211 protein-coding genes, 6 pseudogenes and 1 riboswitch (1 of these 218 running past the window's edge) are annotated in these 228,936 nt (G+C 60.2%); of the genes and pseudogenes, 106 read left to right on the top strand and 111 right to left on the bottom strand.

All coding sequences use genetic code 11. From position 1 onward, the window contains the following. Positions 1-225 precede the first annotated feature (225 nt). Positions 226-324, top strand: a riboswitch (glycine riboswitch). A gap of 321 nt (positions 325-645) precedes the next feature. From cycA to ACP3TE_RS09885, 3 genes are all read left to right on the top strand, one after another. Then, positions 646-2,148, top strand: coding sequence for a D-serine/D-alanine/glycine transporter (gene cycA, locus ACP3TE_RS09895; RefSeq protein ID WP_402696823.1), 1,503 nt, complete (start codon positions 646-648; stop codon positions 2,146-2,148). A gap of 258 nt (positions 2,149-2,406) precedes the next feature. Beyond that, positions 2,407-2,727 (top strand): helix-turn-helix domain-containing protein, encoded by a 321-nt coding sequence (locus ACP3TE_RS09890; protein WP_402696783.1) that lies wholly within the window; start codon positions 2,407-2,409, stop codon positions 2,725-2,727. An 8-nt stretch (positions 2,728-2,735) separates the two neighbouring features. Further along, the gene (locus tag ACP3TE_RS09885) at positions 2,736-3,578 is read left to right on the top strand and encodes an IS3 family transposase (protein WP_426733404.1); all 843 of its coding nucleotides are present in this window, start codon (positions 2,736-2,738) and stop codon (positions 3,576-3,578) included. 122 nt (positions 3,579-3,700) lie between these two features. Here ACP3TE_RS09885 and ACP3TE_RS09880 read toward each other — a convergent pair whose 3' ends face one another. From ACP3TE_RS09880 to ACP3TE_RS09860, 5 genes are all read right to left on the bottom strand, one after another. Next, the gene (locus tag ACP3TE_RS09880; protein WP_133835028.1) at positions 3,701-5,149 is read right to left on the bottom strand and encodes a PepSY-associated TM helix domain-containing protein; all 1,449 of its coding nucleotides are present in this window, start codon (positions 5,147-5,149) and stop codon (positions 3,701-3,703) included. Between the two features lie 45 nt (positions 5,150-5,194). After that, entirely contained in the window at positions 5,195-6,397 is a 1,203-nt protein-coding gene (locus ACP3TE_RS09875) for a Dyp-type peroxidase (protein WP_133835027.1), read from the bottom strand. Continuing rightward, entirely contained in the window at positions 6,397-6,969 is a 573-nt protein-coding gene (locus tag ACP3TE_RS09870; RefSeq protein ID WP_133835026.1) for a copper chaperone PCu(A)C, read from the bottom strand. The genes ACP3TE_RS09875 and ACP3TE_RS09870 overlap by 1 nt, the downstream gene beginning before the upstream one ends. Positions 6,970-7,363: 394 nt before the next feature. Further along, the gene (locus ACP3TE_RS09865) at positions 7,364-7,987 is read right to left on the bottom strand and encodes a hypothetical protein (protein WP_426733401.1); all 624 of its coding nucleotides are present in this window, start codon (positions 7,985-7,987) and stop codon (positions 7,364-7,366) included. Positions 7,988-8,599: 612 nt separating this feature from the next. Then, entirely contained in the window at positions 8,600-9,010 is a 411-nt protein-coding gene (locus tag ACP3TE_RS09860) for a hypothetical protein (RefSeq protein WP_426733399.1), read from the bottom strand. Positions 9,011-9,688: 678 nt separating this feature from the next. Between ACP3TE_RS09860 and ACP3TE_RS09855 the strand changes: the two genes are divergently transcribed. Both ACP3TE_RS09855 and ACP3TE_RS09850 read left to right on the top strand, forming a co-directional pair. Beyond that, positions 9,689-11,008, top strand: a complete 1,320-nt coding sequence (locus ACP3TE_RS09855; protein WP_402696820.1) for an MFS transporter — start codon at positions 9,689-9,691, stop codon at positions 11,006-11,008. A 339-nt stretch (positions 11,009-11,347) separates the two neighbouring features. Further along, the gene (locus tag ACP3TE_RS09850; RefSeq protein WP_133835032.1) at positions 11,348-12,523 is read left to right on the top strand and encodes an amidohydrolase; all 1,176 of its coding nucleotides are present in this window, start codon (positions 11,348-11,350) and stop codon (positions 12,521-12,523) included. Between the two features lie 377 nt (positions 12,524-12,900). On the opposite strand, the gene ACP3TE_RS09845 is transcribed toward ACP3TE_RS09850, so the two are convergent. Beyond that, the gene (locus ACP3TE_RS09845) at positions 12,901-14,841 is read right to left on the bottom strand and encodes a heavy metal translocating P-type ATPase (protein ID WP_402696819.1); all 1,941 of its coding nucleotides are present in this window, start codon (positions 14,839-14,841) and stop codon (positions 12,901-12,903) included. Beyond that, positions 14,838-15,206 carry a Cd(II)/Pb(II)-sensing metalloregulatory transcriptional regulator CmtR gene (gene cmtR, locus ACP3TE_RS09840; protein WP_013350243.1) on the bottom strand — a complete coding sequence of 123 codons (369 nt, stop codon included), beginning with the start codon at positions 15,204-15,206 and terminating at the stop codon, positions 14,838-14,840. The genes ACP3TE_RS09845 and cmtR overlap by 4 nt, the downstream gene beginning before the upstream one ends. An 802-nt stretch (positions 15,207-16,008) precedes the next feature. Here cmtR and ACP3TE_RS09835 point away from each other — a divergent pair. Genes ACP3TE_RS09835 through ACP3TE_RS09825 form a run of 3 tightly spaced genes read left to right on the top strand, consistent with a single transcriptional unit; the run spans position 16,009 to position 17,959 of the window. Beyond that, the gene (locus tag ACP3TE_RS09835) at positions 16,009-16,485 is read left to right on the top strand and encodes a S8 family serine peptidase (protein ID WP_166650873.1); all 477 of its coding nucleotides are present in this window, start codon (positions 16,009-16,011) and stop codon (positions 16,483-16,485) included. A 2-nt stretch (positions 16,486-16,487) separates the two neighbouring features. Then, positions 16,488-17,348 (top strand): hypothetical protein, encoded by an 861-nt coding sequence (locus tag ACP3TE_RS09830; RefSeq protein ID WP_133835020.1) that lies wholly within the window; start codon positions 16,488-16,490, stop codon positions 17,346-17,348. After that, positions 17,348-17,959 (top strand): hypothetical protein, encoded by a 612-nt coding sequence (locus tag ACP3TE_RS09825; RefSeq protein WP_402696816.1) that lies wholly within the window; start codon positions 17,348-17,350, stop codon positions 17,957-17,959. Before ACP3TE_RS09830 ends, ACP3TE_RS09825 begins: the two co-directional genes overlap by 1 nt. A gap of 535 nt (positions 17,960-18,494) precedes the next feature. On the opposite strand, the gene ACP3TE_RS09820 is transcribed toward ACP3TE_RS09825, so the two are convergent. Both ACP3TE_RS09820 and ACP3TE_RS09815 read right to left on the bottom strand, forming a co-directional pair. Next, the gene (locus ACP3TE_RS09820; RefSeq protein ID WP_402696815.1) at positions 18,495-19,490 is read right to left on the bottom strand and encodes an arsenic resistance protein; all 996 of its coding nucleotides are present in this window, start codon (positions 19,488-19,490) and stop codon (positions 18,495-18,497) included. Between the two features lie 154 nt (positions 19,491-19,644). Next, complete coding sequence (locus ACP3TE_RS09815) at positions 19,645-20,034, bottom strand: heavy metal-responsive transcriptional regulator (RefSeq protein WP_133835017.1); 390 nt, start codon at positions 20,032-20,034, stop codon at positions 19,645-19,647. Positions 20,035-20,141: 107 nt separating this feature from the next. Here ACP3TE_RS09815 and merA point away from each other — a divergent pair, with 107 nt between their 5' ends. The 4 genes from merA to ACP3TE_RS09795 all read left to right on the top strand — a co-directional run bounded on the left by merA (position 20,142) and on the right by ACP3TE_RS09795 (position 24,776). Then, complete coding sequence (merA, locus tag ACP3TE_RS09810) at positions 20,142-21,572, top strand: mercury(II) reductase (RefSeq protein WP_133835016.1); 1,431 nt, start codon at positions 20,142-20,144, stop codon at positions 21,570-21,572. A 283-nt stretch (positions 21,573-21,855) separates the two neighbouring features. Beyond that, positions 21,856-22,449, top strand: coding sequence for a recombinase family protein (locus tag ACP3TE_RS09805; RefSeq protein WP_402696812.1), 594 nt, complete (start codon positions 21,856-21,858; stop codon positions 22,447-22,449). A gap of 72 nt (positions 22,450-22,521) precedes the next feature. Continuing rightward, entirely contained in the window at positions 22,522-23,964 is a 1,443-nt protein-coding gene (locus ACP3TE_RS09800; RefSeq protein WP_426733393.1) for a Mu transposase C-terminal domain-containing protein, read from the top strand. Further along, positions 23,964-24,776: an AAA family ATPase gene (locus ACP3TE_RS09795; RefSeq protein WP_105553695.1), complete on the top strand. Its 813-nt coding sequence runs from the start codon at positions 23,964-23,966 to the stop codon at positions 24,774-24,776. The genes ACP3TE_RS09800 and ACP3TE_RS09795 overlap by 1 nt, the downstream gene beginning before the upstream one ends. A 268-nt stretch (positions 24,777-25,044) precedes the next feature. Here ACP3TE_RS09795 and ACP3TE_RS09790 read toward each other — a convergent pair whose 3' ends face one another. Then, the gene (locus tag ACP3TE_RS09790) at positions 25,045-25,710 is read right to left on the bottom strand and encodes a class C sortase (protein WP_426736216.1); all 666 of its coding nucleotides are present in this window, start codon (positions 25,708-25,710) and stop codon (positions 25,045-25,047) included. Positions 25,711-25,954: 244 nt separating this feature from the next. Further along, the gene (locus ACP3TE_RS09785) at positions 25,955-26,824 is read right to left on the bottom strand and encodes a DUF1295 domain-containing protein (protein WP_402696808.1); all 870 of its coding nucleotides are present in this window, start codon (positions 26,822-26,824) and stop codon (positions 25,955-25,957) included. Positions 26,825-27,374: 550 nt separating this feature from the next. On the opposite strand from ACP3TE_RS09785, the gene ACP3TE_RS09780 reads away from it, so the two are divergent. Both ACP3TE_RS09780 and ACP3TE_RS09775 read left to right on the top strand, forming a co-directional pair. Continuing rightward, entirely contained in the window at positions 27,375-29,237 is a 1,863-nt protein-coding gene (locus tag ACP3TE_RS09780) for an AMP-dependent synthetase/ligase (RefSeq protein WP_426733390.1), read from the top strand. Positions 29,238-29,395: 158 nt separating this feature from the next. Continuing rightward, positions 29,396-30,091: a fasciclin domain-containing protein gene (locus ACP3TE_RS09775; protein ID WP_133835011.1), complete on the top strand. Its 696-nt coding sequence runs from the start codon at positions 29,396-29,398 to the stop codon at positions 30,089-30,091. Positions 30,092-30,728: 637 nt separating this feature from the next. Here ACP3TE_RS09775 and ACP3TE_RS09770 read toward each other — a convergent pair. Together ACP3TE_RS09770 and ACP3TE_RS09765 are read right to left on the bottom strand one after the other, a co-directional pair. Continuing rightward, positions 30,729-30,923 carry a hypothetical protein gene (locus ACP3TE_RS09770; protein ID WP_426733388.1) on the bottom strand — a complete coding sequence of 65 codons (195 nt, stop codon included), beginning with the start codon at positions 30,921-30,923 and terminating at the stop codon, positions 30,729-30,731. A gap of 307 nt (positions 30,924-31,230) precedes the next feature. Further along, positions 31,231-31,944, bottom strand: a complete 714-nt coding sequence (locus tag ACP3TE_RS09765) for an MBL fold metallo-hydrolase (RefSeq protein WP_426733386.1) — start codon at positions 31,942-31,944, stop codon at positions 31,231-31,233. Between the two features lie 163 nt (positions 31,945-32,107). On the opposite strand from ACP3TE_RS09765, the gene ACP3TE_RS09760 reads away from it, so the two are divergent. Beyond that, positions 32,108-32,557 (top strand): MarR family winged helix-turn-helix transcriptional regulator, encoded by a 450-nt coding sequence (locus ACP3TE_RS09760; protein WP_402696805.1) that lies wholly within the window; start codon positions 32,108-32,110, stop codon positions 32,555-32,557. Positions 32,558-32,645: 88 nt separating this feature from the next. Here the strand turns inward: ACP3TE_RS09760 and ACP3TE_RS09755 are convergent, their stop codons facing one another. Beyond that, a complete protein-coding gene (locus ACP3TE_RS09755) occupies positions 32,646-33,032 on the bottom strand; it encodes a VOC family protein (RefSeq protein ID WP_133835007.1) in 387 nt (128 codons plus the stop codon). Between the two features lie 140 nt (positions 33,033-33,172). On the opposite strand from ACP3TE_RS09755, the gene ACP3TE_RS09750 reads away from it, so the two are divergent. Then, on the top strand, positions 33,173-35,698 hold the full coding sequence (locus ACP3TE_RS09750) for an excinuclease ABC subunit UvrA (RefSeq protein WP_133835006.1): 2,526 nt from the start codon (positions 33,173-33,175) through the stop codon (positions 35,696-35,698). 28 nt (positions 35,699-35,726) lie between these two features. Here ACP3TE_RS09750 and ACP3TE_RS09745 read toward each other — a convergent pair whose 3' ends face one another. Then, positions 35,727-36,569, bottom strand: a complete 843-nt coding sequence (locus tag ACP3TE_RS09745; protein WP_426733383.1) for an NmrA family NAD(P)-binding protein — start codon at positions 36,567-36,569, stop codon at positions 35,727-35,729. Between the two features lie 99 nt (positions 36,570-36,668). On the opposite strand from ACP3TE_RS09745, the gene ACP3TE_RS09740 reads away from it, so the two are divergent. Further along, positions 36,669-37,013, top strand: a complete 345-nt coding sequence (locus ACP3TE_RS09740; RefSeq protein WP_426733380.1) for a winged helix-turn-helix transcriptional regulator — start codon at positions 36,669-36,671, stop codon at positions 37,011-37,013. Positions 37,014-38,592: 1,579 nt separating this feature from the next. Here ACP3TE_RS09740 and ACP3TE_RS09735 read toward each other — a convergent pair. From ACP3TE_RS09735 to ACP3TE_RS09725, 3 genes and pseudogenes are all read right to left on the bottom strand, one after another. Beyond that, positions 38,593-38,835 (bottom strand): annotated as a pseudogene (locus ACP3TE_RS09735) (carboxymuconolactone decarboxylase family protein); the annotation flags it as partial. 436 nt (positions 38,836-39,271) lie between these two features. Further along, on the bottom strand, positions 39,272-40,468 hold the full coding sequence (locus ACP3TE_RS09730; protein ID WP_426733378.1) for an IS110 family transposase: 1,197 nt from the start codon (positions 40,466-40,468) through the stop codon (positions 39,272-39,274). Positions 40,469-40,739: 271 nt separating this feature from the next. Continuing rightward, entirely contained in the window at positions 40,740-41,936 is a 1,197-nt protein-coding gene (locus ACP3TE_RS09725; protein ID WP_426733376.1) for an IS110 family transposase, read from the bottom strand. A 296-nt stretch (positions 41,937-42,232) separates the two neighbouring features. Here ACP3TE_RS09725 and ACP3TE_RS09720 point away from each other — a divergent pair, with 296 nt between their 5' ends. Beyond that, positions 42,233-42,724 carry a substrate-binding domain-containing protein gene (locus tag ACP3TE_RS09720; RefSeq protein WP_426733374.1) on the top strand — a complete coding sequence of 164 codons (492 nt, stop codon included), beginning with the start codon at positions 42,233-42,235 and terminating at the stop codon, positions 42,722-42,724. A 50-nt stretch (positions 42,725-42,774) separates the two neighbouring features. Here ACP3TE_RS09720 and ACP3TE_RS09715 read toward each other — a convergent pair whose 3' ends face one another. Further along, a complete protein-coding gene (locus ACP3TE_RS09715) occupies positions 42,775-43,386 on the bottom strand; it encodes a TetR/AcrR family transcriptional regulator (protein ID WP_133835000.1) in 612 nt (203 codons plus the stop codon). A 288-nt stretch (positions 43,387-43,674) separates the two neighbouring features. Between ACP3TE_RS09715 and ACP3TE_RS09710 the strand changes: the two genes are divergently transcribed. Together ACP3TE_RS09710 and ACP3TE_RS09705 are read left to right on the top strand one after the other, a co-directional pair. Next, the gene (locus tag ACP3TE_RS09710; protein ID WP_426733372.1) at positions 43,675-44,304 is read left to right on the top strand and encodes an isochorismatase family protein; all 630 of its coding nucleotides are present in this window, start codon (positions 43,675-43,677) and stop codon (positions 44,302-44,304) included. A gap of 147 nt (positions 44,305-44,451) precedes the next feature. Then, complete coding sequence (locus ACP3TE_RS09705; protein WP_208294306.1) at positions 44,452-44,889, top strand: OsmC family protein; 438 nt, start codon at positions 44,452-44,454, stop codon at positions 44,887-44,889. 128 nt (positions 44,890-45,017) lie between these two features. Here ACP3TE_RS09705 and ACP3TE_RS09700 read toward each other — a convergent pair whose 3' ends face one another. Then, the gene (locus ACP3TE_RS09700) at positions 45,018-45,425 is read right to left on the bottom strand and encodes a nuclear transport factor 2 family protein (RefSeq protein WP_133834998.1); all 408 of its coding nucleotides are present in this window, start codon (positions 45,423-45,425) and stop codon (positions 45,018-45,020) included. Between ACP3TE_RS09700 and ACP3TE_RS09695 the strand changes: the two genes are divergently transcribed. After that, positions 45,312-45,908 (top strand): winged helix-turn-helix transcriptional regulator, encoded by a 597-nt coding sequence (locus tag ACP3TE_RS09695; RefSeq protein ID WP_402696797.1) that lies wholly within the window; start codon positions 45,312-45,314, stop codon positions 45,906-45,908. The two genes, ACP3TE_RS09700 and ACP3TE_RS09695, sit on opposite strands and share 114 nt — an antisense overlap. 138 nt (positions 45,909-46,046) lie before the next feature. Here ACP3TE_RS09695 and trxA read toward each other — a convergent pair whose 3' ends face one another. The 3 genes from trxA to ACP3TE_RS09680 form a co-directional block, all read right to left on the bottom strand. Beyond that, positions 46,047-46,373 (bottom strand): thioredoxin, encoded by a 327-nt coding sequence (gene trxA, locus ACP3TE_RS09690; protein ID WP_402696796.1) that lies wholly within the window; start codon positions 46,371-46,373, stop codon positions 46,047-46,049. 624 nt (positions 46,374-46,997) lie between these two features. Continuing rightward, entirely contained in the window at positions 46,998-47,789 is a 792-nt protein-coding gene (locus tag ACP3TE_RS09685) for an IclR family transcriptional regulator (protein WP_402696794.1), read from the bottom strand. Between the two features lie 325 nt (positions 47,790-48,114). After that, a complete protein-coding gene (locus tag ACP3TE_RS09680) occupies positions 48,115-48,687 on the bottom strand; it encodes an OsmC family protein (RefSeq protein ID WP_426733368.1) in 573 nt (190 codons plus the stop codon). Between the two features lie 710 nt (positions 48,688-49,397). On the opposite strand from ACP3TE_RS09680, the gene ACP3TE_RS09675 reads away from it, so the two are divergent. Together ACP3TE_RS09675 and ACP3TE_RS09670 are read left to right on the top strand one after the other, a co-directional pair. Further along, entirely contained in the window at positions 49,398-50,657 is a 1,260-nt protein-coding gene (locus ACP3TE_RS09675) for a MalY/PatB family protein (RefSeq protein ID WP_402696788.1), read from the top strand. A gap of 215 nt (positions 50,658-50,872) precedes the next feature. Further along, positions 50,873-52,339, top strand: coding sequence for an amino acid permease (locus ACP3TE_RS09670; protein WP_426733365.1), 1,467 nt, complete (start codon positions 50,873-50,875; stop codon positions 52,337-52,339). 544 nt (positions 52,340-52,883) lie between these two features. Here ACP3TE_RS09670 and ACP3TE_RS09665 read toward each other — a convergent pair. After that, positions 52,884-54,172, bottom strand: a protein-coding gene (locus ACP3TE_RS09665) for an IS3 family transposase (protein WP_426733363.1) whose coding sequence is annotated in 2 segments (ribosomal slippage) — positions 52,884-53,899 and positions 53,899-54,172 — 1,290 coding nt in all. Because the reading frame shifts where the segments join, the coding sequence is not laid out codon by codon here. 928 nt (positions 54,173-55,100) lie between these two features. Further along, complete coding sequence (locus tag ACP3TE_RS09660) at positions 55,101-56,021, bottom strand: AEC family transporter (RefSeq protein WP_402696785.1); 921 nt, start codon at positions 56,019-56,021, stop codon at positions 55,101-55,103. A gap of 56 nt (positions 56,022-56,077) precedes the next feature. On the opposite strand from ACP3TE_RS09660, the gene ACP3TE_RS09655 reads away from it, so the two are divergent. The 4 genes from ACP3TE_RS09655 to ACP3TE_RS09640 all read left to right on the top strand — a co-directional run bounded on the left by ACP3TE_RS09655 (position 56,078) and on the right by ACP3TE_RS09640 (position 58,929). Continuing rightward, the gene (locus tag ACP3TE_RS09655) at positions 56,078-56,593 is read left to right on the top strand and encodes a CGNR zinc finger domain-containing protein (protein ID WP_286172337.1); all 516 of its coding nucleotides are present in this window, start codon (positions 56,078-56,080) and stop codon (positions 56,591-56,593) included. A 664-nt stretch (positions 56,594-57,257) separates the two neighbouring features. Beyond that, on the top strand, positions 57,258-57,578 hold the full coding sequence (locus ACP3TE_RS09650) for a helix-turn-helix domain-containing protein (protein WP_402696783.1): 321 nt from the start codon (positions 57,258-57,260) through the stop codon (positions 57,576-57,578). Between the two features lie 8 nt (positions 57,579-57,586). Further along, positions 57,587-58,429, top strand: a complete 843-nt coding sequence (locus tag ACP3TE_RS09645; RefSeq protein WP_402696781.1) for an IS3 family transposase — start codon at positions 57,587-57,589, stop codon at positions 58,427-58,429. A gap of 176 nt (positions 58,430-58,605) precedes the next feature. Beyond that, a complete protein-coding gene (locus ACP3TE_RS09640; RefSeq protein WP_402696779.1) occupies positions 58,606-58,929 on the top strand; it encodes a 4a-hydroxytetrahydrobiopterin dehydratase in 324 nt (107 codons plus the stop codon). Here the strand turns inward: ACP3TE_RS09640 and ACP3TE_RS09635 are convergent. The 4 genes from ACP3TE_RS09635 to ACP3TE_RS09620 form a co-directional block, all read right to left on the bottom strand. Beyond that, a complete protein-coding gene (locus ACP3TE_RS09635; protein WP_332502702.1) occupies positions 58,913-59,968 on the bottom strand; it encodes an FUSC family protein in 1,056 nt (351 codons plus the stop codon). The two genes, ACP3TE_RS09640 and ACP3TE_RS09635, sit on opposite strands and share 17 nt — an antisense overlap. Continuing rightward, positions 59,965-60,417, bottom strand: coding sequence for a MarR family winged helix-turn-helix transcriptional regulator (locus ACP3TE_RS09630; RefSeq protein WP_105662061.1), 453 nt, complete (start codon positions 60,415-60,417; stop codon positions 59,965-59,967). Before ACP3TE_RS09630 ends, ACP3TE_RS09635 begins: the two co-directional genes overlap by 4 nt. Before the next feature lie 170 nt (positions 60,418-60,587). Continuing rightward, entirely contained in the window at positions 60,588-62,111 is a 1,524-nt protein-coding gene (locus ACP3TE_RS09625; protein WP_105656106.1) for a GMC family oxidoreductase, read from the bottom strand. Positions 62,112-62,237: 126 nt separating this feature from the next. After that, positions 62,238-63,215, bottom strand: coding sequence for an EamA family transporter (locus ACP3TE_RS09620; protein ID WP_426733358.1), 978 nt, complete (start codon positions 63,213-63,215; stop codon positions 62,238-62,240). A gap of 124 nt (positions 63,216-63,339) precedes the next feature. Here ACP3TE_RS09620 and ACP3TE_RS09615 point away from each other — a divergent pair, with 124 nt between their 5' ends. Further along, positions 63,340-63,891 (top strand): CGNR zinc finger domain-containing protein, encoded by a 552-nt coding sequence (locus tag ACP3TE_RS09615; protein WP_105656104.1) that lies wholly within the window; start codon positions 63,340-63,342, stop codon positions 63,889-63,891. 164 nt (positions 63,892-64,055) lie between these two features. Next, positions 64,056-64,364, top strand: a complete 309-nt coding sequence (locus tag ACP3TE_RS09610) for a hypothetical protein (protein ID WP_105656103.1) — start codon at positions 64,056-64,058, stop codon at positions 64,362-64,364. A gap of 16 nt (positions 64,365-64,380) precedes the next feature. Here ACP3TE_RS09610 and rraA read toward each other — a convergent pair whose 3' ends face one another. The 6 genes from rraA to ACP3TE_RS09580 all read right to left on the bottom strand — a co-directional run bounded on the left by rraA (position 64,381) and on the right by ACP3TE_RS09580 (position 70,093). Beyond that, entirely contained in the window at positions 64,381-64,857 is a 477-nt protein-coding gene (gene rraA / locus ACP3TE_RS09605) for a ribonuclease E activity regulator RraA (RefSeq protein WP_426733355.1), read from the bottom strand. An 83-nt stretch (positions 64,858-64,940) separates the two neighbouring features. Next, on the bottom strand, positions 64,941-66,335 hold the full coding sequence (locus tag ACP3TE_RS09600; RefSeq protein ID WP_286134064.1) for an amino acid permease: 1,395 nt from the start codon (positions 66,333-66,335) through the stop codon (positions 64,941-64,943). 207 nt (positions 66,336-66,542) lie between these two features. After that, entirely contained in the window at positions 66,543-66,836 is a 294-nt protein-coding gene (locus ACP3TE_RS09595) for a hypothetical protein (protein ID WP_286134039.1), read from the bottom strand. A gap of 38 nt (positions 66,837-66,874) precedes the next feature. Further along, the gene (locus ACP3TE_RS09590) at positions 66,875-67,468 is read right to left on the bottom strand and encodes a DUF308 domain-containing protein (RefSeq protein ID WP_332499084.1); all 594 of its coding nucleotides are present in this window, start codon (positions 67,466-67,468) and stop codon (positions 66,875-66,877) included. Positions 67,469-67,524: 56 nt separating this feature from the next. After that, on the bottom strand, positions 67,525-68,745 hold the full coding sequence (locus tag ACP3TE_RS09585; protein ID WP_105662066.1) for an alpha-hydroxy acid oxidase: 1,221 nt from the start codon (positions 68,743-68,745) through the stop codon (positions 67,525-67,527). A gap of 34 nt (positions 68,746-68,779) precedes the next feature. Continuing rightward, on the bottom strand, positions 68,780-70,093 hold the full coding sequence (locus tag ACP3TE_RS09580) for an MFS transporter (RefSeq protein ID WP_426733352.1): 1,314 nt from the start codon (positions 70,091-70,093) through the stop codon (positions 68,780-68,782). 130 nt (positions 70,094-70,223) lie between these two features. Here ACP3TE_RS09580 and ACP3TE_RS09575 point away from each other — a divergent pair, with 130 nt between their 5' ends. Together ACP3TE_RS09575 and ACP3TE_RS09570 are read left to right on the top strand one after the other, a co-directional pair. Continuing rightward, complete coding sequence (locus tag ACP3TE_RS09575; RefSeq protein ID WP_105656097.1) at positions 70,224-70,859, top strand: GntR family transcriptional regulator; 636 nt, start codon at positions 70,224-70,226, stop codon at positions 70,857-70,859. An 85-nt stretch (positions 70,860-70,944) separates the two neighbouring features. After that, entirely contained in the window at positions 70,945-71,130 is a 186-nt protein-coding gene (locus tag ACP3TE_RS09570) for a hypothetical protein (protein ID WP_332489049.1), read from the top strand. 131 nt (positions 71,131-71,261) lie between these two features. Here ACP3TE_RS09570 and ACP3TE_RS09565 read toward each other — a convergent pair whose 3' ends face one another. Continuing rightward, positions 71,262-72,602 (bottom strand): MATE family efflux transporter, encoded by a 1,341-nt coding sequence (locus ACP3TE_RS09565; RefSeq protein ID WP_332489050.1) that lies wholly within the window; start codon positions 72,600-72,602, stop codon positions 71,262-71,264. A 197-nt stretch (positions 72,603-72,799) separates the two neighbouring features. Here ACP3TE_RS09565 and ACP3TE_RS09560 point away from each other — a divergent pair, with 197 nt between their 5' ends. Next, a complete protein-coding gene (locus tag ACP3TE_RS09560) occupies positions 72,800-73,588 on the top strand; it encodes a hydrolase (protein WP_332499082.1) in 789 nt (262 codons plus the stop codon). A 41-nt stretch (positions 73,589-73,629) separates the two neighbouring features. Here the strand turns inward: ACP3TE_RS09560 and ACP3TE_RS09555 are convergent, their stop codons facing one another. The 9 genes from ACP3TE_RS09555 to ACP3TE_RS09515 all read right to left on the bottom strand — a co-directional run bounded on the left by ACP3TE_RS09555 (position 73,630) and on the right by ACP3TE_RS09515 (position 85,118). Then, positions 73,630-74,829 (bottom strand): MFS transporter, encoded by a 1,200-nt coding sequence (locus ACP3TE_RS09555; protein ID WP_332489052.1) that lies wholly within the window; start codon positions 74,827-74,829, stop codon positions 73,630-73,632. A 3-nt stretch (positions 74,830-74,832) separates the two neighbouring features. Beyond that, positions 74,833-75,603, bottom strand: coding sequence for a type II CAAX endopeptidase family protein (locus ACP3TE_RS09550; protein WP_332731281.1), 771 nt, complete (start codon positions 75,601-75,603; stop codon positions 74,833-74,835). Positions 75,604-75,741: 138 nt separating this feature from the next. Then, the gene (aqpZ, locus tag ACP3TE_RS09545; protein ID WP_426733349.1) at positions 75,742-76,506 is read right to left on the bottom strand and encodes an aquaporin Z; all 765 of its coding nucleotides are present in this window, start codon (positions 76,504-76,506) and stop codon (positions 75,742-75,744) included. A gap of 158 nt (positions 76,507-76,664) precedes the next feature. Further along, entirely contained in the window at positions 76,665-77,654 is a 990-nt protein-coding gene (locus ACP3TE_RS09540; protein ID WP_426733347.1) for an FUSC family protein, read from the bottom strand. 270 nt (positions 77,655-77,924) lie between these two features. Then, entirely contained in the window at positions 77,925-78,848 is a 924-nt protein-coding gene (locus tag ACP3TE_RS09535) for a LysR family transcriptional regulator (RefSeq protein ID WP_426733344.1), read from the bottom strand. Positions 78,849-78,997: 149 nt separating this feature from the next. Further along, complete coding sequence (locus ACP3TE_RS09530; RefSeq protein WP_426733343.1) at positions 78,998-81,082, bottom strand: ABC transporter ATP-binding protein; 2,085 nt, start codon at positions 81,080-81,082, stop codon at positions 78,998-79,000. Beyond that, entirely contained in the window at positions 81,083-82,816 is a 1,734-nt protein-coding gene (locus ACP3TE_RS09525) for an ABC transporter ATP-binding protein (protein WP_133834816.1), read from the bottom strand. It abuts the gene before it with no gap. A 268-nt stretch (positions 82,817-83,084) separates the two neighbouring features. Continuing rightward, positions 83,085-84,326 (bottom strand): M20 family metallopeptidase, encoded by a 1,242-nt coding sequence (locus ACP3TE_RS09520; protein ID WP_426733340.1) that lies wholly within the window; start codon positions 84,324-84,326, stop codon positions 83,085-83,087. A gap of 141 nt (positions 84,327-84,467) precedes the next feature. After that, entirely contained in the window at positions 84,468-85,118 is a 651-nt protein-coding gene (locus ACP3TE_RS09515) for a 4a-hydroxytetrahydrobiopterin dehydratase (protein WP_105656086.1), read from the bottom strand. 190 nt (positions 85,119-85,308) lie between these two features. Here ACP3TE_RS09515 and ACP3TE_RS09510 point away from each other — a divergent pair, with 190 nt between their 5' ends. Further along, positions 85,309-85,845: a hypothetical protein gene (locus tag ACP3TE_RS09510; RefSeq protein WP_426733338.1), complete on the top strand. Its 537-nt coding sequence runs from the start codon at positions 85,309-85,311 to the stop codon at positions 85,843-85,845. Beyond that, positions 85,845-86,300, top strand: a complete 456-nt coding sequence (locus tag ACP3TE_RS09505; protein ID WP_426733336.1) for a DUF421 domain-containing protein — start codon at positions 85,845-85,847, stop codon at positions 86,298-86,300. Before ACP3TE_RS09510 ends, ACP3TE_RS09505 begins: the two co-directional genes overlap by 1 nt. Before the next feature lie 74 nt (positions 86,301-86,374). Here the strand turns inward: ACP3TE_RS09505 and ACP3TE_RS09500 are convergent, their stop codons facing one another. Genes ACP3TE_RS09500 through ACP3TE_RS09485 form a run of 4 tightly spaced genes read right to left on the bottom strand, consistent with a single transcriptional unit; the run spans position 86,375 to position 87,800 of the window. After that, positions 86,375-86,713 (bottom strand): hypothetical protein, encoded by a 339-nt coding sequence (locus ACP3TE_RS09500; protein WP_105656083.1) that lies wholly within the window; start codon positions 86,711-86,713, stop codon positions 86,375-86,377. After that, complete coding sequence (locus ACP3TE_RS09495; RefSeq protein WP_426733334.1) at positions 86,704-87,300, bottom strand: cysteine hydrolase family protein; 597 nt, start codon at positions 87,298-87,300, stop codon at positions 86,704-86,706. The genes ACP3TE_RS09500 and ACP3TE_RS09495 overlap by 10 nt, the downstream gene beginning before the upstream one ends. Beyond that, positions 87,297-87,509, bottom strand: coding sequence for a hypothetical protein (locus tag ACP3TE_RS09490; protein WP_105662077.1), 213 nt, complete (start codon positions 87,507-87,509; stop codon positions 87,297-87,299). Before ACP3TE_RS09490 ends, ACP3TE_RS09495 begins: the two co-directional genes overlap by 4 nt. Before the next feature lie 36 nt (positions 87,510-87,545). Beyond that, the gene (locus ACP3TE_RS09485; protein WP_146112202.1) at positions 87,546-87,800 is read right to left on the bottom strand and encodes a hypothetical protein; all 255 of its coding nucleotides are present in this window, start codon (positions 87,798-87,800) and stop codon (positions 87,546-87,548) included. 193 nt (positions 87,801-87,993) lie between these two features. On the opposite strand from ACP3TE_RS09485, the gene ACP3TE_RS09480 reads away from it, so the two are divergent. After that, entirely contained in the window at positions 87,994-88,410 is a 417-nt protein-coding gene (locus tag ACP3TE_RS09480; RefSeq protein WP_426733332.1) for a CBS domain-containing protein, read from the top strand. A 105-nt stretch (positions 88,411-88,515) separates the two neighbouring features. On the opposite strand, the gene ACP3TE_RS09475 is transcribed toward ACP3TE_RS09480, so the two are convergent. Genes ACP3TE_RS09475 through ACP3TE_RS09465 form a run of 3 tightly spaced genes read right to left on the bottom strand, consistent with a single transcriptional unit; the run spans position 88,516 to position 89,232 of the window. Further along, positions 88,516-88,764, bottom strand: coding sequence for a hypothetical protein (locus ACP3TE_RS09475; protein WP_105656078.1), 249 nt, complete (start codon positions 88,762-88,764; stop codon positions 88,516-88,518). Positions 88,765-88,791: 27 nt separating this feature from the next. Then, the gene (locus ACP3TE_RS09470) at positions 88,792-88,947 is read right to left on the bottom strand and encodes a hypothetical protein (RefSeq protein WP_166650857.1); all 156 of its coding nucleotides are present in this window, start codon (positions 88,945-88,947) and stop codon (positions 88,792-88,794) included. A gap of 24 nt (positions 88,948-88,971) precedes the next feature. Further along, positions 88,972-89,232 carry a DUF7218 family protein gene (locus ACP3TE_RS09465; protein WP_105656077.1) on the bottom strand — a complete coding sequence of 87 codons (261 nt, stop codon included), beginning with the start codon at positions 89,230-89,232 and terminating at the stop codon, positions 88,972-88,974. A gap of 312 nt (positions 89,233-89,544) precedes the next feature. Between ACP3TE_RS09465 and ACP3TE_RS09460 the strand changes: the two genes are divergently transcribed. Continuing rightward, positions 89,545-90,465, top strand: a complete 921-nt coding sequence (locus tag ACP3TE_RS09460; protein ID WP_426733329.1) for an SDR family oxidoreductase — start codon at positions 89,545-89,547, stop codon at positions 90,463-90,465. Between the two features lie 37 nt (positions 90,466-90,502). Here the strand turns inward: ACP3TE_RS09460 and ACP3TE_RS09455 are convergent, their stop codons facing one another. Then, on the bottom strand, positions 90,503-91,597 hold the full coding sequence (locus tag ACP3TE_RS09455; protein ID WP_146112201.1) for a hypothetical protein: 1,095 nt from the start codon (positions 91,595-91,597) through the stop codon (positions 90,503-90,505). Positions 91,598-91,842: 245 nt separating this feature from the next. On the opposite strand from ACP3TE_RS09455, the gene ACP3TE_RS09450 reads away from it, so the two are divergent. Next, positions 91,843-92,013: a hypothetical protein gene (locus ACP3TE_RS09450; RefSeq protein ID WP_426733327.1), complete on the top strand. Its 171-nt coding sequence runs from the start codon at positions 91,843-91,845 to the stop codon at positions 92,011-92,013. A 47-nt stretch (positions 92,014-92,060) separates the two neighbouring features. Continuing rightward, complete coding sequence (locus ACP3TE_RS09445) at positions 92,061-93,233, top strand: alcohol dehydrogenase catalytic domain-containing protein (RefSeq protein ID WP_332727816.1); 1,173 nt, start codon at positions 92,061-92,063, stop codon at positions 93,231-93,233. Between the two features lie 3 nt (positions 93,234-93,236). On the opposite strand, the gene ACP3TE_RS09440 is transcribed toward ACP3TE_RS09445, so the two are convergent. Beyond that, positions 93,237-94,208 carry a Ku protein gene (locus ACP3TE_RS09440; protein ID WP_426733325.1) on the bottom strand — a complete coding sequence of 324 codons (972 nt, stop codon included), beginning with the start codon at positions 94,206-94,208 and terminating at the stop codon, positions 93,237-93,239. 159 nt (positions 94,209-94,367) lie between these two features. Between ACP3TE_RS09440 and ACP3TE_RS09435 the strand changes: the two genes are divergently transcribed. Beyond that, entirely contained in the window at positions 94,368-96,884 is a 2,517-nt protein-coding gene (locus ACP3TE_RS09435; protein WP_426733323.1) for an ATP-dependent DNA ligase, read from the top strand. A gap of 14 nt (positions 96,885-96,898) precedes the next feature. Next, positions 96,899-97,156 (top strand): DUF4235 domain-containing protein, encoded by a 258-nt coding sequence (locus tag ACP3TE_RS09430; RefSeq protein ID WP_332728646.1) that lies wholly within the window; start codon positions 96,899-96,901, stop codon positions 97,154-97,156. Here ACP3TE_RS09430 and ACP3TE_RS09425 read toward each other — a convergent pair. After that, the gene (locus tag ACP3TE_RS09425; RefSeq protein WP_426733321.1) at positions 97,153-97,383 is read right to left on the bottom strand and encodes a hypothetical protein; all 231 of its coding nucleotides are present in this window, start codon (positions 97,381-97,383) and stop codon (positions 97,153-97,155) included. The genes ACP3TE_RS09430 and ACP3TE_RS09425 overlap by 4 nt on opposite strands. Before the next feature lie 159 nt (positions 97,384-97,542). Here ACP3TE_RS09425 and bcp point away from each other — a divergent pair, with 159 nt between their 5' ends. Then, entirely contained in the window at positions 97,543-98,019 is a 477-nt protein-coding gene (bcp, locus tag ACP3TE_RS09420) for a thioredoxin-dependent thiol peroxidase (RefSeq protein WP_426733319.1), read from the top strand. Positions 98,020-98,154: 135 nt separating this feature from the next. On the opposite strand, the gene ACP3TE_RS09415 is transcribed toward bcp, so the two are convergent. The 4 genes and pseudogenes from ACP3TE_RS09415 to ACP3TE_RS09400 form a co-directional block, all read right to left on the bottom strand. Next, positions 98,155-99,234 carry a carboxylate-amine ligase gene (locus ACP3TE_RS09415; RefSeq protein ID WP_105656070.1) on the bottom strand — a complete coding sequence of 360 codons (1,080 nt, stop codon included), beginning with the start codon at positions 99,232-99,234 and terminating at the stop codon, positions 98,155-98,157. Between the two features lie 328 nt (positions 99,235-99,562). Beyond that, positions 99,563-100,554 (bottom strand): annotated as a pseudogene (locus ACP3TE_RS09410) (IS481 family transposase). Then, positions 100,551-101,730 (bottom strand): annotated as a pseudogene (locus ACP3TE_RS09405) (Cmx/CmrA family chloramphenicol efflux MFS transporter). Before ACP3TE_RS09405 ends, ACP3TE_RS09410 begins: the two co-directional pseudogenes overlap by 4 nt. A 21-nt stretch (positions 101,731-101,751) precedes the next feature. Continuing rightward, complete coding sequence (locus ACP3TE_RS09400; protein WP_011113070.1) at positions 101,752-101,805, bottom strand: chloramphenicol resistance leader peptide; 54 nt, start codon at positions 101,803-101,805, stop codon at positions 101,752-101,754. A gap of 566 nt (positions 101,806-102,371) precedes the next feature. On the opposite strand from ACP3TE_RS09400, the gene ACP3TE_RS09395 reads away from it, so the two are divergent. After that, on the top strand, positions 102,372-102,800 hold the full coding sequence (locus ACP3TE_RS09395) for a hypothetical protein (RefSeq protein WP_133834802.1): 429 nt from the start codon (positions 102,372-102,374) through the stop codon (positions 102,798-102,800). Positions 102,801-102,942: 142 nt separating this feature from the next. On the opposite strand, the gene ACP3TE_RS09390 is transcribed toward ACP3TE_RS09395, so the two are convergent. Continuing rightward, positions 102,943-104,319, bottom strand: coding sequence for an NAD-dependent succinate-semialdehyde dehydrogenase (locus tag ACP3TE_RS09390; RefSeq protein ID WP_426733316.1), 1,377 nt, complete (start codon positions 104,317-104,319; stop codon positions 102,943-102,945). Between the two features lie 430 nt (positions 104,320-104,749). On the opposite strand from ACP3TE_RS09390, the gene ACP3TE_RS09385 reads away from it, so the two are divergent. From ACP3TE_RS09385 to ACP3TE_RS09360, 6 genes are all read left to right on the top strand, one after another. Further along, entirely contained in the window at positions 104,750-105,622 is an 873-nt protein-coding gene (locus ACP3TE_RS09385; protein ID WP_426733314.1) for a hypothetical protein, read from the top strand. Between the two features lie 9 nt (positions 105,623-105,631). Further along, positions 105,632-106,057, top strand: coding sequence for a phage holin family protein (locus tag ACP3TE_RS09380; RefSeq protein ID WP_359185074.1), 426 nt, complete (start codon positions 105,632-105,634; stop codon positions 106,055-106,057). After that, positions 106,054-106,632, top strand: coding sequence for a DUF3618 domain-containing protein (locus ACP3TE_RS09375; protein WP_426733312.1), 579 nt, complete (start codon positions 106,054-106,056; stop codon positions 106,630-106,632). Before ACP3TE_RS09380 ends, ACP3TE_RS09375 begins: the two co-directional genes overlap by 4 nt. A gap of 155 nt (positions 106,633-106,787) precedes the next feature. Beyond that, the gene (locus ACP3TE_RS09370) at positions 106,788-108,170 is read left to right on the top strand and encodes a cryptochrome/photolyase family protein (protein ID WP_208294294.1); all 1,383 of its coding nucleotides are present in this window, start codon (positions 106,788-106,790) and stop codon (positions 108,168-108,170) included. 316 nt (positions 108,171-108,486) lie between these two features. Continuing rightward, entirely contained in the window at positions 108,487-108,897 is a 411-nt protein-coding gene (locus ACP3TE_RS09365) for a DUF4383 domain-containing protein (protein ID WP_426733310.1), read from the top strand. After that, positions 108,894-109,568: a hypothetical protein gene (locus tag ACP3TE_RS09360; RefSeq protein WP_426733308.1), complete on the top strand. Its 675-nt coding sequence runs from the start codon at positions 108,894-108,896 to the stop codon at positions 109,566-109,568. The genes ACP3TE_RS09365 and ACP3TE_RS09360 overlap by 4 nt, the downstream gene beginning before the upstream one ends. A 52-nt stretch (positions 109,569-109,620) precedes the next feature. Here ACP3TE_RS09360 and ACP3TE_RS09355 read toward each other — a convergent pair whose 3' ends face one another. Continuing rightward, positions 109,621-110,682 carry a 2,3-butanediol dehydrogenase gene (locus ACP3TE_RS09355; RefSeq protein ID WP_426733306.1) on the bottom strand — a complete coding sequence of 354 codons (1,062 nt, stop codon included), beginning with the start codon at positions 110,680-110,682 and terminating at the stop codon, positions 109,621-109,623. A 117-nt stretch (positions 110,683-110,799) separates the two neighbouring features. Between ACP3TE_RS09355 and ACP3TE_RS09350 the strand changes: the two genes are divergently transcribed. The 8 genes from ACP3TE_RS09350 to ACP3TE_RS09315 all read left to right on the top strand — a co-directional run bounded on the left by ACP3TE_RS09350 (position 110,800) and on the right by ACP3TE_RS09315 (position 119,997). After that, positions 110,800-111,402: a very short patch repair endonuclease gene (locus ACP3TE_RS09350; RefSeq protein ID WP_426733304.1), complete on the top strand. Its 603-nt coding sequence runs from the start codon at positions 110,800-110,802 to the stop codon at positions 111,400-111,402. A gap of 105 nt (positions 111,403-111,507) precedes the next feature. Continuing rightward, positions 111,508-112,791: an MFS transporter gene (locus tag ACP3TE_RS09345; protein WP_426733302.1), complete on the top strand. Its 1,284-nt coding sequence runs from the start codon at positions 111,508-111,510 to the stop codon at positions 112,789-112,791. A 216-nt stretch (positions 112,792-113,007) separates the two neighbouring features. Further along, complete coding sequence (locus tag ACP3TE_RS09340) at positions 113,008-114,552, top strand: ABC transporter substrate-binding protein (protein ID WP_426733300.1); 1,545 nt, start codon at positions 113,008-113,010, stop codon at positions 114,550-114,552. A gap of 1 nt (position 114,553) precedes the next feature. Beyond that, positions 114,554-115,507: an ABC transporter permease gene (locus ACP3TE_RS09335; RefSeq protein WP_426733298.1), complete on the top strand. Its 954-nt coding sequence runs from the start codon at positions 114,554-114,556 to the stop codon at positions 115,505-115,507. Further along, complete coding sequence (locus ACP3TE_RS09330) at positions 115,500-116,351, top strand: ABC transporter permease (protein WP_332727740.1); 852 nt, start codon at positions 115,500-115,502, stop codon at positions 116,349-116,351. Before ACP3TE_RS09335 ends, ACP3TE_RS09330 begins: the two co-directional genes overlap by 8 nt. Then, the gene (locus tag ACP3TE_RS09325; protein ID WP_426733296.1) at positions 116,344-117,900 is read left to right on the top strand and encodes an ABC transporter ATP-binding protein; all 1,557 of its coding nucleotides are present in this window, start codon (positions 116,344-116,346) and stop codon (positions 117,898-117,900) included. Before ACP3TE_RS09330 ends, ACP3TE_RS09325 begins: the two co-directional genes overlap by 8 nt. A gap of 464 nt (positions 117,901-118,364) precedes the next feature. Continuing rightward, complete coding sequence (locus tag ACP3TE_RS09320) at positions 118,365-118,886, top strand: hypothetical protein (protein ID WP_426733294.1); 522 nt, start codon at positions 118,365-118,367, stop codon at positions 118,884-118,886. A gap of 271 nt (positions 118,887-119,157) precedes the next feature. Next, positions 119,158-119,997, top strand: a complete 840-nt coding sequence (locus tag ACP3TE_RS09315) for a transporter substrate-binding domain-containing protein (RefSeq protein WP_426733292.1) — start codon at positions 119,158-119,160, stop codon at positions 119,995-119,997. Positions 119,998-120,100: 103 nt separating this feature from the next. Here the strand turns inward: ACP3TE_RS09315 and ACP3TE_RS09310 are convergent, their stop codons facing one another. Beyond that, entirely contained in the window at positions 120,101-120,874 is a 774-nt protein-coding gene (locus tag ACP3TE_RS09310) for an SDR family NAD(P)-dependent oxidoreductase (protein WP_426733290.1), read from the bottom strand. A 245-nt stretch (positions 120,875-121,119) separates the two neighbouring features. Here ACP3TE_RS09310 and ACP3TE_RS09305 point away from each other — a divergent pair, with 245 nt between their 5' ends. The 6 genes from ACP3TE_RS09305 to ACP3TE_RS09280 all read left to right on the top strand — a co-directional run bounded on the left by ACP3TE_RS09305 (position 121,120) and on the right by ACP3TE_RS09280 (position 127,784). Beyond that, entirely contained in the window at positions 121,120-122,457 is a 1,338-nt protein-coding gene (locus ACP3TE_RS09305; protein WP_332489285.1) for an MFS transporter, read from the top strand. 52 nt (positions 122,458-122,509) lie between these two features. After that, the gene (locus ACP3TE_RS09300) at positions 122,510-123,394 is read left to right on the top strand and encodes a transketolase (protein ID WP_426733288.1); all 885 of its coding nucleotides are present in this window, start codon (positions 122,510-122,512) and stop codon (positions 123,392-123,394) included. Next, entirely contained in the window at positions 123,395-124,387 is a 993-nt protein-coding gene (locus tag ACP3TE_RS09295) for a transketolase family protein (RefSeq protein WP_332489287.1), read from the top strand. A gap of 124 nt (positions 124,388-124,511) precedes the next feature. Continuing rightward, complete coding sequence (locus ACP3TE_RS09290) at positions 124,512-125,174, top strand: GntR family transcriptional regulator (RefSeq protein ID WP_105656053.1); 663 nt, start codon at positions 124,512-124,514, stop codon at positions 125,172-125,174. A 673-nt stretch (positions 125,175-125,847) separates the two neighbouring features. Beyond that, positions 125,848-126,501: a helix-turn-helix domain-containing protein gene (locus tag ACP3TE_RS09285; protein WP_105656052.1), complete on the top strand. Its 654-nt coding sequence runs from the start codon at positions 125,848-125,850 to the stop codon at positions 126,499-126,501. Beyond that, positions 126,498-127,784, top strand: a complete 1,287-nt coding sequence (locus tag ACP3TE_RS09280) for a type II toxin-antitoxin system HipA family toxin (protein ID WP_332489288.1) — start codon at positions 126,498-126,500, stop codon at positions 127,782-127,784. The genes ACP3TE_RS09285 and ACP3TE_RS09280 overlap by 4 nt, the downstream gene beginning before the upstream one ends. Before the next feature lie 83 nt (positions 127,785-127,867). Here the strand turns inward: ACP3TE_RS09280 and ACP3TE_RS09275 are convergent, their stop codons facing one another. The 4 genes from ACP3TE_RS09275 to ACP3TE_RS09260 form a co-directional block, all read right to left on the bottom strand. Further along, positions 127,868-128,941 carry an alkene reductase gene (locus ACP3TE_RS09275; protein WP_426733285.1) on the bottom strand — a complete coding sequence of 358 codons (1,074 nt, stop codon included), beginning with the start codon at positions 128,939-128,941 and terminating at the stop codon, positions 127,868-127,870. Positions 128,942-129,152: 211 nt separating this feature from the next. After that, positions 129,153-129,905 carry an SDR family NAD(P)-dependent oxidoreductase gene (locus ACP3TE_RS09270; RefSeq protein WP_105662100.1) on the bottom strand — a complete coding sequence of 251 codons (753 nt, stop codon included), beginning with the start codon at positions 129,903-129,905 and terminating at the stop codon, positions 129,153-129,155. 179 nt (positions 129,906-130,084) lie between these two features. Continuing rightward, the gene (locus tag ACP3TE_RS09265) at positions 130,085-130,882 is read right to left on the bottom strand and encodes an IclR family transcriptional regulator (protein WP_105659173.1); all 798 of its coding nucleotides are present in this window, start codon (positions 130,880-130,882) and stop codon (positions 130,085-130,087) included. Between the two features lie 93 nt (positions 130,883-130,975). Further along, complete coding sequence (locus ACP3TE_RS09260; RefSeq protein WP_133834785.1) at positions 130,976-132,277, bottom strand: flavin monoamine oxidase family protein; 1,302 nt, start codon at positions 132,275-132,277, stop codon at positions 130,976-130,978. Between the two features lie 133 nt (positions 132,278-132,410). Here ACP3TE_RS09260 and ACP3TE_RS09255 point away from each other — a divergent pair, with 133 nt between their 5' ends. Beyond that, entirely contained in the window at positions 132,411-133,787 is a 1,377-nt protein-coding gene (locus ACP3TE_RS09255) for a PucR family transcriptional regulator (protein WP_133834784.1), read from the top strand. A gap of 107 nt (positions 133,788-133,894) precedes the next feature. On the opposite strand, the gene ACP3TE_RS09250 is transcribed toward ACP3TE_RS09255, so the two are convergent. The 12 genes from ACP3TE_RS09250 to ACP3TE_RS09195 form a co-directional block, all read right to left on the bottom strand. Continuing rightward, positions 133,895-135,406, bottom strand: coding sequence for an MFS transporter (locus tag ACP3TE_RS09250; protein WP_286134432.1), 1,512 nt, complete (start codon positions 135,404-135,406; stop codon positions 133,895-133,897). Positions 135,407-135,936: 530 nt separating this feature from the next. Then, positions 135,937-136,122, bottom strand: a complete 186-nt coding sequence (locus ACP3TE_RS09245; RefSeq protein ID WP_105659169.1) for a hypothetical protein — start codon at positions 136,120-136,122, stop codon at positions 135,937-135,939. Continuing rightward, positions 136,119-136,508, bottom strand: a complete 390-nt coding sequence (locus ACP3TE_RS09240; RefSeq protein WP_426733282.1) for a riboflavin kinase — start codon at positions 136,506-136,508, stop codon at positions 136,119-136,121. The genes ACP3TE_RS09245 and ACP3TE_RS09240 overlap by 4 nt, the downstream gene beginning before the upstream one ends. A gap of 36 nt (positions 136,509-136,544) precedes the next feature. Further along, positions 136,545-138,023 carry an aldehyde dehydrogenase (NADP(+)) gene (locus ACP3TE_RS09235; RefSeq protein ID WP_426733281.1) on the bottom strand — a complete coding sequence of 493 codons (1,479 nt, stop codon included), beginning with the start codon at positions 138,021-138,023 and terminating at the stop codon, positions 136,545-136,547. Positions 138,024-138,054: 31 nt separating this feature from the next. Beyond that, the gene (locus tag ACP3TE_RS09230) at positions 138,055-138,861 is read right to left on the bottom strand and encodes a 2-keto-4-pentenoate hydratase (RefSeq protein WP_133834780.1); all 807 of its coding nucleotides are present in this window, start codon (positions 138,859-138,861) and stop codon (positions 138,055-138,057) included. 95 nt (positions 138,862-138,956) lie between these two features. After that, positions 138,957-139,382, bottom strand: a complete 426-nt coding sequence (locus tag ACP3TE_RS09225) for an ester cyclase (RefSeq protein ID WP_332489374.1) — start codon at positions 139,380-139,382, stop codon at positions 138,957-138,959. Between the two features lie 4 nt (positions 139,383-139,386). Continuing rightward, positions 139,387-139,920, bottom strand: a complete 534-nt coding sequence (locus ACP3TE_RS09220; RefSeq protein ID WP_208294291.1) for a flavin reductase family protein — start codon at positions 139,918-139,920, stop codon at positions 139,387-139,389. Positions 139,921-139,929: 9 nt separating this feature from the next. Beyond that, positions 139,930-141,318 carry an LLM class flavin-dependent oxidoreductase gene (locus ACP3TE_RS09215; RefSeq protein ID WP_426733278.1) on the bottom strand — a complete coding sequence of 463 codons (1,389 nt, stop codon included), beginning with the start codon at positions 141,316-141,318 and terminating at the stop codon, positions 139,930-139,932. Positions 141,319-141,851: 533 nt separating this feature from the next. Continuing rightward, complete coding sequence (locus ACP3TE_RS09210; RefSeq protein WP_426733276.1) at positions 141,852-143,231, bottom strand: ATP-binding cassette domain-containing protein; 1,380 nt, start codon at positions 143,229-143,231, stop codon at positions 141,852-141,854. Between the two features lie 5 nt (positions 143,232-143,236). Next, entirely contained in the window at positions 143,237-143,995 is a 759-nt protein-coding gene (locus ACP3TE_RS09205) for an energy-coupling factor transporter transmembrane component T family protein (RefSeq protein WP_426733274.1), read from the bottom strand. A gap of 7 nt (positions 143,996-144,002) precedes the next feature. Continuing rightward, positions 144,003-144,809, bottom strand: a complete 807-nt coding sequence (locus ACP3TE_RS09200; RefSeq protein ID WP_426733272.1) for an ECF transporter S component — start codon at positions 144,807-144,809, stop codon at positions 144,003-144,005. Between the two features lie 119 nt (positions 144,810-144,928). Then, entirely contained in the window at positions 144,929-145,975 is a 1,047-nt protein-coding gene (locus tag ACP3TE_RS09195) for a nucleoside hydrolase (protein ID WP_426733270.1), read from the bottom strand. 151 nt (positions 145,976-146,126) lie between these two features. Here ACP3TE_RS09195 and ACP3TE_RS09190 point away from each other — a divergent pair, with 151 nt between their 5' ends. After that, positions 146,127-147,119, top strand: coding sequence for a phospholipase D-like domain-containing protein (locus tag ACP3TE_RS09190; protein WP_426733268.1), 993 nt, complete (start codon positions 146,127-146,129; stop codon positions 147,117-147,119). A gap of 250 nt (positions 147,120-147,369) precedes the next feature. On the opposite strand, the gene ACP3TE_RS09185 is transcribed toward ACP3TE_RS09190, so the two are convergent. The 3 genes and pseudogenes from ACP3TE_RS09185 to ACP3TE_RS09175 all read right to left on the bottom strand — a co-directional run. Beyond that, the gene (locus tag ACP3TE_RS09185) at positions 147,370-150,354 is read right to left on the bottom strand and encodes a DUF3427 domain-containing protein (RefSeq protein ID WP_426733266.1); all 2,985 of its coding nucleotides are present in this window, start codon (positions 150,352-150,354) and stop codon (positions 147,370-147,372) included. Beyond that, positions 150,354-150,743: a (deoxy)nucleoside triphosphate pyrophosphohydrolase gene (locus ACP3TE_RS09180; protein WP_426733264.1), complete on the bottom strand. Its 390-nt coding sequence runs from the start codon at positions 150,741-150,743 to the stop codon at positions 150,354-150,356. Before ACP3TE_RS09180 ends, ACP3TE_RS09185 begins: the two co-directional genes overlap by 1 nt. 407 nt (positions 150,744-151,150) lie before the next feature. Next, positions 151,151-151,363 (bottom strand): annotated as a pseudogene (locus ACP3TE_RS09175) (restriction endonuclease); the annotation flags it as partial. Here ACP3TE_RS09175 and ACP3TE_RS09170 point away from each other — a divergent pair. Further along, positions 151,357-151,940: pseudogene (locus ACP3TE_RS09170) on the top strand (recombinase family protein). The pseudogenes ACP3TE_RS09175 and ACP3TE_RS09170 sit on opposite strands and share 7 nt — an antisense overlap. Positions 151,941-152,020: 80 nt before the next feature. Here ACP3TE_RS09170 and ACP3TE_RS09165 read toward each other — a convergent pair. The 5 genes from ACP3TE_RS09165 to ACP3TE_RS09145 all read right to left on the bottom strand — a co-directional run bounded on the left by ACP3TE_RS09165 (position 152,021) and on the right by ACP3TE_RS09145 (position 158,792). Next, positions 152,021-153,781: an ATP-binding protein gene (locus ACP3TE_RS09165; RefSeq protein ID WP_426733262.1), complete on the bottom strand. Its 1,761-nt coding sequence runs from the start codon at positions 153,779-153,781 to the stop codon at positions 152,021-152,023. Next, positions 153,778-155,019 carry a hypothetical protein gene (locus ACP3TE_RS09160; protein ID WP_426733260.1) on the bottom strand — a complete coding sequence of 414 codons (1,242 nt, stop codon included), beginning with the start codon at positions 155,017-155,019 and terminating at the stop codon, positions 153,778-153,780. The genes ACP3TE_RS09165 and ACP3TE_RS09160 overlap by 4 nt, the downstream gene beginning before the upstream one ends. 604 nt (positions 155,020-155,623) lie before the next feature. Continuing rightward, positions 155,624-156,922 (bottom strand): restriction endonuclease, encoded by a 1,299-nt coding sequence (locus ACP3TE_RS09155; protein WP_426733258.1) that lies wholly within the window; start codon positions 156,920-156,922, stop codon positions 155,624-155,626. Between the two features lie 217 nt (positions 156,923-157,139). Further along, a complete protein-coding gene (locus ACP3TE_RS09150) occupies positions 157,140-157,838 on the bottom strand; it encodes an Abi family protein (RefSeq protein WP_426733256.1) in 699 nt (232 codons plus the stop codon). A gap of 189 nt (positions 157,839-158,027) precedes the next feature. Continuing rightward, positions 158,028-158,792, bottom strand: a complete 765-nt coding sequence (locus ACP3TE_RS09145) for a YfbU family protein (RefSeq protein WP_426733255.1) — start codon at positions 158,790-158,792, stop codon at positions 158,028-158,030. A 726-nt stretch (positions 158,793-159,518) separates the two neighbouring features. On the opposite strand from ACP3TE_RS09145, the gene ACP3TE_RS09140 reads away from it, so the two are divergent. Continuing rightward, positions 159,519-160,205, top strand: coding sequence for a hypothetical protein (locus tag ACP3TE_RS09140; protein ID WP_426733254.1), 687 nt, complete (start codon positions 159,519-159,521; stop codon positions 160,203-160,205). A gap of 455 nt (positions 160,206-160,660) precedes the next feature. On the opposite strand, the gene ACP3TE_RS09135 is transcribed toward ACP3TE_RS09140, so the two are convergent. Both ACP3TE_RS09135 and ACP3TE_RS09130 read right to left on the bottom strand, forming a co-directional pair. Beyond that, positions 160,661-160,819: a hypothetical protein gene (locus ACP3TE_RS09135; RefSeq protein WP_426733252.1), complete on the bottom strand. Its 159-nt coding sequence runs from the start codon at positions 160,817-160,819 to the stop codon at positions 160,661-160,663. A 319-nt stretch (positions 160,820-161,138) separates the two neighbouring features. Further along, on the bottom strand, positions 161,139-161,294 hold the full coding sequence (locus ACP3TE_RS09130) for a hypothetical protein (protein WP_426733251.1): 156 nt from the start codon (positions 161,292-161,294) through the stop codon (positions 161,139-161,141). Between the two features lie 229 nt (positions 161,295-161,523). On the opposite strand from ACP3TE_RS09130, the gene ACP3TE_RS09125 reads away from it, so the two are divergent. Both ACP3TE_RS09125 and ACP3TE_RS09120 read left to right on the top strand, forming a co-directional pair. Next, positions 161,524-164,310: a DUF4365 domain-containing protein gene (locus ACP3TE_RS09125; protein WP_426733249.1), complete on the top strand. Its 2,787-nt coding sequence runs from the start codon at positions 161,524-161,526 to the stop codon at positions 164,308-164,310. Positions 164,311-164,441: 131 nt separating this feature from the next. After that, positions 164,442-165,686 (top strand): hypothetical protein, encoded by a 1,245-nt coding sequence (locus tag ACP3TE_RS09120; RefSeq protein ID WP_426733247.1) that lies wholly within the window; start codon positions 164,442-164,444, stop codon positions 165,684-165,686. Positions 165,687-166,304: 618 nt separating this feature from the next. Here the strand turns inward: ACP3TE_RS09120 and ACP3TE_RS09115 are convergent. The 3 genes from ACP3TE_RS09115 to ACP3TE_RS09105 all read right to left on the bottom strand — a co-directional run bounded on the left by ACP3TE_RS09115 (position 166,305) and on the right by ACP3TE_RS09105 (position 167,311). After that, positions 166,305-166,526, bottom strand: a complete 222-nt coding sequence (locus ACP3TE_RS09115) for a hypothetical protein (RefSeq protein ID WP_426733245.1) — start codon at positions 166,524-166,526, stop codon at positions 166,305-166,307. A gap of 136 nt (positions 166,527-166,662) precedes the next feature. Further along, positions 166,663-166,818 carry a hypothetical protein gene (locus ACP3TE_RS09110; protein ID WP_426733243.1) on the bottom strand — a complete coding sequence of 52 codons (156 nt, stop codon included), beginning with the start codon at positions 166,816-166,818 and terminating at the stop codon, positions 166,663-166,665. 49 nt (positions 166,819-166,867) lie between these two features. Then, the gene (locus ACP3TE_RS09105; RefSeq protein WP_426733241.1) at positions 166,868-167,311 is read right to left on the bottom strand and encodes an SRPBCC family protein; all 444 of its coding nucleotides are present in this window, start codon (positions 167,309-167,311) and stop codon (positions 166,868-166,870) included. Positions 167,312-167,418: 107 nt separating this feature from the next. Between ACP3TE_RS09105 and ACP3TE_RS09100 the strand changes: the two genes are divergently transcribed. Then, entirely contained in the window at positions 167,419-169,086 is a 1,668-nt protein-coding gene (locus ACP3TE_RS09100) for an alkaline phosphatase D family protein (protein ID WP_426733239.1), read from the top strand. A gap of 17 nt (positions 169,087-169,103) precedes the next feature. Here the strand turns inward: ACP3TE_RS09100 and ACP3TE_RS09095 are convergent. Both ACP3TE_RS09095 and ACP3TE_RS09090 read right to left on the bottom strand, forming a co-directional pair. After that, positions 169,104-169,316, bottom strand: a pseudogene (locus tag ACP3TE_RS09095) (IS110 family transposase); the annotation flags it as partial. Positions 169,317-169,546: 230 nt separating this feature from the next. Then, positions 169,547-170,272, bottom strand: coding sequence for a FadR/GntR family transcriptional regulator (locus tag ACP3TE_RS09090; protein ID WP_426736161.1), 726 nt, complete (start codon positions 170,270-170,272; stop codon positions 169,547-169,549). 175 nt (positions 170,273-170,447) lie between these two features. Between ACP3TE_RS09090 and eat the strand changes: the two genes are divergently transcribed. The 11 genes from eat (at position 170,448) to ACP3TE_RS09035 (ending at position 181,919) form a co-directional block, all read left to right on the top strand. Continuing rightward, a complete protein-coding gene (eat, locus tag ACP3TE_RS09085) occupies positions 170,448-171,884 on the top strand; it encodes an ethanolamine permease (protein WP_400341496.1) in 1,437 nt (478 codons plus the stop codon). A 51-nt stretch (positions 171,885-171,935) separates the two neighbouring features. Next, positions 171,936-173,327, top strand: coding sequence for a glutamine synthetase family protein (locus tag ACP3TE_RS09080; protein WP_426736159.1), 1,392 nt, complete (start codon positions 171,936-171,938; stop codon positions 173,325-173,327). Positions 173,328-173,346: 19 nt separating this feature from the next. Then, positions 173,347-174,117, top strand: a complete 771-nt coding sequence (locus tag ACP3TE_RS09075; RefSeq protein WP_426736157.1) for a gamma-glutamyl-gamma-aminobutyrate hydrolase family protein — start codon at positions 173,347-173,349, stop codon at positions 174,115-174,117. Next, positions 174,114-175,514, top strand: coding sequence for an aldehyde dehydrogenase family protein (locus tag ACP3TE_RS09070; RefSeq protein WP_402735020.1), 1,401 nt, complete (start codon positions 174,114-174,116; stop codon positions 175,512-175,514). The genes ACP3TE_RS09075 and ACP3TE_RS09070 overlap by 4 nt, the downstream gene beginning before the upstream one ends. Positions 175,515-175,569: 55 nt before the next feature. Beyond that, on the top strand, positions 175,570-176,370 hold the full coding sequence (locus tag ACP3TE_RS09065; protein ID WP_073706995.1) for a 3-oxoacyl-ACP reductase: 801 nt from the start codon (positions 175,570-175,572) through the stop codon (positions 176,368-176,370). 651 nt (positions 176,371-177,021) lie between these two features. Next, complete coding sequence (locus ACP3TE_RS09060; protein ID WP_426736154.1) at positions 177,022-177,423, top strand: MerR family transcriptional regulator; 402 nt, start codon at positions 177,022-177,024, stop codon at positions 177,421-177,423. A 544-nt stretch (positions 177,424-177,967) separates the two neighbouring features. After that, the gene (locus tag ACP3TE_RS09055; protein ID WP_426736152.1) at positions 177,968-179,302 is read left to right on the top strand and encodes an NtaA/DmoA family FMN-dependent monooxygenase; all 1,335 of its coding nucleotides are present in this window, start codon (positions 177,968-177,970) and stop codon (positions 179,300-179,302) included. Next, the gene (locus tag ACP3TE_RS09050) at positions 179,299-179,808 is read left to right on the top strand and encodes a flavin reductase family protein (RefSeq protein WP_400341505.1); all 510 of its coding nucleotides are present in this window, start codon (positions 179,299-179,301) and stop codon (positions 179,806-179,808) included. The genes ACP3TE_RS09055 and ACP3TE_RS09050 overlap by 4 nt, the downstream gene beginning before the upstream one ends. 96 nt (positions 179,809-179,904) lie before the next feature. Further along, complete coding sequence (locus tag ACP3TE_RS09045; RefSeq protein WP_426736150.1) at positions 179,905-180,195, top strand: NAD(P)-binding domain-containing protein; 291 nt, start codon at positions 179,905-179,907, stop codon at positions 180,193-180,195. Further along, positions 180,158-180,649 carry an NADPH-dependent F420 reductase gene (locus ACP3TE_RS09040; protein ID WP_426736148.1) on the top strand — a complete coding sequence of 164 codons (492 nt, stop codon included), beginning with the start codon at positions 180,158-180,160 and terminating at the stop codon, positions 180,647-180,649. Before ACP3TE_RS09045 ends, ACP3TE_RS09040 begins: the two co-directional genes overlap by 38 nt. A gap of 46 nt (positions 180,650-180,695) precedes the next feature. Further along, on the top strand, positions 180,696-181,919 hold the full coding sequence (locus ACP3TE_RS09035; protein ID WP_426736147.1) for an MFS transporter: 1,224 nt from the start codon (positions 180,696-180,698) through the stop codon (positions 181,917-181,919). A 693-nt stretch (positions 181,920-182,612) separates the two neighbouring features. Here the strand turns inward: ACP3TE_RS09035 and ACP3TE_RS09030 are convergent. Then, positions 182,613-183,305: a GntR family transcriptional regulator gene (locus tag ACP3TE_RS09030; RefSeq protein ID WP_426736145.1), complete on the bottom strand. Its 693-nt coding sequence runs from the start codon at positions 183,303-183,305 to the stop codon at positions 182,613-182,615. A gap of 165 nt (positions 183,306-183,470) precedes the next feature. Between ACP3TE_RS09030 and ACP3TE_RS09025 the strand changes: the two genes are divergently transcribed. The 4 genes from ACP3TE_RS09025 to ACP3TE_RS09010 all read left to right on the top strand — a co-directional run bounded on the left by ACP3TE_RS09025 (position 183,471) and on the right by ACP3TE_RS09010 (position 188,835). Then, positions 183,471-184,658, top strand: a complete 1,188-nt coding sequence (locus tag ACP3TE_RS09025; protein ID WP_402735013.1) for a mandelate racemase/muconate lactonizing enzyme family protein — start codon at positions 183,471-183,473, stop codon at positions 184,656-184,658. A gap of 357 nt (positions 184,659-185,015) precedes the next feature. Beyond that, positions 185,016-186,596: an SLC13 family permease gene (locus tag ACP3TE_RS09020; RefSeq protein WP_400341515.1), complete on the top strand. Its 1,581-nt coding sequence runs from the start codon at positions 185,016-185,018 to the stop codon at positions 186,594-186,596. Positions 186,597-186,772: 176 nt separating this feature from the next. Beyond that, positions 186,773-187,711, top strand: coding sequence for a phosphoglycerate dehydrogenase (locus tag ACP3TE_RS09015; protein WP_426736143.1), 939 nt, complete (start codon positions 186,773-186,775; stop codon positions 187,709-187,711). 14 nt (positions 187,712-187,725) lie between these two features. Continuing rightward, on the top strand, positions 187,726-188,835 hold the full coding sequence (locus tag ACP3TE_RS09010) for a tartrate dehydrogenase (protein ID WP_426736142.1): 1,110 nt from the start codon (positions 187,726-187,728) through the stop codon (positions 188,833-188,835). A gap of 530 nt (positions 188,836-189,365) precedes the next feature. On the opposite strand, the gene ACP3TE_RS09005 is transcribed toward ACP3TE_RS09010, so the two are convergent. Continuing rightward, on the bottom strand, positions 189,366-190,085 hold the full coding sequence (locus ACP3TE_RS09005; RefSeq protein WP_426736141.1) for an ankyrin repeat domain-containing protein: 720 nt from the start codon (positions 190,083-190,085) through the stop codon (positions 189,366-189,368). Between the two features lie 210 nt (positions 190,086-190,295). Here ACP3TE_RS09005 and ACP3TE_RS09000 point away from each other — a divergent pair, with 210 nt between their 5' ends. The 4 genes from ACP3TE_RS09000 to ACP3TE_RS08985 all read left to right on the top strand — a co-directional run bounded on the left by ACP3TE_RS09000 (position 190,296) and on the right by ACP3TE_RS08985 (position 194,057). After that, positions 190,296-191,438 (top strand): sensor histidine kinase, encoded by a 1,143-nt coding sequence (locus ACP3TE_RS09000; RefSeq protein WP_426736139.1) that lies wholly within the window; start codon positions 190,296-190,298, stop codon positions 191,436-191,438. Then, a complete protein-coding gene (locus tag ACP3TE_RS08995; RefSeq protein WP_426736137.1) occupies positions 191,435-192,061 on the top strand; it encodes a response regulator in 627 nt (208 codons plus the stop codon). The genes ACP3TE_RS09000 and ACP3TE_RS08995 overlap by 4 nt, the downstream gene beginning before the upstream one ends. A 152-nt stretch (positions 192,062-192,213) precedes the next feature. After that, positions 192,214-192,762: a DUF4822 domain-containing protein gene (locus tag ACP3TE_RS08990; protein ID WP_426736136.1), complete on the top strand. Its 549-nt coding sequence runs from the start codon at positions 192,214-192,216 to the stop codon at positions 192,760-192,762. 449 nt (positions 192,763-193,211) lie between these two features. Further along, entirely contained in the window at positions 193,212-194,057 is an 846-nt protein-coding gene (locus ACP3TE_RS08985; protein WP_426736134.1) for a CPBP family intramembrane glutamic endopeptidase, read from the top strand. A gap of 369 nt (positions 194,058-194,426) precedes the next feature. Here the strand turns inward: ACP3TE_RS08985 and ACP3TE_RS08980 are convergent, their stop codons facing one another. From ACP3TE_RS08980 to ACP3TE_RS08970, 3 genes are all read right to left on the bottom strand, one after another. After that, a complete protein-coding gene (locus ACP3TE_RS08980; protein WP_426736133.1) occupies positions 194,427-194,897 on the bottom strand; it encodes a GNAT family N-acetyltransferase in 471 nt (156 codons plus the stop codon). A gap of 70 nt (positions 194,898-194,967) precedes the next feature. Next, complete coding sequence (locus tag ACP3TE_RS08975) at positions 194,968-196,332, bottom strand: MFS transporter (protein WP_426736131.1); 1,365 nt, start codon at positions 196,330-196,332, stop codon at positions 194,968-194,970. A 184-nt stretch (positions 196,333-196,516) separates the two neighbouring features. Further along, a complete protein-coding gene (locus ACP3TE_RS08970) occupies positions 196,517-197,602 on the bottom strand; it encodes a carboxylate-amine ligase (RefSeq protein WP_426736129.1) in 1,086 nt (361 codons plus the stop codon). 420 nt (positions 197,603-198,022) lie between these two features. Here ACP3TE_RS08970 and ACP3TE_RS08965 point away from each other — a divergent pair, with 420 nt between their 5' ends. Both ACP3TE_RS08965 and ACP3TE_RS08960 read left to right on the top strand, forming a co-directional pair. Further along, positions 198,023-198,817, top strand: a complete 795-nt coding sequence (locus tag ACP3TE_RS08965) for a YsnF/AvaK domain-containing protein (protein WP_426736128.1) — start codon at positions 198,023-198,025, stop codon at positions 198,815-198,817. 241 nt (positions 198,818-199,058) lie between these two features. Next, entirely contained in the window at positions 199,059-199,526 is a 468-nt protein-coding gene (locus tag ACP3TE_RS08960; RefSeq protein ID WP_426736126.1) for a DUF4383 domain-containing protein, read from the top strand. Between the two features lie 152 nt (positions 199,527-199,678). Here the strand turns inward: ACP3TE_RS08960 and ACP3TE_RS08955 are convergent, their stop codons facing one another. From ACP3TE_RS08955 to ACP3TE_RS08935, 5 genes are all read right to left on the bottom strand, one after another. Further along, a complete protein-coding gene (locus ACP3TE_RS08955; protein WP_365945421.1) occupies positions 199,679-199,987 on the bottom strand; it encodes a DUF4193 family protein in 309 nt (102 codons plus the stop codon). A 160-nt stretch (positions 199,988-200,147) separates the two neighbouring features. Further along, entirely contained in the window at positions 200,148-200,702 is a 555-nt protein-coding gene (locus ACP3TE_RS08950; protein ID WP_426736124.1) for a type 1 glutamine amidotransferase domain-containing protein, read from the bottom strand. A gap of 189 nt (positions 200,703-200,891) precedes the next feature. Further along, positions 200,892-202,421 (bottom strand): tripartite tricarboxylate transporter permease, encoded by a 1,530-nt coding sequence (locus ACP3TE_RS08945; RefSeq protein WP_133834760.1) that lies wholly within the window; start codon positions 202,419-202,421, stop codon positions 200,892-200,894. Next, positions 202,422-202,988: a tripartite tricarboxylate transporter TctB family protein gene (locus ACP3TE_RS08940; RefSeq protein ID WP_426736121.1), complete on the bottom strand. Its 567-nt coding sequence runs from the start codon at positions 202,986-202,988 to the stop codon at positions 202,422-202,424. It abuts the gene before it with no gap. Continuing rightward, entirely contained in the window at positions 202,985-203,971 is a 987-nt protein-coding gene (locus ACP3TE_RS08935; protein WP_105658751.1) for a Bug family tripartite tricarboxylate transporter substrate binding protein, read from the bottom strand. Before ACP3TE_RS08935 ends, ACP3TE_RS08940 begins: the two co-directional genes overlap by 4 nt. A 155-nt stretch (positions 203,972-204,126) precedes the next feature. On the opposite strand from ACP3TE_RS08935, the gene ACP3TE_RS08930 reads away from it, so the two are divergent. The 5 genes from ACP3TE_RS08930 (at position 204,127) to ACP3TE_RS08910 (ending at position 209,163) form a co-directional block, all read left to right on the top strand. Next, positions 204,127-205,764 (top strand): ATP-binding protein, encoded by a 1,638-nt coding sequence (locus ACP3TE_RS08930; protein ID WP_426736119.1) that lies wholly within the window; start codon positions 204,127-204,129, stop codon positions 205,762-205,764. Further along, positions 205,757-206,521: a response regulator gene (locus ACP3TE_RS08925; RefSeq protein ID WP_426736117.1), complete on the top strand. Its 765-nt coding sequence runs from the start codon at positions 205,757-205,759 to the stop codon at positions 206,519-206,521. The genes ACP3TE_RS08930 and ACP3TE_RS08925 overlap by 8 nt, the downstream gene beginning before the upstream one ends. 95 nt (positions 206,522-206,616) lie before the next feature. After that, the gene (tcuA, locus tag ACP3TE_RS08920; RefSeq protein ID WP_426736115.1) at positions 206,617-208,104 is read left to right on the top strand and encodes an FAD-dependent tricarballylate dehydrogenase TcuA; all 1,488 of its coding nucleotides are present in this window, start codon (positions 206,617-206,619) and stop codon (positions 208,102-208,104) included. 88 nt (positions 208,105-208,192) lie between these two features. Then, positions 208,193-208,834, top strand: a complete 642-nt coding sequence (locus ACP3TE_RS08915; RefSeq protein WP_332731192.1) for a GntR family transcriptional regulator — start codon at positions 208,193-208,195, stop codon at positions 208,832-208,834. A 59-nt stretch (positions 208,835-208,893) separates the two neighbouring features. Then, a complete protein-coding gene (locus ACP3TE_RS08910) occupies positions 208,894-209,163 on the top strand; it encodes a hypothetical protein (RefSeq protein ID WP_426736113.1) in 270 nt (89 codons plus the stop codon). Between the two features lie 53 nt (positions 209,164-209,216). On the opposite strand, the gene ACP3TE_RS08905 is transcribed toward ACP3TE_RS08910, so the two are convergent. Beyond that, positions 209,217-210,356, bottom strand: coding sequence for an alpha-D-ribose 1-methylphosphonate 5-triphosphate diphosphatase (locus ACP3TE_RS08905; RefSeq protein WP_332489319.1), 1,140 nt, complete (start codon positions 210,354-210,356; stop codon positions 209,217-209,219). Then, positions 210,350-211,066, bottom strand: coding sequence for a GntR family transcriptional regulator (locus ACP3TE_RS08900; RefSeq protein WP_332489318.1), 717 nt, complete (start codon positions 211,064-211,066; stop codon positions 210,350-210,352). The genes ACP3TE_RS08905 and ACP3TE_RS08900 overlap by 7 nt, the downstream gene beginning before the upstream one ends. A gap of 180 nt (positions 211,067-211,246) precedes the next feature. Between ACP3TE_RS08900 and ACP3TE_RS08895 the strand changes: the two genes are divergently transcribed. From ACP3TE_RS08895 to nhaA, 7 genes are all read left to right on the top strand, one after another. Next, on the top strand, positions 211,247-212,200 hold the full coding sequence (locus ACP3TE_RS08895) for a phosphate/phosphite/phosphonate ABC transporter substrate-binding protein (RefSeq protein ID WP_332489317.1): 954 nt from the start codon (positions 211,247-211,249) through the stop codon (positions 212,198-212,200). Between the two features lie 41 nt (positions 212,201-212,241). Beyond that, positions 212,242-213,021, top strand: coding sequence for a phosphonate ABC transporter ATP-binding protein (gene phnC, locus ACP3TE_RS08890; RefSeq protein WP_332489316.1), 780 nt, complete (start codon positions 212,242-212,244; stop codon positions 213,019-213,021). Next, the gene (gene phnE, locus ACP3TE_RS08885) at positions 213,018-214,685 is read left to right on the top strand and encodes a phosphonate ABC transporter, permease protein PhnE (protein ID WP_426736110.1); all 1,668 of its coding nucleotides are present in this window, start codon (positions 213,018-213,020) and stop codon (positions 214,683-214,685) included. The genes phnC and phnE overlap by 4 nt, the downstream gene beginning before the upstream one ends. Next, positions 214,661-215,734, top strand: coding sequence for a zinc-binding dehydrogenase (locus tag ACP3TE_RS08880; protein WP_388023747.1), 1,074 nt, complete (start codon positions 214,661-214,663; stop codon positions 215,732-215,734). Before phnE ends, ACP3TE_RS08880 begins: the two co-directional genes overlap by 25 nt. A gap of 28 nt (positions 215,735-215,762) precedes the next feature. Then, positions 215,763-216,449 (top strand): phosphonatase-like hydrolase, encoded by a 687-nt coding sequence (locus ACP3TE_RS08875; protein WP_332489313.1) that lies wholly within the window; start codon positions 215,763-215,765, stop codon positions 216,447-216,449. Between the two features lie 182 nt (positions 216,450-216,631). Continuing rightward, positions 216,632-216,793, top strand: a complete 162-nt coding sequence (locus ACP3TE_RS08870; protein WP_166650850.1) for a hypothetical protein — start codon at positions 216,632-216,634, stop codon at positions 216,791-216,793. Between the two features lie 86 nt (positions 216,794-216,879). Continuing rightward, entirely contained in the window at positions 216,880-218,157 is a 1,278-nt protein-coding gene (nhaA, locus tag ACP3TE_RS08865; RefSeq protein WP_332731193.1) for a Na+/H+ antiporter NhaA, read from the top strand. Between the two features lie 54 nt (positions 218,158-218,211). On the opposite strand, the gene pstS is transcribed toward nhaA, so the two are convergent. From pstS to ACP3TE_RS08850, 3 genes are all read right to left on the bottom strand, one after another. Further along, positions 218,212-219,288 carry a phosphate ABC transporter substrate-binding protein PstS gene (gene pstS / locus ACP3TE_RS08860; protein ID WP_332595336.1) on the bottom strand — a complete coding sequence of 359 codons (1,077 nt, stop codon included), beginning with the start codon at positions 219,286-219,288 and terminating at the stop codon, positions 218,212-218,214. 211 nt (positions 219,289-219,499) lie between these two features. Further along, on the bottom strand, positions 219,500-220,474 hold the full coding sequence (locus ACP3TE_RS08855) for a Rieske 2Fe-2S domain-containing protein (protein WP_426736107.1): 975 nt from the start codon (positions 220,472-220,474) through the stop codon (positions 219,500-219,502). Beyond that, the gene (locus tag ACP3TE_RS08850; RefSeq protein ID WP_426736105.1) at positions 220,467-221,063 is read right to left on the bottom strand and encodes an NAD(P)/FAD-dependent oxidoreductase; all 597 of its coding nucleotides are present in this window, start codon (positions 221,061-221,063) and stop codon (positions 220,467-220,469) included. The genes ACP3TE_RS08855 and ACP3TE_RS08850 overlap by 8 nt, the downstream gene beginning before the upstream one ends. Positions 221,064-221,259: 196 nt before the next feature. Here ACP3TE_RS08850 and ACP3TE_RS08845 point away from each other — a divergent pair, with 196 nt between their 5' ends. The 4 genes from ACP3TE_RS08845 to ACP3TE_RS08830 are packed head-to-tail and all read left to right on the top strand — an operon-like array spanning position 221,260 to position 226,033. Continuing rightward, positions 221,260-221,964 carry an ATP-binding cassette domain-containing protein gene (locus ACP3TE_RS08845; RefSeq protein WP_426736103.1) on the top strand — a complete coding sequence of 235 codons (705 nt, stop codon included), beginning with the start codon at positions 221,260-221,262 and terminating at the stop codon, positions 221,962-221,964. After that, positions 221,961-222,635, top strand: coding sequence for an ATP-binding cassette domain-containing protein (locus ACP3TE_RS08840; protein ID WP_105658744.1), 675 nt, complete (start codon positions 221,961-221,963; stop codon positions 222,633-222,635). Before ACP3TE_RS08845 ends, ACP3TE_RS08840 begins: the two co-directional genes overlap by 4 nt. A gap of 57 nt (positions 222,636-222,692) precedes the next feature. Continuing rightward, positions 222,693-224,228, top strand: a complete 1,536-nt coding sequence (locus ACP3TE_RS08835) for an ABC transporter substrate-binding protein (protein ID WP_426736101.1) — start codon at positions 222,693-222,695, stop codon at positions 224,226-224,228. Next, positions 224,228-226,033 carry an ABC transporter permease subunit gene (locus ACP3TE_RS08830; RefSeq protein ID WP_426736099.1) on the top strand — a complete coding sequence of 602 codons (1,806 nt, stop codon included), beginning with the start codon at positions 224,228-224,230 and terminating at the stop codon, positions 226,031-226,033. The genes ACP3TE_RS08835 and ACP3TE_RS08830 overlap by 1 nt, the downstream gene beginning before the upstream one ends. Positions 226,034-226,151: 118 nt before the next feature. On the opposite strand, the gene ACP3TE_RS08825 is transcribed toward ACP3TE_RS08830, so the two are convergent. The 3 genes in view from ACP3TE_RS08825 to arsB are tightly spaced (at most 42 nt apart) and all read right to left on the bottom strand, a layout consistent with a single transcriptional unit that may run on beyond the window. After that, positions 226,152-227,579, bottom strand: coding sequence for an FAD-dependent oxidoreductase (locus tag ACP3TE_RS08825; protein WP_426736097.1), 1,428 nt, complete (start codon positions 227,577-227,579; stop codon positions 226,152-226,154). Positions 227,580-227,621: 42 nt separating this feature from the next. After that, positions 227,622-228,035: an arsenate reductase ArsC gene (locus ACP3TE_RS08820; RefSeq protein ID WP_426736095.1), complete on the bottom strand. Its 414-nt coding sequence runs from the start codon at positions 228,033-228,035 to the stop codon at positions 227,622-227,624. A gap of 11 nt (positions 228,036-228,046) precedes the next feature. Beyond that, positions 228,047-228,936: the 3' portion of an ACR3 family arsenite efflux transporter gene (arsB, locus tag ACP3TE_RS08815; RefSeq protein ID WP_426736093.1), read on the bottom strand. 166 nt of this gene lie beyond the right edge of the window; the window shows 890 of its 1,056 coding nt (coding positions 167-1,056); the start codon falls outside the window, past its right edge; it ends in the stop codon at positions 228,047-228,049.

The raw sequence follows: 228,936 nt of genomic DNA, 5'->3' as shown, positions 1-228,936 counted from the left end.
TCCGGGCTTCCACAGCGGGGCATCGGTTGATCCGATGCCCCGCTTAGCCGTATCCATGCCCCTTGCTTCCCGAATCATTACGAAGCAGAAAATCCCCCATTTCGCCCGCCACTTTCCCCGATTGGCGTGTCCAAGCGGTTATCCGGGGCCTGGAGTGTGAAATTGCGACTTGCACCACGTTCGTTTTTCTGCGCATACTGTGATGGCAATCACCACATATGCCGTTGATGCGTGGCGGGAGAGATCCGTCCACACCATGGGCGGGCGCCGTAGGAGCAATTTCCTCCCCGGGAAACTCTCAGGCACCCGTACCGCCACGAAGAGGCAAATCTGGAAAGCAGCACGGTTCCGCCGCGCTCACCGAAGGAGCAATCTTCGCCCAGTAGTCGGGCCGAAGTGAAAACTCTCAGGTATACATACAGATTGGGGAGGGACCTAGAACAGTGCCGCACCGAGCGCACCGGTTTCGAGGTACTCCCCGTGGCTTAACCGGCTCCTGCTCCTTGCGCAGCTTGCCGGGCATGCCAGCTGGAATCCTCCGTACCGGATGTGTTCAACGAAGCCAGTCCCTGCGCTCCAAGCCATGAAGGCTTGGAGGCAGGACACCTTCAGGGCGTCACGCCACACTCCTGGAAGGCAACCAGCATGAGTACCACCAGTTCTGATCCCACTCTCGAGCGCGGGCTCTCCAATCGTCACATCCAGCTGATCGCCATTGGCGGCGCTATCGGCACCGGCCTGTTCATGGGCTCGGGCAAGACCATTTCGGTCGCCGGCCCGTCGGTCATCTTCGTTTACATGATCATCGGCTTCATGCTCTTCTTCGTCATGCGCGCCATGGGCGAGCTGCTGCTGAGCAACCTCGAATACAAGACCTTCGCCGACTTCGCCGGGGACCTGCTGGGCCCGTGGGCGGCGTTCTTCACCGGCTGGACCTACTGGTTCTGCTGGGTAGTCACCGGCATTGCCGACGTGGTGGCCATCGCCCACTACGTCGCCTTCTGGTGGGGCGACCTTCCGCTGTGGATCCCGGCGCTGGGCTGCATCGCACTGCTGCTGGTGCTGAACCTGGCCACCGTGAAGGCCTTCGGCGAAACCGAATTCTGGTTCGCGCTGATCAAGATCGTGGCCATCGGCGCGCTGATCGTAGTCGGCCTGGTCATGGTCATCACCGGCTTCGAGCACGACTCGGCCACCGCTTCCTTCTCCAACCTGTGGACCGAAGGCGGCATGTTCCCCACCGGCTTCATGGGCTTCGTCGCCGGCTTCCAGATTGCGGTGTTCGCGTTCGTGGGCATCGAGCTGGTCGGCACGACCGCAGCGGAAACCAAGGACCCGGAAAAGACGCTGCCCAAGGCGATCAATTCGATCCCCATCCGCATCCTGTTCTTCTACGTCGGAGCCTTGATCATCTTGATGACCGTGGAACCGTGGAACCTGTTCTCCGCCGAGCAGTCCCCGTTCGTGGGCATGTTCGCCCTGGCCGGCCTGGCCGGTGCCGCGGGCATCATCAACTTCGTGGTGCTCACCTCCGCGACCTCCAGCGCCAACTCTGGGATCTATTCGACCTCGCGCATGCTGCGCGGCCTGTCCATGGAAGGCGATGCGCCCCAGGGCTTCGCCAAGCTTTCAAGCCGCAAGGTGCCGAAGAACGCACTGATGTTCTCCTGCATGTTCCTGCTGGCAGGCGTCGCATTGCTCTACAGTGGCGACTCGGTGATGGGCGCCTTCACCCTGGTCACCACAGTCTCGGCCCTGTGCTTCATGTTCGTGTGGACCATCATCCTGCTCAGCTACCTGGTCTTCCGCGCACGCCGCCCGCACCTGCATGACGCCTCGAAGTTCAAGGTGCCCGGCGGGGTCGTCATGCCCTACGTGGTACTCGGCTTCTTCGGCTTCATCCTCTGGGCATTGACCACCCAGGTTGATACCTTCAGCGCCCTGCTGATCACCCCGGCATGGTTCCTGATCCTGGGCGCAGGCTACCTGTACATCCGCCGCACCCCCCAGCACCAGGCACTGCGCGCCGCGCACCTGGCCAAGGTGGCGCACGAACGCTATGAGGCCGCCGCCTACCGTGAAGCGAAGTTCTTCGCCAAGCTTGAAGCGGAAACCGCGGAGCAGGTCTCCGAGGATATCCACCAGTAGCCCGGGCACCTGACAGGTCTCTCGATCAGGCCCCGGCATTGAACTGCTCCCCGAAAGTTGGACTGTAAAAGTCAACAACTTTAGGGGAGCATTTTCATGCACGCACGAAGCACACTATCCGAGTACCAACGCGAGCAACTCGTGGAACTCTTCGAGCAAGGCTATGGATATAGGTCTGTGGCATCAGTGATTAAAGTCGGTACATCCGCGAGCAAGCGCCTCTACAATCAGTGGCGGTTACATGGCAGGCTATGCCTCATGCAGAAACCAGCAAAAAAGCAGTATTCCTTCGAGACCAAGAAGGAAATCGTTGACCGGTTCCTTGCAGGTGAAACTGCCATGGAACTTGCCGCAAAGTTCAACGTCAGTTCCGACGTGTTGGTTGCCGATTGGGTGCGGTTATGGCGAAAAGGCGGCGACGACGCACTGATGCCCAAACCTAAAGGACACCCAAAAGGCTCCGTACCTAAATCGCCTTTGAGCGAAGAAGACAAGCTCCGCCAAGAAAATAAACGACTGCTAGCCAAGGTCGCTTACCTGGAAAAACTCCGAGACTTGAGGGATCAGGGGCATCGCTGAAAACCCAGGTGATTGTCACCCTCAAGTCAGAACACGACCTCGCAGACCTGCTGGCCGTAGCTGGCTTAGCCAGGTCAACCTATTACTACCATCTGAAGTTGATGGATCAGACAGCTCCGTATGCGGACCTCAAAGCAGCCATCACCACGTCGTTTGAGAACAGCAAACGACGCTACGGGTACCGAAGAGTCCACATGGACCTGCGCGCTCAAGGATGGGCCATCGGCATAAAGCTGGTCCGTAAGCTCATGAGAATCCTAAATTTTCAGTCCAAAGCGCGCCCTAAGCGACGCTACAACTCGTACCAGGGCGAGCAGAGCAAGATCGCTGAAAACCTGTTAGCGCGGCACTTTGATGTTGATACACCGGACACTGTTTACGTCAGTGACGTGACAGAGTTCAGGGTTGACCAGGAGAAACTGTATTTGCCTCCCATCATGGATCTGTTTGACCACAGCATCTTGAGCTACACGATCGCTTCGTCACCAACTACGGCGTTCACTAATCAGAGCTTGGCTCAAGCCTTAGGTTCGAAAGATTTCGGGAAGAAGCTGCTGGTCCATACGGATCAAGGATTCCAGTATCAGCATTGGTCGTGGAAGGCTTTGCTGCAGGAGCATGGTGCGGTGCAGTCCATGTCTCGTAAAGGGAACTGCTTCGACAACTCGGTCATGGAGAATTTCTTCTGTCATCTCAAGTCGGAGATGTTCCATGGAGAGCACTTCGCAGATTTCGAGGATCTCAAGGTGGAGATTGAGACGTACATTGATTGGTACAACGTCAGTCGGCGTCAGGAACGACTGAAGGGTATGACGCCGATGGAATATCGATGCCATACCCTTGCAGCCTAAGCAGGACTATTATTTAGCTCGTCCAACTTTTGGGACCCAGTTCACATCAATAGATTCTGGGGCTATTAGGCACTCCGGGCAACAGGCCGAGGGCACAGTTCAGACAAGGTGCTGATTGATTCTTATTCGGGGGCTAGGCGTTTAGTTTTAGCCCGTTGCATCCGGCCAACAATCACATCAATTAGGAGAAACGCTGCGAGGCTGATTCCCATGAGCGGCAAGAAAACCCCTACAGCGACAGCCGCACATAGCACCAGCAGAGTTCCCCACCATGGGGCACGGGTCAATCCGCCACGGGAAGGAGTTTTGCCCATGCGTCGTGCAGGATTATTGATTGGACGGCGTTTCCACCACATTACGTAACCGAGAACCACCATGGTGGTGATCCCGGATGCGAGAAGGAACAGCAGGATCTGATTCAGCACCCCGAACATGGATCCCATATGGATATCGATGCCCCACCGCGAGAGCTTCGCAGCGAGGCTGAAGTCCTTGAAATCAACACGGTCAACCACTTCTAGACTTTGACCATTAATAGAGGTTGCATCAACCTCAGTTGGGTAGGACCGTTGAATTTCTTGCACCACCCATGCTTTCCCTTCCGCAGCAGGAGGCTTGATCTCAACCAGCCCGGTATTAACGTTCACTTCTTGGGCAATGGAGAGCATGGTGTCGAAAGCTGCCGGATTCACCGACTCACCGATTGGAGCAACGGCGGCCCCGTGGTGATGGGCGTGCTCATCACTGGCACTATCTTCGGCGGCTGATAAATCGGTGGCCACCGCGGGGGTACCCCAGCTTAGTGCGCTACGCAGCTCACTGACGTTCGCACCGCCGTAGGTCGACCACGTGATACCGGTAGCGGAAAGGAAGAACGCCCCGAGCAGGATCCAGATGCCAAGGGATCCGTGCAAGCTTGCCAGCCGACGATAGCCAGTGGCTTTGATATTGGGGCGGATGAGATCCTTTTTGCGTCTCGTTCTCTTGATCCTCAAGATCCACAAACCCAATCCAGCAAGGGCAATAACACCCAACCAGGAGGCTCCCAGTTCGCTATAAAGTCGTCCCGGTTCACCAAGCTGCAGGTTGCGGTGCAAATGGTCAATCCAGGTTCTCAGCGGAAGGGCACCGCTGGTCCCGTAAGCGGTGAGATCACCGCGGATTTCCGCGGTAGCAGGGTCAACAAAAATGGCTCTGGTTTCGCTGGCACCAAGATTCTCGTCGGCGTACATCATTCTGGTGGTATCCCCGGGGTTCGGGGCCGGGCGGACGGCCACTAGCGCGTCACCACCGCCCATATAGGCATTGGCTGTTTCCACTTGATCAGCCAGTGGCAAGTAGGAATCAGCAACGGGCGCGTGAAGCTCCTTGGAGTAGATCGCTTGTTCGATTTGGGGTGTGATCGCGTACAAAGCGCCGCTGACGGCAGACACGAGGATGAACGGGCCGATGAAGATTCCTGCGTAGAAGTGCAGTCTCAGTAGCAGCTGCCCGAACCAGCCTTTGCGGGCAGTCCTCGGCGGGACGGACGGTGGTCGTGATTCCGGGGTTGTAGTTTCCAAAAGCGTCATGAATGATCCTTGGGGGAAGAGCATGAAGAATGCAGGTGGCGGTAGCTAGGACGAGAAAAGTGTTTCACCGATGAAGCCTCCCTCAGCGCATCCCGGCGGGACCAGGAAGACAGCAGATCCAATGGGCGTGGTCCATTGGTTCAGCGCGTCAAGGTCCGCTAAGCGTTGTTGCATCGGGGTAAATTGCTTAGCCACGCTCTTTTGGTAGGACACGAAGATCAGCCCGGAATTGGAGATTTCGTTCCCGCCCGGTAAGTCGTCGTAGTTGTATCCGCGCCGGAAAATCCTTTCATCGGTGTTCTCCGAGCGGGCTCGTCGAATATGCGAATGAGCGGCGATAACGGTCAGTCCCAACTCATTCGTCGCCGCGAAATCTGGCTCATCATGTTCTGCGGTTCCAGTGGTTGGCGCCCCGTTAGCCAAGGTACGCCCGATACTGAACTCCCGGCCGGAACGGTCCAGCTCATCCCATGTATCAACGTCCATGCGGATACGTCGAATCACCATGGTGGTACTCCCATCCGCGCTCCACACCAGAGCATTGAAATCCTCAGTCCCGGGTTGAGGGTTGACGGTTCCATCGACTTGCCCGAACAGATTGCGCATTGTGGTGCCACTGGCTTCGGATCCCCGGGAGCGGCGGAACCCGGTTTGCACCCATTTCACCGAGGCAAACCGGCGAGCATCCTTGAGCAGCATCCGCTGAGCATGAGCAACGGTCAGAGGATCATCGGAAGCGATATGCAGCACCAGGTCTCCGCCGTTCCAATGCTCCTCAAGCTGATCGATGGTGAACTTCGGTAGTGGCTGGATCTCTGCGCCCGAAGACCCAGCAAGTTCCACGAGCTTCGGCCCGAATCCAAAGGTCACGGTCAAGCGTGCGGGAACCACGCCCAGTTCAGGCTCAGTGTCCGCTAGGGCCGGCTGACCTTGAGTCAGCCTTGCCGCATCGTCGCTGAGCAAGCGCAACAGACGGCCTAAGGATTCACGGTCAAGAGCATCTCGCAAGTTCAATGCGATGTAGGTTGCATGGGTCTGAGGCTCGGTGGTGATCCCTGCCTGATGGGCACCGTAGAAGGGAATCATGCTGTAGCCGTGCAATGGCTCCGAAGCACCAGCCGGCGCAGCAGTGCTGGTCAGCGAATCGACCCCGAGAGCAGCAATCGCCCCCAGGCCCGCGGCGGCCCCGCCGAACAGTACCCCTCGCCGGCTAGGGCGTGTCGTAGTGGATGTCTTTGCATAGGGCATTAGTGATCGTGAGCGCTTTCCGAAGCCGAGTCATCCATCTTCATCTCGTTATGCTCCATGCCCTCGTGCTCGGAGCCTTCATAGTTTTCATTTGCTCCTGCGAAGTCCTTCACCGGCGCGGTGATATCAAAGGTGGTCTCATCAGAGAATTTCAGGGTCATACGCACCTCACTGCCTGGTTGCAGTGGTTCGGTCAGATCCATGAGCATGATGTGATTCCCTCCTGGCTCCAGGTGTAATTCGCTGTGGGCGGGGATGGTGAAACCACCAGTCTTTTCACGCATCACCATGGCTCCGGATTCGTTAGCCAATGTTTCGTGTAGTTCCAGATCAGTGGAGGCGGGACTGGTCACCGAGGTGACAGTAACATCTTGTTCTCCTGTGTTTTTGATGGTGCCGAATCCTGCGGACATTCCTTCGTTGGCAGCTTTCACCCACGGATCGGTCATTGTGATGGAGGCACCGGCCGGGGTGGAGCTGCTGTTTTCAGCGGGATTGGCAGCACAACCTGCCAAGGCGATCAATACGGCAGAGGACAGGGCAATGGTGCGCAGGGCAAAAGAGGTTTTCACGGTTGTTCCTAAGAAAATGAGGGAAGCGCCAGTTGATGCTTCAAAGCAGTGGTGCTGCGCAGTTGCAAACCAGGGAGATGCCCACAGGTTGTTAAGGCATCTGGCGCTGGGCACAGCAAAGTACAAGAGTGGCCTTGATCAAAAGGCCGTGTAAAAGTGCGATGTAAGAGCCTTCGGCATACGACCATCGGCTGATCCGGGAGTCTCTAGAAATACCAGCTCATATCGCTGGTGGCTAGAGCGAGAATCGTTGCGACCAAGTACCTATCGAGGCTGCGCTAGAGGAGAAGAATCAGCAAATCATCCATTGACGGTCATGAAAAACAACCCGCCGGTTCACTAGAAAGGGGGAGCGGAACGGGTCTCAGACCGTGTGTCGTATGCAAGGGTGACCTTACACCGTTGTTAGTGCCGGTGGTCCTCTGCGAACAATAGAGGTGGCATATACGGCCACTGTGTATGCAGGGATTTCGCGTAGCTCGGTAGGAACTGACTGTGGCAGAACCGGCTGATAGACGAATTTAATAATCCGCCACAGCAGTTTCCAGGTGAACAAATCAACGATGTCAGAGGCCACAATGAATAGTTGCTCACTGCGGTGCAGGACGAGAACTGTAGCTAGGCCCGCCATAAGATGGGCCAAGAGCATAGTGTTATCGCCATGGCTCATGGCGGCAACGTCAGTTGAAGTGGCTACATCGACGGTCATGGACATTCCATGATGCGCATGCAGGGCCTGCTCAGCGGTCGATATCGAGGAGTCCTCGGCGCCCATCGAGAACAGAAGATGGAAGATCACCTGACTGAACCCCACCATGCCAGCAAGTCGCTTGAGCGTGAACCTTTTGCCGCTAAGCAACATGCATACGAGGACCGAAAGCGATAAAGGTAATGCGACATTCAGGACTTCCGGTACAGCTCCTCCCGCGAGCACGTGTGAGGTCAGAGAAACGAACGTCGCGAAGAGCGCGGCGGCGGTGCCTCTGAGAGCACGTGTTGAGCGGGAAGATTTGCGCACGGTTCCAAGTATTCCAGACCGGGTGCTACATTTCTACATCGTGTAAAAATATTCCAACCCTGGTGGTGCAGCTCTGGTGCAAGGGGACTCATAACGTATGCCTTCGACACACTCATTACGGGATTACCCGAATCCATGACAGCGACCTTTATTTGGTGGTTAAATCACGGCATTGTTTAGCACCACAGACATCCTGCCCTGAGGAAAATAACTTGGACGCCATCTATCAGCTCCGACGGTTGAATGCCGCGCAGACGTCAAAGCTTCACCGGAGTGCCCCAATGCACGTTTGTATATTGGGGCCATGAACACCATGGAAACAGTCCAGGCCGAACCACACGAGTCAGAGGATTCACCCTGCTATCGAGTCAATTTCTGGGAACAACTCCGTCCTGGATACGGATGGAATTTAGACGTTTTTGTACTAGTTGAGGTGCACGACGTCGCAGAGGCGCTGCGGTGGAGGAGAACGCGCGTAGGCGGCTCTTCGAACTATTCGCAGAAATGCACCCCGGGCCGGACAAACCGTTCGGAACTCCACGAAAAACCTCGCTCATACGATTGCTCGGAAGCAATCCCAACGCCGCTTAGACATGAGCTTGGTAGCATAATTTAGCGGTTGAATCGCAGATTTAGATGATGTACGAAGGGTGATTCCAGCATCTGCAGCCTTGATGGCAACGGTTGCAACGCAGCAGGCGGCAAGTCCCTGCAGGGCGTACTCGACAGGGAAGCTGCAATATCCACGCCCACGAGAGCCGCTGACTCGTCGCCCTTCAACGAAAATTTATTGACTCGTGATTCATCACGAACACCGCCCTGCGCGGTGGTTCCGGTCTCAGATGCGAGACTTACACCATCAGCGCAAGTGCCATGAGCTTTAAACGTGAACTTTCCAAGATTTCGGTCGCCTGTCACCGCTTCGAAAGTCTTTCGCGGGACATCGGCTTCGACCCTGTTGACGATATCTAACTGGGTTTCTACGAGGCACATACTGGCTCCCTTATTGATTTTGATCCGCATGCATCAACTGGCAATCATCAGCCCTCGGATACATATCAGAAATATGAAAATTCTCGGAAGCCAATACATATTGGCCATCAGTCGGAACACTGCTCCATTATAAGAACCCTTTACGCTTCAAACGCAAGCATTAGGACGAAATGTGCCTATTTATTTAAAAATTGTGGAATGTTGTTCCGTTTTTGTGTAGTGTTCCATTTATTCAACAGTGACTAAAATCACTTTGGGTGCCAGTTGGGGTCATTCGCCCCAAATCAATCCACACAAGGGAACCAGAGGCGTATTTACGCGCTGGCCAAGAATTTGGGGCACACATGAGCAAACTCACCGCAGAAAACTCACGCACATTGTGTCTGCCATCCTGACTACCGACTTCCTGGACTGAGACAGTGGCGCTGTACACGCGAGACTGAACTTCGCGATCTCCCAATCGATCCTTACAGATGAGATGCTGCGTATGACCCAGCAGGCCCTGCACTCCCGTACCTAGAGGGGCAATCGGCAGCAACGAGTGAAGTGTAATCCGCTGAAAATTTCAGCGAAATTCGGCTTCCGATCCCTTTTACGACGTCAACGATCGGGTTCCCGTGGACTCGATCAACATCGTCCAGCAACTACTGACCGATCTGATCCCCGACAATTATTCTCTCTTCCCTACGAACCACCCTGGAGCTAGATATGACTATGAAGGCCTCCTCCAACATCCGCACAGGACGACCGCAACCGCCATCCCAATCCCCACGCCGTTCGGCCCTCACCACCGGCGTTGGCCTATGCGTTGAATACTATGATTGGGCCGTTTACGCGATTTTCGCCCCGTTCTTCGCCACACAGATCTTCAACCCCAACGATCCGACCTCGGCCATTCTTGCGACCCTCGCCATCTTTGCCGTGGGATTCGTCGCCCGTCCATTTGGCGGCCTCATCTTCGGATGGGTTAGCGACAGGATCGGACGCAAGCCTTCCATGACAATCGCAGTCGGACTCGCTGCCTTAGGCAGCCTGGCAATCAGTCTCACACCGACCTACGCGGCGGTCGGCGTTCTCGCCCCAATTCTGCTTCTGGTCGCCCGGCTCCTCCAAGGCCTCGCACACGGTGGGGAACTTCCCTCTGCCCAGACCTATCTGGCCGAAGTTGCCCCGCGTGAACGTCGCGGCCTATGGTCATCCATTATCTACATCGCTGCCACGGTCGGAGTCATCTTCGGAACGCTCTTGGGGTCCCTTCTCACGGGGCTTCTTACCGTAGATCAAATGGCCACCTTCGGCTGGCGCATTCCATTCTTCATCGGCGCAGTATTCGGCCTCTACGGCCTCTTCATGCGAGCGCGCATGTCCGAAACCGAAGCTTTCGAAGGCATTCGCAACAAGCATGTTGACGCCGTCGCTAAACCATCGCTCTGGACCTCGATTGTCGAACACCGCAAGCAAGCTTTCCAGGTTGTCGGCATGACTGTGGGTGCAACCATCATCTTCTACGTGTGGTCTGTTAATGCTCCCGCACACGCCATTACCAGTCTCAATATCGCTTCTGGACCGGCCCTCTTGGCTGCGACACTGGCGAACATTGTTTTCATCGCTGCCCTCCCCCTGTGGGGAAGATTGAGCGACCGGATTGGACGAAAGCCGGTGATGTTGATCGGCCTCCTGGGAGCAGCGGCTCTGCACTTCCCCATGACGTGGTTTATTCGGGACGCGGCATGGCAACTTGGAGTATCAATGTCGGTGATGCTTATCTTCGTGGCCGCTATCACTTCCATCACCCCGGCAGTGTATGCAGAGATGTTCCCCCCTCACATCCGCACTGTTGGAGTCGCCGTGCCCTATGCCTTGTGCGTTGCAGTCTTTGGTGGCACTGCCCCGTATCTACAAACGCTGTTCAGCGAAGCCGTGGGGCAGCCCTGGATGTTCAATCTCTACGCCGTGGCGCTTCTATTCACTAGTGCGGCTGTCGTCCGATCCCTTCCTGAGACAAAGGGCAAAGACATGAATCAATGATTCAGACGCACGCTCCAATCTCTTGCAGTTCTCCATTCGAGTCGGTCTACGTCTCGGTCGGAGTACCTCAACTTGTGTGTTTCAACCGGGCAGTATGATGCGCCACCTCCGCGCAGCGGTCTAGCTTAATTTCCTCACGAGCCACTGAGATAGACGGAACCCCAAGGTTTTGCTGATTACTTGGCCAGTCCACCACCCATAGCCACACAGAACCGCCGACCGGCCCGATTCCGGGCACGCCCTCAATGCCGAAAGGTCACCGTGCAAAACGAAACCATTACCAATACCATCGCCACCTCCGACCGCTACCCGGAGCTGTCCGCAGAAGTGCGAGAACGCATGCTCGCGTTCTACTACCACCTGCACGCGCACCCCGAGCTATCCATGCAGGAACATCGCACCGCGGAGTTCATCGAGGCCCGCTTGAACACCCTCGGCATCGATAATTTCCGCTGCGGCGGCACCGGTGTGGTGGGCATACTGCGAAACGGGGAGGGGCCCGTCGTCGGATTCCGTGCGGACACGGACGGCCTGCCGATCCAGGAGGATTCCGAGGTCGACTACCGCTCCACCGCCCGCGGCACGCTGCCTGACGGCACCGAGGTACCCGTCATGCACGGCTGCGGACACGACACCCACGTTGCCGCGCTCATGACTGCAACGGAGGTGCTGGTTGCCGACCGTGATAACTGGTCTGGGACCCTCGTGCTGATTTTCCAGCCCGGCGAGGAGACTGGCGCCGGGGCGCAAGCCATGGTAGATGATGGACTCTGGGACCAGGCCCCTCACCCGGAAATCATCTACGGCCAGCACCTGATGCCCGGGCTCGCCGGGACGGTCGAAGTGGTTGGCGGACCGGCTATGGCGTTCGCTGACTCTTGGAAGGTGACCCTGTTCGGGGAACAGTCTCACGGCTCTCAGCCGCAGGACTCCATCGACCCGATCGTGCTGGGCGCGCACATCGTAACCCGCCTGCAGTCCATCGTTGCCCGCGAGATCGACCCACGTCGGGCCGCTGTCGTGACCGTGGGCACCTTCCATGCCGGGCTGAAGGAGAACATTATCCCGGCCACCGCAGAGTTCACCCTCAACGTGCGCACCATGGACAAGGACACCCGCGAAAGGGGTCTTGCCGCGATCCGCCGCATCATCTCCGCCGAGGCCGCGGCATCAGGTGCACCGGAACCGACTATCGAGGAACTTTCCCGTGTCCCGCACAACTATAATGACCCGCACGCAACGGCGGAACTTACCGTGGCTCTGCGGAGCGCGCTGGGCACCGATAACGTCAAGGAGGCCGAGCCAAAGATGGGCTCGGAGGACTTCGGCATTCTGCCAGGCTCGTTGGGGATCTCCTCGGTGTTCTGGTTCTTCGGGGGCTTCGACCAAAACACGGTGGACTCCGGAACCATGCCGGTCAACCACTCGCCGCGGTTCGTCCCCGTGCCCGAACCCACCCTGTGGACCGCGGCGATGGCCGCTATCACCGCGCTGAAGAGCAAACTCGGCAACTGACCGCAAGCGACTGTGGTGACCAGCCGGATGCCTGGCCACCACAGCCGCACTAGCCGGTCCATTATGCGCAGGCAAATCTGAAACGTTCACCACATCAGTGCTGAGACTCGGATGTCCGTATGCCTCCGTTCGATCGAATATCTGAGCGAAGGATCCCCAAGTGCAATACTCCTGACGTCTTGTAACCCAAGAGTTGCAAGACGTCTCAACGGATACCACTCCCCCGGTGTGTGACTGTTAGTTTCAATTGGCGGTTTATTACCAGTAAAAATGGCGCATCGCTTAGCACGATTCACTTTGGTTCTAAATGGTTGAAGGCAGGGTGCTAATTTCCTGGTGGAAATAGTGCCCCGCCTTCAACAGCAACGAAACCAGCGCTAATGCAGGTCGTTGCCAGATTGCTGTGTGAGCTGCTTGCGGTGGACGCGGGCAGCACGAAGGCCGTTGGCAATCACGATGACTTCTGCCACCTCGTGTACCAGCACTACCGCAGCTAATCCAAGCACTCCGGTAATAGCCAAGGGCAGCAGGACAACGATGATCGCCATTGACAAGATGATGTTCTGATTCATGATCGCTCGGCCCCGTCGCGCATGGGACAAGGCTTGCGGGATCAGTCTCAAGTCATGGCCGGTGAAGGCTACGTCGGCTGATTCTATGGCGGCATCGGCACCGGTAGCGCCCATCGCAATCCCCACGGTAGCGCTAGCCAAGGCAGGGGCATCGTTGATCCCGTCACCGATCATCCCTGTAGGAACCTGCTGCACCGACGAAGCGATTTCACGGGCCTTGTCTTCAGGTCGCAGTTCGGCATGAACGGTGTCTATACCGGCGATTGAAGCCAGCGCGTGGGCAGTACGGGAGTTATCGCCGGTGAGCATCACCACGTCGATTCCCTGGTTATGCAGGTCTCGAATTGCCTCGGCCGCTTCAGGGCGTAGTTCATCGCGCACGCCGATCACGCCAATGACCTGCTCTGCACGGGTGACCATGACGCAGGTTTGCCCGGAGGCCTCCATGGATTCAACAGCGGAAGCAAGCGATCCTGGGGCAATCCATCGAGGACTGCCGACCCCGACCTGAACACCATCCAGGACGCCGGTAATGCCGTGTCCTGGCTCTTCGTTAACCGCCGCTGCCTCCGGTATCGCGGGTACTGCTGCGGTGATGGCCGTAGCTAGAGGGTGGGTGCTGTGCTGTTCCAGGGCGGCAGCAACGGCGAGCACCTCTTCGCGAGTCGCATCATCAACGGTCTGGACTTGCGTGACCACTGGCTGATTGCGTGTGAGTGTTCCAGTTTTATCTACCGCGATGCGGCGCAGGGAACCAAGCCGTTCGAAGGCTGCTCCGCTTTTGATGATGACACCGAACTTGCTGGCAGCTCCGATGGCGGAAACAACGGTGACAGGAACGGCGATGGCCATCGCGCAAGGCGAGGCTGCGACCAGCACGATCAGTGCGCGGGTGATCCAGGTTTCGGGATCGCCGAAGATCGCTCCAAGCACAGCAACCAGTACGGCCAGGACGATGACACCGGGAACCAGCGGGCGGGCAATGCGGTCAGCGAGCCGTGCCCGTTCGCCACGTTCCGACTGGGCTTGCTCGACCAGGCTCACCAACGTGGTCAGGGAGTTGTCCGTGCCGTTTGCCGTTGCAGTGACTACTAGCGCGCCGGATGAATTGATGGAACCAGCAGCAACCTGGTCGCCTACGGTTACTTCCACGGGAATTGATTCCCCCGTGATAGCGGAGGTGTCCAAGCTGCTTGATCCTTGGCTGACCACGCCATCGGTTGCCAAGCGTTCACCAGGCTTCACGCGCAGGGCATCGCCAATCTTGATCTCTGCTGCACTGACCACGACCGGTGCGTCGTCACGGATGACGGTGGCCGTTTCCGGGACGAGCTTCAACAAAGAGCGCAGGCCCGAGCGTGCCCTGTCCATGGCTTTGTCTTCCAGGGCTTCGGCAATGGAATACAGGAATGCCAGGGCTGCAGCTTCTTCGATATATCCGAGGATGACCGCACCGGTGGCGCTGATGGTCATCAGCAGCCCAATGCCGAGTTTCCGTTTCGTGAACAGGTTTCGCAGGGCGCCGGGCACAAAGGTAAAAGCGCCCAGCAGCAGGCCGATCCAAAACAGCACCAAGGCCACGATGGCGGCGCTTTCGCCGTGGGTGCTCCATTCAAGGACGAGCCCAGCGAGGAAGAAAACGCCTGAGGCTATGGGAACGAGCACGTGCCAATCCCGCCACCAGGGCAGTTCCTCTTCGAATTCTTCGGTGGGTTCCGGTGAATCGCAACCGCAGGCGGAACTCATGCTTGCTCCTCGTGTTCTCGATCGGCGCTGGTGGCGCAGTCAGGGCAGGAAGAGTCCAGGCAAGGTACTTGATCATCGACGGCCAACGTCACGTCAACCAGGGCGCTCAGGGCGGTGGTGAGGTGAGGATCGGTGATTTCGTACCGGGTTTTGCGGCCTTCCATTTTCGCCACGACAATTCCGCAGCCGCGCAGGCAGGTCAAATGGTTGGAAACGTTGGCGCGGCTCAGTCCTAGGGCCTGGGCAAGTTCCGCTGGGTATCCGGGTTCGTGCAGCAAGGACAGGAGGATGCGTGACCGGGTGGGGTCGGCCATGGCGCGGCCAAGCCGGTTCATCGCATCGATCCGTGATTCAATGTTCATCATACGATGTACTGTACAGCACTTGATGTACTAGTGGCACCGCCCAAAATCGGTCGTTTTTGAAATACTGAAAAGACAATTATGGTGAAAATTTCTGACGGCTGAAAACTCAGCAGGGTTAGAGGTGCGTTTCGTCGTAAAACTCAGTGCCTTAAACTATGCGTCGATACATCATCCATTCTACGAGTATTGATACATTCAGAAGGATGGGCGTGTACCTCGCTTGCTTGCCGCCAACAGGTGTGGGTCTGGTGGTCTGACCTATCCGTTGGTGTTTCCCTCCCTTATCAAGGCAGGGCCTCGTGGGTTCTAGTGACGATTCTGGTGAACCTGATATAAGGATGAATTTCGAGTAATGCAGCACAACCATGATTCTTGGTGACACAGATTCACGAAATCTATATCAGGTAATAAAGTGAAAATAAAGCAGATTAAATACTTCTAGTTCTCACTCTTAGTCAATCGTTGTGGTAAACCTTGCGTGACAACATCAATATTCGTGATCGGACTAACATTGAAGAGCCTACTCCTAACAGTGATATGGGTTATCGCCTCGGCCCTCTTGATCTGTTCCTGTGCGAGCTCCAGCAGATCCGACAATCTCATCGAAATCGCAGTCATCGACTCACACCTGCCTGACGGGACAGCCTATGAATGCTTCAATATTGAGCATCAGAGCATAAGCAACGAACCTGTCGTCAATTCTGGGACCGCAGTTCATCACGCGGAAGTCACACTTTCGCACCTTCTCGAATTGACCGCGGAAACGTGCCCTGATTGGAGTTCCAGAGTGCGGATTAGGCACGTGCAGCTTTCCGGTGAAGTTTCCGCTAGTAGTAGAGAACTGACCGAGGCCATCACCTCGTTATCAGATTCCAGCGTCGATCTCACGGTTATCGCGTTGACATCTGGGACCTCGAGCCGGAGTCTTGAAGACGCAATTCAGGAATTGGTTGATACGGGGGCACCCATCCTCGCTGCATCGGGAAACAGACCGGGTATGTCTCCGGGATTCCCTGCCAGATTCGACGGAGTACTTTCGATCGGCGCACTGGACAATAGTCAAAAACCGGCATCTTTCAGCGCGCAGAAAAACGTCGATGTCTTTTTGTCCGGCGAGAACATTCCATACGTCACATCGTCTGGAGACATCGATAGTAGCAGCGGCACCTCTGTGGCGACTGCTATTGCTGCCAATCAGATCCTTAAAGGGATTCTTGCGGGAAAAACTCCATCCGAAGGAATAGCAGAACTTATACAACAAAATAGAAGGATCGAATAAAAATGAAAGTACTAGTCTGGCTTGTCCTTGTACCAAGCCTCGTTCTTGGTCTGATGCCACACGGTGGAGAAGTTACTGACCCTGCAATGACCTCAGAAACACAAACCGTTGTTTATTCTGAGGATGCGCTTGAGGAATCACTCTCCGAAGAAGGTCTTGAACTCCTTGAAGCCGAGATCGACAGCGAAGAAGTTTCAGTTGAAACAACCACCGAACTAGATTCTGGTGAAGAAATTTCACAGTCTCTCGTCTTGGACAATGATTCAGGTACCGCAGAATTCACGGTCGAAAGCGAAAGCGAGGACATCGTTAGTGGAACCTATCAGGTAGATGTACTCCAGGTTGATGAAGAGCTCATCTGGTTTACGGTTACAAACCCTGATACCGGCGAAAAATCAGAATATCGATCTGATCAAGCAGACTACTCGGTAATTCCTCTGGCATTGATCCTAGTTCCTTCACTGGGAGCAATTTTTAAGGCTCTATTCCTTGCCTCGGCCGTAGTTGTGATCGCTGGTGTAACTTATATAGCAGCCGACAAAGCGATTGCAGGTATCAGGGAGGCTATTCGCAAGAAAAAGAATCCGCCTGCTCATTACAAAGTTGTACGCCGCACAAACGGCTTGCTCATTGGTGACGGAATGTCGAAGAACGAGGCCGTGTCGCGTGCTCGAGCCAGCGGTGATGTATGGTCAACTACCAAAGCCGGGGCAAGGTCTGTGGCTTATAGCGTGAGAAGCAAAACACCGGTTGGCCCTGAAAAAGACAAGACCAATTCCTCCAAGAAGTATTGTCACTACCACCCATCAGGACGCAGTCCTGGATCACACGCCTTCTACGGTGTTGCCGGCCAGGCATGCTGATGGAGGAAAAAGATGGAGCTGATCAAATGACCGTGACTCCCATAGATCCACGAGAATTGATGAAGAGGTGGGAAGCCGCAAAGTTGCCCTCGGTGACTCCGACACAGGTACGCGCGCTCCTTGAAGACAACTATAAGGCCTACGGAATTCCTGTTCATTTGATGGAACCTGATGGATTCGAATTCGATGAGGAAGTGCGGGAGGACCTGATTGATGCGTTGTTTACCATCACCAATCCCGCGGTTCTCCTGAAACTAAGAAATGGGCGGCCGGTCGCTGTCGATGAAGATGCCGTTGAAGACGCCGAGTTCTACTGGCAGGAGCTTTTCCATGGCGACATGCTGGAACTCCCATATCGGGTTCTTTCGGCCCAGCATGCCTTGGGACAACGGGTCTCGGTGTTGCTTGAGCGCGAAGGAAGTTTCATCACCGGCTTCAAGGTCTATGGGGTGGCAGGAGACAAACTCAACCGGTACCTCACCGCGGTCATTGGTTTCCCGCCGCGCCGTGAACAAGATCCGGAAGATGGGCCCTTCATGCGTGCGGGAGACCTGACGGACCCCGTGTTTGTGGACTACCTCGAAGCAACAGCTGAATCCGGGCTCATCTAGGCAACGCATAGGCGCTGCATTGAGTTGGATTAAATGCTCTGGGGCTATTACAGAGTTAGTCAACGCCCCGGCGAGAATGAGTGAGTGGCCTACAGGATGGCAGGTGCCGTGTTGTAGGTCATTTCCTTTCTTGCTCTCACCGGCAGGTTCCCCTGACGGTGGAAGTCTTCTTCCTAACCCAGATTTTCTAGTACGTGAATAATTTAGCGATGCTACCAAGCCACGGCTGGTGCACGGCATCCGGAACGTTTCAGTTCGTCGCAGGATTCGAAAATTCTCACGATGTCTGAAACGGGGTGGATTAACAACCTGAAAAATCGGGCAAATTAGACTGCTTGGTTGCTATTTAGACTTGCGTGGGTACCGTTTGACTTGAAAATTCCGTGATAACGACAGCGTGTTCGAGGTGAGACGTCTTCCAACCTATAGGTTGCAAGACGTCTCATGGAACCCCGATCCCACGGTTGTGACTATCAACTTGGGGCGGCGGTTAAACCACGGCATTGTTTGGCGGCAGTGGCCCGGATGGGCAAAATTAGGCTGGTTGACGGTGTTGTTCAGTCCGAATGATCCGGGGCAGAAACCTGACGAAGAGGACCATGCCGATGAGCTCGACAAGCGTCTGGGTGACCACGACCAATGCGGCCAGGGCCAGAGGTTCGGGCAAGGCGAGGGCGAGCGGGAGCACGACCAGTGAATTGCGGGTCGCGCCGCTAAATACGACTGCACGCGTGGCGGCGACATCGAGACGTGCCCATCTGGCCGCCAGCATTCCCAGCGGCACCATCACCAACAGGAACGCAGCGTAAAGCGGCACCACCGCCAGCAGCGAGCCAACTTCCTGGCCGACTCCGGTGATTTGTGAACCGACGACCACCGCCAGGGTCACCATCATCAGGGGAACCATCAGGGCCTGCATGATGTCCATGATGATCCTGCCCGCCGCGGCCTTGCGCGCCAGCGCCTGTGTCAGGGTTGCCGCCGTCAGGGGAATGAGGATCAAGACGATGAGGGCCTCGACGAAGGGTGCGGGGTCGATGGCCGAGGCCACGTCGGGGCCGACGAAAAGCAGCAGGTAGAGGGGCAGCAGCAGCATCTGGAGCAGCATCAAGACCGGGGCGGCGGCCAGCAGCCTGTCGCTGGCCCCGCCGGCCAGGCCGGTGAACACGATGACGTAGTCGATGCAGGGGGTCAGCAGGACCAGCAGCACCCCGAGCAGCAGGGCCTGGTCCCCGGCGATGAAGCGGGTCAGTCCGAACACCACGACGGGGACCACGATGAAGTTCAGCACCAGCACGGTTCCCATGAACCGCAGGTCCTTGGCGGCCTTGCCGATGGAGGCGAACGGGATGCCCAGGAACGTTGCGTAGAGCAGCAGCCCGAGGACCGGGTTGATCGAGTGTTCCAATGCTCCGGCCGAGCCGGGGGCAAGGAACCCGACGCCGCCGCCGATGAGGATGGCCACGAGGTACAGGCCGATCTGGTGGTGTTCCATCCGTGCAATGAGGTTCTGGGTTTTCACCATGCCCATGTTAGGCGACGCGGGCGGTCGAGCAGGAGTTGATGCCCGAGTGACCGTGGTGAAGGACAGTGAACCGACTGCGGGACCGGGGCATTTCGCGTTCATGGCCCCGCGGGGTGCCGCTGGGCGTCACCCCACGACACCATCCGACCAGGTCTGCCACTCAGATGTAGCGGCAGACCTGGTCGGCGGAGCAGGAGTCCGGCTCCGGATCCCTCGCCTTTGCGTGGAGCTGGGAAATGCTTTCCCGGAGGACCAGCAGTTCGGCGATCTGGGCATCGAGCTCCCTGAGCCGCAACCCCAGCAGGCCTTGGACGTGCGAGCACGGGGCCTGGCCGTGTTCGCGGATCTTCAGGATCTGCCGGATCTGGGCGAGGGTGAGCCCGGCGGCCTGGCCGCGGTGGATAAACCCGACCAGCCCCACGGCACCGTCGCTGTAGTCCCGGTAGCCGGAAGCCAGACGCTCGGCCGGAGGAAGCAACCCCGAATCCTCGTAGAAGCGCAGGGTCTTGGTCGTGGTTCCGGTCGCTTGCGCAAGTTGTCCGATTCTCATGTTCGCTGACTCCCCTTTCAGTGGTCACCGCACTTGACCTTCCACTGTACTGGAAGGTTCATGATGGTGCATAGGAAGTTTTGCACTACAGGGAAGAGGTAGCTGGAATGACAAACGAACGGTTCGATCTGGCGATTGTTGGTTCCGGGGGCGGCGCGTTCGCGGCCGCGATCCGGGCCACCGGCTTGGGCAAGCGCGTCGTGATGGTGGAGCGTGGCACCGTGGGCGGGACATGCGTGAACACCGGATGCGTGCCCTCAAAAGCACTCCTGGCCGCCGCGGAGGCCCGCCACGTGGCGTTGGACTCGGCCCGCTTCCCGGGCGTGGCGGCCTCGGCGGGCCCGGTGGACATGCCGGCCCTGGTCCAGAGCAAGGCCGCGCTGGTGGAAAGCATGCGAACGGAAAAGTACATTGAACTGGCCGCCGGCCACGGGTGGACCATGCTCGAAGGGGAAGCCTCGTTCACCGGAACCCAGGACGAACCCCGACTCCGGGTCGCCTCCCCGGACGGTGCCGAAAAAACGATCGAGGCCGACCACTATCTCGTGGCCACCGGCTCCGCCCCCTGGACGCCTCCCGTCCCTGGACTGGACGAGACAGGGTACCTGACCTCGACGACGGCGATGGAACTGGACGAGGTCCCCGAATCAATGCTGATCATGGGCGGGGGCTATGTTGCCCTGGAAATGGCGCAGCTTTTCTCCCGGCTCGGTTCCCGGGTGACCATGCTGGTCCGTTCCCGGCTGGCCTCGCAGGAGGAACCGGAGGCATCCAAGGCATTGGCCGAAGTTTTTGCCGACGAGGGGATCCGGGTGGTCCGGCGGGCCTCCGCGGAGACTGTGGAGCGCGATCACGCCAACGGAGGGGTCCTGGTCTCGGCATCCGTGGCCGGCGGCAGGGAAACGTTCCGGGCATCCCGGCTCCTGGTGGCCACAGGCCGACGCCCCGTCATCGACGGGTTGAATCTTGACGCCGTCGGCGTGAAGACCGGCGCCACGGGCGAGATCGTGATTGATTCCCGCCTGGCCACGTCCAACCCGCGCATTTGGGCTGCCGGGGACGTGGCCGGACACCGGGAGTTCGTTTACGTCGCCGCGGCCCACGGCGCCCTGGCCGTGGACAATGCGCTCACCGACGCCGTCGCCGAGGTTGACTACCGGCACCTGCCCCGGGTCACCTTCACCAGTCCCGCCATCGGGTCGGTCGGCTTGACGGAGAAGGAAGCCGTCGCTGCCGGGATCCGCTGCGAGTGCCGGGTCCTGCCCCTGGAGTACGTGCCGCGAGCCGTGGTCAACCGCGACACCCGCGGCTTCATCAAGGTCGTCGCCGAGCTCGGCACCGGACGGATCCTGGGTATTTCCGCCGTCGCCAGGGACGCCGGGGAACTGGCCGCCGCCGGTGTCTACATCCTCGAAGCGGGGATGACCACCGCACAGGTCGCCGCCGCCTGGAGCCCCTACCTGACGATGGCCGAGGGCATCAGGATCGCCGCCAAGGCCTTCACCACCGACATCGCCAAACTGTCCTGCTGCGCCTAAGCGAAACCCACCTGAAGCAGAGGACTTCGGGTGATTCAATCTCAGGTGTTCGCTGCACTACAGCCGCAGTGGCGCACCTACCAACAGGGGAAAGCGGTCAGACCAACCGCTGACGGTCGCGAGGCGTCTTGAAAACCTAAAGCTTTTTGAGACGCTACCTAGAGTAGAAACTTGTCTCATCAAATACTTGGAAAACGCGGGCTGTATTTGTCTTATAAACTCGTCCCAACGTAAAACGTCTTACCTGCTTGCCGCACAGGGGTTTTTGAGTCACACTGGGCAGGTGAGGCATTTGGGATACACACGAGTGAGCACTTCGAGCCAAGACGCGGCCTTGCAATTCGACGCTCTTGCTGCAGCGGGGGTGCAGAAACGCGACGTGTTCGCCGATGTGACGTCCGGCAGCCGGAGCGCGATTGAGCGGCCCGGGATGAAGAAACTGCTCGAGTACGCGCAGTCCGGGGACACCGTGGTGGTCTGGCGAGTAGACCGGCTCGGGCGATCCCTGATCGATGTTTTGAACACCGTGAACCTCTTGCGCGAGCGCGGGGTGAATGTCCGCTCCATTTCCGATGGGATCGACCCGGCCACGTCGACCGGGCGGATGATGCTGAACATGCTGGCCTCGTTGGCCGAGTACGAGCGCGAGCTGATCGTTGAACGAGTCAATGCCGGCATTGCTGCCGCCCGGCAATCCGGAACCCGTTTCGGCCGGCCGGTCTCTGACCCGGTGGTGATTGCCGATAAGCTCGCGATCGCCAAAGATGCCCGCGCCAGGGGACGCACCGCCGAAGACGCAGCACGTCTGGTTGGCTGGAGCCGCGCGACGTTCTACCGCCACTTGGGCCAAGAATCCGCCTCTGTCAAGAGCCTGTGATCGGCCATGTCCCGGCGAAGCGAACCGCGCAGGGACGCACCGCTGGGACAAAACCAGAATGGCAGCAGTACCGTGAAAGCAGGAACCTCTTACAGCGGCCTGATCAAGGCAACGGCACGCTGGGAAATACTGCGGCAACACGTCGAAGACGGAGTGCCGCTGACGGTCTTGGCTGAGGAACACCATATCGGCCTGAGGACACTGCAGCGATGGCACCAGAGCTTCAAGCTCCAGGGGAAGTCTGGTCTGGAACCGGTGGCACAGGGCAAACGCGGACGCCGGATGCCCAGCGACTTCGTGAAGCTGGTCGAAGGCCTCGCCTTAGCTAAACTGCCCAGGACGACGGCAGCCATCCACCAGCAAGCTAACAAGGTGGCGCTCCACCAGGGATGGGCACCGGTTTCCTACTCAACCATCCGCTCGATTGTCGGCGAGATAGATCCCGGGATGATGACACTGGCGCAGCAAGGCGCGGCGGTGTACCGCGATAAGTACGAACTGGTCTGGCGCCGCCGCGCCGAACGTCCGAACGCGGTGTGGCAGGCTGATCATACCGAGCTCGACATTCTGGTTTTTGACACTGGTCATCGGCCGGTTCGCCCGTGGCTCACCACGATCATGGATGATTACTCGCGAGCCCTGTGCGGGTACATGATCTTCACCGGTGCTCCCTCATCCTTGAATACGGCATTGGCGTTGCGTGAGGCGATCTGGCCCAAAAAGACAGCTGATTGGCCGATGTGCGGAATCCCTGATGTGCTCTACGTGGACCACGGAACCGATTTCACGAGCCACCACATGGCGCAGGCCGCCAGAGACCTGCACTTCGAAATCACTTTCTCTGCAGTAGCCCGGCCACAGGGCAGAGGAAAGATTGAGCGTTTCTTCGGTACGTTGAATACCGAGCTTTTGGCCCGGCTACCGGGTTACTTGCACAACGTACGCAATCCCAAACCCGGACTATCGATTAGTGAACTGGACACGGCGCTAGGTGAGTTCATTGGGCAGAATTACCACCAGCGTGAACACCAAGAGATCAAAGAAACACCTCAAAAAGCGTGGCAGGGCAACGGCTGGTTGCCGCGTCTGCCTGAATCCATCGATGAACTGAACCTGCTGCTGCTCACGGTCGCCAAACCTCGAATCGTCCACCGCGATGGGGTGCACTTCCAAGGGCTACGCTACATATCTCCCTTGCTGGCTGCCTATGTCGGAGAATCCGTCATCCTTCGCTACGACCCGCGAGACGTTGCCGAGATTCAGGTCTTTCATCGTGGCCAGCACATCTGCAAAGCTGTGGATCCCACGCACGAACGATCCATCATGACCTTTAAGGACATCCAGAAAGCACGCTCTGCACGAAAGCGTCAGCTGCGCGGACAAATCAATGAACGAATCGCCACCGTCGCGGAATTTCTACCGGCCGGGCAACCAACCACGGAGGCACCCCAGCCTGATCCGGCGGTCCACCGAACCAAGAAAACGAAGCTGCGCACTTACGCGGAGGACGAGTAATGGGACCAACAACTTTTATCGCAACGAAGGAGCACCGCCGCTTCACTGAGTTCGCCAATGCGGTGCGTCGGCAGCGGACTATCGGGGTCTGCTATGGACAAGCTGGAATTGGCAAAACCCTATCGGCTAAACGTTATGCCAACTGGAGCCCGAAAGCCGAGGCGTTAATAGAGGAATGGGGCCGACGGGAGGACAGTGACCTCCAGATCTACAAGGATCTGGCCAAAACGCGGACCGTCTTCTTCACCCCAGGGGTTCTGACGACGCCTAAGCAAATCAAGGATGAACTCTCTCTGGTCACCACCCGGACCTCGATCTGTATCCATCAACATCTCGATACTTTAGGTGCCACGACGGGCCCGATGAATCAAGACAAGCATGTTGAGCTGATCATCGTCGACGAGTCGGAGCGACTCAACGCCACTGCCTTAGAAGTGCTACGAGATAGGTATGACAGGAACAATATCGCGCTGATGCTGATTGGGATGCCTGGCATCGAAAAGCAGTTCAGTCGATATCCTCAGCTCTATAGCCGTGTTGGTTTTGCTCACGAGTACCGTCCGCTTGCTCAGGATGAACTGCATTTCGTTCTGCAACGAAAGTGGCGTGCCCTCGGAAAAACTCTGGACTTGGAGGACTTCACCGATACGCAAGCTGTCGCGGCGATCGCCCGTATCACGCGCGGTAATTTCCGGCTGATCGATCGACTCTTCACACAGATGCAGCGAGTCATGAAAATCAATGAGCTGGACACGATTACCGATGATGTTGTTGAAGCTGCGCGATCCACGCTAGTGATCGGAATCAGTTGAACCGCCAATATTAGGTGCGCAGAAACCGCCAAACGAAGTTAACAATCACACCCCCGGTGAAAAATCCGCGGAAACTCAAGGGTCCGAGATTCTCACAGCTATGTGTTGTAACCCATGGCGTAGCGCCGCGTTTGCGCCATTAGTAGTGAGACAGATTAGAAAAACGGTGGGTTCCAGTCTCGAGCTTTCGACCCGGGCCATACGAATCGACATCTTGAAGCCGTGAAATTCACAGATAATGGGGTCATGCTGCGACGAGGACAGATCTCTAAACTCTAGCGGCCGGCTTCTGAGAACGGGTATAGAACACATACCATAGGCAACCTGTTGCGCTGAGCCCCAACCCGAGGGCCCACCATGGGAATCCAATAGAGTCGACACTTTGCCCAGCATCTGCAGGAGTTGGCAATACAGGTTCGGCCGTGACAATAATCCGGTGTGAGTTGACACCGACGGGGGTGCAGTTCACCAACGAAATCAGGTCGTGGCCTGCTTGCGGCCTGAGCAATGCCGTTTCAGTGGGGAGTACTACGGAACTATCGATGATGCGATACACCAGAGTCTGGCCATACACATCGATTTCAATATCATCGCCTACGGTCACTTTATCCAGATCGGTGAACATTGCTGCCTGCGGTAGACCGCGGTGCCCGGTCATCACCGCGTGGGTTCCTTGTCCACCTACAGGCAAGGCTGTGCCTTCAAGATGACCTGCGCCTTCCAGAAGGACATCTTCGGCGGTACCGTGATACACCGGGATCTTTACGTCAATACTCGGTATTCGCAGACGCGCCATCAATCCGTCGTCATTTGGCTCCAACAGATCCCAGTACGGATCATCTGTCTTTTGAGTTTTCTTCTGCACCGCAGCGAACGGGTCAACAATTCTCGTTCCATCAGCCAGCGACGCATTAGTGGCGGAAGCATCATAAATTTCCGAGGCTCAGCATCGCAGTGGCAATCAGACCCACTATCCAGCATGGCCGGTTGGCAGATTCGCACTGGCCAGGTTGGCCCGCGCTGTCACCTGCGATGCAGGGCAACCTACGCCTGTCGACGATGCGCAGCCCGCTTTATCTGGTCTAGATTCGTTTTGCATCTCGACGACTTCACATAGAGCAAATTCTAGAAGTGCCAGAGTCTAGAGAGCATCAGCAACTATTTCAGCAAACCGTTTCCTACCAGAACTTAGGAATAAGCACCGGCGTGTTTTCCTTGTAGGTTTCATAGTCGGCGCGGCCTCCCCATTTTGATTCAGCTTTCGCTTCAAGCAGCGGGATTCCGCTGATCTTGATGAGCAACACGGCGACGAATACCGGTGAGATCATCACAACCCACTGCCAGTGCTGCAACGCCGGAGCGGCCACAACAGCCACGCCAATCCAAAGCAGAATCTCTCCGAAATAGTTCGGATGGCGAGATTTGGACCAGAGTCCGGAGGAGATGAATTTCCCTTGATTTTCCGGGTCGCGTTTGAAAATTGATTTCTGGTGATCGGCTAGGCTTTCCACACCCAACCCAATCGCCCAGATGACGAGTCCGACCAGTGCGAATCCGTCCAATTCACTAGAGTATTCCGAGGTCATAGCAGCCCAAGCAGTAGCAGCAGTGAAAGAGACCCAGAGACCCTGAACGGTCCAGGCGCTGAGAAACCGCATAAAAGACGGTTTGATCTGGTCGAAGCGATCATCTTTGCCGTCCCTAGTGACACGGCTGAAGAGGAAGATTCCCAGCCTAAGAGTCCAGGCCAGGACCATGAATGCCAGTAGCAGCGATCTTGAATGAACTTCAGGGACTAAGAGAAGCAGGAGCAATGTGACTGCTGTATAGGTCAGGGTTCCGGTCAGGTCGTAGAATCTCTCTGTTTGCCTTAGGAATGAAGGTATGAATGCGATCCATTGGGCTATAAAGGACGCCAGTACAGCCAGAGCGAAGAGGGGCATCGAACCCCATGTAATCCCGCCATCACTACCGGACAATGCAAGCAGCACACCTAGCAGAAGCACTACAGGCATAGCGGTCAGCGCCTTGCGTTCCTTGCTCTTCATTATGAGGTTTCCTCCGTTAAATTTCCCTCAGAGACGATCCAGTGATCCTGCGATACTTTTATCCAAGAGTCGCCTCATCATATTCTCTGGGACCGGGCAATACTATTGGACACAGGGTGAGCCAAAGCTTTTGACGGAATCGCGGCTTGACGCTTCTCATGGCATCTCTTCGCGGGGCTATCGTCTAAGAGATGCTTGCTGTTGGCGGAGGATCGCAGAAACAGCTTTCGTCCCCAGAACTGTTCACGACCTGTTAATTGGCCGGACTGAACAAATCAAGCATTCTGAATGCTGGACGAAAACCGTTCTAATCTCGATTGACTAGTTGTTACGTCGAAACGGAACGCATAGCTTGGCTTCAAGCCCCGCACTAAACAAGCTTGAAACCAAGCTATGCGAACCTTGCCTCGTCCCTGCTTATGCTGCCTATCTGAGATGATAGCGCCCAACAATGCCTACCTTGAATGACGCCTGACCGAGAAGTAGTCCACAGCAGGCTAGTCCTGTCCGTATTTGATATCCACCGTTACCCTGCCCGGAAGGACGAGCTATGAGGAAATTTGCGACGCCGCTATTGGCCACTTCGCACATGCACAGGAATGCCACCGATCTCTTGATGGAGCGCCTGAAGAATTCGCCTGAGCATATAGCATTCGAAGTTCGATCTGCTGATGGTCCCGTTGCTGCCCCCTGGAAGCAAATAACTACTCGAGAATTTTTTCTCGAAGTGCAGGCATTGGCTAAGGGGCTCATCGCTAGTGGGCTGCAACCTGGAAACAAGCTTGTGATTATGTCACCTACACGCTACGAATGGGCTCAGGTGGATATGGCGGCATGGTTTGCAGGTGCGGTCGTGGTCCCTATTTATGAAACTTCGTCGCTTGATCAGGTCACAGCCATACTTGCCGATTGCTCCCCAAAATTTATAGTTGCTGGAAGCACCGACCACGCCTCGATTCTCGAGCGCGGGCTAAGTGGCGCGGGAATATGCGGGTCGAGAATCTGGACAATGGACACCCGGAACGATCTCGATCTTGAGGATCTTGTTGACGAAGGGAAATCTATCGCCGATGGTGCTGTTGAAGAACGACGATTGTTGGCAACGTCAGAGACGATAGCGACTATCGTCTACACTTCGGGAACGACGGCAGCACCCAAGGGCGCTTTAATTACGCACGGTAACCTCGTTGGCTTAGTACTCAATGTTGCTGCCGCTTACACTGAAGTGGTTAAGGAGACAGGAAATACGATTATTTTCCTTCCCATGGCCCACGTTCTGGCTCGTGGTCTACAGCTGATTTGTTTGGCTAACGGGATGCGCATCGCGCATCTCTCAGAACCCAAAGAAGTAATACCGTCTTTGGAATTCCTCAAACCCACATTTCTCGTAGTAGTGCCACGGGTGCTACAGAAGATCCAAGACTCCGCAGCACAGGCCGCCAATCAGAAACGCCTGAATCGTATTTGGAAGTGGGCCAGCGACACGGCAACGCAGTGGGGCGCGATGGCTGAGGGACACGATACCGGTTCGTCGAAGCAAGCTTCTCCTAGCCTTAGGATGAGACATTTCATTTTTGATCGGATTTTCTACTCGCGTCTAAGAAAAGTAGTCGGCGGTCGTCTTGAGTACCTGCTATCAGGAGCTGCAACCCTAGATAGAGAAGTTTCCCTCTTTTTCAGGGGTATTGGCTTGCCAGTAATCGAGGGCTATGGGCTGACAGAAACTACAGCGCCGCTAACGGGAAATATGCCCGGGTCGATCAAGTCTGGAACCGTGGGAGTTCCGATGCCTGGGACCACTGTACGAATATCGGACGACGGTGAGGTGCTCGCACAAGGAATCGGCGTATTTGCTGGATATACCAATCCCGAAGATAACGAAGACGCTTTCACCGATGGCTTCTTCCGTACAGGAGACCTGGGATCCTTGGACAACCTTGGGCGCATCACGCTGAAGGGAAGAATCAAAGATGTCATAGTAACTGCGGGAGGGAAGACAATATCCCCCAGCATATGGGAAGGATACGTCGAAACTGAGCCATTGATTGCCCACGCGGTAATGGTTGGAGAAGGTAAGCCGTTCTTGGGATGCCTCGTACTGATTGACCCGGAAGCAGTCAAACAGTGGGCCTCTAGCCAAGGGATTACAGACGCATCCCTTTTTCAGCCTCGCACAGAAGGGTCAATTGACAGGATTAGAAACGGGCTCTTGTTTCAAGTCGTCCTCGACTCCGTCAGCTCAGCCAATAAGCGGGTAGCAAGAAGTGAACAAGTCAAAGAGTTTCTTATGCTTTCTACCGATTTAGGGGAAAACAGTGAACTGCTGACACCGACTTTGAAACTCAAGCGAAGTAAGTTTCTTGAGAGAGCAAACGGCTTCGTCAACGAGCTCTATGCCTCGGCTAAGCGCTAGCAATCAGTCATGATATGAGCCCCTAATGTGCGGAACAGAAAATCTTTAAATAAGTTCCAATCCGCGAAGCGCTTTGCCCCGAATGCCCTGTGAAAACCCAAACCAAGAGGTTTGGAAAACCAACTGGCCCAACGGGGTCGCCAGGTAAGGAGTTCGACATGAAAACCATGCAGCGCAAGACAGTGGGACTGCTCTCGATTGCCGCGGTCGCCGCGTTCGGATTGAGCGCCTGCTCGATGGACAACAGCGCCGAGTCCACTCCCAGCAGCGAAAGTTCGTCATCGAGCATGGCTTCTAGCAGCCCGGAAGCATCTGAGGATTCGGGAATGGCCAGCGAATCGGCCATGGACCCAACCGCCAACCTTGTTGGTTCAGGATGTGCGGCGTACGCAGAAGCAGTGCCCGAAGGTGACGGCTCCGTTGCTGGCATGGCCCAGGATCCGGTAGCCGTGGCAGCATCAAACAACCCGTTGCTGACCACCCTCACCAAGGCCGTTTCGGGCGAGCTGAACAAGGACGTGGATCTGGTGGACACGCTCAACGGCGATGAGTTCACCGTCTTCGCACCGGTGGATGACGCATTCAAGGCCATTTCAGAAAAAGACCTGAACGCTGTTGTGTCGGATGCCGACATGCTGACCAAGGTGCTGACCTACCATGTGGTCCCAGGCCAGATAACTCCCGATGAGTTGAAGGGTGATCTGGAAACCGTTGAAGGTGACAAGGTCAAGATCAGCGGCAGCGGCGATGACTTGATGGTCAACGATGCCAAGGTCATTTGCGGTGGCGTGCAGACTGCCAATGCCACCGTTTACCTCGTTGATTCGGTGCTGATGCCACCGGCAAAGAAGTAGTACTACAGCATCAAGCTGAAGAAGCCAGGGGACGGGCGATGCACGATTTGGGGGGCCGTTCCCTGGCTTCCGTCTACCCAAGATTTGACCTGCAGCTACTGCCCTGAACGAGAGCAATGTCCTTGACGGTATGGGGTCGTTGAACCCAAGATCCCGAATTGGGCAGTCGAAATCACCGACTGTTCAGCGCCGGATGAAGCTCTCTTGCTTCAAGCCGCACAAGGAGATGAAGCAGCTACGCAGCCTTATGGCGGACTTGTCCCAAGGGTGTTCGGTTTTGACGCCCGTCAACTGAGCGATGAAGTCCAAAGGCAGGAAGCCGCACAATGAATATTTTCAGACGATTAACGACATGTTGATGGCTTCGCCACTGTGCGAACTACCGCACTAACTTGGCTGCTGAAGATCGTCCACCAGTCTGCCGTTGGACAGATCCGCTTCACTTCAGAGCGCCCGAAACCTGTGCTGGGAATCGCTGTTGAAACCTCTTAAGCAAGGTATCAACCATTGCAGGGAAGAGCGGTACGTCCTGATGAGGTCAAACGCATGATCGAAGCTCTCTACCAACTGACTGAAGCGCAAAGAGGTACGATCCAACTGGTCTATTTCGGGGTTTGACGCATTGTGAGATTCCTGATCATGCCCAACTACCTGTGGTGATCGTGAAAGCCGGCTCACGAGACAGAATGAAGGAAATACGAGAATTGCTGGGAGCCATGTCATGGGCAAGCACAAAAGTAGACTGTTCAGCGGCTTCGCCCTGAATGCGCTGAGCCAAACTCAACGTGATCAGGCGCTGCAGTATGAGGCCAATGCCGCCACGCTCGAGCAAGAGCTTGCTTCTTTGAAACAAACTGCTGCCTACCTTGCTCTCACCGTCCCTGAGGTGAAGCCGCCACCGAGAATTAAGACCTACGTCATGGATGCGATTCGCACCGTTGAACAGGTTCCCGCAAGAGTTGATGAGAGTCAATGCGAGCATTCCGCAACGGAAGCAAGAGCTCTGCTTTACTCTCATAACGAATTGGCTGGAAGTATGCAGAGCGTTCACAGAAAGTCGCAGAAGTTCTTTGCCCCATTAGTGTGCCGTCGCGTTGCTGCCTTCGCTGATCCCAGAAGATCGACGGCGTGCCGATCGCCTATGTGTACACAAGCTTGTCGGCCAGGCCTGCTTCAGCGAACGCTAGAGTGAGGTCGGCTCGGGTGCCTTGGAAGTGCGCCCACCCTTCGAAGTGGGCAGGGATCACACGACGAGCGTCCAATGCGCGTGCTACCCAAGTGGCCTGAGTGTTGTTGAGGGTCACGAGCTGCGCCTCGAGCATGGGCTCATGGCGGACCCCGCCAAGAAACAGCACCGCTGTATCGATCGGCGCACACCTATCTGCGATCTGCTGGACATAGTCCAGCGATGCGTTGTCGCCGCTGATGTAGACGCTGGGGTGACCTACTGCAGTGAGGAGGAACCCGATAACGTCGCCGGAGACCGGTTCGCTGCCCTCTGGTCCGTGGCGTGCAGGCAGCCCGGTAATCGTCACCTCGGTACCGTCGGGAGCGATGAGTGTTGCTTCCTCCCAGAACGCGACCCCCTTTGCATTGCCGCCAAGACGGCCAGCACCGGAGACGGTTGTGTAGACGACCGGTACGCGAGGAAGGAACTGGCGGCCCGACTCATCGAGATTGTCATCATGCTCGTCGTGGGAGAGCAACACCGCGTCGATGTGCCCCACCTCGTCCGGGCCGAGGGGTGACCCGGCGGTCTTGGTCATGGCGTATCCAGGCATGACGGGGTACTCCCCCGGTGCATCGAAGGTGGGGTCGGTGAGGAAGCGCAAGCCAGCGTACTCGATCAACACGGTCGGGCCGCTGAGGACGCGTACAGGGATGTGGGTGGGGACGGTCTGGGTGGTCATGAGATTCTCTTTCAGGAGTAGAATGTATTGCTTACAGATAGTTCCATGGAAACAATATTTGGTTCGCCTCGGTCAGCAGGATCGACGCGGACAGGTGAGGTGAGAAATGACGGAATTGCGGGTGCTTTATCACGATCTGGTGCGCTTCGAAACCGAGCTGTGGACGGCGATCGATGCGCGGCTACGCGCTGACTGCGATATGCAGTTGACATGGTTCGAGATCATGCAGCTCCTGCGCCACCGTGAAGGGCAGCGCGTCCATGACGTGGCGCGGGAATTCGTGATCACGGTAGGCGGGGCCAGCAAGGTCATCGATCGAATCGAGGCCGCGGGGCTCTGCCGACGGGTCCCGAATCCGAATGATCGCCGGTCCACGCTGATTGTGCTGACAGCTGCGGGGAAGGCGAGGGTGGACGAGACAGCCCCGGTGTTCGAGGACGAGCTCGCCCGGCGCTTCTCGGCCATACTGGGATCTGCTGAGCTCGACCGGATGGCGGCAGGGCTCCGTCTCTTGCGTTCCGCTTCGGACACTGACGATCGATCCAAGATCGTCTGACGCCGATGTATTTTCACAAGAATATCCGTCCTGGCTAAGGGAGACGTCGCAGGTCCGCGTTGCCTCCCGTAACCGTGGACAGCATCGGTCAGTCCGTTGGAGCGGGCATCGAATACACGCCGAAGTGGTGGCCGTTGGCGTCGCGCAGGCGGGCGAAGCTCACTCCGGACGCGTCGACGACGGGCTCCATCGTGACTTCGGCACCGAGCTCCTTGGCTCTCGCAATCGTGGCCGGGATGTCCTCGACGAGGACATAGAAGACGGCGTAGTCCTCGAAGCGTCCGGCGTGGTCGAAGATCCCGCCGGACGGGCCTGGCGAGCCCGGAGTGATGGCGGCGTGGTATTCGACGCCTTCGAGGTCGGTGTTGAGCTTGAACTGCCAGCCGAACAGCTCGCTGTAGAACTTCTTCACCTCCTCGGGCTTGTCGCTTCCAATCTCGAACCAGGACACTGAACCGATTGCTGGGACACTCATGACCCGCTCCTATTCTTCCCCGTACGGGGAACTCTTCGACTCGCCGCATGGACACGCGGTGGCGACACCAGTCTACCGGATATAGTTGACATGGAATGTACATGTGCTGTGAACGCGGTGCCTGACAACTTGGAGGTCCGATGGATAGTGAACACTCTGGCCGGCCCGTTGCGGGGGGCCCGTTGGTGACCGCGGTGCGGGGCGCGCGGATGCACAACCTGCGGAACATCGATGTCGATGTTCCGCTGCGGCGGCTGGTCGCGATTGCAGGGGTGTCGGGGTCGGGGAAGTCGTCGCTGGCGATGGGGGTGCTCTACGCCGAGGGATCCAGGCGGTACATCGAGGCTCTGTCGACCTACACGCGCCGGCGCATGTCCCACTCTGCTCGTGCGAGTGTCGACTCCGTGCGGCATGTCCCGGCAGCCCTGGCGTTGCGCCAGCGGCCGGGCGTGCCCGGGGTGCGGTCGACGTTCGGGACGTCGACGGAGCTTCTGAACGTGCTACGGGTGATGTTCTCGCGGCTCGGCTCGCATCTGTGCCCAAACGGTCACCGTCTGTCTCCGACGATCGATGTGGCCGCGAACAAGGATCTCATTTGTCCGGTGTGCGCAGCTGAGTTCTATCCACCAGGTGCGGAGTCTCTGGCATTCAACTCCGATGGGGCGTGCCCGAACTGCGCGGGAACGGGCACGGTGCGCGACATCGACGACGCGACGCTGATCCCTGACCTATCCCGGTCGATCGCCGAAGGCGCCGTCGCCCCCTGGGGGATGTTCGGTCTCTCAGTGATGCCGCAGGTCGTTGCCGCATTCGGTGTGCGCATCAACGTCCCCTATGCCGAGCTCACCCCGCAGGAGCGAGAGATCGTGCTCGACGGGCCCGCTGAGAAGCGCGAGATCGAGGTCCCATCGAAGACCGGGAAGCTGTTCGAGCTGAACTTCACCTACCGCAGCGCCCGTCAAGCCGTGCGGGAAGCAATGAATAACGCCACCAGTGAGAAAGGCCTGGCTCGCGTGCAGCGGTTCATCACCGCGCACACCTGTCCTACCTGCCACGGCACCCGCCTGTCCGAAGCAGCTCGCGGCACCCGAGTTGACGGCATGAATCTCGCCCAGGCCACCGTCCTCACGCTCGCCGAGACGATGGCATGGGTGCCGGCGGTTCCTGCCACTCTGCCTGCGGACATGCGTCCCATGGCGAAGATGATCGCCCGGCAGTTTACCGAGATGGGTCACCGCCTGATCGAGCTGGGCCTGGGCTACCTCACGCTCGATCGGCCCAGCTCCACCCTGTCGACCGGAGAACGGCAGCGTGTGCAGCTGGCGCGGGCGGTCCGCAACGAGACCACCGGCGTGCTGTACGTGCTCGACGAGCCATCGATCGGGCTGCACCCGGCTAACATTGACGGTCTGATCGGCGTCATGCGGGACCTCCTCGACGGCGGCAACTCCGTCGTACTCGTCGACCATGATGTGCAGGTCCTGCGCGAAGCTGATTGGATGATCGAGATCGGTCCCGGCTCCGGCTCTTCCGGGGGAACTATCCTCGCCCAAGGGACGATCGACGCCGTCCAGGAGAATCCAGCGTCACTCATCGGGCCGTTCCTGTCTGGCAGCGAGACGGCGGTCATCCGCGATCGCGCGAGCAAAGACACGGTGTTCTCCCGCGGGGTGATCCGTCTGAAGACCGCCCCGATCCACACGGTCCACGCGCTCGAGGCCGAGATTCCAAAGGGCCGTCTCACCGCTGTTACCGGGATGTCCGGGTCGGGGAAGACGACCCTCATTCTTGACAGCCTCGTGCCCGCCCTCGCTGCCGCTCACGATGACGTCCCGCTCCCCGGGCACGTCATCTCCCTCGACACGGCAGACCTGACCCGGGCAGACGTCGTCGACGCGACCCCAATAGGTACCAATGTCCGCTCCACCGTCGCCACCTATAGCGGTATCCTCGACGACCTTCGTCGCGCCTACGCCAGCCTCCCGTCCGCGAAGAACGCCGGCCTGAACGCAGGGAACTTCTCCTACAACACCGGATCGCTACGTTGCCCGAGGTGCGAGGGCACAGGCCAGGTCGTTCTGGACGTGCAGTTCCTACCCGACGTCGACATCCCCTGTCCCGACTGCGGCGGCACCCGCTACAGCCCCGCCGCCTCCGAACACCAGTTGCCCACCACTGACGGGCGCCGGTCCCTGCCCGAGCTGCTCGGCACCACCGTCGCCGACGCCGCGACGCTGCTCGGAGCCCGGACCAGGGTGCGCAAGAAGCTGTCGACACTGATCGATCTCGGCCTGGGTTACCTCACCCTCGGCGAGGACACTCCCGCCCTGTCCGGCGGCGAGGCTCAGCGGCTGAAGCTAGCCGCCGAGCTCGGCCGCAAGCACACCGGCACGGTGTTCGTATTTGACGAGCCCTCTGTCGGCCTGCACCCGCTGGACATCCGCACGCTACTGGGTGTGCTGGACCAGTTGCTGGCGACCGGGGCGACCGTGATCGTCATCGAGCACGACCTGGACATGATCGCCAACGCCGACTATGTGATCGATCTCGGCCCCGGAGGCGGCACGGATGGCGGACGCATCATCGCCACCGGCACCCCCGAGGCCATCGCCGCATCCGCCGCGAGCATCACGGGACAGTACCTCGCCGCGACCTCACGACCCTGACAGGGTCGTGAGGTCGCGTCGCCAGGGATCAGACTCCGAGATCCCGCAACCACCGCTCGACACTGCGCGGTTTGAGATCGAGCAGCGCCTGTGCCGAACGCGCCTCTGGAATGAGCTCCCCGGGCTGATGCTGGCGATGCTCATAGGAGGCGATCACCGGTGCGACCGCGGCCTCGCCGAACAGAGGGATGATCAGCTCCCCGTACCGTGCGGGGCTGATCGCCTCGAAGCGCACATCTTGCCCGAGGTATCGAGTGAAGCCCGCGGCAAGGTCCGCGCCAGTCAGGCCGGGAAGAGCTCCGACGGAAACGATTCCCGTGACCGAATGGTCAGTCAGCAGACGGGAGACGACGTCAGCGACGTCAAGGTGGGAGATCCACGAGACTGCATAGTCCGGGCGGATCGGGTAGCGCAGAGCACCCTCGTCCCGTGTGGGTCCCATCGTCGCCGTCAGGAGCAGATTCTCGAGGAAGAGCCGCGGCTCGACAATCGCGTAGGACACCCCTGAGGAGGCCAATTCACGGGCGAGTACGTCCACAGCATCTGTCCCTTCACCGGTGGGATCGAGAGAAAATCCGCTGGTGGAGAAGACGACGCGTGCCGGCTTCGCCCGACGAATCGCCACGGCGATTGTGTGAGCGAAGGCGAGCTGGTCTTCGGGACGTCCCAGGGGCAGGTGTACGAACACCCCCTTCGCGCCGCGATACGCGTCAGCGAGCGAGTCGACAGAGGAGTTGTCGATGGCGATTGCCGCGCCGTCGATCTTCGAGATGTCTCGGACCGCGGCGACGGCATCGAGTCCAGCTGAGGTGAGAGCAGTGAATACAGGGGAACCTTGAGCGCCGGTCGCGCCGTGGATGATGTATGTCATGAATCAATTACTGCACATGATGCATCGGTTACATCAAGTGCAGTAATGGAGTATCGTGGATATGTGAGATTCAACCACTGCGACCTGCAGGAGTGTGGTGTGGCTCGTTTCCTGTCCCTGCTCGACGGGCCATGGGCCACGCTCATCGTGCGCGAACTGCTCAAGGGACCGCATCGCTTCAACGAACTGGCAGAGGTACTGCCTCGCATCAGCGCGCACACGCTAACCAGTCGGCTCCGCACGTTCGAGAAGCACGGCATGGTCACCCGCACCGCGTATCCCGAGATTCCACCCCGAGTCGTTTATGAGCTGACACCTGCCGGGCAGGACCTCCGCCCCGTCTTGGAAGCAATGAATTCCTGGGCCATGACCCTGCCCGCGAGCGTCTTCGAGATCGCCGAGGACGCCGGCAGCGTCCACTCCCGTTCGCCTGCCGATTCCTAGCCGGCCATAGGCTGTCTAATTCCGGGCCGCTTCAGATCATTCAGCGCGAGTGGATGGGTCCCATGCGGCTCGCAGAACTATGGTATCGATTAGGCTCCTGGTGGAGTCGTTGGAGTTCCAGCAGGTCGAAGCAGCATGGTTTAGGGTAGGATCAGATCGCCGAGTTGCTGAACACCAGCCAGCAGATGGGGCTCAAGGAGTACAACAATTGGATCGGCCTCTCCATCGATGTATCGAGGTAAGTTCACATGAACTATCAAGTGATTTCGAGAGGTACGTATACTCGTGTTGGACGAGGAACGACGATCAGAAAATCCGAAAATCGATAACGAACATGTGTTTCTTCCTCTGTACATGTCGAGGGCCAAGCGAACGATACTCCCGTCGAACAAGGTTTCACTCTTTCTGGCGCGAGGAAAGCGTTTCCAGACGTGAATACGCGCCATGCTGCGCAGCTCGAAGTTCGAGAGCCCGAACCAGTGAAGTCGACAAAACACATATCGAGCTCCAACGCAAGCGGCAGATTTGTCTACAGGGACATGCCCTAAGATGTGTCCAAATAGGCCGTCCAAGACGTAGCTCTATTCAACGTGTTGAACGACGAACCGTCTGCTCATATCTGAGAAGTGTTGCTTGAACTCGGCATAGCCCCGGAGTCCTGCCGCCTTCACCGAGTGAACTTGCGAGAGGAGTATATGAAGGAGGTATTCATTCGACCACCGCCGTCCCGCTCCTGAAGGTCCAGTTGCGGTCTGGGCGCCATTGTCGAACTTGGATCAATGGTTGGAGCGGAACGCGAATAGGTTTGAGGACACAGACAGTGGAATGCCATCAGAGTGGGAAGCCGAGGCGGATGAACCCGCAGTACTAAGTCGCGAAAGATATCGTTGGTTGACACGGATCGCCCCACCCCATCCAGTGGGTACATTCGTCCCCCGGTGCTTTCAATGTTGGACCCCAAAGTCCCCGAATCAGCCTAAATATGCAAGGATCGAGCATCGAGGTCGCTAGCTTATTTGACCGCATTGGAGCGGTTGGAGGTAGAAGTACTCGTTACTGGCAGATGTTAATTCCTACGTCCCAACAAACAGGCGAAGAATCCACCACGTTGCCGGTCCGCGGTCTCTCGCTGTTTCAAGGTGCGCGGCCCAACATACCACTGCGCCGCGGAAACGGTCCGCTGGACATGCTGGCCACATCCGGCCCACGTCGCCTTGCCGCACACGTGGCACTTAGATATGCAATGTAGGGCGTTATATAAATACCCCGTAGGATACACAAAAGTGAACAAGTTCCCTACAGTTCGAGGAGCGGTAACGAAAGGCCCCCAGTTCACCTGCCTCAACATCATCTAGCCGCTCGCTGCCATGTACAAGGCCACCGACCCCGACCTCGAGGAATGCCACATCAGCTAGGGTGCTCTCAAGGATTATACGAATACCTCAACCGTTGGTCAGACTCCGTCGGGCGACGAGTTGAAAAGCTCTTCCGACAGCTGGCCTAAGACGACAAAACCGACAACAAGACCAGGCCCCTCACGCTCAGCCCTGTTATCCTCCCGGACGAAGCCGGGCGTAGGTCACTTGTCTTCAGCGATAGCCTTCATCGCCTTCCAGCCGTGAGTGACCCCGCCGCCGGCGCGCAGGGCGGCCGCGACCATGACCGCCTCAGCAACGTCAGCCTTGGATGCACCGGCCTTGACGGCACGCTTGGCGTGGTCCTCAATGCAGAACGGGCACTGCGTGGTCACCGCCACCCCGACAGCGATCAACTCACGGGTGGCGAGATCGAGGTTTCCGGCGTCCTTCTTGAACACGGCCTTGTCGAATCCGAAAAGGCCGAGACCATCTCCGGCGCGGACTCCTTGATGTCGGCCATGAACGCGGTTTCCTCATTGTGGTTGTGCATTGCTTCTCCTTCTCGATCGATTGTTTCTAGGTTAGTTCGGTGTGCCCGATCCCGCCGGGGCCGGGCGAGTGGTCATCGCACGCTCTTGACTTTCAGCACCGCCAGACGATCTCCGACAGCACCCGCCGCCGGGTGCTAGATGTCGCCGCGCGCCTGGGTTACACCCCGTCCGCGGCTGCGCGGACGCTGAAGCGAGGACGATCCGGTGTCGTGCTCTACAATCTTGAAGCCCTGGCCACTCGGCTCGGCCTCGAGACTGCTGCTGACCGAGCTTACTGCGGGCTTCGACGCGGTGGGCCTGACTCTGATGACGCACATCGAAGGGGCGGGGGGTGCCCCTATGTTCTGTGTCAAGCTATTTTCAGCTCCGGAACGTCATAAAGTGCGCCATCCCGAATCATGGCAAACAGGACCGTGAGCCGTCGGTGGGCCAAAGCGATCAACGCTTGGTTATGGCGCTTCCCCTGAGCCCGTTTACGGTCATAGTATTCCCGGCTGGTCGGATCAAAACGGATGGAAGCAAACGCCGAAAGGAACAGTGCTCGCTTCAAGCGTTTGTTGCCTGAATGGCTGACGCGTTCGGACTTGATCGACGTGCCAGACTGGCGCGTGGTTGGCGCCAGGCCAGCGTAAGAGGACAGTGATGCGGCGCTGGCGAAGGTTTTGCCGGAGGTCTCGGCGATGATGATCGCGGCGGTCCTGACGGCGACCCCTGGCATGGAAGTCAGGACCGGGTAAAGAGGGTGAGCCTCCACCAGGGCTTCCAAGTGCGTAGCCACGTCCACGCGCTGGGCGTGCAACGAGATCAGCTGGCGGGCCAGATGCGGGATGACTAAGCCTGCGGCGTCGGTGCCGACCACGACCACGGTTTGCTCATCCAACGCATCCAAGATGGCTCCGGCCCAAGCAGTGTGCCGGCGGGCACCGTATTTCTTCAGCTTCGCGTCGATCCGCGCTTTGCCGGCATGCTTCAGCTGCGCGGGGGTGGGCCAAGCAGAGAGGACCTCCAGCACCGCGTCGTGCTCTAGCCACGGGCCGAGGATCCGCTCTAGTGGCGGGTGGATTTGGGTGAACAACCCGCGGATCCGGTTGCTGGTCTGGGTGATCTGACGGGCCAGATCCAAGTCGAATCCGGTGAGCATGCCCAGGGTGGCTTCGTCTTCGTCAGAGACCTGGATGCTGCGCAGCGTGTGGGGCATGGTGCGCGCCGCATCAGCGATGATGAAGGCGTCTTTTTCGTCTGTCTTGGCCGTCCCGGGATACATGTCTGCGATGCGCCGCATCGAGAGTCCGGGCAGGTAGGCCACCGGAATACCGAGGTGCTGGGCGACGGCGACGGCCAGCGCGCCGATGGTGGCTGGCTGATCAACGATCACCAAGACATGTCCTTGAGCTAAAAGCTTCTGATACACGGCGGTGAGTTTGGCTTCGTCGTTGGGCAGGGTCTTGTTCCATATTTTGGTGCCGTCCTTGGTGACGGCGCAGGCCCAGTGGTCGGTTTTCCCTACGTCCAGGCCGAGGAAAATATCGATATCCGCGGTGATCATGACTAGTGCTCCTTTGAACTAGTTCTTGTTCAAGGTCGACCAACCGTCGGTAGCGAAGTCTTACATCCACGTTATGACAGGCGTCCAGTGTCCTGGCGCCGCGCCCCTAATTAGCAATCACCACGCTGCCATCCCAATCTCGGTGGCAACACCCCCCGGATCATTGGTTAGACAGGGGCAAGACACCATGCCGAGATTGGTCGGCCGACAGTCCCTATGATCCTCTTTTTAGGGACTATCAAAAAGATAACGGGTGCCCCTATGTTCTGTGTCAAGCTATTTTCAGCTCCGGAACGTCATAAAGTGCGCCATCCCGAATCATGGCAAACAGGACCGTGAGCCGTCGGTGGGCCAAAGCGATCAACGCTTGGTTATGGCGCTTCCCCTGAGCCCGTTTACGGTCATAGTATTCCCGGCTGGTCGGATCAAAACGGATGGAAGCAAACGCCGAAAGGAACAGTGCTCGCTTCAAGCGTTTGTTGCCTGAATGGCTGACGCGTTCGGACTTGATCGACGTGCCAGACTGGCGCGTGGTTGGCGCCAGGCCAGCGTAAGAGGACAGTGATGCGGCGCTGGCGAAGGTTTTGCCGGAGGTCTCGGCGATGATGATCGCGGCGGTCCTGACGGCGACCCCTGGCATGGAAGTCAGGACCGGGTAAAGAGGGTGAGCCTCCACCAGGGCTTCCAAGTGCGTAGCCACGTCCACGCGCTGGGCGTGCAACGAGATCAGCTGGCGGGCCAGATGCGGGATGACTAAGCCTGCGGCGTCGGTGCCGACCACGACCACGGTTTGCTCATCCAACGCATCCAAGATGGCTCCGGCCCAAGCAGTGTGCCGGCGGGCACCGTATTTCTTCAGCTTCGCGTCGATCCGCGCTTTGCCGGCATGCTTCAGCTGCGCGGGGGTGGGCCAAGCAGAGAGGACCTCCAGCACCGCGTCGTGCTCTAGCCACGGGCCGAGGATCCGCTCTAGTGGCGGGTGGATTTGGGTGAACAACCCGCGGATCCGGTTGCTGGTCTGGGTGATCTGACGGGCCAGATCCAAGTCGAATCCGGTGAGCATGCCCAGGGTGGCTTCGTCTTCGTCAGAGACCTGGATGCTGCGCAGCGCGTGGGGCATGGTGCGCGCCGCATCAGCGATGATGAAGGCGTCTTTTTCGTCTGTCTTGGCCGTCCCGGGATACATGTCTGCGATGCGCCGCATCGAGAGTCCGGGCAGGTAGGCCACCGGAATACCGAGGTGCTGGGCGACGGCGACGGCCAGCGCGCCGATGGTGGCTGGCTGATCAACGATCACCAAGACATGTCCTTGAGCTAAAAGCTTCTGATACACGGCGGTGAGTTTGGCTTCGTCGTTGGGCAGGGTCTTGTTCCATATTTTGGTGCCGTCCTTGGTGACGGCGCAGGCCCAGTGGTCGGTTTTCCCTACGTCCAGGCCGAGGAAAATATCGATATCCGCGGTGATCATGACTAGTGCTCCTTTGAACTAGTTCTTGTTCAAGGTCGACCAACCGTCGGTAGCGAAGTCTTACATCCACGTTATGACAGGCGTCCAGTGTCCTGGCGCCGCGCCCCTAATTAGCAATCACCACGCTGCCATCCCAATCTCGGTGGCAACACCCCCCGGATCATTGGTTAGACAGGGGCAAGACACCATGCCGAGATTGGTCGGCCGACAGTCCCTATGATCCTCTTTTTAGGGACTATCAAAAAGATAACGGGCGCGGCGTCGAAGCTGCATGGAGCGACATCGCTCCTGCTGCAGTGCTGTCCTACACTTTCGTGGATCCGAATTCAGATCGTGTTATGCGCACTGCCGGCGTGCAGTGCGTGGCCGTACTCTTCTCCGGCGAGTCCGACGGGAGCGCGCGCTTCGTCCGGCCCGACTCCAGGATCGGTCGGCTGCAGGCAGAGCACCTCATCGCGGCCGGGCACACGAGAATCGGCTATGCCTACCCCGAGTCGCCTTTGCTTAGGGACTTCGCCGAACCGCGGCTTGAAGGTGTTCGGGCAGCATGTGCGGACGCTGGCATTGCTGCGCCGGAGGTACGTACTGTGCCGCTCGACGCCCAATTCGCCGCTGCCGCGATCGAGCACTGGCGAGGGCTGGACGATCCTATGACGGCGATCTGCGCCTACGTCGCCGAGGCTCGGCGCATCGAACATGAAGTGACATCGGCCCTGCATGAAGGCGCCGCCCCCGAGGCGACCGATCCCGCCAATCTCTTCACCACGGTCGTTCCGGAATCCGCTTGACAAAAACACAGCCCCTTTTACGGCTTTGCCCCGGCAGTTCTCCTGCTCAATCAGAGTCGGAGTTCTTCAGCAGGTGCCGCGAGTGCAGTCCCGGTTGCCAGCAGATCGACCAGCGGAATGACAGCATCGAAGGCGGAAGCACCCTCCTCTAGCGAGGCGATCTTCGCCCCGTCGAGCAGAGCCATTAGCTGCCTGGCTATCCGGTCCCGGCTGCGCGGATCGCTGTCGTCGAGGCAGCGGTCGAACCTTTGCAGCAGCGACTGCCGCTGATCAGCAAGCACCCGGGAAATCCCCCCGGAATCGTCGAGATGCTCCGCCGCCGCTGCTATGAAGCAGCAGCCCGCATACCAGTCCTGAGCAGCTGCAGCCGCCGCAAGGTCGAAGACCGCTCTGATCAGCAGTCCCCCATGGACCCCTCTCCGTTCGAGGGAATCGATCTCCCGCTCAGAGCGCTCAGCCTGGCGTTCTAGATACGCACGCACGAGATCCTCTTTCGATGAGAAGTGTGCATACAAGGTGGCCTTGGCGACCCCGGCCTCCGAGATCACCCTGGCCACGCCCACGGCACGGACTCCGTGCTCGGCGAAGAGCCGCGAGGCCGCGTCTAAGATCCTCGTGCGTGCGGAGGGTCCTTCCTGTGGTGAATGGTCTGGCATCGTCATGGGCTTGACGATACCAGACCGACCGGTCTACCCTGAAAACCAGGCAGACCGGTCGGTCTGGTTGTTTGACTGAGAGTGAAGGAAATCCACATGGGGGCTGCGGGCAGCACCGAGTTGTGCTTCAACCATCCTTCAAGACTCCACGACCATCGGCTGACCGGGCCACTCTAGCAGCAACATGTCAATGAGGTAGCGGGACCTAACCCCGATGATATGCCGCCCTCCGCTCGCTTGACCACCAACCAAGCATCCAACCCAGCATCACCCATCACATACAGGAGAGAAATCATGACCGCACCAAAACGCGCCCTAATCGTCATCGACGCCCAGCAGGAATACTTCGAAGGACTCCTCCCCATCCAGCACCCGGACCGCGATACCTCGATTGCCCGCATCGATGACGCGATCCAAGCAGCCAAGCAGGCCGACATCCCGGTCGTACTTGTGCAACACGAACTGCCCGCCGAATCCCCAGTCTTCGCCTCCGGGTCGCCAACCTACGACAACCACCTCGCGGTCGCCGCGCACGAAAATCACGCAACACATCGCGTGCACAAAAAATTCTCCAGTATCTTTGCCAACACCGACCTCGCGGCATGGCTGCGCGAGCAGTCCGTCGATACCATCACACTGGTCGGGTACATGACCAACAACTGCGTGGTCGCATCAGCGGCCGCAGCCGAGCCACTCAACTTCGCGGTCGAGGTCCTCTCCGACGCAACCGGAGCGATCGACCTGGCAAATGAGGCCGGACGAGCCTCCGCACAGCAGGTTCACGAAACACTCATGGCTCTGCTGCACTCGAACTGGGCCTCCGTCACAGATACCGGAATCTGGACCACGGCCCTGCAAACCGACCAGGCTCTAGCCAAAAGCGATCTCGTCACATCCGCAACACAAGGCCGTACCAACGCCTGACGAGGAACTCCCAGTAACAAGTTGCAGCGTCGCCCGGCATTCGAAGAACGCCGGGACCATACTAGCCCTCTGCAAAATCGCTTTTCCAATCGCTCATCTTTCCCAGATATTGACAATCACCCCAAAAGAAACAAGGAGAAAACGATCATGGCAGGACACGCCCCAATCCCCGAACTCGTCGCTCAACGCACTTCGTCCGGCACCTACACCGTTCGCAATAGCGCCGGTGCCGAGCTGCGCATCGGGGCACCCGGTGCCGCCGGCGCATTCTCACCCGTCGAACTGCTGCAGGCCGCGCTTGCTGGCTGCGCTTCCCTTTCCGCCGAAGCGCAACTAGTAAGCAGACTCGGCGAAGAGTTCGACGCCGTCACGACCGTAAATGCGGTTTACGACGCAGAGCAGAACCGAGTGGAGGAGCTCATCACGAGAATCACGGTGGACTCATCGGAACTCGACCAAAGCGATCACGACAGGCTGGTCTCAAGCGCGGTGCGGATCATCGACAAGCTGTGCACAGTGAAGCGATCACTCAACGCCGGCATCGAAGCCACCACCGAACTTGAAAGTCAGGAGTGCGGTAGCTGACCTGCCCCTGAATAACGTTTGCCCTAGCCGTATCATGCGAGGCATGTCCTAGACGGCTAATGGGCAACGAGACAGAGCAGCCCCGCGTCCATTAGTCGCGGGGCTGCTCTGTCGTTGACATTGCGTGCTCAGCCGCGACCCCAGAATGCGTCCTCTGCGGCTCCGTCCTCGGAGAACAAATGCACGGCGACGATCTTGCCGTCGCGGATCGTCAGTAGATCCACTCCTGCCATGTCCATCGATGCACTGGAGCGTGCACCGGTAAAGCGTACTGGGACGGCAACGAATTCGCCGTTGACCATCGCAGAACCGGTCACGGCAAGCTGGAAGCTGCCCTCGCTGGCTTCCATCATCCCGCCGAGCAGCGTACCGACGCCCTCGACACCGACATGCTCCCCGGAGAACTGGTTGGCTCCCGGCTGATGCCACACAACCTCCGGGCTCAGCTGAGCCATCGCGGTGGGAACGTCGCCGTTACCCAAGGCATCAAAATACGCGGCCGCGACTTCGGCGGGGGCGGTCTGGTTCTGGGCCATGGAATCTCCTTAATCGTGCGGTATATGGATACACTAATGGTAACTATCGGTAACCTGTTACCTCAACGTAACTGCAGAAAAGAGTGCAACATGGACGAACAGCCGCCGTGGAACGTGATGGTCGCGTCGTGCCCGTCGCGCACATCGCTGGCGCGAATAGCTAATAAATGGACCGCAATGACAGTGATCGCTCTCAGTAAGGGCCGTCTGCGATTCGGGGAGATCCGCAAGGCCGTGGACGGGATCAGCGGGAAAGTTCTGGCCGATACCCTGCGCGACCTAGAGCGCGACGGGATTGTCTCGCGGACTGCGTATGACCAGATGCCTCCACGCGTGGAGTACGAGCTCACCGACCTCGGGCAGACGCTGAGGCAGCCGCTCGAGGCGCTCGGCCAATGGGCCGAGACGCACTTCACCGAGGTTGAGACCGCCCGCGCTTCCTACGACGAGAAGTTGGCGGCCGCCGATATCGCGGTGAGATGACACCGGATGCTGGGTGGGCTTCCACTCGTGGGATCAATCCAGTCAGATCCGAATCGAGTGCTTCTGGCCCCGAAGCAAGGACGTCAGAAGCCCTCGAATTTCCCTTCGAGGGCTTCTCCGGCAATACGGATTTTGGGACTAATCGCCCAGGAATGCCGATAGCCGTTCCTCGAAAGATTCCTTGGACATCGCACCAACGAAAGAACCAGCAGATTGGCCATTGTCAAAGATTCTGAAGGCAGGGATAGATGAGACCGAGTACTGCTGAGCCAGTTGTGGATTATCGTCGACGTTGATCTTGACGACCTTGATCTTTCCAGAGTTCTCCTGAGCCAACGTGTCCAGGATTGGAGCTACTGCTCGGCATGGTGGACACCATGGTGCCCAAAAGTCTACGAGGACTGGAATATCGCTTTGGAGGACTTCAGCCTGGAATGTGGACGTGGTTGCAGATTGAACTGACATGATTTTTCTTTCTGTGATGTGCAAACTTTGGCTATGGGAAGATCCTGGACTCATCTGCTGTCTATGATCTGAGAGAGGCTTTCGTTAAGGAAAGTCTGACGGCAATTGGCAGGCGTCTTGGTGTTATCGAAATAGCGCGGGTCCTAGGGCCGATAGCAATCGTGCGCAATTTGAAATGGTTCTCGACCAATACGTATGCGGCCCCAAATGTAGCTGAAGGAAACCGTGGAAAGGCCACAAGGGCGCTATATCGTATTTGAGTTTCTCATCGGTCATATCGAAATCTACACGGTGCAGTACTTGTGCTCTGCTGCATGACGTTTCAGGCTGGTCTATCGCACGTCAAACACCATTAAAACTCGTTAACTTGCTGACGCCAGCGAGGAAAGAACAACAAATGATGTCCCGGGTGGGAGTAACCAAACGGCGGATGCAGGACTCGGCATTCCTCAGCTGCTCCGCATGTCGATCATGGCCTTGGATGAATTCTTCCTACCCAAAGAATCACAGGAATTGATTCCCTCAAACATCAAGTCCTGGGTTGGCCTGCTAAAGGACAGGAACATATTCTGCAGAGATCCTTAAATTAGATCGTCTGCGAAGCATAGACCAGTTGGAATAATCTTACAGAGCAGACGAGAGGAGCCGGCGAACGTCTGACTGGCCAAATTCAGAATTGATCATTTTGAACTTTTCAGACAGCTCAGTTGCCTCTTGTTGCATCCAACGAACGAGTTGCGATCTACGGGGTTCTTCCAATCGGGCATCAATGGCCTCCAGCGAAATGGCCGCGACGGCTGCCCCGTCTGCCCCAAGGACTGGTACACCGATGCCACCGGCACCATCGATCCATACTCTCGGAGCGGTTGAGTAGCCCAGTTGTTGAGACTGTTCAATAAGGAAGGGCAGCTTCGCAAAATCCTGGTTTTGACTCAACCCGTCCTCATTAGAGGCGCCCAAGATCAATTCTTCGATGAGGTTCTGGGGTTGCCCGGTCAGCAGTGCGAGACTACCGCCACAGGTCCCCAGCGACCGATAGTCACCTACGCGGATAAGCGTAGTTTTAATCGGGTAATCACCTACGTGACGGTCGATGCACAACGCTTTGTCGCCGATTCGAACAACAAGATACAGTGTGTCACCAGTGAGTTCCGCGAGGCGTTCCAAATGGGGTGTTGCCAAATCGACAATGCCATGACGATTAGAAGCCCTGATGCCGATTGGAACAAGGGGAAGCCCGAGATAGTAGACGGACTCATCCTCCGACAGCTCAAGCCAACCCAAATTGACCAGCGTGCCGAGAATCCGATGTGTCGTGGTTTTTGACAATTCCGAGTCGTTGACGATGGTAGTAAAACGGCATCCATCTACCCCAGCATCGGCAACAACCTGGATAATCCGGGTTGCGCGCTCCACACTACGGACACTCTCAGACTGGTTTTCTCCCACTTACTGCCTACTCTCATTGGCTACACATGGCTAACGAACAGGATACCCCGATGAAAGATATACATTTAGCCTACTTCAATCCTGATCTCTCGGCTCGAGCAAGGTACTACAAACCAGCCGTCGGCTCGGTCCTATCTAAACCGGAAGGATGATGTCCGAACCGACGGCAGCGTTGATAATGCCTTACTTTACGAAGATTAAGAGCAGACCGTGTGTTTTTGCTCGAAGACCGAGTACTTGTTCAATTTTTGAAGCACGTCACCACTTCAATCCCAGCGCTCCTTCTAGAACCCTAAAGTAGGGTGGTGACGACATCCACCGGACGAGCCAACGTGTCACGAATGGGCGATCGACGTTCGACAACCGCGACGAGTTCAGCCAGCTGCTCGCGGCTTGCCTCCGGAGCATCAATGTCAACATTGATGCGGATCTGGCTTGCTCCAGGGTGCTCTTCGGGAGCAATTTCCAAGAACGATGCTACATCAAAGTCACCTTCCACCTGCACGTTGAAAGCACGAAGGGTGATTCCAGCGTCAGCCGCTTTCATGGCGAGGCTTGCCGTGTAGCACGCAGCAAGTGCTTGCAGGACGTATTCAGACGGAGAAACATCCGTGTCATCGCCCAAGAGTGCCGGCGGCTCGTCACTCTTCATGCTGAACTTGTTAACCCGTGATTCATCGCGGACACCTGCCTGAGTAATAGCTCCGGTGCCGGATTCCAGGCTCACGCCGCCGGCCCATGTGCCTTGAACTTCAAACGTGAACTTTCCAAGATTTCGATCGGCCTCAACTGCTTTGGTGGTCTGTCGCAGGACATTGACATCGATTCCTTTGTTGATATCTGACTGAGTTTCTACGAGGTCCATTTTCGCTCCCTAGGTTATTTGTGATCCGAGTACATGACTAAATGACATGGCGATAACTTGTACCCGGATACGAACCAGTAAACATGAAAACCATCCCCAGATCAACATGCAAGTTCCATTCGTGAGTATTTAGTGATCAAAAATGGAACTTGATATTCGCTCGACTACGTATTTTTGCTCATATCTAGAAATTTATGGGTAAGTTATGGTTCTAAGTTCCGCTTTAGTGTAATCTTCCATTTATTCGGAAGTGACTCCCGTCACCTCTATTGTTGGCTTGAGTGTTCCATCTCGAGTATGCGGCCAGCATGAACGGTCGCATCTTTACGGGCTGGCCAAGAACTTAGGTAGATACATGAACAAAAATTAGCTCGAAAGTCTCGCTAAAGGACTCGAAGCAAGGATCTCTGGAAATGACCCTAAACGACGGCTTGCCGCTGAAACTATGGGAACGGGATATCTCGTGATTTCTTAACCGAGGGTAGGGCGAGCAAGTTTGCTGACAGCCCAGAGTCTGTTCCAGTTGCAGAAGGGAACCTAGCCTCTTTCAGACCCTTCTGATCTGAGTCTTGTCCCGAGCATGGACAGCTTATGCATGCCATGTTGAGTACCGATGTCCTGGCCCAACGAGGCGACAACCCGCGTACATCACAAAATGCCCTAAGAATAAACAAACCAACGAATATGAACTAACTTGAGGTGACCCCAAGATGCAAACTCCTTTGAACGCACTCGGTTCAGCAGAAAACCTAGTCCGCCAAGATGAAAACCCATCAAATCCGCTGGAAGAACTCAATCTGGCACAGCTGCGAAAACGAACGAGCATGAAATGGGCAGCACATCCGGAAAACGTTCTACCCCTATGGGTTGCCGAAATGGACGTCAACCTAGCTCCTCCCATTGCCGAATGCTTAAAAAAGACGGTTGACTCGGGCGATACCGGATACCCAGCGGGAACGCAATTGGCCGAAGCAGTGAAGTGCTTCGCCTCTGAGCGTTGGGGCTGGAATGGATTAGCTGTGGAACGCACCGCGATTGTTCCGGACGTGATGATGGGCATTGTCGAAGTGTTGCGACTGATCACCGACCGAGGCGACAACGTCGTAGTCAGTCCCCCGGTCTATGCCCCTTTCTATGCCTTCGTCAGCCACGATGGCAGAAATATCATCGAGGCTCCCTTGGGAGGCGACCTGCGCATATCCATGGAAAATCTGGATAAGGCCTTTGCCCAAGCCACTATCGGAGGTAAACGAGCCGCATACCTTATGAGCAACCCACACAACCCCACCGGGACCGTACACACTGCAGCCGAACTTACTGCCGTGGCCCAGTTGGCACGCGCTCACGGGGTTCGCGTCATTTCCGACGAAATCCACGCACCACTGATCTTGGCAGGTGCCACTTTCACGCCCTACCTCAGCGTCCCGGGCTCGGAAAATGCCTTCGCTTTGACTTCTGCGTCCAAAGCCTGGAATCTTGCCGGACTCAAAGCGGCGCTGGCCTATGCCGGTGAAGAAGCCGCAGAAGATCTAGCGCGTATGCCCGAAGAAGTCAGCCACGGACCAAGTCATCTAGGGATCATAGCCCACACTGTCGCTTTCAACCAAGGCAGACCATGGCTGGACTCACTGCTCCAAGGCCTTGATGATAACCGTGCATTACTGGGCAAAATTTTGGCCGAGCATATGCCACAGGTGGGCTACAAGGCCCCTGAGGGAACGTACTTGGCGTGGCTGGACTTCAGCGACATGGGAATTACGGAAGAAGCCCAAGATGGGAAGCTAGCCACCGTCGCCGAACTATCCGGGCCGGCTCAGTTCTTCATCGACCACGCCCAAGTAGCTCTGAGCTCCGGCCACGTCTTCGGAAGCGGCGGATCAGGCCACGCAAGACTCAACTTCGCAACGTCCAAGTCGATTCTCAAAGATGGACTACTACGCATGGCCAGTTCTTTGAAAGCCCTCCATTAGAGATCAGTCCATGGCCACAAAATGTGCATTCTCAAGATGAGATAGCAACCGACAATGTTCCAGTTCCGCGTTCCCCAAAGAATCCACGGCTTCCCGCAAAGGATTCACTGACTTGACGATCGAAGAAGACGGCTACTAAGTGCCGGAACCCACATCTCATTGGATTCGCAGATAAACGGTCTATCTGACCAGTGAAGTGTCCAAGAAAGGATCACATGAAAACCTCTAAAACCTCGCGGGATAGCCTAGCAGGAACGGCGAAGACCGACTCGGTCATCGAGCTAGAAGACAACGGCTATCAAAAGAACCTTACGGGACGGCAGATCAATATGATTGCCATCGGAGGTTCGATCGGCACTGGTCTCTTCCTTGGAGCCGGAGAACGATTAGAATCTGCAGGACCATCGCTGGTCTTCTCTTACGCTATTTGTGGCATCTTTGCATTCTTCATCTTGCGCGCGCTTGGCGAGCTTATTTTGCATCGGCCCACTTCTGGTTCATTTGTATCGTATGCGCGTGAATTTTTCGGAGAGAAGGCCGCCTTCGTCTCGGGATGGTTCTATTGGGTCGTTTGGGCGGCAACCACAATTGTCGACATCACTGCGGCGGCAATCTACATGAATTTCTTCGGAAACTACGTGTCTTGGATAGCAGATGTCCCGCAGTGGCTATGGGCATTGCTCGCACTCATCCTGGTTCTGTCGCTTAATCTGGTTTCAGTCAAGGTGTTCGGGGAGCTCGAATTCTGGTTCGCCTTGATCAAGGTAGCTGCACTGGTGGCGTTTATGCTGGTGGGAATCTACTTCGTAGTATTTGGAACCCCTATCGATGGCCACGAAGTTGGTATTGGAATGATTGCGCAAAACGGTGGCCTCTTCCCCAATGGTCTACTGCCGATGATCATGCTGATGCAAGGAGTTGTATTCGCCTTCGCCTCGATCGAAATGGTCGGCACCGCAGCAGGAGAAACAAAACACCCTGAAAAGATCATGCCCAAAGCAATTAATTCGGTAATTTTCCGCATCGCAGTGTTCTACGTGGGATCCGTCGGACTACTTGCTCTGCTGCTGCCTTACACCTATTACAAAGCTGGAGAAAGCCCATTCGTGACGTTCTTCTCCGCAATCGGAATTGATGGAATCGATGTCGTGATGAACTTTGTTGTCCTCACTGCGGCCCTCTCCTCACTAAACGCTGGTTTGTACACGACAGGCCGGACTCTACGATCTATGGCTCTGGCCGGATCTGCACCACGCATGGCCCGCAAGATGACTCGCAGGGGCGTTCCGGTCGGAGGAATTGCTATCACCGCATTTGTGGCATTGCTTGGAGTCCCGTTGAACTACTTGATGCCGGGAGACGTGTTCGAAATAGTGCTGAGCGTCGCTGCAGTGGGCATTATCGTCGCGTGGGCAACCATCATCGCTTGCCAGCTCAAATTGCAGCGCTTATCGCGCCAAGGCAGTCTAGTCCGCCCGTCGTTTCGCCTGATTGGTGCTCCCTACACTGGGTATGCAACATTGTTGTTCCTTGGCGTCGTGCTGGTAATGGTGTTTGTGGAGTCCCCAGCTACCTTGGTCGTAACTGCTGTGTGCTCCACAATGATTTGCATCGGATGGTTTGGTTGCCGCGGGCGAATCCGATCAATTGCACAAGCAGGGTACAGCCGAGTAAAGAATTAGGGGACTTCGATAGAACACTCGGATAATAACAATTTGCCATAGCCGGCCTTCTTCAATGTGAAAACCCGAAGCATCCGGAGATCTTTGCCGGCGCTAATGATGTACTTCATGGCAAATTCGAACGCTGCGAGAGATCTGCGGCAAGAGAAAGCGACGTTCTGACAGTGCATCCGCATTAGAGCACAATACAGTTTTGGTGTTATCGAATTCTAGATAGCGTAGTAACACCTGGCTTGGCTTCAAATAATAGTTCTTGCGAAGAGCTCGGTTGAGATATCTCAACCGAGCTCTTCGCAAGAACGACGCCTGAGCCGTCAGCGTAGCCCTCCTTCACGTTCTTTGAGACTGCGTTTGCCGAGTTGGAATCCCTTGGGAAAGCCAAGCTTAGCAAGCCGTTGGTGTTTCAGTGCACCTTCGCTGCCGTGGGCTGATCGAGTCATGGGCTAGAGTCATTTTTATCGGCGGCCGAGGTATAAACTTGTGTGTTGCCATCGCAGCTCCTTACCCCTAAACCAGACACGTTCAGTATGAACCGTCCCGGAAATCATGCCGCCGTCTTATGTGCGGCTGCGTCGGGTAACGAGCCTGTCATTTCATCATAGTAGGCTCGCTCAAATTCCTCTGGAGTTTGGTGATCCAGCGAGGAATGCAAGCGATCATTGTTGTACCAAAAGACCCAGCCGAAGGCGACCTCAACGACGTCGGATTCGGTCTTCAACGCACCAGTACGGAACGGTGAACCCTTGGCCACGGTCTCGTTCTTGAACAAGCCCATCACCGTCTCCGCGGCGGCATTATCGTAAGCGTCGCCGACACTGCCAATCGACGGAACCAGCCCCTCAATTTCCAAAGTGTCGGTGTACCGGATCGAGGTGTATTGGCTTCCCGCGTCCGAGTGATGCAAAAGCCCCTTGTCAACCGGCCTTTTGCTGTGTTTTCGGCGCCACAGGGCCATTTTCAGGCACTGCTCCACGAAAGCGGCGTCTTTCACAGTGGAGGTTTCCCAGCCGACGATGGCCCGCGAATACAGATCGATCACCAACGCCACGTAGACGAACCCGGAATACACCGGCACGTAGGTGAAGTCCGTGACCCAAATCCGGTTTGGTGCCTCTGCCGTGAAGTCTCGGTTCAGCAGGTCACCGGCCCTGCGTCCGTCCTTGCCAGGGATCGTGGTGCGGGTCTTGCGGCCCCGGATCATGCCGTTCATGCCCTCGTCACGCATGAGCCGGTCAACGGTGTGTTTGGAGACCGCGGGGAAGCCGTTGCGCCGCAGCCAAGCGGTCATCTTTCGCCGGCCATAAAGGATTTCTGGCTTCGGTCTTCCTTTAGCGTCTAACACTTTGAGGCTGCGTAACGTGTCAATGACCTTCGCATCTTCAACTGCTCGCAGGGCCGGAGGCCTTGTTTTCCAGGCCCGGTAGGTTCGTGCGGTAACCTGCACGCCCTGCTCACGCAGGACGGCGCAGATCGACTCGACCGCATGACCTTCGGCCCGCTGCTCATCAACGAATCGGCAGATTAGCGGCGGCGAGGGTCGAGTTCCCTCGCGAAGAAAATTGAGGCAGCTTTCAAGATTTCGTTGGCTTCCTTCAAATCCCGATTCTCCGCCCGCAACGCCTTGAGCTCATCGAGTTCGGTAGTGGTTGGGCCGTCCTTCTCACCGGTGTCGGCCTGGGCCTGGAGCACCCAGCGACGCAATGATTCGGGACCGACATCCAGCTTCGGAGCCAGGGCCTTGCACGCTGCATATATGGAAGGGTACTCGGAGAGCCGGTCCACAACCATCGCTACGGCGCGTTCACGAACTTCGGCAGGGTATTTCTTGGGCATGGTTGCTATCTTTCTCTCGAAAGACAGCGGCATCAAATCAGGGACGGTTCATTCTACACAGGCGACTTGCAGGTTTTACGGTCCGGCAGGCATTTATGCTGCTGGGAGCTGTGCATCATGTGGCTGATAGCTTAGACCGAAATTGCGGGCGAGTTCCTAGGGCACCGTCGAAACTGCTCGGGGCACCGCTCTGTAATCGGACACATCGCGGTATTGATTGTGAAAAGCCCACAGAATCGCTTACATGCAGCTGTCACAAATCGATTTCGTCAGCAAGGCAAGGTCCGAAAAATGAAAAGCGAATACTGTCCCATCGACTAGAATTTAGCTAGTCATGCCTATTTTTCTTCCATGAAACGAGGATCCAGGTGGATGCGACGGCTGTTCGACTTCCGAATGCTGAGGTCCCATTTATAAGCCCTGCGGACGTGGACCCGGCAGTTGTGATCAGTAAGTGACGCGAAATTTAGGTGCCGCTGGTTCTCAAATACTCCTCACGCTTCCCGCCGTGACTTCGATCATCTCCACTGCGGATTTATATGCCATTTGAAATCAAACGTCCACGATGATGCCAGGCTTCCTTCGTGCAATCGAGGCAATCTTCGTCCGGCTCAATGCAGCTCTGATCCTTCCCGCTCTGGGGTAGTTGCTTTTTATGGTCATAGGCAGGGGCATCCAGGGATTCGGAGTGAAATCGTGACCCATAGATAGTATCTACTGAGGTTGAGCCTAGGTCGCCACCTTGGAAATGTTTTCGATTCGGCCCAAGGAATGCAGAAATTGTTCGTAACCGAAATCTTGAATGGCGACGGAGGATTTGCCATGCCTCGGGCATTCTTGGTGCTACTCCCCCGTCAAGTACAACTCGCAGGTTTTGAGAATGACCCCGAGTTTATCGGATAGCGGATGGCTGGCCACGACACGGAAACTAAAATGTAAAGTGGTTGGCGATCGCGACCATTAGGGGAATCGTTCCCAGAGCACAAATGGTCTGCGTACCAGTGATTGCGGCAATCAGGCGTGTGTCTCCACCCATGCGGGCTGCCAGAACGTTGGCGCTCGGGGCAGTTGGCACAGCGCAGATCAAGACGATGGCGGACAAGCTGGTCCCCGTCACCCCAAGGGGGATTGCGATCGCCATTGCTGCCACTGGAAGGATAGCCAGCTTCAGGATTGTTGCGATGCCAATATCGAGCACATCGCGCCAGCGGAAATTAAAGCTCAGTGCTGCTCCGGCAATGAGTGTTCCGCACACCAGCGCTGGAGCGGCGAGCATGTTGAGCGTGGATCCCAGAAATCCCGGCAAGGGTATAGACAGGGTATTAATCAATAATCCACCCGCACACGAAAGGATTAGTGGATTGAACATCAGTTCCTGCCATAGCCGGAGCTTACCGCCGTAGCGCTGCTTTGCCCCATAGACGGAAAGTGCGCTGACGCAGATGATGTTCACCAAGGGAACAACGACCGCACAAGCAAGTGCAAAGCTGGCAATACCGGCAGACCCATGAAGCGCAGACACGAAAATCAGACCGATATAGGTGTTGATGCGGATTGAACCTTGCACAAGAGAAGTTAATTGCGGACCGTTTGCGCGAACAAGCTTACCCAATCCTAAAGCGAGCCCGGCTACCGCTAAAACCGGTATCAGCAGACTGAATAGCAATGGCCCCGGCTCGATGATGGAAAGATCGGCGCTCCCGATGCTAGTAACAAACAAGGCCGGTGTAAAAATCCAGTAGCTCATCCACGACAAACCCTCCCAGAATCCTCCCTTGTCAGGGAGGTATCTGCGCAGAAATATCCCTGCGATGAGGATTAGTAGAATAGGAAAAATTGCGGCGCTCACGACATTCACACCCTTGACTATGGTGCAATGGGTTAGTGCATTTCAACCATGACAATATGACTGGTTCGCTCCTTGCCGCCGACTTGGTGACTTTACTGGGCCGCGGGTGGGACATTCAGCATCTGCGAGAGCTCTTGTCCAATCATGAGATTCGTCAGATCACACTCACCACGGAAAAATCCCAGCAAATACTTGCGTGGGCAACGCTTCTCGAGCCAGCCTTCACCGCTGAGAGCGTAGATGCGCGCCTGGAGTCGATCAATATCTTGCTAGCGAAAGGTGCAACAAAGACCTATGTGACAGCCCACGATGGGTTGCGACCCCATCTGCATTTTGCTTCCGAGGATCAAGATCTCGTGGCGCGAGTCAAAGCCGTCACCGCGGGAGGTCTGGCAATTTTCACCGTGGAATCCGGAGGCCAAAGGCTAGGTACCTGCCAGAGACAAGGTTGCACCGTTGCTTACGTCGATACCAGCCGCAATGGGTTACGCACCTATTGCTCCGCTCGCTGCGGAAACCGAGATGCCGTGGATCGCCACCGCTCCAGCTCCAGAAGAGATTCTCAACATTAAGTAAGCCGAGCTCAAAACCGGACAGTTTCAGCTTAGCTAATTAAGCAAACCATCGTTCTATATGGTCTCGTATAAACGCGAAGCTGCACAAAGCAGCGCGCTCTTCTTCTTTGAGGTTCTCATTTGTGGAAGGCGTAATGACTACACAACGCAGTATGCACTAGACCATTAATGCTAAACAGTGGTAACAACCTAACCTACGGAACAAGGACATCCTCAGATCAGAAAGTATTACCCGATGTTCAACACCTCGCCGCAGCCTCAGATTGAACTGACCGCAGAAAGCATAACTAAGCCGTTAGGCCTTGAGTAGAAAAATTCAAATCATTCCTGCTTCAGGAAGGGCAATTGCCCAGGCAACAAAATTCTCTAGACCTCTCCCCCTTGTCCAGTAGCACATCTGCCAGAACCGTTAGATTTGAGACGATGGATAATAGCCCCGGAATGAACTGCTCCCCGAAAGTTGGACTGTAAAAGTCAACAACTTTAGGGGAGCATTTTCATGCACGCACGAAGCACACTATCCGAGTACCAACGCGAGCAACTCGTGGAACTCTTCGAGCAAGGCTATGGATATAGGTCTGTGGCATCAGTGATTAAAGTCGGTACATCCGCGAGCAAGCGCCTCTACAATCAGTGGCGGTTACATGGCAGGCTATGCCTCATGCAGAAACCAGCAAAAAAGCAGTATTCCTTCGAGACCAAGAAGGAAATCGTTGACCGGTTCCTTGCAGGTGAAACTGCCATGGAACTTGCCGCAAAGTTCAACGTCAGTTCCGACGTGTTGGTTGCCGATTGGGTGCGGTTATGGCGAAAAGGCGGCGACGACGCACTGATGCCCAAACCTAAAGGACACCCAAAAGGCTCCGTACCTAAATCGCCTTTGAGCGAAGAAGACAAGCTCCGCCAAGAAAATAAACGACTGCTAGCCAAGGTCGCTTACCTGGAAAAACTCCGAGACTTGAGGGATCAGGGGCATCGCTGAAAACCCAGGTGATTGTCACCCTCAAGTCAGAACACGACCTCGCAGACCTGCTGGCCGTAGCTGGCTTAGCCAGGTCAACCTATTACTACCATCTGAAGTTGATGGATCAGACAGCTCCGTATGCGGACCTCAAAGCAGCCATCACCACGTCGTTTGAGAACAGCAAACGACGCTACGGGTACCGAAGAGTCCACATGGACCTGCGCGCTCAAGGATGGGCCATCGGCATAAAGCTGGTCCGTAAGCTCATGAGAATCCTAAATTTTCAGTCCAAAGCGCGCCCTAAGCGACGCTACAACTCGTACCAGGGCGAGCAGAGCAAGATCGCTGAAAACCTGTTAGCGCGGCACTTTGATGTTGATACACCGGACACTGTTTACGTCAGTGACGTGACAGAGTTCAGGGTTGACCAGGAGAAACTGTATTTGCCTCCCATCATGGATCTGTTTGACCACAGCATCTTGAGCTACACGATCGCTTCGTCACCAACTACGGCGTTCACTAATCAGAGCTTGGCTCAAGCCTTAGGTTCGAAAGATTTCGGGAAGAAGCTGCTGGTCCATACGGATCAAGGATTCCAGTATCAGCATTGGTCGTGGAAGGCTTTGCTGCAGGAGCATGGTGCGGTGCAGTCCATGTCTCGTAAAGGGAACTGCTTCGACAACTCGGTCATGGAGAATTTCTTCGGTCATCTCAAGTCGGAGATGTTCCATGGAGAGCACTTCGCAGATTTCGAGGATCTCAAGGTGGAGATTGAGACGTACATTGATTGGTACAACGTCAGTCGGCGTCAGGAACGACTGAAGGGTATGACGCCGATGGAATATCGATGCCATACCCTTGCAGCCTAAGCAGGACTATTATTTAGCTCGTCCAACTTTTGGGACCCAGTTCACATCGCCAGATGCCGGGGCCAAACTGCATAGTCGCTGGGATCGCTACCGCGATCGCCGGGGTCGATGCGATCATGATGGCAGGCAGCAACCACTTGCATAGTCCGACCCGCTGCCGCTTGGAGGAGAGAACCATGGCATCAACCGGTCCGTTACCGCGCTTCGAATTCGATCAGAGGCTGGGCGCCTTGCCTGATTGGAAGCGTGATGACTTGGGTTTGCGGGCGGCTTACCGTTTCGATTGCGCGAGCACGGCCTTGCAGTTCATTGTCCAGGTAGGCCTGCGCGCCGAGCAGGACAACCGGCATCCGCACCTGGAGTGGCGGGTTACCATCGTCGAGCTGCGCCTAACGCACAACCAGCCCGAGCATCTGGGAACACTGGACCTGGAATTAGCCCGCCATATCTCCATCGAGGCCGTCAAGCTCGAAGCGCAGGTTGTCACCGAGCACTGGTAGCCCCCGGCGTTCGGCCTTGGCGGCGGCGGGCCACCAGCAGCGAAATGGCGATGCTCTGCACCGCACCCACCAAAGCGCCCAGCGCCGTCATGGAAATGCGGTCGATGAGCAGGGACGCGGCCGGTTCAGGGCTGACCAGGTGGACCATGAGCAGTGCGGTGACCGTCATGAATACCATCCCCACCGCATAGTTGCGCAGAATCACCAGCTCGATGACGAACTGCGAGGCCAGCGCAGCGGCCAGGATTACCCAGACCGGGGAATCGAAGGCGAAAACTATTGCGGTCAGCGCTACGCCAATGCAGGTGCCTGCGCAGCGCTGCAGCCCGCGGGCTACCCGCGCATAGGCATCAGCGCCGGTGACTGCGGCGATCGCGCCGAGACTGGCCCAGTACCAGTGGCCGTCGCTGAGCAGATGCCCTGCGATTCCCGCCAGCAGCACGCCCGTGCCCATTTGGAGCGATTGGGCCATGGCCCGGCGCGAGGGCGACCAGGCGTATCCGGAGCGCAGGGTATGAAGCAGGTTGGCTTTGCGCATCGACAGGCCAAGCATCAGCAGCATGCTGAAGGCCATTGTTCCGCCGCCGGCCAGCAGCACCCCGGTGAAGCTTTGCGAAGTGGCCGGGATGCCCAGGCAGGCGCCGCCGGCGAAGACCGCGAAGACCGGTCCCGGCGGCATCCAGCGCGTGGCATGGGAGACGTAGTTGGCGCCAAAACCAATGAATGCCAGCACGAGCACGCGTACCGGGAACGGTGCCTCGATGAGCGAAAAATAGGTGCCCAGCAGCATTGCGGCCAGTTGCACGATACCTGCCGAGAGCTGCTGCCAGAAACGCGGCGCGTACGCGTCGAAACGGCCGAAGACCGCGCAGAAGGCGCCGAACGCTGCATACATTGCCCAGTCAAGGCGGCCAAGGCCGGCCAACAGGATCAGCGGCGCGGCCAGGCTGATCGTCGCCTTGGCTGCCGGGATGAGCGACGGGCGGTGAGGGGCCACGACGACGCTGCGCTGCACTATTTCTTCTAAGTGGCGCTTCACTGGCGTGCCTCGCCGTCCTGCGTAGCGACCAGCTGCAGCAAGGCGCGCAGCTGCTCCCGCTGCGGCTCATCCAATGCGCCGAAGACCTTGGCTTCGTTATGCGAGGCAGCCTCCATCGCCCGGGCAGCGAATTTCCGGCCCTCGGGAGTCAGCGTGATGACGTTGCGGCGGCGGTCCTCCGGATCAACTTCGCGTTCCAGGATCCCACGGCTCGACAGCTGATCGAGGTAGGCCACCAGATGGCCGCGGTTCACATTCGAGCGATCTGCCAAGTCGTTCTGGGAGATGCCGCCGAACTCCTCCAGCGCGCAGATGATGGTGAAATGATGCCGGGACAAGGACTCGGATTCCATCAGCTCGGTGAGCTCCTGGGTGCCGATGCGTCCGGCTCGGGCGGTGAGATAGCTCAGCGAGTTCCATTGGAACTGCGGAATCCGGTGTTCGTTCATCCCTTCAAAATATCATTTCAGCTTGAAACGATTTCGCCCTGAAGCAGTTTATTCGATGTATCTCACACGCAGCTGGCGCGCGTTCCATCGCCAGCTGCGGTCCGCGGAATCGTCGTCTTTTGGAAGGTGAGGGCTCGTTCTCCTTGGCCACGGCCATATTGCGCCGCCTGTCAGAGCCGAAGATCAGCCAGGAGGAATTTGGCGCCCAGCTCGCCGATGAGGATGGCCGGGGCATTGGTGTTGCCGGTGGTGATCTTGGGCATGATCGAGGCATCGATGACGCGCAGCCCTTCCAGGCCGCGTACCCGCAGCTGCGGATCCACCACGGCCTGCGCATCCGTGCCCATGCGGCAGGTACCCACCTGGTGGTGGTAGGTCACGACGTTGTTCCGAATGTAATCCTCCAGCTGCTCATCGCCGCGTATTTCTTCGCCCGGGTAGATTTCCCTCGCTCCCCAGTCCCCGGCCAAGGCATCTTGCTCCACCATCGCGCGGCATTGCTTCATCGATACCAGGAATGCCTGCATATCCCGCGGATCATCCAGCGCATTCAAATCGATGTTCACCGGGTCATCCAGGCCGGGCCCGCCCAGGGTGATTTCGCCGCGGCTGTGCGGGGTGACGATCCCGGAGTGCAAGGTGAAGGCAGTGCCGTCGACCGGTTCCATGCCCGGGGAGTACATGGGCACGGCGAAGAAGATCGGCTGGGTGTCCGGGCGATCCAGGCCCTCGCGGGATCGGGTGAACATGTGCGATTGCGAGACGGAGACCCCGGCACGCGGGGCGGGTATCGCGCGGGTGGTGGTTTCGGCAATCACCGGTGCCAGCAGGTGGTCATGCAGGTTCTTTCCGACCTGATCCAGCTCATGCAGCGGCATGACGCCCGCGGCTTCGAGCTCGGCCACCGGGCCGATGCCTGAGCGCAACAGGATTTGCGGGGATCCCAGGGCACCGGCGCTGAGCACCACCTCATCCGCGCGCAGCTCCTGCAGCTGCCCGCCGATCCGATAGCGCACGCCTACAGCGGATCCGGATTCGAGGATCACCGAATGCACCTCGGCGTCCGTGATGATTTCCATGCACTCGCGCACCGGCTTCAGATAGGCCTTCCAGGTGTTGATGCGTTCGCCGCCAGCAACGTTGATCTGCTCCTTGGAAACGCCTTCCAGCTGCTCGCCGTTGTAGTCGGGATTGAATCCGATTCCGGACTGCACCGCGGCGTCGATAATCGACTGGTGGATCTCATCCAGCTCGTAGTCGTTGTCCACCGGCACCAGCCCATCGCTGCCGTGGAATTCGCTGGCGCCGCCAGAGAAGTTCTCGATTTCCTTGTAGATCGGCAGGACATTCTTCCAGGCCCACTGCTCGCCGCAGTCCTTGGCCCAGTCATCGAAATCCTGCGGGGCGCAGCGCACCCAGATGGTCGCATTCAGCGCGTGGGAACCGCCGAGCACCTTGCCCCGTGGCAGGTGCATCGGCTTGTTCGCTGCCCCGGCCATCGGGACGGTGTGGTAATCCCAGTCGTCCTTGCTATGCCACAGCTCGCCCATGCGCGAGAGGTCGTGGATGGCAGGGTTGGTGTCCTCGGAGCCAGCTTCGAACAAGGTCACCCGCGCCCCGGCATCCACGAGCCGGCGGGCGACCACCGAGCCAGCCGAACCTGCGCCTACGACTATGACCGACTTGCTGCCCATGGGTTTTCCTCCAGCTAGGATGCCTGCGAAACTTGTTTCTCCCAGCCTGTACAGGCCAGCGGGCTTTCCCTTGGCATCCGGCGCACAACAATTGGCATCGCGTGCGCGTTTTACCCTACGGGCCGCTTAGATCCCCTTGCGTGCCGCACGCAGTTCATCGACACGCACCAGCACCACGCCGCACACAATCAGCAGGCCGCCGAACAGCTGCACCGCACCAGGCAGTTCGGAGAGCAGCAGCCAAGCCCACAGCACCGCGAAAAGCACCTCGGTCAACGAGATGAAGCTGGCCACCTTGGACCCCAGTTCCCGGGCGGCCATCACACCGGTGGTGTAGGAGAACACGGTGGCGATCAGGATCAGCCCGGTCAAGGCCAACCACCACGGGGTTTCATATCCAGCAAATGATCCGCTGCCGGCGGCCCACTGCATTGGAAGGATTCCCAAGCCGCCAACCAGCAGCATGGTTAGCGCGCCAACGGCCATGCCACCGGCCGACAGCATGATGGGTGGCAGCGCGCCATCGACCTTGGCGCTAATGAAGAAGTAGACCGTCAGGCCCACCGCTGCCCCCAAGCCCCAGAGCACGCCGATCGGATCAATCCGCGTGGTGCCGGTCAGATCCAGCACCGCCACCAGGCCCGCCAATGACAATAGGATGCCAGCGATCGTTGCCGCCGACGGGCGCTTCTGGTGCTTGGCCCAGAGCACCAGCACGATGAGCACCGGAGCCAGATACTCCAGCAGCAAAGCCACCCCGACATCCAAGCGCTGCACCGCCAAGAAATAGCACAGCTGGCAGGCTCCCACTCCAAACAATCCGAAGAGCACAATCGACACCCAGTTGGTGCGCAGCAACGTCCAGCGGCCGCGCATCGCCAGGACCGCAGGGATCGCCAGGACCAGCGCGGCGCCGGCCATGCGTGCGGCCACGGCCGCAGTGGGACTCCACCCTGCTTCGAAAAGCCCCTTGGCGAAGGAGCCGGAAATCCCGAAGGCCGCGGAGGATGCCAGCGCAATCCAGATCCCCCGGGACTGGCTTTGACGCAGTACTGGACTGCCGGCAGTGGCGGCCGGAAGGCCGGAATCAGACAGGTCGCTCATGAGGATCTTTGAAGTCTTTCGCGGAGAATTTCATGCCGCCGTTAAGGGGCAAATGGGGGTATGAGCATGACGATACGGTTAGGCTTGAGTGGCAGTCAATCTACCCAGCTTCCAGGAACGAATTATGACCTTTGCACCAGATATCGAAGCTTCATTGAAGTCCGTGGTGAACCTTCTGAATACCGAGGTGCAAATCGTGGATATGCTCTCCACCGTCGCTGATCTCGATGAGTTCCTTGATGCCGAGAATTTCGAAGGCTCCCGCGCGCACAACCAGGCAGAGCTTCGCTCCATTCGCCAGTTGCGTTCCCAGCTGAAGAACATCTGGATAGGTACCGAAGAAGAATCCGTCTTCCGGGTCAATGCGATCCTGCGCAACGCCAACGCCCAGCCTCAATTGATCAAGAGCGAATCGCTGGGTTACCACCTGCACGCCACCACCAACAGCACCCCGCTCTACGACCGCATGGCCGTGGACGCCGCGATGGCACTGGCGGAAGTGATCCGCTCCGGCGGATTGCAGCGGCTGCGGATCTGCGCCTCGGAGGACTGCGAGGCGGCCCTGCTGGATCTGTCGCGCAACCGCTCCAAGCTGTACTGCGATACCGGCAACTGCGCCAACCGCGAGCACGTGCGCGCCTACCGTGCGCGCAAAGCCGGAAAACGTATCGACTAGCCAGAACCCCGACACTGAGCACACCAAGTCTAGTTTCGTCCGTGATCGGCCAGCACGTGGCCAAAATGGCGTTGGGCGATGCCCCTCGCCTTTTACCTTGCCCGGGCCATATGATGAACACACAACCGGGATACCGGCAGTTGCAGTAGTGGAAGGGGCAGGTCATGACTCAGGAAACCCACGCTTCGGATGATTACGAGGCACGGATAGAAGCAGCTGAGAGCGGACCATTGAAAGCCGCGGCCCGCTGGGTTGTAGCTCTGGCTTCTGCCACGCTGGGCGATGCCGAGTACGAAGCGAACGAGCCCCAGGTAGTCGTGCATTCCCGCCAAGACGATTCGGTACTGCTGCGCATGACAACCTCCAGCCTCGAAGAAGCTGAGCGGCTGATCGTCCAGATCCGCGCGGATTTGGAGGCCTTGGGCACCGAGGAGTTCAAAGCGGAATGGGAAGGCGCAGGCGACAAGCCCTAGCTGGATGGGCCAGCGGCTAGTTTTCGACAAGAATCCCGTCGATATCCGCATACACCATCGCGCCCGGTCGGACCTTCACATCCCCGATGCTGATCACTTCATCCACCGAACCGTGCGAGCGCTTGACGGTTTTGCGCGGGTTGCTGCCCAGTGCCTTGATCCCGAGTTCCATCTCAGCCAGTGCCGCACGGTCGCGTACGGCGCCGCTGATGATGACCCCGGCCCAGCCATTGGCTTCGGCATTCGCGGCAATCATGTCACCCATCAGGGCGTAACGCAGGGATGCTCCCCCCTCGACCACGAGCACTGCGCCATTGCCCGGGAAGCTCAGGATCTCCTTGACCAGGCCGTTGTCCTCATGGCACTTCACGGTACGTGCCGGCCCGTGGAAGGACAGCCGCCCGCCAAAGTCCTGGAATTGAGCCGAGACGGACTGCAGTGCATCCCCATGCTGGTCGTAGAGGTCGGCGGTGCTGATCGGTTCCTGGTGCATGGTGTTTCCTTCATGAGCTGCGATAGTGGTCCACCACACAGCTTAGCCCGCAGTGCCCGCAACCCCAGCGCATGACGAAAGTGTCAGAGATTCAGTTCCGCTTCATAGGCCTTGGCGTCCAAGGCGCCGAGGCGCGAATTGCGGCGGCCGAAGCCCAGATAGATCGCAGCTCCCACAGCCATCCAGATGGCGAAGACCAGCCAGGTGATGCCAGCCAGGTTGAACATCAGGAACAGGCAGGCAGCGATGCCCAGAATCGGGGTCACCGGATACAGCGGGACGCGGAAGGTCCGCGGGGTATCCGGCTGGGTTTTGCGCAGGTACATTACCGAGACACCTACCAACGAGAAGGCGAACAGGGTGCCGATGCTGGTCGCTTCGGCCAGCTGGCCCAGAGGAATCAGCGAGGCGGCAATGGCCACGACCGCGCCGGTGACGTAGGTGCCGATGACCGGGGTGCGGGTGCTGGGCGAAACCTTGGCGAAGAAGCGAGGGATCAATCCGTCGCGGCCCATGGAGAGCAGGATGCGGGTCTGCCCGTACAAGGTGGTCAGCACCACCGAGACGATCGCGATCACCGAGGCCAGGGCGAAAGCCAAGACCATCCACTTCTGTCCGGTGATTTCGGAAACAATCTGCACCAGGGCGGCTTCTGACTCGGCGAACCAGTTCCACTCCCGGGCGCCAATGGCAGCTACGGCAACCAGCACGTAAATGGTGGTTACCAGCACCATGGCGATCATGATTGCCCGCGGCAGGTCCTTCTGCGGATTCTTGGCTTCCTCGCCGGCGGTCGAGGCCGCGTCGAAGCCGATGTAGGAGAAGAAGACCATGGACGCTGCCCCGGTCACGCCCGCGGCGCCCATGGGCAGCAGCGGAGCGAAGTTCCCGGCATTGAAAGCGGTGAAGGCGACCACCACGAAGAAGACGAGGATGGCGATCTTCACGATCACCATGACGGTGTTGGCCAGTGCCGATTCGCGGGCACCGCGAACCAGCAGCAGGGTCGCCAAGATGACCACGATCAATGCCGAGAGGTTGATGACGCCGCCGTCGCCCGGGCCGGCGGCCAGGGCTTGGGGCAAAGCCAGGCCGAAGATCTCCAGCGTCTGGTTCACGTAGGCGCCGGCACCCACCGCCACCGCTGCCGCGGAAACTGCGTATTCCAAGACCAGGCACCAACCGCACACCCAGGCCATGCCTTCGCCCAGCGTGGCGTAGGAATAGGAATAGCTGGAGCCGGAGACCGGGACCATGCCCGCCATTTCGGCATAGGAGACCGCCGAAAGCAGCGCGGTGATGCCGGCCAGCACGAAGGCGATCCAGATCGCCGGGCCGGCGACCGGAACGGCAGATCCGAGGATCACCAGGATGCCGGTGCCCAGAGTGGCTCCGACGGAGATCATGACCAGCTGGGTGACGCCCAGCGAGCGCTTGAGCGTCCCGAGCCCGGCGTTGTTCGCGGCGTCGTTGGCCATCGCCTGGATGGACTTGCGCCGTCGCAGCTGCTTGCCCAGTGGGGTGCGGCCATGCTGATCAGAGATACTCGTGCTACTCACTTGAAATCCTTGGTGCGTGCTTGAGGCGTCCTGCCTCGATCAATTGGCCCGGCAAACGACAACGCGCTGGGACTATCTGTGGATGGACAGTCCCAGCGCGTCATGCCGCGTGGCTAAGCTTTATTATCAGTCTTCAAACTTCTTGTCCGGGTTGGATGAGGATCGGTTTACCCCGGTCCCCTTTCCCAGGTCAGGATCATTGTCCTTGGCAGCCATGGTCATCACCGAGATGACCAGCAGGCTTGCGACAAAGGCGATGCCGAAACAGGCCAAACCGATATCGAAGCGCAAGGGATTCTGCGATCCGCCGGTGGAGCTAACCAAGCCGACCACGCCGGCGACGATGGCCAGGATCAGCGAGAAGCTCAGTGGGCCCTTGATTGACTGGCTCCACGGTTGCTTCTTCTTGTTGTTTCCCACCAGGAACTCCGTTTCTACTTTTACTGCAGACCTAAAGACTAGTTGCTTTCCTGGTCCGGCGAATTGATCGTGGTCGGGGCGGCTGCCTTCGTTTCATGGCGATGGCCGAAGGCGGCAATCAGCGCGAAAACGGCCAGAACGATAGTTCCGCCGCCAATCAGGCCGAACAATGCGTGCGCATCCATGCCACCGCTGAAGCACAGCGAAATGGCCAAGATCACGCCCACCGCGCCGGTAACCAGCTGGTTCCTGAACGGCGGGAAGGCCTCGCGATGCTTGGCAAAGACGATGAGCTCGGCAATGCCTCCGGCCAGGAATGCAAAGGCACCCACATAGCCGACCCAGGCAATCGAGCTGACGAAGATGGTGGCGATACCAGCCAGAAGCATCAATCCCGCACCCAGCGCGTAGGGGGCGCGCGACTTCTCCGGCGCGCTTTCCACAGATACGTACTGCCACATGAACACGCCAGTGACAACGAGGAACGCTGCCGTGGAGTAAGTGACAACCTTGTCATCTGCGCCGATCCAGAAAATCGACATCAGGGCATAGGCCAGGGCTGTCAGGCCGCGCAGGAATACTGGGCGGAAAACTTCTGAAGCTTGAACTGGGGTGGTTTTTGGTGCAGGCACAATTTCTATTCTACCGCTCATAGAACTAACCGCCACTTCGCCCGGGGTTAATCACATCAGCCACGGCGGCGAATCAGCGACTGGTCCAGATCCCCGATGCTCGCCGCGCCCATCAGCTGCATAGTCACTTCCACTTCCTTGGCCAGCAATTCGATGGCACGGCTGACGCCTTCCTCTCCCCCAGCCATCAGGCCGTAGAGGTAGGCGCGGCCAATCAGCACGAAGTCCGCTCCGGCGCACAGCGCGGCGACAATGTCCGCGCCGGACATGATGCCCGAATCCATGATGATTTCCATGTCCTCACCGACTTCGGCACGCACTTCGCCCAAGGCCTCGAAGGCGATCGGCGCGCGGTCCAGCTGCCGGCCGCCATGATTGGAGACCACCAGTCCGTCAGCACCGGCGGCCTGGGCCTTGGCAGCGTCTTCGCTGGTGAGCACGCCCTTGACGAAGAGCTTGCCCTTCCACAGCTCGCGGATCCATTTCAGATCCTCGAAGTCCAGGGAGGAATCGAACATGGAGTTGATGATCGTTGGCAGGTCTGCCGACGTATCCGACAATGATGCGAACTTCAGCGAATCGGTGGTCAAGAAGTTGTACCACCATTCGGGTCGGTACGACGCATCGAGCACGGTCTTCACGGTCAATTCCGGCGGGATCTTCATGCCGTTGCGGGTATCGCGGTGGCGCTGGCCGGCCACCGGGGTGTCCACGGTGACCAGCAAGGTGTCATAGCCCGCTGCAGCGGCACGTTCCACCAGCGCCCTGGACTTTTCCCGGTCCTTCCACAGATAGAGCTGGAACCATTTGCGGCCCTCGGGTGCCGCCTCGGCGACCTCCTCGATGGATCGGGTGCCCATGGTGGACAGGCTGAAGGGAATCCCTGCTTTCTGGGCAGCCCGCGAGCCGCCGATTTCGCCCTCGGCGTGCATGAAGCGGGTGAAACCGGTGGGGGCGATGCCGAAGGGCAATGCCGATGGGGCACCGGCAATGGTGGTGGAAAGATCCGACTGCGCGGTTCCGTGCAGGATTCGCGGCAACAGCTCAACGCTGTCGAACACCGCTCGGGCGCGGGTTGCGGTGATTTCTCGCCCGGCAGCGCCATCTACATAGTCGAAGGCCGCGGCGGGGGTGCGGCGCTTGGCGATCTTGCGCAGATCCCAGATGTCGGCGGCACCGGCCAGGCGGGCGGCGCGAGGGCTAGTGGAGGGGAGCTTGAACTTCATCAGGCTGACCAGTTCGGCCACGTCGGGCAGTTGGCGCTTGAGATTACCCATGGATTGTTCCTTTACTTCGGTAGAAATTGCCGGTCTAGTACAGGGTGCGCGAGCTTGCGCGGGTGCCGATGAAGATTGCAATGGCCGAGGACAGGCAGCACAGCGCCAGGTATCCCGCTGGCATCGCGATGGAGCCGTTGCCCGTCTGCAAGAGCGCAGCGGCAATCAGCGGCGAGAGCCCAGCGACGATGGCGCCGTTCAGTTCGCGCGCGATGGCAATCCCGGAGAAGCGCACCGAGACGGGGAACAGCTCGGTGAGGAAGGCCCCTTGGGCACCGGAAGTGCACGGGATCACCAGCGCGTAGCCGGCAGCGATGCCCAGGAATCCGAAGGCGAACTCGCCGGTTGAGATCATCGCGAAGATCGGGAACGCAAGGATCAAACCTGAGATATTCCCGGCCGCCAGGACCTTGGATGCGCCGAACCGATCGGCCAGCCAGCCACCCACCGGGGTGAGCACGACGGAGACCAATGAGCCCAGGGTGACCGCCAGCAGCGCATGGCTTCGCTCCATGCCACTGGTGACCATCAGGCTCAGCGCGAAGACCGCAAGGATGTAGTTGACAGCATTGTGCCCGGTGATGGCCAGGAAGCCCAGGATGACCCGGCGCCAATGCCCCGAGAATACCTGCACGATGGGGAGCTTGGCCTGCTGCTGCTCGGCACGGGCCGAGGCCATGGCGGCGGCATAGTCAGGGGTCTCTTCCAGCTTGTTGCGGATGTAGATGGCCACGACGAACAGCAGTGCCGAGACCAGGAATGGGATGCGCCAGGCCCACGCGAGCAGTACCTCGTCACCGGCCAGCGAGACCAGGAAGAAGCACACGGTGGCCAGGGCGATGCCCAGCGGCGGGGTGGAGAGCACCAGCGAGGTGTAGAACCCGCGTTTTCTCGGCTCCACGTATTCGGCCACCAGCGTCATGGCACCGGTCAGTTCCGCGCCAGCGCCGAATCCCTGGATCAGGCGCAGCAGCACCAGCAGGCCCACGGACCACACGCCCCAGGTCTGCGCGGTCGGCAGCAGGCCGATGCCCACGGTGGCGATGCCCATCAGGATGACCGAGAGCAGCATGGCCGGGCGGCGCCCGAACCGGTCCCCCAGGTGGCCGATGAGCACACCGCCCAGCGGGCGGGCCACGAAGCCCACCGCGAAGGTCGCAAAGGACGCGATCGAGGCCGCCGCTTCTCCGGCTCCGGCGAAGAACAGCGGACCGATCACCACCGATGCGGCCGCGCCATACAGCGCGTAGTCGTACCATTCAATGGCCGTGCCGAAGACAGAGGCGAACAGGGCCCGGCGCCGGTTGCGCGCTTGCTGCGTGCTGGCAGAGTTCTGGGTGATCGGCACAGTCGTAGTCCTTGCGATAAAGTGGTGTTCCGTAAGATACCTGAAATATATTTCATCCCAGACTAGAGTGTTGCCCAGAGCGATAGCTAGATCAGGTCGCCAAGTTACGCCCCTTAGGAATCGGAAAACCATGGCCAGCTCGCTCTCCGAACAGCTCACGCTCACCTTGCGCGAACGCATCAACCGCGGGGAACTTGCCCCGGGAAGCCTGATCATCGAACCGGCACTGGCCCAGGAGTTCGAGGTCTCCAAGACCCCGGTGCGCGAGTCCCTGCGCCAGCTCACCAGCGAGGGCCTGCTGCAGGTGCTGCCCAAGAAGGGCTATCTGGTTCGCGCCATCTCGATGAATGATGTCTATGAAGTCCTGGAACTGCGCAGCTTGCTCGAACCGCATGTGGCGGGGCAGGTAGCCAGCATGCATTCGGCGGCGCTTGTAGTTTCCCTGGCCGGGCACCTTGAAGCCCAGCAAAAGCTGGCGGTCTCCGACCCCATTGCCTCCATGCATGCCGCCCAGTGCTTCCATAGCGAACTGGCCGCGGCATCGCGCAACTCCCGCATTGTGGACAGCTTGGAGAACTGCTTCACGCAAACCGCCCGAGCCCACTACGTGTTGCCTTCCATGCAGCCATACATGTCCCAATCGGACGAGCTGGCCGAGCACCAGTCGATCTTTGCCGCCATACAGAATTCAGATCCTTCAGCGGCCGCCGAGGCCATGACGCTGCATCTGGAATCCATCCGCCGAGCCATGCTGGGACATCACTAGCGGCCAACCATTGATGCATCATGGGCAGGCACACAGCATCGCCGTGCTCGCCGGTAGATGATGCCCGATAACCGGAGTGAGAAGCTTGGCGGGCACGACGCGATCTTCTTCGGCGCAGTGGGGCAACCTCCTGCAATTCCGCCAGCCAGGGGACGTGGACTTCTTCGTGGTCCGCGAGAACATCTTCGAAGGCACCGAACGCGAGACCCTCGTCCGGGAAACGGCAATGACCCGTACCGGTATCGGCCGCACCCTCAGTCCAACGCACTAGTCGTTGCCCAGCCCGGATCCGGGTGGCCGAGGCACGACCAGTTCACTGCACCCATGCGGTCGCCCATGAGATTGCCGCCCAAGCGATGAAGCTCCAGGGTAATCGCTGGCGAGCGGCCCGGTGGCCTGGGTTCAGCTGCCCAACCGCATCCAAGCGCTGTTCCTGGCACGCAGGGACAGGCTCACGCCGCGAGCTGCCATGTAGCCGATGGCGAAAGCAACCCAGATCCACAAAATCGCTGACGTGGAATCCTTGGCAAAGACCTGAACCGCCCAGAGCATCGGCACGTAGAGAACAAGGTTGGCTATGCCCACCAACCCGAGATAGCGGGCATCCCCCGCACCGATGAGCACGCCGTCCAGCACGAACACCAAACCGCACAACGGCTGGGACAATGCCAGCACCCACAGCCCAACGGTGGTCAGCTGGCGGATCTGCTCATCCGGGGTGAAGATCATCGGGAAGACCCACGAGGTGGCAAGCAGCAGGATCCCGGTTACCACGCCGAAGCAGATGCCCCAGCGGCTCATGATCCCGGTGAGCTTGCGGACCTGCTCTGCATCCCCGCGGCCCAGCTCCTGGCCAATCATGGCCTGGGCCGCAATAGCCAACGCATCCAGTGCAAAGGCCAGGAAACTGAAGATCGTGAAGACCAGCTGGTGCGCTGCCAGTGTCTGGGTGCCGGCGTTGGTGGCGACAAGAACCGTGAGGAGCAACGCCGCGCGCATGCTCAGGTTGCGCAGCATCAACCAGGAACCGACTTGCCCGGTGGAAATGAACCCGGACCAGCTCGGCGCCATGGAAATTCCTTGCTTGCGGATTCTTGGCAAGATCATCCACAAATACACCACCGCCATCATCCACTGGGCGATCGATGTGCCAAGCGCGGCACCGGCTACGGACATATCGGCCCAGTAGACCAGCACGAAGTTCAGGACGATATTCAATCCGAAGCCAGCGGTGGCCACGATCAACGGTGTTTTCGTGTCCTGCATGCCACGCAGCACGCCGGTGGCTGCCAGGACCAGCAGCATCGCGGTCAGGCCAGGCATCGAGTAGCGGATGTAATCGACGGCGAATCCAGCGGTTTCCCCTTCGCCGCCCATCAGGCCCACAAGCCGATCGGCACTGAAGTATCCGAGCAGCGACAGCACCACCCCGAGGACTACGGCAAACCACATGCCATCACGGCCCGCCGCCATGGCCTTGCCGGGATTGCCAGCACCCAGGGCTCTGGCTACAGCTGGCGTGGTGGCATAGGCCAAGAAGATCATCAACCCCACCGCTGTGTGCAGCACCGTGGTGCCCAGTGCGGCGCCGGCCAGCTCGGCCACGCCAAGGTGGCCCACGATGGCCGAATCGGCCATCAAGAACAGCGGCTCGGCGATCAAAGCGCCCAAGGCGGGAACGGCCAAGGCAAGGATCTGCCAGGCCAAGCTCCGCGGGGATTCGGTGGGGGTTGAAGGATTCACAACCTCAACTCTACGAAGCAGAGTGGACTTTCACCATTTGCTTGCGCGCAGGAGGATTCCCGGTGCAGTCCTCTTTCCTGCGTCCGGAGCGAGTACTAGGTTTGGAAGCAAGCAGGGCACAGCCAGCACCGCCACCAGAAAACAGGTTTCCCATGGGACAAGAACATATTGGCCATTGGCAATGCGCGGGTTGCGCCGTGGAGTTCCCGCCTGGCCCGCAACCCACCGGCACCTGCCCCATCTGCGCCGATGAACGCCAGTACATTCCGGGCGGAATCCAGCGTTGGGTGCGCACCGAAGACCTGGCAGCAGCCGGCCACCAGCTGACGATCACTTCGCTGGAGCCGGGACTGAATGCGATTGCTTCTCCCGAAATCGGCATAGGCCAAAGCTCCTTGCTCGTGGAGACCACCGCGGGCAACCTGCTCTTCGACGTGCCCGGGCTGATTACCGGAGAAATCATTGATTGGCTGGATAGCCGCGGAAAGCTGGCGGCCATTGTGGCGAGCCATCCGCACATGTACGGGGTGCAGCAGCAATACAGCCAGGCGCTGGGTAATGCGCCGATCCTTGTTGCCGAGAAAGATGCGCAGTGGGTCCAGTATTCCTCAGCCGCCGTCAGGACCTGGTCCCAGCCTTTTGAGGTGCTGCCCGGGATCAGGCTGATGCAGCTCGGCGGCCACTTCCCGGGCAGCACTGCGGCTGTTTGGGAAGCAGGGGCCGATGGCCGCGGAGTCCTGCTGGCTGGCGACGCGGTTTTCCCCGTGGCCGATGGCAATGCGACCTTCTTGCGCAGCTACCCCAACCGCATCCCGCTCTCGGCTGCCGTGGTGCGGCGCATGGCCAAGGATCTGGAGCCGGTGAAGTTCGACCGCCTCTACAACAACTTCGCGGCCCGCATCCAGGTCGATGCCCACCGGGTGGTCCAGTTCTCTGCGGAACGCTATGCCAGGTGGGTATCAGGAGAATTCGACCATCTGACCTGATATTCCGCGCAAAGTTGAGTATTCCGAATGCGGAATATGAATTATCCGCGAAGGGATGGGTCCCTTTTGGAGAGCAAGGAAGCCAGGATCAGGGCAACCACCTGCAACGCGCCAACGCAGAGCACGACGCTGGCCCAGCCGTAGTGCATGAAGGGGATGCCGATGAGCCAGCCAAGCAGTGATGAGCCCACGTAGTAGAACAAGTTGTACAGGCTGGAGGCCTGCGCCCTGGCTCCGGTGGCCAGCACCGGCACCCACCCGCTGGCGACCGCGTGGGCCGCGAAGAAGCCAGCGGTGAAGATCAGCAACCCGCTGATGATCACGACCAGGTTCCCGGCCAGGGTCAGCAGCAAGCCCAGGGCGCTGGTGAGAATGCTGATGCGCAGGGTATTTCGCCGTCCAGCCTTGGCGACGAGTTTGCTGCTGGCCACCGAGGTGTAGGTTCCTGAAAGGTAGGCCAAGAAGACCAGTGCCGCCCACGAAGCCGGAATCAGGTAGGGCGGTGCTTCCAGCCGGAAAGCCAGGTAGTTGTAGACGGCCACGAATCCGCCCATGAGCAAGAATCCCTGGGCATAGACCAGTGCCATTTTGCCATGCAATGCATGTGCGAACTTCTTGGCGATGCTGCGCAGGTTCTGGCCGTGGATGGGGTCGAAGCCCTGGGCGCTGGGCGCCTTGAACAGGAAGAAGAGCGTCGCCAGGCCAGCCATGATGCTCACTGCCGCGACCCCCCAGCGCCAGCCGGCCGGGTCTGCGACAAAGCTGGCGACCAAGCGTCCGGCCAGCCCGCCAAGGGTGGTGCCGGAGATATAGGTGCCGCTGGCCACGGCAACGGCTCGCGGATTGACCTCGTCAACGAGGAAGGCCAGTGCAGAGCCGGGAACACCTGCCAAGGCAATTCCCTCGAAGAACCGGATCGCCACCAGGAACTCGAAGCTTGGCGACAGGCAGCTGAGCAGTCCCAGGGCAACCGAAGAGATCAGGGCGATGCTGATGACCTTGCGGCGCCCGACGCGGTCGGAAATGATGGCCCATGGAGTCACGGCCAATGCCAGCCCCAGGGTCGCTGATGAAACGGCAAGTGCCGTGTGCGAAGAGGTGATGTGGAAATAGCCGGCGATGACCGGCAGCAGCCCCTGCACCGCATAGAGCTGGGAGAACGTGGCGACGCCGCCGGCAAAAAGAGCCAGCAGCATGCCCCGATAGGCGGGGGTGTTCGGTTCGAGTCCGGTAAATGCCACTGCCTAGGCTCCCACAGGAAGCAGCGGGTAGATCAGGTACACCACCAGCAGCGCTACGGCATTGTTAATGACATGCAGCATGTAGGAGTAGGCCAGCGACTTGCCGCTGAGGATGTAGGCAACACCCATCATGACGCCCAGCATGAAGTACGGCACGACCTCCAGCCACGAGCCGATGCCCGCGCCAATGAAGTGGATGCTGGCGAACAGCACCGTGGAGATCAGTGCGCAAAGCCAGACGTTGAGCTTGCGTGAAAGCTTGCCGATGAGCAGATGGCGGAACAGGTATTCCTCGACGAATGGGCCGAAGAGCGCAGTGACCACCAGCATGACCGGCAGCGGCACCGTTCCGGCCATGGATTCCAGGGCCGCCTGGTTCTCGCTGGTGGCCGCTTGGCCCGTCAAGGCGGCGATGATTCCGTTGGCCATGATGGTCAGGAACCAGCCACCGGGCAGCATCAGCCATTTGGCCCAGGGGTGGTAGCGCATGGTCTTGAACGACTCGAAGAACTGCGGACCGCACTGGATCATCGCGAGAATGAAGAAGGTGACATACAGGATCAGGTTGATCCCGAACAGCGCCTGTTCCTGGGTGGAGAAGGCGCCCATGTAGCCAGGGATCAAGCCGATGAGGCCTGCTGCGCCCCCGACAAAGAAGACGAGGTAGGCAAGAACTGTCCAGAAGTCGCCCTTGGTGAATTGCCCGGCGTTGAAGACGCGTTGCTTGGGCCGCGGAGCCGAATAGGGGTTCATGTACTCTGGCCGTTGTTGCATATGACAAGCCTAATCGCCTTCCATGTGGATTTCCCAAGTTCATCGTTCCACGTGAAAGGACGAACCCAGTCCAGCCGACGTCGAAGTCTGCTGGACTGGGTTCAGCGAGCTGCGGTAACCGCGAGCTCCCATCATCTGCTAGTTCTTGTCGAAACCTTCGCGACCCTTGTCCACGAAGGCCGGGAAGAGCACCTTGTAGCTGACACCGGCAATGGCCGCACCGATAACCGGTGCCAGGATAAACAGCCATACCTGGCCCAAGGCTTCCGGGCCGGCGAACCATGCGACGCCCAGGGAACGTGCCGGGTTGACCGAGGTATTGGTGATGGGAATGGACACCAGGTGGATCAGGGTCAATGACAGGCCGATAGCGATCGGCGCGAAACCCTGCGGCGCGCGCTTGTCGGTGGAGCCGAGGATCACGTACAGGAACATCGCAGTCAAAACGATCTCTGCGACCAGTGCCGCAACCAGCGAATAGCCATCTGGCGATCGCTCCCCATAGCCATTGGAAGCGAAACCGGATTCGACTGCGTTGAATCCGTCCTTGCCCGAAGCGATCCAGAACAGCACGGCACCCGCCACCGAAGCAGCGACGATCTGCGTGACGATGTACGGGAGGACATCCTTCCACGGGGTGCGCCCGGCAAAGGCCGTGCCCAGGGTGACGGCAGGGTTGAAATGGCCGCCGGAGATATGCCCTACTGCGTACGCCATGACCAGCACAGTGAAACCGAAAGCCAGAGCTACGCCCAGGAATCCGATGCCCATGTTCACGGTTTCATCTGCGATGACCTTGGCTGCGAAGATCGCTGAACCACAGCCACCGAAGACCAGCACGAATGTGCCCAAGAATTCTGCCGATAGTTTTGCGCCAACAGTTGGCACAGCTGCATCTGACATGCTTTTTCCTTATCCTCGATGAATTATGCGAGTTCAAGGCCAGCTTATGTCCTGCCGATGGGGCTGCGGTAGGCCTGCGGCTACTTAATAGATCTCGTTCGTCTTATTTTTCTTCTGGGTTCATGCTTCTGATCTGCCGCGCCGCAGTTGCGGCGTTTCTAGATCGTGGTTCGGGGCTGCCGTTCGAAAATTGAAGCGGCCGCAATGCCGACAACGACACCGAGAAGATTTCCCATAGCGCAGTCCCACACCATCTGGGATCCGCTCTTCGGATTAGCCAGCTGAAGCATCAGGATAATCAGCGGCGTGAAAAAGCTGAGGGCAAGGCCGTAGTTCCGGACCATATAGGCCTCGGTTGGGAACATCAGCAAGATGATGCAGCAGCCGATCATCAGTTCGCTGGGAGTCAGGGCCGTGATCCCAAACAACACGCCTATACCGGCCACGGTTCCCCCGATGCGGTGAGCCCCACGTCGCAACCGTCCCCGGGCATTGCCGACGGCAAGCGGAACGGCCGCCCCGGCCATGGTCCATTGGAGATGCTCGACCTGCAGAGTAATCCCGACAGCTCCAGCTAGGAAGACAACTATCAGGTAGGTGCATGCCCTGCGCAGGATGCGGGGCCATGGAATCGCGAGGCCTTCCGAGCCGCACTCTTCCACTCGTCCGAAGCGTGCGGCTTGGCCGAGCAGGATGCTGAACAGAGCGGTGGCGACGAACGCGGCCAGGCCATCAAGGGCGGGAAGTTCCCCCACCGGCAAAGTTCCCAACGCACCAAACGCAAAGAGCGGAAAGAAGGCACCGCCGGGCTTGAGCCCATATCGATCAGCGATCAATGAGCTGAAGGCCGCCCAGAACATTCCTCCGGCAAGCAGCGTCCACCCGCGCATACCCAAGGGGGCCATGGCGATCCCGCAAATTCCCGCACACAGCATCAGTGCAGCTCCGAGCACCTGGTCCTTCAGTCGCTGCGAGCGATGCGGATTTCGGCCGTACATCCCGACAATGGAGCCGAAAACAGCGTAGGCAAGGAGGTCCGTTCTGCCAATCAGCAGCAGTGCAATCCCCGGAAGTCCCAATCCGAGGCCTACGCGCAGGGCCGGGCGGATCTCTGGGCTGTGCGAAATGGCGAAGAGCTGCCAATTCACGAGCGAACCGCGCGTGAATTTGAACTTACCAATGACTGTGGAGACCGGAGCTGCTCTGCCTGCCGTCATCATGGAATCCCGAGTCGTCCTGGCAATTATCTGATTGCCTGCATCCCTCGGATCCCATGGTGCCTCAAGATGGTCAGGTTCCACTGTTCTCTCCGCTCCCAGTTGCACGGCCCAATTCCTAAGCGACTTGGGGGTCTGGTTCTAGGTTCAGGGATTACCATTGATCAGATCCAATAATTAGATCCGATGATTCAGTAAGTGCTACTTATGATTCCTGCTGAGATGCATATCGACCGCAGGGAATGTGCTAGAAATTATCTTTTCGAGCGCCTGCGACATCAGGGTTAATGGACTGCTGTCTTCCATTACAAGAGAAATTTGCGAGGTAACTTGCGGATCATCCAGCCTGTAAAGCTCAATACCAGGCAGAGCTCCCAAGGGTGGCAACCACTGGCGCGGAACTATGCTGGCCCAGTTCCCGGTGGACACATGCGCGAGCAACGTGACTATCGAGTCGCATTCGATTCGCGGCGAGACTACCAGATCGTGCCGGCTGAGCGTCTGGTCGAGGACCTGGCGCCCTCGAAGAGATGAGTCGAGGAGGCATAAGGGCAACTCCAACGCCGTCGCCCAAGCCGTCGTTGCGCCCTCGGGGAGCATCCCCGGCGCAGTAGGCAGCACATGTTCCTCGGCATAGAGCGAATAGACCAGCAGTCCAGCTAGGTCCTGCGGCTCCGCGTAGATAAGGCCCGCGTCAAGCTCGTAGTTCCTGATCTGACGGACGATGTCCGCCGAATGGAGACTCGCCTGGACGTTGATGCCCACTTGCGGATGCGCACGGGCAAACTTGTCGGTGAGGGTTGCAACAGTTGAAGAGGCAGCAGGAACCGTTCCCAATCGAAGTGTTCCGTTCAGGCCATTCTCGTAATGGGAGATTTCCTGTCTCAGCGAGGCATGGTCTTTCAGGATTTTCCGAGCCCATTTGAGAACCGTCTCGCCTTCAACGGTCAGTCCTTGGAAGGCATGGCCCCGGCGGACCAATGGCGCGCCCAGTTCCTTTTCGAGTTTTCGAATGCCCTCTGATAATGCTGGCTGGGAGACCGCGCATTCTTCAGCTGCCCGGGCAAAATGTCCCTCATTGGCCAGTGCCACCAGATATTCCAACTGTCTAAGCATCATGTTCATATTGCATCATTTCCTGCAGGAACAAGTGCTATCGATGGCCTGGGGGCGTGCCGCAGCGGTTCGATCAGAAGCAGGCCTGGCAATGCAAAAAGACCCCGGCACCGGCAGTGAAAATCTGCCAGATGCCGGGGTCTTCGCGACTCAAGGTCCTACTCGGTTTCTTCCTTTGCTTCCGGTGCCATGTCACTGGCCACCGTGGCTCCGGCCGCTACCGCGGGCACCGCAGCCGTATCCGGATTCGCATCCACATCCTCGGCCGGGCCGGCGAACTGCGACTGGTACAGCCGGTAGTAGGCGCCCTGGGTCCCCAGCAGGTGCTCGTGGTTGCCCTGCTCCACGATCCGGCCGGACTCCATCACCAAGATGGTGTCCGCGTCGCGGATCGTGGACAGCCGGTGGGCAATCACGAAGCTGGTGCGGTCGCTGCGCAGCGCAGCCATCGCCTGCTGCACCAGCAATTCGGTACGGGTATCCACCGAGCTGGTCGCCTCGTCCAGGATCAGCAGCGACGGGTTGGCCACGAACGCGCGGGCGATGGTGATCAGCTGCTTCTCGCCGGCCGACACGTTGGTGCCTTCCTCGTCGATGATGGTGTCGTAGCCATCGGGCAGCGCGCGCACGAAACGGTCCACGAAGGTCGCCTTCGCGGCCGTGATCACTTCCTCATCGGTGGCATCCAGCCGGCCGTAGCGGATGTTCTCCATGATGCTTCCGCCGAAGAGCCATGCGTCCTGCAGCACCATGCCCACCTTCGAGCGGAGGTCAGCGCGGGAAAGGTCGGTGATATCGCGGTTATCGAGCATGATCTTCCCGGAGTTCAGCTCGTAGAAGCGCATCACCAGGTTCACCAGCGTGGTCTTGCCCGCGCCGGTCGGGCCGACAATCGCCACCGTGTGCCCCGGATCCGCGTCGAAGGACAGGTCCTCAATCAGCGGCTTGTCCGGGGAGTAGGAGAAGGACACGTTCTTGAAGGAGACATGCCCGTCGGCACGGGCAGGAAGGCTGTCCTGCGCGTCGTCCGGTTCCTGTTCCTCGGCGTCCAGCAGCTCGAAGGTGCGTTCAGCCGAAGCCACGCCGGACTGCAGCATGTTCGCCACGCCGGCAATCTGGCCCAGCGGCTGGGTGAACTCGCGGCTGTACTGGATGAACGCGGTCGCGTCGCCCAGGCTCATCGTGCCCGAAGCCACGCGCAGCCCGCCCACCACGGCGATGCCCACGTAGGCCAGGTAGGACACGAAGTTCATCACCGGCATGATCATGCCCGAGACGAACTGGGCGCCGAAGCTGGCCTTGTACAGTTCCTCGTTGCGGGCGGTGAAGCGGTCCACCATGTCCGCTTCGCGGCCGAAGACCTTCATCAGCTCGTGGCCGGAGAAGGATTCCTCGATCTGCCCGTTCAGCGCGCCGGTGTTCTTCCACTGCGCGGTGAACAGCTTCTGCGCCCGGGTGCCGATAATGCCCGCGGCAGCTGCCGACAGCGGCAGGGCCACCAGCGCGATCAGCGCCATCTGCCAGGAGACCACGAACATCATGATCACGATGCCGATAACGGTCATGGCCGAGGAGACCAGCTGGCTCAGCGCCTGCTGCAGCGCATTCTGGATGTTGTCCACGTCGTTGGTCACGCGCGAGAGCAGATCGCCCCGCTGGCGCGTGTCGAAGTAGTTCAGCGGCAGCTTGTTGATCTTGTCCTCGACGTCCTTGCGCAGGTTGTAGACCACGCGCATGACCAGCTTGTTCAGCAGCCAGCCCGAGGCCCACGAGAAGAGCGAAGCGACGAAGTACATGGAGAGCACGATCAGGATGTACTGCGAAAGCTGGGTGAAGTCGATGCCCTGCCCGGGGACGAAGTCCACCTTGGAGAGCATGTCGGCCTGGGTTCCCTGCCCGGAGTCGCGCAGCTGCTGGATCACCAGCTCCGCGGGCGTGCCGGCCGGGATGTTCTTGCCGATCAGCCCGGCGAAGATCACGTCCATGGCCTTGCCCAGGATCCGCGGTGCGATCACCGAGAGCACCACGTACACGGTGATCAGCGCGAACACCAGGACCATGCCCAGCTTGTACGGGGACATCAGCCCGACCAGGCGCTTGGCCGATGGCCAGAAATGCTCGGCCTTGCGCACCGGGGCGCCGCCGCTCCAGTCGTCGGCTCCCGCCGCGGCATCGAATTCATTGACGTCCGCAAGCTCGCTTTCGAGCTGCTCCGGATCGATATTCTTCTGCTTCTTCGCCATTTAGGCCACCTCCTCCACGCTCAGCTGGGATGCCACGATTTCCTGATAGGTTTCCGAGGTTTCGAGCAGTTGCTCGTGGGTACCCCGGGCCACGATTTCGCCATGGTCCAGGACCAGGATCTGGTCCGCACCGGTAATGGTCGATACGCGCTGGGCCACGATGATCACCGCGGCGTCCTTGGTCGGTTCGGCCAGGGCCGCACGCAGCCTGGCATCGGTGTTCACATCCAGGGCCGAGAAGGAATCATCGAACAGGTAGGTGCTCGGCTTCGCGGCCAGGGCCCGGGCAATGCACAGGCGCTGGCGCTGGCCGCCGGACACGTTGGTGCCGCCCTGGGAGATCTTCGAATCCAGCTGGCCTTCGCGTTCGGCTACGAAGCCGTCGGCCTGGGCCACCCTCAGCGCATCCCACAGGTCTTCTTCGGTAGCGTCCTGTGCGCCGAAGCGCAGGTTGCTGGCGATGGTCCCGGAGAACAGGTAGGGGCGCTGGGGCACCGCGGAGATGTTCCGCGAAATGGTGTCTCGTCCCAGTTCCCTCAGCGGCACCCCGCCGATCAGGATTTCGCCTTCGGTGGCGTCGTAGAGCCGCGGGATCAGGTTCAGCAAGGTGGTCTTGCCGGCACCGGTGGAACCGATGATGGCAGTGGTCTGCCCCGGCTTGGCGGTGAAGGAGATATCGTTGAGCACCGGCGCCTCGGCGCCGGGGTATCCGAAGCTGACGTTCTTGAATTCCACGGTGCCCGGGGTGGGCAGCGCGATTTGCCGTTCGGCGGCGTCGAGCATGCTCGGCTCGCTATCGAGCACCTCGGAGATGCGGTCGGCCGAGACCATGGCACGGGGAATCATCATGGCCATGAAGGTACCCATCATGACCGCCATCAGGATCTGCAGCAGGTACTGCAGGAAGGCGGTCAGCGCGCCGACCTCCACCTGGTTGTTATCCACCCGGTGCCCGCCGAACCACAGCACGGCGGCGGTGGACAGGTGCAGGATCATGGTGATCGCCGGGAACATCAGCACGAACAGGTTGCCGACCTTGACACCGAGGTCGGTCAGCTTCTGGTTGGCATCGGCATAGCGCTGCGTCTCATGCTCTTCGCGCACGAAGGCGCGCACCACGCGGATGCCGGTGATCTGCTCGCGCAGCACGCCGTTGATCCCGTCGATGCGGGTCTGCATATCGCGGAACAGCGGCATGAGCTTGATGACCAGCAGGCCCACGACAATGAGCACCAGCGGTACCGAAACCCAAACGAGCCAGGACAGTCCGGGATCTTCGCGGATCGCCATGATCACGCCGCCGATGGACATGATCGGCGCGGTGATCATGAAGTTCAACGCCATCAAGGTGAGCATCTGGATCTGCTGCACGTCGTTGGTGCCGCGGGTGATCAAGGTGGCGGCGCCGAATTTGTTGACGTCCTGTGCCGAGAAGGTCGAGACCTTCTCGAAGACCGACTGGCGGATGTCGCGGCCCACGCTCATGGAGGTCTTGGCCCCGAAGTAGACGGCGGCAACCGCGGTGGCTACCTGGATGAGGGCCACCACCAGCATCAGTCCGCCGGTGCGCCAGATGTAGTCGATATCGGCTTCGACCACGCCGACGTCGATGATCCTGGCGTTCAGGCTAGGGAGATAAAGAGTGGCCACGGTGGTGGCCAGTTGCAAAATGACTACGGCAATGATCCACCCCGTGTACGGCTTGGAGTGTTTCAAGATGAGCTTGAGAAGCATGTGGAAAATCCTCGCTGGCATCAAGCTCTCCGGCATGCTGGACCTTCGGATTAAGGGCAGCGTGATTGAAGAGCGATTGCCAGTCTAGCGCTCGCCTTGGACACTTTGAATCATCCTTGCGATTGATTTTTATCAATCACTGGCAAGTACCCGTATTCCCGCAGGATCCCGGGCATGGTGGCGTTAATCATAAACCGTGTATTTACCGGCAGGACAGGTGCCGGTTACTTGCCACCAGCTCCTCTTGCGGCGGACATCACCGTACTGCCTAGTCCGGTGCCCCGTGGCCCAGATAGGCCAAGGCGGCCACCACCTGGGCGCGGGTTCCGGTTTCCAGGGTCGGATGGATCACCGGGGCGAAGAATGGCGAGTGGTTCGCCGGGATCTTCGAGGCAACGGTGCCCTCGGCGACCGCCGCCCGATAGGCGTCCGGATCCGCGCAGCCCACCGTCCAGTAGGTGTACGGGATGCCGAAGGAATCGGGGATGATGCTGAAGTCCTCCGAGGCGGTGGCCGGTTCGGCCTGGTAGACCTGGCCCTGGTCGAAGTGGGCTTCGAAAGCCTTGGTGATCCGGTCGTTGGCCACCGCGTCATTGCTGGTCAGCGGGAACTGGTCGTAGAACTCGAAGTCCGGTTCCTTGGGCGAGCCGGCCGCGGCGCATTCGCCGCGCACGATGCGTTCGATGGAGTCGATGACGTGCTGGCGCAGCTGGAGATCATAGGTGCGAATGTTCAGCAGCAGCTGGGCCCGGTCCGGGATGATGTTCGCCGCGCTACCGGCATTTAACGCGCCGACGGTCAATACTGCGAACTGCCCGGGCCGGGTTTCACGCGAAACAATGGTCTGCAGCTTGAGCACGATGGACGAGGCCAGGACTACCGGGTCCACCGAATTATGCGGCATCGAGCCGTGCGCACCGCGCCCGTAGACGGTGATGCGCAGGCTGTCGCCGGCGGAAAGGATCGGTCCCGCGGTGGTGCCGATCCTCCCCGCTTCGACGGGCATCACGTGCTGAGCCAGCGCCACATCGGGCTTCGGTATCCTCTCCACCAGCCCATCGGCCACCATGGCCTTGGCCCCTGCGGCGGTCTCCTCGGCTGGCTGGAACAACGCCAGATAGGTGCCGGACCAGCGCTCGCGGTTCCCGGCCAGGAACTTGGCCGCGCCCAGCAGGGTGGCCATGTGCATGTCATGGCCGCAGGCGTGCATGGCACCGGGGACCGTGGAGGAATATTCCAGCCCGGTGTCCTCGGCGACCGGCAGGGCATCCATGTCGGCCCGGGCCAGTACCACAGGCCCCTCGCCATTGCGCAGGATTCCGACGATTCCGGTACCGCCGATCAGGCAGGTTTCATAGCCCAGATCCTCAAGTTCCTCGCAGATTCGCGCCGAGGTCTCGTGCTCGGCCAGGCCCAGCTCCGGATGCCGGTGGAAATGCTTATAGAGCTCGGCTTGCCAGGGCAGCTGCTGCGAGATCGAGGCGGTGATTTCCTGTGCGGTGCTGCTCATTGGCTTCCTTCCATCGCGCCCAGCATCTGAGCCCCTAAGGCCCCGCTGGCTTTTCCGCTGTCAATCTATCCCCTGGCCGGCAGGACAGTCCAGATTCCGGCCGATTGCAACGGGAGAAATCGCCGGCTCATGCCAAGGCCGCTAGCGGTCCTGCTCGGTGCAGATGCAGAAGCGGTTGCCCTGGTGGTCGCTGGCTATGGTGAAAGCGGGAGCGCTGCGCTCATCGAGCACCGCACCTTGGCTCTCCAGCCGCGAAAGCACGCCAGCGCTTTCGGCGTGGGGAACCCACACATCAAGATGCAGCCGGGAGGGATGAGGCGTCGGGGTGTCCTGGAACCAGATGGCCGGCAACCTGCCCGCTGGATCGGCGAGGCTGCCGTCGGGCTGCTCGCGGTAGCCCAGGCCGGCGGCCCACTGCCCGGATATGGCTTGGGCGTCGTCGGTGTCGATGCCGATTTCCACCACCTTGATCAAATCCAGACGCGCCTTGGCATGCAAGGCGGCGGCCCGCTGCGAGATTTCCGAGGCCAGCGCGAGGTCCCTTTCGGTGATGTCGCCACCGGCGTCGTGGGACACGGTCGAAACGAACAAGAGGTTGTAGCGCCAGTCCACATCCGGATGGTGGTTGGCCATCTGCGCTGCGCCAGCGATGTCGCTGAACAATTCAATGGCCTCTGCCGAGCTCTTGGTCTCGTACACGGTGCAGAGCTTGCCGGCCAGCTTGCGCCACTGCGGCAGAGTCTCCAGCCGAGAGGCCAATTCGGTGCTTTCAATGCGGTCGTTTACGGTCATGATCTCCTCCTCCTGGTGCAACTGTGGCACCACTTCCGGGCCGGCTCAAGCGGTCGGCCGCAACGCACAGGTTGGCAACAGCGCCAGCCGCTGCGAACTGGATGCCGCCTGTGAACCGGAACTCCGCTGGACCTGGCGCAGGCGAATCGGCTTAGCCTCGATAGCAAGAGCGCAAGGAGGGCCCCATCCCATGCTGAATATCTTCCAGGCCAAGATCAGCGACTCGACGCTGGATGACATCACCTCGGAGGACAGCAATCGCAGACGCCGGCTGCTGAGCCTCGCCGCCCTGCTCGTGATTGCAGCCTTCGTACTGGCGGCTCTGCTCGGCGCATTCGACCAGAAGAAGAGCATGGAACAACAGGCCGACGGCTTCGCGGTCCAGCTGCAGTATCCCGCGGTGGTCCGTGCCGGCAATGAAATCCAGCTGAGGGTTGAGATCACCTCTGCCAACCCCTTGCCCGAGACCATCACGCTGGACCTGAGCGAGGACTATCTCATGCTCTTCGAGGACTTCTCGGCCTTTCCCGAACCCGAGTCCGAGTCGAGCCGAGCTGATGGAACCATTGAATTCGAGGTCGCCCCGGCACCGGGGTCGCGGCAGATGGTGGCCACCCTCACGGGCCGGGCTTCGGACGAATGGTCGCCGAGCGCCAAGGGCGTGCTCGGAATTGCGGTCAACGGCGAAAGCACCGACATGAAGATCAGAACTTGGAGGATCCCCTGATGGAAATAGTCATCCGCGCAGCCACCGCCTTCATCATCCTGTGGCTGGTTACGCGCGCCGCCGGCAGATCGACCCTCGGCGAACTCAGTTCCTTCGAGCTGGTGCTGTTCGTCGTCCTGGGCGACCTGGTGCAGCAAGGCATCACCATGGAGGACCGTTCGCTCACCGGCAGCTTGCTGGCAGTATTCACCATGGTGGTCCTGGCCGCTGCACTGAACTTCGCCAACATGCGCTGGCCCAAGCTGGGCAAGCTGATGCAGGGCCGCCCGATTGTGCTGATCCGCGACGGGGTCCTGGACCGCAAGGCCCTGCACAACGAGCGCATTGGGCTGGACGAATTGAGCATGCTCGCCCGCCAGGCAGGCATCGAGAACTACAGCAGCATCCGGCTTGCGATTCTGGAAGCCAGCGGCAAGATTTCCTTCTTCACCCAGGAAGCCGAATCCCTCCCGTGACCATATAATGCAATTGGAAGAAGGGGCATCCCTGCACGGGATGCCCCTTCTGCGGTTCTCAGCCCGCCGGCGCGCTACTGCTGATCGGGTGTTTCCCGCTGGTCCGGCAGGTTGGCGGTCCGCTCGGCGTCCAGGCCTTGCTCGTCATCCTGGTCGGGGTAGTCCAGCAGCGTATCGTCGACCGGACGCTGCCCGTCAATCGGTTCGGGTAGCAGCGTTTCGGGATTGAGCGCCAAGGGATCGCCGTCGTTTTCCTCCAGCACCCGGTCTGCTCCGCGCAATGGATCCTCGGCGTCCTGGGCTTGGGGTGCATCCGATGACCCAGCCGCCGGCTGGCTATCGCGCCCATCCAACGGCTCGTCCGTGTCCGAGTCCTTGCGCACGTCGTCGAATTCAGAATTATTCAGTGACATTCCAGCTCCTTCTCGTGTTTCCAATCGGTAATGATTTCCAAGGTGGTCTTCAGCTTCTGCCGATGCTGCTTGCGCATGAATTCCAAGGTAGTCCCTTCGAAATCCGGGTCGGCCGATGCGGTGGCGTCGGTGGCCAACGCCACCGGCAAGTTCGCAGCGAAGGCATCGGCCGCGGTGGCGGAGATGCACGTCTCGGAGGAGACCCCGGCGATCACCAGCGAACTGGCGCGGTGCTGCAGCAGCAGGTCCTTGAGCTCCGTATCCCAGAACGCGCTGTCCCGGCGCTTAACCACTTCGATGGCCCCGTCCAGTTCCAGCTCCGCCAGGTACGCGGCCTGCTCCGTTCCTTCGAACAGGTAGCCCTGGTCGTCTTCGAGCATCTTCAGCGTCCAGGTGGATTTGTCTTCCTTGTGCACGGTGCGCACGCTGATCACCGGGTACCCGCAGGCCCTCGCCGCGACGGCCAGCTGGTTGCAGCGGGCTGCCAGATCCTGGCGGGCCAGTGCCAGAACCGGGTCCTCGAAGAATCCTTCTTGCAGGTCAATGAGCAGCAGCGCGGGATGGCTGAAGTCGCTTGTCGCGCTCATTGCTCAGCGTGTTCGGCGCAGTGCTGGCAGCAGTACGCCTCCTGGCCGTGGTGTACGGCGTGGCCCAGAATGGCGCAACCGCAGTGCGTGCATCTTTCGGCCATGGCGTGGATGGCGCATTCGAAACTGTCGAAGCGGCCCGAATGCCCGTTCCGGCTGAGCGTGAACACCGTTTCGCTCGCATTGCCGCAGATATCGCAGGTCTGCATGGTTTGCCTCCTGAACTCGGTTTGGCCGTGGGACAGCTAGCGGTCCCCGTCGCCTTCGGAATACTGGTCTTCCGGGGAATCGTCGAGGTCCGGGTCGGCTCCTTGGACAGGAGGCAGGTGATTGCCGGGCTGCTCCAAGCCCTCTTCTGCCGGTTCCCCGGAATCGGCTGGCAGGTGCTCGTCGTCGGGTTGCCCCAGCGGCCAGAGATTCTCAACCAGGTCCTTGTCGGGATCCTTGAATCTGTCGGCAGCATGCGAAATGGCATCTTTGGCTTTGTCGATGAATCCCATGGTCATTCTCCTCACGTTGCGTTTCCCGGTGCTCTACCAACTACCAGCTATCGGCTGCACAAGTACATGATTAATCGGCTGTTGCCAGAGTCGAGGGGGCGCATCTGCAAGCTCGCTGGCAATGGTTGAAGACGTGCTTGCTGTGCTGGAGCGTGGAGGGTGTCCCACAAAAATACGCGAAAGGAGCACGATCATGGTTGCAGCCAAGGAACTAATGACCTCGCCTGCCAAATGCGTCAAGGAGCAGGACTCGATTCAAGTGGCCGCCCAGATGATGAAGGACCTCGGGGTCGGCATGCTGCCGATCTGCGGCAAGGACAACCGCCTGGCCGGCACGATCACCGACCGCGACATTGTCATCAACTGCGTTGCCGACGGCGTCGTGACTTCCAGCACCAAGGTGGCCGATTACGCCCAGGGCAAGCCGGTCACCATCGGAGCAGACGACTCGGTCGAAGAAGCCATCCGCACCATGCAGGAACACCAGGTGCGCAGGCTTCCGGTCATCGACGGGCATTCGCTAGTCGGCATGCTCGCCCAAGCAGACGTCGCCCGCTACTACGACGAGCAGAGCACCGGCGACCTGGTCGAAGGGATTTCCCAGGACTAGGATCTCCCAGCCCAGCCGGACCACAACGCAGAGCTTCCGGGAAAACCATGGTTTTCCCGGAAGCTCTGCCCTTGTTCTCCTGCGATTCTCCTGGCGGGAACGCCGTCACCGTCCGTTGGCGTCTGTGCCTCCCCGCGGATCGTCCAAGGAGCTCGGTCCCCGGATCACGCGGTACAGGCCGTAGATGAAGACCAATGCGCCCCAGCCGGCCACGATCCATAGCGGCCCTGAGGTGCTGTCAGGCGCTGCGAGCAGCGCATAGATGGCGAATCCTACGGCCACGAGCCCGCCGACAATCGCCAGCCACAGGCCAGCGCGATGTTTGCGGGGGCTGTCCGCTGCTTTGCCAGTCATGGCTTCTCCTTTCGCTGGCAGGAAAGTTCAACCTGCGTCATAGCGTTCTTCCCTTTCCTCGGATTCATCTTCGGTGTTCTCGTTGATGCTGCCCCGGCGAACCACGCGCTCGTCGCCTGGCTGGGCATCGTCATCCGGTTGCGTGGTGCGAGCCGGATTCTCGGGCTTCTCGCGTTCACTCATTGTGTCTCCTTCCGTGGCGGTCTGCTATGAATTGCGCAGGGCTTCGATGAGTTCGGCCTTGCGCATTTTAGAACGGCCATCAATGCCGATTTCCTTGGCCCGGTCCTGCAGCTCCCGGACCGTCCAGTCCTCGTAGTCCCCGGCCTTGCCTCCGCGCTTGCCCACTGCTGACCGGCCATCGCGGGCGGCGGCGTTGGCGATGCGCGCCGACTTCTGCTTGGAGTTCCCCTCCTCGCGCAGCTCCTCGTAGAGTTCTTCATCCTTGATCCGGCTCTTGCCTGCCATGGGTTTCCTCCCTCTCACGCTTCGCCAGCCGGCCCTTTTGCAGTGCCAGCACTGTGCGTTCCACGCTAGCCACTTCACTGATCAGGGGACAGTGCCCCTGCCGGACTTTGCGCTGAATCCCAGACTTCAGCGGTAGCACAATTCATGCAGCGGGGTGCGAAACTGGATCTTCGCAGAAAAAAGTCTGGCTGTTGCCGCCGAAGGTGGAGGTGATCCTCGCGCAGCGGAAGGCCCGGAGCACACTGGATGTGAACCCGGACGCCGCTGAGCGCACCGCGCCGGCGTCCTGCCGCAACAGCAGGAGGAAATCCCATGCCCGAGAAGAATCCCCAGGACCGCACTGAGCCGCTCGGTACCGGAAGCGAAGACCGCGCCGGCAAGGAAAAGATCAGCCCGCCCGAACAGCGCCAGGAGGAACCCGGCCTGGACCGGGACCTGAAGCCCAAGGCGGATCATGGCGAGCGCAGCTACAAGGGCCGGGACCGGCTGGCCGGAAAACGCGCCCTGGTCACCGGCGGCGACTCCGGCATTGGCGCGGCGGTGGCTATCGCCTTTGCCCGCGAGGGAGCCAAGGTCGCCTTGGCCTATCTGCCCGCCGAACAGCCTGATGCCGATGCCATTGCCGGGGTCCTGGAAGATGCGGGAGTCGAAGTCCACTTGCTGCCCGGGGACCTGCGGGACCGCAATTACCGCGATTCATTGATCGACGAGGCGGTGACCGCCTTGGATGGCTTGGATATCCTGGTGAACAACGCCGGCAAGCAGATCAGCGTCGAGTCCCTGGAAGAGCTGAGCGACGAGCAGGTCGAAGCCACCTTCGATGTGAACATTTTCGCGATGTTCGCCTTGAGCCGCGCAGCCCTGCAGGTGCTTCCCGAAGGCGGATCCATCATCAACACCACCTCCATCCAGGCCTTCGATCCCTCGGATCACCTGATGGACTATGCCGCCACCAAGGGCGCGATCAGCAACTTCACCAAGTCGCTGGCGTCCCAGGCAGCGAAGAAGGGCATCCGGGTCAATGCCGTGGCTCCGGGCCCCATCTGGACTCCATTGCAGCCTTCGGATGGCCAGCCGATCGAAGCGCTGCCTGAGTTCGGCCACGATACCTGGCTTGGCCGGGCCGGCCAGCCGGTGGAAGTGGCCCCGGCCTATGTGTTCCTGGCCAGCGATGAGGCTTCCTACGTGGTTGGTTCCACGGTTCACGTGAACGGCGGCAAGAACCAGCCGTAGAACGGCGAAAAGGTCCCCGGGCGATAGGGCCCGGGGATCATTCCACGTCATCCTTGCTGATGGTGAATTCCATATTCCTCCGCTCGTATTCGCGCTGGCTGAAGGTGGCGCGCTGGACTTCCTTTACCTCGTCAAAGCTGGAGCCGATGGCCCCGCCCATGGTTCCCAGCGAGGATGCCAGCCAGGCAAGGTTGATGTATTCGGCCATCGTGACATCGTGGCGCAGCTGGTAGGCGAGATATTCCTGGTCAATGACAATCAGCGAGCCTGCCAGCAGGGCGAGGAACAGGAGCAGGTACATGACTGTCGCGGCAAACCCGACCGTCAGCACGGTGGCCGCGTTGTAGACGACCATCCGCTCGCGGCGGCGGTTGCCCTTGGGCCTCTCCCACAACCGGTTGTGCAGCAGCAGCCAGAGCGTGAGGATCAGGATGCTTGAGACCGTGATCAGCGAAAGCCGCCCGGCAGGCAGGTAGTCGGCCATGGCCCAGATGCTCGTGTAGAACACGCCGAAGGCACCGGTGGCCACCGCACCTGCCATCGCGGAGGAAAGCCGCGGCACCAGTTTCCACGGCTGGTTGCTGCGCACCATCCCGGCAATCAGCAGCAACCGCCCGCGCAAACCTTCGATGCTCGAGATGCGGTTCTGCTCGTTTTGCCCGTCCTGCCGGCTGGCGTGCACGCTCATCGCCCGTCCCAGCGGGGTCGGAGGCGGAGCCGGCTGCTTGCCGGTAGCCAATTCCCTGACCAGTTCGGCCAGTTCCCGTGCCACGGTGCGCGGCCGGGCCAACCCGAGGCTGGGCATGGAAAGCACGGCCGAGGCATCCTCGACGGAAATCACCGAACGCACGGGCCGGTTCTGCACATAGTGCGGGGCATCGGTGAGGTAGATGATGAAGTCCCAGCCATGCTTTTCCCGCAGCCTGGGCACCTTGTCGTTCAGCGCGACCCGTCCGCTCTCCCCCAAGGGCAGGGAAAAGGGAGCTACCTGCACGTCCCATTGCTGCTCGTGCTCCTGCAGCTTCTCTATGACCCCTTCCAGCCGGGCAGCGATCCGATTGGCCATCGCGTCGGCTATGCCAGGGTCGGCAATTAATCCCACCGTGCGCTTCTCGGGCTCTTGCACGCTCATCAGCACCTCGCAGCTCTCAGGGCAGCAGTTTGGCCCGCTCCCACAGCACACACTAGGAAGTCGCGCCCGCGCCTGCAGTGCCGTTCAGCAACCTTGCAGGAATCAGCCCCAGCAGTGCACGCTTGATCCCCGGAATTCCGGGGATCCCCGACTCACAGGTAATGCCCATCAAACTTGCCTTGTTGCCTGCTGCCCGGTGTGGAATGGTCGGTGCCATCGCCCATCTGATGAAGAAAGGACCATCCATGGAATCCAACCAGCCAGAAGAAGAGCGGCACCCGGGGATCACTCCAACGCCCGATGAGCCCGCGGAGGAAAAGGAGAATTCTGTCGGGGACCACGAAGACGCGTTCGAGCAGCCAGCCGAGGAGCAGGATCCGGACCAGGTTGACACCGACCAGTTCAATACCGACTGATCCGCGTTTATGTTCCGCCGGCAACGATACGACTAGGAGATAACCTCTTGAAAGCATTGACATGGCAAGGCAAGCGAAAGATCGGTTTCAGCGATGTCCCGGATCCGGTGATCCAGGATCCCGGGGACATCATCATCAAGGTCACTTCCACCGCGATTTGCGGATCGGACCTGCATCTCTATGAGCTGCTGGGCCCATACATGCATGCCGGCGACGTGCTGGGCCACGAAACCATGGGCATCGTCCAGGAAGTCGGCAGCGGCATTACCAAGCTGTCGGTAGGCGACCGGGTAGTCATCCCGTTCAACATCTCCTGCGGCCACTGCTGGATGTGCCAGCACGACCTGCAGTCGCAGTGCGAGACCACACAGGTGCGCAAGCACGGCAAGGGCGCCCAATTCTTCGGGTACTCCGAACTCTACGGACAGGTGCCCGGCGGCCAAGCCGAATACCTGCGCGTGCCCCATGCCGATTACGGTGCGGTGAAAGTTGGCGACCAGCTGCCCGACCACCGCTACCTTTTCCTCTCCGATATCCTGCCCACCGCGTGGCAGGGCGTGCACTACGCCAATGTCCCCGACGGCGGAACCCTCGCGGTCTACGGGCTCGGGCCGGTGGGCCAGCTCGCCGCGCGCATCGGCCGGCACCTGGGCTATGAGGTGCTGGGCATCGACCCGGTGGCAGAACGCCGCGCCATGGCCGAGCGCCACGGCATCCAGACCCTGGACTTCACCAAGGACACCGTGGGCGAACTGCGCGGGCGCACCGGTCGCGGCCCCGATGCCGTGCTCGATGCGGTGGGCATGGAAGCCCATGGTTCCCCGGTCTCCTCGATGTTCCAGCAAGCCACCGGGTTGCTGCCGGACAGGGCCGCGCAGCTGGCCATGGAGAACGTCTCCGCGGACCGCACCAGCGTGCTGGATTCGGCCATCGATGCCGTGCGCCGCGGCGGCACCCTGTCGATCAGCGGCGTCTATGCCGGGGCCGCCACCCCGATGCCGATGGTGAAGCTGTTCGACAAGCAGATCCAGATCCGCCAGGGCCAATGCAATGTGCGCTCATGGACCCAGAAGCTGCTGCCGCTGGCCGAGGATGCAGCCGATCCGCTGGGCCTGGACGACTTGGTCACCCACGAGCAGCCGCTCTCGAACGGTCCGCAGATGTACGAGACCTTCCAGAAGAAGCAGGATGCGTGCATCAAGGTGGTGCTCAAGCCCTAGCGGCTAGGCGCTTTTCTTCCCGGAACCGGAGGCCTCCTTCTTGTGTGGCGAGGAGGAGGCCTCCTTTGCCGTTGCCTTCTTCGTGGCCGGCTTCTTGGCTGCCGTTTTCTTCGCAGGTTTCTTCGCCGCTGGCTTCTTGGCTGCAGGGGCCTTCCCATCCTCGTCGGTCTGGGCCGGGGCCTTGGCCTTGCGCCCGTCGATGCTGCGCTTGAGCGCCTCCATCAGATCGATGACCTCCCCGGACTCGCTGCTCTGGTCCGGGGAACCGAAAGTCGCCTCGGTATCCAGGTCCTCACCCTGCTCGATTTTCGCTTCGATCAGCGCCTGCAGCTGGACTTGGTAGTCATCCTGGAACTCGTGCGGCGTGAAATCACTGCTGTACTGGTCTACCAGGGCGGCAGACATCTTCAGTTCCTGCTCGCTGATCCGCGGGGATTTCTCCGGTGCCACTGCCTCGGCATCGCGCAGCTCGTCCGCCCACATGACCGCTTGCAGCACCATCACCTTGGATCGGACACGCAAGATGCCCAGCCGGGTCTTCTGGCGCAGGGCGAAGCGCACCACTGCCAGCTTCTCGGTGTCCTGAAGCGTTCGGCGCAATAGCTCGTAGGCCTTGGGCGATTGGGAGTCCGCCTGGAGATAGTAGCTCTTCTCCAGCATCAGGGGATCTACTTGGCTGGCCGGGACGAACTGGACCACCTCGATTTCACGGCTCTTCTCCGCAGGCAACGCGTCCATGTCCTCATCGGTGAGCACAATGGTCCGTTCTCCGTCCTCATAGGCCTTGTCCAGATCCTTGTAGGCGATTTTCTTCCCGCACACTTCGCATCGGCGCTCGTAGCGGATCCGTCCGCCGTCCTTGTCATGGACCTGGTGCAGGTCGATGTCGTGGTCCTCGGTGGCGCCGTAGGCCTTGACCGGCACGTTCACCAGGCCGAAGGCAATTGATCCAGTCCAGATAGCTCGCATGGGCATAGTGAAGCATCTTTCCGGCCAGCGCGTCACGGCCCCCGGCGATACTGGCAGGCGGCGCTGAGGTTTGGCAGCGCGAAACGCAAAGCTTGCTTGGAACGCTGGATTCCCCGGCGCCGCTCGGGAAGATTGGCCCACATAAAGCAAAGCAAAGGACAGCGCATGGCACGCAGGGAGCAAACCGTCACCGTCGCGGGGCACACGCTGAAGGTCAGCAATTTGGATAAGGTCCTGTACCCGCAGACCGGGACCACCAAGGGCGAAGTCATGGACTACTTCCAGCAGGTGGCCCCGGTGCTGATTCCGCATGCCGCGTGGCGCCCGGCCACCCGCAAGCGCTGGGTGGACGGCGTGGGGACCCTCGAAGAACCGGGCAAGGTGTTTTTCCGCAAGGATCTCGAGGACTCTGCCCCAGGCTGGATTCCCTCGGCCAAGCTGCAGCACAAGACTCACTCCAATATCTATCCGCTAGTCAACAACGAGGCGGTGCTGGCCTGGATGGCCCAGGTGGCCGCGCTGGAAATCCATGTTCCCCAGTGGCGCTTCGATTCCTCGCTGGAACCTGCCAATCCGGACCGGCTGGTGCTGGACCTGGATCCCGGTCCGGGCGCCGGCTTGGAGCAGTGCGCTGAAGTGGCCTTGATCTGCCGGGAGATCCTTGACGGCATGGACCTGCCCAGCTTTCCGGTGACCTCCGGTTCCAAGGGCATCCATCTCTATGCCGGACTGGATGGCAAATATACCTCGGAGCAGGTCAACGAGGTGGCCAAGGAATTGGCGTCCACCTTGCAGAAGGAGCATCCGCAACTGGTTCTCGCCAGCATGAAGCGCTCGCTGCGCGAAAACAAGGTGTTCGTGGACTGGAGCCAGAACAACGCCTCGAAGACGACCGTCTGTCCGTATTCGCTGCGCGGCCGCGCACGGCCCACCGTCGCGGCCCCGCGGACCTGGGAGGAAATCGAAGCGCCGGGGTTGGAGCAGCTGGACTTCCACGAGGTGCTGGACCGCATTGCTGATGGAATCGATCCGCTGGCGCGGCTGGCCTCGGTACAACAGCAGGACCCCGATCGGCTGGCGGTCTACCGCTCCAAGCGCGATGCGGCGCTGACACCTGAACCGGTGCCGGAGCAATCCGGGAATTCCCAGTCCGTGCAGCCGGGCGGAAAGGACGGCACCGGCCTCTCCTTTGTCATCCAGGAACATCATGCCCGCGCGCTGCATTGGGATTTCCGCCTGGAGCACGACGGAGTGCTCGTCTCCTGGGCGGTGCCCAAAGGCCCACCCCTGGAACCAGGAATCCAGCGCTTGGCGGTCATGACCGAAGACCATCCGCTCTCCTACGCAAGCTTCGAAGGCAGCATCCCCAAGGGCCAATACGGTGCCGGGGAAGTATCGATCTGGGATTCGGGCAGTTGCACCATCGAGAAGTGGCGCGGAGGCAAAGAAGTCATCGCAGTGCTCACCGGCTCCCGCGAGGGCGGGCTGGGCGGAGTGGACCGGCGGTTCGTGCTGATCCAGGCCGCAGGGATGGGCGGCAAGGACAATTGGTTGCTGCAGCTGGCCAAGGAACAGCCGGGCGGAGGCGAGGCGGGATCGTCCCCTGATTCCGGTGGCGGAGAACCGGACGCTGCTCGCGAGCCTAGCGCCAAGCAGGCCGTGGCTGACCTGTCGGGCCAAGCGTTGCGCCCTATGCTGGCCACTGCCGGCACTGCTCGGGAGATCTCCGGCGAGCGGGGTTGGAGCTTTGAAATGAAATGGGACGGCTACCGCGCGTTGGCAGTAGCCGATGGCGCCAAAACCATGCTGATCAGCCGCAACGGCCATGACCTGTCCGGAGACTTCCCGGAACTCGAAATCCTCGGTTCGCTGCTGCCAGAGCGCGCCGTGGTGGACGGGGAAATCGTCGCCCTGGATTCTTCGGGCCGCCCTGACTTCTCACTGCTCCAGCAACGGGTGGCCCATCAGCGGAAGAAACGCACGAAGCAGGCCTCGGCCATCAGGATCCAGTACCTGGTCTTCGACGTGCTGCAATTGCCATATGACAAGGATGCAGGACTGGTGGATCTGACTGCCCTGCCCTACGAGCAACGCCGCCAACGGCTTGCGGACCTGGAGCTCGACCACCAGTATGTGCAGGTGCCGCCGGCCCACACCGGGACCTTGGAGCAGGCCATCGAGACCAGCCGTGTGCTGGGCCTGGAAGGCGTGGTGGCCAAGGAACGCGACTCCGTCTACGAGCTGGGCCAGCGCAGCACCAGCTGGGTGAAGCTCAAGCACCAACGGCACCAGGAAGTTGTGGTGATTGGCTGGCGGTCTGGACAGGGGTCGCGCAGCCGCAGCCTGGCCTCGCTGCTGCTGGCCATTCCGGGAAATGACGGCTTGGAATACGCCGGCCGGGTGGGCACCGGATTCAGCGACACGCAACTGGCCGAAATCCGCGAGCGGCTTGAAAAGATCGAACGCAAGACTCCCCCGGCCAAGAACATCCCGGCAGCGCATCAAAGCGATGCGCACTGGGTGAGCCCGAAATACGTGGCAGAAGTCCGATACAGCGAACTGACCTCGGACCGCGTTCTGCGCCACCCGGTGTGGCGCGGCTGGCGCGAAGAGAAGCAACCGGATGAGGTCCGCTGGGAACCGGCAGATCCGGCCGGGAACCAAACTCCAACTAACCGCTAACAGAGGAGCAGAACATGAAATTGCTGGCAAAGATCTTCGGAACCCTGATCTCGCTCGGTGCAGGCTGGCTCGGAGCCAAGCTCGTCTCCGGGGTCTGGCATAAAGCCATGGGTGAAGAACCGCCATCGCTGGCCAACCCCGAAAAGCAGCAGCAGGCCGCCGTAGGCAAGGTGCTGGCGTTCGCCGTGATCTCGGGGGCAAGCGCTTCTGCCATCCAGGCCATGGCCAAACGGTGGACGCGTTCCCTCGAAGCCAAGGCCGCTAATCGCTAGCAGGCCGCATTCTGGCCGGTACCCGGAGGCACCGGGTCGCGCAGCTGCTGCCCAGTTGCACGGCTCGGTGTTTTCGTTGGTGCCGGGCAGCTTTCTGCGCGGTGTCCATTGCCCTGGTGCATCGCGGATGGCTGAAGGCCTGCGGAAATGTCATGGCGATTATTTGGCCGGTCGACAGCTTCTCCAGCAGGCAGAACTGCCAACGGGAACGCAAGCTTTTGCAGCATTCAAGCCTACCTTGATGCCTCGGAAGTGTGCGTCACGGTCCATGGCGAGGTTATTGCCTTCCAGAAGTCCGTCGGAAATATATCCCAGAAGTCTCTGGCATTGAGTGCATCCACTGAATTAGAATGAAAACAAAATATCACTATATGAAAGTTGAATCGATGACTGCCCATTCTTCTCCGCTCACCGCCGGCCGGCCAGCGCCAGCCTTCTCCCTGCAAGATGCCAAGGGAGAGACCATCTCGCTTTCGGATTATTCAGGGCAGCAAGTCATCGTGTATTTCTACCCCAAGGCCGCAACTCCCGGCTGCACCACCGAGGCCTGCGATTTCCGCGACAACCTCAATTCCCTGCAGGCCGCAGGATTCTCCGTCCTGGGCATTTCTCCGGACACGCCAGAAGAGCTGGCAGCCTTCACCAGCGATGAATCGCTGAACTTCCCGTTGCTTTCCGACCCGGGCAACGAAGTTGCCAAAGCCTACGGCTCCTATGGTGAAAAGAACATCGGCGGGAAAACCGTCGTCGGCACCCTGCGCTCCACCGCAGTCATCGATGAAGACGGCAGCATCCACCAAATTGAATATGCCGTGGATGCCCAAGGGCATGTGGCGCGACTTCGCGATTCCCTCGGAATCTAGAGGATTCCGCACCCGGATCTTTCCGGTGCCAGCCCGGATGCTTCGAGCCGGGGCCAGCTTTCACCGGCCCCGGCCACACCCTGCAGTCTGCAGTCTGCAGTCTGCAGTCTGCGTTGAGGATCCCTGGACGGCAAGCTACATCTGCATCTCGGAATGGGCATTGGCCAACAGATGCGTGAAAGCACCACGCTCGAATGCAGCCCGCTGGCGGACCGCTCCATTGCCTGTCTCCAGCATGTTCCTGAGTGAAATCACGGCATAGTCGTAATCTCCATGAGCCCTCAATGCGTCCTCAATGAGTCGGAGCATTCTGCGGGCCAGTTCCTCCACAGCGACCTGCTCTCCGGTTCGCGTGTCCACGTGCACTCCGGTGATTCCGTTCTTGGCCGCTTGCCACAATGAGAGGTCCAGGACTTCGGGCAGATACTCGATCGCATCGAATTCGCCGGCCACCGCAGTCTCGACCAGCCCTCGCATGAGCACGGCCAGCAATACCGAATCCTGCGCTCTCAACTGCGAGTCCGCGACCCGAATTTCGAGTGTCGGGTACTTTTCCGACAACCGGGCGGACCATCCGATGTGGCCTGGGTCGGGAACTGCATCGGTTCCATTGATTCGCGCAAGCCGAGTCCCATAGTCTTTCGAATCCTTGAAGTACGGCGGAATTCCCTGGACGGACCACTTTCGATAGTGAATGGTTCTCCACGATGAAAAGTTGCTGTCGCCCCCTTTCCAATACGGAGAATTGGCGCCCAGGGCGCAAAGAAATGGCAGCCATCCGCGCAAGAAGTTCAGCGCACGAATTCCCGCTTCGGAATCAGGGATGGACACATGGACGTGCAAACCGCACATGTAATGCTCTGACGCTATTCCGGAAACGAAGTTGCCGATTTCCCGATACCTTGCATTATCGGTCAGCTCCGGAGCCTGCTGGGCAATCATCGGCGCCGCGCCCAAACCCGCGACCAGCAGGCCGCGGGAGGCCGCTTCGCTTGCCAGAGCACTGCGGAAACTTCCCAGCTCATGCAGGGCCTGATCCCGGTCTTCGCAGATGGCGCTGGCATGTTCTATTTGGCAAGCAAGCAGTTCGTTCTGCACTTCGCCATTGCGTTGCGAATCCAGCGCTTGCCGTAACGCTTCTTTATCCGTGCTGGCCGGCAACCCTGTTTCTGCGTCGAACATGAAGAATTCTTCTTCAATGCCAAAGGTGCTCATTTCGTGCCTCCCGGAACATGGCTGCTAGGGCGTCGGACCAGCAACCGGCCTGTGTTGACTTACTGCTGGCTAACCTGGCCTGCCTGATGCGAACTAGCGGGGAACTGCTCATCATTCTTCTTGCGCGGAACGGATTGCCGCATGATCAATCCCCTTTCAGCTAGGCTGCGAATATCCGGATGGCCGCAGCTTCATCCGCCTCGGCGGCTTGCGTTCTGCGTAAGCGGATTCTGAAACAGTAGATCCCGTAGCCTGGCTGCATCTGCTTGCCCGATGGATTCTCATGGTTTTCCCATCAACCCAGAATGAATCGGACATGAAATCTGAACTAGCTGTGAGGTTCAGGGACATTGTTTAGTCGGGCGAAGGGTGCGCAGCCAATCGCTGAGTGGTGTCGGTGGTGGTTGTAGAAGTGGAGCCAGCCGGGCAGAGCCAGGCGTCGCTCGGCGTTTGAACCGTAAAACTTGGCATAAGCCCACCCGCCCCCGAGTGTGCGGTGGGACCGCTCGATCGTCCCGTTCGTCTGCGGCTGATAGGGAGGTGCTCGCTTGTGTCTGATGCCAAGCCGAGCGCAGAAGTCCCTCCAAAGGTGGGATCTGTAGGCCGACCCGTTGTCGGATAGGACTCGCTCGACGGTCACGCCCCGTTCAGCGAACCAGGCCACAGCGCGTTCGAGAACTCCCACCGCTGTGCTTGCCCGCTCGTCCATGCAGATCTCTGCATAAGCGGCTCGGGGGTGGTCGTCGATCACTGTGTGAACGAACGCCGTTCCGGTCCGCGGCTTGTGGTCTTTGCCTCTGGGCAGTCCCGGAGTGGCGGTTCTGTTCCGTGCGCCTTGCTGCCGACCAACGTAACGATGTCCACCACCGTCGGGGATATTCCCGAACTTCGTGACATCGACATGGATCAACGATCCCGGATAAGGGTGCCCATGTCGCCGCAAGGGCTCACCAGTGACACGATCGATATGGGAGAGGCGGTTCACGCGGCAACGGGCGAGGACCGCGTGAACCCTGGACGCCGGGAGACCAAGTCACGCAGCGATCTGGGCTGGACCAGCCGAAGTCGCAAGCGCAGATTGATGATCCGCTTCTTCTTGGCATGCTCGGGCGTCCTGCCTGGACTGCAATGCGGCCTGCTGGAGCGATCCTGCATCCCATGCCCACCCTCTTCCCGTCAACGACCGGCCCCCTTCCGGGCAGTGATCGGAGAGAGCCTATACATCTTCGCTGCCATCGTGGCCGGATAGCCGTCTTCAACAATCAGACGGGCTATCCGGAGACGGGTACGAGGCGTGAGCAGCGCATTTGGATCTGTCATCGATTGGCCTCCGCAGTGGTTTCCAAAAGCGTGCGCCGGCTCAGCACCATGGTCAAGAGCGCGGCCGCCGCCAATGCCGCGGCCACCCAGACCGGCGCGAGCACCCCCAACCCTGCCGCGAGCCCGAACGCGCCAAGCACAGGACCCGCCGCGGCACCGAGGTTCAATGCCGCGGTTGCGTACGAACCGCCCATCGTTGGAGCAGCCGACGCTGCATACAGCACACGCGTGATCAAGGTGCTGCCAACGCCGAACGACAGGAAGCCCTGAACGAAGACGAGGACGATAAGCGCAACGGGATGCGACGCGACCAATGCCAATCCGATCCATCCTGTCAGCAGCAGCGGGCCGCCGACTGCAAGCACGACGCCGGGGCGTTGATCTGACAGTCTCCCAGCGATCGTGACGCCAAGGAATGATCCGACGCCGAACATCACCAGTGCGAAGGACACCCACCCATCAGCCATCCCCGCAGTCTCGGTCACTACGGGGGGCGAGGAAGGTGAACGCCGCAAAGGTCCCTCCGTTGATCAGCGCTCCAAGTGCCATGGCCAGGATGAGCCGCGGCGTCGCCAACTGGCTGAGCTCGGCACGAAGCCTTGGCGAGGACCCGGCAGTTGCGGTCTGACCGGCATTGTTCGTGATCCCTCGAACGACTCCGAAGACCGCCGGAATACAGAGGATGGCGACTGCCCAGAACGTCGTTCGCCAGCCCAACGCTGTGCCGAGCAGAGACCCAGCGGGGACACCCGCGACCGTTGCGATCGTCGTGCCGGAGAGCAGGATCGACAGTGCACGCCCCTTCTGGTTCGCTGGCACGAGAGTAGTGGCCGTGCTCAGTGCTACGGCGAGGAATCCTGCGTTTGCAAGAGCGCTGAGCACCCGGGTGATGAGGAGGAGAGCGAACACGGGTGTCATCGCTCCGATGACGTGGCTTCCCGCGAACACGAGAAGGCAGACGATCAACGTGAGCCGCGGTGGCCAACGGCGAGCGAATGCGGCCATCACTGGCGCGCCGATGACCATACCGATCGCGAAGGCCGAGGTCAGCAGGCCCGCCGTGCCGACCGAGACGTCAAGCTCGGTCGCGATCGCGGGGAGCAATCCCGCGAGCATGAATTCTGAAGTGCCCATGACGAAAACCGCCAAGGCAAGCATGTAGAGAGCAAAAGGCATCGAGTACTCCGAGGTGAGAAATTAAGAAATGGTTCTTCTTGTCACCACGGCCAGCGCCCCGGGTACGCCAGACATACGCCCACACAGATCGTGGGCGTCGTCACTACTGCTTGAAGGGGCTGGCGGTGTGACCGACAACCCCGGACTTGTCTGACTCGGGACTCGACATATCCCGAACCTTACAGCGCTCGACTGCGCGTGGTGTGGATAGACACGTCCCTAATCGGCACGACGTCGTTGCGCGCGGGGGCAGAACACTGTCCCTGGACATCACAACTGGCTCTGGAAGCGGCAACGATCTGCCCGCATCTGCGGGGAACGGCAAGCACGGCTGTGGACCTTGGAAATGCGGTCCGTTCCGGCGTACATACGAAGCCTAGCGACGGGCAGTCCGCGGCAGACCAAACAAACTACTGACTAGGCCGGAAGCTAAGTTCAAAAAGCTCTCCTCTGAGCCTGAAAATTAGCTGAGAACCCAGGGACGCCCCTCCCGGTCGTAGACCAAGTGGCCTAGATTTAAAACACACTCCGCTTCTCAATGACGGCGAACCTTGCCTGCTGGCAGACTCATCGGCAATCTGCGAAGTGGCGTGACTTATGGGGTGCACTCGAGAGTTACGAACAAAGTGGAGGTAGTACTAATGCCAGGACGTATAGTCAGGTCCAAGACTGCTGAACGTGTCACGGAACTTCTGGGATCGCGCGAAGGACGCTCCCATTTGAGCGAGTACGGGTGGATCCCCGGAATGCCCGTGATCATTGCACAACTCAACGAGCCGGTAGACGATGTCATGGGCCTCGCTTCCGTTCACAATTGCGCTGTCCTCGTGGCGATACTGGACGCCCAGGGCGAGCAGCTTCGTTTCATCCATGTCTCGCCTCCCAACGGTGCTCTCCGGATCGTCGATGAGACTCCTGCGAATACCCGGATCTGCACGCTCTTCGAGCAAGCGGAGGAAAGCGGCATGCTGGCCTTCCGAGTTCGGTATTGGACCCACACGGCAATTGCCAACGCCCTGCCAGTCTTCACCCCGGAAGAACAGTGGCCGCTGGCGATGACGCGCAGCTAGCTGCCGGGGCACTGGAGGCCCCGCCCAGGTGCCACTGATTCAACGGCTCGCTGCTAACCGCATATAGGCCATTTTCGACTGACGGTCCTGGCTTACCCGGAATTCTCCGGGGAAGCCAGGATCGCTGCCGCAATCCCCTGTCTTAGCGCCCGGCGATCTTCACCAGCTTGTGGTTGATGAATTCGTCCATGCCGTACTTGCCCAGCTCGCGGCCGATGCCCGAGCGCTTCACGCCGCCAAAAGGCAGCTCAGGGTAGGAAGCCGAAGGCTCGTTGACGGCCACCATGCCGCTTTGCAGCTGCACGGAAACGCGCTCTGCGCGTTCCATGTCCTGGGTGTGGATGGAAGCTCCCAGCCCGTAGTCGGTGTTGTTGGCCAGGGCCACGGCTTCCTCTTCGCCATCCACCCTGTAGAGCACGGCGACCGGGCCGAAGAGCTCCTCGGAGAAGGCACGCATCTCGGGGGTCACCCCGGCAAGGATGGTCGGCTCGTAGAATGCGCCCTCGCCCTGGATCGGCTTGCCTCCGGCCAGGACCTGGGCACCCTTGTCGATGGCGTCCTGCACCTGTGCGGCCAAGCCGTCGCGGGCCGCGGCCGAGGACAGCGGGCCGAGGAAGTTCTCCGGCTGGGCCGGGTCGCCCACCTTGATTCCGGCCACCTGCTCCACCAGCGCCTGGGAGAAGTCCTCGTAGACCGAGGAATCGATAATGAAGCGCTTGGCCGCGTTGCAGGCTTGGCCGGTGTTCCCGAAGCGGGCGCGCATGCCCAGCTTGGCGGTGCGCGCCACGTCCGCGTCGTCGAAGACCACGAATGGATCCGAGCCGCCCAGTTCCAGCACCACCTTCTTCAGGTTGCGCCCGGCAATCTCTGCCACGGCCGCTCCGGCGCGCTCGGAACCGGTCAGGGATACTCCCTGCACCCGGCGGTCGGCGATGATGTCCGCGACCTGGTCATTGGTGGCGAAGATGTTCACATACGCGCCCTGCGGGGCTCCTGCTTCCTTGAAGATCTCCTCCATGGCCAGCGCCGACTCCGGGCACTGCGGCGCGTGCTTGAGCAGGATGGTGTTGCCGTTCATCAGGTTCGGACCGGCGAAGCGTGCCACTTGGTAGTACGGGAAATTCCACGGCATGATGCCCAGCAGCGCGCCGACCGCTTCCTTGCGCACCAGCGCCTTGCCGCCCGAAGCGATCTCCAGCTCCTCGTCGGCCAGGTACCCCGGACCGTTCTTGGCGTAGTAGCGGTAGATCGCCGCCACGATGCCGATTTCCCCCAGCGACTGCTTGATGGGCTTGCCCATCTCGCGGGTGATGATCGCGGCCAGCTGATCGGAGCGTGCCTCGTAGATGTCTGCCACGCGCTCCAGCAGGGCGACGCGTTCCTGAAGCGCGGAGACCGACCACTGGGTGTAGGCGCTGTGCGCCTCGGCGATGGCATCCTGGATCTGCGCATCGGTGGCAGTCGGGTAGGTTGCTTCGACTACGCCGGTGGCGGGATTGGTAACGGCATAAGTGGACATGGTGCTCCTTCGAAGATTCGCTTGTCGGACACTTAGCGCCCAGTCTTCCAGCTCCCGTCGCCAATGCCCGGGACTCGTCGGGTATTGGCGTGTTCGCCACGGAAAGTGCCGCTGCTCCTCCAAAGCCGCGGACTGGGCCGCAGCAGGGATTGCAGTACTGCTGGACTCCTCGCAGCTGCGCCGGGTGGTGCGCTGGACGCTCGGGATCCGGCTCGATCCTACTCGCTTGCCTCCTGCTTTCCTGGAAGCTCCGAGCTGTCGCCACCGAACCTGAATGCTTCCTGCGGATTGGCCGCGATCTGTGACCTGCGGCGCGCTCTTGCCTAGCGTCGTAGGCAACCAGCAGCGCTCCGCACGGACTGCGGAGCCGGATGCGCGGCCACCTGCCGCGCCACCCGCAGCTGACGACAGCAGCAGAGGAAGGGAAGACATGAGCACCAACGATTACACCAGTTCGAATCCATTCCCCGATGACCCGCGCAGCACCCCGCAACCCGGAACCGTCCGCCACGGCTTGAACGATCCGGATCCGTTGACCGAGCCGCAAACCGACCTGTTCCCTTCGGGCACTGTCGAACCGGTACCGGCCGACGCGCATGATTCCGATGACCTGCAGTCCGCAGGAAGCGGCAGTACGTCGGGCAAAGCGCAGGCAGCCCAGGATCTGGCGCGCGAGGGCCAGGAATCCGCCACCCACGTACTTGACAGCGCCAAGCAGGAAGCCTCGATGCTCGCTGATCAGGCCAAGGACCAGGCCACCCATCTGTGGGATGAACTCGGCTCCGACCTGAAGGAGCAGACCTCCGCGCAGCAGCGCAAGGTCGCGGCCAACCTGCGCGACATCAGCGATGAGTTCCGCGCCATGCTGGACCAGTCCAGCGCGAGCGGAACCGCCTCCATGCTGGTGGACCAGGCTTCGCATCACAGCGGCCAGGCCGCCGATTGGCTCGAACAGCGCGAACCGCACGACTTGCTGGACGAGGTCAAGGGCTTTGCACGCAAACGCCCTGCCGCCTTCTTGGGGCTGGCGCTGGGCGCTGGGCTGCTGGCAGGACGCATGACCCGGAATGCCAGCGAGCCGAAAGAAGCCACAGGGCACCGCGACCAGGAAGCGGGTCCCGGCACCACCAGCGCACCGAACGCCTCGGGCGTTGACGGGCCAGGTCCGGTGCGGGTTGACCCGTCCTTCCACGGAACCACCCGCGTGGATTCTGCAGGCAACCCGCTACATGACGATTCGGTGGACGTTGACCCGCTGCGCTCCTACCCTCCTGGAGATCCGCGCAGCACCGACTACCGCTAGGAGCATTCGATGACTCACACGACGCCAGATCCCGATTCCGATTCCGCCGAACATGAACGCAGTTCCCTCGGCGCCCTGTTCAATGACCTGACCCAGAACGTATCGCTGCTGGTTCGCCAAGAGATCGAGCTGGCAAAGACGGAGCTGAAGGAGTCGGCCAGCTCCGCCGGCAAGGGTGCGGGCATGTACGCCGGGGCCGGTGTAGCCGGCCACTTCGTCTTGCTGTTCCTTTCCGTTGCGGCTTTCTTCGGATTGTCGCTCTGGATTGGCTACGGCTTCTCGGCTTTGGTGGTCGCCGCCCTCTGGGCGGTGATCGGTCTGGTCTTGGCAAGTGCAGCCAAGAAGAAGATGCAAGAGATCAAGGGACTGCCTAATACGGCCGAAACAGTCAAGAGGATTCCATCAGCTTTTACTCCGAAGGATGATGCACCATGAGCAAGAATTCAGAAGAACTCCGCGCGGAAATCGCCCAGACACGAGGCGACATGCAACAGGATGTGGATGCGATTGCCGACAGGGTCAGTCCCAGCCACATTGCCCACCGACAATCCGAAAAGGTCAAGGACTCATTCAGGAAGGTGAAGGACTCCGTCATGGGAACCGGTGAATCAACGAGTGACCAGCTGCACCACTACAGCGAAGACGCCGCGGAAGCCGTCAGGGACGCACCGCACAGGGTGGTGGAGCAGACCAAGGGCAATCCGCTGGCCGCCGGAATCATCGCCTTCGGGGCAGGACTGCTGGCCTCGTCGCTGCTTCCGGGGAGCCAGAAAGAAGCCGAGCTGGTCCAGCGGGTCAAGGACAAGGCAGAACCGCTGGCCGAAGAGGCCAAGGATGCGGCGAAACAGATTGCCGAAGACCTGCGGGAGCCTGCGCGACAGGCCGCAGAGGACCTGCGGGATTCCGCCCAGGAATCCGTGCAGACCGTCAAATCCGAAGCCAACTCCGAAGCCGAGCATCTGCACAGCGAAGCAAAGGACACGGCCAAGGATATGGGTAACGGCTCCTGATCCCTAGGCGCGGCAAGAGGCTGGTGCGTGCAATCACTGATTGGAACCACCAGCCTCTTGCTATGCCCGGTAGCCGCCGAGCTAGGCGGGGCATCCACCAGAATTTAGCTAGCTAAGCTAAATAACCACTAGGATGAGTCCATGGAGAACTCCAAATGACTCAGCCTGCTTTGCCTGCCCAGCTGGTATGGTTCCGCGATGATCTGCGCACCAGCGATCACCCAGCGTTGGATGCCGCGCTTTCTTCCGGTCCGGTGATCGCGGTATATGTCCTGGACCAGGCATCTGCCGGCATCCGCCCGCTGGGCGGCGCGGCCAAATGGTGGCTGCATCAGGCGCTGGAGGACCTTCGCAGATCGCTGGAAAAACTGGGAATCCCGCTCATCCTGCGCCAAGGCCCATCCGCCGGGATCATCAGCGAACTCGTGCACGATGGCAACGTGCAGACCGTGCACTGGAACCGCCGCTACGGCCACGCCGAACGCGCCGTCGACATGCAGATCAAGCAGGACCTCCACGCGCGAGGCGTCCACGCCCACAGCTACAGCGGGACGCTCCTGCATGAGCCCTGGGAGCTGCTGACCAAGAACAACACCGGCTACAAGGTCTTCACGCCCTTCTACAACGCGTTGCGCGACAGCGAGATCCGGCCTCCGTTGCCCGCGCCACAGGCACAAGAACCCCTCCCGGACACTAATCTTCCCGCCAGCGACGAGTTGGAGAGCTTGGAATTATTGCCGGCTTTGGACTGGATTGACGGGCTCGCCGCGCAATGGGAACCCGGAGAAGCGCCTGCGCGCCAGCGCCTGGAGCAGGTGCTGGAATCGATCGCCGAAGACTACCCGGAGCACCATGACCGCCCCGATCTGGACGGAACGTCTGCCCTCTCCCCCGCCTTGCGCTGGGGGCATGTCAGCGCAAGCCAGATGTGGGAGGCGCTGGGCCGTCTGGCCGCCGTAAATCCCGAGGCTTCCGACGGTGCCACCGCGATGCGCCGCCAGCTCGCCTGGCGGGATTTCTGCTGGCACCTGTACTACCATCACCCGCAGCTTCCGGAGCGGAATCTGCGTGCGCAGTTCGATCATTTCGACTGGGCCTGGCCTGAGGCAGACCCGCAGGCCGCGGAATATATGAGCTGTTGGCAACAAGGACGCACCGGTTTCGGTCTAGTGGACGCCGGCATGCAGCAGCTTTGGCAGACCGGATGGATGCATAACCGGGTGCGGATGGTGGCAGCCAGCCTGCTGGTCAAGAACCTGCAAGTGCATTGGAAGGTCGGCGAGCGCTGGTTCTGGGACACCTTGGTAGATGCGGATCTCGCCAGCAATACTGCCAATTGGCAGTGGGTCGCTGGAAGCGGCGCCGACGCGGCACCGTACTTCAGGGTGTTCAACCCGGAACTGCAGGCCAAGAAATTCGATCCCCAGGGAAGCTACACGGCTCGATTCGCGCCGCTGGCCGCGGAGCCCATTGTGGACCTGAAGCAATCGCGGCAGGCTGCATTGGATGCTTACGAGCAGATGAAACTCAGCTCATAGTCGCGAAGCGTCTGGCAGCGAGAAGATGAAGCCCGCAGATCCACGATGACCTGCTATTCGCTGTTTCGGCCCAGCGCATCTTCGGCTCGCTCTCTCAACGCATCAGCTTCCTTGCCGAGGGATCCAGAGCGTCCCCAACCGAACACCAATGCGAAAACGCCTACCGCATCCTTGGGTGCCTCCGGTGCCGGCAAATAAGTCCAATCAAGACCAATCCGCCTTCCGTCCTTCTCCGAAGAACTTCTACAGGGTTCCTTCCGGAACCCGCAGAACTCGACACGGACTAGAATCCGTGTCCCAGGAAGGACTGATTGCCATGCGCACATCGCCTAACCGCTTGCTCGCAACGATTTTCGGGGCCGTGTACCTCCTTGTCGGCCTGTTCGGGTTCCTTGTCACTGCCGGCGTGGATTTCTTCGCAACAGAGGGCGGGAAGCTGATCATTTTCGAGGTCAATCCACTTCACAACGTCATCCACCTGGCCATCGGCGCAGCACTGCTCATCGCTGGGCTCGGATCCGTGCGTGCTTCCAAGCTCGCCAACACCACGGTGGGCGCCGTCTACCTCCTGGTTGGCATCCTCGGCCTCTTCTTGGCCTCTACAGCACTGAACATCATTGCCCTGAACGGTGCGGATAACGTCCTGCATCTAGCCAGCGCGATTGTCCTGCTGTCGGTAGGCCTGTCCCAGGACCGGACGCCAGCAGCCCATACTGCACGGTCATGATTTCCCATGAGGCCATGGAGCCTGCCACCGAACCTGCCATGCAAGGGCGAGATGCAGTTGCGGGCTCCATTGCCTTCGGCGGCCTCTATGCCGGGATCGCCGGACTGGGAGTTGCGGCGCTGGCCGCGGCCTCCTCCGCCAGCCTGGCCTCGGCATTCGGGGTCGGGTCCGCCCCGGCACCGTGGTGGGCGTGGCTCGGCGTGATAGCATCCGCAGCCTGGGCTGGGGTGGCGCTGGTGTACGCCGTTGCCAGCCTGCTGAAGGCAGCGGCCCCTGCCGTGAAGCTTGCGGTCCCCTGCCTGGCGCTCGTCTCCTCCGTGCATTTAGCCAGCATTGTTGCCGGCCTTTGGGGGTTCCCGGAGGGAACGAAGAATCTGGATCTCACGATTGCTTCCTTGCTGCTGCTTGAGCTGTCGGTGCTGGCGGTATTCCTGTGGCAGCGCAAGCGGCGGAAGAACTATCCGCACCGGGCAGTGCGTTCCAGCAGCCTAGTTGTCCTCGGGAGCATGTTTGCCGGTTCGGTTGCGGTTGCGGCGGTTGCCAGTTTGGGGTTGGCAGCTTCGTCCGCTGGAGAACTCGCGGTACCGCATTCCGAGCACGGCGCTCATCGTTCGGGAGACATCGACCCGGGAATCATTGGCAAGATGAAACAGGCAGAACACCACCACTAGCCGCAGCCAGGGGGCCAGTGCCAGTGATCCAACTGGCCCCGATAGCTGCAGGCTAGGCCCGCGGATCAACAATGATTTTCACGTGTTCCTCATTGTTGTTGATCAGCTGGTCGAACCCTTCGGAAACCAGCTCGTCGAGCCCGATGCGCCCGGTGATGAACGGGGCCAGGTCCAGTTTGCCGCTTTGCACCAGGGCAATGGTGTCCGGATGGTCATTGGCGTAGCCGATGGTGCCGCGCAGGTCGATTTCCTTCAAGACCAGCTTGGGCATGTCCACTTGCGGCTTATGCCCCCAAATCGAAACGTTGACGATCACCCCGCCGGGAGCCACCGCGTCCAGGAGCATATCCAGCACCACCGGGACCGAGGAACACTCGAATCCGGTATCCGCACCCCGGCCGCCGGTCGCTTCGCGCACCCGTTCGGCCACGTCCCCTTCCCTGGGATCGAAAATCCCGTCGGCAATTCCGGTTTCCCGGGCCTTGGCTTTGCGGGCCTCGGAGAGTTCCGAGATGTAGACTGTCAGCCCCTTGGCCTTGAGCACCGCTGCGGTCAGCAGGCCGATCGGGCCGGCACCTCCCACGATCGCCACCTGCCCGGCCTTCGCCCCGGAGCGGACGAAGGCGTGGTGGGCCACCGACAGCGGCTCGATCAGCGCGGCCTCATCCAGGGGGATCTTGCCGATGGGATGCACCCAGCGGCGTTCCACTACGATTTTCTCGGACAGCCCTCCCCCGCGGCCGCCCAGGCCGATGAAGTTCATGTCCTGGGAGAGCTGGTACTGCTGGCCCTTGCTGGTGTCCACATCCCCATGGATGATGTACGGTTCCACCACGACGTTCTCGCCGATTTCAAGGCCGGTGACGCCCTCGCCCAGGGCGGTGATGGTTCCAGAGAATTCATGGCCCATGGTCACCGGCGCGCTTTCTCCCGAGATCGGGTGCGGATGCCCGGCCGGCGGGATGAAGATCGGGCCCTCCAGGTACTCGTGCAGATCGGTGCCGCAGATGCCGCACCAGGCCACGTCGATGGCCACCGTTCCGGGCTTCAGCTGCGGTTCATCGATGTCTTCGATCCGGATGTCCTTCTGGTCGTAGTACCGTGCTGCGCGCATGGTTCCCCCTCGAATCTTCCTGCCTGTTCCCGACCGGCCCAATGCCGATCGGTGCTTCCAGCACCCAAGCTACTGCGGCCGCCAGGATTTGAGAACCGTTGCAAGAGGTTTCACCCGGTGGCCCCAGCAAGCCATCCAGTCAATGCCCAGCCAGCAACGCACGGCCTGGTTAGCGGCGCACAATGGACTATGGACATCATGTCGGCGGCGCAGCGTTCGCGGCTCATGTCGCGCATTTCCAGCAAGAACACCGGGCCGGAACTGGCCTTGCGCCGATTGCTGCATGCCGCCGGGTACCGCTACCGCGTGCACGGCATCCTGCCTGCACAGCAAGTTGCCCAGCTGCGCTCTTTGCATCCCGGGATCCCGTTGCGGGGCGGGAAACTCCCCGGTTCCCCGGATCTGGTCTTCAGTGCCCGGCGCAAGGCGATCTTCGTCAACGGCTGCTTCTGGCACGGCCATGATTGCCCGGTGGGCCAGCGCCGCCCCGCATCCAATACGGGTTATTGGAATCCCAAGCTGGATGCCAATATCGCCCGGGACCAGCGCAACCGCGATAGCCTGGCCGCACTTGGCTGGGAATCGCTGACGCTCTGGGAGTGCGAGCTGAAGTCGATGGATGGCATCTTGCGCAGGGCGGCAAGCTTCCTCGGCCCGGCGCGCATCCTGCCGCGCGGCGCCACCGTGCAAGACCCGTCCAAGGGCACCGGGGTTGGCTAAGATCGAAGAGTCCAAGCCCGCCATGGGTACTGCCGCCGCTAACGGCTCGAACCATGAGGCCTGCCATGGCCTGCCCGCAGCAAACCAACACGTTCCCCGAGGTCCATGAAAAACAGCACGTCCCGCTTCGAAGTCCCCGTACTGCTGGGAACCCAGACGCTGTTCAATATCGGTTTCTACGCTGTGGTTCCTTTCCTTGCTGTAGTGCTGGCCAACGACTTCCTGCTGGCCGGCACCGCGGTGGGCCTGATCCTTGGCATCCGGACCTTCGCCCAGCAAGGGCTCTTCCTGGCCGGAGGCAGCCTGGCCGATCGCTTCGGTGCCCGGCGCATGATCCTCATTGGTTGCGCGGTGCGCGCCGCAGGGTTCTTCACGCTGGCGGCCTCGCTGTCCTACGGCGACCCGAAGCTCTGGTTGTTCATCCTCGGCACATTGCTCACCGGATTCGGCGGAGCGCTCTTCTCCCCGGGCCTGAGCATCCTGGTGGGCGCGGCCCAAACCGCGCGCGACAGGGGCCAGCCCACGGGAGCCAAACGGGCCTCGCTCTTCGCCTGGCTGAGCATCACCGGCGAAATCGGCGCGGTCACCGGACCGCTGGTTGGAGCAGCGCTGTGGGACTGGGGGTTCGCAACCGTTGCAGGCTTCGGGGCGATCTTCTTCATCGCCATTGGCCTGTTCCTCGCTGCGGCCTTGCGTCGTCCCGTTGCGGAAAGCACTTCGCGCGATCACCCGGTAAGCCCGGCTCCGCCGAAGCTCCAGCCCGGCAGCCTGCGCCGCTGCCTGGCGGACCGGAAGTTCGTGGCGTTCTGCGCCTTGCATGCCTCGGACTTGCTGGCATACAACCAGCTCTATTTAGCCATCCCGCTGGAACTGGAACGCACGGGCATGCCCACCCAGTGGCTGGGACTGGTTTTCGCTTGGATCTCCGTACTGACCTTGGGCTTGCAATTGCCCGTCGCATGGATCGCTGCACGGATCGGCGCGGCGGCGACCCTGCGTTGCGGATACTTCTGCAGTGCCTTGGGCTTTGGCGTGCTCGCTTTTCTCCCGGCCTCGGCCTTCGGCGAGCAGACTGGTCCGATTCGCATCTTGTGCGCGGTGACCCTGCTGGCCTTGGGGCATATGAGCGTGCATCCCACGGCCTTGTCATTGGTTCCCAAATTCGCCGGGCACCGGGCCACTGGATCCTATTTCGGCCTGCTCGCCAGCTGCGGCGGCCTTGCTGTGCTGCTCGGGAACATGCTGGTCGGGTGGCTGCTGGCACAGGCCGGCCAGGGTCTCATCCCCGGCTTCCTGCCTTGGCTGTTCCTCATGCTGCCCCTGGGCCTTGCTGCCTGGTATGCTGCATCGCTCGTGCGACGCTCAGCCATCCTTGCCCACGTAGCGTGAACTGCGACACATGACGCACTGTCCTCGCAGAATTTCCACGTGGCACCGCAACTTTGCACTACTCAGCTTCCACTCTTTCGAGGCATCGCGCGGGGGCTTTTCCTCCGGTTATCCCACCGGGTCATAATCAGCAAAACTAGGCAACTAATTAGGGTACGCTTACCAAGGCTCTAACGCATTAGATGCCAATCCATCACGTAATGCCGAAGGATTTCCATGAAACTTGGACGATTGAGCGCAGCCGCAGGATTCGCGGCCATTGCCCTCGCGCTGACCGCCTGCAGCTCCACCCCCGCCAGCTCCGCCCCGGAAAAAGCAGCGGACCCGGAAGCCCGCGTGGTCGTGGCCAATTTCCGCGCCCCGGTTTCCAATTGGGCGCTGGAAAGCGACGACGCCTACGTGCTCTCCATCGCCGGCTGCCTGGAAACCCTGGCCAAATACGACCAGACCACCAAAAAGGTCGAGCCGATGCTCGCTACTTCCTGGAAGCAGTCCTCGGACACCGAATGGGACTTCGAGTTGCGCAAGAACGTGCAATTCCAGGATGGAACGGCCCTGGATGCCGAGGCCGTAGCCGCTTCGCTCAACCACGTGCTCAAGGCCACCGCCCCGGCCCGCGCCGTGAACCCCAAGACCATCAAGAAGGTAGAAGCCCTCGACGCTGATACCGTGCGTGTCACCACCCCCGCCGCGGATCCGCTGCTGCCCTACCGCATGGCCAGCGTGAATGCAGGCGTGCTCTCCCCTGCGGCGTACACCGGCAAGGGCATCGATCCGATGAATCACTGCACCGGACCTTTCGCCCCGGTCTCCGAGAAGGCCGGGCAGTCCCTGACCTTGGACCGCAATGAGAATTACTGGGACGGCGAGGTGAAGCTGGCTGGCGGCGAAATCCGCTACATCACCGAAGGCGCCACCCGTTCCACCCAGGTGCAGACCGGCGAAGCGGACATCTCCATGTCCATCCCTGCCACCAGCCTGGCGGCCTTGGAAGCTGATGACAAGATCAGCGTGCTCAAGGCCGATTCGCCCCGCACCTCGACCCTGTACCTGAACAACTCGCGCGCTCCATTCGAGAACCTGGACCTGCGCAAGGCCGCCACCATGGCCTTGGATCTGCCGGCCATGGCCACAAGCATCTACGAAGGTGCTGCTCAGCCCGCCACCGGGCCCTTCGCCCCGAGCGAAAGCTGGGCTAATACGGATCTGGCTGTACCGCAAGTGAATATCGAAGAAGCCAAGAAGCTGGTGGAAGCTTCCGGATACATGCAGGACAAGCCGCTGGAAATTATTGCGATCACCGAACGCGCGGAGTTCGCCGGGGTAGGCGCCATCATCCAGGAGCAGTTCAAGCAGATCGGCTTGCAGGCCAATGTGGTGACCAAGTCCTATGGCGCTGCGGAGCCCGATGTGCTGGCCGGCAAGTACGACATGATCCTCAGCCAGCGCAACCGGATGATCGACATTGCCGATCCGATCGGCTTCCTCCAGTCCGACTACACCTGCGAGGGCGGCTACAACCTGAGCCACTACTGCAACGAGGACTACGACCAGCTGATCGGCCAGGCACTGGCAGAGAAGGACGAGGCCCAGCGCCACGACCTGTACCGCCAGGCAGGCAATCTGCTCGCCGACGATGCAGCGAACGTCTGGCTGGTCAACGAGCAGGCTATCGACGGCGTGGGAGCCAAGGTCCAGGGCTACGTCCAGGACCCGCTGACCCGCTACGTGCTGACCAAGGATCTGGCGAAGACCAGCTAGCGTGTCTCCTCTAGCCACCATGCTGCGCCGGGCCATTGGACTCGGCGCAGCAGTTCTGCTTTCATCCTTCGCGGTATTCCTGGTCCCCTTCGTTTCCCCCGGGGACCCCGTGCGGTCCTTGCTGCGCGCCCGCATGGACATCGGGGCCGCCGACGAGGCAACGGTGCAGGCCTACGCACAGCAATTCGGCCTGCACGACCCGATGCTGGTGCAGTTCGGACGGTGGCTGGGCCGGTTCGCCACTGGAGACATGGGCATCTCGCATATCAGCGGCACCCCGGTAGCCGACCAGGTGCTGCCGGCCATTGGCGTCACCCTGTCCTTGGCCGGCAGCGCGCTGGTGGTGGCCATCGCCGTGTCCATTGTCTTGGGAGTGCTGTCGGCCACCCGTGCCGGGAGGTGGCCCGATAGGCTGATCACCTCGGCGACCCATGCGTTGATTGCCATCCCCGAATATGCGCTGGCTCCGCTGCTGGTCCTGCTCTTCGCGGTGCGCTTCTCGCTGCTTCCCTCGGCCGGGTTCGAATCCCCGGCCTCGATGGTGCTGCCGGTCTTCATTCTGGCCTTGCGCCCCATCAGCTTCTTCACCGTCGCGGTGCGCTCGGGGGTGCGCCAGGCATTGGACTCCGAGCACGTGCTGGCCGCCCGCGCCCGCGGGCTGAGCAGCACCCAAGCCCTGGTTCGCCATGTGGTTCCCCACGGATTGCTGCCGCTGTGGACCATGGTGGGTGTCTGGTTTGCCGGGCTGCTGGGCGGGTCGGTCATCGTGGAAGTCATCTTCGCCATTCCCGGAATGGGCCGGCTGATCTTCGACTCCATCGTCGATGCCGATATCCCGGTCGCCCAGGGTGGCGTGGTGGTGGTCGTCACCTGTGCTGTAGTGGTGACCGGAATCGTTGACCTGGTGCACAGGATCAGCGATCCCAATGTGAGGATTGGTGTACGACATGGCTAGGAATCATTCCAGGGAAATCCTGTTTTCCCCTCCCGCGTTCATCTTGCTGGCGGTGGTCATCCTGACCATCGCCGCCCCGTGGATTTCCCCCTACAACCCCGACGCCCAGAACCTGGCGGACCGGTTGCAAGGTCCCAGCCTGTCCCATCTGCTGGGCACCGATGCCCTGGGCCGCGACACCTTGAGCCGCGTGCTGCACGGTGGCCGGTTCTCGCTATCGGTAGCGCTGATCACCACGCTGTTCGCGCTGCTGGTTGGCACCGCACTGGGCCTGCTCAGCGCGGTGCGCGGCGGATGGCTGGATGAGCTCTTCCTGCGCGTGAACGACTTGCTGCTCGCGCTGCCCGAAATCGTGATTGCGCTGCTGATCATCGCGGTCATGGGCCCCGGATTCTTCACCATGGTGCTTTCCGTAGGCGTCGTGGCATGGACTCCCACCGCACGGTTGGTGCGTTCCATGGCGGCCCAGGCCTTATCCACCCACCATGTCGAAGCCTCCAGGCATGTCGGCGCTTCGCGCTGGTTCATCCTGCGCCACCACGTCCTGCCCTTCGTGGCTGGACCGGTGCTGGCCCAGGCGGCATTGCGCTTCGGTCTGCTGCTGGTATTGCTCGGCTCCTTGTCCTATCTGGGCATCGGCGTCCAACCGCCGCAGTCCGACTGGGGTTCGATGCTGGCCGAAGCCCAGCCTCATGCCATCCGCTCCCCTTGGGGCCTGATTGCGCCGGGCGCGGCCATCTTCCTGGTCAGCTTCTGCGTCACCTTGCTGGGCAATCGAATCACCCACGTGCTGGGCGGGCAGGACGTGCTGGCCACCGAGGCCAAGGCGGAAGCCCATGACTAGGGAACTTGAATTCATTGATCTTTCGGTCAGCTCCGGCGATCAGCGATTGCTCTCCGAGGCACGCGGTGCCCTGCGAGCCGGCGAATTGGTGGCGGTGGTCGGGCGTTCCGGTTCCGGCAAGACGCTGCTCACCAAGGCGATCATCGGCCTGCTGCCCCAGCAGCTGCGTGCCGAGGGGCAGATCCTGCTTGACGACCAGCGCCTTGACCAGCTGGGCGAGAAGGCCATGGACTCGGTGCGCGGACGGCGCATCAGCATGCTGTTCCAGCAGCCCAAGCGCGTGATGAACCCGCGGCTGACCATCCGCGCGCATCTGCTTGAAGCCCTGGGAGCCCACGGCTGGGGCAAAGCCCGCCAGCACGAGCAGCAGGTACTGTCCTTGCTCGAAGAAGTAGGCCTGTCCCCTGCCCAGCAGATTGCCGGCCAGCGCCCGGACCAGCTCTCCGGCGGGATGGCCCAACGCGCCATGCTGGCTATTGCCTTGGCCGCTGACCCGGAGTTCATTTTGGCTGATGAACCAACGTCATCCTTGGACTCGATTCTCAAGGCCGAAGTGCTGCAATTGTTGCGCCGCAAGCAGCAGGAACGTGGCGTGGGCGTCCTGTTCATCACCCACGACATCGCCAGCATCCAGCACATCGCAGACCGCGTCGTAGTAGTCAGCGACGGGCAAATTGTGGACCAATGCCCCACCGCGCAGATCTTCTCCAAGGACCGTCACGCCAAGACACGCGAGCTGGTGGAAGCCAGCTTGCCTCCCCTGCGCACGCCACGCGTTAAGGATTCCGCATGCTTGCTGGAAGCGGTGGATGCGGGCAAGAACTACACGCGCCGCGCGAAGGGACCGGCAGCATTGAAGCCCACCAGCTTGCGCCTGCACGGCGGCCAGGTCCTGGGAGTGGTGGGCCGCTCCGGTTCGGGCAAGAGCACCTTCGCCAGGCTGCTGGCCGGGTTGGAAGAGCCAACGACCGGACGGATCATCGATACGCGCCGCAATGGCGAAGCGACGCGGGTGCAGGTCATTGCCCAGGAACCGTACTCGTCCTTCGATCCCCGGCTTTCCATCCGCACGTCGATGAGCGCGGCGGTGCACCAGCTGCCGGCAATCCAGGCCGGCGAGCGCATGGCGCAAGCCATGGCCCAGGTGGGATTGGCCGAGCAATTGCTCGATCGCAGGCCCGGCCAGTGCTCCGGCGGCCAGCTCCAGCGCCTGGCCATCGCGCGGGCGCTGCTGACCGACCCTCAGGTATTGATTTGCGATGAGTCCACCTCTGCACTGGATTCGGTAGCCCAGCGCCACATCCTCGACCTGCTGCTTGATCTGCGCGAGCACATGGGGCTGAACCTCGTGGTCATCTCCCACGACATGGACGTGATCCGCTATGTGAGTGACGACGTGGCAGTGTTCTACGAGGGCGAGCTGGTGGAGCATCGAACCCTCAACGATTTCCTGGGCAATGCGGAACACCAGCACAGTCGAGATCTCATCGCGGCTTTAGACATGAAGTCGGCAAATGATCGAATGTCCCGGCCTCTTACGTCGGCGTAAAAGCGCAGTTCGACAACTAATTATCTAGCTGACTGGTCATTGGCGGAGGCAAAATGGGAGTCGCGGATGGCGACGATCGTTGCGCAACAAAACGGTCTAGCTGCACGATCCTGCTCCTGCGCGTCGACTAAATCCGCTCCATTCACTGGGTTCCAGTCGTCGAACGACTGCCCAGCCTTGCACAATTTCAGCAACCGAGGCCAAATTCTTTCACTTGCCATCCGGTCGTAATTCGGAGCGATACATGTAAGACCACAGGGCCAGACCACCAACGATCCGTGGATGTGTGCTCAGCATTATCTGGCGTAGGACCGAACGAATATCGGAATGTCAGTGGGGCTCATGAATTGCCGGGCAGAAAATGGAACCTGAAGAATTGACTATCCATCCTTCACAGGACCGGATTATTCGACAAGGCGAACACCACGATGAAACAATGAACAACCCTCAATCAAGGAGTTGAATTGACCTTATCTATGATGGCCATTATCTTCTCAGGCGTCTCAGTATTCATTTCGGCTAGCACTTACATGACGAATCATTGGGCGCGAGAGCGTTCGAAAGTGCACGAGGCGGTCGACGCGCTCACTACAGAATCCATTGCTCGATGCCGATTGGTCATCGGGGCAATCTCTCGGACAGACTCACAGACCACTTTGAATTCCGAGGATCACAACGAATTTGTTGAGGCGGCCTTCCGTTTGATGTGGGCCATACAGCGCACAGCATTTGCGACCAATACGATCAAGAATTCAGCTATCGCTCCTTTCGAAGCTCAGCGACTCTATCATCACCTATCAGTAATTACCCCAGAACTTTCGGAGGCCATCAAAAATCATGGTCACGAAGTCAATTGGGGCGGAGAATTGCAGGAAACGAACAAGGTAATTCGTGAGCTTCCCGAGCATGTCTTGGATGGCTGGTCGCGTAAGATCTCGAAAAAGAATTTTACAGTCCTAGAAAAACCTTCGTTGATTACCCTGTGAGTCAGTACTTCATCGAACTCCATAAGTTCGTTGGCAACACCTAACTCACAGCCATGGCCTCTTCCATGATTCACCGCAAACGTAACGCGACAAGCTGACCAATTGGAGACTAGTCTCCCCGTGCCGGATTCAACGTCTCTGAAGTCCTAAATCGTTCATTTCCACGGCATCGTCGGACATAACCCCGTCGTCAGTTCGTGCAATAGCTCCGGAACGTAAGATCAGCGACCGGCTCTTGTATGGCGACGGACGGAACTTATAGGTTTTGGCTATGACCGACCGTTCAAAGAAGATCCCGTCCTTCATCCGCCGTATACCGTTATTCACCTTGGGCGTTGCTGTATCCGTCTCGGGATGCTCCGCTCCCGCACCGGATCCCGGCGCTGACCAGGAACCAGAGGCAACAGATACGCAACTGGCAGCGGTCAGCGACTCGGGGACACTGAAGGTCTGCACCACCGGCGACTACCGGCCGCTCACCTACCTTGACCCGGAAACCGGGGATTGGTCGGGAATCGACATCACGATGGCCAAGAATCTTGCCGAGTCGATGGGCGTAGAACCCGAGTTCATCCAGACCTCGTGGAAGGACTTGATGCCGGACTTCCTATCCAAGTGCGATATCGCAGTGGGTGGTGTTTCCATTTCCATGGAACGCGCCCAGCAGGCCTACTACAGCGAAGCCACATTGGACGAGGGCAAGACGCCGATCACCTTGTGCGAGAACGTGGAGAAGTACGACACGGTCAAGGAAATCAAGCAGCCCGGGGTCCGTTCCATCACCCCGATCAGCGGCACCAACGAGAAGTTCGCCGACGCGAATTACCCCGAAGGTGAGATCATCCGTTTCGAGGACAACAACAAGATCTTCGATGAGATCATTGCCGGGCGTGCCGACGTGATGACCACCGATGCCTCGGAAACCCGCTGGGTGGCCAACGAGCACTCCGAGCTGTGCGCGGTGCACCCGGATAAGCCGTTCAATTTCTCCCAGAAGGCCTACCTGCTGCCGCTGGGCGATGACGAATTCCAGGAATACGTGGACCAGTGGCTGAACATGGCCAAGAACGATGGGACGCTCGCCGCTGCCGAGAAGCCCTGGTTCGGATAGCTTCGGCCAGAACAACGCAAGAAGCCAGTGGCCACGCCCAAGAATTTTCGGGGCGTGGCCACTGGCTTCTTCTAGTCCTTGGACTGGCCCAGACCTGGAACTGCTAATGCATGTGGCTGCCGCCATTGATGTCAATGGTGGTGCCGGTCAGGTAGGACGCACCTTCGGAGGCCAGGAAGCCAATGACCGATGCGACTTCTCCGGTGGTTGCGGTGCGCCCAATGGGGATTCCCGCGGCAATGGCCGCCTCCTGCTCGTCGGTGCTGCCAACACGGATGTTGGTATCCACAGCGCCCGGTGCAATCGCGTTGACGGTGACGCCGCTGGCCGAGATCTCGCGGGCCAGCGCCTTGGTGAATCCGAGGATTGCCGCTTTCGCCGAGGAATAAGGGACCTTGCCGAAGACTCCGCCGCCACGCTGGGCTGACACGGAGGACATGTTGATTACTCGTCCCCATCCGCTCTCAATCATTTCCGGCAGGAATGCCTTGGTCACCAGGTACGTGCCCGTGGCGTTGACGTTCATGATCTTGTTCCAGATATCCAAAGTCGTATCCAGGAAATCCACCGGGGAGGTAATTCCCGCTATATTCACTACGGCGCCAGTAGCAGACAGCTCCCCCGCGGCGACGCGCGCTGCCACTGCCGCCTGCGCCGCGGCGACCGATGACTCGTCGGCGACGTCGATCTGGTGGCCGAATGCCGGCACGCCAAATTCTTCTGCAATCTCCGTGGCTACGCGCTCGGATGCGGAGTGGTCCAGATCCAGAATCGCTATGCCCCAGCCTTCCCGGGCCAAGTGACGGGCGGTTTCGATGCCGATCCCCTGTGGCGAGGTGGCACCGGTCAGTACTGCAGTGCGCTGGATTTGATTCATCGGATTCCTGCTTTCAATACGGCTCGCCCGAACAACGATGAGGCGAACTTGGTGGTTGCGGTGCTCTGCTCTGGACAAACGCACCAGAAGTTTGTGGTGCACACCACGATAGTTTTGTTTACTGTTGACAGTCAACTGTTAAATTTTCTCTTGACAGAACTTGTGCCGTCGCTCACACTTCTATTAGTGTTGACTGTCAACAATGAAAATTGCCCGCATCCCACAACTCACGAAGGGAGCCACTCATGAGCAGCGAAGCTCTAGAAATGCGTGGCCCGATCCACGGCACCAAGGACGCCAAGCGCGTCGCGATAGGCTCCAGCGTCGGAGCCACCATTGAAACCTACGATTTCATCGGCTTCGGCACCGCGGCCGCCCTGTATTTCGGACACGCATTCTTCCCCGGCGCTGACCCGCTCACCGGAACGCTTGCATCCTTCGCCACCCTGGGCGTAGGTTTCGCCGCCCGGCCCTTGGGCGGGATTATCGGTGGCCATCTTGGTGACAAGATCGGGCGCAAGCCGGTGCTCGTCACCTCGCTGATCGTCATGGGCCTGGCCACATTCTTCATCGGCGTGCTGCCCACCTACGAGCAGGTCGGCGTGCTGGCTCCAGCGCTCCTGGTCTTCGTGCGCATTGTCCAGGGCCTGGCCTTCGGCGCCGAATGGGGCGGGGCAATCCTGATGACCTACGAACACGCGCCATGGAAGCAAAAGGGCAGGTTCACCGGGATTGTCCAGTCCGGATTCCCGGTAGGGCTGCTGCTGGCCAATCTGGTGTTCCTGGTCAGCGTGCAGTTGCCTGGCGACTGGGGATGGCGCGTTCCGTTCCTGGCCAGCCTGCTGCTGGTGATCGTGGGACTGGTCATCCGTTCGAAGGTCCCGGAGTCCCCGGTCTTCGATGATGTGAAGAAATCAGGGCAGATCGTCAAGTCGCCGATCAAGGATGTCATTCGCACCGACTGGCGCAATATCCTGCGCGGCATCGGGCTTCGCATTGCCGAGACCGCGGGCTACGCGGTCTCCATCACCTACATGATTTCCTACCTGCACACCACTGGCTTGGCCGCGAACTGGCAGACGCTGACCGCCTTGAGCATCGCCTCGGCCATCGGCATCTACGCGACCTACCGCTGGGGCCGGCTCACCGACCGCGTTGGACGTCGCACCGTCTACCTCTTCGCTTGCGCCTTTGCCGCGCTCTTCGGCATTCCGATGTTCCTCATGGTCAACACCGGCTCGTTCCTGATGATCATTGCCACGATCGTGATCTCCTATGCCATCTGCCAGAACTCCATGGCAGGTGCCCAGGGGGCCTGGTTCCCGGAGCTCTTCCAGGCCAAGACCCGCTCCTCCGGCGCCTCACTGGCTTACCAGATTTCGGCCATGGTTTCCGGTTTCACCCCGTTCATCACCACTTTGCTTTTCATGCAGTTCGGCTGGATGGGCCCGGCCGCGCTCTTCATCGGCTACGCGCTAATCGGCCTGTGGGCGGCGCTGGTGACCAAGGAAACCTGGGGCCCTCGCGAACGCCACCTTGCTGACCAAGCCATCGCCGAGAATCCGCAGGCAAGTTGCGTCTGACCCGGTGAGCCAACCCGAACCCCGACCCGTTGAATTCCTGAAAGGACTTCCCATGGCAATTGCAGCCACCGACAACCAGACGCTGACTTTGGGCCAGCGCACCGAAAGGGTCCGCGACGCCGCCTACCGCATCCGCCACCACTCGCTGAACATGGGCGAGGTGCAGGGCCAAGGATATGTAGGTCAAGCATTGGGCGCTGCGGACATGTTCGCGGCCGTCTACGCGGACCAGCTGGACTTCCGTCCGGCAGAACCGGGCTGGGAAGACCGCGACCGCTTCCTGCTTTCCACCGGCCACTACGCCATCGGCTTCTATGCCGCATTGGCCGAAGCGGGCATCATCCCGGTGGAAGAGCTGGAAACCTACGGGTCGGACGATTCGAGGCTTCCGATGTCCGGGATGTCCACCTACACCCCGGGCATGGAAATCTCCGGCGGCTCGCTGGGCCACGGCCTGTCCATCGCGGTGGGCATGGCCCTGGGGCTGCGCCACCAGAACAGGACCCAGCGGGTGATCAATTTCCTCTCCGATGGCGAACTGGATGAAGGCTCCACATGGGAAGCGGCCATGGGTGCCGCCCACCACCAGCTGGGCCAGCTGACGGCCATGGTGGACATCAATGCCCTGCAGGCCGATGGCGCGACCGCCGGGGTCCTGCGCACCGAACCGGTCACCGAAAAGTGGGAGGCCTTCGGCTGGTACGCCCAGCGGATCAACGGCAATGACCCTCGAGCGCTGCTGCAGGCCTTCGACAACATCGCGGCCCAATCGGCCCTCGCCTCGCGCCCCTCGGTCATCCTGTGCGACACCAAGGTAGGCCGCGGCGTTCCGCTGCTGGAAAACCGCGAGAAAGCCCACTTCATGCGCATTGAAGACAACGAATGGCAGATCTGCCGCGACCAACTCACCGAAGGCTTCGAAGGGAGCAACTCCTAAATGTCTGCCACCGCTAAACCACGACTGAAAACCTCGGCCATGATTGCCTCCTTCGCGGAGCCCGGCCAGAAGACCGCGCCAGCGCCTTTCGGCCATGCCCTGGCCAAGGCGGCCGAGCAGGATCCGCGCATCGTGGGCCTGACTGCCGATCTGGGCAAGTACACGGATATGCACATCTTCGCCCAGCAGCATCCCGAGCGCTTCTTCCAGATGGGCATGGCCGAGCAGCTGCTGTTCGGGGCCGCCGCGGGCTTCGCCGAAACCGGCATGATCCCCTTTGCTTCCACCTATTCGGTGTTCGCGGCCCGGCGGGCCTATGACTTCCTGTGCCTGGATATCGCCGAGCCGAACCTCAATGTGAATATCGTGGGCGGCCTGCCCGGGCTGACCACCGGCTATGGCCCGAGCCACCAGGCCACCGAGGACATTGCCATCTTCCGCGGGATGCCGAACCTGACCATCGTGGATCCCTGCGATTCGGTGGACATCGAGCAATCGGTGCCGCAGCTAGCGGCTTCTGAAGGGCCAACCTACCTGCGCCTGCTGCGCGGCAAGGTGCCTACCGTCCTGGATGAATACGACTACAGCTTCGAATTGGGCAAGGCAAAAGTACTACGCGGTGGACGTGACGTCGTCTTCGTCTCCAGCGGCCTGATGACCATGCGCGCACTGGATGCCGCGAAGGAACTGGCCAAGCACAACGTGGACGTTTCCGTGGTCCACTCCCCCACCATCAAGCCCTTCGACTCGGAAACAGTTCTGAAGGAGGTGGCCGGGGACCGCCTGGTAGTCACGCTGGAAAACCACTCGGTCATCGGCGGGTTGTTCGAAACTCTGGCTTCCACCATGATCCGCGGCGGTGTTTCCTCTAAGGTCGTTCCCATCGGCCTGCCCGATGAATTCTTGGATGCGGGCGCATTGCCAACACTCCATGACCGCTATGGGTTGTCGATCAGCGCGATTGTGTCCAAGGTCCTCTCCGAACTCGGCTAGCTCGCCGGGTAATCCACCAGAACGATCGCCTTTGGCGGGTGCGTTGCTCTCGACGCACCCGCCAAAGGCGCTAAAATCAACAGTTAACAATCAACAGTTGATCTCCAAGATTGAGGGGCGCTTTATGGCTATGGCCGATTCTTCCTTGGTGGGGCTTCGGAAAAAGAGCCTGCGCGAGCAGGCTCTGATCGCCCTGCGCCGCGCCATCACGACCGGTGAACTGGAGCAAGGCACCCATCTGGTGGAAACAGAGCTGTCTGCCTCCATGCAGATCAGCCGCGGCACCTTGCGCGAAGCCTTGCGCCAGCTGGAGCAGGAAGGCCTGGTCTCCGCAGGCGAACGCGGCCGGTTGTCAGTTCGCCACCTGGACAACAAGGAAATCCAGGACATCTTCGCGGTGCGTGCCTCGCTGGAAACCCTGGCGGCAACGACGTTGCTGCAGCGCGAAGACCTTTCAGACGCTCTCGCGCAACTGCGCTCCGCGGTCAGCACCATGGAGCAACTCGAGGGCCATGAAATCGAGGAGCGGATCGAAGCGGATCTCGAGTTCCACCGCACTCTGTGCCGGCTGTCTGAGAATGACACCTTGCTGCATGCCTGGGAGCAGCTTGAGGGCTCCATCCGCATGTCCATCATGTTCGGCGGCTACGAACGCGGGGTGCGCAATATGGATGTCGCACGGCATTTCAAGCTGGTGGACACCATCGAAGCTGGCGACAGGGCCGCGGTCAGCGCGGAAATCTCCGAGCATATGCGCATTGCCGCCGAAACCCTGATGGGCTCATAGGAATCTTCTGCGGTCTGCCCATCTCGCTCCTCGAGGTGTTTGTGCTACGCCTCGATGCGGCGGGGCCCAACCGGACTTGTACCGGTTACGGTAATACGGTCTGGAAAGCCGGACGTTCATCGAACAAAGCGTTCAGTCGCCCCTGACAATGGTGCCGGACGGGATCGTTGATCCGCTCCTTTTTCCACGTGCTGCTCCTCGACTGGTTACGTCGCCACCACGAACCACCAAGCGGATAGTGATAGCAACACGGATCCTTACTATCATTTTCTAAGAAAGTGATAGTAAGGGGAATTCATACCATCGCTTTGGAGGGACCCATAGCCGGCTCCCTTTACGCCTGGCCTGCGTTCAGCTCCCCTATTTTGAGGTACCAAGAGCACTTCTGACTGCCGAAAATCCTCATACTCTTTTCCGGTGCTGAAGTTCGGCGATCGTGATGACCTGGACTTTGCGCAAATGAAAAAGCTCATCAAGAGCGATTTGACGCAAAAGCTTTCGCTATTGAAACCTCCCTGTTGCCCAGTGACCTAAGCCTACGCGCACGTTCATTCACATTAATCAATGTGAACAAACGTATACTTTCGTAAAAGTGTACGTATATTCACCTTCTTGATTGTGCACGTACGTTCACTTATAATAATGTGTATATACGTGCACAACAGGAGGTTTCATGAATCGCGACGTTTCGACCCAAAAGGAACTCGGAGCATTCGTGCATGATGCCCGGATGAAACTCGGCCTCACTCAAGAAGCCCTAGCCGACCGCGCAGGCGTTTCGCGCAAATGGCTTATAGGCCTGGAGCAGGGTGTACGCACGAGAGCTGAACTCGGCAAGGTGTTAGATACCTTTGAAGCACTCGGGATATCAATAAATCTTTCTTTCAATGCTGAACCCGAAATCGAGTCATCAGATGAAGACCGCTACCATTCGATAGCTCGTATCTCTCCGGCCGCGTCGGAAGCAATTAGAAAAGCCTCGAGTTTGGATCAGTCCTCTTTCCCAAGATTGGCACCCTCGAACATAGGTCAATCGGCCTTCCGAAAACTAGCCGCATCGGGGCTCGGCGAATCCTCATTCCAAAAGTTCGCCAAAGAACTGCGCAACCAAACAGGCATCCGAAACCTAGCCGCCTCCGATCTCGGTCAATCGGCGTTGCAACAGTCCCTTAGAAAAGGGTTGCCTAGTTCAGATGCTTCGACTTTCGATCGCAACTCAAGCACCGCGAACGACGTAGAAAGCGAGCAGGATCAAGCACTTCTTGATAATGACGAATGCAATGAACCGGACAATAAAGATGAGAACAACGAACAGGGCCCGCGATGAAAGAACTCGTGACCTTTTTATACGGGCAGCCTGTCGGAATCCTTCAACAAGATCATTCCGGTAACAGAAAATTTCAATTCGTCCCACAAGATTCTAGACAAGCCAGATTATCCCTGGCAATGCCCTATCGAGAGACCCCTTACCAGCGCTCTATTACTGATCCGTTCATCGAGGGGCTAATTCCGGAAGGCGAAGCTGTCCGCCAGTCGTTCGCTGATGACTTTGGCATTTCGGCAAAGAATCCCTTCGCCTTACTTGAGCATATTGGGTTTGAATGTGCAGGAGCAGTGCAGTTCGTACGGCCGGATGAAATTGACGAGTTAACGCGTTCCGCAGGTGAACTCGTGGCTTGCAACGACAATGAAATCGGTCAACGCATCAGGGTTTTATCTTCGTCTCCGAAAGGATCGTGGACTGTCGGTCGTGAACGGTGGTCACTAGCTGGAGCTCAAAGCAAATTCGCTTTGAGATGGCAGGACGGATGGCATGAAGCCACTGGCAGCGAACCGACAACCCACATTTTCAAGCCCGGCATCCAAGATTTTCGAGATCAAGCACTCAATGAGCACCTATGCCTGAAGACTTTGGGACGCATGGGATTACAAGTTGCCGAAACCAACTTCACGCAGTTTGACGGGCAATCGACAATCGTGGTGAAACGGTACGATCGGCTTATTGAGGGAAACAACGTCTATCGGGTCCATCAAGAAGACTTCTGCCAGGCCACTTCGACCTTACCTACAAACAAGTACGAGTCGAACCGAGGACCCAGCGCACTCAAGATCATTAAGACCCTTCGAGAAGCTCGTGCTCCTGAAACTGAAGTTCAAAAATTCATTGAAGGCCTAATAGGAAATTACCTTTTGGGAGCTCCCGACGCACACGGCAAGAACTACTCGATACTCCATCTCCCTGATGGCCGTGTGCAGCTTGCGCCATTTTATGACATCGCATCTGGCTTGCCCTACGAACACGTTAGTAACGACGGTTTTCCGAAGAAAAACGATGGATTGCGGAAGGCCGCCATGTCCATCGGGGGCGAGCGACAGTTCGGGAGAGTCTCATCAAAGCATTGGTCAAGATTTGCTCGTGAAGCAAAAATAGATGAAGAGTGGTTGCGGATGACAGTGAGTGCGATGACGTACGCTCTGCCTATCGCCATGGCAGAAGTTTTCGAAAACGAATCCGAGGCCATAGGCAACAGCGAACTACCGAGCAAGCTTTATCCAAAGGTCGAACATCTCTGTGCGACAACTCAAACTCTTCTAGAGCATGACGTGTAGCTCGCTGGATCTGGAGAAGCCACCGCTTCCGTTTACGAACGGAAGCGGTGGCTTCATCTAAACTAAGTCAGAAGTTTTAGAGGCTAGTTCTCCCAGAATGGGTAGTCGATGTAGCCCTTTGGACCTTCAGTGTAGAAGGTCGCAAAATCTGGTTCATTCAGCGGCAGCTGTTCCTTCCAGCGGCGCACCAGATCCGGGTTGGCAATCGCAGGGCGTCCCACGACAACCGCTTCGCCCCAGCCTTCGGAAGCCACGCGTGCGGCTTCCTCATAGGTGGTGATCTCCGCGAAGCCGGTGTTCAGCAGCACCGGTCCGCCAAATGCCTCGCGCAGCGACTGGACCAGCTCGCCGGCTGGGTCATGGTGCAGGATGCTCAGGTTGGCCAGCCCCAGTGGCGCGATGCCCTGGACCAGCGCAGTGTAGGTAGCCAGCACATCCGCACGATCGTTTTCCACGGCACCCTGGACATTGTGTTCCGGCGAAATGCGCAGGCCGGTCTTGCCAGCGCCAATGGCGTTGGCTACTGCGGTCACGACTTCGATGACAAAGCTGGCCCGGTTCTCCGGGGAACCACCGTAGTTGTCGTTGCGGCTGTTGGCCGAAGGCGCCAGGAACTCGTGCAGCAGGTAGCCGTTGGCCCCGTGAAGCTCCACGCCGTCGAATCCGGCGGCGATGGCGTTGCGCGAAGCGGTGACGAATTCTTCGATGATCCTTGGGAGTTCTCCGGTGGCCAGGGCATGCGGAACCGGGTACGCGTGCTTGCCGGTGTAGGTGCGTGACTCGCCTTCAACTGCTATGGCGCTTGGCGCCTCGACGTAGTTTGCACCGGTGGTTTCCGGGTGGGTGACTCGTCCGGCGTGCATGATCTGGGCAACGATGAGGCCGCCTTCGGCGTGCACCGCATCGGTGACCTTCTTCCAGCCGGCAATCTGCTCCTCTGTGACCAGGCCCGGCTGGCGGACGAAGCCCTGGCCGGCAAAGCTCGGGTAGGTGCCCTCGCTGACGATCAGGCCCAGGGACGCGCGCTGGCGGTAGTACTCGACTACATCTGCGTTGGGCACGCCGTCCTTGCCAGAGCGAGAGCGGGTGAGCGGTGCCATGACCAGGCGGTTGGACAGCTTGAGGTCGCCGAGGGCGAGAGGGGAAAACAGATCCATGGGGCGGGACTCCTGAATTGGAAATTGTAGTTGCACAGCGTAACTACCTCCGCAAGCAACTTATTCCGTTTCGGCTAAAAACATGAGCTGGCTAACGGCTCCAAGGCATTGGAATCGCCTGAGGCTCATTGCTTGGATTCGCGGGCTCGCCAGGAGCAATAAACCAGCGGATGCGGCACAGCTCCGCACCGCATCCGCTTGATCCGACGGGCTATACGGCGGTGTAGCCGCCGTCGACCAGGTGGTAGCTGCCGGTCACGAAGGACGCGGCATCGCTGGCCAGGAAGGCCACGAGCGCCGCCACTTCTTCCGGCTTGCCCAAGCGGGCAATCGGGTGCTTGTCGACCAGCGCGTCATAGGCTTTCTTGGGCATCTGCTGCAGCAGCGGGGTGTCGATGAAGCCCGGGGCCACGCTGTTCACGCGTACCCCTGAGGTGGCATACTCCACGGCGGCCGTCTTGCTCAGGCCCACCACGGCATGCTTCGTGGAAACGTAGGCGGAGCTGCCGGCGAAGCCCACCGAGCCGAGGATCGAGGCCATGTTCACGATGGACCCTCCCCCGTTCTCGCTCATGGCGTTGGCCTGGGCGCGGGTTCCGCGGAAGACGGCGTTGAGGTTCACGGAGATGACCTTGTCCCAGTCCTCGTCGGTCAGCTCGCCCACCTTGGCGGCGCGGCCGCCGATGCCTGCGTTGTTGACGCCGATCTTCAATGGAGCCATGGCGTTGGCGGCCTTGATGGTTTCGTCGATGACAGCCGAAGAGCTGGCATCTCCTGCAACAGCTACAGCTTCTCCGCCTGCGGCCTTGATGGTTTCCACGGTAGCGCCCGCGGCCTCGGCATTGAGGTCCTGGACCACCACTTTGGTTCCGTTGGCGGCTAAGAGGATGGCGATAGCCTGGCCGATGCCCGAACCGGCGCCGGTGACTACTGCCGAACGATCTGCTACATCATACTGAGCCATGATGGACCCACTTTCCGTTTCAAGATGGTCACGGGATTTCCGTTGGCCTCATACCTTGGACGCTACTCCGATCCATCTCGAAAGTCGATGACGTGTCAATCAAAGGTCTATGAGCTCAGTCACTGCTCCGCAGAGCCAACCAGGCGACGCAGGTTGCTGCACGCCAGCATTGCCCGGACCTATTCCCCGGTCATCGAAACGATGCGTCGGCGTACCATCTTGGCGCCTTCAAGCAGGCCCTCGATCTTCTGCACTTCCAGCTTTTCGGTGTCCACGCGGTGGCGCGGTGCCATGTAGGCGAGCATTCCGATGAGATCGTTGCCAGCGCCGCGGATCGGGACCGCCACGGAAATGATTCCCACTTCCAGCTCGTCAATGGTGCTTGCCCAGCCGCGTTCGCGAATCTGATCCAGCTCGGCGTCCAAGGCTTTCCATGTGGTGATCGTTTGGCTCGTCAGCTTTTCCAGCTTGCTTCCGGTAGCAATGCGGATCGATTCCTTATCCAGTTCGGAAAGGAGCAGCTTTCCGGTAGCCGAGGCATGCAATGGCCAGCGCTGGCCCTGCAGCTCGGTCATCGACATTCCAATGGCGCGCGGAGACGCTTGCTGCACGAGATCCAGGTCGTACTTCCCGTGGCGCACGCTCAGCGTCACCGTTTCGTTGAGCATGTCGGCGATCTCCACTACCACGTCGCTGACCCTGGATAGCAACCCCGGGGTGGGATCAACGTCCTGGGCAATGCGGGCCAGATCCCAGCCGAGGGTGTAGTGCGTGTCCTGGCGGTCGACGAACCCTTCTTCTTCCAGGGTCAGCAAGAGGCGGAAGACCGTGGCCCGGGCCAAGCCGATCTGCTTGGCGATCTCCGTGACCGTCAAGGGTTCCCCCCTGGCGGCAAGGGCGCGCAGCACCGCGATTGCCCGTGAAACCGACCGGTTTGCCGCCATGCCGCCAGAGGATTTTCCACTTGTTTCTCCCATGGAGGGGAACCAGCCTTTCGAATAGTCTTCTATTCAGCCTAGCCGGTTGACCGCAGGGTGAACACTCTGCCCATAAATCGAGCCAAGGCCCGATTACCCTTCGAGTGCGGCGCGCACCTCACGGGATACCCGCAACCCGCTCTCGATAGCACCGTCGAAGAAGCCGGCCCAAAGGTTGGCCAGGTCGCTGCCGGCCAGGTGCACTGCCCCTTCGGCACGCTGCAGCTCGGCTTGGCCCGTGGTGTAGGCCTGCGGCCGGTGGATGAGCCAGGTTTCCTTGGCGTAGGGATCCGCGTTCCAGTCGTGGGCCGCGATTTCCAGGACTTCCAGGTCATCGCGCCAGGCACGCAGCGCTTCCTGCACGTCCTCGATACTGGTGATGTCCAAGCGTGAGGCGTCGGCGCCGAAGGAGACCAGTACTGCATCCTCTTCGCCCACGAATTCCGTGCGTACCACCGAGAGCGGGTGCTCCTGCGTGGAGTACGCGAAGAATGGCTTGATCGGACCCTTCACCCGGATCCAGAGCTTGAGCCCCTGTGATGCGGTACCTGCCTGGCTCACCTCGCGCTTGACCGGCGACAGCGCAGGCTGGATATCCAGCTCGTGCAGGATGTTCAGCGGAACGGTGACAATGACCCGGCGAGCGCGCAAGCTCTCGCCGCTTGCCAGTACCACGGTGGCGCCCTGCTCATCGTGGGCAATCGAGGCCACTGGCGCATTCAGGCGAATCTCTCCGGGAACGTCGGATGCAATGGCCTTGACCAGCTGGTCATTGCCATCTTCCAGCCGGTAAACGGCGCTGGCCTCATGCATGACGCGCCATGCTCCGGAGGTGGCCGCGGTCCAGCGGATCGCTGCGCTGAAGCCGACCTGGTCCAGCGGCCCATTGCAATGCCCCACCCAGGCCGCTTCATTGGCCTGCCGCTCGTCATCGCTCAGATCCAGGCGGTCAAGGGCCTGCTGCAAGGTCAGCTGATCGGCCTGCGCGAACTGATCGTCATTGGAGACCAAGTCGGGGCGCGGCAGGAGCTTTCCGCTTTCGCCTACCAGGGCGTGCATGCCGTGGTCGATCAGGTCCATGAAGCCGGCCAGGTCCCCGCGCTGCACCTTGCCATCGGCATACCAGAAGGTCTCCTCGGACTTCGGACCGCGGCCCGCGCGCAGTCCGTAGCGGGTGACCTCGGCCCACACGTGCGGCTGGGTCCAGTGCAGCCAGTTTCCGCCCAGCTCCAGGTGCTTGCCCAGGCGGTCCTCGGTGTAGAGGCGGCCGCCCATGCGGTCGCGCGCTTCGAGCACGGTGACCGAGTAGTCGGCTGCGCCCAGTTCGCGGGCGGCGGTCAGTCCGGCCAGGCCGGCGCCGATGATGATGACATCTGAGTCGTAAGTGTTGTCCATGGTTTTCCGGTCCTTTTCATGTGCCAGTCGTGTACTGGTAGCCACTGTATGGTGCGGCATCCCGGAGATCACTTATGCGGATGTATGATATTCATACTATTTTCATCACTGCGCACAAAACCCTGGAGAAAAGATGGCGGAACTGCTCACGATCGCCAAACTCATTTCTGATCCGGCCTTGGATACCAAGGTGATCGCCGGCCAGTCAGGCCTTGGACGCATCGTGCGCTGGGCGCAGACCAGCGAATCCGCTGAGCCGTGGCGCTGGCTGGGTAACGAGGAACTATTGATGTCCCTGGGCCTGAATATCCCCGCGGAAGCCCAAGAGCAGGCCGATTTCGTCCGCAAGGCGGATGCTGCGGGGATTGCAGGGCTGATCATTGGCCAGGATGGGCTCGCACCCGAGCTCACACGCGAGATGCTGCAGGCGGCCGATGAACTGACCTTCCCGGTGCTGTCCACCGGACCGCAAACCCCCTTCGTGGTGATCGCCCGGACAGTGGCCGCCGTGACCACCAACCAGCTGAACCGCTCGGTCCTGCTACTTTCCCGGATGTACCAGGAAGCCGGATCGCAGAACCGGAAGGGCAAGCGCAGCGGCGACTGGGTGGAAAAGCTGTGCTCGGTGGACATTGCTGTCCAGGACACGATGACCGGATGCCCAGTGATCGGCACACTGCCCACGAATGCGCATCGCCGCCACTCCCTGTCCACCATCCGCCCCACCCAATTGCTCGTCCCGGCCGACGCGCAACTGGATGCCCTGCTGCTGGTGCACCTCAAGCAGATCCTCGCGGTCGATGCCAATTCGCTGCTCCAGGATGCCGGCAATGCCGTCGCCGCGGCCGAAACTTCCCTGCGGCTGGGCCTGGCCGGCAAGCTGGGCGAACAGGATATCGATGGCGGTGCATGGATCGCTGGGGAGCCCGGATTCCGGGTCGCCTGCGCCCCGGGAAAGCTGCTCGATGCCGTGGCGATGTCCCTGTCCTTGCACGGGTTGATGCCGCTAGCCACGTCGTGGAAGAACAACTCCATCGCCGTAGTGCGCGAGAAGGATCTTCCGGTGCTACGGACGATCGCCAGCGAATTGCAGGCCACTTTCGGACTAAGCTCACCGCAGCAGCGCTTCGCGGACCTCGAAGGCGCGGCGCAAGAAGCGCAGGGGGCGATTCCTTCTGAACCCCGGCCCGGAGAACTCGTTGAATTCTCCGGACTGCAGGTGTCACTGCTGGCCCGATCCGCCTCGGAAGCCGAGCGAATCGTCAGCATGGTGCTCGGCCCGCTGGCAGGCTCCAGCAACCAGGTAGCCGTGTACCGGGATTCCCTTTTCGCCTTGCTGGACCGCGACCTGCAATGGCAGCACACCGCAAATTTCTTGGGCATCCACCGGCAGACCTTGGCCTACCGGATCAAGCAGGCCGAATTGCTGACCGGGCGCAGCGTACGCAAAGTAGTGGATATCTCGGACTTCTACCTCGCGCGCAAGGCCTGGCCCGTGGTGCAGGCCTAGCCAGTACGCACCGGCTCCAGCGGATAATTCCCGCAATGCAAACCACCCGGTGCGCGTTCCCTCCATCGGGAACGCCCACCGGGCGGTTGCTGCAAGGCTTTTCGATTCTAGCTACTTGTTTCCGGAGCACGCGCTGGCACTGGGGCGAGAAGCATGGTGGAGGTATCCAGCAGCTCATTTTCATCCTGCCCCTTGGCCAGGGCCAGCGCTTCTTCGCGCGTGCGCACCACGGGCACCGAACCGAGCAGCGGACGAGATGCCGTCTCGCGCAGCTTGAAGGTGGCACAGAGCGCAATAACCGAGAAGAACATGATGTAGTAGGCCGGCGCGAAGTGGTTGCCCGTGGTATTCACCAGGATCTGGCTGACCAGCGGCGTGGTTCCGCCGAAAATGGAAATCGACAGGTTGTGGGTGACGCCCATTCCGCCGTAGCGCGAAGCGGTGGGGAACAGCTCGGACATGACAGCTCCGGTCATGGCCAGGAAGAACGCGCTGGGCAGGGCCACCATGAACAGCGAGAGGTACAGCGACCACATCGTGCCAACATGCATCAGCGCGAAGGCCGGCACCAGCAGGACCAGGTTGCCGATGGTCGCGATCATGTAGATCGGCCGCCGACCGATCTTGTCCGACCAGTTGGCTATCACGGGGATCAGCACTGCCTGGAGGACCAGCACAACTACCGCTGCCACCGCGGTATGCACCGCTGGCGAGCCGATTTCCGCTTCGAGATAGGTGGGCATGTAGCTGGTGAGCATATATCCGGAGGTGCCGTCCGCGGCGATCAAGGCGCAGCCGATGAGGATCTGCGGCCAGTAGTGGCGGAAGATGTTCGGCAGATTGTGGCGGACGAACATTGGATGGACCTCGCCGACCTCGGCAGCCTCGCGGGCCGCTTCGAAGGTCGGGGATTCCGGGATCTTGCTGCGCAGCGAAATCGCCACGATGCCCAGCGGCAGTGCCACCAGGAACGGAATGCGCCAGCCGCCGGCGAGCATCGCATTCTCGCCCCACGCCGAGGTGGTGATCGCGGAGGTGGCAGCGACAACTGCCGCACCGGCAGCGAAGCCGAGCATCGATCCCGAGTTCAGCAGGGAGGTCATGAATCCGCGGCGGTCATCCGGGGAGAACTCGGCCACGTAGGTTGCGGCGCCGGAGTATTCGCCGCCGGTGGAGAAGCCCTGCAGCATCTTGAGCAGGTACAGCGGGACGATCACCCACAGGCCGACCTGCCCAGCGGTGGGAAGCAAGCCAATCAGCGTGGTGGCTCCGGCCATCAGGGCGATGGTGAAGAACATGACCTTGCGCCGGCCGATCTTGTCCCCGAGCGGGCCCAGGATCATTCCGCCCAGCGGGCGGACGATGAAGGACACGGCGAAACCGAACAGCGTCACCAGCAGGCCCATGCTCTGGTCCATGCCTTCGGTGAAGACCGCGGTCATGGTCACTGCCAGATAGCCGTAGACCCCGATGTCATACCATTCGATGAAATTGCCAATGCCCGCGCCGATCTGTGCGCGGCGCAATTCCTTCTTGTCGACGACAATGCAGTCATCGGCGCGGAGCCTGCGCGATACCTTGGGCAACGCGGGACGCTGCATTCTCGATGATTCGCTCATCGTATTCTCTTTCCTGCCGGGAATTGGTTTCGAGATCTGATGCTCTCGCTGCGCATGAACTGCTGTGGAATTTTCACTTGCAATAGCGAAACAAGAACTTCATAACGTTCACCAGATGATCATGCTAGTTATCTAGTGAACACGACACTCCGGTGATGCACAACACATTCAGCAAAACATTTCATCGTCGGACCCAGCTCCGGGGCCCGGAAATTCAAGGAGTTCAGCTGCACGAACGGAGCTGACAAGGAGACTGAGATGATTTTTGCCGCCCTGGGCGTTGCGCAGAAATGTCCCGGATTAAACCCGCGACGGCGCAGGAGCATTGCCCATATGACCGGGCCCATAGCGGCACGAGGGCACCAAGGCAGCGCCACAAAGCCGCGCGAGACAGCGGGATGATCCCGCGGAGATTCGCGCGGCTTAGTTGGAGAAGGTACCAGGAATTTTGCCGACGGCGCGTCAGTGCCGCGGCGTCCAGCGCCTGGGAGCCAGGGGCCCACTCCAGCACGCCCGGTCGCTGCAGGAAGCTACTTCCCGCTGTCCATGTAGTGGATGCAACGGCGGGCCAGGCTCTTGCTCACCCCGGCTTTTTGCGCGATGCGCTTGGCATCGCGGATCGGCACCGGGATGCCCTGGCGTTCAATGACGGTCGCCACCCGCTGCACCGCCCAGGACGGCGGCGCAGCCGGGGGCGCCATTGCGATCCCGCTCATGCAAGGACGCTTTCCCGCAGCTGTGCCGCGCGTCGCGTCTCGGCCACATCCCGATGCAGCTGCTCCACCAGGGTTCCAGCATCCGCATATTCAACTTGCGGGCGCTGGAATTCCAGTAGGCGCACCACCAGGTGCTGACCGTAGAGGTCCCCGGAGAAGTCGAGCAGATGCGCTTCGAGCAGCACCTGCCCGCCGGTGCGGTAGAACGTGTCGCGCCGGCCGATGGACACGCAGGCAGGCACCTGGCGCCCATCGGGCAGCAGCACTTCGGCACCCCACACGCCATCGAGCTGGTCATCTTGCAGCATGGGGATATTCGCGGTGCGGAAGCCGAGTTCTCGCCCGCGGGCGTCTCCGTGCTCGACGATTCCTTCAATGGCATGCATGGGCTCTTCCCTCCTGGTGGCACTTCGCGGTTCCGCTCAGCGGCCGCGCGGCTGGCCGTTGACCAGCTGCGGAACGCTATCCGGGTTGGCATCCTGCAGTTGTGCCGGGAGCAGATGCTGCGGAAAGTTCTGGTAGGCCACCGGGCGCACGAACCGCTCGATGGCGGCGGCACCGACCGAGGTGGTCCCCACCGCGGTGGTGGCCGGGTAGGGGCCGCCATGCTGCTGGGCATAGGTCACCGAAACCCCGGTGGGCCACTGGTTCCACAGCACGCGTCCGGCCTTGTTCGCCAGCGCCGCGACCAGCTCTTGGACGCGGTCGCCTTCTTCGCCGTGGATGGTTGCGGTCAGCTGGCCCTCGAAGGTCTGCGCCGCAGCCACCAGCTGCTGCTCGGAGTCGTATTCCACGACCAGTGCACTGGGCCCGAAGCACTCGGCCTGCAAGGCCCGCGGATCTGCCAGCAGCTCGTCGATGCCGGTGACCAGCAAGGTGGGTGAAGGCTGCCCGCCCAGCGGTTCGCTGCCCTGCGCGAGCACCTCGACAGCGGGATGCGCGGACAATTGGTCCAGCACCTGCCCGTAGCCTTCGCGAATGCGCTGGTTCAGCAGCCCGGTCCCGGCCGGGAGCGCGGCCTCGGACAGCAGCGGGCGCAAGCCCGAGCCGCGCGGGATGAACAGCGTACCGGGCTTGGTGCACAGCTGCCCGGCACTGGCGGTGAAGGAGCCGATGAACTCGGTGAGAATCTGCTCCCCGCGCACGCTGGCAGCCTGCTCGGTGACGAACACCGGGTTATTGCTGCCCAGCTCCCCGTAGAAGGGAATAGGTTCATCGCGGGAAACAGCCAGATCCATCAGGGCCCGGCCCCCGGGGATGGAACCGGTGAATCCTGCGGCCTTGATCCGCGGATCCAGCAGGACTGTGCGCCCGGCTTCGGTTCCGAAGACGACCTGGAATAGCCCTTCCGGCGCGCCAGCCCCGGCCAAGGCTTCGTTGACCACCTGGGCGGTGAGCCGCGAGAGTTGAAGATGCCCATGGTGCGCCTTGACGATGACCGGGTTGCCAGCCGCCAGCGCCGAGGCGCTGTCGCCGCCGGCCACCGAGAAGGCGAAGGGGAAGTTGCTGGCCGCGAAGACCACGACAGGTCCGAGCGGAATGCGGGTGCGCCGCAGATCCGGGCGGGCGGCTCCCATGGGCCACTGCGCATCGGGATGGTCGATGCGCGCGTCGAGGTATCCGCCATCGCGCAGCAGTTCCCCGAAGAAGCGCAGCTGGAAGGTGGTGCGCTTCAGTTCCCCGCGAAGGCGCAGCTCGGGCAGGTTGGTCTCGGCCATGGCTATCGGAACCAGCTGGTCCGCGGCGGCATCCAGCGCGCTGGCCACGGCGTCCAGGATGCCGGCTCGCTGGGCCGGGCTGGTTGCGGCCCAGGCGCCGAAGCTGTCTTGCGCGGCGGCCAAATAGGCTTCCAGCTGCCCGCTGGTGGTGTTTTCGATGGTTGGCACAATGCTCAGGGCCATTTTCAAGCTCTTTTCTGCTCTGTGTATCGGTTCAGGAATGAGTGGCGGCACTAGGTGCGGGCGTGTAGTCGAAGGAGATTTCTCCCCAGCCTTCGAAGCGGCCGGTAATCGCCGTGCCGGGGACCATCTTCTCGGCAGCCAGGCAACTGCCGGGCAGGATGAATTGTCCGGCCTTCAGGGTGATGCCGTATTCGGCGATGCGCCGGCAGAGCCAGGCGATGGCCGATACCGGATTGCCGTGGATGGCGTTGGTGTTCCCGCGGGCCACTTCTTGGCCGTCGAATTCAATGCAACCGGGCTGGTTCGCGAGATTGACCTCGGAGAGCTTGCGCGGCTGCCCGCCGAGAATCACCCCTCCCACCGAACCGTTATCGGCCAGGGTGTCGAACAGGCCAATCTTCCAGTCCTTAATCCGGGAGTCGATGATTTCCAGTGCGGGCACCACGAAGTCGGTGGCGGCCATGACATCCGCTGCGGTGACATGCTTGCCGCCCAGGTCCTTCTTCAGCACGAAGCCAGGTTCAAGCTCAATGAAAGGCTCGATGAAGTCGGCGGCGCTGATCGGCAGGTTCTCCGGGTAGAACTGGCTGGCCAGCAGGTAGCCGTAGTCCGGTTCATCCACCCCGAACTTGCTCTGCATGGCCTTGGCGATGTTGCCCAGCTTGAAGCCGGAGATGCTGTCTCCCGCTTCGACATTCAGCCGGATGATCTCCTGCTGCACGCGGAAGGCATCGGCCACCGTGGGGCCTGCGGAATGATCGATCAGGCTTTCCAATGGCTGGCGTGATTCCTTGGCGGAAATCAGGCGCTGGGCAGTCTGGGTAATGTTGATTGGCAAAGGGATCTCCATCCTCACCTCGGGCGGCGCGGGCCGCCGGAATGTCTTGGGCAGACGGGGCGGCGGCTTGCCTGCCGCCCCGTCGCTGCTGCTTGCTACTTCTTGATCCGCTGGTCGCCCAGATGCCAGATGCTCATGGCCGAAAGCATTTCGCGTGGATCCCAGACCACCGATTCTTCGGTGACCTTGCCATCGCAGTGGCTGATGAAGGTCGCGCCGGTCACGGTCACCGTGCGGCCGGTCGGCGGGACGCCCATGAATTCGCCGGTGTGCACCCCGGTGCTGCGCCAGTGGATTGCTGCCAGGTTGTCGTCCTCGATGGCCCGCAGGATTTCCATGTTGAAGTCGCTGAAGGCCTGGTGGGATTCGGTGATCTGGTTCAACAGGTCATCGATGCGCTCTTCGCCGGTCTTGGAGTAGCGCACGTAGTCTTCGGATACCAGATCCGCAAAAGCCGCGGTATTGCCCTTGCTCCACGCCTCGGTCCAGGCGGAGGTGATGCGTTCCAGGATTGATGCCATGATGCTAGGCCTTTGCAGTTGGGGCCGGTGCCGGCCAAAGGTTGAAATCTCCGAATTTTCCGCCGCGGAAGAGCAGGGCTTCACGCTCTGTGGCTTCCATGGTTTCCACTCCGCCGACAATCATGTAGTGGTCTCCGGCAACGACTTCCGAAAGCACTTCGCAGTCGATCCAGGCCGAGGCCCCGGCGATGCGCGGGGTGCCGTTGGCACCGATCTCGTAGTCGATGCCCTCGAACTTGTCCACGCCCTTGCGGGAGAGCGCCCGGCTGACCGGAAGCTGCTCGGTGGACAGGATGTTCGCGGTGAAGCGGCCCAGGGAGCGCAGGGTCGGCCAGGTGCTCGAGCCCTTGTCGACGCAGAAGGTGACCAGTGGCGGTTCCAGCGACAGGGACATGAAGGTTCCCACGACGAAGCCCATGGGCTTGCCGGCGGCGGTCATGCCGGTGATGGCGGTGACGCCGGTGGGCAGGGCGCCGAAGACCTTGCGGTATTCGGCCGGATCAATCCCCGTGTTCTGCGGGGTCACAATGATGGACATGGGGAACTCCTAGCTGGCTTGTGCGGTGGTCTGCTGGTTCAGTGCTGCGCCTGGGTGGTCCAGGGGCAGCCGGGCGTTGCCTTCTCCGAAGAGCGTCTCGCGCAGGGTGGACCCGGCGAAGGAGGTGCGCATGGCGCCTCGGCGCTGCAGTTCGGGAACGACGAATTCGGCGAAGTCCTTGATGTCCTGGAACTTGACGGCATTGGCCAGGTTGAAGCCGCTGGCCCCGGTCTGCTCCATCCAGGAAATCAGCTCATCCGCGCAGGTTTCCGGTCCGCCCACGATGACCGGCGAGGTGCCGCCGATGCCGATGTACTCGGCGATGTCACGGGTGGTCCAGTCCTTGGACGGGTCCATCTTCAGGAAGAAGTTCAGCATGGTCTGCCCGGCGTTCGTATCGATCTCCTTCAGCGGGACATCCGGGTCGAAGGCCGACAAGTCCACCCCCGCCCAGCTGCTGTAGCGGGCCATGGCCCCGTCGTAGGAGACCAGCTTGAGGTACTCCTCGTATTTGGCCTGCGCTTCTTCATCGGTGGCAGCGCTGATGACGGTGATCATCTGCAAGGTGGCGATGTTCTCCGGGTTGCGCCCGAATTCCAGCGCCTTGGCCTTCAGCCCGTCGACCTGCTTCTTCAGCGCTTCCTTGGTCATCGCGTTCAGGAAGACAGCCTCGGCTGTCTTGGCGGCCAGGGCCACGCCGCGCGGGGATCCGCCGGCTTGGAAGATCACCGGGGTGCGCTGCGGCGAGGGTTCGCACAGGTGGATGCCCGGAACGCTGAAGTGCTCGCCCTGGTGCTCGATATTGTGCACGCGGCTGGGGTCCACGTAGGTGGAGGTCGCGGCATCGCGCAGCACTGCGTCTTCGTCCCACGAAGTCTCCCAGAGCTTCATGGCCACGGTGATGAATTCCTCGGCGCGGGCGTAGCGGTCGTCATGGGCTTCGGCAGCGTCGAGCCCGGCGATGTTCCGCGCTGCGCTGTTGGTGTAAGACGTGACTACGTTCCAGCCCACCCGACCATCGGTCAGGTGATCCAGAGTGGAGAACTTGCGCGCCAGCTTGTACGGGGCATCGTAGGCGGTGGAGGAAGTGACACCGAAGCTCAGGTTCCTGGTTACCGCGGCCATGGCCGGAATCAGGTACGAAGGATCATTGGCCGGGATCTGCGCGCCATCCTTCAGGGAATCGTTCACCGAGCCCTTGTAGGTCTCGTGGTAGCCGTCGTTGTCTGCAAAGAAAATCCCGTCAAAGCAGGCAGCTTCGAGGAGTTTCGCGTACTCGACCCAATAGCCGAGCGACTTGTACTCACCACCCCGATCCTTCGGATGGCGCCAAGTGCCAGCGGAAAGATGCGCCGGGCCGTTGAAGTCGAACGCGAAAACGCGCATCTCCTTTGTCATGTTGAATCCCTTCGATGCGTTCACTAGATGAACTATGTGTTTATTCAGTGATCACAGACTAGGGTGTCGAAGGCCACACCGTCAAGCGGTAAAGGAGTTCTATTTCACATGGATCGATAATTGTGACAAGCAAGCGGGCAGGCGTGCTTCGCAGCTACAGCCAGCTGCTTCGGATTCCTCCACGTCACTTCGCGTACGCGTGGGATTGAAGGCAGGAATTCGGGTGACGCCATGAGAAAGAGTCGGTCCAGGGAGAAGCCAGCGGAGCAGCCGGATCAGTTCTCTCGATGAACTGACTCACGACTGCGCTTTTGCCTTGGTTCGGGGATCAAATCCTTGCAAGGCCGGAATGAAGACTCCGCTCGCTAGGTCCAGGAATGACTGCTCGGATAGCCGAGTACCGCCAATCCATCTGGGCAAAAGGGCGCGAATTCAGCGTACGGCTTGCATGGCGCAGAAACTTGATCACTCTGGAAAGCACCGGAAATAGGCTTGGCCTAAACGCGGGAGCCTGTCCCGCGGCAGAAAAATTGCTACGACAGCAGGTGCACCCTGTGTGCGGTGAGCGACATGAACCGCTCATCATGGGATGAGAAAAGCACCGCTCCCCCTCGCTGGAGTACCGAATCTATTGCCTCGTGCAGGCAATGAAGCCCAGCCGAATCCAACGCCTCAGTTGGTTCATCAAGGAGGAGCAGCTGTGGTTCGCGCACCAGCACGGTGGCCAAGGCAACGAGCCGGCGGGCCGAAGCCGGCAGCTCATAAGGGTGGGTCTCGGCATAGGATTCCAGACCCAGCTGTGCAAGCACCAACGGCACACGGGCGCGTTGGCTACTCTTCTTGGGAAGGCCGAAAGCGACTTCCCGGGCTACCGTACGTTCGAAGAGCTGATCCGAAGGATTCTGCAGGAGCATCCCAGCATCAGCTGCCACCCATACTTTTCCGGCAGCTGGCTTGATCAGCCCGGCGGCGGCTTTGAGCAGCGTGGTCTTGCCCGTGCCGTTGGCGCCGGCCAGCCCCACGCATTCTCCTGCACGGACTTCGAGCTCAAGGTGGGAGAGGACCGGGGCGCTGGCACCCTTGTATCCGAGTTGCACGCTGGAAAAGGCCAGCAGGGGCTCTGCTGATGCTGCGATGGATGGTCTTCTTCGCTTGGAAGGCAACGCAGCAGTTCCAGTGCCATCAGATGCAGGCAGCAAAGTTCCGTCCGCCAAGTTCCACAGAGCATCCGCTTCGGCTTCCCATGCTTCAGTTGTCCGGCTCAGCACCACAAGTGCGGTGCCTTCGGCGCGCAGCCGCGAAATCATCGCGGTCACCGCCTTAGTTGCCTTGGAATCCAAACCGGCCAGCGGCTCGTCGAGCACAATGATGGACGGTCTCGCCGCGGACAACGCCGCTAACGCGACCAGGCGTTCTTGGCCCCCTGAAAGCTTGGCAGGATCGCATTCCAGCAGATGTTCCATGGACAGCCGCGTGGATAGCTCGGTGATGAGCTCTCCCATCTCTCCGCGGGGCATTCCTTCGTTCTCCCGGGCGAAGACCAGCTCTTCTGCAACCGTCTGGCGAATCCTCGAAAGGTAGAGGCCAGCATCCTGGGGCAGCAGTCCCACGTGCCTGGCCCAGCCAGCTACGTCGATTCGCGGCGAATGCTCCGGAGAATAATCGATCCACTGCCCCGCCAACATGACCGTTCCCCCGCAATGGTCCGTTCCCTGCCGCGGCAGCATGCCAGATAGTACTCCGCCCAGCGTGGACTTCCCGGATCCAGAGTCGCCGGCAATGACAGTCAGGGACCCCGGGGAGAATTCCATCTCGATCTCGCGCAAGGTCTCGGAGTGCGCCTCGGAGTAGCGGAAGCTTTCCAGCCTGAGGTGCAGCGCCGCTGTGCTTCCGGCGGGTGCACGGTGATCCATGTCCATCACGAGGCTCCCCCGAGAGGCACCAGAATCGCTACCGGCACCAGTACCGAACACAGCAGGGCAACCCAGCGGACGCCCCGCTGGATCTGCGAGTCTGCAACTTGGCGCAATCTGCTGTGTTCACCGCGGGCGGGAAATCCGCGCGCGGCCAGATGCACCGAACGGTCATGGGCGTCTTGCACCGAAGAAAGCACCAGCGGCACAGCGCGCAGCCTCAAGCGTTGCAGCCACCCGGCCAAGCCACGGCCGGTTCCTGCTTTTCGCAGGGCCTGGGCTTGGCCGATGGCATGCTGCTTTTCCATCATCTGCGGAAGAAGAAACAGCGTGGATGCCAGCAGGTATCCCGCCTGAGGCGGAGCCGGAGACAAATCGATGGCTGCCACCAGCTGGTGTTTATCGATCAGCAAACCGCAGAGCAAAACAGCCACCACCAGCACGGCGGTGCGCAAGGCCAGGGCCGTGGCGATTTCCACTCCCCCAAGCGTCAGAGTGATTGGTCCCCACGCGGCGATCAACGGGGAAGAATCCCGGGAAGCCAGTCCATGGATCATCAGCAAGGACAGGAGAGTAGGGAGCATGATTGCACCGCTGAGCGCCGCGAGTTTGCGGGCCTTGCCCGCGACTGCGCCAATGGCCAGACAAAGCACTATCACCGCACAGTTCAGCCACCAGCGGCTGGCAGCTGTGGCTACCGAAATGCTGAGCACGGCTAGGCAAAGCACGGTAAAAGGATGCAAGTCAGCGATGCGGCGCTTCATTAGTGGCCTACTTGTTTCCGCTCTTGCCCAACACCTTGTAGCGGCGGATGAATTCGGAAGAACCGCTCAAGCGCTTCGGCAAGGCGAAGACCAGCAGCGCTGCGATGAGGAAGACGATGGCTTTGTCCCCCGGGTCTGAGATCAAGGCCTGCTTGGTCACGGCCGAAAGCAGCGAGTCGCCCATGGAGCGGAAAGCCGCAACCACTGCGCCGGTGCCGACACCCGACGTTCCGCCGAAAACGAAGGCCGCCACCGGAGCTGAAACCACGCCGACAAGAACACCTGCCACCACACCGGCCACTGGGGCAAGATACGGGCGGCGCAGCGCACCGAAACGAGCGGCGGTTCCCGCGAGGAAGCCGACCAATGCAGCGCCAGCTGCGAAGGGCAAGACGGTGGGTGCGAACAGTGACCAGATCAGTGTGCTGAGCACACCGGTGGCCGCACCGGCCCGGCGGCCCGCCAAGAACCCTACGAGCACCGTGCCAATCGAGTCGAGGTAGAGCGGGACCATCACGGAACCAACGAATTGCCCCAAAATGATGTTCAGGGCAAGCGCTACCGGGATCAGCGTGAGAGTGGATACCGGCAAGTCCGGAAGCACCGCGACCAAAAGCATGACGGCGGCAGCCAGGTAGGCGGCGAAGGTAACCAGTGCAACGCCCTGTCCCAGTCCTTCAGCTATGCCCGTGGGTTGGGTAATGACTAGGACCAGGTAGGTGCCGATCAGGAGCAGGGCGCCAGCGCTGGCCAAAAGCCTGCGGCGCAGAACTTGGGAGCTGGTTTCTTCGGGCAAAAGCAGATTCGGTGACATAGAAAAGCATTCCTCGGTACGAGTATGGCTGTGCACCCAAGTACTACTGGGTGCGTGCGAGTGCGGGGCCTAATGTCACCTCGGCCCGGTAGATAATTCTAGCTCAGCCTGAGCTGAGTTCAGGAGCCCGTGTTCAATTTCCGCGCCAAGCTCCCCAAGCGTGTAACTAGTTCGGCAAAGCCAGCCTCCGGATTGTTGCCGGTGACTACGTGCGCATTTGCTGGCTTGCCCCACAGCCCTCGGAAATCGGCCACCGTCGTTCCGAAGAGAAGCTCGGATTCAGTTTCCACATCAATCGTGGCGGGTCGACTTTGATAGTCGAGGGTTCCGGCGGCTACGCCTGCGGCGAAGTAGTCATGGACGTGGGCAATGTAGCCCTGGTCGTAATGCCGATGGAACTCGAAGTAGAACCGCAACGCATCTGAGAGATAGCGCACCAGTGGATTGGATGCGGTGCTCAAGGTTCCTTCGGGGTCGCTTGCCAGTACAAATTCGGGCTCGGCGCATCCAGCTTCAGTGGACAGCTTTGTCAGGAAGTCCGGCTGCATTTCGAAGCGTTCTGTGGTGTCCAGCGAGCACACGATAGGAAGCTTCTCAGAAGGCAGCCCTTGTTCCGCCGCCACTGTGTAGGCAGTAAATACTTCCTTGGCCGCGTGAGGATCCACGTGGGTGTTCCACTCCGCGGTAGGAGTCGTGTTGCCTTGGTAGTAGAAAGCTCCACCCATGATGACTACCTTGCGCAGCAACCACGGCAGCTTTGGTTCGCGGCGTAGCGCGAGGGCAAAGTTGGTCAGCGGTGCAGTAAGCAAAACTGTTAGCTCGCCAGGGTTAGTTCGTGCGGCTTCGATCCAATAATCCACAGCGTCGTGACTATGCGCGGCGACGCCTGGAGTCGATAGCATCGCATACCCGACACCTTGTGGTCCGTGAGTTTCGGGCGTGGTGACCAACGGAACCTCTAGAGGTTCTCGCGCGCCGATTAGTACTGGTACGTCAGGCTGATCACAGAGTGCAAGAAGTGCATCGTTATTAGCTGTAACCTGCTCAGCATCAACGTTCCCAGGTGTACTGGTGATTGCCTCTATCTGTATATGTTCGCAAGCACAGAGGTACGCCAACGCGAGCGCATCATCGATACCCGTGTCGTTGTCGATAAGTAGGCGCATTTGTGGATTTTCGCTCACATCAGTTTGGGTCTCGACATTGTTTACTTCTCTAAAATATATCCAAAAGCAGCAATCAGAGCACGTCGGTGTCCCCCGCTCGTCAGTGAATCAAATGTATTGTTGCTCATGACCATCCGATTAGACTTCAATCATGGTAACTCGATTTCATTCTCAGGCCGTTTGGCCGCATATCACCAACGTAGTTGAGGGCGCAGGAAGAACATATGCCGCAATCGCATTTATCGGTAAAGATGCTCCGGAACGACTTCCTCTTGGTTTAGGCGACGTCCTCCTTGTAAATGCTAGCGACCAAAATGTAGCCTCAGGGGCAACAAATCCTTACGCCCTTGAACGATTTATTAATTCAGGCGTCGAAGTGCATACGTCTTCGATATTGCATGCCAAAGTCATTTCTACTGACCGACACGCAGTCGTGGGATCTGCGAATGCGTCCGCGAGTTCTGCGCGAGCATCCGAAGCTGTTCTAATCACCACTGATCGTGAAACTAGAAAAGAAGTCAGAGAATTCGTCGAGCACGAGATTGAAGCTTCGGGAGGAAAAATCACCAGCTCGAAGTTATCTGACCTCAAAAAAATATTTGATGCTGGTGCCCCTTCGCATCGCATTACGGGCGTAAATACCCCCGAACCACAAGTTTTCGGATTCCCGTGGGAACTTAACAAAATATACATAGTTCGGTGGATTGATGCTGATCTAACCCCTGACGAGGTCGTAGAACTTTTGCAACAAGAGAAGAAAGGTTCGTTGCGTCAACGCAAGACTGGTTTTAGATTCGATTTATTGCAGATAGTGGAAAAGGAAGGCGCCTTCTCTCGTGGAGACATCATTTTCTTCATCAATGATACCCACGTGTTTCCTCCGGTTCGGATAGATAGCGATCTCATCCATCACGAGGCAAACGAATCACGTATGGGACAAGTTACCCTGCACAAAGTCGATACTAAAAAAGAACTCCGTCTCGAAACAGTGGGTAGAAGATATGAACACGGCCCGGAAGCTTTCGATACTCTGTTGCAAAAAATTGATAAGACCCATGACGAATTTTTAGAGCTCTCCGCGGATGACTGCGAAGGGCTAATAAAAATCTGGTACCCAGAATTTACGCTAAATTCTGGATCCTAAATTTCTGCGCCTATCCGTTCTACAAACCAAGCTAGATGAATACCTTACTCCTGACCGGACGATGTATTTTTCATGTATCTGTACGTCGAAGTTTGATCAGGACGGTCTCAAAAAATTGGCCGATAGAAAGCTAGTGGAAGAATACATTCGACGGTTCATATTGATGGCAAAGATCTTCGGTATCAGTTCGTTGCGACTATCCGGCCCGAAATCTCCGCTGATTCTTTTCGCCCATTTGGTGTCAGCGAAGTTAGGTCAGGTTCTGATTCGGGCTCAAATAGTCGTACAGAGCGTTATCGATCGCTTTCTCAAAATGCAGGTTCATCGTGACAACGTCAAGCTGCTCTTGGTTCTTTCCAAACATGTGAGTCTGCTCGGCATTACGTGAATCGGCTTGGCCTAAGTAAAAGAATTCGGTACCTTCCGCATCGTCTTTCTTGACGAAGACGTACAGATCAACCTCGTTATCCACTATTCGCCGGACTTCATCGCTCTGTAGCGTTCGCCGTGATCGCGTGAACCACCGCAGATGGGAAGGATCAACCAGTTCATCCTGGTACGCGGTACTAGCCGAGATATCGTCCGATTTGTGCAGCGTCACAAAAATCGGGCAAGTCCTCGATTCTGGATCGACTTTGTACCCGTAAAGTGTCGACGTCCATTTTCGTGGAAGTCCCAGAAGACGTGTCACTTCCTTCCGGGAATACTGTCCTCCAACGATAAACGGATCTCCAGCAACATACCGGTCTCGCACTAGGGCCATGCCAGTTTGTATGATGTCGTCCACTTCGTTGCTGAATACACGATGTGAACGATATGAACTGAGAAAACCAGGATCAGCCAATATGGACTCTCCATCGATGTTCGCCAAGCGAATTCCATATCGATTTTGATCAACTTGTCCGTGATTAGCAAGATTCAGAGTTTCTACGGTGCTCATCAATTCGCGATGGGGCGCGTCGATTCCTTCGTTGAGGAGGGCTGCTTTGAATTGAGGCAAAGTTACCGACCCCTGCGAAAGCAACTCACTGACAAGCACGAACTCATGAATTCTCTTCGACGTCAGGACTTCATGCGATAGTAGTGACAACGCTTTGAGCTCATCCTGGCTAAGCTCATGATCAATCCTCAAAAGGCTCTTGACCAATGCTGGATAGTTTTCTTTCTTCGTTGCCAGTAATACTGGATCGACAGATTCAAACCGATAAAAATCGAAGAGCTTCGGTGCCCGTCCGACGCGGTTCTGCATCGACTGCATCGCACTGCGGAGCTTTTGAATGCTGTCCAGAGCAGTTGTACGGATGGAATCAAGTACACGCTGCTGCGAGACCTTATCGAATCGAACACTCGATAAACCGGCAAGTACGCCTGCCTGCTCGGTGGAAATAAGCTTCTCTTTCAGCGACTCTTTGTTCAGTGACTCATCACCGAAAAGCGCGATCGGGATCATGTAGTTGTTCGCGTAGTTGCCAATGAAGTCGATAACCACCAAGTAGTCCTTCATCGGTGCTTTACGCAGACCGCGTCCAAGCTGCTGCACGAACACTATTGCCGATTGCGTTTGGCGAAGCATCACGACCTGATTCACCGTGGGGATATCCACCCCCTCATTGAAGATGTCGACGGTGAGGATGTAGTCGAGTTCTCCGCGTTCCAGTTGCCCAACTGCTTGCTCTCGCTGTTCCACCGAATCGTCACCGCTGAGACTCACCGTCCGCAAAGTTTTCCCACGAAGCTGCTGCTGATTCAGCGCTGCAGATAGAGCAGCAGCTTCCACTTTACGAGAACAGAAAATCAGCCCCTTCGGAGCAACACCCGCCTGCCCATATTTATTCAGGGCGTCAACGATGTGGTGAACGCGGTCCGCCGTCACTAGATATCCCAGATCATCAGTGCTGTCTAGGGTCGTCTGGTCATCAAGCGTTACGTCGGCTATCCCGTAGTAATGAAATGGGCTCAGCATGTTCTCTTCCAACGCGTGATTCAAGCGAATCTCATACGGCACGTTGTAGTCGAAAAACTCAAAGACGTTGAACCCGTCGCTTCGCTCTGGTGTGGCTGTCAGGCCAAGCAGGAAAGTAGGTTCGAGGTATCCGAGGACCTTCTTGTATGTTGGAGATCCAACACGATGCGCTTCGTCAATGATGATGTAGTCAAAAGCGTCTGGCTGAATCTCGTGCAGCACACTATCTTGGGACAATGTCTGCACCGTTGCGAAAACCAACTTGCGGTCGCTTTGTTTGGAGACACCAGCAAGTTTGCCGAAATCGTTGTAGTCGCCGCCGATGACGCGGCGGTACTCCTGGATGGTTTTATCGAGGATCTGCTCGCGGTGAACGATAAATAAGAACCGACCAGGATGCGCTGCCCGTACTTCCAATGCCGAGAGGATCGTCTTTCCAGTACCGGTTGCCGAAATAACGATGGCCTTCGACTCCCCGCGCGACCGAACCTGCTCCAGCGCCTTGAGCGCCTGCGTTTGCATCTGGTTCGGGAGGATCGGCATGAGCAACTCGGACGATACAGCGCCATCCGGCGATTGGCCGGTCACTTCAAGATCTTGCTCAGCCTCTACCGGCAGTAGCTGCTCATCAACGTCAGTTCGAGGGGCAGCTACTATTTTTCGACGTATCGAAAGAGGCGTGTACTGTTCCGCATACGCATCTATCCACCGTTGGCTCAGTGCTATGGATTCTTCAAGCTGGTTCTGGGTCAACAAAGATAGCTGCTCGGCTAGATCACTGCCCTCGGACGCTGAAACTTTCAGGTTCCATTCATGATTCTTCACGATCGCGTTACCGGTCAAATTTGAACTACCGATCATGGCCGTAACCATATTCTCGGTTTTGAAGATATAACCCTTCGGGTGAAAGGCTCCCGCGTTGTGAATTCGAACGTTGATCCCTAGAGTTTCAAGGTTCAATAGCTCGCTAAAAGCCGATGGTGAGTTGAAGCCCAAATAATCGGAGGTGACAATCGTTCCTCGACCCGAAAACTCCACGAGCTCCTGTTTAAGCAAAGCAATCGCATTCGGGGTGACGAAGGCGACGGAGAAAATGAATTCATCACAACGGGCGAGCTCTTCGCGAAGGATGCGCAGGACCGTATTGCCGTCAGCGTTCAATACGACGCGAGGGTGGTGATGACGGCGAGATTGCTGCTTCCCGTCTAAGAATCCGAAAGTGACGTCTCTTGAGAGACCACTACCAAGAACGAGATCAGCGCTAGTATTCACTATGCCGCCTGGATGAGTTCCACCGCGGGAATGTCCGCTGGCGCCCACTCCAAGGACATGAGTTCATCGCGTTTGAGCCACTTCGCATCTTCATGCTCCGTGAGCTGCGGTTCTCCTTCAACTAGCTCACAATAGAAGGTTGTCAGAGTAACAATCCCGAAGTCATATTCGTAGGTGGTACTCGTGACTTCATCGACTACTTTGACCGTGCAGAGGAGTTCCTCTCGAATCTCACGTTCGAGTGCTTCGCGAGGAGTTTCTTTTGGCTCGATTTTGCCACCAGGAAATTCCCACATGCCGCCCAGACTTCCATTTAGGCCTCGTTGAGTGCAGAGAATTTCATCGTTCCTGATGATAACGGCACCAACAACATTGATTTGCTTCTTCAAGCTAATTCTCCTCTGACGTAGATCTCAATTCGCGACTTCCGATAGTTGCGATCCTATCGGTCTGTCCAGACGGAATCACATTGGACCGCATGCTGAACGATTTCGAGCATGCGTTTTCCGTCGCCATCTATTTATCGCGCGATCAGGTGGACTCGACTCACCAAACGTTTGATAGCAGAACAAAATTCGCTCGATAAGTTGGTGCAGAGCCTCGACGACGCCTCTGACAGACTATTGATGAAGGGACACAGCCGCGAAGCTACGAGTGGGATCTATTGCCCTAAGTTTTCACTGGAACAACCCACTCATTGCCTATTGGCCAACTCGAAGAAGTCCTCATCGATGTCCACGACATCGTAGCTTCTCTCAATTTGGACGCCAACGCGGTACTTAATCATGAGAGAGACTAGGCGATTTCCGTCGATCAGAATGGTGCGAGTCGGGATGCCGGACGCATAGTCTTTGGCATACTGAGTAAAGGCACTAGTCGTGATGAACACACCTTTGGTTGCCGAAACCCCATGTAGGGCGCCTACCAATGCCTTGATTGTTTCTCGGTCGATGGTGCTTCGATCGATCGAATCTCGCGTGGCACAAACGCTACACTCGGGACATGTCACCGCATCTGATCGGGTATGCCTGAGTCTCTACCAACCAACAGGACCTCAGCTTCCAGCGGGCAGAGCTCAAGTCCCTTGGCGTCCCGGACGATCTGGTCTATGTCGACCATGGGCTCACCGGGCGAAACCGCGAACGCCCCGGACTGAACCAAACTCTGGCTGCGTGCCGGGTCGGCGACACCCGGGCGGTCAGCGAGCTGGACCGCCTCGCCCGTTCCCTGCCCGGCGCACGCGACATCGTCGAGGACCTTACCAAGCGCGACATCAAGGTCTCGTCGGATCCGTCCACGACCCCACCGATCCGGTCGGCCGCCTGCTGCTCAACGTCCTGGCCACGGTAGCGGAGTCTGAATCCGACCTCACCCGCGTGTCCATACCCGCGAAGGTATGCAGATCGCCAAGGCCAACGACAGGCTCCGCGGCAAGCAACGCAAGCTCCCGCCAGGAAAAGTACTTCGTTGCACTCCGCCAATGAGGCCAGCACACCAGCGCGATAATCGCCGAGCTCTTCGGAGTCGCACTGCGCATGGTGTACCGCATCGTCCTGCGAACGGCCAAGCCTCAATCAGATAAGTGACGTTTCGGTTCCCAGCTGGAGGCCCACCGAGCAAACGAGTTTCCGGGTTTTTCGTGCTCACTCAAGGACAGTGAAAAAGTCTATTCTTGTAATAGTTTGACAACGTGAGGAATGTCAACCTCAAGCCAATCCTTCTGCCATTCGGTACGGAAAAGGATGTCGTTTGAGTCAGGTTTATCAGTTATTTCGTCGATGCGAACAAGTGAGGGGACTGAAACCGAGTCCCCGATGATGATGGCTTCTTGCTGTTCAAGCGTAGGCAAAGCATCTGTGATGGCGTTGAGGTTATCGGGCAACAACCGCTTTACGTATCTCTGATCCGCTGGGTTGGTGAGACGCATTGCTACGAAGTTATTGCACTGCGAGAACACCGTCTCGGATACCTCCGAAGGTCGCTGGCTCACAATCATCAGGGAGATTCCGTACTTCCGGCCTTCCTTAGCGATGCGTTCAATGGATTTTTTGACGGTACCGTATTTCGCGCTCTCGTTTTGAGGTACATAGTTGTGGGCTTCTTCGTAAACCAGCAAGAAAGGAAGTTGCTGCTCTTCTTGTTTACGGAACTTCTTAAAATGAAAATTGAAGGTAAATATGAGTCTCGTAACTAGGGATACCACGACGCTCAGCACTTCGAAGGGTATGCCGCTGAGGTCAAGTATTGTTATGTTTGTTGGATCGTCGCCATAACCGGTAAATTGACGAATAATATCCGCAAAATCATCCGTCAGGTAGTCGTTTCCATCGTGCTTTTTAGGCGCTAGTAGGAAATCCAAACGATCGTCAGTATGGCGCGCTTCTAACCGCATGAGAAAGCGATTGAAATCCCCGTTGAATGGACCTCCATTAGCCTTATTCGATGCCGAACCAGACTGTTCCACGAACTTCTGGATGCCTTCGAAGTAGTGTTTAGTTCGATCCTTGACGAGAGTCCCGTCAGCGAATTTGGGTAGGTTTTCGTCTGGTAATCGGCTGATCATTTCGCTGTTGAGGTTGGTCAGGTAGTTGATTACCTCTTTTAGACTGAAGTAGATCGGTGAGTCATAGGAGACGGCAGACCCTCCGTTCTGCGCGTATTTGCGCTTGTTTTCAATGACTGCACTGCGAAATTGAGAGACCTGGTTATGGGAATTAAGTTCATTACTTTCAATGAACATCTCTTCCAGCTCTTCCGAGTTCATCATCCAATATGGCAATCGGAGATCGTTCACGCCGATCACCCGAGCTTTTGGGAACGCCGAACCGTATTCCCCGTGAATATCAAATATCAATATATGAGAGTTATTTAGAACGCTTCTAACTTCTTGATCTCCGCTAGGAAGGATCCCCTCTTGGAGGATCTTGGCGACTGTACTGGATTTGCCAGAGCCAGTAGATCCGACAACTCCGATATGTTTTCCGAAGAATTTGTCGCCGTCTACATGCACCCGCACGGTATTTTCTTGGGCAAGCGTTCCAAAACTGAAGCGTTTGGCCTCAGGTACGGATGCGTAGATCTTCTCGAGCACATCTGTATTGGCGATTTCAACATGTTTTGGTGGAATCGTTATTTGCTTCCCGCCTCGCTTGAACTCCCCTTTTTCCAATCGACCTACCGGTTGAGTGTCAATGATGAATTGTGCGTCCCCAACGGCAGTTCCATCGGCGGATTGCATCCGTTCCTTTATTCTGTAGCTCTGAACAATGGCCACAACTGTGGATCCGCTATCATCGCTAATTTCTACGTAGCTTCCGATTTCAAGCTGGTGAGAGAGACCTTCATACATGCTTGTGGAGGTAACTTCGATTTGGATGAGGTCCGGTGCTACGCCCACAACCCTGGTGATCTCTGTAATGTCAGTCATTTTCCAAGCTCCAATACTTTGGTGAATTGTTCCAAGGTGATTCCGGGCAGCAGCAGCACAGAAGTTGACGGATCCAGATGGCTAGGACTGGAATCGCTGGTGCTTACAACAGTTCCTACTGTGTTTCCATCTCTGAGGAAAAGAGAAAAGGAGCTTTCCCTGACTATTCTGATGTCGTACAACGTACGCGTGATTTTACGATTTTTCCCATTGGTGTTGATCACCGGGGCGCGGGCCAGCAAGCGGGGATTGAAGGAAATAGTTTCACCCCCGTCGTTGATCGCGATGTCGGCATCGAGCAATGAACGTTTTAGTTCCATGAGGGCCGGGTGGCCATCCGGCAGCACAACTGTCCATGGCGTGGCTGAATCCAGTCGGCCCACGCCGTACTCTTCTGTGGCTAGGCGCTTCACGACATCCGCGAATTTGATGGCTGATTTTGTTTCCCAGGCGAAAGGATCGTCGACGGCAAGAACACGGTGGCGTCCTGGATGAAAAAGTCTCCCAGCGCTGGCACGTTTTCCGATCTCCCGCACGTATCTTTCGATTCCTAGATGTTCCCGATGCCACCGCGTGAATAGGAGTGTCTTAGTGTTAATCATGCGGAGAAAAGTATCCCGAGTAATAATTCGCTCGTTGCTGGCTTTTCGCATGGCCAGATCCATTACGACAGTTAACGCATTACCGTAGAACAGTTCTTCCGCCTCATCGCGATGGCATTCTAGGGCCCGCGCGAGCTCAGCCATCACAAGATTTCGCTGCTCACGCCGTTCGATGCCTTCGCTGATCGTGAAGTTTTCCAGGAACCGATTCAGATCATCGTCGGTGTACATTTCGTAGTGAAACACAGTGTGTGGTTCTGGCTTACGTTTGTGTTCCGTGAGGCTGGCTTTGAGATCGTCAATCGAAAGTGAAGTGGGAATCATTCTGTCGGTTTCACTAAAGTAGACGTGCAAGCGGTACTTCCACGTTCGCCCGTCGACAAATCCTTTCAGCATGGGGACTATGGCTTCCCTCAGCGAAGGAAGGGAAAACGTGCGGCTGGAGTAGTACTTGCACTGGACAGCTGTGGACGAATCAGCTGCAAATACGTCGATGTCCTCGATGCCTTCTACTTGGATGTGATTACCATCCAGAGCTCGCAGGATTAGAAGTATTGAAAGATCAAACTGATAGGCATAGCCCGCTATGGAAGCGCCAGCAGATCGATCTCGTTCAACAGCAGTCTCACTACTCACAACAATGCCCCAAACATTCATTGCGGCGCCGAAAGACTACGTCGAGCCGTGGAGCCAAGGGAGTGCATATCTGAATTCAGAATGAAGAAACCCTTGCACGAGGTGTCTTCACAGATCATCCTAGACGGCCCTGCGTGTATATCTGAACCGTCCCGGAAATTATGCCGCCAGTTTACTGGCAGCTTCATCGGGTAATGAACCGCTCATTTCATCATAATAGAGTTCTTCGAATTCCATCGGAGTGCAATTTGAACAGTCTCGGGTTTAATGCTGTTGTCTTTTAGAGAAAGACAGCGAAAAGATTCCCGGGACGCTTCATGCATTCTCTTGTCTTATCCACGTGGCCCTGCAGATGATTCCGAAAACCATGCAACAGATTAACCCGATATGCTATTCGCCGTGCAATCCACAGCAGTGGAAGTATCAGGCTCCGAACGGTTGTGGTGCTCGGCGCAGCTCTCGCATGTGGTCACGTCGGGGGTGATAATAATTATCCAAGCATTAGAAAGCTCTGCCCCGCTAATCGAGGTAAGAGCCGCACCTTCGGAAATCGGAACCGTCAACGACGAATTCTATTCAATTAAAATTTACATAGGTAACGCACCTATTGTTGGAGTTCATTACGAAATCGCAGAAACTGCCCGTCCGGGTGTTTTTGCCGAAAGGTTAGGACCTCTTGAAGCCCCCCGATGAAGTCCGCAGATCTCTCGACGTCCCGAACAACAGGGCAATCTTCACCCGCTAATAGTGGAATGCCAACAGCACAAGGCTTCTCAGTATCAAAAATAATCAGTTGCTTCGAGTCTTTGGCAGGGTACCGTCCCAGCTGACGGAAGAACTCTTTCGCATCTACGGGGGGAGCAAACGCAGCTGGGTCCGTCATCACCCGAGCACAATCAGTCGCACAAATGTCTCTAAGCTGTAGTTGAAGATCTCCCAGGATAAAAGGCAATAGATGTTCATGCCAAACTTTGACCGCCCGACGGTGGGATTCTTGCTCGTCCTCGGGTATCACGAACGGTGGATTCTCAAGCAATGAGGCGATTCTTCCAGGTTCAAGATAATCTAGCACCCCGGCGATAACGTGGGCAGCTGTCCGTATAGCTCGTTGCGATTCCAAAGGCCGGGGTAATTTGTGAAATATCCTCATAGGCATACTGTAAGAAGCCACCAATAGTGCAAATGGCGCAGCTGTAGCGGGCAAAAGCTTCATCCACGGTCGAGTCGACAAGGAGCCTTCGCTATACAGGAACATGACGATCAGTTCAGCCACATCTTCATGATTAGTGATCGATTCCTGAGAATCCCAGAAATACTCCTTATCAACAGCAGATGGCATTTCACCGAGCACGTTGAACCGATGAAGTAGTAGGTCAAGTCGTTGAATATCGCCCAGCGCCTCCGGCAGTGTTCTTGCGGCGACCAATGGGTATTTTCTAACCAATTTCGATAGATTCTCTCGGTCCCACAGATACAGTGTGGGTTTTTCGTGGCTACGGTTCCACTCGCGCACCCAATCTTGAGTGGGGTTACTGAAGACGCTATTAGTGCAAAAGGCAACTACGTCAACTTCGCTGTATGCCAATGCAGTCAGCGCGGAGTCCGCAACAAGCGACCTCGATATGGTGCCGGCGCGCCCTTTCGCTTCGATCCACCACCGTTTGCTGGTTAGACTGCCGTCTTCCTGCGGCTCGGTGAACGTTGCTTCGATGTCGCGGCCTCCATCAGCAGCGTTGATTCCCGTAGCGGATCCGGCGCGCCACACCATATCGTTTGCGCCCATCTCCTCAATGAGTCCCCAAAGTAGCTCTTCAAGCTTGGATCCCATGACGTCACCCCAAAGGACGTGATCCGCCAACGGAGCTGTAGTGGGAGGTGTGGAAGGTGGGATGGAGTTCGACATGCCACAAGCTTAGTTCCACCTGACCCATGCCAGAGAATAGGATTAGTTCTTCCTGAAGCCGGATGGCCCGGCATCTACTTCGAAGCGCGCTTGGCGCTCGGCTCTCCCAAGCGTTTCTATGCGAAGGCGTTGGCCATGACGGAGGTCGTGAAGCATTAATTGCATTCTATGGCCTGCTTCTCACAATAGGCTGCTAGGGAAAAGCAAAAACCACGTGCTACTGAGGAGGGCGAGCAGCGATGGTTTTGCGGACGGTGGAGTGCTTACGCACAAATGTGTTCACTTCTGGTCCTAAAAGTTCTGTCACGCGGAGCAAAGCGTCGTGGTCTATTTGTGGAGACTTGTCGAAGATGGACTCATGATGCGCGATTCGGTTCCGCAGTGTCGCGAGTTTTTCTAGGTCTTCATGCAACTTTGCAGGGTCGACTGCCTTTGTTCGATCTACGTATCTAAATTCAATTTCTAGGCAGTCTTCCCAGAGATCTTGGCGCATCTGCTTGGTGAAAAGGTACTTCCAGAATCCGAAGGACAACTCAGCAAGGATCTTGCCGCGTGGCATCGCCGGATTCTTTGTGAATCCGGAATATTCACGGGCGTCTTCCAACTTTTCGCTAAGTTTCCTGACTGTGCCCTGCGTACGAGGCCCAGTGGGTAGGACTAGGTGCGTATTTGCCTCGGACTTCAACCAGTCTGTCCCCCGGGCAATTTGGTTACCCCGTCTAAACATCGCTTTGTCGCAGGAGTTACGTAGAGCAACTTCAAAGTGGGAAAAGTCCCTAAACAGAGCGGCACCAAGGTCTACGTTCCAGGAATAGAATTCAAGAGCCAGCACGGGGTTTCCATTTGCAGCATCCATGTACTTCATGAAGCGGTCTTTCGAAATCCAAGGGGGATTTCCGTCACTGCTCTTGGCCAATCTATGGCTCCTCTAGATATAAGTGTTATAGTCGTATCAATGAAAGCTCGTTTTGCGAGTTACTGGATGCTTGGCTTAAGGGCCCCTCCCTCACCCATGTGCGTGAGTGCGAACCTTTGATCCAAGCATCTGCCTTTTAAACAGATCGCCGGCTTCATCTATGTCCCGGCTTTTTCCCCTGAACAACGGCTATCTATTTGAGGCGTGTTTCCGCGATGCCGCGATCTTCCTGAGCTCGTCTTCGGCGAGGAGGTAGCTCTTCAAGCCTGATTTTCGGGTTCGGGCCTGCTTCACTTCGCGGTATTCGGTCAGCATCCGCGAGTATGCAGGAAGCGTCTGGTGATGTGAATTTCCGTGTTCCGGCCCCAGGATGAAGTCTTCCTGTTCCAACCACTTGCCGTCCTTCACAAGGAAGCGAGCGTAGTCGGACAGGTGACCTTCTAGCCGGTCATTGTGGTCGAAGCCTACAAACTTCAATGCCCGCTGGAGCGACTCCTCTATTTCCGCTCCCTGTCTTTGTAGCTCATTGATGCTGAACATGGCGATCCTGAACATCTCAAGTACGTCCATGACGAAGTCACAATGGCGCGGGCTGAGCTCGGGCTGAATACCAACGAACTCCATGGAGTATTCCCTGGTAAATCCCCTCTCAAGGACCTTTGCCCGCTCCAGCTGGTATTCCTTATCCCCATCGACGTCGTTGGAATCTTCGGGCAACACCCGGCCAAGAATTCTGTGCAACAGTGCGAGTGTATGCCGGTCAAAAGCCGAGAGTGTGTCGGGCTCCAATCCCTCGCCCCTGCTGTCCCTGCTTCCATCGTCCTCCCGGAAAGCAAAGACTGAATCCTGCAGACGATCTCGCACAAAATCGCTAAGCGTCTGGTGCGCTTCGATAGCTTTGGCTTGCAAAGCGTCCCTTACCGAATCGTCGATGCGAACTGTGATGGTAGCCATGGGCGCCCCTTCTTCTATCGGAATACTGTAATACTAAACTTACGACATGTCTTACGCAACTACAAGTGGTCGCGTTGATTCACCGTCCCCTTGTTTTTCCTTGGAGGTGAAATATTCAGCAGTACCAAAGGTGTGGCTTGTGAAAGGGCTAAACGTCCGAGGCTATCGCACGACCCGCTAACAGCAACCTTTTTGCTGGCGGAGGCTCTCGAACGTACCAAAGGTGTAACAGAGGTCGTTCCTGTCTGAGTCTGTGCTCCCCGGCGACTCCTGGGTCATGGACGGGTGGCATTTTACGGCTGCAGAAAGTCTGAAATTCAGCGGTTGATAACCGCAAGGCACCTAGTGGTTGAAGCTCGTCCAGGATGCAGATATGGCTGACAAATGCCCATGGTTTGCTACGATCGGGTCAAGCTACACAAGGGGTGGGCCTATCCGATCGGCCGGGATGCAATCAGCGCAGCTTTGGTTTCCGCTGGCGTAAATCTCGATAGACACGTCTTCAGCATACCCAATTCGGATAGGCCGACGGGCCCATTCGTTCGGTGGGTGCGCTGATTTTCTGGCGCGCAACCAAACCGCCGGCGAGAACCTAGCGACGTGAAGAAGTCAGGCTATCGTTGAGGCACGCCAGCGTTCCCTCGGGTACTTGGCAGGTCATTGGCCGTCAGGCGGACCATCTCCGGATCTACCCGAAGTTTCCAGACGCTAAAGAGGAAGGTGGCTATGGCACGAGAACTTGAGCCAAAAATTATGTTGGCCGAATGGCTGTTTGTTGAAACAGTCGATGATATCCGACGCCGCAGTCACGACCCAGGTACTCGAGACCGCTACGAGTTGCTCGGTATCGCCCCGCTCGTCCGAAAGCTTCTACTTGATAATCCCGGCCTGCTTGACACAGTGCGAGCGGCTCGTCCGGATGTGCCTACTAATTTCCGAATCAAACAGTGGAAAGCGTCCGAAGAAGCTCAAGAAAGGGTGGCGCTGTCCTACTGGCTTCGTCTCGGTGGGCCCGAGCTCGTTGGCGGACCGGACTATCCTGCACTGACCAAGCTCAAGCAGTTCGTCGGCGCAACAGTGGGTGAAGTCGATGGCCAAGCTCTGACTGTTAGAGAGATAGTACGGCACTACGCGCATGTGGAGGGTGGCGTTCACTTTGGCGTACCCAAAGAACCAGAGCAGCTCGTGCTGAGAAAAATGGCGCCATTACTCCTGGGACGGTCAACTGGACAGATTGAAGTTCTCGCGCATATTGGATCCATCGTGGTGGATGCACTGACACCGTTGCGCAACTCGATTCTCAGCTCACCCATGATTGACACCCGTATGCATCACCTCAACGAATCTGGCTACTTCGATGGCCACTGGACCGAAGTCCACTACGCAAAAACAGCGGGTCACCTTCACAAGTAGAATTCCCGTATGGCCTTCCGATTACGGACGGCTCAACGCAATGCAGTGCAGACGATTTTGGACACACAATGCAGTTGCCTTTGGAAAACGACAGCCGATGATTGATTCAATGGATTTTGGTGGCACTTGCGCCGTCGAAGAACTGGCAAACCGGACGACACAGAGGCTGGCCCCTGGCAGTACGCTGTAGGGTGTTTGGCCTTACGAGAATCGAGCGCGACAGAGCCCGCTCTAGGGCTGATGACCGTAAGGTGCGCAAGTAGGCACAACCGCCTGTACATCAGTCGACGACATTCCATCGTAGGTCGCTTGGGCGCCCGCCTGTCGTACAACGTATTCCAACCTTCCCCGGTCTAGGGTCTTTGTACTGAGAATCTCTTTGAGAGGCGTCCTCGAATGTATCCGCGGAAGTTCGGTCGATGCCCACCGAGCTCCTTGATGTACCGGAAAAGCAACTAGGCCGCTGCAGGCGCTCCGGGGCGGAGCAGCGGGACCAGGCGGGTATGAAGAATCTGAACTTCGCCGAACGCTTCTTCGTTGAGCTCGAAGAGGTCGATGGCATCTTCCATTTCGCGGACCTGACGACGTACGGCGGCATTACTACGGCTAGCCACGAAAGCTTCCTCCGAGAGTTACGCATGAGCCATCGACCCCCGTTCTGTATGCGATCCGTCTGCTAGCCGAGCTGTCATTCCAAAATTCACCAGACCGCGCACTCCGTGCCGGAACGCGTTGCGCATGGAATTGATAAGTCGGTATCCGAAGCTTCGATCGTACAGTTCCGAAAACTCCGCCTCCGCTCTGGTCATGAGCTTTTCTTCAACAGTACGGTTCATCTGCGCGGTGACGTGTTCGTGGTATAGCTTCAATACTGTGCTGTAGTTGAGGATCCGGTATTCGATGAGGGGTAACATCCATTCATCGGGTGAACCTCTAAACGGTGTTATGAGCCGCCATCGCGGTGTCCCATTCCTCGGTACTCAACTCGCGTACCTCGGTCCACTGGTCCTCGCCCGGCTTTGTACTCGCGTATCGGTAAAGCGCATGCACCGTTTCTGGCTGTGGCTCACCCTCGGCGTTGTCGTTCATATGCCCGTTTTGGCAGACGTCCTAGAGCCGGACTGAGTCGCCACACTGCCTTGCCGAATCACGTGTTTAGCAGTGCAGTTGACGTCGAATAGCCCCAATAAGGAACGTACACAGCAGATTTTTCGTTTACAGGGATCTAAACGGTTTTGACTCGATGGGGTCCTGTGCATATATGCCTCACTGCTACCGCGGTCAGAAGCAGGAATGAGAAGTGAGACATAATGGCAACATGGCGATGCGGGCAGGCAAGACAGAGCGAATTGGGACCTCGGGACAATCCAAGGTTAAGGCTAAGTTCGAGGACCTAGAGTGGGGCGCCAACCCCAACGATGACCACGATTTAGGCACAGATTTGTGGTTGCAGGCACGCGACGAGAGGCGGTTTGATCTGGGTGCCCTGGTAGGAGCCCAAGTCAAGTCTTCAGACGATGCTAGCTGCTCCTACTTTTCACGACCGTCCGCCGCTGGCGAGGTTGACGGCTGGTGGTACAGCGAGTCCGATCAGGATCATTTCAAATACTGGACCGAGCATGCAGTCCCGCACATCTTGGTACTTCATAACCACGACTCTGAAATTTCATATTGGGTTCATGTCACCAAGGATGCCGTTGTCGACACGGGCAAAGGGGCCAAGATTTTGGTTCCTGCTTCGCAGACTCTGGACGCTGCGCACCGCGACCAGCTAGTTGCAGTAGCAACCTCGCGGCGGACGGGCACTACCTGGGCAGGCAGCGTCTGGTCGAGCCAAAACAAAATTTTCCGGGAGGATCGCCTGAGGTATGCAGCTATTGCGCCTCGTCTGGTTGCCCCACATCCCAACGCGATGCCCAAGACCTTGGAACCGGAGCAGGCACTGGCCCTATTGACTCAGATGCGCCTGCGCGATCTTGACTCCACTCATAACTCGGATCGCCAGTACCTCCCAGTCGAAGAGGCCTCCATTTCTGATAATTGGCGGTGGCGCCTCTATGCAGCACTCTACAAATATGTAAATACGGCAGACCCACAGTCGTTCGATTCGGTTACGGCTTCTGCCTCAACGGCAGAGGAACGCGTTGCATCCTCTGCCATGCAGGCCGCGTCGTTCATGGAAAGCGGGCGCTGCCAAGAGGCACAGAGGGTGCTGATTGAAGCCCTTGCCTATGACGACGCTTCACCGGCAGACAATGCCTGGCTGAAGGTTCAACTCGCCCGATGTTTACGGGATATGGGAGATGCGATTGGTGCTCAACGCATTGCTCTGGATATCCAGCAACTACGTCAGTCGGCTCCGGAGGATCCCACGGTCATTGCAGTATGTGGAGTGGCCGCCAACATCATATTTTCCACATCACCAATGGGCAATGGTAACTTCGGCGAGACGGTAATCGGCCGAGACACGCCTCCCGCCTGGTGGCGAACCCAGGTCCTGGCCACTGGGTTGAACGATCATTTTGCCGGGGATTTCAAGACCTGGGCTAACGATGAAAGCGTCACATGGGGAAAATCCGATACAGCGTGGCTTAGTCTGCGTGCCGTATCGCTGATGAGTGGGTTTGCCGGGGATCACCCAAACTGGCGGCACAGTTTGTCCCTACTCGCGCAACGACAACTGATGACATGCGGCGACGCCTCCATCAAACCAGTGACGGTAGCGCTGCATGACCTCCGATGGTCTGGAGACAAGAAAGCTCTGGACCAGGCCACCAGGAGGGTCGTTTGGGACGGCCCCGCTATAGCGGCACAGCAGGTGGGTCGGGAAATCGATCTAAGCTGCTCGACCCGAACATCAATTCAAAATGACATCTCCTTCCTGATCCGCGCAGCCGACGTACTGGACGCATCGACTGCCGACCGTGCCGTCAAATGGGCACTGCAAACGATCACAGACCCCCGCCCCTTTATCGAGCGATACCAGCCCATGTTTACGGTGTGGCATGATGCCCTGAAACTGCTCGCAGCAGCGGTACCAGCAGCGTCAATTGGCTTCCGGCGGAAGGCTATCGATCATGTTTTGGCGCTGCCCATTCAGGCAGATCAGCATCGCGCACTCCTTTTTGCGCGCGTACTAAACGCAATCGGTCAATCGACATGGACCAGCGCCGACACGGCAAAACTCCGTTCACGCGCTGCCGGCGATCATCATGAGTTCAAGGTCACCATCGACTCACTGTTGGCCGAACAAGATGAATCCGTTCGAGAACGACTCGTCGAGGAGGTCCGTTCCGGTTCCCTCCAAGCTCTGGACAGCATCCCCGATTTACGAATTCTCGATACTGAAGCAGCGAGATCCGTGATCGTCGTTCTGCGGTACGAGTTAACTCAGCAACAGGACGCCGCGCGTGGGGGTGCATACGGATTTGGGGGCAGAGACTTAGGGCGGACGCTTTTCTTACTGAACGTGTGGCATCCTGAAGCAGCTGACTGGGAACCAGTCATCGAGCTACTAACGGAACCGTCGACAGCAGCAGATCACCTCAGAGGCGCTCTGTCGGTGTTCCCTTGGATGCCCGAGCGAATTCCTTCACCTGTTGTTGAGCGAATTGTCCCTTTGCTGCGCGAGCGAATGACACATGTATCGGAAGGGGATCTCTCTGATGGGTCTGACATCCGTGGTTTGGCCGCAGATGCACTCAATGCGATACGCCCCGGCGCGCTCACCAAGGAAGAGCTCTGGTCCCTGATGGGTGGGACCCGTGATCAGCGTTCCTCGGCAGTGTTTGTCATTGCTCGGCGAAAAAACCCAGCCGATATCAATCTCTTGGCATCCTTCGCCTGTGATAAAGATGCAGATGTTCGCAGTGCAGTTGCAAGCTCCTTGGCTGGTTGGGTGCGCGAAGGAGTCAGCACCCAGGAATCGGAGCAACTCTTGGTAAAACTACTCCAGGAACCCGGCATCCGACTTGCCCGCAACGTCAGCAGCACCCTGGCCGGCGTACAGCCAGACGCCTTAAGTGAATACAGCAATGTAGTCGCCCTTCTACAGAGTCATATATCAGCCGCTGTGCGAAGCACTGTCCGGGCTGCAGCAGAATAGAGGAAAGGATTGTAGCCACATCGAGTTTACCAAACAACCCAGTCACGCCCGATCTGAGAGCCAGTTTACAAGATGAAACCCGGCATGCAATTAGTCCTCAACCCCAACGATCAGTCAGGAAAGCAGGCCCCATGGATGAAGCCAGATCATTCCGAGATCAAATTCGTCAGGCGGTCGACCCCCGAGGAGAGCATGAATTGCTCGCCAACCTGGTCAACGTCTCGGCCGAATCAGCTGATTGGCTTTCCATATTGAGCAAGAGCATTGGGGATAAACACTCGCAACTCCTCGGCATGAGCGTTGAATACCGCCGGCTTTTGGAATCCATGGAAGAGGCCCTGGAGCTTCTGGTTCCCCGAGGTTGGGCCCCATTCAGCATGGACACGAAAGCAGTCGAGGAGGCCATTTCTTTGCTGCGCAACGGGCGAGAAGAGGAAGCCGATACACTGCTGGCTGGACAGTGGGACGGCGAATGCTCCTGGAGAACGAAGCGCGTCTGTACCCGCGTTTCCGTCCTGGGCGCAGGTGAAAGACAAGGCGATTACCACGGCATCTTCAAAGGGAGAGCGCGGCTTCTTGGGAAGGCACGGGAACATCACGAGGCCGGCAACTATGAAGCCTCGGTCCCTTTGATCCACGCTCAGATGGAAGGGATCGTCATGGATGTCGCCGGTGGAAGGAAGTTCTACACCAAGGGAACCCATAAAGCCGATCTGGTCGATCCCAATCAGCTGGTCAGCATCGAAGCATGTTTGGCAGCACTTCAAACCGTCTATGGCCAGAATGTCCCAGCGACCCAGTCTGCTGGCAGCCTGTCCCGTCATGGAGTTGCCCACGGGCGCGAGCTTGCCTACGACACCCGGGTGAATTCTGCCAAGAACTGGTCTGTACTCGACGCCCTCGTTGCGTGGGCGCGGCCGATGGCCGCATTGGAAGCCCAACGGCTCCGGGAAGACAAGGAATCGGCCAATGCGGGCCGCATGGGCGCCAACGAGCTGGGACGCCGGATCGATGACCGTGAATTCCGCCAAACCAAGAACATGCTCCGAAAACTCCAGACCTCGGCAGCAGGCTGGCACAGACAAAACGGCAAGTTCCGGAACGATCTTGTGGGAGGCGTCTACGCTGCCAAGGACTTCACCAAAGCAGGGCTCCCCGAAGACCATGGAATGCGCATGGAGATATCTTCCGACGGCCAGTATTCCTGGTTCTGGCGCGAGACCGTTTCCGGCTGGTTCCTGGCGGCAGCCGTCGGCATCCAGGAACGCGGGTTTGGTGAATGGCTCTATTCGGGCCCGCGTCCACCAAACGGATCTCCAGTGAACGATAAAGAAGCTTGGGGCGAAGTTTTCGATACGCCAGCGGACTGGGGATAGATGTTTGGTCCAGTTCTGCTGTATAGAGCAATTACGCGTATGAATATCCTTGAACCAAGTACGGGCCACTTTACAAGCCGGCTAAACCGGGATTAATCATGCCAATCCCCGACAACAGGACATATGACAATTTGACGTTATCCTACTGCCTGATCTGATGAATAGCTCTCGATGACATGGCATCTCCGTTGTAGGGCGCGTTGTTTCAGAAAGCCCCGTCGTCACAGGGATCATTGGCTGCCGGAGTGCACCTGTGCAATCGCGGCATCTCCGCCGCTTTCATGCCGCGAGCGCGCCAACATTGATCAGTCCTTCGAAGACGCAGCCGAGTCCAAAAGTCCATGCCGAAGTCAATTTCTGCCTCGACGGGCGGATACTCGTGCCTAATGACTTGCGATAGGAACAGGTAACTGGCCAACAGCTACACCGCTTCATCCAGCTCAGTCTCTAAGCGATGCGAATCAAACACCTACAGCTCTTGCAGACTCGGCTCGGAGAGTGAGATCGACACGGCGACCCGGGGCTTTTCGGAGCCCGTTATGATGTTGACAGCTTCTTAAGTCCCAGGAACATCGGAGCTGTCGGCAGACCAATCTCGGTATGGTGTCCTGCCCCTGCTTATCCAACAGTCCAGGGGTGTTGCCACGGAGATTGGGATGGCAGCTTGCTGATTAGGAACGTCACCACCCACATGTCCCAGATGTCCCAGATGTCCCAGATGTCCCAGATGTCCCAGATGATCGTCGCCGCCAGGATGACCCCGGGGCAAGCGCCACCATCGTCATATCCCAGGGTCGGCGCCCGGCGGTCCGGACCGTCACCACGACCACCATGATCCACAGGCCCACCACCAATAAGAAGTTCAGGTCGAAGAATGCCAGGGACTTTCGAATTCGGCGCCCTCGGCGAAGGGCGCGAACACGTTCTCGGTGAACCCGCGAGCGCCGAAGAGCACGGTCCAGTCCGAATAGCAGGCTCAGGCGTAGGCGTTCTTGGAGGCGACGGCCAACAGGGCGGCCACCACGGTGAGGATCACCAGCACTCGCTCGATGGTGAAGAAGCCCGGGTTGATCCGCCCCGGATTGCTGTGTTTTCCCAGCGGACCGCCGATGAGCTCGGTGATGCGTGGCACTGCACGGTGTTTTGCCTCGTCATCGACGAGCTGCTCAGGGCAAAGGCCCTTACCCGGAGGCCTCGGTGAACTGCGCGGCCAGCCGTTCCAGGGTGCGTTCCATATTGGGCCCGGTGCTCCGGGTGAAGCCCATCAGCCGCAGCAGCCATCGATGCCGCACCCGGCTCGCGTCCCAGGTTTCGCTGACCATTGTCCCGGACCCGACAGCTTCCAGCTCGTAGCGCCACCGATGCCCGCTGAAGTGCCGCCAGGCGATCTGCCGGTCTTGCTCGAATTCCACCACGGTATTGCTGATCCGGTACGGAACCCCCAGGCGCATCTGCATGCCGAACTCGCTGCCCAGGCTGAGCTTGCTGCCCTGGGCGTTCGAGGTCCGCACCGTTCCAGAGCCGTCGATGACCGGGTGCATGGCCGGATCCCTGAGCAGTTCGAAGATCTCTGAAGGCGCGGCAGCCACGAGGCGGCGGGTTTGCAGATACGGGGATGGACTCATCAGCCCATCCTAGGCATCATCTGCTCCCGTGCCAGGCAGCCGGGCCTATCCCCAACGATGTTGTTGTGCCATTCTTGGTTGACCTGCACCCTCAGGAAGGGAAATCGATGAGCCAGCGAAGCGATCAGGACCTTGTCCTTGGCCCGATGCTCCGCCACGTTGATGCCACCTCCGCCAGTATCTGGGTGGAGACCGCTAGGTCTGGCACCGTCGAGGTCCGTTGCGATGAAGACACATTCCGTGCGCCGACTTTTGCTGCCCACGGCCACCACTATGCGTTAGTTGAGGTGACGCGGCTGGAAGTTGGAAGCGTCAATCCCTACAGTGTGCATCTTCAGGGGAGCGATATCTGGCCGCGCGAGGATGGCTTCCCTGATTCCATGATCGCCACCATCGACCCCGCCAAGAATCCACGGTTGGCCTTCGGATCCTGCCGCACCAGCATTCCGCACGACGCGGCGGGCAACCGCAAGCACGGAGTGGATGCGATGCGCGCCTATGCCCTGTCCATGGCGGGCCCGTCGCACGGACCCTGGCCGGATTTGATGCTCTTCCTCGGGGATCAGGTTTATGCGGACTCCACCAGTGATCAGATGCGCGAGTTCATCCGCAGCCGGCGCGATATCAGGGACGACCCCGGGGCGGAATTGAAGGATTTCGAGGAATACGCACACCTTTACCAGTTGGCTTGGTCGGACCCGGCCAACCGTTGGCTTCTTTCCACCCTGCCCAGCGCCATGATCTTCGACGACCACGACATCCGCGACGATTGGAACTCCTCGCGCAGTTGGAAACAGGACATGGAGCAGAGAAGCTGGTGGCACGAACGCATTGTTGCGGGACTCGGCTCATATTGGATCTACCAGCACCTGGGCAACCTCTCCGACGAGGGGCGGGCTGCGGATCCACTGTGGCAACGCATCGCGGCCCACACCGGCCCCGAAGAATTAGATATCACTGCCGACTTGGACCGGTTCGCCGAGCGCGTCGATGCCGCACCGGAAGAATACCGCTGGAGCTACTGCCGCGACTGGGATACGGTACGGCTGATCGTGGTGGACTCCCGTGCCTCCCGCAGCCTGAACCCCGAAGCCCGTGCCCTGCTCGATCCACCGGAAAATGCGTGGCTCGACGAGCACATGCAAGGAGGATTCCGCCACCTGCTGGTCGCTACCTCACTGCCCTTCCTGCTGCCCATGGGCCTGCATCACGTGGAAGCGTGGAACGAGGTCTACTCCTCCGGGGAACACGGCCAGATCTGGGCGTGGCTCGGGGAACGACTGCGCCGGGCCGTGGACCTTGAGCATTGGGCGGCGTTCCAACAAAGCTTCCAGGGCGTCGCCCGGTGGGCCACCGAGGTCGCCGATGGCAAGCGAGGCTCCGCCCCGCAGTCCGTCACGTTCCTCTCCGGCGACGTGCACTTCTCCTACGTTTCCGAGGTCGAACGCGAGAACGGGAGCAGGATCCTGCAAGCTGTGTGTTCGCCCATCCGCAACCCACTGCCCCGGTTGATGCGCTACTTTGCCGCAGCCTTGGCCTTGGGGCCGGCCGTTCCGTTCGGGGCTTGGATGGCGCGCAGGGCACATGTGCCAGACCCGCCTTTTCGCTGGAACGGCATCAAGGGGCCGTGGTTCGACAACAACCTAGCCATCCTTCAGGACACCGAAGACGGGCTGGTGGTCAGCTGGGTCACGGGGGTGGTTGAGCACGGAGACCACCTGAACCCGAGGCTGGAAACCGTCGTAGTGGCAGCGATCCAACCGCGCGAGAAATGACGCGACCGTCAGGTATCGGGGTGGGTCTCCACCATGGCTTCGAGGTGAGTGGTGACGTCAGCACGCTTGGCGTGCAAGAAAAACAGCTGCCGAACCATCGGCGGAATGACTAACCCGATTGCATCGGTACCGATAATAATCACGCTTTGCTTGTCTAACGCATCCATCATGGCCGCAGCCTAGGCGCTATGCCGGCGAGCTCCATGTTTCTTTTACTTCGCATCGATACGACGGGTGAATTGAAGGGCTAAGAGTTCCTGCGCTTTCCGTGGTCATTGCTCGCCTCCAGGAGTGTGGGATCCAGCAGAACTGCTTTTCATGTGAAACAGGGAATCGATTCGTTTCATCGCTTTTCGGCAAATCCATGCGTGGAACGCATCGCTGCGTAGAACGATCACGGATCCCGAGGCGACCTCAAGGAAAAATCCGAAACTTCGCAACTGCCGTTCTTGTACAACGGCTAATCCAGGAATCCGCGCAGCAGGGTCGCAGTGCCATCAAGATGTTCTTGCATCAGCTTCTTTGCGCTGGCTCCATCGCCGCGGAGGATGGCGTTTAAGATGTCCTCGTGCTGGCGGCTCGAGTGCGCGATATTCGGCTTCAGGAACGGAATCCGGTCCAGCAGCTCGCTGGTTGCGTCGCGCGCTTCAGCGACAGCTTTTGCCAGCATGCTCGAAGCTGACAAATCGGCGATCATGACATGGAGCCGGGCATCCAGCGGCCGGTAGTTCGTCGCGTCGGCCGAATTGACGGCTTCGTGCGCCAGCATCAAATTATTTCGCTGGGTTGCAGTGAGCGATGCTCCCGCGGCCAATTCAGCTGCGGCAGGTTCCACGACCGATCTGAATGCAAGCACATCCTCAATGCGTGCACAGTCAGAACCATCCAATGGATTCTCATGCGAATTCGGTTGAGCCGCAACAACCGTTCCGCCGTATCGGCCTCGCTGCACCTGCAAGTAGCCTGCGCTCTGCAATTCCGCCAACGAGTCGCGCAATGTTGCTCGTGAAACACCCAGGGCTTCAGCAAGTTCCCTCTCCGCAGGCAATTTTTCGCCGGGCGGGAAGACACCTAGCCTCATGGCGCGCAACAGTTGCCCGAGGGTCTCCTCGAAGACGTTTCCCCGGCGCACTTGCCCAAGGAACCTCATCCCGTCCCGGGAATCCAATGGTTTAGTTTCGGCCATGATCTAAGAATGGCACACAATTTGGTTCAAGAAAACACCTTTCATTTTCTCTTACCAGCTCCATCTTCAAAACTAACCTATTGACTTTCCTTCGTGACCCCTGCCACAGTTGAGCGCATGCAAAGGACTGATTTCAGTCCATTAGATTCAGGACTCATGGACCGAGGAAGCTCACATGACCAAGAATTCACACATCGACTACGCATCGGTCGACAAAGACTATCTACGACATAGGCAGCTCAAGAAAGGCGCCGCAGGTTGGATCCTGCTTGCCGGTTTGGGTATCGCCTACGTCATTTCCGGTGATTTTTCAGGCTGGAATCTCGGCTTGGCCGCTGGCGGCTGGGGCGGACTGCTCATTGCCTTCGTGCTGATGGGCATCATGTACACCTGCATGGTATTCGGTCTTGCCGAAATGTCATCCACCTTGCCCACCGCGGGCGCAGGTTACGGCTTTGCCCGCAGGGCCATGGGACCACTAGGCGGTTTCGCCACCGGCATGGCAGTGCTCATCGAGTATGCCGTGGCCCCTGCCGCTATCGCCACCTTCATCGGCGGCTACATCGAGGCCCTCGGCCTGTTCGGGATGACCAATTCGTGGCCCGTCTACCTGGTCACCTACATTGTTTTCATCGGCATCCACATGTGGGGCGTGGGCGAAGCGCTCAAGCTGATGTTCGGCATCACCGCTATCGCCATTGTGGCGCTGGTGGTCACCGTCTTTGGCCTGATACCGCACTTTGAGCCAAGCAACCTCTTCGACATCGTGCCAGACGGTTCGGCCGGCTCCTCAGCCTTCATGCCGTTCGGCATTTCCGGAACCCTTGCCGCGCTGGTCTTCGGTATCTGGTTCTTCCTCGCAGTAGAGGGTGTCCCCCTTGCCGCAGAAGAATCGCAAGATCCGAAACGCGATATGCCCAAGGGCATCATCACAGCAGTCATCTTCCTGGTCTTCTCCGGTGCTGCCATGCTCATCCTGGTGCCCGGAGTCGCGGGAGCCGAAGCCATGAGCGTTTCCGGCTCCCCACTTCCCGAGGCGCTGCGCGAAGCCTACGGGCAGAATTCGGCGCTGGCGAACTTCGTGAACTATGCGGGACTGGCAGGTTTGGTGGCCAGCTTCTTCTCTATCGTCTATGCCTACTCCCGGCAGTTGTTCGCCTTGTCCCGTGCCGGCTACTTGCCCCGGGTGCTCTCGCTTACCGGCTCCCGCCATACACCGTGGGTGGCCCTGCTGGTTCCAGGCACCATCGGATTCATCCTGGCAGCAGTCATCCGCAATGGCGACCAGCTGATCAATATCGCGGTCTTCGGAGCCACCGTCTCCTACGTGCTGCTGAATCTAAGCCACATTGTCCTGCGGATCAAGGAACCCGACCTGCCCCGCGGGTATCGCACCCCGGGCGGCATCGTCACCACTTCCATTGCGCTGGTGCTGGCTGTCATTGCCCTCATCGCAACATTCGTCGTGGACATCCTCGCCGCAGGAATCACCGCAGGAGTCTTCGTCCTGGCACTCGCGTACTTCTGGTTCTATAGCCGGCATCGCCTGGTTGCCAGCGCGCCCGAAGAAGAATTCGCCATCCTGGAGTCCGAAGAAAATGCCCTGAAGTAAACCGGTCCCAGGCCACAGAACCAATCCCCGACAATCGAAGGAACATTCTCCATGCAAGACATCCAAGAACTCGTCAAGGCCTCCAAGAACGAACGCATGCTAAGCGTTGAACAGTTGACCGAGGGCATCCGCACCGGAGTCTATGATTCGGTCATTCTCGCCTTCACCGACATGCAGGGCCGGCTCCAGGGAAAAATCGTCCATGCCCAGTTCTTCCTGGACACCGTGCTGAATCACGGCACCGAAGCTTGCAACTACCTGTTGGCAGTGGATACCGAAATGAACACCGTGGAAGGCTATTCGCTGACCAGCTGGGACACCGGCTACGGCGACATGGAGTTCGTGCTGGATTACGACACCATCCGCCCAGTTCCGTACTTGGAACGCACGGCGCTGATCCAGACCGACTTGGCCACCACGGACGGACGTCCGGTTCCAGTGGCCCCGCGGTCCCTGCTCAAGGCGCAGCAGGAGAAAGCCGCTGCGTTGGGCTTGCGCGCCATGGCAGGTACGGAACTGGAGTTCTTGATCTTCAACGACTCCTACGAAGATGCGCAGCAGCGCGGCTACCGGGACCTCACCCCTGCCAACCAGCACAACGTCGACTACTCGATCCTGGGCTCAATGCGCGTCGAACCGCTACTGCGCGATATCCGCAACGCCATGTACGAATCGGGCATGATCGTCGAATCGGCCAAGGGCGAGTGCAACTTCGGGCAACACGAAATCGCTTTCAAATACGACGACGTGGTCACCACCGGCGATAACCACACCTTCTACAAGCTCTCGGCCAAGCACATGGCCTCGCAGCGCGGGCAATCCATCACCTTCATGGCCAAGCCCAACCAGCGCGAAGGTTCCAGCTGCCACATCCACATGTCGCTGCGAAAGCTCGACGGATCCTTGGCCTTCTGGGACGAAGCCCGCGGAGAACGCACGGAGATGTACAACCACTTCATCGCCGGAGTCTTGGCCACGATGCGGGAGTTCACCCTGTTCTACGCCCCGAATATCAACTCCTACAAGCGTTTCGCCAAGGGGTCCTTCGCGCCTACCGCCGTTGCTTGGGGCCTGGACAACCGCAGCTGCGCGGTCCGGCTGGTGGGCAAGGGATACGGCGCACGCATGGAGAACCGCTTGCCCGGAGCGGACGCCAACCCGTACCTGGCCATGGCCGCCATGCTGGCGGCCGGTCTCTACGGCATGGAGAAGAAGCTGGAACTGCCCGAGATGGTGACCGGAAGCGCCTACGACGCCGGATCCCAGCATGTGCCCCAAACCATGGCCGAGGCCCGAGAGCTCTTCGCGAACTCGGAAATCGCTTTGGAAATCTTCGGCAAGGAAGTAGTGGAGCACTACACCCGCTACGCGGACGTGGAAATCGAGCAGTTCAACGCGGCGGTCACCGACTGGGAAGTCTCCCGCGGTTTCGAACGCCACTGATCACGAAGGACAACTACAAGTGAACTATCCATCGGACCCGGCAGCGCAGCGCAGGCCGCGCATCGGGCTGACCACCTACTGGCAGGAAGCCAAATGGGGTGTCTGGGAAAGTACCGCGGCCATTGTCCCGGGCAAGTACATCAAGTCAGTGGTTGCAGCCGGTGGTACGCCAATGCTCCTGCCACCGGTTGCCACCGACGCCTCCGTCTTGGACGTCCTGGATGGGCTGATAGTCATCGGCGGCGTGGATGTGGATCCTGCCAACTACGGGCATCAACCGCACCCGCGCACGGCGGCACAGCCGGAGCGGGACCTGCACGACATGGCTTTGGCCGCCGCCGCGCTGGAGCGGGCCGTTCCGCTGTTCGCCATCTGCCGTGGCGCCCAGGTGCTCAACGTGCAGCAGGGCGGAACCCTGAACCAGCACCTGCCCGATGTCCTTCCGGATGCTGCCGAAAAGTACCAGCCAGCTCCCGGGGTCTTCGGCACAGTGGATTTCACCACCGCGCAGGGTTCTCTGGCGGAGCAGATCCTGGGCAACCAGGCCAGTGCTCCGTGCTACCACCACCAGTCCCTGCAGGAGGTAGCCAAAGGCCTTGAGGTCACCGCCCGCGCCAGCGACGGGACGGTGGAAATCGTTGAAATGCCGCAGGCCCGAGGCTGGGTTCTGGGCACGCAATTCCACCCGGAAGAGAACTTGGAAGATATCCGGCTCATGCAGGCTTTCATCCAGGCTGCGCATGACTACGCCACCAGCAAATCTATTTCGACACCACAGGAAGCGCTATGAGCACTGATACCGCAGTGAAAGACACCTTTACCGTGATCAACCCGGCGACTGGGCAAGCAGTCCAGGACGTCGCGCTGGCTGATACCGCGCAGGCGGATGCCGCAATTGCCCGGGCCTCCGAGGCTTTTCCCGCCTGGAGCCAGGTCGCTCCTGCTGAGCGCGCCGCGCTGCTGCGCAGATTCGCGGCCGCAGTAGACCGCGATCTGGAGAATCTGGCCCAGCTGGAAGTGCTCAATGCCGGGCACACCATCGGCAACGCCCGCTGGGAGGCCGGAAACGTCAGGGATGTGCTGAACTACTACGCAGCAGCCCCGGAACGGAACTTCGGCAAGCAGATTCCCGTCGCAGGCGGAGTGAACGTTACCTTCCACGAACCGCTGGGTGTCGTTGGGATCATCGTTCCATGGAATTTCCCCATGCCGATCGCGGCGTGGGGGTTCGCCCCAGCACTGGCCGCGGGCAATACTGTCGTGCTCAAGCCAGCGGAACTGACACCCTTGACCGCCATCCGCCTGGGCGAGTTGGCCCGCGAGGTCGGTATCCCCGAGGGTGTCTTCACCGTCATCCCGGGCAAGGGCTCGGTAGTCGGCGAGCGCTTTGTCACCCATCCCGACGTCCGCAAGGTTGTTTTCACCGGTTCCACCCAAGTGGGCCAGGGCATCATGCGCGGATGCGCGGACCAGCTGAAGCGTGTCACCCTGGAGCTGGGCGGCAAGAGCGCCAATATCATCTTCGCCGATGCCGACCTCGACAAGGCAGCCGCCCAGGCACCGGGCGGTGTCTTCGACAACGCCGGACAGGACTGCTGCGCACGCTCCCGGATCCTGGTGCAGCGCAGCGTTCTGGATGCGTTCATGGAGCGATTCACCCAGGCCGTCGCGGCGGTTACTGTCGGGGATCCGAGCGACGAAGCTACGGTGATGGGCCCTTTGGTCTCCGCCAAGCAATTGAAAACGGTGTCTTCGTTCCTGCTCGATGAACAGGGAAACCCCCGCAGCGATATCGCCTACCAGGGAAAGATCCCCCAGGGCGAGGGTTACTGGTTCCCGCCTACGGTCGTGGTTCCCGAAGATCCGCAGGACCGGATCCTGCGCGAAGAGATTTTCGGCCCGATCGTTGCGGTAATCCCCTTCGAGGACGAGGCCGATGCCATCCGCATTGCCAATGACTCGGAGTACGGGCTCTCCGGATCCATCTGGACCCGGGATGTGGGCCGCGCCCTGCGCGTGGCCCGCGCAGTCGAGGCCGGGAACCTGTCGGTGAACTCCCATTCCTCGGTGCGCTATTCCACTCCTTTCGGCGGCTACAAGAAATCCGGACTCGGCCGCGAGCTGGGACCAGATGCTCTCGAAGCCTTCAGCGAGGTCAAGAACGTCTTCATTGACACCGAAAGCTGATTTATCGCAAAGCATCATCCAACTAAAACAAATCACTAGCAAGGAGAACCATCAGATGAGCGAAACTGCCCCATACAACGGCTTGGTCACCAATCGGCTTGCCGGACGAGTCGCCACTATTACCGGCGGAGCCTCCGGCATCGGCCTGGCTACGGCCAAGCGCCTGGCCCATGAAGGCGCCAAGGTGGTTATTGGCGATATCTGCGCCGAGGAAATCGGCCAGAAAGCCGCCGAAGAAGTCGGCGGGCTTTTCGTCCGCACCGATGTCACCAATGAGGAAGACGTCAAGAACCTGTTCGCCACAGCCAAGTCGACCTACGGCTCGGTGGATATCGCATTCAACAACGCGGGGATTTCCCCGGCAGACGACGCTTCCATCCTGGATACCGGCATCGATGCCTGGCGCAAGGTCCAGGAGGTCAACCTGACCAGCGTGTACTACTGCTGCAAGCACGTGCTGCCTTATATGCAGGAACAGGGCCGAGGCTCCATCATCAACACCGCGTCCTTCGTCGCTGTCATGGGTGCGGCGACCAGCCAGATCAGCTACTCGGCTTCCAAGGGCGGGGTGCTATCCATGAGCCGCGAACTCGGTGTCGAGTTCGCCCGGCAGGGCATCCGGGTCAATGCGCTTTGCCCCGGCCCGGTGAACACCCCGCTGCTCAAAGAGCTCTTCGCCAAGGACCCGGAGCGCGCCGCGCGCCGCTTGGTGCATGTGCCGCTTGGCCGCTTCGCGGAACCGGATGAGCTGGCGGCCTCGGTAGCCTTCCTTGCCTCCGACGATTCTTCCTTCATCACCGCGAGCCAGTTCCTGGTGGACGGCGGCATCGCTGGAGCCTACGTCACCCCGCTGTAAATAGCGAAATGCTCCCCAGAAACTGGCAACTGATAGTCCAGATCTGGGGAGCACTCGTGCCTATATTTCTTTGCCAACGCCCTTCTGCCAACTCGATGTGCTCCAGCATCCCCAATTAGTCGGCGGGCAACGGCCCGAGGGCTGCCGGATGAAACGACCCAGCCAGTGAGGCTCATCCCGGTCTTCTCCTAGGCCGAGAACTTGGCCCCCGAATTCGGATTGGGCTTCAGCGTAGCGTCCGCCAAAGAGCTGGTTCGCAGTTCAAAATGACCGGAAGCCGGAGCTGCCAGCCAAGGTCCGTTGCCGGCAGGCTTCGCCCGCAGGAATGCACGCTCGGGTTTGTTTCCAGCCAGCGAGGCGGCAATCGCAAACTCCAACCAAGCGGCTTCAACTCTCGCAACACATAGCAGCAGGATTCCCCTCCGGTTGCAGGCAACACACGGTAACTGCACACGACTGCTGGATCGCATAGCGGCCTCCAGTCTGCACAATGCACCTAGCCGGGGCGGGGAAGCCAGCCCGAGACAAACCGGCCCGCACCGATCTTGATGAAAGTTCTTTCGTTCCAGCCGATAGCCAACACCAAACTCAACCTTTACACTGGTGTGATACTCAGATCAGGCTTCCGCCGCCACCAACAAAGGATGCTTCTTGCGCATTGGAGAACTGGAACAGAAATCCGGGGTGCCAGCCCGAATGCTGCGCTACTACGAGGAGCAAGGCTTGGTGACACCACGCCGCCTGAGCAACGGCTACCGGGAATATGACGAATACCTGGTGGACCGGGTTGGGAAGATCCGCGGACTCCTCGACGCTGGCATCCCGACGCGGATCATCAGCCTCATCCTGCCTTGCCTGAACCAGCCGCAAACGGTCGTCGTCGACGATCCGGATCCGGGACTTCTGGTGGTCCTGCAGCGCGAACGGGACCGGATGACCGAAAAGATCGATGTCCTGTCCCAGAACCGGGAGGCGATCACCCGCTATATCCAGGCGCTGAAGGCCGCATCCAGCGCCCAGGAAGGCGCCACCTCGGACCGAAAAGCGTCGTAGCAAGGCTCCCGATTTGACCTTGACATTGGTGAGAAGGTTGCACAATGGGTAGGTGATTTCCTCCTACCCACCTTCGACCGCCGGCGGTAGCCGTTTTCGAGCAGCCTCTGCACGGGCTTCCGTCGCGCCCGCGCAGTCATGGGGCGCGCTTCCGCGCCCGGAGCGCCCGACGGCTAGCTCCAAGACCCGAGCGAGTCGACTCTCCGGTCCCATATGCCTGATGACTCCGATAGCGACGGCGTCCGCCGTGTGGCGCCCGGACCCCGCGTTGAATGCAGCGCCCCCTGGCCGGACGGAAGCCCGCGCCATGGCTATTGCTTGCGCTGCCTTGCGCTGCGCAAGAAGCCCCACGGCTCATCCGCGCGATCCCCGATGCGACGAGCATTCTCGCCCCGATTTTCCCCAAGAGAACCCTCTTCGTGGGCAAGACCACGACTTGCTGCTGCATCCGGCCGCAGAACCTGTCGTTCGCGGTCGCAGCAACCCCGGTATTTACACCCATTAACTGCCCAAGGCCCGCATGAGGGCCAGAAATGGAACACCCATGTCAACTTCCCAAATGATTCTCGGCATGCAGCTGGGCAACGGGTACGGAACCCATGGTGCGGCCTGGCGTGGCACCGGCGTGGACCCGGCCAACTACGCCGATTTCGACGCACAAGTGCGCTACGCCCAGGCGGCCGAACGCGGCAAGTTCGCGTTCCTGTTCCTGCCCGACTTCCTGGCCTATAAGGCAGATGGGATGCAGGAGGCGCCAATGCTGACCCTTGAACCGGTGCTGACCCTGGCCGCCATCGCCCGCGCGACCGAGCGCATCGGCCTGGTGGCCACCGGATCCACGACCTTCAACGAGCCCTACAACCTCGCCCGCCAGTTCAAGGCCCTGGACGTGATGAGCCACGGCCGCGCCGGATGGAACGCCGTGACCACCAGCGACCCTGCCTCTGCCGCGAACTTCGGGCAGGAAATAGCACCCCGGCCGCAACGCTACCAGCGGGCGCACGAGAGCATCCAGATCACCCAGGCGCTCTGGGGCAGCTGGCAGCAGGATGCCTGGATCAAGGACAAAGCGAACGCCCAGTTCATCGATCCAGCGAAGATCAATGCCGTCAACCTGCAAGGTGAATATGTCGCCTCCCGCGGGCCGCTGCCCATCCCGCCCTCGGAGCAGGGGCAACCGGTGATCTTCTCGGCCGGCGGAGGTGCAAACGGCCTGGAGATTGCCGGCCGGTACGCCAGCGCCGTCATCGGCGCCGTGTTCACCATCGAGGAAGCGCGCGCCCAGCGTGAAGCCGTCCGGGAGGCGGCGCGCAAGGCCGGACGCAACCCCGACGAGGTGAAGTTCATCGCCGGAGTCATGCCGGCCATCGGCGCCACCAAACGAGCCGCCGTGGATCGCCGAGTTGCCTTGGGCGATCGAGCCGCCGTGGCTCTGGTTCCTTATCTGGGCTCCATGCTGGGGCTGGCTCTCGATGAGAGCCAGCTCGACGAGCCGCTGCGGAGCGCCCAATTGGAGCGTGCCCAGCCCAGCCCCTTCGACCCACGTGCCCCACGTGCTCTCGAGGTGGCACGTGAAGGGTGGACACTGCGTGAGGTTTTGGCCCACGGAGTTATCGATTACCACCCCACTCCTGTTGGTCCAGCGTCGGTCACTGCGGATCACATGCAGCAGTGGTTCGAGGCGGGCGCCTGCGACGGCTTCTGGGTATCCATAGATGTCTACGAGGACGGAATCGATACCTTCGTCGACGAGGTTATCCCGCTGCTCCAGCAGCGCGGCCTGTACCACGAGGACTACGAAGGCAGTACGCTGCGCGAGCACCTCGGCGCCCCGGCCCAGTACGGCCTGGATACCCGACTGGCGAACCCTGCGCAATGAGTGCCACCGAGGGCAACCACATCCACGAAATTGACCAGGATATATTCCGCAGTACCGTCGGCAGCTTTGCCTCTGGCATCACGGTCATCACCGGCCACGATAGCCACGGGCCCGTCGGGTTCACCTGCCAATCGTTCTACAGCGTCTCCATCGATCCGCCGCTGGTGTCCTTCAGCGTGATGAAAACCTCCGCCAGCTATCCGCGGATCCGCGACACCGGAAGCTTCGCGGTCAACGTGCTCTCGAGCGGGCAGGGGGCAGTCGCCAATCAGTTCGCTCGAAAAGGCGGAGACAAATGGGATGGCATCCAATGGAGCACCGCGGTACGGGGAAGCCCGATCCTCGATGGCACCCTGGCGTGGCTGGACTGCACCATCTTCGCCGAGCACGATGCCGGGGACCACTGCATTGTGCTCGGGCGTGTGACAGAGGTGGGAACCTCACCTAGCGGCCACACTGAACCGTTGCTGTACTTCCAAGGCAAATTCCGCGAACTTCGCTGGTAGCACCACGTTTTGGTCACATTCGCAGACTCGGGACTTGACATTCACATCAATGGCAAGGTTGAGAATTGAGAAGCACAGATCCCGCAAAGGAGAATTATGGAAATCGGAATCATCGGCGCCGGCTCGATCGGCTCGACCATCGCCCGGCGGCTCAGCCGCCACGGACACAGCGTCACCATCGCGAATTCCCGCGGCCCGCAGACCATCCCCGCCGCGGCCTTGAGCGCCGGTGCGCGAGCGGTCAACGCCGACGAAGTTGCCAACGGCGTTGATGTCCTGATCCTTTCGGTTCCGATGAACCGCAACAAGGACATCGCCGCCTACGTCCGGCGCGCCCCCCGGATCCGCGGTGGTCATCGACACCTCCAACTACTACCCGTTCCGTGACGGCATAATCCCCGCCTTTGAGGCCGGGCAGCCTGAGAGCGCCTGGTTATCGCAGTTGTTCGGCCGCCCCGTCACCAAAGCCTGGAATGCCATCACCTCCCAGTCTTTCAATACGAAAGCCACCGAGGCGGGCCATGCGGACCGGGCGGCCATTCCGGTGGCGGCCGACCGTGAGGACCACCGGAGCCTCGCGATGTCCCTGGTCGAAGAAACCGGCTTCGATGCCGTCGATGCCGGGGTCCTCGCCGAGTCCTGGCGCCAGCAGCCCGGCTCCCCGGTGTACTGCACGGATCGTACGCGCGAGGCGATGCCCGCCTTCCTGGCAGCCGCGGACAAGGAGCGCGTGCCGCAGCGCCGGGATCTGGCCATGGAGGCCATCGGCGGCTACATCGCCGCCGGAGGCACCCCGGATGGCAAGTTCCTCGTCGCGATCAACCGCGCCTGCTACAGCTGACGCGGCAGACGCCACACTTCACCCTACAAACCAGGAAGAATAACGAGTGACTCCTCACGAATCGACAGCAATACAGGAAGTCGGCGGCCGATCATCCTCCGGCAATCCAGCCCCGGCGCAGAGCGCATCATGGGCGGCGGTAGCCTCGCTGGGCGTGGGCGTCTTCGCCCTCGTGATGGCCGAATTCCTGCCGACAAGCCTGCTCTCCCGGGTTGCCGCGGATCTGTCGGTGACAGAGGGCCTGGCCGGCCAGTCCGTCGCCATCACCGCCATCGTCGCAGCGGTTTCCGGCCTGCTCGTTCCCGTCCTGATCCCGCAAATGGACCGTCGGCGCCTGATGATCATCCTCTCGGCCCTTGCAGTGGCTTCCAACCTGCTGGTGGCGTTCGCCCCGGCTTACCCGGTCCTGCTCGCGGCCCGCGTCCTGCTGGGCATCGCGATTGGCGGCTTCTGGTCGCTGGCGATCTCGATCACCGCGAGGCTGGTTCCGCCCGCGAAGCTCGGACTGGGCTTGACGGTCGTGAACCTCGGCGTCTCGCTGGCCACCGTTGCCGCCGTCCCGCTGGGCACGCTGCTCGGCGAGGTGTGGGGCTGGCGCGCGGTATTCGTGCTGGCCGCCGGCGTGAGCATCCTCGCGGTCATCATCCAGGCAGTCACCCTGCCATCGGTCCTGGCCGGCCCTTCGGGAGGCTTCCGAGCGCTGGGGCAGACCCTGCGTTCCCGGCTGATTGCCATCTGCCTGTTCACCCTGGCCCTGATGGGTGCCGGGCACTTCGCTGGCTTCACCTACATCCGCCCTGCGGCCACCGGGTTGGGCGGACTGGATCCGGAGCAACTCGCGGCCCTGCTGCTGGTGTACGGTCTGGGAATCGTGGGCGGCAACGTGGTCGCCGGGCCGCTGGCTGACCGCATGCTGCGCGGCGCTTCGCTGATCTTCCCGCTGCTGCTCGGTCTAGCAATGATCGGCTTCGCCCAGCTCGGCAGCAGCACCGGTCTGCTCTTCGTCGCCGCCGCACTCTGGGGAGCCGGTTTCGGCGCTTTGCCTACCATCTTCTCGGCCTGGCTAGCACGAGCCGAACCGGACCGCCTCGAGAGCATCGGTGGGCTCCAAACAGGGGTGTTCCAGGTGGCGGTCGCCCTCGGTGCATTCCTGGGCGGGCTCCTGGTTGATGGTGCGGGCGTGCAAACCGCTCTGGTTTTTGGCGGTCTCACCGCCGTGCTCGGCGCCGTGATCCTGGTGCTGGTCAAACCCCGGCCACTGGCAGGTTGATCCCAGAATCATAAACGCGGAATGCGGTAGGAGTGCTGGGTTGCCCTCCTGCCGCATTCTGCGCAGCCCGCCGATATTCCGGCTCATCGGCGCGCAATCGTGCCAGTTCAAGAAGTTATTGTCCAGCGCGGGGTCGTCGGTGGGCCTGCCTAGGCCGGCCACTAATTCGCACCGTTCACCTCGGGCGTTCAATCAGGTGCATCACCAACGGATGGCTCTTAGTGGAGCATCCCCCGCGCCAAATAACGCAAACAGCTCCACTGCGGCGGGTAGCGGAGGCCCAAAGGCCGTGCGCTCGAGAATTGCAGCCAGTCGGTCGCACGACTTGCATCCGCGGCGCCCGGTGGGATTCTCGACAGCACTTAAACCAGATCCATTCACGAGTAGCCGAATCCACTTCGCGGTTGGCCCGAGGGCACGCGATACCGCAAGCCATGCCTGCTGCCTTCACTACAGTGGAGAATTCCAACACCTTGAAGCACCAGCTGGCATCGGATGCCTGCCGCAAGCAATGATGCGGCAAACTACGCCTACGTCAGCGTTTTTCTATCTCACTTTATTGGGCATTGCCATCCGCGGTCAGCCGACGCAGCTACCGCGCAGGCACAAGCGCAAGCATTCATTACCCCTTGGACGATTATTGCCAGCGCAGATCACGACTTTCGAGACTCACAGGTGATCCAGCAATTTCGATCAGATAGTTCCAACATTTGACGGACCCCACAGTGACTGCGGGACTTCGCCGGAAATGCGGTATTCGCGATCTTCCAATGCGCCGGTCACGGCAGCGGTCAGGCTATTGACGATGTGGGCATGAGACAGTTCAGCAGCACTCATAGCGTCGCCGGCAATCACCAGATCGAGAATCTCGTGGTGCTGGTTTAGATCGAGTGTTCTTGGCTCATTTCCGGCCGGCAGCTCCAGTCCCACGCGGCGATACCTGTCAGTCTTATCCCATAGGTCATCGAGCAGCCGGATCATGACGTCATTATGCGACGCGACATAAATTGCACGATGAAACGCCCGGTGCGCAGCGACCGCTTCCTCACCCCAGGTACGCGTTACGGGCAGGAGCTCGGCTGCAGTTCTCTTCATTTCCTCAATATCACGGTCAGTACGACGCAGCGCCGCGAGTTGTGTCGCTACCGGCTCCATTGAAAGGCGAACTTCAAGCAGCTGACGAGCCTCAGAACCGCTCATAGGCGACACGCGAACATCGCGGTGCGTATCCATCTCCACCCAGTCCTCACTGGCCAGCTGCCTGATCGCTTCGCGCAATGGGGTGATACTCATGCCCATCTCTTCAGCGAGGTCGTACTGCGATAGACGCGAGCTTGGCTTCAATTCGCCTGAGACAATCCGGCGGCGCAATTCGCTGTATGCCATAGCACCCTTGCTGCTGAAGGTACTCGTTGCACTCATTTTTCCCTACTTGTTCTTATATGGACTCAGGGGTTGTGCCCCGCATCACTTTCAGTATAGTGTACCTAAATATCTTATAAGACTCTTATAAGAGCCTTATAAGCGGAACTCCCGAGAGAAGGAAACATCGTGAAAATTGTCTCTGCACACACCGGAACTATCCCTATCAGCTCGTCCATGCGCAACGCATACATCGACTTCAGCAAAATGGACTGCACGATTCTTGCACTCGTCAGCGACGTCATCGTTGACGGAAAACCGCTGGTTGGTTATGGATTCAATTCCAATGGACGCTATAACGCCACGGCGATCCTCGAAGAACGCATGATTCCACGACTGCTCAATGCCGCACCTGAGGATCTACTGGACGATGCAGATGAGCTGTCCCCCGAGAAGGCTTGGGACATCATGATGGGCAATGAAAAGCCCGGCGGCCACGGCGAGCGCTCGGTTGCGGTGGGCGTAGCGGATATGGCACTGCATGACTTGGCCGCGAAGATCGCCGGAGTGCCTCTATACCGGTGGATCTCCGATCATTACGGCGATGGCAACCCGGATGAAGACGTCTTTGTCTACGCCGCCGGCGGCTACTATGCCCCGGGCAAGACACTGGAAGACCTGCAGAACGAGATGCGCGGATTCCTAGACGCAGGCTACGACATCGTCAAGATGAAAATCGGTGGCACTGACCTCGCCGATGACATCAAGCGCATCGAAGCTGTCTTGGAAGTCCTCGATGGTGACGGAACCCGCCTGATGGTGGATGTCAACGGAAAATTCGATCTCGAAACCGCGCTGGAATACGGCAAGGCCATCGATAAGTACAATCTGTTCTGGTACGAAGAAGTCGGCGATCCGTTGGACTACTCGCTGAACGCCACGCTGTCCGAGAACTACAAGAACCCCATCGCCACCGGGGAGAATCTCTTCTCCCTCCAAGACGCCCGCAACTTGATCCGCCACGGCGGAATGCGCCCGGATCGCGACTACATCCAGGTGGACCCAGCGCTGAGCTACGGACTAACCGAATACCGACGGATCCAGGACATGCTGGCCCAGCACGGCTGGTCCTCACGCCGCTGCATTCCGCACGGCGGGCACCAGTTCTCCCTGCACATCGCCGCAGCCCTCAAGCTCGGCGGCAACGAATCCTACCCGGGCGAGTTCCAGCCCACCGGCGGCTTCACCGACGACGCAGTCATCGTCAACAGCCGAGTGGCACCCGGCGAACTGCCAGGTATCGGGCTCGAAGGCAAGGCAGAGTTCTACGAGCTCCTGCGTGCTTTGCACACTAAGCAGCCGGTTCTAGCTCACTAATCAACGGCGATTCCCGTTGCCATCCGGGTCTACGGGAATCGCCGCCCCCAGTTCTTCTCGAATTAAGTTTTTCCTGCACGCTCTAGTGCCCCTCTGAACGCAGCCTGGCCACTCCCGTTCTCGGTACGCGGCTCCGTTTCGTTTTCAGCTGCCCCATCAGCTCTCCCGCATTCTGGGAACCTTTACGCAAAGTTCGGCCTATTCGTCATACCCTTCTAACAACCAATCTTAGAAAGTGCCGCCATGGAAAATCCTGCTCTGCATTCCCTCTGGGGAAGCCTATGGAACTCGCACCGACAGACCAAAAGCCTGCTATCCCTTCCCAAATTCCGGCACCGCACTGAATCCCAACTTGTCATGAGTAATCAGGCCGCGCAGCTCCTGCAGGGCGACGACGCCCCAGCAAAGAATACCGACCTGCTTCCTGGTGCCAACGCCAACCCCGAAGGCCCCGGCCCCGGTTATACGCCTTCACGCATTGTCGGCCTGATTCTCGGACCCCTGCTGTTCATCGTGGCAATGTTCTTCTTCTCCCCCGAAGGCCTTTCGCCGCAAGGCCAAGCGGTACTTGCCGTGACGCTTTGGGTCGCCACCTGGTGGATCACTGAGGCCATACCCATTCCAGTTACCTCCCTCTTGCCAGTGGTGCTCCTTCCCCTGACGGGTGGCCTGGACGGGGATCTGGTTGTCTCCGCATACGGCAATGACATTATCTTCTTGTTCATTGGCGGGTTCTCCTTGGCGATCGCAATGGAGAAGTGGAATTTGCACCAGCGCATCGCCCTGGCGATTGTCTCAGCAATCGGCACCAGCCCTAAACGCATTGTTCTCGGTTTCATGGTGGCAACAGCATTCTTGTCGATGTGGGTTTCCAATACAGCGGCAACAATGATGATGATCCCCGTGGGCTTGGCGGTCGCCTATCAGGCCGCGCGTTCCCTTCGTGGCGGTGAGCATGCTGCAGATTTGTCGAAATTCGAGAAATCCATAGTTTTCGGTATTGCCTACGCGGCTACTATCGGTGGCCTCGGCACCCTCATTGGCACACCACCACTGGCCATTTTCGCCGCAACTTCAGGCGAGCTTTTTGACCAATCAGTTTCCTTCGGCGGTTGGATGCTCTTCGGAATCCCTATCGTTATCCTGCTTCTGGCTTTCACCTGGTTCTACTTGACCCATGTGGCCTTCAAAGTGAAATTCAAGCATCTTCCAGGCGGTGCGGAACTCATTAAAAGCGAACGCAATGCACTGGGTGGCATGTCACGCGAAGAAAAGGCTGTCATGTCGATCTTCCTCGGAGCTGCCTTCTTGTGGGTCACCCGTTCATTCATCTGGGAAGACTTATTGCCGGGAATCAGCGACGGCATTATCGCCATCATGGCGACAGTGGTGCTATTCATGCTTCCCACACGGCAGGCCGAGCAACCGAAGATCTTGAACTGGGATGATTCGAGGAAGATCCCGTGGGGAATCCTCCTGCTGTTCGGCGGTGGCCTAGCCATTGCCGCAGGCTTTGTCGAAAGCGGCCTGTCGAGTTGGATCGGTGACCAGCTGCGCGTGCTCGACGGTGCCAATGTAGTGGTCATCATCATCTTGGCAACCGCTCTTGTCCTCTTCCTGACCGAAATCACCTCGAACGCCGCCACTGCAACGATGATCCTCCCCGTTATGGCAGCTTTCGCGCTGGCACTGGGAATTCACCCATATGCGTTGATGGTCCCTTGCGCTATGGCTGCCAACTGCGCGTTCATGCTTCCCGTTGGCACTCCACCAAATGCGATCTTGTACGCCACCGGAAAAGTGAAGATCACCGAAATGGTCAGAGTTGGAATGTGGCTCAACTTCATCGCGTTGGCCCTGATTGTCATCGCCGCTCTTTACCTACTTCCTGTGTTGTGGGGTATCGATCTGATGTCCGTTCCAGCTGACTTCCAGTAAGCCCATGGCGGGCCACGAGTATCAGATGATTCTCAGACCGCCACTGGGGCAGGGCTGCTGCCGTGAAACTATTGATTCCCGGCAGCCGCCCTGCCGGGGTCCCGAAGTTGTATTCCCAACGTTCAGACTTGCAATGAATATCAATTTTTACTTTCAAATATGGAGAACCACTAATCATGGGCCGCGTGCTAATCACCACGGACTACCTTCGCCCCAACGACGACATCGACAATTTGCTCAAGCAGCACGGTCACGAAACAACTTTCGCCCCGTTTGAATCGAAGCGCGATACTACTCAGCAGATGTCCTTGCTCACCGGTTTTGACGCCGCAATTATTGCCAGTGAACCAATTACCCGAGACATGCTGGCTTCAGCACCCAGCCTCAAGGTATTGGCCCGCAGCGGCGTCGGCTACGACTCCATTGATGTCCAAGCCGCAAGCCACTATGGGGTACGAGTCTGCAACGCTCCAGGCAGCAATCATTATTCCGTCGCTGAAATGGCCATCGGCCTTCTCATCATGTCAGCACGACATTTGGCGAATGTCACCAGCGCAGTTCGGCTAGGGCAGTGGCCACGCAAAGCGGGCCACGAATTGCATGGAGCAACCTTGGGCATTATCGGGTACGGGCCGAGCGGGCAGGCCACAGCAAAGCTGGGACTCGCACTGGGCATGAAAGTCTTGGTAAGCACAGCACATCCGAGCAGCTCAGATAGGGAAATTAGCTTCACCGACCTCGATACAGTGTTCAAGTCCGCCGATTATCTATCCCTGCATTCTCGTGCAAGCGGTACTGGCCCGCTTGTCGATGAGGCGAAGTTTGAGCTGATGAAGGATTCGGCGATCATCATCAATACTGCACGTGGATCGCTGATCAATGAGTCCGCTCTGGCTGCCGCACTTAGCAATGGCACGATTGCAGGTGCCGCGCTCGACGTTCTCGACCACGAACCAATGACGGATTCCAGCCCCCTTCGGGGACTGGAAAATCTGATAATCACATCCCATCTGGCAGGGCAGACCGTAGAAGCCCGATTACGCGCCGGGATGATCGCCGCCCAGGCAGTCATCGACGTCTTAGCCAACCGCCAACCGGATCATCCTGTCAACTAGCAGTGTTCTGCCCCATGCAACAAGCAGATTGGAAAATCATGTCAAAAATTCATCGCGTCGCTGTCATTCCTGGCGACGGAATCGGAACCGAAGTGGTCCCGGAGGGCCTGCGTGTCCTGGATGCCGCTGCAGAAATCTTCGACTTCAATCTCGAATACGAGCACTACGATTTCGCATCAGCAAACTACTACAGCCAGCATGGCAAAATGCTGCCGGAAAACTGGTTCGAACAGCTCAATAGATTCGACACCATCTTCTTCGGAGCAGTTGGCTGGCCGGACGTCGTTCCCGACCATGTTTCGCTTTGGGGAAGCCTCCTGCAGTTCAGGCGACATTTCGACCAGTACGTGAGCCTGCGCCCAGTCAAGCTTCTGGAGGGTGTGCCTAGTCCGTTGGCTACTCCTAAGCCCGGGGACGTAGATTTCTATGTCGTGCGGGAGAACACCGAGGGCGAATACTCCAGTATCGGCGGAAAGCTCTTCGACGGAACCGACCGTGAAATCGTCATGCAGGAAACCGTCATGAGCCGCACGGGAGTAGACCGAATTCTCAAGTATGCATTCGAGCTGGCCCAAAGCCGTCCGAAGAAGCATCTGACCTCGGCGACGAAGAGCAACGGAATTTCTATCACCATGCCGTACTGGGACGAACGTGTTCAGGAGATGTCTTACGCATATCCCGACGTAAACGTCGATAAGTTCCACATTGATATTCTGGCTGCCAATTTCGTTATGCATCCCGAGTGGTTCGACGTCGTTGTCGCCAGTAATCTCTTTGGCGACATTCTCTCCGATTTGGGACCTGCCTGCACCGGAACCATCGGCATCGCACCCAGCGGGAACATCAATCCGGAACGCAAATATCCGAGCTTGTTTGAGCCCGTGCACGGCTCAGCACCCGATATTGCCGGCAAGGGGATTGCCAACCCTGTCGGACAAATCTGGTGCGCTGCCATGATGTTGGATCACCTAGGTGAAACCAAAGCCGCCACTGCTATTACCGATGCCATGGAGTCCGTGCTGTCCCAAGGGCAAGCAGTGCTTACACCGGATATGGGCGGCAAAGCGTCAACCGCAGAATTAGGGGCAGCCGTAGTCTCAGCTTTAGTCAGCTCCAAGCATTGAACCGCGGAACCCGGCTCACTCGTTGAATGATGACCGGGTCATGCTGATTTCTTCAATCCCCATGGCCCCGCTCAGTGCACTTCACTGTGGCTCTCGACGCGAACCAGCTACGCTTGGAAGCAAGCAGCGCACTATCGCAGTCGTGGATGCTTCGACCAGTTGGCCGTACGTTACTTCTGCCAAGGAATCCAAGCCGGCGCCGGCATCCAGATCGATGCGTGCGGTACCTTTTCCATTCTTGATCGCAATGCAGCGGCAATAGGCAGCCGCCACCGTAGCTGCGGCTTGGCAACCCGTGAGGGCCAGGACTGCAAGGCCGAGCAGGTTCATGGGAACCAGCGCGGGGTGGCGCAGGAGGCGGACCCTTTAGAACGGTGCGAGTGTCCTCGATTTCGAGATCACCAATACTCAAACACCGGAAAGTGACAACGAATTACGAGACTGCCGTACTCGTGAGGAAACTCAGGATGAACGACTAGTAGCCACCCCGCCAGGCAGCACGGCGATCGGCTCAATCTTGCACCGGGGAACTACTGATGCGCGGCGATGGCTTCGGCCAGCTCGTCGAATCCGAGCCGGCGCGCATTCTCCAGGGCGGTGCGCCCCTGCGGGTCGGTGATCCCCGGATCCGCCCCGGCGGCCAGCAGCAGCCTGGCGGCCTCTTGCTGGTTTGGCCCTCCATCGCCAAGCAAGACGGCTTCTTGCAGCGCGGTCCATCCCGGATTGTTCACATGGTCAAGCGGAACACCTGCCTCGATGAGCATCTTCACGGTCTCCACATGGCCGTGCTCGCTGGCCGGAATGAGCGCGGTCCCTCCATAGCGGTTGAGGCTTTCAACGTCCGCCCCGTTCTCCAGCGCTAGTTCCAGAACCTCGTTGAAACCCTCGGCCCCGGCATAGAGAAAGGTCGAATCCTCAAGATCATCCTTGGCATTGACGTCCCCACCGGCGGCAATCAGGTCCCGCACCAATTCCACGTCATTGCCCTTGGCCGCGCGGATCAGCCGCTGATCCAATTCATCCTGCTCCACGGCGGTGAGGCTCGCTTCCGGTGCCGTGGTTTCTGGAGATGCGGATTCGGTACTGGACGGTGCCGGAGGACCCACGAGTTTAGCTTCAGGCGCTGCCATGGAACACCCCGCGAGAACAGCCAAACCCGCAAGAGACAGCGCCCCGATGCCCAAGGCCCTCCTTCCATGGCCAGTAGCTTTGATCTCCGTGGCAGTTGATGGGTTCTGGTTCTTGCTCATGAGCGCTCCTTGCTGGGGATCTCCCGTAGTCCGGAAAACGGGCTTCCTCCCATCATCCAGCACCACGGCTGCTGCGGGCATCGTCCGATAGGCGATGAAAACCATCCAGAAGGCGGAGCACAAAACCTGTCCCAGGTCCTACCATGGGGAAAGCATCTACATCACGACAAAGGTTTTGCCATTCCTACCGCTACTGCTCCCCCTAAATTCATGCTTGCGCCTCGAGCCAACATCGACACCCTGGTGCATGTCGGCTTTGCCGTGCTCATGTTCACCGCACTCATCCGCTACGTCCTGCGCCATGATCCGGTGGAAAATCTCTGGATTATGGTGCTCGCCGGCGTGGTCTGCGCGCTCTATCTGGTCACTGCATTCCTGGTGAACCGAGGAACGGGCCAGGGCCGGTGGGTCATCGTGCTGGTAGCGACTTCCTCCGTTCTGGTGCTCCTCGCACCGAGTTTCGCCTGGTGCTCCTTCGGACTCTTCTTCCTGTGCCGCAGGACGCTGCGCGGATTGGCCGGGTATCTGGCCGGCGGGCTGGCCATCCTGGCCGCGGCGTTCAGCTGGTACATGTTCAGCGATGACAGGGACATCGTGATGCTTCTCGGGCCCATCGCCATCGGCGCGATGCTGACCCTGATCTTCGACAGGATGGAACAGGACGCGGCAGAGCAGCGCCGGCTGAACGAAGAGATCTCCAGTGCGCAGCTGCAGCTAGCGGCCAGCGAGCGCCGCGCCGGGATCATCACCGAACGGGCACGGGTCTCCCGGGAAATCCATGACACGGTGACCCAGGGCTTGGCCAGCAGCCTGCTGCTGCTCGAAGCGGCCAACCGGAATTGGCCTACCGCGGCCTCGCAGGATGAAGTCCGCCAGGCCGGCGAATTGCTCCGGCAGAACCTCATGGAAACCCGGCGACTGGTCCACGACCTGGCTTCGCCGGCCACGGATGCCGGTCCGCTGCCCGAGGTGCTCCGCGAAGCCGCGGCCGCCTACCTCCCGGATCTCCAGCTGCATGTCGTGGGCACCGAGCGCGCAGTATCCCCCGAGGTCCGCCATGCCCTGCTGCGCGTGGTGCAAAGCGCCGCCGCCAATGTGAAACTTCATTCCGGGGCGGAGCAGGCCACCGTCACTATCGGTTTCCTCCAGGACACCGTCACCCTGGACATCCATGACAACGGCCGGGGCTTCACCCCGGAGAAGCTCCAGGCCCCCTCCCAGTCCGGCGGCTACGGGTTGCGCGCCATGAGGCAGCGCGTGGAACAACTCGGCGGGGAATTCTCGGTGGAAAGCACCCCGGGTTCCGGGACCGTCATCGCCGCGCAGATCCCCAGCGAGGAGAACATCTCATGACAACAATTTCGGTGCTTCTGGTCGATGACCATCTCGTGGTCCGCAGCGGGCTCAAGGCGCTGCTCGATACCCAGCCGGATATCGAGGTGATCGCTGAAGCCGACTCCGGCGAGGCCGCCCTCAAGCAGCTTGAAACCCTCGCCCCGGATGTCATTGTCATGGATCTGGCCATGGGTGCGGGCATGGACGGCATCGACGCGATCAAGGAAGTCCGCCAGCGCAACGCCAAGCAGGCGGTGCTGGTGTTCACCACCTATGATTCAGATGCCGATATCGTGCGGGCCGTGGATGCCGGCGCCATGGGCTACCTGCTCAAGGATGCCGCTCCGGAGGAGATCTTCAGCGCCGTGCGCGGTGCCTCCAATGGAAAGAGCGTGATGAGCGCCCCGGTGGCCTCCAAGCTCTTCCGCAGGCTGCGCAACCCCGACGAGGCACTGACTCCCCGCGAGGCGGAATTGCTCAGCCTGCTGGTCGAGGGGCTTGGCAACAAGGAGCTGAGCCAGCGGCTGTTCATCTCGGAAGCTACGGTCAAGACCCACCTGGCCCATATCTATGCCAAGCTGGGCGTGGAAACACGCGTCGAGGCGATCACCACCGCCCTCCGCCGGGAGGGCATGCGCTAGGTACCGCAAGGCGCTGGAAGACTCATCCACCAGGCCGCCAGTCCCAGCTTGATGGCCGATGTCTTTGCTAGGTTGAAACGACAAGATTGATTTATCACCAAGCCCCACCGGGCCTTAGTGGACATCATCTTTTGTGAATCGAGGCAGAACCCATGAAGAAGCACATCAATACCTCCAAGCTGCTCATGTCGCTGGGCGGCGTATCCTTGGCCATCGGGCTGCTGGCCGGGTGCACCTCCGGTGCCGAGGCCGGGCAGGCCAACGCAGGCAGCACCGCCGAAGCCACGCAGGGCGCATCAGCAGCCACCGGCACCATGACCCCGTCCGAGATCCTGTCCTCCACCGCCTGGGAAACCACCGGTGCCACGGATGCCCAGGGCGAAGCAGTGGAGCTCTCCGACAAGGATGTCAGCAACTTCGTGGGCAACGCCTACTTCCGGGCCGATGGCACCTTCTACATGTACAACCTGGATGACTCTCCCAAGATGCAGGGCGATTGGACCGTCAGCGACGATGGCAAGACCCGCAGCATCGTCGCCAAGGATGACGCTGGCAAGGTACTGTTCACCCGCGATTCGCAGATCGTCACGCTCACCGGCGAAGAATTCACCTACCGCGTCTTCCCAGATCCTGAAAAGACCGATGTCTACTTCGATATCATCCACACCCCGACCAGCCACCCCGAGCCAGCTGTCTCCTGACAATCATATTAAGGAACCCATCAGCCCGCCTCTGCCAGGAGCCCTCCGGAAGTGGCGGGCTCTTGGCAGGTCGGCAAGCAAGCTTGCTGCAGCCAGGCCTAGCTGGCATTCCTGTTTTGCCCGGAATTGACCGTTTCCGAGAACGACGGTTGGCGCTAGATGCGCATTTCTGTTTCATTACTACTCAAGCACCATTCTTCATTACTTCCCAACAATGGCAGACCGTATTATCGGACTTCTTGTGCGCCACAACACGGACGTGGATTTGAAAGCGAGTGAGGTCGTCCCTACTGGCCCAGTGCGAGTATTGCTGTATGACGCCAAGCTCAATCTTGGTATCGCGAGGGTCATCCGGTCGCTAAGCGGCGGGGACTTTCGTTGGGCCGGAACTAGCTTGTGCGGCCGTCAGACCTGACAGTTTATTGAGAGGCAATTGAGGGGATTACGCGATGAAAAACACTGTTGAGCGTTCGGGATGGGCGCGATTCTGGGATAATGGGCGGTGGTGGAAGGCGCTGATCCTCACGGTCGGCTACCTCGCTGTTTATCAGCCGGCCTCTCTGCTCATGGCCCCATTTGTTCCTTTTATCGGCGACACGGGGTCGGCCAGTTACGTTTTAGTTCTCTTCGCGACTCCGGTTCTGATTGGTTGCCTCATTCTGATCGTTTTCGGTGCCAGTCTTCATTGGCTAAGGAGCCTGTTCGCCAGGCAATCGATCCGTGGAGGTGGCTGGATGTGGATCGCCATTGCCGTCGTGTTGATGTTCAACGTGCTGCGATTCGCCAGCGTCGACTATGCTGCTGCCGGTTTCGACTGGGTAGCCGCATGGCTCCTCGCAGGCCTGTTCATCGGTTTCGCGGAGGAAGTGCTGACCCGCGGTTATGTCGTGCGGATCATGCGTTCGTCTGGGAAGTCCGAAATCGCGGTTGGTCTCGTCTCTGCGTCGCTGTTCGCTCTGCTGCATGGCTTTAACTTCTTTACTGGCCAGCCGTTTGTGTCGACGCTGCTCCAAATGCTTTATACATTCTTCTTTGGATTCTGCATGTACCTCGCCTTGCGTGTGACCCGTACGATCATCGCGCCGATCCTTCTGCATGCAAGCACTGACCCCAGCATCTTCATGCAGGGCATCTACTCCACGGAGGGCTCCCTCTCGTCGCTCGCTCAACTCGGCAACATCGTCCTGATCCTTGTTGCGGTGGTTCTGTTGGTCGTATTCATCATTACTGAGAGCCGTGCCGGTCACCGCAAGCGTTCAGGGCTGGCCGATTCCGCGCGGATATCCGAAGGATAGGATGCGGTTCATTGCGAGACTGCGCCATGTGAAAGCCTTTAGCCTAACGGCGTCATAGTAGCTGTGATCGCACACCTTCGCCTCGGCGGTCGTCAGCCGCTACAGTCCGTCTGCCGCAAATGATTGCTAGTGAGCTGCTCTGTCAAGCGCTCCGCGGAATTCAGGAGCGAGGATGTTGTTGGGTTGATCGCTAACTCATGCTACTTAGTGATCGCAGAACACCAGCAACTGGCGATCAACCCAACAGGCTTCAGCAGTGCAGTCGACTTCTGAAAATGACACCTAGATCCGAAAAAGACCGAATTTGGTGTCCTTCATGGCCTTTGCCACGACGGGCACAAGAATGCTTGTCGGTGCCCTGCCCAAGAGTTAGTTCAGTGCAAGGATCCGGGTCATGTAGACGCTGTTGGGGTCCTCCAGATAGGAACCGAAGGGCTGGCACTGCTTGAAGCCGTGCTTTCGGTACAGCGAGCGCGCGGGTGCGAAGAACTCCATCGCCCCCGTTTCAAGGGATATGCGCGATAGCTTGCGCTGCGCGGCATCCTCCAGAGCATGGAGCAGCAACCAGGAAGCGACGCCTTGCCCGCGGAAGGCCGGGTCCGTCCGCATGCTCTTGAGCTCCTCGTGGCCCGGCTCCAATACCGCCAACGCACAGGTGCCCACTATGCGCTGGTCCTTCTGCGCTGCCCAGAGCCGGACGGTTGGCTGGCGTAGCGCAACCAAGTCCAATGCATGCTGGGACTCCAGCGGCGACTGCGGCGCCATGTCAGCAAGGTGGGCTTCGAGGAAGGCTCTCAGGGAGGGATCCTCGAAGTCTGCGGGTTCAATGGACAACGTCATGAGCGACAAGATATCAGCAGTTTGTATCGGAGATGTTACGGGCAGCTAGTTGCCCTTTGGCCACCACGGCTCACAAATGCTCGGGTCCCGCTTCTTCTGTGTGGCCTCCCCATTCCCCGGTTGCGCCCTCCTGCGGATACAAATCAGCTCCGGTGCGATCCTTCAAGGTCAGCGTTGCGATCAGCGAAGCGCCCACCCAGATGAACAGGTAGGTCGAGACCGCCACGGTGGTATTGAACTGGCCCACCAGCGCCGCGGCAATGGTCGGGGCGAACGCGCCACCGATCACCGAGCCCAGGGCGTAGCTGATCGAGGAACCGCTCAGGCGGATGCGGGCCGGGAACAGCTCGGCATACAGCGCCGGCAACGGTCCGTAGGAGAAGCCCATGAAAGCGCCGAAGACCACCAGGGACACGGTGACCCAGGCCAGATTCCGGGTTTCGATCAGCAGGAACAGCGGGAAGAGCCAGGCCAGCAGCAGCACCCAGCCGATGATGAACATCTTCTTGCGGCCAATGCGGTCCGAGACCACGCCGCCGATCCAGGTGGAGATCAGCCAGGCCAGCGAGCCGATGGTGATGATGTTCAGGATGTCGCCAGCCTGCAGTTCCAGCTTGTTCGTTGCATAGCCCAGGATGAAGCCGCCGGTGAGCATGTACCCGGCAGTGTTGTTGCCCATGAATACCAGCGTCGCCTGGATGACTTTCTTGGGGTGCTTGCTGAACAGCGTGGACAGCGGGGCCGACTCGGTCTGCTTGGTCCGGGCCATTTCCTCGAAGACCGGGGATTCCTCCACGCGCTGGCGGATGTAGTAGCCGATGAGGATCAGCACGAAGCTGAGCAGGAACGGGATGCGCCAGCCCCAGGCCATGAACTGCTCCGGGGAGAGAACGGCGGCGATAATGGCGCTGACTGCGGAGGCCAGCAGCATGCCGGCCGGGACGCCGAGCTGCGGGAAGGCACCGAATTTGCCGCGCGCATGATCCGGCGCGTGCTCCACTGCCATCAATGCCGCACCGCCCCATTCGCCGCCGGCGGAGAAGCCCTGGACGATGCGCAGGATGATCAAGAGAATCGGAGCCCAGATGCCGATGCTCGCATAGGTGGGCAGCAAGCCCACCAATGTGGTGCCGACGCCCATCAGCACCAGGGTGATGATCAGCACCGCGCGGCGGCCGTACTTGTCGCCCACCCGGCCCATCACGATCGCGCCCAACGGGCGGAAGAGGAAGCTGATGCCGACGGTGGCGAAAGCGATGATGGAGCCCAGCGACGCTTCGGCGGGAGTGAAGAATTGCGGGGCCAGGACCAGGGCCGCCGCATTGGCGTAGATGAAGTAGTCGTACCACTCCACGGTGGTGCCCACCATGGTCGCTCCCGCGACGCGTTTCTGCTCCTTGGTCATGCGCCCGGGTACTGCAGCTGGAGTGCTCATGATTCCCCCTCGTTGTTGCGAGTATGCAGGAATCACTTTCCTCCGCCCCAACACCCCAGTGCTGGCCGTTCATGCAGGATCGACTCCCTGCCTTGATAGTAGGCCTCTGCCGAACCCGCTACAAGCGGTATTTCTCCATGCGCGCCGCTCCCCTGGTTGTTCGTGTTGCTCCTGCAAAAACCTGTCAGGCTTGCGCGAACAGCTTGGCGGCATCAGCCACGACCTGCTTCGCTCCGCCCTGGTTCCAGCTCTCGAGTTGGCGCGTGGCACCATTGCCGAAATTCGCGAGCGAGTCCAGGTAATCGGCCACGAACTGTTCATCGCCATTGCGCTGCAATTGACGGCCCGCGTAATCGAGCACCCGCTTCATCATGTCCTTGGCAGGCACAGGAGTCCTGGCTTCGCTATCGAAATAGGTGCCTTCCACCCCCGACTTCGCCGCTTGCCACAGGCCCAGGTCGAGAACCTCGGACGCTGCCGTGCTGGCGGGGTTCTGTGTTGCCGAGGCAGTATCCACGATGGCCCGGATGAGCAAAGCCAGGGCCACGGATTCGCCGGCTGCCATCTGCGTGTCCGCCGCCCGCACTTCAATGGTCGGATGGTTCACCGATAAGCGGGCAAACCAACCGATATGTCCCGGATCAAGCAGCGCCCCGGAGGTGATCATGGCCTCAATGCGCTGCTGGTATTCCTCCGCCGTCGCAAACGCCGGCGGGATGCCTGCCGCAGACCATCTGCGGTAGTGCACCGTCCGCCACGAGGCGAAGCCGGTTGGCTCCCCGTTCCAGATGGGAGAGTTCGCGCCCATTCCCGCAATCAGCGGCAGCCAGCCGCGCAAGGCATTCAGCGCCCGGACTCCGGCGGCGGCATCAGGGACATGCACATGGATGTGCAGTCCGTTGATGAAATGCTCTCGGGCGATCCCCGGGACGAACTCGTGGATGGTTGCGTAGCGCTGGCCCTTGGTGAACTCCGTAGAGCTCGGAAGTCCCAGCGCCGTTCCCGAAGCAAAGGGAAGCACCTGGTGCTCGCGGCAGATCCGCTCAATGGCGGCGCGCCGCCGCACCAGCGCTTCCACGGCTTCTTGCGCAGAGGTGCAGATCCCGGTGACGATTTCCAGCTGGCTGGCCAGAAGTTCGCGGTGGACCGTGGTGCCCTGCAGATCGAGGCCAAGCAGCTGGGCGCTGAGCTCATCGGCCATCGGCACCGGGGCGGCAGTATCCGGATCCACGAGGAAGAATTCCTCTTCGATCCCAAAGGTCCTGGTCATGGATGCTGGTTCGCCTTCCCTGTACAGCAATACGAACTGAACATTAGACGGCAGCTGGCCCCGACGGCCGTTCCCGGCAGGAAACCCAGCGATTTTCCAGCTTCGCCGCAGGTGCGGACGCGGCTGTTCTCAGGCGCCCGTTCACCCGCCTCGCCCTACGCCCGATAGCTCCCCCGGGCACCTGCTGACCGCTTTTCACAGCTGCTACTGAGCTTGCAGCCATGCAAGCACAAGCCCGAGTGCAAGGGCTTGCAAAGTGTGCCACGCTCTAATCACCGTGGCTTGTCAATGCACTGCAAGAAGCCAAGCTGCGGGCCGTCACGCCCACTTGGAGGCGCAGCTTCAGCCGGCCGGCCACTGGCCAGCCGGACTGGAATTACTGGATTGATCCGAAGTCGAACGCAGCAGGAGGACAGACCCATGATCAGCACAGAACAACTTCAGGAACTCAGCGCAATTGGCGGCACCGTCATTGGACCCGACGGCCAGAAGATCGGCAAATTCGGCCAGATTTTCCTTGACGACCGCAGCGGGCAGCCGGAATGGGCGACCGTCCGCACGGGCCTCTTCGGCCTCTCCGAGAGCTTCGTTCCGCTCAGCCAGGCAACCGTCGCCGGCGATACGCTCTCGGTGCCCTATGGCAAGCAGACCGTCAAGGACGCCCCGAACATCGATCCGGAGGGCCAGCTCACCCCAGAGCAGGAGCAGGAGCTCTACCACTACTACAGCCTGTCCTACCAGGAAGCGGACCAGGCCGCCGTGCAGCCCGGCGTCCCGGAGACCGATGCCCGCGCCGAGTATTCACGGGAAGACGTGCGCGATCCGGTGGCCGGCACCTCCCAGGCCTCTGCCATCCGTTCCGAGGAGCGGCTGCATGTGGGAACCGAAAGCGTGGAAACCGGCAAGGTGCGCCTGCGCAAGCACGTGGTCACCGAGGATGTGGCCACCACGGTGCCGGTGAGCCATGAGGAAGTGCGGCTTGAGCGCGAGCCCATCACGGATGCCGAAGCCGCTGGCACCAGCGGAGAACTGGCTGAAGACGAGCAGGAGGTGACCTTGCACGAGGAGCGCCCCGTCGTAGAGAAGACTGTTGAGCCAGTTGAGCGGGTCAGCCTGGAAAAGGAAACAGTCATCGAGGAAGAACGCCTCGAAGCGCAGTTGCGCAAGGAACAGGTTCAGGCCGAGGGCTGGGAAGGCGGCCGGCAAACCCGCTAGCGCCGGCGCGCTGGCTTAGCGCAGGAGCTGAACCTGCACGCAGCGGTGATCGGGGCGGAATCCGGCGGATGCCAGGTTCCGCCCCGATCCGCGCACCACCGATTCTGGACGTTCCCTAGGTACCGGAAGATTCCCGTGCCATCCAGCCGGCAATCCCCTAGCGTGGCTAGCATGACGGCGGCCAGCATGCCTGGCCAACGTTTCCTTCCGATCGCAACAGCCAGAATGAAGGAGCAAGATCATGGAACATCCAAAAGATCCTGTCATAGCAACACGTCCGATGGTGCAAAAGGCCGCCCTGGCGGTCGGCGTCGTGTTCTTCCTGGTCGGCGTCCTCGGATTCATTCCGGGAATCACCACCAACTACGGATCGCTCTCTGGTGCCGGCCACCACTCTGAAGCCAAGCTGCTGGGAATCTTCCAGGTCTCGTACCTGCACAATGCCGTGCATCTGCTCTTCGGTGTTGCCGGCTACCTGATGGCGCGAACCGTGCCTGCTGCCCGCAGCTACCTCATTGGCGGCGGAATCATCTACCTGGCCCTGTGGGTCTACGGGCTGGTCATTGATTTCGACAGCGCCGCCAACTTCATCCCGCTGAACGATGCCGATAACTGGCTGCATCTGGGGCTCGGTGCGCTCATGATCATCTTGGGATTGCTCCTCTCCCGCAAGGCGACCGGACAGCATCGGGACCCGCACGCAGCTTGACCAGATGCTCAATTGCTGAAGCGGGCACCCCGGCATGCCGGGGTGCCCGCTCTGTCCACGCAGCCATGGCAAAGTCCTCAGCGTCATCGCCATACCCAATTCCTTGGAACGCTTGGATGGCCGAACGCCGGGATTCTGGGAATCCCAGGAATCTAGGCGAGTTCGCTGGCGCAGTCGCGGCAGATGACGCCTAGGCCAGTCTTCTGCACGGCTTGGCTGCGATGGCGGATAGTGAAGCAACTGGCGCAGTGGAACTCATCCGCTGCTTGCGGGAGGACTTCAACGCTCAGCTCTTCCTCGACGATGGCGCCAGGGAGCTCCACGCCATCGGAAAGGTCGGTTTCTTCAAGCTCGGCCACAACGCTCTTCGCGTCGGGGGCATCGGCTTGTTGCACGTCCTTGAGCGTCTTCTCGGACGCCGCGGCGAAATCCGGACGAACCTCGTCATAATCTGCAGCCATGTTCCTGCCTCCACAGGTGGGAAAATACGCGACAACCACAGCGTGGTGGCGTGCGCTTCGATCGCCAAAGCCCTGGATGGCGTGCTTTGGTCCCAGCGCAGCGAAGCCGCCGTCCAGAAGGCTGGCTTCGACGGCGGCTTGGCCGGCTGGCGGCCAATTGCTAGGAGCCGAGCTCCGCGGCAATGGCGCTGTTGAACGCATCGAGGTCGCCTGGATTGCGCGAGGTAATCAGCACGAAGCCGTTTGCCGGGCAGCGGAAAACCTGTTCGTCCTTCCAGGTGCCGCCGGCATTGACGACATCGGTCCTGATCGAGGTGTATGAGGTCAAGGTCTTGCCCTTGGCCAATACGGTTTCCACCAGCAGCCATGGCCCATGGCAGATGGAAGCGATCGGCCGGCCCGAACCTGCAAAGGACTTGGCAATGCGCTGGGCATCGGCATCCAAGCGGAGATTGTCGGCATTCAGTGTCCCTCCGGGGATCAGCAGCAGGTCGAAATCCTGTTCGTTCACTGCCGCCAGCGTTTCGCTGGCTTCGAAAACCTCCCCCAAATCCCAATCGCCGACCAGCGACTTGACCTGGCCGGCCTCCGGGGCCGCGATCACCACCTCCGCACCGGCTTGGCGCAAATGCTCCACTGGCTTCTTCAGCTCATCCTGCTCGACTCCGCGGTTGGAAACTGCCGCAAGAACTTTCTTGCCTGCTAGGTCTGGCATATTCATGCTCCTTTCATCGTCCACAGCCCACTGTGCTCTGGGCAGCTACCGCAGGCAAGCAGCAGTCAGGAAGCATCCAGCTGCCGGCTTCGGATAGGGCCTTCGCAGTGCTGCCATGCGCCTTGAACGCGCACAGCAGGCCTTGCCGCGGTAGAAGCGGCAAGGCCTGCTGTGCTGGGAAGAAGATGATCAGGCGTTGATCAGCTGGGCATCTTCCTTGGCCTTCTTGCTAGCACGCACGTGCTTGTAGGCGGTGAACGCCAGCGTCAATGCGAGGATAGAGTACAGCGTAATCGTGATTCCGCTGGAAACCAGGATGCCCGCATCGCCTTCCGAGACGGTCAGTGCTCGGCGCAGCTCGGTTTCGGCCAGGGGACCGAGGATCACTGCAATCAGTACCGGAGCCAAGGGGATCTCGTAGCGACGCATCACGAATCCAACCAGTCCCACACCCAGCAGGATCCACAGATCCAGCAGCGCGGCGCTGATGGCGTAGACGCCGAGGACCGAGAGCACGGTAATGCCTGCGTACAGGTAGTGGCGCGGGACCAGCAGCAGCTTGGCCCACAGCACCGCGAACTGCATGTTCATGACCAGCAGGATCACCAGTCCAATGAACAGCGAGGCCAGCAGGGTCCACACCATAGGGCCGCTGCGTTCGAACAGCAGCGGGCCTGGCTGCATGCCGTACTGCTGGAAGGCGGCGATCATGATGGCCGCGGTAGCACTGGTGGGCAGGCCCAGGGCCAGCAAGGCGCCCATGGCGGTGCCGGCGGTGGCATTGCCAGCGGCTTCCGGAGCAGCCACGCCTCGGATGGAACCGATCTGGCCGAATTCGATATCGCCGCGGCGCTTGGCCAGGCGCTTTTCGGTGCCGTAGGCCAAGAAGGTCGGCACCTCGGAACCGCCAGCAGGGATGATGCCGAAAGGCAGGCCGAAAGCGGTACCGCGCAGCCATGCCGGCAGGGCCTTCTTGATGTCGTGGCGGTGCAGGCGCGGACGGCCGCTCGGCTTGATCTTCACGGCTTCCGGATCGCGGTGGATGCGCGAGGCAATATGCAGCACTTCGCCCAGAGCCAGCAGGCCCACGGTGATCACCACAATGGAAATGCCGTCGAAGAGCTGCGGCAGGCCCAGGGTGTAGCGGATGGTTCCCGAAGGCCCATCCACCCCGACCATGGCCAAGACCAAACCGATACCCAGGGCCACCAGGCCCTTGACGATCGAATCGGACACCACCGAGGAGATTGCAAGGAAGGCGAAGACCGCCAACGCGAAGTATTCAGCCGGACCGAAAGCGGTGGCCAGCTTGACCAGGGTCGGGGCGAAGAACACCACGACGGTGGTGGCCAGCAGGCCGCCAATGAAGGCACCCATGGCCGCAGTTGCCAGGGCCTTGGCGGCCAGGCCGCTGCGGGCCATCCGGTGGCCTTCGAAGGTCGAGGCGATCGCCGAGGAATTGCCCGGCGTATTGAGCAGGATGCCGGAGGTGGAGTCGCCGAACAGCCCGCCGTAGTAGACGCCGGCGAACATGATGAATGCCGCGGTGGGATCCAGCGAGAAGGTAATAGGCAGCAGCAGCGCCACGGCCATTGCCGAGCCCAGGCCGGGCAGCACGCCTACGGCGGTGCCCAGCAGGGCGCCAAGCAGCACCCACAGCAAGTTCATTGGGGTCAGTGCGTTTGAGAATCCCTCAAGCAGCAGATTGAGCTGTTCCATCTAGAGCAGTCCTTCCAGGAATCCCGCAGGCAGGTTCAATCCCAGTCCGGCGTTGAAAGCCAGCTGGATCACGCAAGAGAAGAGCAGTGCAATACTCACGTCGAAGAGCGCTTTCTTGCTGCCCAGTGCGCGGGCAACGACCCAGAACAGGGCTGCCGCGCTGAGGATCCAGCCGGCATAAGGCAGGATCAGGATGAAGCCGACGACGCCGGCAACCACCATGCCCATGGTCTTCCAGTCCGACTGGGTCTTGTACTGCTTTTCTTCCGCGGCCGGCGCGGCTGCGCCGCCGCGCGGGGCGCGGAAAATCTGGATGGTGTGGGCAATGACCACGCCGTAGAGCAGCACGCACACGATGGTCGGGAAGAACTGCGGGCCGGGGACCGACTTGCCCAGTACCTCCATGGTGGCGGTCTGCCAAGTCAGGAAGAGCGCCAGGGCCAGTACCAGAGCCGGGACGATCAGTTCGCTGCGCCCGCTGAAGAAGTTCTGGGCAGGGGCGGCGTTACGGCGGGTGCCGGTGCCGTTGCCGGTGCCTTCTGTTGCTTGGGGTGCTTGAATGCTCATAGTCCCAGTCCCTTGACGATTTGTTCCGTGACTTCGATTTCGCTGTCCACGTAGTCTTCGAATTCTTTGCCGATCATGAAGCTGTCGGTCCAGTTATTGCGCTCCAGCGCATCTTTCCACTGCTCGGATTCATGGATTTCGTGGACCATGTCCACGAAGACCTGCTTGTCCTCTTCGGTGATGCCCGGGGCACCGACGAAGCCGCGCCAGTTGGCCATGACCGCGTCAACTCCCTGTTCCTTGAAGGTCGGGACGTCGACCCCCGGCAGCCGTTCTTCGGAGGAGATGGCCAGCGCCCGCAGGTTTCCGGCTTCGATCTGGTCAGCTACTTCGTTATAGCCGGACATGCCGCCAACGGTGGTGCCTGCCAGCATCGAGGTCAGTGCCTCGCCGCCGCCGGAGTAGGCGATGTAGTTGGCCTTGGACGGGTCGATGCCCACTTCCTGGGCCACCGCACCGGTGAGCAGGTGGTCAATCGAACCCAGCGAACCGCCGGCAATCGAGGTTTTCCCCGGGTCCTTCTTCCAGGCCGCGATGAACTCGTCCAGGGTCTTGATCTCGGACTTGGCCGGCACTACCAGCACCGCGTAGTCATCAGACATGCGCGCGACCAGCTCCACGTCCTTCATGGTGGCTTCGGAGTTGGCCAGCTCGATTGCGCCGATCATCACCCCGCCGGTGGCCATGAGCATGTCGTGGCGCCCGGTCATCTGCACGAATTGGCTCAAGCCGATGGTGCCGCCAGCTCCGGGGATGTTCGTGACCTGCACGTTGTTCACTGCGCCGATGGACTTCAGTGCCTGCTGGGCTTCACGGGCGAAGCCGTCCCAGCCGCCGCCGGGCGAGGCAGGGGCCATGATGACCAACTTGTTCCGCGCCGAGGACTCTCCGCCCGACGCTGCCGCGTTGGTGAATGCGAGTCCCGCTACCGCCACGACGACAACGCCGTACAGGGACCGGCTCAAGATGCGTTTGCTCACCATTTTCCGTAACCTCATTGTTAGTGATTCACCTCACCGATTCCCGGTGCGGCCTTTCCCAGTGTGCAGTCAAAGTGAGCCGAAACACACCGGGAATGCGGTTCTGGTCATAACGGGCAATTAAGAAAATAAAAACAACGGGAGCAAGCGGGTCCACCATGCAATGGATAAAGAACAGCCAGCGCTTCCGGGTTCGCATCCTGTTCCTGCAATTAGCCATCGTGCTGATCATGCTGCTGGCAGTTTCGGTGATCGTGATGCGCTTCGAGATCAACCGGGTGGAGGACAGCGCTTTCAGCCGTGTCGCCCTGGTGGCCGAGGAAACGGCCCAACTGGCCCCGATTGGCCACGCGCTGGCAAAAGATCCCGAAAACGCAGCCGAAGTCGTCGCCCCGCTGGCCCACCTGGCCGAATCGGCATCCGGAGTGGACTATGTGACCATTGCCGATTTGAACGGCATCCGCGTGGCCCACCCCGATCCCGGGTCCATCGGCCAGCCGGTTTCCTCGGATCATGAATCCATCCGCAACGGCGAAACCTTCAGAGGTGTGGAGGAAGGCCCCCTGGGCGTCACCCTGCGGGTGAAGCAACCGGTCTTCGATGAGGGGAAGATCGTTGGCACCATCTCCGTGGGCATCCTGCAAAGCAAGGTGCGCGCCAGCCTGGTTGATATCGTCTGGGCATTCGCGCCGTGGATTATTCTGGCCGTGGCCATCGGCTCCCTGGCGGCCGCGCTGGTGGAACGGGCCATCCGCAGGATCTACCGGGTTGATCCCGAAGAGGTGGATTCGCTGAAGCAGGCGCAGCAGGCGGTGCTCTACGGAGTCAGCGATGGCGTGCTGGGCGTGGATGGCAATGGCCGGCTCACCTTGGTCAACGGAGAAGCGCGCCGGCTGCTGGACCTTCCCGAAGACACTGTGGGCCAGCAAGCCGAAGAGGTCCTGGACCAGAGCCTGGTGGACCTGCTGCGCAGCGACTCCCCCGAGGCCGAATCGGTGCAGAACGTGCTTTCCGGAGAACGGGTGCTGATTGCCACCCGCCGCGAGGCGATGCTGGGTCCCAAGCACTATGGACGCACCCTGACCTTGACCGACCATACCGAGCTGGAAGAGACCTTGCGCGAGTTGCGCGGCCAGAGGTCCTTGGCCGATACGCTGCGCGCCCAGGCCCACGAATTCACCAACCGCTTGCACCTGCTCTCGGGGCTGATGTCCATCGGCGAATACGAAGAAGCCAAGGAGCATATCCAGCGTTTCTCCGGCGCTCGCGGCGAGCATCCGGAAACGCACCTGGGCGACCCCACCCTATCAGCGCTATTCGTTGCCAAGCAGGCCGTGGCCAGCGAAGCCGGGGTCCGGCTGGAACTGCACCCGTTCTCCGCGGTGGTGCCCGGAACCGCGATTGACGACGATGCCATCACCGTCGCCTCGAACCTGCTGGCCAACGCCATCGAGGCCGCCGGTGATGGCGGCGTGGTGTCATTGCACTTGAACGCCGGGCCCACCGGCATGCGCATCGCGGTCAGCGATTCCGGCCCGGGCATCAAGGAAGGCGACGCGGCCCGCCTGGTGCAGCTTGGCTACAGCAGCAAAACCGGGGCGCCGGGAGCCGTCCACGGACGAGGCATCGGCTTGGCCCTGGTGGACCGCATCCGGACCCGGCGCGGTGGCGTGCTGAAGTTCGGGTCCAGTGATCTGGGCGGAGCCGAGGTCATCGTCGCCTGGCCTCCGTCGAAGCGCCCTATGGTTAAGCAGAGCATTCCCGTTCCCGCGCAAGGAGATTACTTCAATGATTAAGACACTCGTGGTCGATGACGACTTCGCAGTGGCCGGGCTGCACCGCCGCTACCTGCAGGGCATGGAGCATTTTGAAGTGGTCGGCGTGCTGGAGCGCGGTTCCGGCGTGGTTCCCTTTGTGCAATCCGGGCAGGTGGATCTGGTCTTGCTCGATGTGCACCTGCCGGATCTGACCGGGCTGGAAGTATTGGCCCAGCTGCGCGCAGCTGGGTCCGACGCGCACGTCATCATGATTACCGCCAACAATGAACGCGATGCGGTGCGCCAAGCAGTGGGCCACGGCGTCGAGGATTACTTGGTCAAGCCCTTCACCGTGGACGAGTTCAAGCAGCGCCTGGCGCTCTATGCCCAGCGCGTTTCGGAGCAGCCCGGAGCGGTGGCGCAGCCAGAGGAGCAGATCGACGAGCTGGGCCAGGCCGAGATCGACCAGCTGCTCCAGACCGCCAGTGGACGAGGGGATGCCAGGATCCCCGAAGTCCTCGAACTGGCACCCGGGGCCGTCACCGGCGCCCAGACCGAACGATTACCCAAGGGCTTCACCGCGCCCACCATGGCACTGGTCGGAGAAGCCTTGCGCAGCGCACCTGGCCAGCCGGATGGCACCCTGTCTTCCTTGGAGGTTGCCGAAATTTGCGGGATCTCCCGGGTCAGTGCCCGGCGCTACCTGGACTTCCTGGTCACGGCGGGCAAGGCCCAGCTGCGTCCGCGCTACGGTTCGGCAGGCCGTCCCGAGCACCGGTATTCGTGGGTCGGCTGAATTTCCTGCACTCCACTGGCTTTTAATGCACATTAGTGTATACACTAATTTCGGATCCACGTTTTCCCACGTCTTCATTTCCGAAAGGTCATCCCATGACAACCCATGCTCAGGAAACCGCTGCCAACGTCGCAGACGTCATCGTGGTCGGCGGCGGCAACGCTGCCTTCACCGCAGCGCACGCGGCAGTGACCCGCGGCCGCAAGGTACTGCTCCTGGAGAAGGCACCCCGCGACCAGTTCGGTGGCAACAGCTACTACACCGCAGGCGCAACCCGCATCGCGCACAACGGCCTGGAAGACCTGCAGGATCTGGTGGAGTTTGATGAGCGCCACCCGGTCTCCGAAGTTCCGCCCTACTCCGAGGCCGACTACGCCGGCGACATCGCCAAGGTAACCGAAGGCCGCAACGACAAGGAAATGACCGAGGTCCTGGTCAAGGAAGCAGCACCCGGCCTGCGCTGGCTCAAATCCCTGGGCCTGAAGTACCGGCTGATGTACGAACGCCAGACCTACAAGACCCCCGAGGGCGGCTACCTGTTCTGGGGCGGCCTGCACGTGGGCAACGTCGACGGCGGCGAAGGCCTGATGAAGGACCACCTGGAAGTAGCCCAGAAGCTGGGCACCGAAGTCCGTTTCGAGCAGGACGTCTACGGCCTGATCGTGGAAGACGGCAAGGTTGTGGGCGTCAAGGTCCGCTCCAACGGCGAAGAGCAGGAACTGCGCGCCGAGTCGGTCATCCTCGGTGCCGGCGGCTTCGAATCCAGCCCGCAATGGCGCCAGGAGCACCTGGGCGAGGGCTGGCAGAACGCCAAGGTCCGCGGCACCCCATTCAACAATGGCGACATGCTGGCCGCCGGCCTGGAAATCGGCGCCGCCAAGGGCGGAGACTGGAGCACCTGCCACTCGGTCCAATGGGACGCGCTGACCCCGAAGAACGAATCCAACCGCGAGCTGACCAACCGCCTGACCCGCCAGTCCTACCCGTTGGGGATCATCGTGAACAACCGCGGCGAGCGCTTCCTGGATGAGGGCGCGGACTTCCGCAACCTGACCTACGCCAAGTACGGCAAGGTGATCCTGCAGCAGCCGGACTCCATCGCCTACCAGGTCTTCGACGCTTCGCTGCGTCCGATGCTGCGCGCCGAAGAGTACGAGATGCCGGAGATCTCCGAGGTCATCGCCGACACCGTTGAGGAATTGGCGCAGAAGATCGGCGTGGATCCAGCGGCGCTGTCCAAGACCGTCTCGGAATTCAACGCTTCCATCGACACCTCCATCGCCTACGACCCGAACGTGCTCGATGGGCGCGCCGCGAAGGTAACTCCGCCTAAGAGCAACTGGGCCAACCCGCTTGAGACCGGCCCGTTCTACGCCTACCCGGTCACCTGCGGCATCACCTTCACCTTCGGTGGCCTGAAGGGCAACACCGACGGCCAGGTGCTGGACGAGAACGGCGAGATCATCCAAGGCCTGTACGTCTGCGGCGAAATGCTCGGCGGCCTGTTCTCGGCCAACTACCCGGGCGGTTCCGGCCTGGCTGCCGGTGTGGTCTTCGGCCGGCGTGCCGGTAACCTTGCCTAAGTACTAAATCCCCTTGTTCCGCCAGTACGCCTGTACTGGCGGAACAATGGTTTTACCCGCCATCCAGCCTTAGACGAGAATGGGGATCATGGCCAAGCTCGATTCGGATTCAATCCATGCCCAGCTCAAGGACGACTTGCTGCAAGGCGCATTCCAGCCCGGGGATGCCCTGCGCGAGGTCGCCCTGGCAGAACGCTTTGGAGTTTCCCGCACCCCGGTGCGCGAAGCCCTGACCCGCCTGCTGCATGAAGGGTTGCTGGAACGCCGCGCCCGCGGTCTTTTCGTCAAGGAAATCGACCCCGAACAGATCATGCAGGTCTACGACCTGCGCATCCTGCTCGAAGGCCAGGCCGCCCAGGAAGCCGCCTCGGTGCGCACCGAAGTGGACCTCATGCGGCTGCAGGCCCTGGTTGACCGGGACCGCGCACTGGCCGAACCAGATGACGCCACCCGCTTGGCCACCAACATCGAGTTCCACCGCGCGCTCTGGCGCGCCGCTCACAACCCGGTGCTGGAGGATCTGCTGGAGCGCCTGGCCACCCACCAGATCCATGCCCCTACATCCACGCTCTCGGTCGGCTCGCGGTGGACCGAAGCGCTGGAGGAGCACCAGCGCATCGTGGAGAACATCCGCGAGCGCGACAGCGCCAAAGCCAGCGGACTCATCCAGGCGCACATGGCCACCGCCAAGGCGCTGCGCTTGAAGATGTTCGCCAGCCTGATGCATTAGCGTCGGGCCCACGGCAGCCGGTTCCTAGACCCCGGCTCGCCCATTGGCAAGGACAAGCAATGAAATTCAGCGCGCTCCAGAGCATGCACGTCGCATCAGGGATTTGCGCACTTGTCGCTCCCCGCATGACCCGCAATCCCGGGGAGAATGGCGGATTCGTCGAGTTGCTGCAATATCAGCCGTCTCAAGCGGACTGGCAGGCTGTCCAGGAGACCGGGCACCTTTGTCCCTCCGGGACCATCCAACTCGACAAGCACCGGATACCAACGGCATTGAAGGCTGACCGAGCCGAGAACGCAGCGGGCTCCGAACCAACCGACTGGCCCTGACTTTCCCCGGCTTCCAACGTCCGGGGTACTGCGGTGCGTCCTGGCTGCCCTGATTATTGTGCGCTCAGGGTACGCATCACTCGGGGACGCTCGTTCACCTCCGCACAGAGCACCAGATCGGCGCGGTACCCCGCAGCCACCACACCCCGGTCATCGAGTCCAGCGGCTCGGGCCGGATTCTCAGAGATCAGGCGCATGGCATCGAAAGGTGCCAGCAGCCCCGTCTGCGCCAAGGCATAGGTGGCCATCAGCATGCTCGATGGCAAGTAATCCGAAGCCAAGATGCCCAACGCCCCGGCCTGGGCCAAGTCGATGGCTGCCACGTTTCCCGAGTGGGATTTGCCGAGCAGAATATTCGGCGCCCCGGCCACGGTCGCAATCCCCTGCTGGGTGGCATGGACAGCAGCTTCGAGCGTTGTCGGGAATTCGGCGATCACCGCATTGCGCGCAACCAGCGCATCAATTTCCGCCGGCGTCACCGGGTCATGGCCCATCAGGCGGATCTCACCGTCTCCGGCGGCCTCGCCCAGCCACGCCAAGGTTTCCTCCTTGAACGGAAGCTGCTGGTCACGCTCGGCCACCAACTGGTCAACGTGCGCTGCTGCCCGCTGCGGATCCATGTGCTGCGCCTCGCGCAACCAGCGTTCCATCACCGTGCGATCGCGGTATTGGCCTTGTCCTGGGGTGTGGTCTTCATAGGAAACCAGCGGAACCTGATCAGGCTCCAGCACCCGGCGCAGCATCCCCACGCCCTCGCGGCAGCGCACATCCAGCCGATGCAGCACCCGATGGTCCATCCGCGGGTTCGCGTAGCCGCTGATGGCCTCATGGATTTCCGGGGCGTTGGGCGAGCCAATGGGCAAGCCGACCGGAGACTTCGCTTGGAAGGACACCGCATGGAATGCGGTGGTCACGCCGGCAGCCAGCAGATTCCCCTCGGCGGCCTGCATGGCGATGTCCACCGGAAGCCGGGCGCCGGGGCGGGGGCGGTATTCGCGCGACAAGGCGTCGCTATGCAGATCAACGATTCCGGGCAGGCACAGCTGTCCGCGTCCGTCGATATCCGCACCCAATCCCGAGCGGTGATCGCGGATTTCCTCGATCCTGCCATTGACCACGCTGATCAGCTGATCTTCCAGCACTCCGTGCTCGGAGAGCAGGCGCACATGGCCCAGGGTGTAGCTTTCTACCATTTGCCCACCTCCGTCACCACGTCGAAGACGTCCGGCTTCAGGTAGCTTTCCACATACTCCAACCGTGCACCGCTGCCTGCGCAGCTCACGAGGCCCTTGAGCAGGATCTGCGGAGGGCGTCCGCGCAGCTTCAGCACGGCACAGATTTCTTCGGGTGGGGACGACAGCCGGCTCTGGCTCCATTGGCGCACCGGCTGGTAGTTGTAATGCCTGCGCAGGACCGTGTCCAGGGATTCATCGGCCTCCAGCACCGAGGCAAGCTTGGGCACGCGCGCGGCCGGCAGCACCGAGGTGGCCGTGCTGACGGCGGCCCCGTCAATGAAGCGCACCCGGTTGAGCACCGCCACCTGCGCGTTGGCCGGCAGGGCCAGGATTTCGCGTTCCGTGGCGTTCGCCGGGCGGGTGAAGGGCTTGGCGTTCTCGGTGCGCGGCTCTCCCCCTGCCGCGCGCACGGTCTTGGTGAAGGACGGGGCGATCTCCGGCCCGATGCGGTATTCATAGCGGCGGGTGCGGAAGGAGCCGCTGCCCTTGATCCGGCGGATCAGCCAACGGCGTTCCAGCTCGTCCAATGCTGCCCTAATGGTCTGCCGATTCACCCCAAAACGGCTGCCCAGATCGTGTTCGGAGGGCAACGGAAGATGCGGTGGCAGGTCCTGGTACTGTTCCATGATCTGTTGGGACAGCTTAAGATAGGTGGCTTCTGTCGACATGACATAAGGGTAGCGCAGAATTCTCGAAATTCCTTATGAATCCGGGGAATAAACCTTAGGTGAACATTGCCCAAACTAGGCCGATCTGTCTAGACAAATATCTTCTGGAGCCAGCATGCTGGAAAAGAAAGATCAGCCATGCTTCGCCCTAACCACTCTTCCCGGAACAGGTACATACCCATGAAACGCAAACTCGCACTTGCCGCCACCGCCCTTCTGGCCGCCACCACCTTGGCCGCCTGCGCCCCGGCAGAATCCGCCACAACCGAATCGGGCTTCCCCGCCGAAATCGTCATCGGCGCCATCCCCAATGAGAACTCCGCCGACCTCACCGGAACCTACGAGCCGCTGATCCAGATGCTGGAAGCCGAAACCGGCGCCGAAGTGAAACTGCAGCAGGCCAGCGACTACGCGGGCATAGTCGAGGGGCTGATCGCAGACCGCGTGGATATCGCCTTCCTGGGCCCCTTCTCCTATGTCATTGCCACTACCAACGAGGCTGACATCAAGCCATTGGGCGCATTGGCTGGCAAGAAGGGCGAAGCCTCCGGCTACTACTCGCTGGGCATCACCCAGGGCGGCAACGACGAAGTCACCTCCCTTGCGGACTTCGCCGGCAAGGACACCTGCTTCGTGGATCCCGGTTCCACCTCCGGCTTCCTCTACCCATCGGCCGGCCTGATTGAAGAAGGCGTGATCGCCAGCGGCAAGGAATCGGATGTCAGCGCCGCGCTCAAGCCGATCTACGCCGGCGGCCACGACGCCTCGGCGCTGGCCGTGAAGAACGGCGACTGCGAAGTCGGCTTCTCCATGCAGTCAATGATTGAAGAAACCCTGCCCGGCTCCGGAGAACTGGCCGAGGGAGACCTGAAATCGGTCTGGACCTCGGAAATGATCCCTGGCTCGGTCTTCGCCGTGCGCAACTCGCTGGGCGAGGAAACCACCGCCAAGCTCACCGAGCTGTTCACCGAGAAGGCCAACGCCGACTACTTCGAATCCCAGGGCTACTGCAACGATGAGGATTGCCTGATCACCGGCGAGCATGCCTGGGGCGTTGTTCCGGCCACCGACAAGGACTATGACGGCATCCGCAGCGTCTGCACCTCGACCAAGTCCGAGAAGTGCCAGTCATGAGCCTCGTCCAATCCCCTGCGCAAACTTTAGGAACGGGCACCATGGCAGCTGACAACACCGCAATCCGCACTACTGCCCTAGCCAAGAGCTTCGGCGACGCCCCTGCGTTGAAGGGTGTTGACCTGAGCATCGCCAAGGGCGAATTGACTGTGCTGCTGGGCCTGTCCGGCTCAGGCAAGTCCACCTTGCTGCGCTGCCTGAATGGATTGCACTCGATTACCTCCGGTGAAGCCACTGTGCTGGGCACCGAGCTGCACAAGGCCCCAGCCCGCAAGCTGCGCGCCCTGCGTGCCAAGGTCGGGTTCATCTTCCAGCACTTCAACCTGGTGGGCCGCCTGACCTGCCTGGAAAATGTGCTGATCGGTGCCGCCGGGCGCATCCGCGGGCCGCGCTACGGGCTTCTGAGCTATTCCAAGTCCCATCGCCGCGAAGCACTGGGCTACCTGGAGCGCGTCGGTTTGGGCGAACTGGCTTTCCAACGCGCTGATTCCCTTTCCGGCGGCCAGCAGCAGCGCGTTGCCATTGCCCGCGCCCTGATGCAGAAGCCAGAGGTCATCCTGGCCGATGAACCGGTGGCCTCGCTTGATCCGCAGAACTCGGCCAACGTCATGGATCTGCTTTTCCAAGTCTGCCTGGAAAACAAGATCACCGTGGTGTGCACCTTGCACCAGGTAGATCTCGCACTGCAGTGGGCAGACCGCATTATCGGACTGCGCAACGGCGAAAAGGTGCTGGATGCCCGGGCTTCGGAACTGGATAAGGACCGTGTGCTTGAGATCTACCAGCAGCTGGAACCTACCGGGCAGGCCGCGGCACGATGACCTTGAAGACCTCACCGCATCCTCCGGCATCAACCACGCGGGCCGAGCGCCCGGAAGGCGAAGTGCGACTGCCGCGCGCCGGCCGCGAGAAGATCACCTTCTGGATACTGCTAGCAGCGCTCATCCCGCTGACTTTGGCCAGCGCCCGGATGATCGAGTTCGACGTGGCGGCCTTGGGCGGCGGCTTCGGCGATGTGCTGAACCTGTTGGGCCGCATGCTCCCACCGGAGCTCAGCGACCCTCCTCGCATCAGCGAACTGCTGCTGGAAACCCTGATGATGGCGTTGCTGGGCACCGTACTGGCCACCGCCATCTCCATTCCGCTGGCCTTCCTGGCTGCCTCGAATACTTCCCCGCACCCAGCGGTGCAGCGTGCCGCACGAGGGGTCATCACCCTGTGCCGAGCCATCCCGGACCTGGTCTTCGCGGTGCTGTTCGTCCGCGCTTTGGGCATCGGCGTGCTGCCGGGCATCCTGGCCCTGGGCCTGCACTCGGTAGGCATGATGGCCAAGCTCTTCGCCGATGCCATCGAGGCCACGGATGCCGGGCCGCGCGAAGCGGTACGCGCCACCGGGGCCTCCCGCCTGGGCGAACTGCTCATGGGCGTGCTTCCGCAGGTCATCCCGGCCTGGCTGGGCACCTTCATCTACCGGGTGGACATCAACCTGCGCACCTCGGTAGTGCTCGGCTTCGTCGGCGCCGGAGGCATCGGCTTCGCCCTGCAGGATGCCTTGCGCGGGCTGATGTACGAAAGCGCCATGGGCATCGTGCTGATCATCCTGCTGGTTATCGCCGGCATGGAAATCATCTCCGTGCTGCTGCGCCGGACCCTGCTGAACCCGCCGGACACCGGTCCGGCGCCGAAGCTGCCGGCCGCCGATTCCGCCCTGCTGGGCCCGATGACCGGCGAGCGCTCCACCCGCCTGCTGGCCGGGCTGCTGGTCCTGGCCGCCACCTGCTATTCCTTCATCCACCTGCGGATCAACCCGCTGGCCCCGTTCTTGCAGTTCAAAGAACTGCTGTCAGTGTTCGGCAAGCTGCTGCCGCCCTCCGTCGAAGGGATGGAGGAGCTGCTGTTCACCGCGGTGCTCGAAACCCTGGCCATTGGAGTGGTTTCCACGGTGGCCGGGGCGCTGCTGGCCATTCCAGTTGGCATCCTGGCCGCTTCCAATGTCGCGCCGTCGCGCGCGCTCTATGCGCTCAGCCGCGGGCTGATCCTGGTCGTGCGCGCGATCCCGGAATTGATCCTCGCGGTAGTCTTCGTGGCCGCCATCGGCCTCGGCCCGATGGCCGGAGCCATGGCGCTGGCCGTGGGAACCATCGGTTTCCTCGGCAAGCTGGTGGCGGATTCCATCGAGGAGATCTCCGCCGGCCCGCTGGAAGCAGTCCGGGCCGTGGGCGGCGGCTGGTGGGACCAGCTGCTGGGCGCGGTGATCCCGCAGGCCCTGCCGCAACTGGTCGGCCATTGGATGTACATGCTGGATGTCAACATCCGCACCTCAACGGTGCTGGGCATCGTGGGCGCCGGCGGCATCGGCTTCCTGCTCATGGAATCGGTCCGCACCCTGAACTTCAACGTGGCCGGCACGATCATCCTGATCATCTTCGTGCTGGTCTTCCTCATCGAAAGGCTCTCCGCATGGATGCGCAAGCTACTCGCCTGAAAACCACGGCCCAGCTATGGGTGGGCGGGCAGGAATTCGAATCCCGCGAATTCGATCTTCCAGAACTGACCGGTTCGCAGTCCATCGCCCGGATCGATCTGGCGACCGTGTGCGGCTCCGATGTCCATACGGTCACCGGCCGTCGATCAGGGGCGTGCCCCTCGATCCTGGGCCACGAGGCAGTGGGCACCTTGGTGGCAATCGGCCCTAACGGAGCCCGGGACGCCTTGGGCAGGGACCTGTCCGTCGGCGACCGGGTCATCTGGAGCGTCACCGTGTCCTGCGGCGCCTGCGACCGGTGCCTGGCCGGGCGCAGCGCCAAATGCCGCACCCTGCTCAAGACCGGGCACGAAGCCCTGGATGGGCCGTGGGGAATATCCGGCGGCTACGCCTCGCATATCCACCTGCCCGAAGGGATCACGCTGGTAGCGGTGCCCGATGAGTTGTCGGATGCGGCGGCGGCCCCCGCAGCTTGCGCCACGGCCACCGTCATGGCGGTGCTGGAAGCAGCCGGCGATGTGAGCGGGCAACGCGTACTGGTCAGCGGGGCAGGAATGCTCGGATTGGTAGCGTGCGCGGCGGCCCGCCAGCGCGGTGCGGCCAGCGTCGTGGCCAGCGACATCAATCCCGAACGCCTGGAACTGGCCCGGGCCTTCGGGGCCACGGACACCCTGCAGTCTCCCGGCAAGCCGCAGCCCAGCAGCTTCGACGTGGCGGTGGACCTGTCCGGAGCGCAGCCTGCGCTGGCCGCGGCACTGGATGCCCTGGACGTCGGCGGGCGCTTGGTCGTAGCCGGTTCGGTCTCCCCCGGCCCCGCCTTGTGCGTGGATCCCGAACGCGTGGTCCGCTTCCTGCTGGGCATCACCGGCGTGCACAACTACGAGCCACGTCACCTGCAGCAGGCCATTGCCTTCCTGATGGCAACGCGGGATCTCTACGACTGGGATTCCCTGGTCGCCGCGCCGCGCCCGGCCCGCGAGCTGGCGCACCTCATGGCCCCGCCGCAGGGCAGGATCCTGCGCAACTCCATCACTTTCAACAGCAATTAATGAACCAGAATCCGAGAGCAGGAGCATCATGATCAAACTAGTCGTCCTCGATATGGCAGGGACCACTGTGAATGAGCACGGGGACGTGTACCGCGCATTGGAAAGTTCGGTCACCGCCGCCGGCGCCACCGTGCATGCCCAGGACCTGCAAGCCTGGATGGGCGTGGACAAGACCGAGGCCATCGCCGCGTTGCTGGAGCTGGGCGGGATCAGCCCGGATCCGTCCCTGGTGGCCCGCCAATTCGACCTCTTCCGGCAGCTGTTGGCGCAGGCCTACGCCGAGAATCCTCCAGAGGCCCTGCCGGGAGTGGACGCCGCGCTGGCCGAACTCAGATCCCGGGGCGTCAAGATCGCTTTGAGCACCGGCTTCTCCAGCGATGTGGCCGCTCCGATCCTGGATACCCTGGGTTGGGGAATCGGCGAGGGAGAACTGCTCGATGCCGTGGTGACCAGCGATATGGTGGCCGCTGGACGCCCGGCGCCTTACATGATCCATCGGGCCATGGAAGCCACCGGCATCCATGATGTCCGGACCGTGCTCGCCGGGGGCGACACGGTGGTGGATGTCCTGGCCGCGCGCCATGCCGGAGTACGCGTCCTTGGAGTGCTCACCGGAGCCTTGGAACGCGGAGATTTCGCGGAACACTACCACGATTGGATCCTGGACAGTGTTGCGCAACTGCCCGCGGTGCTGGAAGACGAGGCCCTGGTTTAGCAGTCCGCAGCACCCGGCTGGTGCCGCAGTTCCCCAGGTAGCTGCGGCACCAGCTTTGGCTCGGCAACCGCATCGACGGACCCTCGCAGATCAGCTGCCAGCCTGATGCACTAGCGGCAAGCCCACGGCAGCCGTGACGTCTCGAGTTAGGCCAATGCATCGCTGGTCTGTAGACTGGAAGCATGGCTCTGGTTGTCTCAACGCATGCGCAGCGGCTTCTCGCTGCCGTTTTCCCCAAGGGAAAACTGCTGACCAAGCTAGCCAGCGGCACCAATGGGTGGTTGAGTTCCTGGGGAACCAACGCCCACGGCGAGATCGCCGGCTGCCCGCCACCGCGCCACTAGTTGCGCGGTCCCGATTCCTGGTTTTTCTCCGGTGGATTCCGCGCGCCCTCGTGCCCTTTTCCCGGATCCCAGAAAGACCCGTTACTTTGCCATACCCCTCAACTGGCGTATCCCGCCAAGCACCCCACGCCCTGTGGCGTGGAATCCGCCAAACCCTCAAGCAGGACTCGATGGGCGGGCTGCTGCTGCTCTGCGCCACCCTCGCCGCCTTGGTCCTGGCCAATTCCCCTGCAGCCCCATGGTACGAGGGGTTGCGCGACTTCCGTTTCGGCCCCGAGTCCCTGCACTTGAATCTCTCGGTCGGAGCCTGGGCCGCTGACGGCCTGCTCGCCATCTTCTTCTTCGTTGTCGGCTTGGAACTCAAGGAAGAATTCGTTGTCGGCAAATTGCGCAATCCGCGCACGGCGATCGTTCCGGTGGCCGCAGCCGTAGGCGGCGTGGCGCTGCCGGCACTGTTCTACGTCCTTGTCATCTCCGCATCGGGAAGCTCCGCCATCAACGGCTGGGCAATCCCCGCAGCCACTGATATCGCCTTCGCGATCGCCGTGATCGCAGTGGTGGGCAAGTTCCTGCCCCCTGCCCTGCGCACCTTCCTGCTCACGCTGGCGGTGGTCGATGACCTGCTGGCCATTTCCATCATCGCCATTTTCTACACCGATGACCTGGCCTGGCTGCCGCTGCTCCTCGCGCTGCTGCCACTGGCGGCATTCGCGCTGGCAGTGCAGCGCGGGGTCCGCGCCTGGTGGGTCCTGATCCCGCTCGGCGCCACCGTCTGGGCATTGGTGCATGCCTCGGGAATCCACGCCACGGTGGCCGGCGTGCTGCTGGGCTTCATGGTTCCGGTGATTGCCACCCAGCGGGCGCATGTGCGCACCGGGAGCACCGAGCAGGGCGAAGTGATCCACGAAGGCCTGGCCGCCCACTTCGCGGACCGGTGGTCCATTCCCTCATCCATCATCGCCATTCCGGTGTTCGCCTTCTTCGCTGCCGGTGTTCCGGTCGGCGGCCTGTCCGGACTGGGCGAAGCGCTGGCCAGCCCGGTGGCACTGGGCATCATTGCCGGCCTGGTGCTGGGCAAGTCGATGGGCATCACCGCCGCCACCTTCCTGGTCACCAGGCTTCCGGGAATCAAGCTGGATGGCAGCATCAAATGGCCTGATGTGCTGGGGCTGTCCTTCGTGGCAGGCATCGGCTTCACCGTCTCCCTACTGGTCGGCGAGCTGGCCTTCGGCCAGGGCGGCGAGGAAGCGCAGTACGTGAAGGTCGGGGTGCTGTGCGGTTCGCTGCTGGCCGCGGTCATCGGCGCGGCGCTGCTCGGGTCGCGAAATCGCGCGTACCGCGCGGCGGCCAAGACTGCTGCATAGCTAGCCCTGCTGCATCCTTCCTGCGGATGGATGCAGCAGGGCTGTTCGCCCGAATCAGGAACGCGCGGTGATCGAATCGATGGCTTCGCGGGCATCTTCGGCCAGCTGCTGCGGCATCGGTGCGCTCTTGGCCGAGTCGGACGCTGTCTTCTGCCCCTGGTCGCTGACGACGTACTGGCCGAAGGTCTTGGCCAGTTCCACGGTCTGCGGATCCTCGTAGCCGCTGCAGAACAGCAGGTAGGAGACCAGCACCATCGGGTACGCGCCGGCGGCGGTGGTCTTGCGGTCCAGCTCCAGGGCGATATCGTGCTCACCGCGACCGTGGACCCGTTCCGATTCGGCCACTGCCTTGGCCGCTGATTCCCCGCTGACTGCCACGAATTCCTCGCCGACCTTCAGCTTCACCTTACCCAGCGACTTATCCACCAGGGAATCATCGGCATAGGTAACCGCGCCCACGGCGCGGGTCACGGTGGTCACCACACCGGCATTGCCCTGGGCCTTCTCCAGGCCGGTGGCATCCGGCCAGCCGCCATCCGGCTCGTGTGGCCAAGCTTCGGGAGCAACCGCATGCAGGTACTCGGTGAAGTTCTCGGTCGTGCCAGAATCGTCGGCGCGCGCCACCCCGGTGATCGGCAGGTCGGGCAGCTGCACCTGCGGGTTCAGCTGGGCGATGGCCGGGTCCTGCCAGGAGCGGATCTCACCGGAGAAGATCCTGGCGATCGTTGGGGCATCCATGTTCAATTCCTTGATGCCCGGCAGGTTGAAGGCGATGCTGATCGGGGAAATATACGCCGGGATATTGATCGCGCCCTGCGGGCCGCAGGTCTCGATGGAGCGCTGGACTTCCTCTTCCTTCAGGTAAGCGTCGGATCCGGCGAATTCGGTGCCACCTGCCAGGAGCCCGGCGCGTCCGGCGCCGGAGCCCACCGAGGCGTACTGCACCTGGACCTGGGGGTGCATGGTGGAGAATTCGGTGGTCCAGGCGTTCATGGCGGAATTCTGCGCGGTGGATCCGCCGCCGGTCAGCGTGCCTTGGAGGCTAGAGCTATTCGATTCAGCGGCCTTGCGCTGCTCTTCTCCCAGCGGGTAGTCCGACCCGCAGCCCGAAAGCAGCAGGACCAGGCCCATGCTGGCAATCGCGGTGAAAGCGGCGGTTCGAGGCAGAGGTGGCCGGGCAGGTCCGGTGGTTCGCAAAACTTCTCCTGGGGTCCAAGGTGAACGGCGGGTGTACTTGAAATTCCAGTGAATCATCATCCCTGCACTTTCCGAAATCATTCCCTGGCCACAGCCGATGAATACTCGGCGGGCCCGCGGGCGTTGAACTGTGTTTCCCAGTCTCCTAATCCCCGCCGGTGCCAGTTGCCGAGTCGATAGCAGCGAGGTCCTGCGTCGCCGGCCCCTCCAATACTTCCCCGGCCGGACTGAACCTGGACCCGTGCAGCGGGCAATCCCAGGATTTCTCCGCGTCATTCCACGACAGCACGCCACCTAGATGAGTGCAGATCCCGGACACCCGGCAGGTGGCCCCTCCGATTGTGGACACGGCGACCGGGCGCAGGCCCTCGCGCAGCACCAGACCTTGGCCCTCGGCGGGCGGAGTCCGCTCCTCGCCAAACACGCCGCCTGCATCCTGCGCGGCGCCCTTGCCTGCTTCGCCAAGCAGCGAGCGTTTCCATCCCGCGACGAGTTTTCCAGCAACCCGGGAGTTGATCTTCGCCCCGGCGACCAGGTCGGCCGGGGTGGTGGCGCGCTGCGACAAGGCCTGCGCCCAGGCGATATTTCCGCCGAGGATGTTCGCGCTGAGCTGGAGGGCGGCGGCAATCGCATTGGCCATCCCCCACTTGTTGTAGCCCGTGGCCACATGGATGTTCCCTCCCCCGCGGGGCAATTGGCCAACGAACGGAACCATATTGGCCGACCTGTAGTCCTGCGCCGACCATTGGCCGGCGAGTTCGGCCCCGGGGAAATGCCTTCTGGTCCAGATATCCAGGTCCTTGAGCTGGCCGAGCTCGGAGAGCTGCTGGCCCACCGGATGGCCGTTGCCGCCCACCAGCAGCAGCTCCTGCCCGTCGAGAGGAACGGTCCGCAGCGAACGCGCTGGCTGGTCGATGGACAGGTACATCCCCTGGGGCAGCGCACCTGTGCCTGCATCAATGCGATGCGCAACCACGTAGGAGCGCGATGGTTCGACTTTGGCGAAATACAGTCCCCGATCCAGGATGGGGATACCCGTGGCCAGGATGACCTGTTGGGCACGGTTCTCGCCTTGGCTGGTATGCACTGTGGCCAGGGCGCCGGCGCTGGCATCACGCACCCTGACACCCTCGACGATCCTGCCCCCCGCGCGAGCGCAGGTCGCTGCCCAAGGCCTGGAGCACTTCCATGGGGTTGAATTGCGCCTGGCCAGGCAGGGCCAGCGCCGCGGCCACGGGAAACGGCAATCCGATGTCCGGGCCGCACCAGCTGGCCTCCACCCCGGCGCTGCGGGCTGCCTCGGCTTCCTTCTCCAGACTGGCACGTCCGGATGCGGCTTCGGTGTACGTGTAGGCATCCCGCCGCTGCACGGCGACATCCCGCTCCTCCAGATAGCGCAACAACCACGACTGCCCTTCGAGATTCCCCTGGACATAGGCGTCCACGACCTCCTGGGAACAATGCTCCCGGATCCCGGAGAGCACCGTGCCCTGCAGCAAGCTGAGCTTCGCGGTGCTCGCTCCTGTTGTTCCGGCCCCGGCGAACTTGGCTTCGAGTACCGTGACGCTCAATCCGGCCCGGCTCAGCAGCACGGCGGTGGCCAGCCCGGTCAGCCCCGCGCCTACGACGATGGCGTCATAGGTTGCGCCCGGCTGGAATCGGTCGGCTCCACCGGAAGAACGCTTCGCCTGCCATAACGACTCCATCATCGCTTTCTCCTCTTGCTCAGTTTGCTGCCGCACCCTGATTCCACGGTATGCACAAGCGCCGAGGTTCGGTACGGCCACGAAAAATTAGGCGAATTCACCCAGCTTGGCCAGCAGCCGCGGCCCTCCACGGCCGCCTTGCCGATCCCGGAGGCTGATTTGCGCTGCCGAGAAAACTTAAGTGATAATGATTCTCATTATGACTCTTGAAGAGCCCGGGCTCGCCCGCCAGCCCCGCGCCCCACTTCCGCCCAGCCCGGCCTTGTGCCTGCGCAAGGCACGCCTGGGACTGCCCGGCGCCGCCAGCCCGCTGCTCGACGTCGAGGAGTTCATGCTTCTTCCCGGCGAGCGCGTGGTCATCACCGGCCCGTCCGGCGCAGGAAAGTCGCTGCTGCTGTCGATGATCACCGGGAACTGGGCGCCCGGACTGGAATTCACCGGAACCCGCACTCCCGGCTCAACGCGCATCGGCTACATCCCGCAACGCGGCCAAGACGCCCTGCATCCGCTGCTACCGCTGGGACGGCAACTGCGCAAGGCCACCGGCGCCAGCGCCCAGCAGGTCCGCGGTATCCTGCAAGACGCCGGGCTGGGCGATCCGCAGCTGCTCGCACGACGTCCCGCAGAACTCTCCGGAGGGCAAGCACAGCGCGCCGCCATAGCCCTGGCCGTGCTCAGCCAGGCCCCGGTGATCCTTGCCGATGAACCGACCAGCGCCCTGGACCACACCGCCCGGGACCTCATCCTGGAACTGCTGGGCACCCTGCTGGGCCAGCAGCAGGCCCTGGTGCTGGTCACCCACGACGCGGCAGTCGCCAAAGCGCTGGCCACCCGGCACCTGGTCCTGGACTCCGGGAAGATCGCCAGCACCACCGCACCCCGGCTGGAACGGGTACCGGCTTGAGCATCCCCGCCTTGGAAGTATCCGCGCTCAGCGCACTGCGCGGGCACGGCGCAGCCCGCCGACTGGTCCTGGAGCCCCTTGGCTTCACGCTGGCCCCGGGCGAATCGGTGGCCGTCACCGGGCCGTCCGGCGCCGGCAAATCCACCCTGGCCGACATCGTGCTGGGCCTGGAACTGCCGGACTCCGGAGAAATCCGCGTGCTGGGCCAGCACTGGAGCGCACCGAAGCGCAGCCACGCGCCAGCACGCCGCCGGCTGGTCCAGGGCGTGCCCCAGGATCCTGCCGCCGCCTTCGTGCCGCGCTGGAGCATCCGCACCTCGCTGCAGCAGGCCATCCACCGGCTGGCTCCCCCAGCCGGCCCCGGAACGGGCATCGACCGGGCTGCCGAGCTGGCGCAATTCGACACGGCACTGCTGGATCGGCGCCCGCACCAGCTCTCCGGAGGACAGTTGCAGCGGGCCGCGCTGGCCCGCGCCGTGGCAGTGAACCCCTCGGTGCTGGTGGCGGACGAGCCGACCAGCGCCCTAGATCCGGACACCGCCCAGGCAGTCGCCGGCCAGCTGCTCTCCACCGCCGCCAACTCGGGCATTGCCTTGCTGCTGATCACCCATGACCCGCAGCTGGCCGCGCAATGCTCGCGCACCATCGCCATCCGCCCACCGTCCCGATAACCCGCCCACCAGCTGATCACCCATCACCGATCACCCATCCCCAAGGACCTCGCACCCATGAATCGACCCCGCCCCAAGACCCTGGCTTTGCTCACCATCCCGCTGGCCGGGGCACTTGCCCTCAGCGGCTGCTTCTCCGCGGCCGCCGAGCAGGCCGGAAGCACCGACCGCATCTCCGTAGCCCACATGCAGCCGCCCCGCTCCGGGCTCAGCCCGCTCAGCGATGACGCGTTCAAGCTCTCGCGCTGGTCCACCGCCGAAACCCTGGTCAATCTCGACGCTTCCGGGGACGCCCAGCCGGCATTGGCTACCAGCTGGGAACGCAGCGGCGAGCTTGCCTGGGACTTCGAGATCCGCGAAGGCGTCAGCTTCCACAACGGCCAGCCGCTGACCGCCCAAACGGTGGCGAACTCCTTGCAGCAGGCCATCGACTCGACCCCGGTGCCGCGCATCCTGAACGGAACCGCATTGAAGGTCGCGGTGCGCGGGGATCACGGACTGCGGATCACCGCCGCGGACCCCGACCCGCTGCTGCCCCAGCGGCTCTCCAGCCCGCAGCTGGCCATCTTCGCCGCCGAAGCCTACACCGCCAACGGGGTGGATCCGGCCGGCCACGGCACCGGCCCCTTCCAGATCGTGGACGTAGACGGGATTTCCGGGGCCACCCTGGACCGGTACGAGGGCTACTGGGGCGAAAAGGCCGCAGCCTCGGGCATCGACGTGAAGTTCGTGCCCGATGGCACCGCCCGCGCCGCCGCGCTGCGCACCTCGGAAGCAGATGTCATCGAGGCCATCCCCGCCGGGCAGGCCGCCACGGTGGACCAGGAGCTGCTCACCGAAGTACCGATGCCGCGCACCAACACGCTGTACCTGAACACCGAAAAGGGCCCGTTCGCCGACCCGGCGGTGCGCGCCGCGGCCCGCGAAGCCATCGACCGGGCGGCCATCGTGGAATCGGTGTACGAGAACCGCGCCGATATAGCCGAGGGCCTGCTCGGCCCGGCCCTGCCCTACGCCGCCGGGCTGCGCGATTCTGGAGAATACCGGCAGCTGCTGGCCCAGCGTGCCGAACCAGCCAAGGTCAAGGACGTGGAAATCACCCTGGGCACCTTCACCGACCGCGCCGAACTGCCAGAAGTCGCGGTGATCCTGGAGCAGCAGCTGGAAGCGGCCGGATTCATCGTGAAGCAGGATGTGCGCGAATACCAGTACATCGAGGCCGACGCACTGGACGGCGCCTTCGATGCCTTCATCCTCTCGCGCGCCACCGTGCTTGATTCCGGGGACCCGGTTGCGTACTTCGCCTCCGACTTCACCTGCGAAGGCGGCTTCGCCATCGCCCAGCTCTGCGACAAGGACGTGGACCAGGCCATCGCCCGGGCCTCGGAAACCGAAGCCGGGGAACAGCGCCAGCAGCAGATCATGCTGGCCGAAGCCCGGATCCTGGGCACCGACGCGGCCATCGCGCTGCTGCACGAACGCGTGATCCAGGGCGAGGGTCCCGCCGTGCGCGATGCCGCGCAGGATCCGCGCGAACGCGAGCTGATCACTGCGCAGACCCGACTGGACAGCGACCAGGAGCCGCAACGCTGATGAACTGGTTCGCCCTGAAGGCGCGGCGCCTCTCCTGGCCGTCCTTCGCATCCTGCCTGCTCAGCGCGCTGGCCCTGCTGCTGGTAGCCGGCGCGCTGCCCTGGCTTTCGCGCACGGACCCGGCCGCCGCGGTGCTGCGCGCACGCTATGCCGAACTGGAACCCACCGAGCAGGCCCTGACCTCCGTGCGCGCGCAGCTGGGCCTGGACCAGGGCCCGCTGGCCACCAGCCTGCACTGGTGGTCCGGGGTGCTGCACGGGGATCTGGGCAGCTCCTGGGTCAGCGGTGCAGAAATCGCTCCCGGCGCCTGGCGGGCGCTGTCGGTCTCCGCCACGCTCACCGCCTTCGCCACCATCATCGCGCTCGCCGTGGCCTTCGCCCTGGTGCTGCCCGCCGCGCTGCGCGTGCTGCGCAACCGGCAGCATTCAGGATCCGGGCCGCTGGGCGTGGCACTGACCGCCTTGCCCGAATTCCTGCTGGCCAGCTTGCTGCTGGTACTGGTGGCGGTGCAGCTGCAATGGCTTCCGCCCTACGGGTGGACCGGGCTGGACACCGCGATCCTGCCCGCACTGGCCCTGGGCATCCCGGCCGGCGGATTACTCGGCCGGCTGCTGGCCGATGCCATCGCCTCGGTGGCCGCCGAACGCTGGGCCGGGATCTGGCACCTGGCCGGAGCTCCGGCACCGGCCATCCTCTCCGGGGTGCTGCGCCGGGCCGCCGCGGCAGTCATCGACCAGCTCGGCCTGGTGTTCATCGGCTTGCTCGGCGGCGCGGTGGCCGTGGAGCAGGTCTTCGCGGTGCCCGGACTTGGCCGCTACCTGCTCGGGGCGGCCAATGCACAGGACATTCCCGCCTTGCAGGCCGGCCTGCTGCTGATGGCGGGATCGGCGCTGCTGATCGGAATGCTCACCGCAGCGGCCCGGCGCGCGCTGCGCGGCGGCGCCCTGCCCGCCGGATCGCTGCCAGCCCCGCCCGAGGCGCGCGGCAACGGCAGGATCCAGCGCTGGACTGCGGCGATCACCTGCACCGCGCTGCTGGCCATCCTGGCTTTCGGACTGCCGCGCGACCCCTACACCCTTGCCTTCCAGAGGCTGCAAGCCCCGAGGGCCGGTCTGCCGTTCGGCGCCGATTCCAGCGGACGGGATCTGCTGGCCCGCGTGGCCCACGGAACCTTGGGCACGGTAGGCCCGGCACTGGCGATCGTGGCCTGCGCAATCCTGATCGGCCTGCTGCTTGCGGCGGCAGGCGAGATCTCGCGCGGGCCGGCGGTAATCGCCAACGCGACTCCGCCGATTCTGGCCGGAGTGGTCATCGCGGCCCTGCTGGGCCCGTCGGTGGGCGGTGCGGCGCTGGCCGTGCTCTGGGTGAGCTGGCCTCCGCTGGCCACGCATGCTGCCTCGCTGCTGGACGAGGCCCGGGCCATGCCGCATATCCGCTGGCTTCCGCTCTCGGGGGTGCCGCGCGGCCGGATCTGGGTCCAGCATTTGCTGCCCGCGGTGCTTCCGGCCCTGCTGAGGCACGGGATGCTGCGGTTGCCCGGGGTGGCACTGGCTTTGGCTGCCCTCGGATTCCTCGGGCTCGGGGCTCAGCCGCCCACCCCGGAGTGGGGCCTGCTGCTGGCCGAAGGCATCGGCTATGTCGAGCGGGCTCCGTGGACTGCCATCGCCCCGGCTACCGCACTGGTGCTCACTTCCGTGTGCGCGGTGGCGCTCGCCGGAATCCCGGCGCCGCAGCGTGCCGGTACCCGAGGCACGGCTGCGCAGCAGGATCCGGCGGCCAGGAACACGCCGGTCCCGGTGAGCTGAAACGCGGGCCTATCCCGGCCCTGGAAAGAAAATGGAGCCAAGGGGCAACGCGGCATATGCCGCGCTGCCCCTTGGCTCCATCGAGTTTCCGTGGCGATCGCCCCTTGCCCAAGCAGGCTTACTGGGCGGCCACTTCGCTGTTGCCGTGCCGTGTTCCTGTGGCCAATCCCAGGCTCACCGGCTGCGGCGAGGTGCAGCAGCCGGCCGCTTCGGCGGGCTCGGTTCCGCTGGCGGTGCCGCCGTCCGCGGGGGCATCGCAGGAACCGCCCAGATCCGTGGAGCAGACCCCGGTTTCCGGCAGATCCAGTTCAACCCGGCCTGCCCCGTCGGCATCGCCGGACAAGGCAGCGGCAATGGAGCGCACCTGCTCGTAGCCGGTAGCCATCAGGAACGTCGGAGCCCGTCCATAGCTCTTCATTCCAACGATGTAGAAGTTCTTTTCCGGGTGCGCCAATTGCTTTTCGCCGTGCGCGCTGACCGTTCCGCAGCTGTGGAATTCCGGATCGATCAATGGCCCGAGCTGGCGCGGGGCTTCAACGCATTCATCCAGGTCCAGGCGCAGTTCGGAGAGCATCTGCAGATCCGGGCGGAAACCGGTGGCGGCGATGATGCGGTCAACGCCCAGCTCGCGCCCGTCAGCCAGCGATACGGACAGCTGATCCCCTGCGCTCATCGAAGCGACGGAGACATTTTCCAGCAGTTCCACGTTGCCGTTCTCCACCAGCCGGCGCAGCGACGTGCCCAGCTGGCCCCGGGCTGGTAGCTGGTCAGCAGCTCCGCCACCGTAGAGCCGGATCGGGTTGGCCGCCCCGCGCAGGCCCCAAAGGATCCGAATGTCCGGGAACTTCTTCTGCAACCGGCCCAGGGCAATGACGGTATTCGCCGCCGAATGCCCGGCGCCAAGCACCAGCAATTTCTTGCCCGCGAGCTCCTGCTCATCGGCGCCCAGCGGATCAGGCAGCCCGCAGATGATGAAGCCGCGCTCGCGCGCCTGCGCTTCGCCGATGGCCTGGATTCCGGCCCGGCCTACCGGGCTTGGCTGGTTCCAGGTGCCACTGGCGTCAACCACGGCACGGCCGAGAAGATCCACCGGGCCGCCCGGAGTTTCGGTGCGCACCAGGAACGGGGCTTCATCGCGGTGCGCGGTGCGTGCCTTGTCGGCACCGCGGCCGTCGGCCAGCACGCGGCTGATCTTCGCCACGCGGTGGCCGTAGCGGATGCGCGGTGACAATTCCGGGTGGGCGGCCAGCGGCTGGAGATATTCGCTGACCAACTCCGCGCCGGTGGGAAGCTTGGTGATCCGCGGCGCTTCCCAGCCTCCTGCGTATCCCTCGCTGGGGGTTTCCAGCAGCCGGCGGGCGGCCGCATCGATATTGAAGCGCCATGGGGAGAAGAGCTTGATGTGGGACCACTGGGCTATTGCGGCGCCGGCGCTGTCCCCGGCTTCCAGGACAAGCACTTCCAGCCCGCGTTCGCGCAGGTGGGCGGCGGTAGCAAGGCCGATGGGGCCGGCGCCGATGACGATGACTGGAAGGTTCTCCTGCATGGGTTTCTCCTTGGCTGCTGGAATTCTGGAGACGGTCTGCGCTTAGCTGGCCGGCAGCAGGTCGGCGATGAGGTTCTCAATCCGGGCACGGATTTCATCACGGATTGGCCGCACGCCGTCAATGCCCTGCCCTGCGGGGTCTTCCAGCTTCCAGTCTTCATAGCGCTTGCCCGGGAAGAATGGGCAGGCATCTCCGCAGCCCATGGTGATCACCACATCGGAGTCTTTCACGGCTTCGGTGGTCAGCACCTTGGGGATTTCCAAGGACATGTCGATGCCGACTTCTTTCATGGCTTCCACGGCGGCCGGGTTAACCGAATCAGCCGGGGCGGATCCGGCCGAGCGGACCTCAATGCGCCCTCCGGAGAGGTGGGAGAGGAAGGCGGCGGCCATCTGGGAACGCCCTGCATTGTGCACGCAGACAAAGAGAACTGAAGGCTTTTCGGCAGCAGTCATGGGTGTTGTCCTTAGGAAGAAGTAGTCGAAGTGCTTACAGCCGGGAAGAATTTCCGGGACCACAGGGCCACGTAGACCAAGGCAACCAGGATCGGCACCTCGATCAGCGGGCCGACCACGCCGGCCAGGGCCTGGCCGCTGGTGGCACCGAAGGTGGCGATGGCTACCGCGATGGCCAGCTCGAAGTTGTTGCCGGCGGCGGTGAACGCCAGAGTGGTGGTGCGCGGGTAACCCAGCTTCAGCCAGTGGCCGATGAGCATTCCGGCACCGAAGACCACCACGAAGTAGATCAGCAGCGGGATCGCCATGCGCAGCACATCCAGGGGCTTGGAGATGATGTTATCGCCCTGCAATGCGAAGAGCAGCACGATGGTGAACAGCAGCCCGTACAGTGCCCACGGCCCGATTTTCGGCAGGAATTTTCCCTCGTACCAGTCGCGGCCCTTGGCCTTTTCGCCCAGGGTACGGGTCAGGTAGCCGGCCACCAGCGGAATGCCCAGGAAGACCAGCACCGAGGCGGTGATGGCGGCAATGGAGAACTCGGCGCTGGTGGTTTCCAGCCCCAGCCACGATGGCAGCAGCTGCAGGTAGAACCAGCCCAGGGCACCGAAGGCGATGACCTGGAAGACCGAGTTGATGGCCACCAGCACCGCGGCCGCTTCCCGGTCCCCGCAGGCCAGATCATTCCAGATGAACACCATGGCGATGCAGCGGGCCAGGCCCACAATGATCAGGCCGGTGCGGTATTCGGGCAGGTCTGCCAGGAATACCCAGGCCAGGACGAACATGAACGCCGGGGCCAGGACCCAGTTGATCACCAGCGAGGTGATCATCAGCTTCTTGTCGGCCAGCACGCGGCCGGTTTCGTTGTAGCGGACCTTGGCCAGCACCGGATACATCA

Source organism: Glutamicibacter sp. 2E12 (assembly GCF_050030965.1).
Taxonomy (GTDB): Bacteria; Actinomycetota; Actinomycetes; order Actinomycetales; family Micrococcaceae; genus Glutamicibacter.
Note: the sequence above shows the minus strand (reverse complement) of the source record. Positions and strands in the feature narration are given on the sequence as shown.

Excerpts from the sequence above, each read along its gene's own strand:
- cycA (WP_402696823.1), top strand. The coding sequence starts at position 646 with ATGAGTACCACCAGTTCTGATCCCACTCTCGAGCGCGGGCTCTCCAAT.
- ACP3TE_RS09890 (WP_402696783.1), top strand. The coding sequence starts at position 2,407 with ATGCAGAAACCAGCAAAAAAGCAGTATTCCTTCGAGACCAAGAAGGAA.
- ACP3TE_RS09880 (WP_133835028.1), bottom strand. The coding sequence starts at position 5,149 with ATGACGCTTTTGGAAACTACAACCCCGGAATCACGACCACCGTCCGTC.
- ACP3TE_RS09875 (WP_133835027.1), bottom strand. The coding sequence starts at position 6,397 with ATGCCCTATGCAAAGACATCCACTACGACACGCCCTAGCCGGCGAGGG.
- ACP3TE_RS09860 (WP_426733399.1), bottom strand. The coding sequence starts at position 9,010 with ATGCGGATCAAAATCAATAAGGGAGCCAGTATGTGCCTCGTAGAAACC.
- ACP3TE_RS09855 (WP_402696820.1), top strand. The coding sequence starts at position 9,689 with ATGACTATGAAGGCCTCCTCCAACATCCGCACAGGACGACCGCAACCG.
- ACP3TE_RS09850 (WP_133835032.1), top strand. The coding sequence starts at position 11,348 with ATGCTCGCGTTCTACTACCACCTGCACGCGCACCCCGAGCTATCCATG.
- ACP3TE_RS09845 (WP_402696819.1), bottom strand. The coding sequence starts at position 14,841 with ATGAGTTCCGCCTGCGGTTGCGATTCACCGGAACCCACCGAAGAATTC.
- cmtR (WP_013350243.1), bottom strand. The coding sequence starts at position 15,206 with ATGATGAACATTGAATCACGGATCGATGCGATGAACCGGCTTGGCCGC.
- ACP3TE_RS09830 (WP_133835020.1), top strand. The coding sequence starts at position 16,488 with ATGAAAGTACTAGTCTGGCTTGTCCTTGTACCAAGCCTCGTTCTTGGT.
- ACP3TE_RS09825 (WP_402696816.1), top strand. The coding sequence starts at position 17,348 with ATGGAGGAAAAAGATGGAGCTGATCAAATGACCGTGACTCCCATAGAT.
- ACP3TE_RS09820 (WP_402696815.1), bottom strand. The coding sequence starts at position 19,490 with ATGGGCATGGTGAAAACCCAGAACCTCATTGCACGGATGGAACACCAC.
- ACP3TE_RS09815 (WP_133835017.1), bottom strand. The coding sequence starts at position 20,034 with ATGAGAATCGGACAACTTGCGCAAGCGACCGGAACCACGACCAAGACC.
- merA (WP_133835016.1), top strand. The coding sequence starts at position 20,142 with ATGACAAACGAACGGTTCGATCTGGCGATTGTTGGTTCCGGGGGCGGC.
- ACP3TE_RS09795 (WP_105553695.1), top strand. The coding sequence starts at position 23,964 with ATGGGACCAACAACTTTTATCGCAACGAAGGAGCACCGCCGCTTCACT.
- ACP3TE_RS09785 (WP_402696808.1), bottom strand. The coding sequence starts at position 26,824 with ATGAAGAGCAAGGAACGCAAGGCGCTGACCGCTATGCCTGTAGTGCTT.
- ACP3TE_RS09780 (WP_426733390.1), top strand. The coding sequence starts at position 27,375 with ATGAGGAAATTTGCGACGCCGCTATTGGCCACTTCGCACATGCACAGG.
- ACP3TE_RS09775 (WP_133835011.1), top strand. The coding sequence starts at position 29,396 with ATGAAAACCATGCAGCGCAAGACAGTGGGACTGCTCTCGATTGCCGCG.
- ACP3TE_RS09760 (WP_402696805.1), top strand. The coding sequence starts at position 32,108 with ATGACGGAATTGCGGGTGCTTTATCACGATCTGGTGCGCTTCGAAACC.
- ACP3TE_RS09755 (WP_133835007.1), bottom strand. The coding sequence starts at position 33,032 with ATGAGTGTCCCAGCAATCGGTTCAGTGTCCTGGTTCGAGATTGGAAGC.
- ACP3TE_RS09750 (WP_133835006.1), top strand. The coding sequence starts at position 33,173 with ATGGATAGTGAACACTCTGGCCGGCCCGTTGCGGGGGGCCCGTTGGTG.
- ACP3TE_RS09745 (WP_426733383.1), bottom strand. The coding sequence starts at position 36,569 with ATGACATACATCATCCACGGCGCGACCGGCGCTCAAGGTTCCCCTGTA.
- ACP3TE_RS09730 (WP_426733378.1), bottom strand. The coding sequence starts at position 40,468 with ATGATCACCGCGGATATCGATATTTTCCTCGGCCTGGACGTAGGGAAA.
- ACP3TE_RS09725 (WP_426733376.1), bottom strand. The coding sequence starts at position 41,936 with ATGATCACCGCGGATATCGATATTTTCCTCGGCCTGGACGTAGGGAAA.
- ACP3TE_RS09715 (WP_133835000.1), bottom strand. The coding sequence starts at position 43,386 with ATGACGATGCCAGACCATTCACCACAGGAAGGACCCTCCGCACGCACG.
- ACP3TE_RS09710 (WP_426733372.1), top strand. The coding sequence starts at position 43,675 with ATGACCGCACCAAAACGCGCCCTAATCGTCATCGACGCCCAGCAGGAA.
- ACP3TE_RS09705 (WP_208294306.1), top strand. The coding sequence starts at position 44,452 with ATGGCAGGACACGCCCCAATCCCCGAACTCGTCGCTCAACGCACTTCG.
- ACP3TE_RS09695 (WP_402696797.1), top strand. The coding sequence starts at position 45,312 with ATGCCACACAACCTCCGGGCTCAGCTGAGCCATCGCGGTGGGAACGTC.
- ACP3TE_RS09700 (WP_133834998.1), bottom strand. The coding sequence starts at position 45,425 with ATGGCCCAGAACCAGACCGCCCCCGCCGAAGTCGCGGCCGCGTATTTT.
- trxA (WP_402696796.1), bottom strand. The coding sequence starts at position 46,373 with ATGTCAGTTCAATCTGCAACCACGTCCACATTCCAGGCTGAAGTCCTC.
- ACP3TE_RS09680 (WP_426733368.1), bottom strand. The coding sequence starts at position 48,687 with ATGGACCTCGTAGAAACTCAGTCAGATATCAACAAAGGAATCGATGTC.
- ACP3TE_RS09675 (WP_402696788.1), top strand. The coding sequence starts at position 49,398 with ATGCAAACTCCTTTGAACGCACTCGGTTCAGCAGAAAACCTAGTCCGC.
- ACP3TE_RS09670 (WP_426733365.1), top strand. The coding sequence starts at position 50,873 with ATGAAAACCTCTAAAACCTCGCGGGATAGCCTAGCAGGAACGGCGAAG.
- ACP3TE_RS09655 (WP_286172337.1), top strand. The coding sequence starts at position 56,078 with ATGACTGGTTCGCTCCTTGCCGCCGACTTGGTGACTTTACTGGGCCGC.
- ACP3TE_RS09650 (WP_402696783.1), top strand. The coding sequence starts at position 57,258 with ATGCAGAAACCAGCAAAAAAGCAGTATTCCTTCGAGACCAAGAAGGAA.
- ACP3TE_RS09640 (WP_402696779.1), top strand. The coding sequence starts at position 58,606 with ATGGCATCAACCGGTCCGTTACCGCGCTTCGAATTCGATCAGAGGCTG.
- ACP3TE_RS09630 (WP_105662061.1), bottom strand. The coding sequence starts at position 60,417 with ATGAACGAACACCGGATTCCGCAGTTCCAATGGAACTCGCTGAGCTAT.
- ACP3TE_RS09625 (WP_105656106.1), bottom strand. The coding sequence starts at position 62,111 with ATGGGCAGCAAGTCGGTCATAGTCGTAGGCGCAGGTTCGGCTGGCTCG.
- ACP3TE_RS09620 (WP_426733358.1), bottom strand. The coding sequence starts at position 63,215 with ATGAGCGACCTGTCTGATTCCGGCCTTCCGGCCGCCACTGCCGGCAGT.
- ACP3TE_RS09615 (WP_105656104.1), top strand. The coding sequence starts at position 63,340 with ATGACCTTTGCACCAGATATCGAAGCTTCATTGAAGTCCGTGGTGAAC.
- ACP3TE_RS09610 (WP_105656103.1), top strand. The coding sequence starts at position 64,056 with ATGACTCAGGAAACCCACGCTTCGGATGATTACGAGGCACGGATAGAA.
- rraA (WP_426733355.1), bottom strand. The coding sequence starts at position 64,857 with ATGCACCAGGAACCGATCAGCACCGCCGACCTCTACGACCAGCATGGG.
- ACP3TE_RS09600 (WP_286134064.1), bottom strand. The coding sequence starts at position 66,335 with ATGGCCAACGACGCCGCGAACAACGCCGGGCTCGGGACGCTCAAGCGC.
- ACP3TE_RS09585 (WP_105662066.1), bottom strand. The coding sequence starts at position 68,745 with ATGGGTAATCTCAAGCGCCAACTGCCCGACGTGGCCGAACTGGTCAGC.
- ACP3TE_RS09575 (WP_105656097.1), top strand. The coding sequence starts at position 70,224 with ATGGCCAGCTCGCTCTCCGAACAGCTCACGCTCACCTTGCGCGAACGC.
- ACP3TE_RS09550 (WP_332731281.1), bottom strand. The coding sequence starts at position 75,603 with ATGCAACAACGGCCAGAGTACATGAACCCCTATTCGGCTCCGCGGCCC.
- aqpZ (WP_426733349.1), bottom strand. The coding sequence starts at position 76,506 with ATGTCAGATGCAGCTGTGCCAACTGTTGGCGCAAAACTATCGGCAGAA.
- ACP3TE_RS09535 (WP_426733344.1), bottom strand. The coding sequence starts at position 78,848 with ATGAACATGATGCTTAGACAGTTGGAATATCTGGTGGCACTGGCCAAT.
- ACP3TE_RS09530 (WP_426733343.1), bottom strand. The coding sequence starts at position 81,082 with ATGGCGAAGAAGCAGAAGAATATCGATCCGGAGCAGCTCGAAAGCGAG.
- ACP3TE_RS09525 (WP_133834816.1), bottom strand. The coding sequence starts at position 82,816 with ATGCTTCTCAAGCTCATCTTGAAACACTCCAAGCCGTACACGGGGTGG.
- ACP3TE_RS09520 (WP_426733340.1), bottom strand. The coding sequence starts at position 84,326 with ATGAGCAGCACCGCACAGGAAATCACCGCCTCGATCTCGCAGCAGCTG.
- ACP3TE_RS09515 (WP_105656086.1), bottom strand. The coding sequence starts at position 85,118 with ATGACCGTAAACGACCGCATTGAAAGCACCGAATTGGCCTCTCGGCTG.
- ACP3TE_RS09510 (WP_426733338.1), top strand. The coding sequence starts at position 85,309 with ATGCTGAATATCTTCCAGGCCAAGATCAGCGACTCGACGCTGGATGAC.
- ACP3TE_RS09505 (WP_426733336.1), top strand. The coding sequence starts at position 85,845 with ATGGAAATAGTCATCCGCGCAGCCACCGCCTTCATCATCCTGTGGCTG.
- ACP3TE_RS09500 (WP_105656083.1), bottom strand. The coding sequence starts at position 86,713 with ATGTCACTGAATAATTCTGAATTCGACGACGTGCGCAAGGACTCGGAC.
- ACP3TE_RS09495 (WP_426733334.1), bottom strand. The coding sequence starts at position 87,300 with ATGAGCGCGACAAGCGACTTCAGCCATCCCGCGCTGCTGCTCATTGAC.
- ACP3TE_RS09490 (WP_105662077.1), bottom strand. The coding sequence starts at position 87,509 with ATGCAGACCTGCGATATCTGCGGCAATGCGAGCGAAACGGTGTTCACG.
- ACP3TE_RS09485 (WP_146112202.1), bottom strand. The coding sequence starts at position 87,800 with ATGGGATTCATCGACAAAGCCAAAGATGCCATTTCGCATGCTGCCGAC.
- ACP3TE_RS09480 (WP_426733332.1), top strand. The coding sequence starts at position 87,994 with ATGGTTGCAGCCAAGGAACTAATGACCTCGCCTGCCAAATGCGTCAAG.
- ACP3TE_RS09475 (WP_105656078.1), bottom strand. The coding sequence starts at position 88,764 with ATGACTGGCAAAGCAGCGGACAGCCCCCGCAAACATCGCGCTGGCCTG.
- ACP3TE_RS09470 (WP_166650857.1), bottom strand. The coding sequence starts at position 88,947 with ATGAGTGAACGCGAGAAGCCCGAGAATCCGGCTCGCACCACGCAACCG.
- ACP3TE_RS09465 (WP_105656077.1), bottom strand. The coding sequence starts at position 89,232 with ATGGCAGGCAAGAGCCGGATCAAGGATGAAGAACTCTACGAGGAGCTG.
- ACP3TE_RS09460 (WP_426733329.1), top strand. The coding sequence starts at position 89,545 with ATGCCCGAGAAGAATCCCCAGGACCGCACTGAGCCGCTCGGTACCGGA.
- ACP3TE_RS09455 (WP_146112201.1), bottom strand. The coding sequence starts at position 91,597 with ATGAGCGTGCAAGAGCCCGAGAAGCGCACGGTGGGATTAATTGCCGAC.
- ACP3TE_RS09450 (WP_426733327.1), top strand. The coding sequence starts at position 91,843 with ATGGAATCCAACCAGCCAGAAGAAGAGCGGCACCCGGGGATCACTCCA.
- ACP3TE_RS09440 (WP_426733325.1), bottom strand. The coding sequence starts at position 94,208 with ATGCCCATGCGAGCTATCTGGACTGGATCAATTGCCTTCGGCCTGGTG.
- ACP3TE_RS09435 (WP_426733323.1), top strand. The coding sequence starts at position 94,368 with ATGGCACGCAGGGAGCAAACCGTCACCGTCGCGGGGCACACGCTGAAG.
- ACP3TE_RS09430 (WP_332728646.1), top strand. The coding sequence starts at position 96,899 with ATGAAATTGCTGGCAAAGATCTTCGGAACCCTGATCTCGCTCGGTGCA.
- ACP3TE_RS09425 (WP_426733321.1), bottom strand. The coding sequence starts at position 97,383 with ATGCTGCAAAAGCTTGCGTTCCCGTTGGCAGTTCTGCCTGCTGGAGAA.
- bcp (WP_426733319.1), top strand. The coding sequence starts at position 97,543 with ATGACTGCCCATTCTTCTCCGCTCACCGCCGGCCGGCCAGCGCCAGCC.
- ACP3TE_RS09415 (WP_105656070.1), bottom strand. The coding sequence starts at position 99,234 with ATGAGCACCTTTGGCATTGAAGAAGAATTCTTCATGTTCGACGCAGAA.
- ACP3TE_RS09395 (WP_133834802.1), top strand. The coding sequence starts at position 102,372 with ATGCCAGGACGTATAGTCAGGTCCAAGACTGCTGAACGTGTCACGGAA.
- ACP3TE_RS09390 (WP_426733316.1), bottom strand. The coding sequence starts at position 104,319 with ATGTCCACTTATGCCGTTACCAATCCCGCCACCGGCGTAGTCGAAGCA.
- ACP3TE_RS09385 (WP_426733314.1), top strand. The coding sequence starts at position 104,750 with ATGAGCACCAACGATTACACCAGTTCGAATCCATTCCCCGATGACCCG.
- ACP3TE_RS09380 (WP_359185074.1), top strand. The coding sequence starts at position 105,632 with ATGACTCACACGACGCCAGATCCCGATTCCGATTCCGCCGAACATGAA.
- ACP3TE_RS09375 (WP_426733312.1), top strand. The coding sequence starts at position 106,054 with ATGAGCAAGAATTCAGAAGAACTCCGCGCGGAAATCGCCCAGACACGA.
- ACP3TE_RS09370 (WP_208294294.1), top strand. The coding sequence starts at position 106,788 with ATGACTCAGCCTGCTTTGCCTGCCCAGCTGGTATGGTTCCGCGATGAT.
- ACP3TE_RS09365 (WP_426733310.1), top strand. The coding sequence starts at position 108,487 with ATGCGCACATCGCCTAACCGCTTGCTCGCAACGATTTTCGGGGCCGTG.
- ACP3TE_RS09360 (WP_426733308.1), top strand. The coding sequence starts at position 108,894 with ATGATTTCCCATGAGGCCATGGAGCCTGCCACCGAACCTGCCATGCAA.
- ACP3TE_RS09355 (WP_426733306.1), bottom strand. The coding sequence starts at position 110,682 with ATGCGCGCAGCACGGTACTACGACCAGAAGGACATCCGGATCGAAGAC.
- ACP3TE_RS09345 (WP_426733302.1), top strand. The coding sequence starts at position 111,508 with ATGAAAAACAGCACGTCCCGCTTCGAAGTCCCCGTACTGCTGGGAACC.
- ACP3TE_RS09340 (WP_426733300.1), top strand. The coding sequence starts at position 113,008 with ATGAAACTTGGACGATTGAGCGCAGCCGCAGGATTCGCGGCCATTGCC.
- ACP3TE_RS09330 (WP_332727740.1), top strand. The coding sequence starts at position 115,500 with ATGGCTAGGAATCATTCCAGGGAAATCCTGTTTTCCCCTCCCGCGTTC.
- ACP3TE_RS09325 (WP_426733296.1), top strand. The coding sequence starts at position 116,344 with ATGACTAGGGAACTTGAATTCATTGATCTTTCGGTCAGCTCCGGCGAT.
- ACP3TE_RS09315 (WP_426733292.1), top strand. The coding sequence starts at position 119,158 with ATGACCGACCGTTCAAAGAAGATCCCGTCCTTCATCCGCCGTATACCG.
- ACP3TE_RS09310 (WP_426733290.1), bottom strand. The coding sequence starts at position 120,874 with ATGAATCAAATCCAGCGCACTGCAGTACTGACCGGTGCCACCTCGCCA.
- ACP3TE_RS09305 (WP_332489285.1), top strand. The coding sequence starts at position 121,120 with ATGAGCAGCGAAGCTCTAGAAATGCGTGGCCCGATCCACGGCACCAAG.
- ACP3TE_RS09300 (WP_426733288.1), top strand. The coding sequence starts at position 122,510 with ATGGCAATTGCAGCCACCGACAACCAGACGCTGACTTTGGGCCAGCGC.
- ACP3TE_RS09295 (WP_332489287.1), top strand. The coding sequence starts at position 123,395 with ATGTCTGCCACCGCTAAACCACGACTGAAAACCTCGGCCATGATTGCC.
- ACP3TE_RS09290 (WP_105656053.1), top strand. The coding sequence starts at position 124,512 with ATGGCTATGGCCGATTCTTCCTTGGTGGGGCTTCGGAAAAAGAGCCTG.
- ACP3TE_RS09285 (WP_105656052.1), top strand. The coding sequence starts at position 125,848 with ATGAATCGCGACGTTTCGACCCAAAAGGAACTCGGAGCATTCGTGCAT.
- ACP3TE_RS09280 (WP_332489288.1), top strand. The coding sequence starts at position 126,498 with ATGAAAGAACTCGTGACCTTTTTATACGGGCAGCCTGTCGGAATCCTT.
- ACP3TE_RS09275 (WP_426733285.1), bottom strand. The coding sequence starts at position 128,941 with ATGGATCTGTTTTCCCCTCTCGCCCTCGGCGACCTCAAGCTGTCCAAC.
- ACP3TE_RS09270 (WP_105662100.1), bottom strand. The coding sequence starts at position 129,905 with ATGGCTCAGTATGATGTAGCAGATCGTTCGGCAGTAGTCACCGGCGCC.
- ACP3TE_RS09265 (WP_105659173.1), bottom strand. The coding sequence starts at position 130,882 with ATGGGAGAAACAAGTGGAAAATCCTCTGGCGGCATGGCGGCAAACCGG.
- ACP3TE_RS09260 (WP_133834785.1), bottom strand. The coding sequence starts at position 132,277 with ATGGACAACACTTACGACTCAGATGTCATCATCATCGGCGCCGGCCTG.
- ACP3TE_RS09255 (WP_133834784.1), top strand. The coding sequence starts at position 132,411 with ATGGCGGAACTGCTCACGATCGCCAAACTCATTTCTGATCCGGCCTTG.
- ACP3TE_RS09250 (WP_286134432.1), bottom strand. The coding sequence starts at position 135,406 with ATGAGCGAATCATCGAGAATGCAGCGTCCCGCGTTGCCCAAGGTATCG.
- ACP3TE_RS09245 (WP_105659169.1), bottom strand. The coding sequence starts at position 136,122 with ATGAGCGGGATCGCAATGGCGCCCCCGGCTGCGCCGCCGTCCTGGGCG.
- ACP3TE_RS09240 (WP_426733282.1), bottom strand. The coding sequence starts at position 136,508 with ATGCATGCCATTGAAGGAATCGTCGAGCACGGAGACGCCCGCGGGCGA.
- ACP3TE_RS09235 (WP_426733281.1), bottom strand. The coding sequence starts at position 138,023 with ATGGCCCTGAGCATTGTGCCAACCATCGAAAACACCACCAGCGGGCAG.
- ACP3TE_RS09225 (WP_332489374.1), bottom strand. The coding sequence starts at position 139,382 with ATGGCATCAATCCTGGAACGCATCACCTCCGCCTGGACCGAGGCGTGG.
- ACP3TE_RS09220 (WP_208294291.1), bottom strand. The coding sequence starts at position 139,920 with ATGTCCATCATTGTGACCCCGCAGAACACGGGGATTGATCCGGCCGAA.
- ACP3TE_RS09215 (WP_426733278.1), bottom strand. The coding sequence starts at position 141,318 with ATGACAAAGGAGATGCGCGTTTTCGCGTTCGACTTCAACGGCCCGGCG.
- ACP3TE_RS09210 (WP_426733276.1), bottom strand. The coding sequence starts at position 143,231 with ATGGATCACCGTGCACCCGCCGGAAGCACAGCGGCGCTGCACCTCAGG.
- ACP3TE_RS09205 (WP_426733274.1), bottom strand. The coding sequence starts at position 143,995 with ATGAAGCGCCGCATCGCTGACTTGCATCCTTTTACCGTGCTTTGCCTA.
- ACP3TE_RS09200 (WP_426733272.1), bottom strand. The coding sequence starts at position 144,809 with ATGTCACCGAATCTGCTTTTGCCCGAAGAAACCAGCTCCCAAGTTCTG.
- ACP3TE_RS09195 (WP_426733270.1), bottom strand. The coding sequence starts at position 145,975 with ATGCGCCTACTTATCGACAACGACACGGGTATCGATGATGCGCTCGCG.
- ACP3TE_RS09190 (WP_426733268.1), top strand. The coding sequence starts at position 146,127 with ATGGTAACTCGATTTCATTCTCAGGCCGTTTGGCCGCATATCACCAAC.
- ACP3TE_RS09165 (WP_426733262.1), bottom strand. The coding sequence starts at position 153,781 with ATGACTGACATTACAGAGATCACCAGGGTTGTGGGCGTAGCACCGGAC.
- ACP3TE_RS09155 (WP_426733258.1), bottom strand. The coding sequence starts at position 156,922 with ATGTCGAACTCCATCCCACCTTCCACACCTCCCACTACAGCTCCGTTG.
- ACP3TE_RS09145 (WP_426733255.1), bottom strand. The coding sequence starts at position 158,792 with ATGGCTACCATCACAGTTCGCATCGACGATTCGGTAAGGGACGCTTTG.
- ACP3TE_RS09140 (WP_426733254.1), top strand. The coding sequence starts at position 159,519 with ATGGCACGAGAACTTGAGCCAAAAATTATGTTGGCCGAATGGCTGTTT.
- ACP3TE_RS09130 (WP_426733251.1), bottom strand. The coding sequence starts at position 161,294 with ATGAACGACAACGCCGAGGGTGAGCCACAGCCAGAAACGGTGCATGCG.
- ACP3TE_RS09125 (WP_426733249.1), top strand. The coding sequence starts at position 161,524 with ATGGCGATGCGGGCAGGCAAGACAGAGCGAATTGGGACCTCGGGACAA.
- ACP3TE_RS09120 (WP_426733247.1), top strand. The coding sequence starts at position 164,442 with ATGGATGAAGCCAGATCATTCCGAGATCAAATTCGTCAGGCGGTCGAC.
- ACP3TE_RS09105 (WP_426733241.1), bottom strand. The coding sequence starts at position 167,311 with ATGAGTCCATCCCCGTATCTGCAAACCCGCCGCCTCGTGGCTGCCGCG.
- ACP3TE_RS09100 (WP_426733239.1), top strand. The coding sequence starts at position 167,419 with ATGAGCCAGCGAAGCGATCAGGACCTTGTCCTTGGCCCGATGCTCCGC.
- ACP3TE_RS09090 (WP_426736161.1), bottom strand. The coding sequence starts at position 170,272 with ATGGCCGAAACTAAACCATTGGATTCCCGGGACGGGATGAGGTTCCTT.
- eat (WP_400341496.1), top strand. The coding sequence starts at position 170,448 with ATGACCAAGAATTCACACATCGACTACGCATCGGTCGACAAAGACTAT.
- ACP3TE_RS09080 (WP_426736159.1), top strand. The coding sequence starts at position 171,936 with ATGCAAGACATCCAAGAACTCGTCAAGGCCTCCAAGAACGAACGCATG.
- ACP3TE_RS09070 (WP_402735020.1), top strand. The coding sequence starts at position 174,114 with ATGAGCACTGATACCGCAGTGAAAGACACCTTTACCGTGATCAACCCG.
- ACP3TE_RS09065 (WP_073706995.1), top strand. The coding sequence starts at position 175,570 with ATGAGCGAAACTGCCCCATACAACGGCTTGGTCACCAATCGGCTTGCC.
- ACP3TE_RS09055 (WP_426736152.1), top strand. The coding sequence starts at position 177,968 with ATGTCAACTTCCCAAATGATTCTCGGCATGCAGCTGGGCAACGGGTAC.
- ACP3TE_RS09050 (WP_400341505.1), top strand. The coding sequence starts at position 179,299 with ATGAGTGCCACCGAGGGCAACCACATCCACGAAATTGACCAGGATATA.
- ACP3TE_RS09045 (WP_426736150.1), top strand. The coding sequence starts at position 179,905 with ATGGAAATCGGAATCATCGGCGCCGGCTCGATCGGCTCGACCATCGCC.
- ACP3TE_RS09030 (WP_426736145.1), bottom strand. The coding sequence starts at position 183,305 with ATGGCATACAGCGAATTGCGCCGCCGGATTGTCTCAGGCGAATTGAAG.
- ACP3TE_RS09020 (WP_400341515.1), top strand. The coding sequence starts at position 185,016 with ATGAGTAATCAGGCCGCGCAGCTCCTGCAGGGCGACGACGCCCCAGCA.
- ACP3TE_RS09015 (WP_426736143.1), top strand. The coding sequence starts at position 186,773 with ATGGGCCGCGTGCTAATCACCACGGACTACCTTCGCCCCAACGACGAC.
- ACP3TE_RS09010 (WP_426736142.1), top strand. The coding sequence starts at position 187,726 with ATGCAACAAGCAGATTGGAAAATCATGTCAAAAATTCATCGCGTCGCT.
- ACP3TE_RS09005 (WP_426736141.1), bottom strand. The coding sequence starts at position 190,085 with ATGAGCAAGAACCAGAACCCATCAACTGCCACGGAGATCAAAGCTACT.
- ACP3TE_RS09000 (WP_426736139.1), top strand. The coding sequence starts at position 190,296 with ATGCTTGCGCCTCGAGCCAACATCGACACCCTGGTGCATGTCGGCTTT.
- ACP3TE_RS08995 (WP_426736137.1), top strand. The coding sequence starts at position 191,435 with ATGACAACAATTTCGGTGCTTCTGGTCGATGACCATCTCGTGGTCCGC.
- ACP3TE_RS08990 (WP_426736136.1), top strand. The coding sequence starts at position 192,214 with ATGAAGAAGCACATCAATACCTCCAAGCTGCTCATGTCGCTGGGCGGC.
- ACP3TE_RS08985 (WP_426736134.1), top strand. The coding sequence starts at position 193,212 with ATGAAAAACACTGTTGAGCGTTCGGGATGGGCGCGATTCTGGGATAAT.
- ACP3TE_RS08980 (WP_426736133.1), bottom strand. The coding sequence starts at position 194,897 with ATGACGTTGTCCATTGAACCCGCAGACTTCGAGGATCCCTCCCTGAGA.
- ACP3TE_RS08975 (WP_426736131.1), bottom strand. The coding sequence starts at position 196,332 with ATGAGCACTCCAGCTGCAGTACCCGGGCGCATGACCAAGGAGCAGAAA.
- ACP3TE_RS08970 (WP_426736129.1), bottom strand. The coding sequence starts at position 197,602 with ATGACCAGGACCTTTGGGATCGAAGAGGAATTCTTCCTCGTGGATCCG.
- ACP3TE_RS08965 (WP_426736128.1), top strand. The coding sequence starts at position 198,023 with ATGATCAGCACAGAACAACTTCAGGAACTCAGCGCAATTGGCGGCACC.
- ACP3TE_RS08960 (WP_426736126.1), top strand. The coding sequence starts at position 199,059 with ATGGAACATCCAAAAGATCCTGTCATAGCAACACGTCCGATGGTGCAA.
- ACP3TE_RS08955 (WP_365945421.1), bottom strand. The coding sequence starts at position 199,987 with ATGGCTGCAGATTATGACGAGGTTCGTCCGGATTTCGCCGCGGCGTCC.
- ACP3TE_RS08950 (WP_426736124.1), bottom strand. The coding sequence starts at position 200,702 with ATGCCAGACCTAGCAGGCAAGAAAGTTCTTGCGGCAGTTTCCAACCGC.
- ACP3TE_RS08945 (WP_133834760.1), bottom strand. The coding sequence starts at position 202,421 with ATGGAACAGCTCAATCTGCTGCTTGAGGGATTCTCAAACGCACTGACC.
- ACP3TE_RS08940 (WP_426736121.1), bottom strand. The coding sequence starts at position 202,988 with ATGAGCATTCAAGCACCCCAAGCAACAGAAGGCACCGGCAACGGCACC.
- ACP3TE_RS08935 (WP_105658751.1), bottom strand. The coding sequence starts at position 203,971 with ATGGTGAGCAAACGCATCTTGAGCCGGTCCCTGTACGGCGTTGTCGTC.
- ACP3TE_RS08930 (WP_426736119.1), top strand. The coding sequence starts at position 204,127 with ATGCAATGGATAAAGAACAGCCAGCGCTTCCGGGTTCGCATCCTGTTC.
- ACP3TE_RS08925 (WP_426736117.1), top strand. The coding sequence starts at position 205,757 with ATGATTAAGACACTCGTGGTCGATGACGACTTCGCAGTGGCCGGGCTG.
- tcuA (WP_426736115.1), top strand. The coding sequence starts at position 206,617 with ATGACAACCCATGCTCAGGAAACCGCTGCCAACGTCGCAGACGTCATC.
- ACP3TE_RS08915 (WP_332731192.1), top strand. The coding sequence starts at position 208,193 with ATGGCCAAGCTCGATTCGGATTCAATCCATGCCCAGCTCAAGGACGAC.
- ACP3TE_RS08910 (WP_426736113.1), top strand. The coding sequence starts at position 208,894 with ATGAAATTCAGCGCGCTCCAGAGCATGCACGTCGCATCAGGGATTTGC.
- ACP3TE_RS08905 (WP_332489319.1), bottom strand. The coding sequence starts at position 210,356 with ATGGTAGAAAGCTACACCCTGGGCCATGTGCGCCTGCTCTCCGAGCAC.
- ACP3TE_RS08900 (WP_332489318.1), bottom strand. The coding sequence starts at position 211,066 with ATGTCGACAGAAGCCACCTATCTTAAGCTGTCCCAACAGATCATGGAA.
- ACP3TE_RS08895 (WP_332489317.1), top strand. The coding sequence starts at position 211,247 with ATGAAACGCAAACTCGCACTTGCCGCCACCGCCCTTCTGGCCGCCACC.
- phnC (WP_332489316.1), top strand. The coding sequence starts at position 212,242 with ATGGCAGCTGACAACACCGCAATCCGCACTACTGCCCTAGCCAAGAGC.
- phnE (WP_426736110.1), top strand. The coding sequence starts at position 213,018 with ATGACCTTGAAGACCTCACCGCATCCTCCGGCATCAACCACGCGGGCC.
- ACP3TE_RS08880 (WP_388023747.1), top strand. The coding sequence starts at position 214,661 with ATGGATGCGCAAGCTACTCGCCTGAAAACCACGGCCCAGCTATGGGTG.
- ACP3TE_RS08875 (WP_332489313.1), top strand. The coding sequence starts at position 215,763 with ATGATCAAACTAGTCGTCCTCGATATGGCAGGGACCACTGTGAATGAG.
- ACP3TE_RS08870 (WP_166650850.1), top strand. The coding sequence starts at position 216,632 with ATGGCTCTGGTTGTCTCAACGCATGCGCAGCGGCTTCTCGCTGCCGTT.
- pstS (WP_332595336.1), bottom strand. The coding sequence starts at position 219,288 with ATGGGCCTGGTCCTGCTGCTTTCGGGCTGCGGGTCGGACTACCCGCTG.
- ACP3TE_RS08850 (WP_426736105.1), bottom strand. The coding sequence starts at position 221,063 with ATGATGGAGTCGTTATGGCAGGCGAAGCGTTCTTCCGGTGGAGCCGAC.
- ACP3TE_RS08845 (WP_426736103.1), top strand. The coding sequence starts at position 221,260 with ATGACTCTTGAAGAGCCCGGGCTCGCCCGCCAGCCCCGCGCCCCACTT.
- ACP3TE_RS08835 (WP_426736101.1), top strand. The coding sequence starts at position 222,693 with ATGAATCGACCCCGCCCCAAGACCCTGGCTTTGCTCACCATCCCGCTG.
- ACP3TE_RS08830 (WP_426736099.1), top strand. The coding sequence starts at position 224,228 with ATGAACTGGTTCGCCCTGAAGGCGCGGCGCCTCTCCTGGCCGTCCTTC.
- ACP3TE_RS08825 (WP_426736097.1), bottom strand. The coding sequence starts at position 227,579 with ATGCAGGAGAACCTTCCAGTCATCGTCATCGGCGCCGGCCCCATCGGC.
- ACP3TE_RS08820 (WP_426736095.1), bottom strand. The coding sequence starts at position 228,035 with ATGACTGCTGCCGAAAAGCCTTCAGTTCTCTTTGTCTGCGTGCACAAT.